Here is a 230,686-nt window from a genome sequence, read left to right as displayed (position 1 = left end):
TCAGCCGCGGTGCTCGTCGGCCGCGGCTTGGATCCGCCCCACGTAGGCCGCCCAGTGCTCCGCGTCGCCGAAGGCGTCGTGGTCGGGCCCGCCCCGCCCGTCGACGCCCTCCCGCAGGACGTCGACGTGCCCCGCGTGCTGCGCGGTCTCCGCGACCACGCGCGCCAGCAGGTGCCCCAAGGTCGTGTCCCGCCGGTGCGGCGGCCACCACGGCACGTGCGCCGGCGCCCCCAGCGGAAGCTCCGCCACCACCCGGTCCGAATGCGCGCAGGCCTCCCGGTAGAGCCCGACGAGGTGGCCGCGGGACTGCTCGGCGGTGGCCCACATGTCCGCGCCGTCCCAGATCGAGCCGTCCTCGACCCACGGCAGCCGCACCGGTGACGGGCGCCCCGCGCAGTCGCCGAGGTAGCCGGATTCGACGCCCGCCAAGTGCTTGATCAGACCGAGGACGTTCGAGCCGCTGGGCGTCAGCGGACGTCGCGCGTCGTACTCCCCCAGCCCGTCCAGTCCCCGCAGCACGGTGTCGCGCGACTGCTGGAGGTAGTGCAACAGATCTTCCGCGATCGTCGTCTCGCCCATGGAGCGCACCGTAGTGCGCCGGTCCGACAACGCGCGGCCTTCGCCCCGGGCCTAGTCCCGATCACGCCCGATTTCAATCGTTACACATCAGCGCGACCAGCGATCCCCCACGCGTCGAGCTCAGCAGCGACCCGACCTCATCGGCATCGGTTCCGGAACTTTCCAGACTCGGTCGCAGCCGGAGCACCTGACGCTAGACCAGCAGGGCCTTGTCCACCGGCGGCGCCACCCCTTATCGTGCGTGTCCATTGATTGAAACGTTTCAATACTCCGTGCGCTCGACGCCGGAGCCTGCGACATCAGAGCCGATGGACAGGAGGACCGATGGGGGTCCGGTTCGGTAGCGAACGCACGACCGGCTGGCGCGCGACGATCGCCGTGGCCATGTCGAACTACATCGAGGCGGGCTCGATCATCGCGATCGCCACCAGCCTCAGCCTCTGGCAGGAGCGCTTCGGGCTGGACGACCTCGCGGTCGGGCTGCTCGCCGCGCTGAGCGCGAACGCGTTCGGCGCCGCCGCGGGCGCGGCCATCGGCGGGCCGCTGTGCGACCGCTACGGCCGGAAGTTCATCTACACCTACGACCTGCTGCTGTACATGCTCGGCGTGCTGCTGGCGGTGTTCGCCACGTCCTTCGGGATGCTGCTGACCGCGTTCGTGCTCACCGGCATCGCCGTCGGCGCCGGCGTCACCGCCTCCTGGACCTACATCGCGGAAGAGGCACCGCACGACAAGCGGGCCGCCCACGTCGGCGCCGCGCAGCTCGCGTGGTCGATCGGGCCGACGCTCGGCTACCTGCTGGCGGTCGTGGCCGCCCCGTTCGGGCTGCTCGGCAGCCGGTTGATCTTCCTGCACCTGTTCGTGGTGGCGGCCGTGACCTGGTGGGTGCGCCGCGGCCTCGCGGAATCGAGGCTGTGGCGCGACCGCAAGGACGATCCGGGGCAGCAGGTCACCTTCCTGAGCAGCGTGCGCGGCCTGTTCAGCAGGAGGACGAACCTGCTCGCGATGCTGTTCCTGTTCGGCGTGTACGCGCTGTGGAACGCGGTCGCCGGTCAGGCCGGGATCTTCCAGCCGCGGGTGTACGACGCGGTCGGCCTCACCTCCGTGACCGAGCAGTACCTGCTGCAGGTCCTGGTGTGGGGCTGCACCAGCGTCGCGACCTACTTCGGGTTCATGCTGCTCGCCGATCGGGTGAGCCGCCGCCTGCTGTACTGCGCGGGCGCCGCGCTGGGCGTGCTGGCCTGGGCGGCGCTGATCTACGCTCCCGCGAACACCGCGACCCTGCTCGTGTTCGCGGTCGGCTGGGGCGTGTCCTCGGGCATCGGCGCGCAGGCGTTCTACGGGCTGTGGGCCAGCGAGCTGTTCGCCACCCGGTACCGGGCCAGCGCGCAGGGCGTGCTGTTCCTGGCCGCGCGGGTGCTGGTGGGCCTGCTCAGCGTCGGATTCCCCGCGCTGCTGACGCAGATCGGGTTGCGCGGGCTCGGCACGCTGATCCTCGGGTTCCTGATCGCCTCGCTGCTCATCGGCACGATCTGGGCGCCCCGCACGCAGGGCAAGAGCCTCCAGCAGATCGAGCGCGAGCGCTACGGCACGACGCCCGAGAGCACCGGCGGCGCGGTGGTGGGCTCGTGACCCGCGTGTGCTTCCAGCTCCAGGTCGACCCCGAACGGCTCGACGAGTACCGGCACCGCCACGCCGCGGTGTGGCCCGAGATGCTGCGCGAGATCGAAGCGTCGGGGCGGCGCAACTACTCGCTGTTCCTGCGCTCGGACGGGCTGCTCATCGGGTACTACGAGACCGATTCCGCCGCCGCCTCCGATGCCCACCTCGCCGCGTCGGCCGTGGCCGCGCGGTGGGAGCGGTGCATGGCGGACCTGTTCGTCGGCGACGGCGGACGCGCCGACCAGGCGGCCACCGCGCTCGACGAGGTCTTCCACTTGGCCGATCAGCTCGCCGACCTACCGGAAACCGATCCGTGCGAAGGAGAACGCGCATGACCCCGCCTCGTTTCGAGGAGATCACCGGCACCCTCGCCCGCCAGGCCATCGAGCTGCCGAGCTGGGCGTTCGGCAACTCGGGAACCCGGTTCAAGGTGTTCGGCACCCCGGGAACGCCGCGCACGCCGCAGGAGAAGATCGCCGATGCCGCCAAGGTGCACGAGCTCACCGGCCTGGCGCCCGCCGTGGCGCTGCACATCCCGTGGGACCAGGTCGACGACTTCACCGCGCTCAAGGCGCACGCCGAGGAGCTCGGAGTTCAGCTGGGCACGATCAACTCGAACACGTTCCAGGACGAGGCCTACAAGTTCGGCAGCCTCACCCACTCCGACGCGGCCGTGCGGCGCAAGGCCGTCGACCACCACTTCCGGTGCATCGAGATCATGCACGCCACCGGGTCCACCGATCTCAAGATCTGGCTCGCCGACGGCACCAACTACCCCGGCCAGGATTCGCTGCGCGCCCGGCAGGACCGGCTGGCCGAGTCGCTGGCCGAGATCTACGAGCGGCTCGGCGAGCACCAGCGGCTCGTGCTGGAGTACAAGTTCTTCGAACCGGCCTTCTACCACACCGACGTGCCCGACTGGGGAACGTCGTTCGTCCAGGTCAGCGCGCTCGGCGACCGCGCGTTCACCTGCCTGGACACCGGGCACCACGCGCCGGGCACCAACATCGAGTTCATCGTGATGCAGTTGCTGCGCCTGGGAAAGCTCGGTTCGTTCGACTTCAACTCGCGCTTCTACGCCGACGACGACCTGATCGTCGGGGCGGCCGACCCGTTCCAGCTCTTCCGGGTGCTGCACGAGGTCGTCGCGGGCGGCGGCCTCGACGAAGGCTCGCCGGTGCGCTTCATGCTCGACCAGTGCCACAACGTGGAGGAGAAGATCCCCGCGCAGATCCGGTCCGTGCTCAACGTGCAGGAGATGACCGCGCGGGCGCTGCTGGTCGACCGCGCGGCGCTCGCGAAGGCGCAGGACTCCCACGACGTGCTGGGCGCCAACGAAGTGCTGATGGACGCCTTCCAGACCGACGTGCGACCGGCGCTGGCGCAGTGGCGCGCGTCCCGCGGGCTGCCCGCGGAACCGATGCGCGCCTACGCCGAATCCGGCCACGCCCGCTACCTCGCCGAGCAGCGCGTCGGCGGCGCGCAGGCCGGGTGGGGAGCCTGATGTCCTACCGAGCAGGAGAGGAGAGCGCTGCCGCCATGGCGAATTCCAGCGCCGTCGAAGGACTGATCGCCCGGAGCAACCGGCTGGGCGCCGACCCGCGCAACACCAACTACGCGGGCGGCAACACCTCCGCCAAGGGCCACGACACCGACCCCGTCACCGGCGAGCCGGTCGAGCTGATGTGGGTGAAGGGCTCCGGTGGTGACCTGGGCACGCTCACCGAGCGCGGGCTGGCCGTGCTCCGCCTCGACCGGTTGCGCGCGCTGTCCGGGGTGTACCCCGGTGTGGACCGCGAGGACGAGATGGTCGCGGCCTTCGACTACGCGCTGCACGGCAAGGGCGGCGCCGCGCCGTCCATCGACACCGCGATGCACGGGCTGGTGGAGGCCGACCACGTCGACCACCTGCATCCCGACAGCGGGATCGCCCTCGCCACCGCCGCCGACGGCCCGGAGTTGACGCGGGAGATCTTCGGCGAGAAGGTCGTGTGGGTGCCGTGGCGGCGACCCGGCTGGCAGCTCGGTCAGGACATCGCCGAGATCAAGCGGGCGCACCCCGAGGCGATCGGCACCGTCCTCGGCGGGCACGGCATCACCGCGTGGGGCGAGAGCAGCGACGACTGCGAGCGCAACTCGCGGTGGATCATCGACACGGCCGCCGAGCACATCGCCGAGCACGGCCGCCCCGATCCGTTCGGCGCGGTCCTCGACGGCTACGCGGCGCTGCCCGAGCCGGAGCGGCGAGCCAAGGCCGCCGCGCTCGCGCCGGTTCTGCGCGGTCTCGCGAGCACCGACAAGCGCCAGGTCGGGCACTTCACCGACGGACCGGAAGTGCTGGACTTCCTGGCGCGCGCGGAACATCCCCGGCTGGCGGAACTCGGTACGAGCTGCCCCGACCACTTCCTGCGCACCAAGGTGAAGCCGCTGGTGCTCGACCTGCCCGCGACCGCCCCGGTCGAAGAATCCGTGCGGCGGCTCGAGGAACTGCACGCGCAGTACCGCGAGGACTACGCGGCCTACTACCGGCGCCACGCCACGCCCGACTCGCCGCCGATGCGCGGCGCGGATCCGGCGATCGTGCTGATCCCCGGCGTCGGCATGTTCAGCTACGGCGGCGACAAGCAGACCGCCCGCGTCGCCGGGGAGTTCTACGTCAACGCGATCAACGTGATGCGCGGCGCGGAGGCGCTGTCCACCTACTCCCCCATCGACGAGCGGGAGAAGTTCCGCATCGAGTACTGGGCGTTGGAAGAGGCGAAGCTGCGGCGCCGCCCGGCCCCCAAGCCGCTGGCGACGAAGGTCGCACTGGTCACCGGGGCCGGCTCCGGCATCGGCAAGGCCACCGCCGCCCGCCTCGCGAGCGACGGGGCCACCGTGGTGCTCGCCGACCTCGACGAGGCCAAAGCCCGGGAAGCCGCCGCCGAGATCGGGTCACCGGACGTCGCGGTGGGCGTGGGCGCGGACGTCACCGATGAGGACGCCGTGGCCGCCGCGGTCGACGCCGCGGTGCTGGCGTTCGGCGGGCTCGACGTGGTGGTCAACAACGCCGGGCTGTCGCTGTCGAAACCGCTGCTGGAGACGACCGCCGCCGACTGGGACCTCCAGCACGACGTGATGGCGAAGGGTTCGTTCCTGGTCAGCAAGGCGGCGGCGAAGGTGCTCATCGAGCAGGGACTCGGCGGCGACATCGTCTACGTCGTGTCGAAGAACGGCGTGTTCGCCGGGCCGAACAACGTCGCCTACTCCGCCACGAAGGCCGATCAGGCGCACCAGGTGCGGCTGCTGGCCGCCGAACTCGGCGGGCACGCGATCCGCGTCAACGGCGTCAACCCGGACGGCGTGGTCCGCGGCAGCGGCATCTTCGCCGGCGGCTGGGGCGCGCAGCGGGCGAAGGTCTACGGGGTCGCGGAGGAGGACCTCGGCGAGTTCTACGCCCAGCGCACCCTGCTCAAGCGGGAGGTGCTGCCGGAGCACGTCGCGAACGCCGTGTTCGCGCTGCTCGGCGGGGACCTGAGCCACACCACGGGCCTGCACGTCCCGGTCGACGCGGGCGTGGCCGCGGCGTTCCTGCGGTGACGCCCGGTCTTGTTGCGGTGCGGGTCGGGTAGCCGAACCTCAGCTGTCCTCTCGCTGCGGGATCACTCTCGCGAGCGGCCCCGCCGCGCACGGAAGTGCCGTCCTCGCGAGAGGACAGCTGAGAACCCGCTGGGTGGCCGGCTTGCTCTGGTGGTCACTGCTCAGCGGCTTCGCCGCCGACAATGCTGGGGCATCCGTTCGTGCAGCTGGGAGTTCGTCGGCGGATTTGAGGAGGGGACATGGGCGAGGCGGTCGCCGCGGTCGACCTGGGCGCCACCAGCGGGCGGGTGATGCTCGGTCACGTCGGGCCGGACGAGCTTCGGATGCGCGCGGTCGCCCGGTTCCCGAACCGGCCCGTGCGCATCCGGGGAGCGTTGCACTGGAACGTGGTGGAGCTGTACCGCGAGGTGTGCGACGGGGTGCGGCAGGCGGCGCGGGAAGCGGATCTCACGAGCGTCGGCATCGATTCGTGGGCGGTGGACTACGCGCTGCTGCGCGGCGGCCGGATGCTCGGGATGCCGCACCACTACCGCGACGACCGCAACGCGGCGGCGGTGCCCACCGTGCACGACATGGTGGGCCCCGCCGAGCTCTACGAGGTGAACGGCTTGCAGCACCTGCCGTTCAACACCACCTTCCAGCTCGCCGCCGAGCGCGAGTCAGGACTGTTGCAACTGGCCGAGCGGATGCTGCTCATCCCGGACCTGCTGGCCTACTGGCTCACCGGCGAGCAGGTGGCGGAACGCACCAACGCCTCCACGACGGGTCTGCTCGACGCGCGGACGTCGAACTGGTCGGAGCCGCTGATGGACCGGCTCGGTATCAGCAGGGACCTGCTGCCACGGCTCGTCTCACCCGGAGAGCGAATCGGCGAGGTCACCCCAGATGTGGCCGACGAGCTGGGCGCGGACCGGTTGGCGGTCACGGCGGTGGGTTCGCACGACACCGCGTCGGCGGTGGTGGCCGTGCCCGCGCGGGACGAGTCGTTCGCCTACATCTCCTGCGGCACCTGGTCGCTGGTCGGCGCGGAGCTGGAGCGGCCGGTGCTCTCCGCGCGGGGCCGGGCGGCGAACTTCACCAACGAGCTCGGCGTCGACGGCAGGATCCGCTACCTGCACAACGTGATGGGCTTGTGGCTGCTCACCGAATCCGTCGAGCGGTGGAGCCGAGACGGCCCGGCGGTCGACCTGGAATCGCTGCTGGCGGAGGCCGCCGCGGTCCCACCCGGCCGGGTCGCCGAGTTCGACCCGAACGACGCCAGGTTCCTCCCGCCCGGCGACATGCCCGCCCGCATCGCGGCCTGGCTGACCGAGCACGACCGGCCGGTTCCGGGGACCCGCGCCGAATTCGTGCGCTGCATCCTGGAAAGCCTCGCCACCGCGTACGCCGAGTCCATCGATCTGCTGGAGCGGCTCACCGGCCGCGCGCTGTCCACCGTGCACGTCGTGGGCGGCGGGGCGCGCAACGAGCTGCTGTGCGAGCTGACCGCCGCACGCACCGGGCGCACGGTGATCGCCGGGCCGGTGGAGGCCACCGCCCTCGGCAACGTGCTCGTGCAGGCCAGAACGGCGGGCATGGTCACCGGCACCCTGGAATCGATGCGGGACCTCGTGCGCCGCACGTGCGAACTGCGCCGGTACCGGCCGTCCCGCTGAACCGGGTCCGCGCGGTGGCGCAGTCCCGGTTCAGCACCGGATCACCGATCGCGGTGCCAGAACAGCGCTTCCGGGGTACCAGCGGTGAGGCCGTCCAGGGTCGGCTGCGCCCGCCCGCGCGGGTGCAGGTCGAGCAACGCCGCCACGTACCGGGCGCCGAACCGCGGTGCTCGCGGGAAACCGTCGACCGCCACCACTCTGGCGCGGCGCCGAGCCGAACATCGGGGAGGTCACCGAGCGCACCACGGCCCGCTGCGCGGCGCGAGCACCCGCGCGTTGCGGTGATCGTGCTGCCCGATGGGCGGAATCCCCTTGTGCCGAACGGGATTCCGCTCCGGCGACCGGGCGACACCGCTGCACGGCCGAGTGATTCCTCCTGACACGGCGCCGATCGGCCCGGAGCATGGCGACTGTGTCCCTCCACCGCGCCGAACGGCCGTCCCCCGACGAACGCGGGAGCAGCACCGCCGCGCTCGTCGAGCACCCCACCACCCGCAGCACCCCGTTCGCCCCGCACGACGGGTTGCGCGACCTGCTCCCGCACCGGCCGCTGACCCGGATGTACCACCCCGGCGACGCGCCGGGATGGCTGGTGACCGGCTACGCCCTGGTCCGCGAAGTGCTCACCGATCAGCGCTTCAGCGCCCGGATCGACCTGCTGCGCGGGCCGGCCGACCAGCAACCCCAGGACGCCACCGCCGCGCCCGGCCTGTTCAGCGTCATGGGCCCGCCGGAACACACCTGGTACCGGCGCAAGCTCGTGTCGGCGTTCACGCTCCGCCGGGTGCGGGAGATGGAGCCGCTGGTGGAACGGGCGGTCACCGAACGGCTCGACGTGATGGAGAGCGCGGGCGGGCCCGTCGACCTCGTCGAGTCCTTCGCCAGCCCCATCGCCTTCCACGTGATCCGCGACCTGCTCGGGATGCCGCTGGAACGGTCGTCGGTGCGGGCGACCACCGAAGCGCTTCTCCGGCTCGACGCCGACCCCGAGGAGGCCGGGCAGGCGTGGGAGCGGCTGCTGGCGGAACTGCGCGAGCACGTGCGCGCGAAGCACACCACCCCCGGCACGGACCTGACGAGCGCGCTGGTGGCCGACGGGGAGCTCTCCGACGAGGAGATCGCGACGATGAGCGCGATGCTGATCACCGGAGGGGACGACACGACGGCCAACATGCTCGCGCTGGGCACCTACGCCCTGCTGGCCCACCCCGCAGAGCTCGCCTGGCTGTGCGAGAACCCGTCGGCCATCGGCACGGCGGTGGAGGAGCTGCTGCGCTACCTGACGATCAACCAGTTCGGCACCACCCGCACGGCGCTGGAGGACGTCGAACTGCACGGCCAGACCATCCGCCGGGGCGAGCTGGTCACGTTGTCGTTGTCCACGGCCAACCGGGACCCCGAGCAGTTCCCGGAACCCGACCGGCTCGACCTCGGCCGATCAGGCGCCGGGCACCTGGCCTTCGGCCACGGCATCCACCACTGCCTGGGCGCGCAGCTCGCCCGAGTGGAGCTGCGGGCGGGATTCTCCGGCCTGCTCGAACGATTTCCCGGACTGCGCCTGGCCGTCGCCCCGGAACGAGTACCGCTGCGCTCCGCAGCCGTCAACTACGGCGTCCACAGCCTCCTCGTCGACTGGTGATCACGCCGTTCTGCCCGCACCTGTCGATCTTGTCAGCGGCGAAGCCGCTGGAAGCCTGTCTTCGAACCGGTCGTTCCAGGGAGCAGCGTTCTTCTCCTGTCAGCGGCGAAGCCGATGAGCAGTGACCAGCTTGAGCGGGCCGACCACCGGCGGGTTCCCAGCGGCTTCCTCACGAGGACGGCTTTTCCCTCGTGGCGGAGCCACTCGGGAAGAAGATCCCGCAGCGAGGAAGCCGCTGAAGTTCCACCGAGCGACCAACAACGCAGACCACGCTCGCAGACACGGGCTCTGCGGTCCGCCACCCGACCCGTCGAGCAGGCCAGCCTCGCGGAACACCGCCTCACAGTTCGACCAGGACCTTGCCCCGGTTGGCGGAGGGGTTCAGGTACAGGCTCCGGTACGCGTCCGGGATGGCGTCGATGCCGTGGTGGACGGTGTGGTCACAGCGGATCTCACCGCGCCGGATCAGGCCGCCGACTTCGTCGTACAGGGCGTTCCAGTTCTGCTCGGTGAACCACTCCAACGCGAAGACGCCGCGGATGGTGGTGCGCGGGTACATGATCAGCGGCAGCAGCCGCGGACCTGATTCCTCCGCGCCGACCTGGTGGGCCCACTGCCAGCACACCGCTACGCGGCTGTCCACGTTGAGCAGGCGGAACGCGGCGTCGGTGATCGCGCCCCCGAGGTTGTCGAAGTACCGGTCGATCCCGTCCGGAGCGGCCTGCCGGAGTGCGCCGCACACGTCGTCCACCGCGTCGCCGTGCCGGTACTCGACCACCGCGTCGAAGCCGAGTTCGCGCAGGTAATCGACCTTGCACGGGGAGCTCGTCGTCCCCACCACGCGGGCCCCGGCGCGTTTGGCCAGCTGCCCCACGACCGACCCGACAGCGCCGGAGGCGGAACTGATCAGCACCGTGTCGCCGGGCCGCACCGCCAAGAACTTCGTCGTGGCGGCCCACGCGGTCATCCCGGACCCGCCCAGGGCACCGAGGGCGGTGTGCACCGGCAGCGCGTCGTCGTGCCGCGCCGGGTCGATCTTGCGGTAATCGGGCACGCTCAGCGGGACCCGCCCGCCGAGCACCGGGCCGCCCTCCCCGGTGCTGACCAGGTGGCTGCGCCAGCCGCCCCAGCCCTGGACGAGGTCCCCGACCTCGAAACGGGCCCGCGGCCCCGCTTCGAGCACTTCCATGACGGAGTCGGCCCCGGCGGGCGTACCGGTCGGCAGCTCCAGGGTGATGCCGTGCAGGTAGGGGTCGAGGGAGACGTACCGGGTCCGCAGCAGCATCTCGTCCGGCGCCAGCCGGATCTCCACGTCCTCGACCACCTTCTCGTAGATCCGTTCCACAGCGGGAACTCCTGCCAGGTGCTCCCGGATGATCCACTTCTCGATCTTCATCAGGCTCCTCGGTTCGAGGCGGGCTCGGCGTCCGCGCGCGGCACCTCCGGGCCGACCGGGATCGTGACGTGGGTCGGTTCCGGGGCGCTGTCGTCGACGTGGGCGGTGAATTCCTTGCCGTCGTCGTTGCAGATGAACTGCATGACCTGGCGCCCCGAGCCCGCCGCCCGGATCAGGCCGCCGGTGGTGGCCCACACGCCGGAGAAGTAGAAGTCGCGCAGACCGGGCAGTCGGGGGCCGTGCTTGTTGATCTCCTCCTCCAGCGTCTCGCCGCCCTCCACGAACGGCTGCCAGCCGAGGACGGTGCCGTCGTAGTTGCCGGTGTAGCGGACCTGCGTCAGCGGGGTGGAGATGTCCCGGGTCACCACGGAGTCGCGGAGGCCGGGGAACCGCTCGTCCAGGAAGTCCACCAGCGCGTCCTTCACCTGCCGCTTCGCGGCGTAGTAGGCGGTGCCGCGGCGGACCGAGAGGGTGTGCTGCTCCACGCCGCCGCGCACTCGCGTCCGCTGCTCCGGGCCGGTGCTGAGCTCGCGCCAGGGCTCGATGTCGCAGAAGTACGTCGCGTAGACGATCGTCTTGCCCGGTGGCGCCAGGTCCGGGTAGTGCGCGGTGCGGAACTGCACGTTGATGCTCGGATGCCGGATCCCGGTCAGCTTCGCGGCCGTGTCCTCGTCGAGCAGGTAGGTCGTGCACGGGTCGGCTTCCGGGAACGATCGGTCCAGCCCCAGGAACAGGATGAAGTAACCGGGGAAGATCTGGCCGGGTTCGTCGATGGTCCGGGTGTAGAGGCGCCGATGGGTCTCGGTGAGGTAGCGCCCGCCGAGCAGCTTCATCGTCGTGGTGTGCCCGTCGCAGGCGGACACGACGACGTCGGCGCGGTGCTCGCTGCCGTCGCTGAGCCGCACGCCCACCGCGCGGTCGTCCTCGATCAGCACCTCCGCCACCTTGGCGTTGTAGGTGATCTCCCCACCGAGGCGGCGGTAGCGCTGCTCGATCGAGTTCGACAACCCCTGCGAGCCGCCCTCCGGCACCCCGGCCGACCGGTTCGCGTGCGAGGCGAGCTGGAAGTAGAACGGCAGCACCGGGAACGCCGGGTGCTTCTCGTAGAGCACGAAGTTAAAGGCCTCGCGCAGCAGCGGATCCCGGAACTTCGCCGAGTAGTCCACCATCAACGTGCTGATCGAGGTCCGGATGACGTTCGCGTAGGGCAGGAACGAGGCCAGCATCCGCAACCGCTCGACGCGGCCCATCAGCCCGACCGGTTTGAGGAACGGGTACACCGTGATCGCCTTGCAGAACTTGCGCAGCCCGTTGCAGAACTTCCGGATCAGCCGGGCGTCCGCCGGTGAGAGCTCGCGCAGGTGCGCTTCGAGCCGATCCGGGTCGGAGTAGAAGTAGACCGCCCGCCCGTCCCTGCCGCGCACGACGTTGAACACGTCGAAGTGCCGCATCTCCTTGCCCTGCAACGCCCCGAGCTCCAGCCAGATCTGGTGCATCTCGTTGCCGGGCCCGTTGCCGAGCAGCCAGCTCACGCAGCAGTCGAAGGTGAAGTCCCCCTTGTCCCACGCCGTGCAGCAGCCACCGGGGATCTCGTGCATCTCGAAGATCCTCGTCCGGTACCCGTTCATCTGCGCGTAGCACCCGGTGGAGAGCCCGCCGAGCCCCCCACCGATGATGATCATCGTTTGCCGCTGGTTCACGTGGTGCGCCTGCCTTCCGTCCGCATCAGGTTCCGATCGAGCAGGGGCAGCTCGCCGAGCATCTCGGGCCGCCAGCGCTGCCGGGCATCGCTCTCCCACGCGCGGAACGGCACGCCGAGCTCCTCGCACAGGAACTGCACGGCGAATCGCCCGGACGCGGCGGCCCGGATCAGCCCGCCACCGCTGATCCACTGCCCCGCCATGGAGAAGCCGCGCAAGCCGGGCAGCCGCATCCGGTCTTCGTCGACGAGCTTCGCGAGCAGGTCGTCGGTCTCGCCGAAGGACTTCCAGGCGAGGATGCTGCCTTCGAAGTTGGCGGTGTAGCGGTTGTTCGTCACCGGGGTGGCCACGTCGACGACCTCGATGCGCGCACCGATTCCCGGGTGGTGGCGTTCGAGGAAGGAGCACACGAACTCGGCGGCCTGGCGCTTGCGAGCCCGGTACTCGCGCCGGTTCGTGACGCGCAGGCTCCTCCAGGAGGCGAAATCGGTGAAGTACGAGCAGTGGAACAACGACTTGCCCGGCGGGGCGCAACCCGACCAGTACTTCGTCCGCAGCTGCACCGCGAGGCTCTGCTGCGACGAGCCCGGCAACCGGGCCGCGTCCTGTTCGGACAGCAAGTAGGTCGCGCTGTGCGGCGCGTCGCCCGGCGGTGCGCCGTCGAAGCCGACGAAGACGGACGCCACGCCCGGATACACCTGGTCAGGATCGGCGAGCAGGTCCTCGTAGAGCCGGTCGACGGTCGGGTTCGTGTACGCGCCGTCGAGCATCCGGTAGAGCGTGGTGGCGCCGTCGCAAGCCGATACGACGTGATCCGCGTAGTGCCGCGTGCCGTTCCTGAGCTGCACCCCGACCGCGCGGCCTCCCTCGACGAGAATCCGCTCGACTCGCGTCCGGTAGCGCATCTCACCGCCGAGCGAGCGGTACCGCTGCTCGATCGAACGCGCCAGCCCCAGCGAACCGCCCTCCGGGAAGCCGGCGTTGCCGAGGTGCGCGTCGGCCATGTTGAGCAGGTACGGCAGCAGCGGGAAGCTTTCGTGGTCCTGGAAGAAGATGTTCGGGAAGGCCCGCCGCAGCAGCGGGTCGCGGAGGCTGTCGGTGAAGTCCTCCAACGAGGTCGTCGCGGTCCGCCGGAACCACCGGGTCGCGGGCAGGCCCTTCACCTCCGCCGCCTCCCGCTCGTGCTCCGGCCGCAGCGCTCGCGGCACCAAGAACGACGAGACGTCGACCTCCATGAACCGGCGCAGGTCGCGGCAGAACCTCCGGATCGGCCGGGAATCGGCGGGCGACACCTCCAGCAGGTGCCGTTGCAGCCGGTCGGGATCGTTGTAGAACGTCACCGAGCGGCCGTCGGGACCGACGATCCGGTTGAACATCTCGAAGTTGGTGATGGTCTTGCCGTCCAGCGCCCCCAGTTCCCGCCACACCTGGTTGGCCTCGTTGCCCTCGGCGGTACCCACCAACCAGGAGATGCAGTAGTCGAAGACGTACCCGTCCCGTCCCCACGCCGTGCAGCAACCGCCCGGCAGCACGTGCTTCTCGAAGACCTGGGTGCGCAGCCCGCTCATCTGCGCGTAGCACCCGGTGGCCATCCCGGCGACGCCGCCGCCGACGATGATGACGCTCGGCGCGTCGCCGGTCCCGTCACGCGACATCATCGGCCGCACCCCCGGCCAGGATCGAACGCACCAGGTCCGCGTTCGCGCCGGCGTGCTCGCCGTCGAGCATGTCGGCGTGCGCCCCGGACCCGCGCAGCACCGCGGTCCCGCCGCGGGAGCGGTCCTGCCAGCTGCCCTCCTCCCCCGCGAGGTGGACGCCGATGTTCGCCGGGTCGCTGAGCACGCTGATCGGCGCGTCCAGCACCGCCCGGTTGGGCGTGCGACCGCAGAACTCCAGGTACTCCCGCGCCTGCTCGCGCGTTTCGGCCGCCACGACCTCGGTTCCGGTGTGCTTGCGCAGGTGTTCGGCGAGCTCCCGCTCGAAGACGTCCAGCCGCTCGGGCCCCACCTCGAACGGCTCGGTGATGCGGTAGGAGTCGACGATGACCACGCGGGACACCGCACGGCCGCGCCGTTCGAGTTCCGCGGCCACCTCGAACGCCAGGTTCCCGCCGAGCGAGTAGCCCAGCAGCGCGCGAGGCCCGTCCGGCCGGACCTGCTCGACCAGGTCCGCGTAGCGCTCGACCTTGTCCGCTCCGCTGAGGTGGTTGAAGCCGAGCAGTTCGTGCTCCGGCAGCCGTCCGGCGAGCTGGCGGTACACCAGCCCGTGGCCACCGACCGGGGGGAAGCAGCACACCGGTTCACCCCGGCCCTCGTTGAACCGCACGTACGGCTGGGATCCGGGCAGCCGGCCGGTGATGACGTGCTCGACGGTCTTGGCCATGCCGCGCAACGTCGTGGTCTTGAACAGCTCGCCCACGGCCACCGTGATGTCGAACTCGCGCTGCACGTGGTGGATCAGCTCGATCAGCTTGATCGAACTCCCGCCGAGTTCGAAGAAGTCGTCCTGCAGGCCGACCTCGTCCAGGTCCAGCAGCGACTTCCAGTGCTCGGCCATCCGCGTCTCGAACAGCGTCACCGTCGGCTCGTGGTCCCGCCGGGAACGCCCGGCCTCGGGCGCGGGCAGCGACTCGACGTCGATCTTGCCGCTCACCGTCAGCGGCAGCGCGGGCAGTTCGACGAAGTGCGCCGGGATCATGAACGTCGGCAGGTGCTCGGCGAGGTGGCCGCGCAACTTCCGCTGGTCCAGCACCGCGCCCGCCGCGGGCACGCAGTAGGCGCACAACGCCGTGTCCCCACCGGAGTCCTCGTGCGCGACGACCACCACCTGCTTGAGCTGCGGCCACCGGGCCAGCTGCGACTCGACCTCGCCGATCTCGATGCGGTGCCCCCGCACCTTCACCTGGGTGTCGGCCCGCCCGAGCAGGTGGACGACGCCCCGGGCGTCCCACTTGGCCAGGTCACCGGTGCGGTAGCAGCGCACCGGCTCGTCGTGCGGGGTGATCGTCCGGAACCGCTGCTCGGTCTGCTCCGGGTCACCGCGGTAGCCGGTCGCCACCCCGTCGCCGCCGATCCACAGCTCACCGACCACGCCCTGCGGCACCGGCCGTCCCCGGTCGTCGAGGATGTAGCACCGGCTGTTGGGCAGCGGCGTGCCGATGGGAACCGAGGCGCTCGGTTCGAGTCCGTCGACGGGACCTTCGAAGCAGCTGCTGTCGATGGTGGCTTCGGTGACGCCGTAGGAGTTGAGCACACGGGTGCGCGGCCCGCACAGCTCCCGCAGCCGCCGGTACTCCTCGACCTTCCACGTGTCGGAGCCGACGACGAGCAGCCGCATGAAGTCCAGCCGCGCGCCGCTGCTCTCGCAGTGCTCCACCAGGCCGCGCACCACCGCCGGGACGAACTCGGCGCAATCCACCTGCTCGGCCAGCATCGTCCGGTGCAGCCGTGCCGTGTTGAACAGCAGCTCGCGGCCGACGAGCACGAGGGTGCCGCCCGAGCACAGCGCGCGCACCAGGTCGCCGGTGAACACGTCGAACGCGAAGTTCGCCAGCTGCAGGTGGACCCGGACGTCGTCGCCCAGGCCGTACTCCCGGTGCCACGCCGCGTACGCGGACGCGAGGTTGCGGTGCGAGACCTGCACCGCCTTGGGACGCCCGGTCGAACCGGAGGTGAAGCAGACGTAGGCCGGGGCCTCCGGTGCCACCGCGACGCGGTCGGCGTCACCGTCCGGCCGCGCGTCGAGCTCCGCGGGAGTCACCACGTGGTCGAGCGCCCCGAGGTGGTCTCGCCCGGCCTCGTCGGCGACCACCAGCGATGCTCCCGCGTGCCGTGCCATGTAGCCGAGCCGTTCCGCCGGCTGCTCCCGGTCCAGCGGGAGGTACGCGCCACCCGCCCGCAGCACCGCCAGCACGGCCGCGATCAGCAGCGGGGACTTGTCCAGGCACAGTGCGACGATCGCGCCGTCGCGGACGCCGCGCGCCCGCAGTCCCCGCGCCAGCCGCCGCGACCACTCGTCGAGTTCGCCGTAGGTGAGCCGCCGCACCGTCCCGTCCTCGGCGGGCGCGGTCACCGCGATCGCGTCGGGGCGGTCGGCGGCGACGGCGGCGATCAGCTCGTGCACCGCGGCGCCGGGGACGGTCTCGTGCCGCGGGCCGCTCCACGAGCCGAGGATCCGGTCGCGCTCGGCCGCCGCCAGCATCGGCAGCTCACCGACCCGCCTGGTGCCCGGCGAGCCGGTCAAGGCGTCGAGCAGGGCGGTGTAGTGTCCGGCGAGCCGCCGCATCGTCTCCGGCAGGAACAGGTCGGTGTTGTACTTGAAGACGCAGTGGAAGCGGTGGTCGGCCTCGTCCTCGTACACCGACAGCGTGATGTCGAACTGCCCCTCCTCCTCCGGCAGCTCCACGTAGTCGAGGTGGTACCCGTACTGCTCGGCCGAGACCTTGTGGTGCAGCAGGATGAACATCACCTGGAACACCGCCGAGCGGCTCGGGTCGTGCTGCAGGCCCAGCTGCTCGACCAGCAGCACGAACGGGTACTCCTGGTTGTCCAGCCCGCCGAGCACCGTCGTGCGGACCTGGTCGAGCAGCTCCGCGACGGACGGGTCGGCGCCGAGGTTCGCGTGCAGCGGCAGCGGGTTGACGAAGTACCCGTACACCCCGGCGAACTCCTGCTCCGTGCGACCGGTGACCGGGCTGCCGACGACGATGTCGTCCTGGCCCGAATACCGGTGCAGCAGCAGGTAGTACGCGCTGAGCAGCACCACGAACGGCGTCACTCCGTGCTCGCGGGCGAGCTCGTGCACGCGGGTGCTGAGCGCGGTGTCGAGGGCGAAGAACTCGGAGGCCCCGTTGTGCGTCTGCACCAGTGGGCGCGGCTTGTCGGTGGGCAGGTTCAGCACCGGCACCTGAGCGGGCAGGTGCGAGCGCCAGTAGTCGAGCATCCGCTGGGCGTCCGGTCCGGCGAGGAAGCGGTTCTGCCGGTTGAGGAAGTCCAGGTAGGTCGCCGGGACCGGCGGCAGCTCCGCGGGCACGCCCCTGCGCAGGCCTTCGTAGCAGGCCAGCAACTCCTCGATGAAGGTGAAGGTGGAGATGGCGTCGGAGATGATGTGGTGCACGGCCTTGACCAGCACCCAGCGGTCCGGTTCCCGCTGGAACAACCGGAACCGGATCAGCGGGTCGCGCTCCAGGTCGTAGGGCTTGCGGTACTCCGCCACGATCCGGCGGTGGATCTCGTCCCAGGGCAGGCCCCGGACGTCGAAGACGGCGAAGTCGGGAGCGGCCTCCGGTGCGATGCGCTGCACGGGTTCACCGCCGTCCAGGACGAAGCTCGCCCGCAGGATCGGGTGCCGGGCCACCAAGGTCGCGAACGCCTCGGACAGCAGCCGCGGGTCCAGCTCGGCGCGCACCTCGACCGCGCCGCCGATGTTGTAGGCGAAGCCGTCGGGGTGGAGTTGTTTGAGGAACCACAACGCCTTCTGGTTCTGCGTGAGCGGATACCGGTGCTCGTCGCGGAACACCTCGACGACGGCGCCGCCTCCGGCGTCGTCCGCGGCGTCCAGCACCTCGTCGTGCACCTGGTCGACGAGCTCGTGCACCGGGGTGTTGCCGAGCAGCGCGACCACGGGCAGCGCGACGCCCAGCTCGGTGTGGATCCGCGCCCGCAGCTCCATGGCGAGCATCGAGTCGAGCCCCAGGGCGCTGAGCCCGTCGTCCTCGGCGATCGACTCCGGCGGCACCCGCAGCACGTTCGCGACGAGCGCGGTGAAGTGCTCGGCCAGCAGGCCCCGGCGCAGCCGCGGGTCGGCCGCGCGGAACGCTTCCAGGAACCCGCCGTCCTCAGCGGGCGGAACCAGGTCCGCGGCGGCGGCGAGGTCGGCGACCAGCGGTGGTGCGACGGGGTACCAGGACAGGAACGTCGGCCAGTCGACGATCGTCGCGACCACCAGCTGGGCGTGGCGCTGACCGATGATCCGCTCCAGCACCGCCATCCCGTTGGCAGGCGCCAGCGAGCTCATTCCGCGGCTGTTGCGGTAGTGCTCGACCAGCCCCTGCTCCTCGATCATGCCCGTCGCCCACGGTCCCCAGTCGATGCTCAGCGCGGGCAGCCCGCGCGCCCGCCGGTGGTGGGCCAGCGCGTCGAGGAAAGCGTTGCCCGCCGCGTAGTTCGCCTGGCCCGCGGTGGTCAGCAGCGAGGCGATCGAGGCGAAGAGCACGAAGTGCTCCACCGGCTCGTCGCTCAGGTGCCGGTGCAGCAGGTGCGCGCCGACGACCTTGGTGTCGTGCACCGCGTCGTAGGCGGCCTTGTCCATGTCGGACACCAGCGTGTCCTGGAGGTGCCCGGCGAGGTGGAACACGCCGCGGATCGGCTGCGGCGCCCCTCGCCGGTGCTCGGCGAGCCAGTCCACCAGCGAGGACTCGTCGGTGATGTCGAGCCGCGCCACGACCGGTTGCGCGCCGAGCGCTTCGAGTTCGCGGACGAACCGGATGTTGCGCCCGGTGGTGCCGTCCGCGCCGGCCTCGCTCCACCCGGCGCGTTCCGGCAGGCCGGACCGGCTGACCAGGATCAGCCGCCGCGCACCGCGCTTGACCAGCGTCCGGCACAGCAACCGGCCCAGCGCGCCGAACGCACCGGTCACCAGGTAGCTGCCGTCGGCGCGCAACCGCAGCGGCAGCGGATCCGACAGCCCCTGCGCCGGGCGCAACCGGGCCGCGCGGAACCCGTCACCGCGCACCGCGATCTCGTCCTCCTCGGGGACGGCGACCGCGCGCAGCACGGCGACCGCGTCCGCCGCGGGATCGGTGCGGCCGGGTTCGAGGTCGATCAGCTTGCCGCGGTTGCGCACCGACTCCTGCTGGCGCAGCACGCGCCCGATCCCCCACGCCGGGGCACCCAGCGGTTCGACCTCGTCCGCGTCCACGACCGCCTGCGCGCCGCGGGTGACCACGTGCAGCTGCGCCTCACCGCGCCGCTCCTGCAGGACGCGGGCGAGCGTGATCAGCGAGAAGCCGCCGAGGTCCTTGTGCGCCTCGAACTCCGCCCGGGGCAACCGGTCGATCGTCGGCGCGTCGAGGTTCCACAGGTGCACGACGTGGTCGAAGGGCGCACCGCCGAGCTCGTCGAGCAGCCGCCGGAGATCCGCGGGATCGCCGGGTACGACCGCCGCGCCGCCGTGCGCCACGCCGGGGAACACCAGGTGGCAGGTACCGCCGTCGGCGGCGATGCGCGCCGCGAGCTCCGCCGCGACCCCGCGCCGGTCGGCGAACACCAGCCAGCGGCCCCGCGCGTCCACCGGTTCGCCGACGGGCAGCGGCGGCCAGGACGGTTCGACCAGCCAGTCGTCGATCGCGCCCCGGCTCAGCGTCGCCGCGGCGCGATCCACGTCGCCCGCCCGGAATCCGCTGATCAACCCGAGGGGTGAGCCGTCCGCCGCGTACACCGCGATGTCGCCGACCAGATCGGCCCCGTCGGTCCCGGTGAGCACCGCGTGCGCCCAGATCGGCTGCGCACCGATCTCGTCGAGCCGGAGTTCCGCGATGGACAGCGGCAGCCGGATGCCGGCGTCCCCGGCATCGCGCAGCACGTCGGGCACCAGCAACGCCTGGAAGCAGGCGTCCAGCAGCACCGGGTGCACGTGGTGCTCGGCGGCGTCGGTGACCTGCTGCGGCGGCCCGATGCGGGCGAGGGCCTCGTGCTCGCCGACCCAGACCTCCTCGATCGCCTGGAACGCCGGGCCGTACTGGTAGCCGCGGGCCTCCAACGCCGCGTAGCACGCGTCCCGGCTCAAGTGGCGCCGCTCCGGGCCGCGCAACGCGTCGAAGTCCGCCGGAGCGAGACCGCGCACGCCCCGGCCGACCGCGGCGGCACCCGCCGCGTGCACCGACCGGCGGTCGTCGCCGGTCATGGTGGCGATCGTGAACGTCGCGTTCTCGGCCGCGAAGGCCAGCTGGACCTTGCCGCCGTCCCCGTCCGCCAGGAACAGCGCCTTGCGCAGCTCCAGGTCCGCCAGCACGACGCTGTTCTCACCGGTCATCGCGCGGACGGCCTGCGCGGCCATCTCGGCGTAGGCCGCGGCGGGGAGCACCACTCCGCCCTGGATGCGGTGATCGGCCAGGTAGGGCAGTCGCTCCACGTCGAGCCGCGCCTCCCACGCCGGTTCGGCGGTGGCCATCCTGCGCCCCAGCAACCGGTGGTCGAGCAGGCCGAGCCGGATCTGCGCGACCGCCTCCGGTTCCGCCCAGTAGCGATCCCGCTTCCAGGGGTACGGCGGCAGCGACACCACCTCCCCCGCCGGGTGCAGCCGGTTCCAGGAGATGTCCGCACCTCGGGCGTGCAACGCCGCCAGCGAGGTCAGGAAGCGCTCCTGCTCGTCCTCCCCGCGCCGGATCGACGGCAGCGTCGTGCCCTCGATCTCCCGCTCCGCCAAGCATTCCCGGATCGAGTGCGCCAGCACCGGGTGCGGCCCGATCTCCAGGAACCCGCGGTACCCGTCGGCGGCCAGGCGGTCGACGGCGGCGCGGAAGCGGACGCTGTCGCGGACGTTGCGCCACCAGTACGCCGCGTCGAGCTCCGAGCCGTGCGCGACCGCTTCCATCCCGGTCAGGTAGAGCGGCAGCGCCGCTTCCCGCGGCCGGATCCCGGACAGCGAGGCCAGCAGCTCGTCCTTGATCAGGTCCATCCGGGCGCTGTGGTACGGGACGCGCACGTCGAGCAGGCGGGCGAAGATCTGCTCCGCCGCCAGCTCGCCGGTCAGCCGCCGCAGCACTTCCTCGTCACCGGCCAGGGTGATCGTCGCCGGACCGTTCACCGCGGCCACCGACACCCGGTCGCCGTGGACGCGGATCCTGCGCAGCGCCTCGTCCTCGCCCAAGCCGACGGCGAGCATGGTGCCGGTGCCGGTGAGCTCGTGCTGCAACCTGCTGCGGTGGATCGCGACCGCCACGGCGTCGCGGAGGCTGTAGACCCCGGCCTCGTGGAAAGCCGCGATCTCCCCCGTGCTGTGCCCGACGACGGCGTCCGGGCGCACTCCGTGGTGGCGCCACAGCGCCGCCAGGCCGACCTGCACGGCGAAGTTGGCGGGCTGCGCCAGCCAGGTCTCGCCCATCCGCGAATCCGGCTCCGCAGCGCGGAGCTCATCGACCAACGACCACCCGGCGAGGGTGCGGATCTCGGCGTCGCACTGCTCGATCGCGTCGCGGTACACCGGTTCGGCGTCGAACAGCTGCCTGCCCATCGCCCACCACTGCGGTCCCATGCCGGTGAACACCCAGGCGAGGCCGCCGGTGTCCCGGCGCTGGTCCACGACCACTCCGGGGCGCGCCTCGCCTCGCAGGTAGGAGTCCAGGCGGTCGCGCAGCTGCGCCGCCGAGGAGTGCACGACGGCCAGCCGCGCCGCCTGGTGCTGGCGGCGGCGCGCGAGGGTGTAGCCGAGGTCGCGCGCGGGAACGCGGTCGAGCTCCGCGCGGATCGCCTCGGCCCGCCGCCGCAGCGACTCCTCGTCGCGGGCGCTGATCGGCAGGATGGTGCGCACCGCGGCGGCGTCCTCGACCACCGCGCGCGGCGGCGCTTCTTCGACGAGCACGTGGGCGTTGGTCCCGCCGAAGCCGAAGGAGTTCACCCCGGCGCGGGCGGGACCGTCGTGCTCGGGCCAGTCGGTCAGTTCCGCCGGAATCCGGTACGGCAACGACGCGAGGTCGATCTCCGGGTGGACCGTGCGCAGGTTGATGTGCGGCGGGATCCGGCGGTGGCGCAGCGAGAGCGCGACCTTGATCAACCCGGTGACCCCGGCGGCGGCCTCGGTGTGGCCGATGTTCGTCTTGACCGAGCCGACGTAGCGCACCGCGCCCGGCCGGTGCCCCACCGACAGGGCCCGGCCCAGCGCGTTCGCCTCGATCGGGTCGCCGACGGCGGTGGAGGTTCCGTGCGCCTCCACGTACTGCAGGTCGCCGGGAACGATGCCCGCCTCGGCGCAGACCCGTTCGATGAGTTCGACCTGCCGGTCCCCGTCCGGCACCGTGATGCCGTTGGTGCGGCCGTCCTGGTTCACGCCGGTCCCGCTGATCAGCGCGTAGATCGGGTCTCCGTCGCGTTCGGCGTCGGCGAGCCGCTTGAGCGCCACCGCGGCAACGCCCTCGGCGCGGACGTAGCCGTTGGCTGCGGCGTCGAAGGTGCGCGACCGCCCGTCCGGCGAGAGGAATCCGCCCTTGCTCTCGCTGATCGTGTACTGCGGGGCCAGCTGCAGCGAGGTGCCGCCGACCAGCGCGAGGCTGCTCTCCCCGCGCAGCAGGCTCTGGCGCGCCAGGTGCACGGCGACCAGCGAGGAGCTGCACGCGGTGTCGATCGAAACGCTCGGGCCGCGGAAGTCGAAGCAGTGCGACAGCCGGTTCGACACCATCGTCATCATCGTGCCGGTCGCGGTGTGCGCGGCCAGCGCGTCGAAGTCGAGGCCGCCGAACTGGAGGATCTTGTAGTCCAGGGTGAACGCGCCGACGAAGACCCCGACGTCCTGCCCGGCCAGATCCGCGGGCCGCTGGCCGCCGTCTTCGAGGGCTTCCCACGTCACTTCCAGCAACTTCCGCTGCTGCGGGTCCATGTGCTCGGCCTCGCGCGGGCTGATGCCGAAGAAGGCGGGGTCGAACTCGTCGACGCCGTCGACGTATCCCCCGTGCCCGCCGACCAGCCGGCCGGCCTTGCCGGGGTTCCGGCTGCTCAACGTGGTGACGTCGTAGCGGTCGCGCGGCGTCGGCGTGATGCAGTCCTTGCCACCCGCCAGGTTCCGCCAGAAGGCGTCGGGGCCGGTGGCCCCGCCGGGTAAGCGGCATCCGATGCCGATGATCGCGATCTTGTCGTCGGGCGTGGGACTACTGGAGGCGGAGAGCATCGAACCTTCTTTTCCTCGCGAAAGCCGACATCAGTTCACGGAAAATGAAATCCACCAGGCAGATCAGCGCCGGGGTTGCCGAATTGAGATTAGAGACGGGAAAAAACCGAGTCCATCTGTTCGGTTGACCACTACCCGTTCGGCGCATCCCGTTAACTCACCCGAGGGTGTCCGATCGAATGATTTCGGCGGCATCCGAGCGATTCCCGACAACCGGGCACAACCGCTGCCCAGCCGCGACAATACAGCCGCGACCCATCGCAAGGGAACTATCGCGCAGGTCACAGCCTCTCCGCGTGATATCACCGCAATGAACTAGCGATCACCCGAATCGAGCAACGCGCATTCTCGACACCCGCCGGAACGAACGCGCCAGACATGAATCCCGACCACGCGTCCTCTCGCGCGAAAATGAATCGGATCCCTGAATCCGAATTGCGAGGACGTCCGCAATCAAGCTTGATTTACCGCAATACAATCACATGGAGCGCAAAATCTCAGGCGTCGAGAAAAAGCAGCGCCGCCGACCGCGATCACAACGACAACCCGCCCTCGGCGTAGTAGCCCTTGATGTGCGCGGTCATCCGCCGCCCCGCCACCTCGCCGTCACCCGCGCGAACCGCCGCGAGCACCTCCCGGTGCTCCCGCCGCAACCGAGCCGACGTGTCCGCCCACGACCGCAGCAGCGGCAGGGTCTCGCGGGTGTAGTTCTCGATGGAGTCGCGCAGACCGGACATCATCGCGGCGATCACCTCGTTGCCCGCGGCCTGGGCGAGGGCCAGGTGGAACTGGGCGTCGAGCGCCAAGAACTCCGCCGCGGCCAGGTCCGGCTCGTCCATCGCGTCGAGCAGTTCCGCCGCCGCCGCGAGGTCGACCGGTTCGGGCGCCCCGGCCAGCTCGGTCACCGACGCGGTCTCCAGCACCAGCCTGGTGCGCACCACGTCGCGCACCTGGAACCCCTGGCCCGCGACCTGCAATCGCAGCAGCGCGCTCATGCCACCGGTCGGCCGCGCCAGGATCACCGCCCCCGCGTCCGGCCCGGAACCGGTCTGCGCGCGCAGCAGCCCCAGCGCTTCCAGCACCCGCATCGCCTCGCGCACCGAGGAACGCCCCACCTGGAGCTCCTCGGCCAGCGCCCGCTCGCCGGGAAGCCGCTGGCCGGGAGCGATCCGTCCGGTGAGCAGGTCGTCCTCGATCTGTGCGAGCACCCGTTCCCACGCCCTCGGCCCAGCATTCGCCACGGCCCGAGCCTATCGGCGCACCGGCGCGTTGCGGGCACCGCGCACCCGCGCAACGCTGACGCGACGGCCACCACTCGTTCCCGGCGCCACCGACCCCGGCTACGGTGTGGTCAGACCACACCTCGGAAAGGGGTTCGACGCATGCGGGTAGCCCTGTTCGCCACCTGCCTCGGGGACACGCTGTTCCCCGACGCGGTCAAGGCCACCGCGCTGCTGCTGAGCAGGCTCGGCCAGGAAGTCGTGTTCCCGCAGGCGCAGACCTGCTGCGGGCAGATGCACGTGAACACCGGCTACCAGCGCGAAGCGCTGCCGCTGGTCGACAACCACGCGGCCTGCTTCGCCGACGAGTCGATCGACGCCGTGATCGTGCCCTCGGGCTCCTGCGCCGGTTCGATCCGCCACCAGCACCAGATCGTCGCCGAGCGCTACGGCACCCCGGCGCTGCGCCAGCAGGTCGAGCGGTCCCGCGCGAAGACCTACGAGCTCGCCGAGTTCCTCGTCGACGTGCTCGGCGTGGTCGACGTGGGCGCGACGTTCCCGCACCGGGTGACCTACCACCCCACCTGCCACTCGCTGCGGATGCTGCGGGTCGGGGACAAACCGCTGCGGCTGCTGCGCGCGGTGCGCGAGATCGACCTGGTGGAACTTCCCGACGCCGACCAGTGCTGCGGCTTCGGCGGGACCTTCGCCCTCAAGAACGCCGACACCTCCACGGCGATGCTCTCGGACAAGCTGCGCAACGTCGCCGCCACCGGAGCCGAGTTCTGCTCCGCCGGGGATTCCTCGTGCCTGATGCACATCGGCGGTGGCCTGTCCCGGATGCAGACCGGCATCGGCACCCTGCACCTCGCCGAGATCCTCGCCTCGACCGAACACGCCATCAGCCCGAAACGGGGAGCACTCGCATGAGCGGCACCTTCCTCGGCATGCCCACCGCTCCCCCGCGCGGAACCGGCAACCTGCGCGGCGAGGAACCGTTCCCGGCCGCGGCTCGCACCGAACTCGGCAACACCCAGATGCGCCGCAACGTCGGCAAGGCCACCCGCACGATCCGGAACAAGCGCCTGCAGGTGACCGGGGAGCTTCCCGACTGGGAACAGCTGCGCTCGGCGGGCGCGGCGGTCAAGCGCGACGTCATGGGCAGGTTGCCGGAACTGCTCGAGCAGTTCGAGCGGGCGGTGACCGAACGCGGCGGGCACGTGCACTGGGCGCGCGACGCCGCCGAGGCCAACGCGATCGTCACCCGCCTGGTCAAGGACACCGGGTCCGACGAGGCGCTCAAGGTCAAGTCCATGGCCACCCAGGAGATCGGGCTCAACGAGCACCTCGCCGACGAGGGCATCACCGCCATCGAGACCGACCTGGCGGAGCTGATCGTGCAGCTCGGCGACGACCGCCCCTCGCACATCCTGGTGCCCGCGATCCACCGCAACCGCTCCGAGATCCGCGAGATCTTCCTGCGCTCCATGCCGGGCGTGGACCCAGGATTGGACGACGATCCGACGCACCTGGCCAACGCGGCGCGGCGGTTCCTGCGCGAGCGGTTCATGCGGGCGCGGGTCGCCATCTCCGGGGCGAACTTCGGCATCGCCGAGACCGGCACGCTGTCGGTGGTGGAGTCCGAGGGCAACGGCCGGATGTGCCTGACCATGCCGCGGACGTTGATCACGGTGATGGGCCTGGAGAAGCTGATCCCCGCCTACGCCGACCTCGAGGTGTTCCTGCAGCTGCTGCCCCGCTCCTCCACCGGTGAGCGGATGAACCCGTACACCTCGATGTGGACCGGCGTCACGCCGGACGACGGGCCGCAGGAGTTCCACCTGGTGCTGCTGGACAACGGCCGCACCGCGACGCTGGCCGACGCGGTGGGGCGCGAGGCGCTGCACTGCATCCGCTGCTCGGCCTGCCTCAACGTGTGCCCCGTTTACGAGCGGACCGGCGGGCACGCCTACGGATCCACCTATCCGGGACCGATCGGCGCGGTGCTGACCCCGCAGCTGGCCGGGATGGACACCGGAGGCGGTGATCCGAACTCGTCCTTGCCGTACGCGTCGAGCCTGTGCGGAGCCTGCTTCGACGCCTGCCCGGTGAAGATCGACATCCCGTCGTTGCTGGTGGAGCTGCGCCACCAGCACGTCGAGGAAGCCCACCTCAGCGCCGAGCAGCTGATGATGAAGGCCGCCTCCACGGCCATGGCCACCTCCGGCCGGTGGACCGCGGCGCAGCGCGCGGCGCAACTGGGCCGGCTGCTCGGGCGCGGTGGGCGGATCCGGACGCTGCCGCCGCCGGGGAGCGCGTGGACGTCGGCACGAGATCTGCCGGTGCCACCGAAGCAGACCTTCCGGCAGTGGTGGGATTCCGCCGAGGGCCGGGCCGCGATCGACGACGCCCATCGTGAAGGAGGCCGGCGGTGAACGCCCGCGACACCGTGCTGGGCCGGGTGCGCGACGCGCTCGCCATCGCCCCGCCCACCGCCGTGCAGGTTCCGCGCGAGTACCGCCGCGACCGCGACCTCCCGGCCGCCGAGAAGCGGGAGTTGCTGGTCGACCGGCTGGAGGACTACCAGGCCACGGTGCACCAGTGCGCCACCGCCGACGTCGCGGCCACCATCGCCGGGGCCCTCGGAGGCTCGGCCCGCGTCGGCATCCCCGCCGGGCTCGACCGGGGGTGGCTCGCGGCGTTCCGCGGCGAGGTCGTGGTCGACTCCGCCGAGGTGCCCCCGGACCGCCTGGACGCGCTGGACGGGGTGGTCACCGGCTCGGCCGTGACCTGCGCCGAGACCGGGACGATCTTCCTCGACGCGTCCGCCGACCAGGGGCGGCGCGCGCTCACCTTGGTCCCGGACCTGCACGTGTGCGTGGTGGCGCTGTCGGCGGTCGTCACGGGCGTCCCCGAGGCGGTGGCCCGGCTCGAACCGGCCCGGCCGACGACCCTGATCAGCGGCCCGTCGGCGACCTCGGACATCGAACTGGACCGGGTCGAAGGCGTGCACGGTCCGCGCACCCTGCACGTGGTCCTGCTGCTGGACGGTTGAGGGGCGCCTGCAGGCGAGCAGCGCAGCGGGCCGGGCGGCGGGAACGCGGCGGCACCGCCGCCGGCAGGACGTCGCGCAGCGGCCACGAACCCCCGAACGTCCACTATGGACATATCTGGCGGCTGGACGCCGATCGATCCGGGACCCGCTCCCCTTCGCGGCGCCCCCGCCGATGGCGCGCTGCCGAACGGCCGTTCCGGCAACGCCCCGGAGTGGTCCGTCCGGCGGCGCGCAACGGTGCAGGTGGCCGCTTTGCGGCGGTTTCGCGCCAGCCCTCGGCGATCACCCTTGCGGGTTCGAGGCGAGCGAACTTACGCTTTTTTGGAAAGCGCTTACCACATTTCCATTCGATGAGCGCGGGACTGCTCCATCCGACCGGGGTGCGACGAGGCACCCTCGACATGATTGGCACCGTCCTCAATGGAATTATTCAAGGTGAACGATCCCCGATCCCGCCGCCGCGCGCTGCTGCCCGTGCTGGCCGCCGCACTGCTCCCGGTCACCTGGCCGCTGCCGCACGCCGTCGCCGCGCCGCCCGCGGCCGAGTCCGGCCGGGCCGCCGTCAGCATCCGGTCCGGTGACGGCAACTTCGTCTCGTGGCGGCTGCTCGGCTCCGACCCGGCGGGCGTGGCGTTCGACGTCTTCCGCGACGGCACCGAACTGACGCCCGCACCGCTGACCGGCTCCACCGGCTTCTTCGACGCGGGCGCACCGGCCGACGCCGACTACACGATCGTCCCGGCGATCCCCGGCGGCGCCACGATGGCCGCGTCGCGAGCCCGCTCGTTCGCCGCCGACCACCTCGACGTCCCGCTGCAGATCCCGGACGGCGGCACCACGCCCGACGGCACGGACTACACCTACAGCGCCAACGACGTCAGCGTCGGCGACCTCGGCGGTGACGGCGAGTACGAGTACGTGGTCAAGTGGGATCCGTCCAACTCCAAGGACAATTCGCAGGGCGGCTACACCGGCAACCAGATCGTCGACGCCTACGAGGCGGACGGCACCCTGCTGTGGCGGATCGACCTCGGGCGCAACATCCGCGCCGGCGCGCACTACACCCAGTTCCAGGTCTACGACTACGACGGGGACGGACGGGCCGAGGTCGCGATGAAGACCGCCGACGGCACCGTCGACGGCGCGGGCACCGCTCTCGGCGATGCCGACGCCGACCACCGCAACGACGGCGGTTACGTGCTGGACGGGCCGGAATTCCTCACCATGTTCGACGGGGAGACCGGTGCGGCCCTGCACACCACCGACTACCTGCCGCAGCGCGGCACGGTGAGCGACTGGGGCGACGACTACGGCAACCGCGTGGACCGCTTCCTCGCCGCCACCGCGCAGATCGGCGACAAGCCCGCGCTGATCGAGGCGCGCGGCTACTACACCCGCACGGTGATCACGGCTTGGCACTTCGACGGCGGCGAACTCGTTCCGCTGTGGACGTTCGACAGCGATGAAGCGGGCGAGCAGTACGCCGGGCAGGGCAACCACAACCTGTCGGTGGCCGACGTGGACGGCGACGGCAACGACGAGATCATCTACGGCTCGCTGGCCCTCGACGACGACGGCACGCCGCTGTGGAACACCGGGTACGGCCACGGCGACGCGCTGCACGTCGGCGCCTTCGCCCCGGGCAACGAGGGCCTGGAGGTGTTCAAGGTCGACGAGAGCTCCGACCAGCCCGGCTCGTGGCTCGCCGACGCCGCCACCGGCGAGATCCTCTGGGAGACCGGCCCCTCGGGCGACAACGGCCGCGGCGTCGCCGGGGACATCTGGGCGGACAATCCCGGTGCCGAGTACTGGTCGGCCGCCGACGACCGGCTGCGCGACTCCGCGGGCGCCGAGATCGGCGCCGCTCCCGGCTCGATGAACTTCCTCGTCTGGTGGGACGGCGACGCGACCCGCGAGCTGCTCGACGACACCCGCATCGACAAGTACACCGGCGACGGCGAGCAACGCCTGGAGGACTTCGACGGAGTCGCCTCGAACAACGGCACCAAGGCCACTCCCGCGTTGTCCGCGGACCTGATGGGCGACTGGCGCGAAGAGGTCGTGTACCGCACCGAGGACAGCAGCGCGCTGCGGATCTTCAGCACTGCGGAGCCGACCGAGCTGAGCTTGCCCAGCCTCATGGAGGACCGGCAGTACCGGCTGGCCGTCGCCTGGCAGAACACCGCCTACAACCAGCCCCCGCACCCGAGCTACGACCTCGGCGCCCCGGACACCGCCACCCGCGGTGACACCGGCCCGCTGCCCTGACCCGGTAGTCCACCTCTCGCGGACCGGAGGGGTGTCCCGCGAGAGCGGGAGTGATCCGACGGGCCGTTCGCCGCGATTCGCAGGCGAACGGCCCGTCCGCCATCAACACCGTTGCCCCGCAACGAGAACCCCGGTCAGCTCCGGCTCGGCAGGGTGTCGGCGAAGGCCGTGAGGACGTCGGCGAGCACCTGCCCGAAGGATGCCTCTCCCCCGCGCTGGGCGAGTTCGGCGAACGCGAGCTGGGTCAACGCGAGCAATGACGTCGCCAGTGCCCGCGCCCGCAGGTCACCGGGCTCCCAGCCTTCGCGGCGGCAGATCATGTCGGTCACGAACTCGACGATCCGCTCGACCCGGCCGAGCACCATGGCGAACACCTTGGAGTCGGCGGCGATCGCCTTCTCGAACAACCGCCGCTCGTCGCTGACGCCAGGCCGCTCGGAGAGCTCGGCCATGGCGGCGCGGACCGTGATCGTCAGGTCCTCGTACAGGTCTCCGGTGGGACCACCGGAGACGAAGACCTCGATCTCCGGCCCGGTGGGGAGCTCGTCGGGCCCGAGCACGGCGGAGGTCTTGTCCGCGAGCAGGTTGAACAAGGTGCGGCGGCTCAGGTCAGCGGCTTCGGCGAGGTCGTCCATCGTGAAGCCGTCGAATCCGCGCGCGATGACGAGCTCGCACGCCTTCCGCTGGATCAGCGCCCGACGCTCCAGCAACTTGCACTCTCTGGACATGGAGTGCATTGTTGCACTGCGGTACCACCCAGTGCAAAACGCAACGCCACGCGCTTTCGCGCTGCACCCACCGGCCGCCACACCGACATCGAGCACGAGAGGCGACGAACGTTGAACGCAGCAACACCGGCCCGGATCGCACCGCTGACCTGGCTCACGGCCGCCACCGCCAAGTTCGTACTCTCCGCCCTGGCCCGGCCGCTCCGGATCACCCTCACCGAGCGGACGATCGGCGAACCCGAGGTCGTCCACGTCCCGACCCGGCACGGGCGAGTCCGGTGCTTCGTGCACCGCCCGCATCCGGACGCACCGCTGGCGAACGGCCGCCCTCCCGTGCACATCAACATCCACGGCGGCGGCTTCGTCATCACCGAGCCGCGCCAGGACGACCACCTCACGACCTACCTCGCGGCCGAAGCCGGCACGGTCGTCGTGAACATCGACTACAGCACCGCCCCGCAAGCCCGATTCCCGGTCGCCGAGGAGCAGTGCTTCGACGTGCTGAGCTGGGTCGCGGGCTCCGGCGACACCATGGGCTGGGACGGCGAGCGGATCAGCCTCGGCGGCGGGAGCGCGGGCGGGAAGCTCGCCCTGTCGACGCTCCAACTGGCGCACCGCGCTGGCGCACCGCCGGTCCGGGCCGCAGCCGTCGTCGTCCCGCTGGTCGACGCCACGATCCCCCCGCAGGACTACACCTCGGTGCTGCCCCGGCCGGAGATCAGCCCGCGCATCGCCCGCCTGGTCCGGGACACCTACTTCGCCGACGCCCAACGCCGCGCCGACCCCCTGGCTTCGCCCCTGCTCGACCCGGACATCGCCGCGGCGCTGCCGCCGCTGCTGGTGATCAGCGCGGAACACGACACGCTCACCCCGCAGATCGAGCGCTTCGTCGAACGCGCCTCGGCGGAAGGCGCGCCGGTCGCGCACCGCTGCTTCGAGGGACGCGACCACGGTTTCGCCGCCCAGCGCGCCACCGGCACCGCGGTGCTGCGCGAGTGCGCCGACCTGATCGCCGACCACCTCCGCACCCACCTCACCCACGCCACCCCGAACCCGGCCTGATCGACGCGCGAACAGGCTCAGAACACCGAACCATCAAGCTTGATCCGCCGATAGGGCAGTGAGGTCAGTGGCCGACGCTCGCCCTCGTCACGAACGGATCGAGTACGACACGCACGTCCAACCCACCTTGACAACCACGCGCTCTTACAGGAGGTCGCGCCTTCAGCAGCATGACCCGAATCGCGGACGTGATCAGCGATTCGGGTCACGTGATCACCACCGCGCGTTAAGATCACACTCGGTCGCCCTCACGATAGAGTGGTCCAGCTGGAGGTTCGCTTGCGGCACGTTCGTGGCAACGCCGCCAACCTGCTCGAAGATGCCGAGCAGGACCGGCTGCTCGCGCGGATCGCTGAAGCCGTCGGCGGCAATTACGACCTCGACTCAGATCACGGCGAAGTCGGCGCTTGGCGAAACAGCTTGCCCATCCTGTTGCGACTCCTGTGCGACGCGGGACTCGGGCATACCGAGCTACTCCTCGAACACTGGCTCCCCTACAGCCCGAAGCGGGTCGACGCCCTGTTGTGCGGAAGACACCCTGGCAGCGGCGAAGCCTCCTACGTTCTGGTCGAGCTAAAGCAGTGGAGAAGCGCGCGAGCAGTGGGCGACGGGTTGGTCAAAGTTCCGGGCCTCGTGAAGCTCCAGCTTCCTCCCTCCGCTCAAGTTCGCCGCTACTGCCAGCAACTGCTCGACTTCACCCCTTCACTGGCAAGACGGGCGGAACCGGCGAAGGCTGTCGCCTACCTCCACAACGCGATCCGCGCAGACATCAAAGACCTGTACAACCACGACCCGCAGGGCTGGGTACGCCTTTACGCAGCAGACCAACGTGAAGACCTGGTCGAGTACCTGAAATCGTTGCTGGACTCGGGGCCAGGCTCGGGCGAGGCAGCACAGCGAGCCACCGATGCTCTGCTCTCCGCGGAGCGAGCACCCACGCGAACTCTGTTGCAAACGTCGGCGGCTTCGTTCGAGCACCGGGACGACTTCGTGCTGCTCGACGAACAACAAGTCGCCTTGAACCTCGTGATGAACGCTGTTGCGTCGGCCGAGCGCGCCGGCTCCCGCTGGTCCCCGGATGGGAAAACCGTGATCATCGTCCGCGGGGGACCCGGCTCAGGAAAGAGCGCACTCGCGACGACCTTGCTCACGCGCCTTGCGCGACACGGCAAACGCGTCCTCCACGCCACCGGCTCCAAGGCGTTCACCGAGACGCTGCAAGACCGAGTCGCCCAAGGTGATGAGCGCATCCGTGAGATGTTCGGCTACTTCAACACCGTCTCAGGCCGCCACGACGAACTGGACGTACTGATCTGCGATGAGGCTCACCGCATCCGTGGCGGCCTCCGCGATGGGCGCATCTTGCCGCAGTACGAAGTTCGGCAGATCAACTCACTGATCGACGCCGCGAAGGTCCCGGTCTTCTTGCTCGACGAGCACCAGGTCGTGCGGCCGAACGAGCGCGGAACACCGGACAATATCAGGAGAGCAGCCGAGCAACGAGGTTACGAGGTTACGAGGTCCACACAATCGACCTCGAAGGCCAGTTCCGATGCGGCGGGTCACCATCGTTCGACGAGTGGGTGCTGCGCCTACTGGGGTTATCCGACGCGCCCCCGATCGGTTGGTCCGATCTGGTGGCGGGCACTCGCGACGAGTACGTCGTGCACGCTGCAACGACCGCACCGTCGTTGGAGGAGTGGTTGCTCGACCGGGCATCCATGTTCGGTGGGTCAGCGAGGATCTCAGCCGGCTTCTGCTGGGATTGGAACCAACCGAAGAAGCTGGACGGGAAAGTCGAACTCGCCACCGACATCAGGATCAATGGATGGCACCGACCCTGGAACACGCCGTCCGGCGCAGAGGCGCCCGACGCGCCACGCACGTCTCTGTGGGCGTCCGACCCGCGGGGCTTCGGCCAGGTCGGCTGCGTCTACACGGCACAGGGGCTTGAGTACGACTGGGGCGGAGTTCTCTTCGGCGAGGACTTCGTGATCCGCGACGGAGTCTGGCGCGCCCAGCAGAGCGCGACGAAGGACCCCTCACTGCGCTCCACCTCTACGCCGTTCTTCGACCGACTGGTCCGCAACACTTACAAGGTGTTGCTGACGAGGGGAATGCACGGGGTCGGGCTGCATTCCGTAGACCACGAAACGAACGAGTTCCTGCGGCGCTTCGCGCGCTAGCGCAGCCGTGCAACGAAGGAAGACACATTGACCAACGTGCTGATACAGCCATGCGCCAATACCGTCGCACGGCGCAACTGGCGCAAGACCATAGATCAGTCGATCCAGTTCAGAGCTCTCCCGTACTCGGAGGCGCTCACCGCGCCGGAGCTCGAGCGGTTGAACGAGATTCACGACCATGGTGCTGCCAAGTTCTGGGGACGGACCGGCTTTCATGACAAGACCATGCCTTCGGTCCGCACCGGAGACGTGGTGCTCTTCACCTGGAAGAATCACATCAGGGCCATCGGGACCGTGGGGACGAGCTTTCGGAACTCCGCCTTCGGCGACATGCTCTGGCACGAGCCCGGTGATACCGAGGTCTTTCCGAACGTCTTCAGTCTGCTCGCCGTGGCCGAGGCCGAACTTCCCTATAGCGTGCTGTGGAGCGTTCCAGGCATCAAGCACGGGGACAACTTCCGCCAGGGGCGCGTGATCACGGATCTCGAGTTGGCCGATGACATCCTCGATTCACTCGGTGTCCAAACCGCCGAGAACGACGAACTCGCGACCAAGATCCAAATCGCAGTCGAGGAAGGGATGAAACGGAACGTAACGCTTCAGCTGGAGCGGTTGCTTAACGAACGGACTCAGTACCAGGCGCCAGCCCGTGCGGTGACGGTCAACCATGTGGAATCCCGCCTCGTGCACGAATACGAAAAGACACGCGACATCAACTTCGTGCGAGTCCGTTCATCAGCGGGTGTCACCGACCTCCAGACCTCCGGTGATGGCGAAGCCGAACTCATCGAGGCCAAGGGAGACCACACCCGCAAGAGGGTTCGCGAGGCGGTCGCCCAACTACTCCACTACGCACCGGAGAACACGTACGAGCTGGACAGGCTAACGGCGCTCTTTCCGGCTCGGCCCGGCGACGATGACATCACGTACCTGCACAGACTGGGAATCGACTGCGTCCATCGAACCGGCCCTGGCTCGTTCAAGCGCGATCCGGCACCGGAAGCCCGCCGCGAGTACATGCGTCCGGTCTGGAACGACAACCTCGAACGGTGAACCATCGACTCGCCGAGAGCGGTACCCGATCAGGCCGGGTTGTCGGGAAAGGCGATGCCGTGCAAGGTTTTCCGGAGTTCGTGCAGGAGTTCCGGTGGCAGGCGGTCGAAGTGGGCCGCTTGCGCTTCGTCGATCCGCCGCCGGGCCTCGTCGCGGAGCCGGTGGCCGCCGCCGGTCGCGGTGATCCGCTTGTTCCGGCGGTCGGCGGGGTCGGGGCGCCGGGTCACGAGGTCGCGGTCCTCCAGGTCGTCGACGAGCGCCACGATCTGGCTCGGGTCCAGGCCGACGAGGGCGGCCAGCCGCCGCTGGGTCACACCCTCGGGCTCCTCGGCGACGAAGGCCAGCACGGAGTACGAGCGCACCCGCAGGCCCAGCGGGGACAGCGCTTCGCTCGCGGACTTCGCGATCACGCCGCTGGCGCGGGACAGCAGGAAGCCCAGGTCTTCGGCGAACGGCCGTTGCTCGCGCATCTCCACATCGAAACGATAGCAGCCTTCAATCGTTGAACTTCTCAATGGTTTGTGGTTGCCTACGGTCCGGATGCGGCGAGTTCCCGAAGGGCGGCGACACGATGAGCAGGTACGAGTACGGCATCGACTTCGACGGGATCACCGCGCTCGACTTCCACGCGCACATCGAGATCGACTCCCACGGGCACCGGTCGCTCGACGACGACCTGATGGCGGCCTCGGAGCAGTACTTCAAATCCGGCGCGGAACGCACACCGTCCTTGGACGCCGTCGCCGAGCACTACCGCGAGCGCGGCATGGCCGCGATCGTGTTCACCGTCGACTGCGCCGCCGCGACCGGACACCCGGCCAATTCGATCGAGGAGATCGCGGAAGGCGCCGCGCGGCACAACGACGTGCTCATCCCGTTCGGTTCCGTCGACCCCTGGCAAGGCCGGGCCGCCGTCGACCGCGCCCGCAGGCTCGTCGACGAGCACGGGGTGAAGGGCTTCAAGTTCCACCCCAGCCTGCAGGCGTTCGCACCGGACGATCCGCGGTTCCACCCGCTGTACGCGGCGATCTCCGAGCTCGGGGTGCCCGCGCTGTTCCACACCGGGCAGACCGGGATCGGTGCCGGGATGCCCGGCGGGCACGGCATCAAGCTGCGCTACTCCGACCCGGTGCTGCTCGACGACGTGGCGGCCGACTTCCCCGAGCTCACCATCGTGCTGGCGCACCCGTCGGTGCCGTGGCAGGACGAGGCGATCTCCATCGCCTCGCACAAGTCCAACGTCTACATCGACCTGTCGGGGTGGTCGCCGAAGTACTTCCCGCCGCAGCTGGTGCGCGCGGCGAATTCGGTGCTGCGGCACAAGGTGCTGTTCGGTTCCGACTTCCCCGTGATCCAGCCCGATCGGTGGCTGCGCGACTTCGACCGGCTGGAGATCAAGGACGAGGTCCGGCCGTTGATCTTCAAGGACAACGCGCTCAAGCTCCTCGGCGTCCGATGACCGGGGACCATCAGGCCCCGACGCGGTCGTCGAACCGGGGCGTGATCGACGACGGCGGCACGAGGCCCCACCGCTCCAGCTCCTCGCGGACCTGCTCGGCGGCGTCGATGTTGAGCGGCCCGGAGGTCCACAGCGCGTAGGGCAGGTTGACGAACCGCTCCTCGGTGATGGCCCGGAGGCGGTTGATGCCCGGACGCGCCTTCAGCATCGCCACCTTCTCCTGGAAGCTCTGCGGCGGGTAGTCCACGAACACGAACGCGTCGGGATCCGAGGCCGCGACCCGTTCCCAGGACACCTTCGTCCAGGTGTCCCGGACGTCGTCGAGCGCGTTGCGCCCGCCCGCGGCGTCGACGATCGCCTGCGGCCCGCCGAGGTTGCCGCTGGAGAACACGGTGTCGCCGGCGCTGTCGAAGACGAAGATCGTCGGCGGTTCCGGTGCCTGCGGGGCGGCCCGCAGCGCGTCGAGCCGGGTCCGCAGGTCGGCGGTGACCTGCTCGGCCTGGGTCGTGTGCCCGGTGATGGTGCCGAGGTTGGTCAGGTCCTCGTGCAGCGCCCGCCACGGCTCGACGATGCCGCGCGCGGAGCCGCCGCCCGGTTGCCGGCAGCTCTCGGTGAGCACGTACGGCGCGATGCCCAGCTTGCGCAGGCCGTCGGGGGTGAGCTGGTTCGCTTCGCTGTAACCGTAGTTCCAGCCCGCCACCACCACATCGGGGCGTTGCGCGAGGACCGTCTCGCGCGAGGGCTTCTCCGGTGCGCCGATCCGCAGTTCGTCCACCACGGGACCGTAGTGGCGGCGCAGCGCGTCGACGTCCTGCTGCATGCTCGACACCGCCGCGATCCGCTGCTCGGCGCCCAGCGCGAGCACCATTGAGATCATGTTGCTGTCGTTGATGAACAGGCGTTGCGCGGGAGCGGGGAACTCCGCGGGCGAGCCGCAGTTGGTGACGGTGACCGAGGCCGTGCCTTGCGACGTTCCTGGCGCGCGGGTACCGCAGGAGGCCAGCAGGGTGACCGCGGTAAGCGAGATCAGTAGCTGGATGCGTCGTCGCACGAGTCGTCCTCGGTAGATGGGTCGTCGATGAGCAGGTGGGTCCTGCCGGTGCGCGGGTGCGCGACGGGCGTCGCTTCGACGCCGAACACGGCGCGCACGACCTCGGGGGTCAGCGCCTCGCCCGGCGCGGTAGCGGGCCGGGCGGTTCCCTCGTGGAGCACCAGGATCCGGTCGCACGCGGCGGCGGCGAGGCTCAGGTCGTGCAGGCTCAGCACGCAGGTCTTGCCGGAGCCGCGGACCAGGCGCAGGAGCTGGAGGCGGTGGTGCACGTCGAGGTGGTTGGTGGGTTCGTCGAGCAGCAGCAGCGGGGTGCGCTGGGCGAATCCGCGGGCCAGCAGCACCCGTCGCCGTTCCCCGCCGGAGAGCCGGTCGACCGGCCGGTCCTCGAAGCCGGACAGGTCCACCGAGCTCAGCGCGTCGGCGACGGCCTCGCGCTCCCCGTCCCCGCCACCGGACCATGGAGCGCGGTAGGGCGTGGTGCCGAGCGCGACGAACTCACCGACCAGGAAATCGGCGGGCAAGTCCTCTTCCTGCGGAACGAGGGCCACCCGCTGAGCGCGCTGCCGCGCCGTCAACCGGTCCAGCCGCACTCCGTCCACCAGCACTTCTCCCCCGGCGAGCCGCAGGATTCCGGCGAGCGCGCGCAGCAGGGTGGATTTGCCCGAGCCGTTCGGGCCGACGACGCCGATGGTCTCGCCGGGCTTCGCGCTCAAGGACACGTCGGTGAGCACGGTGCGGCGGCCGAGCGAGCACCGCAGCCCGTCCGCCCGCAGCGGCGCGCTCACGACGCCCCGCCGTGGGAGTAACGGCGCCGTCCCAGCAGGATCAGGAACACCGGGGCGCCGATCAGGCCGGAGACCACGCTGAGCGGAATCTCCGTGGGGCGCACCAGAACTCGCGTCGCGACGTCCACCCACAGCAGGAACACGGATCCGGCCAAGGCCGCCACCGGCAGCAGAACGCGGTGGCGCGCTCCGACGATCAGCCGCGCCACGTGCGGCACCACGAGACCGACGAATCCGATGCCGCCGGAGACGGCGACCAGCACGCCGACCAGGACGGTGAGCGTGGCGAACAGGGCGATCCGAAGGCCCCGCACCGGCACGCCCAACGCCGCCGCCGTGTCCGGCCCGGTGGCGAGCGCGTCGAGCCAGCCACTACCGGCCACGAGCGCGATCCCGGCCAGCAGCACCACGCTCGCGGGGAGGGCCAGCTGCGCCCACTCCGCCCCGGCGAGGCTTCCCAACAGCCAGAACAGCACGGATTGCGCCGCCGCCGGGTCAGCGCTGCGGAACACCAGGAAACTCGCAATCGACGAGAACGCCGACCCGAGCACCGTGCCGATCAGCACCAGCCGCAGCGGGGTCAGCCCGCCTTGCGCGATGGCGATGGTGAACACCAGCAACGACGAGCACAACGCCCCGGCCAGCGCACCCGCCGACAACGCCCACATCCCGGCCCCGGCGAACAGCCCGGTCGTGATCACGGCGGTGGCCCCCACACCCGCGCCGGAGGACACGCCGAGGAGGTAGGGATCGGCAAGCGGGTTGCGCACCAGCGTCTGCATCGCGGCTCCCGCCAGCGCCAGTCCCGCGCCGACGACGAGCGCGAGCAGTGCTCGCGGCAGTCGCAGGTTCCAGACGATGGTGTCGTGGACGAAATCAGGAGGCGCGGCACCGGTGAGCCTGCTGAGCAGCACGTCGGCCACCTGCACCGGCGGGAGCGATTCGGCGCCGAACGCCGTCGAGAGCCCGATGCTCACCGGCAGCAACGCCACGAACAGGAACGTGATCAGCGGTGTGCGCAGGCGGCGAGGCGCGGGCGCCGCGGCCTTCCCCCGCGCGATCTCCCGCCGAGCGGGAACGAGACGTGGCGGCACTGCGACGACCCTCCTCGGACTGGCGCGGTCCGGGTAGCGGCTGGTGCGACGGGGAGGGGGCTGGCTGCCGGGCACCTGCTCAGGTCCCCGGTCACAGTGGCGCGACCGCTCCGAATTCTCATCGGATTCCCTCATCCGTCACGTGTTCCGGATGATCCTAGACGTGGTTTTCGCCGTTCGGGAAAGAGATCGTTGTTGGCCGGATCACAAGGTCTCCGCCCTCCGGAGAGTGCTCGTGCCGGCGCCCGGCGTCACCGAACGCGCGCCTTTTCCCACCGCTGCGCGAGAAGCCACCGAGGCCGCGACGACCACCAGGTAGTCCGCACCTGATCAGGCTGCCCGTAACACGGGTCGTTGCGCCGAGGGCGCGCAACCGCGGAGACGAGCGATGGCGCGCACTTCACCACGCGAAGATCGGCGGCGATGTCGCTCCCTGCCGAGAACCCGGCTTCGAGAGGGGAAACGCACGTCGCCGTCAAGGGGTTTCGCCGCTTGCACGGATCTTTCACCTACCCGGTGGGTCCTGCGGGTGAATCGATCATCGCGCTCGACAGCCGGGGCCGTTCGCGGTCGAGGTAGTGGGGAGACGTCCTCGATCTAGGAGAACCACGTGCGAAGTGCCGCCGCCCCGGTCTGCGCCCGCGTCGATCGCGCTGAGCGCCGGGACATCCCCGTTGCGATCATCGGGGCCGGCCCCAGCGGGCTGGCCGTCGCCGCCGAACTCGGACGCCGAGGCGTCGCCGCGACCGTCTTCGAGAGCTCCGGGCACGTCGCGGCGAGCTGGCGCGGGTACTACGACCACCTGCGGCTGCACACCGTGCGAGCGCTCTCGGGGATGCCCGGCATGCGGATCTCGCGCGGCTTCGGCCGGTGGGTCGCCCGCGACGACATGGTGCGCTACTTGGAGGACTACGCGCGCCAGCACGACCTCGACGTCCGTCTGAGCACCCCGGTCGACCGGATCCGTCCCGTCGAACGGGGCGGGGTCGTGGACTCGTGGCGACTGTGCACCGGCAGCACCACCGCGACGGCGGGCACCGTGGTGGTGGCGACCGGGCTCAACCGCACCCCGCACCTGCCGGAGTGGCCGGGCCAAGACGCCTTCTCCGGATCCGTGATCCACTCGGCCGACTACCGCACTCCCGAACCGTACGAAGGTCGTTCGGTGCTCGTCGCCGGGGCTGGCAACAGCGGAGCGGAGATCGCGGTCGCGTTGGCCCGCCGCGGAGCCGCCCGCGTCTGGTGGGCGGTGCGCACGCCGCCGAACATCGTGCCCGCCTCCTCGGATCGCCTGCAGCGGCTGGGGATCGCGGCCGGTGCGCTGCCCACCTCGGCGGCCGACCTGCTGACCACGACGTTCGAGCGGATCTTCCTGCCGAACCTGACCGCGCACGGACTGCCGCGCGCCCGCGAAGGCCTCTACACCCGCGCCCGGCGCGACGAGGTCAGCCCGGTGCACGATCGCGGTGTCGTCGATGCGATCCGGCGGGAGCGGGTGCAACCGGTCGCGGCCGTGGCCGGGTTCGATCGCGGCCAGGTGGTGCTGGCCGACGGAACCCGGATCCGTCCCGACGACGTCGTGGCGGCCACCGGATACCGCTGCGGCCTGGAGCGGCTGGTGGGGCCCGACGTGGTGAGCTCGCGCGGAATGCCCCTCGCGCGCGGGCCGCGGACCGCTCCGGAGGCGCCGAACCTGCACTTCGTCGGGTTCACCAACCACCCGAGCGGCCACCTGCGCTACGCCGGGCTGGAGGCGCGGGCCACGGCGAAGGCCATCGGCCGACGGCTCCGCCGATTCGGCGACCGCCCGGTGGAGCACGCACCGGAATGCGCGTGCGCCACCGCTCCCGAGCGGGTCTCCGGCGAGGTCGCGTGACCGGCGATCGCCGATCTTCCCGCGGTGGTAGCGATCCCGGCCGGGTTCACCCGGCGTTCCGCTCCCCGGCGGAGAACCGGAACCGCGCCAGCGTCCGCGGCCCCCACAACACCACGACGATCGCGGAGGTCGGGATGCTCGGCACGTAAGAGGTGCACATGTTCGTCACGGCGTGCACGACGATGATCGCGAACACGCTGCCGCCGGTGTTGGCGAACAGCCACACCCGCAGCACCCGCATCCCGACCGCGCCGAAGAACCCGAGCACGAACAGCGTCGGCCCCTGCCCGCTCTGCAGGATCGACGGGATGTGGAAGGCCCACCAGACGACCCCGAGCACGACGCCGCCGCCCAGCGCGCCCCACCGCTGCTGCAAGGGTTCGATCGCATGACCCGACCACCCGAGTTCCTCACCGGCGGCGGCGAAGAAGAACACCGCGGCGAACAGGAGCGCCGCCGTGAGCGCCAACTCCGGCTGCGGCTGAAACTCCAGTCCTGTTAGGACTGTCAGCGCCCAGGTCAGCACCAGGCACATCACCGGCAGCAGCACCACCGGCAGGTACCAGGCCTTGCCGGTGATCCGGCGGTGGTCGACGACGCGCCGCAGCAGAGCGCGCGCCCCGGCAGCGCCCTCGGCCCGGTAGGTGAGGATCAGCGCCGCCACCGCCGGGAGGAACGCCGCGACGAAGCGTCACCGGGGCGTTCTTCGGCAGCCCGGGCACGTGCACGAAGTGCGCCAGCACCTAGAAGGGCAGGAACAGCACCGCGGCCAGCGCGAAGAACGCCGTCGGCGACCTCGTCGCCACCGGCGGCGTGCGGGTCCGTTCCGTCGTCATGGGCAGGAACCTACTGAGCCCGGCGCGCCCCGGCTCGAACGAATGGGACACCGGCCGCGGCCGACGCGGAACGCCGCAACTGGGTGGGAGTCCACCGGGTCAGCGCGCGGACCTCGCGGCTGAGGTGGGCCTGGTCGGCGTACCCGGCATCGGCCGCCACGCGGGCCAGGCCGCGGGAACCGCGCGCGAGCAGCTCCGCGGCGCGTTCGAAGCGCAGGACGCGCGCGGCGGCTTTGGGCGTGATGCCGAGCTGGTGGTGGAACCGGCGGACGAGAGGGCGCCTGCTCCAGCCGAGCCGCGCGGCCAGCGCCTCGACGCGCACGTCGCCCGCGCACGCGCGCAGCCGGCGCCACGCCCAGGCCACCTCGGGATCGGCGCGCGGCCCCCTGGCCAGCAGTGCGGCGATGGTGTCGGCGAGTACCGCGAACCGCACGTCCCAGTCCGGCGCGTCGGCGAGCCGGACCGCCTCCGCACCGAGGACCGCCGCCAAGCAGGGCGCCGCGCCAGTGAGGAGGTGCAGCGGAACGCCGAGCACCGCGTGGCCCAGCAAGGGATCGCAGCGCAGCACCAGCCCGCGCTGCCTGCCACCGATCGTGAGCTCCTCGGCGCCGTCCCGGAGCCCCAGCACCACCGAGCGGTATTCGTCCGCCGACCCGTCCCTGGTCAGCGTGATCGGATCGCCGAAGCCGAGCGTGAGCGTGACGCGGCTGGACGGGAGCACGCGCAGCGGTACAGGTGCGGGCAGCCGCTCCTCGTAGCCCGCGCAGTCCCAGCCCCGTCTCGCCTGCCCGCCGGGCCGGTGGCGGGCGGACTCCACGCCTGCCGGCACGTGCCCGGCGACGGGCAGGGCGTTGACGAAGTGCACCCCGGCAGTATCCGCGACGCACCGGGGTGGACGTCCCCGATTGCGCTCGTCAGGCGTCGGCGGGGACGAGGCCTTCGGCGACGAGCCCGGCGTGCACGGCTTCGCCGAGGGTCGTCGCCGCGCTCAACGGCCGGACCATGACGGTGAACTCCGAGATCAGGCCGTGCTCGTCGAGCTGGATCAGGTCGATGCCGTGGATCTGCTTGCCGCCGACCGTCGCCCGGAAGATCAGCACGTGCGAGTCGGTGTGCTCGTCGGCGTCGGTCTCCGCTTCGCCGCTGAGGGTGCCGACGTACCGGAAGTCCTCGAACACGCGGCGCAGCAGGACGCCGAACACACCGAGCACCAGGTCGCGGCCCTCGAACGGCCGGAACTTGACGGGGCTGAAGAATCGCGGAGCGGCGGCGAACAGCGGCTCCAGCGCGTCGGCGTCGTGGTGCTCCACTGCGGCGCGGAAGCGCTCGATGGTGTCCACTCGAACTCCTCAGTCAACGATGTGATTAGTCAGAAAATTGACTATAGTGTCGAGCGGGTGTCTTCGGCCAGAGAGGAGTGCGGATGGCTCTGCGACATGCGGTGCTCGCGGCGTTGCTGGACGGCGAGCGCAGCGGTTACCAGCTGGCCAAGGCGTTCGACATGGGCATGGCCAACTTCTGGCACGCGCTGCCCCAGCAGCTCTACGCCGAGCTGGCGAAGCTGGAGCGGGAAGGGCTGGTCGCGGGCCGCGAGGTCGTCCAGGAGGCCCGGCCGAACAAGCGGCTGTTCACCGTCACCGACGCGGGTTCGGCGGAGCTGCAGCGGTTCGCGGCCACCCCGTCGAAGCCGTCGTTCATCCGCGACGACCTCCTGGTCAAGGTCGCCGCCGCCGACTCGGTCGACCCGGCCGAGCTGATCAGCAGGCTAGAAGAACGCGCGGAGGCCTCGCGCGCCAAGCTCGACCTGTTCGACGGACTCCTGGCCACGATGCGCGGCGACCTCGACGAGGACGAGTTCCTGGCTCGCGGCACCGGAATCGGCCCGTACCTGACGTGCCTGCGGGGCCGGGTGTTCGAATCCGAGAACCGCGACTGGTGCGAACGCGCCGCCGCCGTCCTGCGGAGCAGGACGCGCCTCCCGGCGGAGTGATCCACTCGGCCGCGGATCGGCGGCCTCGCGGCTAGGACGTCTTGGTCGCGTAGAAGCGGATCGGCGAGTTCAGCGCGAAGCCGATGCGCGGGTACACCGGCGCGCCCGCGGCGGTGGCGTGCAGCGTCGCGCGGGTGAACCCGGTGGCGAGCGCCCCTTCGTGCAGCGCCTTGCGCGTCACGGCCTCGCCGAAGCCCTGCCGCTCCGATTCGGGCGCGGTGGCCACGAGCACGACGAACAACCGGCCGTCGCACTCCAGCGCAGCTGCCGCGGTCACCGGAACCCCGTGCTGGAGGCCGAGGTAGGCATGGATCCCGGTGCGCCAGAGCTCTGACCCCGCCAGCCCGTCGCGCCCGTCCTCCAGGGCGAAGCCGTAGGCGCGCGAGTTCAAGTCGGCGTAGGCCTCCAGGCGCTCCTCGGTGCTGACCCGCACGAAGGTCAACTCCGGGTGCCTCGGTTCGGGGAGGGGCAAGATGTCGCCCGCCATGCCCGTGCCGGAGAAGGCGAGTTCCAGGCCCGCGCGTCCGGCCGCCGCAGGCAGGGCTTCGCGCGCGTGCGGCGCGAGCAGGTCTTCGAACACCCACAGGAATCCGGGACAGGACTTCTCCCGCATGATCCCGGCGGCCCGGTCGAGGTGTTCGGCGAGCAGGTCCGGCTCGGCCCCGACCTCGGTCAGCGTCAGGCAGTTCCAGAACACGAACCGGGATTCCGCCCAGCGCACCGCCACGCCCGGCAGGTCCCGCACGTCGGCCCGCGGGTCCGAGTCGAGGACCAGGGTGCGCCAGCCGGTGCGGAGCTGGTGCATCGATTCCAGCGCGGCCGAATCGATCGTCGTCACGGCTTTCGACCTCCTGGACGGGCGGCGGATTCGGCGGCCGGGGCGCATCGCGGCTCGGTGAACGCACCCGAGCCACCCAGGACGCGCAGCGGTTCGCCGTAGCATCGCGGACCTCCTGAACCGGCGACGAGCGTATCGGGAGCGGCCCCCGGTCCGGTGCGGCTCGCACCGTCCGTTCCGGTGAAACCGCTCGCTCGCACGGGCCGTGGGAGCTCCGAGGTACGGACGAACGTGCCGTTTCAGCGTGCGGTGGAACGGGAAAGCCGAGCCCAGCAGGGTCGGTCCGATCCGGCGCAGGCGCGGTGCGCGACTCGTCGGGCACCGGGCGAGCAGCGACTCGGGAACGCGGACGGGAGCACCATGGCACATCCGGGCTTCGTGATCATCGGCGCCGGGCTGGCCGGCGCCAAGGCCGCCGAAGCACTGCGCAACGAGGGCTTCGACCGCGAGATCACGCTCATCGGGAACGAATCCGAGCGCCCGTACGAACGCCCGCCGCTGTCCAAGGAATACCTGCAGGGCAAGGCGGACCGAGAAACGATCTTCGTGCACCGCCCGGAGTGGTACTCCGAGCACGGAGTGGACCTGCGCCTGAACCTCGCGGCCACGGGCATCGACCGGGAGCGCCACGAGGTCGTCGTGGAGGGCGGTGAGCGCGTCGGCTACGACAAGCTGCTGCTGGCCACGGGCTCCGCGCCGCGCCGGTTGCCGGTGCCCGGCGCGGACGCCGACAACGTGCTGCACCTGCGACGCGTGCAGGACAGCGACCGCATCCGGGACGCCCTCCGGTCCGCCGAGCAGGTGGTCATCATCGGCGCGGGCTGGATCGGCTTGGAAGTGGCCGCAGCAGCCCGCGCCGCGGACACGGCCGTGACCGTCGTGGAGACCGCCGAGCTGCCGCTGCTGCGGGTGCTCGGCACGCGGATCGCGCCGGTGTTCGCCGAGCTGCACCGCGAACACGAGGTCGACCTGCGCCTGGGCACCGGCGTCGAGACGATCGTCCAGCGGGACGGGCGGGCCACCGAGGTGCTCCTGACCGACGGCGGGCGCATCGGCTGCGACGCCGTGATCGTCGGCGTCGGCGCGACGCCACACACCGAACTTGCCACCGCGGCGGGGATCGAGGTGTCCGACGGCGTCGTCGTCGACTCGGCGCTGCGCAGCTCCGACCCGGACGTGCACGCCGCCGGCGACGTCGCCCGCGCCTTCCACCCGCTGCTGGGCACCCACATCCGCGTCGAGCACTGGGCCAACGCGCTCGACCAGCCCGCCACCGCCGCCCGCGGCATGCTCGGCGATCCGCTCGCCGCCTACGACCGGGTGCCCTACTTCTTCACCGACCAGTACGACCTGGGCATGGAATACGCGGGCCACGTCGAGCCCGACGGTTACGACGATGTCGTCGTCCGCGGCGATCTCGCCGCCCGCGACTTCGTCGCGTTCTGGCTGTCCCAGGGCCGCGTCCTGGCCGGGATGAACGTCAACGTCTGGGACGTCAACGACGCCGTCCAGCGGCTGGTCCGGTCCGGCGACCAGGTCGATCCGGCAGCGCTTGCCGACCCGGCGGTGCCGCTCACCGGTCTCGTCGGCACGTCGTGAACGCGTCCCACGTCCCGCACACGTCGAGGGGAGTCACCATGGCGAACAAGGAGCCGGACGTCAGAGTGCGCCGCGTCTACGACGAACCGGCCGAGCAGGACGGGGAGCGGGTGCTCGTCGACCGGGTGTGGCCGCGCGGCGTGCGCAAGGACGAAGCCCGGCTCAGCGAATGGTGCAAGGACGTGTCGCCGTCACCCGAGCTGCGCAAGTGGTTCGGCCACGACCCGGACAAGTTCGACGAGTTCAGCCGCCGCTACCGCGCGGAACTCGACGAGCCGGAACGGGCCCAAGCGCTCGAACACCTGCGCGCGCTCGCCGAGCACCGGCGCGTCACCTTGCTGACCGGGACCAAGCACCCGGACATCAGCCAGGCCGCCGTGCTCGTCGACGTGCTCAGCGGCTGACCGCGCGAGCTCACCCGATCGCCGCCGGGAAACGCCGCCGACGAAGCCTGCCGCACCGTCGCGGCGACGTACCATCACGCCCGGTAGCAGCGGCGTTCCCGGTGCCGGGCGACGCCGCCGAGCGGAACCTCCGGATCACCGACGCCGCAAGGGAGCCCTGATCACCATGGGAGCCGCGCAGTCCTCGACCGACGAGTTCGTCCGCGAACCGCTCGGCGTGCAGGAACGGATCACCGCCGACGGTTCCTCACCGTGGCCGGTCGAACCGCACCGGTACCGCCTCATCGCCGCGCGGGCGTGCCCGTGGGCGAACCGGACCGTCATCGTCCGGCGCCTGCTCGGCCTGGAGCCGGTCCTCTCGCTGGGGATCGCGGGGCCGCTGCACGACGAGCGCAGCTGGCGCTTCCACAACGACCCGGGCGGCGTCGACCCGGTGCTGGGCATCGAATGGCTGCGCGAGGCCTACGAGAACGCGATCCCCGGCTACGACAAGGGCGTGACGGTGCCCGCGGTCGTCGAGATCTCCAGCGGCAAGGTCGTCACCAACGCCTACCAGGACCTCGAATTCGACTTCGCCACGCAGTGGACGGCCCACCACCGCCCCGGCGCCCCGGACCTGTTCCCCGCCGACCGCCGCGACGAGATCGCCGAGATCTCCGACCAGGTGTTCCACGACGTCAACAACGGCGTCTACAAGTGCGGGTTCGCCAAGGCGCAGTACGCCTACGACGAGGCCTACGACGCCCTGTTCGCGCGCCTGGACGCGCTGTCCGAGCGGCTCGCCGAGCAGCGGTACCTGGTCGGCGACACGATCACCGAGGCCGACGTCCGGCTGTGGGTCACCCTCGCCCGGTTCGACGCGGCCTACCACGGGCACTTCAAGTGCAACCGGTCCACGCTCGCCGCGATGCCCGTGCTCTGGGCCTACGCCCGGGACCTGTTCCAGACGCCCGGTTTCGGCGACACCATCGACTTCGAGCAGATCAAGCAGCACTACTACGGCGTGCACGCGGAGGTCAACCCGACCGGGATCGTGCCGAAGGGACCGGACCTCTCCGGCTGGCTCACCCCGCACGGTCGCGAACGGCTCGGCGGACGTCCCTTCGGCGACGGCACACCGCCAGGACCGCCGCCGGAGCCCGAACGGGTGCCATCGCTCCCGAAGCCCGCGCAATCGGGCTGATTTCCACCGCGGTGCCGGTGACGCGTGCTTCGATCATCCTCGCCCGACGGACAGAGGACGATCACGCGGTACGGCCCGGTAGGTGCGCTCGCGCCGCGGAGCGGACGGCACCACCTCGGCCCCGCCGCTGCACGACGAAGGGATCTCGATGAGCACGACCAGCGACCGGTCGCCCGCCACCGACTCCGACCGGTTGATCCAGCGGCCCCTGCCGCCGGAACTGCTGCTGCGCGGCGACAACCCCTTCTCCCCACCACCAGGACTGGACCGCCTGCACGAACGGGCGGCGGTCTCCCCGGTGGAACTGCTCAACGGGGCGCGCATCTGGATGGTCACCGGCTTCGACGAATCCCGCGCGGTGCTCACCGACGACCGGTTCAGCGCGGACACCCACCGGCATCCCAACGCGATGCAGCTGACGCCGAACCAGGTCGTCCAGCAGCGCGCCACCGCGGCGGCGGGCCGCGGCGGCTGCCCCGTGACCGAGCAGCCGCGCAACGACGGCCTGTTCATCTTCATGGACCCGCCCGAGCAGACCCGGTTGCGCCGCCTGCTGGTCGGGCAGTTCACCGTGCGGCGGATGCGCGCCCTGGAGACCAGGGTCCGGGAGATCACCGTCGAGCACATCGAGGCGATGCGGGCCGCCGGCCCGCGGGCCGACCTGGTGTCCGCGTTCGCGTTGCCGCTGCCGTCGCTGGTGATCTGCGAACTGCTCGGCGTCGCCTACGAGGACCGGGCCGAGTTCCAGGAGCGCTCCGCGGTCGCGGTGAACCTCCACGCGAGCGACGAGGAACGGCTGCACGCGCAGGCAGGGCTCTACGAGTTCATGCGCGGGCTGGTCGCCGACAAGCGCGCGCACCCGGCCGACGACCTGATCTCCGGCCTCGTGCACGGCGACGCCGATCCGCCGCTGACCGACGCGGAACTCGTCGACATCTCCACGATGCTGCTCGGCGCCGGGCACGAGACCACCGCGAACATGCTCGCCCTCGGCACCTACGCGCTGCTCGAACACCCGCGGCAGCTCGACGCGCTGCGCGCGGATCCCGGTCTGATCGACACCGCGGTGGAGGAGCTGCTGCGCTACCTGTCGGTCATCCACACCGGCCCGGTGCGGGTCGCCGTCGAAGACCTCGCCCTCGGCGACGTGACGATCCCGGCCGGGGACACCGTCATGATCTCGGTGCCCGCGGCCAACCGCGATTCCGGCCAGTGGTCCGACCCGGCCGAGCTCGACCTGACCCGGACGCGCAACCACCACTTGGCCTTCGGCCACGGCGTGCACCAGTGCCTCGGACAGCAACTAGCCCGCGTCGAGCTGCGCATCGGCCTGGCCGAACTGCTCGCGCGGTTGCCCGGCCTGCGGCTGGACGCGTCCGCGGACGAGATCGGACTGCGCACAGGAATGATCATCTACGGCGTGCACTCGCTCCCGGTGACCTGGGACTGAGCACCCCGATCCACCGGTTGCGCCGCACGCCCCCAGCGAGTGCGCCGGTCTCCCCGAGAGGACCGGCGACTTCTCGCCAACCGCGCTCGTCCGCACCCGCCCGGCGACACGATAACGATCTTGCCGTGCGCACCGGGCGCACCGGCCCGACACCGAGGTGCCACCGTGCGGAGAAGAACCTTCCTGGCCACGACGCTCACGTCCGCGATCGTCGCTCCGGCGTGGGCCGCAGCCGCGACGAGTTCCGCCGCCCCCGCACCGAGGCTCGACGCGCCGCCGGAGACCTGGAAGGAGCACTGGTTCGAGCACGCCGAGGACCTGCGGCTCGCCGGGCACAACGACACCGTCGCGCTCTACTTCGACCAGGACGTCGACCCGGCCGCGAGCGAATGGCTGCTGCCGTTCATGACCTCGATGTGGCAGTACGCGCAGCGGACCTACGGCAACGACGGCAACGAGATGACCGCCGACCGCCTCTACTCGATCCACCACGAGGGCAAGCACAGCGGCGGCCACCCGTCCACCATCTACGACGAGTCGCACGACTTCCGCAACGTCAGCGACGTCGGCGGCAACGACTGGACCACTCCGCAGTACGAGCTGGTCACGCACGAAACCGGCCACATCGTCGAGCTCATCGCCTCCGGGAAGCACGGCTCCCCCGCGTTCTCCCTCTGGGGCGACAGCAAGTGGATGGAGTTCTACATCTACGACGTCTACAAAGGACTCGGGATGGAGGCCGAGGCCGCGGACTTCCACGACCGGATGATGGCCGACGACCACACCGACGACTTCCCGCGCGAGCAGACGCACTGGTTCCGCGACTGGTTCCACCCGCTGTGGCGCGACCACGGCGGCGCGCAGGTCATGGTGCGCTACTTCGACCTGCTCGGCCGCCACTTCCCCGCCTCCGGCGAGGACTTCGAGCGCGACCTGAACTGGGGCGAGTTCGTGCACTTCATGAGCGGCGCCGCCGGCGAGGACCTCAAGGAGCTCGCCACCCGTGCGTTCGGCTGGCCCGCCGAGCGGGACGAGCAGTTCACCACCGCCAAGAGCGACTTCCCCGACATCACGTACTGAGCGCGGCGCCCCGGCGGTCCCGCGCGTCTCCGGGCGACCGGGATGCGCGGGGCCGCCGATCGGCCGCGCCGAATCCGCTGAACCACAAGGATTCCGCTACCACTTCGCCCGAAAGGGCAGAGTGCCGTGCAGTACTGCGGTATTGATCACTGCGCGGGTCGTGCTCCGCCTACGATCGATCGCACTACGGTGGTTGTCCTCACTGACGTGAAGGGGCACGCATAGTGCGTTACAGCGTTGGTATCGATCTCGGAACCTCGTTCACCTCGGCCGCGATCAGCGGCCCGAACGGCACCCGCATGGTGCAGATGTCGCCCTCGATGACCGTCCCGTCGGTCGCCTACCCCGCCCCGGGCGGCAGCCTGCTGACCGGCGAGAGAGCGCTGCACGCCGTGTCCGACCCGAAGCTGGTCGCGCGCAACTTCAAGCGCCGCCTCGGCGACCCGACCTCGCTGGTGCTCGGCGGGTCCGGCTACTCCCCCGCCGCTCTGATGGCCGCGCAGCTGCGCGACGTGCTCGCCACCGTGAGCACCCTCGTCGGCGGCCGTCCCGAGTCGGTCGTGCTGACCCACCCGGCGATCTGGGGGCCGTACCGGCGCGAGCACTTCACCGAAGTCCCCCGGCTGGCGGTCGTGGACGACTTCAGCCTCATCACCGAGCCGGAGGCAGCGGCCACGCACTACTCCAGCGAACGCAGGCTCGGCGACGGGGAGGTGGTGGCCGTCTACGACCTCGGCGGCGGCACCTTCGACACCACCATCCTGCGGATGCGCGGCGGCCGGATGGAGATCCTCGGTACGCCCGAAGGCATCGAGCACCTCGGCGGCATCGACTTCGACGAGGTGCTCGCGGCCCACATCGATCAGCGGCTCGACGGCGCCGTCAGCGAGCTGGACGCGGCCGACCCGCAGGCCGCGGTCGCGCTCGCGGCGATCCAAGCGATGTGCGTGCGGGCCAAGGAAGACCTCTCCACCGAGCCGGACGTGCGGCTGTCGGTCCCGCTGCCCTCCGGGACGCGCGACGTCACCATCACGCGCCTGGAGTTCAACGAGATGATCAAGCCCTCGGTCCGGTTGACCATCGAGGCGTTGCACCGCACCACGGCCTCCGCCGGGCTGCGCGTCGAAGACCTCTCCGCGGTGCTGCTGGCAGGGGGCTCGTCCCGCGTCCCGCTGGTGGCCCAAACGGTGGCCGCGGAGTTCAACAAACCCGTGCGCGCGACGCTGCACCCGAAGTTCACCGTCGCACTCGGCGCCGCCCTCGTCTCCGCACGGCCCCGGCCCGCGGCCCCACCACCACCGGCCCCAGCACCTGCCCCATCGGAACCGGCCCCGGCGGAGCCGGCATCCGCCGAACCCACGGTCGTGATCGAAGCCCCGGCGCCACCGCCGCGCCGGAAGTGGCTCGTACCGACCATCGGCGCGGCGTCCGTGCTCGTCGTCGGCGCCGCCGTGGCGCTGTTCGCCACCGCCGGTTCCGGCGCGCCGAGCGACCCGCTCCCGATCTACGACGGCGACCCCGTCGCGCCGTTCACCGGATACGTGGGCTCCGACTCCGACGGTTGGAACGGCACCGCCCTCGAACCGGGCGGCACCGAACAGCCGCCGCACATCACGGCCGAGCCCGACCCGAACGCCGCTGGCCTCCGGGTGACCTGGACCGATGAGGAACCGGCGCAGTTCTACCTGCAGACCGCCAACCCCGAAGCCGCCATCGACCTCACGTCCTACGCGGAGCACGGGGGCGCACTCGTCTTCGACGCGGTGCTGCACGGGCCACCGACCGACGGCTACACGAAACTCGCCGTCCACTGCCACTTCCCCTGCGTCGCCGAACTCCCCGCCACCGACTTGTTCGGCGACCTGCCGGTGGGGCAGCCGACGACGATGAAGATCCCGCTGTCCTGCTTCACCTCCGCCGGCCTCGACCCGAAGCAGGTCAACACGCCGTTCCTGGTCTACTCCCAGCGGCGCATGGACATCACCTTCTCCGACATCCGGGTCGAGCCCGGTGCAGCGGAGGCCCCCGACGCCACCCCCTGCACCGAGCTGCGCTGACCCACCGGCCCGTCGGCGGCGTCGTCAGGCGGGCCCGAAGTTCCAGATGGCGCTGTTCCCCCGCGACGTGCTGAGACGCCCGTCCACGTTGATGTCAACCTCGTCCATGTCCGGAAGAGCCGGGTCGGTGAGGACCTCCACGACGTAGGGCTCGCCCCCGTCGACGACCTGAACCGCGTCGGCCAGTGCCCGCTCGAGGTCGCCCGCCGAGTCGATCAGGCATCCGTCGACGCCGAATCCCGCTGCCAGGTCCACGAACGACAGCTGCGGGTTCCCGTCGAGCTCGAGGTACTCGGCCGCACCGCTCGGCTCCCAGTCGTAGGACTTCCGCAGCACGTCCAAGCCGACCCGCAGCGTCTTGTACTGCTTGTTGTTCGTGATCAGGTACAGCACCGGGAGCTGGAACTTGCCCGCCGTCCACCACGTGTTCAGGTAGAACAGCGCCGACCCGTCCCCTACGGCGTTGACCACGAGGGGCCGCTTGCCGTCCGCCGCCGCGCCCGCACCGGACCCGAACACCGCGTCGGCGACACCGAGGCTGGCGGGCATCGAGTACCCCAACGAGCCGCCTTCGGAGGACATGTAGCTGCTCGGGGCGTCGAAGGCCAATCCCTGCTGGAAATCGGCGGTGTCCGAACATGCTTCGTTGATCAGTCGGACCGAGTGGTCGCGCAGAGCCGCGTTGAGCGCGTCCACGAGCATCGCCGGAGCGACGCCCCGCTCCGGGATCTCCTTCGCGCGCTGCTGGAAATCTCCCGCGAGCGCCCGGTCCTCCTGCGCCAACTCCTCGTTCAGGCCGTCCACGTGCGCCTTGTCGTACCGGGGATGGGTCTTGACCGCCGCAGTGATCTTGGGCAGCGCGTCCTTGATGTCGCCCAGGGCCGCCGCCGCCCCGTAGTGGTTCTTGCCGATCTGCCACGGATCGTTGTGCAGGTAGACCTGGGTCAGGTGCCCCGGGATCAAGGGGCCGTCGTCCCAGTTGTAGATCACCAGCTGCGCCTGCGCGTTGAACCCGCACAGGAACGCGGTGTCCCGCACCGCCTCCGAATCCTTGCGCCCCAGAACCTGCCGGACCTGCTGCTGAGCGCTCGGCAGCTCGCCACGAGCATGCGCCAGGTGATGGGGGTAGTTGAGGTAGCTGCTGAGCTGCTCGTTGTACACCGGCGCACCGATGGCCGTCGCCAGGTCCTGCAGCTCGCGCCACGCCCCCGCTTCACCGACGCCGTCCCCGGCGACGATGACCGGATACCGCGACGTGGCCAGCAGGTCGGCGGCCTTGTCCAGCTCGGAAGGCTGCGCGTGGAACTCCCCGGCGATCCGGGTGAAGCGGCCCCGCTGCGGATCGGCCCCCTGCTCCAGCAGGAACTGCCACGGGATCGACAGGAAGACCGGGCCCATCGGTGGTGCGAGCGCGGTCTTCAACGCGCGCTGCATCGCCATGCCGATCTCGTTGGGGCCGCGGACCTCGTAAGCCCACTTGGTGTACTGCCGGGCCACCTGAACCAGGTCGGAGCCCAACAGCGGTTCCTGGATGAGCAGATTGCTGTGCTGCTGCCCGCACAGCACCAGCAGCGGAATGTTCGACCGGAACGCGTTGAAGAGGTTCCCGAGCGCGTGCCCGACCCCCGGCGTGACGTGCAACCCGACCACGCCGGGCACCACTTCGCCGGCATCGGTCCGCCGGTGCCGCGCATAGCCCATCGCCGCACCGAGCGCGATGTTCTCGTGCAGGCAAGGCACGTACTCGACGTGGTTCTCCGGAACGTCGGTACCGTCGATGAGCGGGATCTCGTTGGTCCCCGGCACCCCGTAGAGCCGGTCGACACCGGCGGTCCTGAGATAGTCGAAGATGATGTCCCGGCCCAGCCGGGTGTTGTTCTCCTGGTCGATCGGGAGCCACTGCGCGGACTGTTCGCGACTGACTTCGGTCACCTTGTTCTCCCCCTCGGAATCGAGTCGTGAGCCCCGGTGGTGCTGTGCGGCACTGAAGTGGCAGGTGGGATTTCCGTTGCGGCACCGACGGAACACCGCGCATCGGTGCTGCTTCCCCAGCGGCCCGAACCGTCCGTCAGGGTGTGCTCGGGCGCTGTCGAGATCCGGAAACTCGGCGAGCTGAGCAACGCGCCGCCCCGCCCACGCACGCCGACGATTGATCTGTCAGCGAAGATTCGAAGATAACAGGACGTCTCGAAGGTGTAAGCCGAATCGCGAGAACCGGCGGCCGGTGTCCCCCGCGGGCCACCACCAACGCGACATCGGCTCGGACGGTCGGCGAGCAAGCCCAGCGGGCTCGTCCCGGATCATCGGCGAGGACGCGGTGCCGGCACGTCGCGCGCTGTCGAACCCACCGGCTGACGCTGGCTAGCCTGGCACTGTGAACGAGAGGATCGACGGGCTCTCCCGTCGGCAACAGGAGCTCGTACGAGGGTGGCTGCCCGCCGCGGAGGTCATCGCCGATCACAGCTGGGGGCTGGTCGGCACGACCGTGCTCGAACTCCGACACGACCGGAAGCGCTACATCGTCAAAGCCGGCGACGAGAACGATCACCACATCGCTCGGGAGATTCGGGCTCACCACGAGTGGCTGCGGCCGTGGACCGCGTCCGGCCGGGCGCCGGAGGTCGTCCGGACCGATGGTGCCGCGAAGCTCGTCATGACCAGGTACCTACCCGGACGTCTCGTCGAGGGCACCGACGCCGAGCGCCGGCCGGAGACCTACCGGCAGGCCGGCGAACTGCTCGCCCGCTTGCACGATCAGGAGGGCCACGACGACGCCGAGTTCGAGGCGCGGGCGCAGGAGAAGGCGTTGCGCTGGTTGGACGCGCCCCACCGGATCGCTCCCGGTGTCGCTGCCCGGCTCCGCGCCCTCGTGCGATCGTGGCCGACACCGCCGAGCAGGCTGGTACCGACGCACGGCGACTGGCAGCCCCGCAACTGGCTGATGTGCGGGGGAACCGTGAGTGCGATCGATTTCGGCCGCGCCGACCTGCGTCCGGCGTTCACCGATTGGGCGCGGCTCTCGGCACAGCAGTTCCGCGGTGACGTTGCGCTCGAGGTCGCGTTCCGCGAGGGCTACGGCGGAGATCCACGGGAATCGGCGGCGTGGCGGCGCAACCAGATCCGCGAAGCCATCGCTACCGCGGCCTGGGCCTACCGAGTCGGCGATGAACGATTCGAGCAGCAGGGTCATCAGATGATCACCGAAGCGCTCGCCCATGAGCGCGGGCCTTGACCGCCGCCGCGCGTCGCCGGGGCGTGAACGGGAGTTCACGCCCGCACCATTCCGGGTTCCCCGGGTCCGTCCAGCGACTTCCGCGGTCCTCCGCCGCTCACGGCACCCGTGGCCGGTCACCAGCCACGACGAGCGAGGCCTCGCCCTGAAGCACCGACCTCCCGTCCGGCACCGCACGCCCAGCGCCAGCGTGGCGGCGGCAGTCCCGTTCCCACGTTCGACACCACCGCCACCCGGCGAACCTGCCAAGGAACGTCAACGCATCCCGAACCCGAGCAACGCCGCGGGTGCAGGGCGATTTTTCATCCCCTGCACACCTGCACGCTCCTCGTGCTGCTCACGCCTCGCGCAGGAACCGGTCCAGGACTCGCGTGCCGAACCGCAGCGCGTCCACGGGAACCCGCTCGTCCACCCCGTGGAACAGGGCGCTGAAGTCGAGCTCCGCGGGCAGCCGCAGCGGCGCGAAGCCGTAGCAGTTCATCCCGAGCCTGCTGAACGATTTCGCGTCGGTACCGCCGGACATCATGTACGGCAAGGTCTTCGCCGCGGGGTCCTCCGCGATCAGCGACGCGCTCATCATGTCCACCAGGCGGCCTTCGAACTTCGTCTCGACCGGCGGCAGCCCGACCCATTCCCGTTCGACATCCGGCCCCAGCAGCTCCGCGAGCTCGCGGTCGAACGCCTCCTCGCGCCCCGGCAGGATCCGGCAGTCCACCGCGGCCTCCGCGACCGACGGGATCACGTTGTGCTTGTAGCCGGCGGTGAGCATCGTCGGATTCGCCGTGTCCCGCAGCGTCGCCCCCACGATCCGCGACAGGTTGCCCAGCTTCGCCACGGAACCGTCGAGATCGTCCGCCGGGAAGTCCCACCCGGTCAGCTCCGTGACACCGTCGAGGAACTCCCGCACCGACTCGTTGAGCACCAGCGGGAACCGGTGCCGCCCCAGCTTCGCGACGGCCTCGGCGAGCTGCGTGACCGCGTTGTCGTCGTGCACCATCGACCCGTGCCCCGCGCGCGCCCGCGTGCGCAGCTTCAACCAGCGGATGCCCTTCTCCGCGGTCTGCACCAGGTAGGCCCGCACCCCGTCCTGGAACGTCACCGAATAGCCGCCGACCTCGCTGATCGCCTCGGTGCAGCCCTCGAACAGCTCCGGCCGATGATCCGCCAGCCACTGCGCGCCCTGCAGCCCACCGGCTTCCTCATCCGCGAGGAACGCGAACACGATGTCCCGCTTCGGCGTGATCCCGTCCCGCTTGAACCGCCGCGCCACCGCCAGGCTCATCGCCAACATGTCCTTCATGTCGACGGCGCCACGCCCCCACACGTAACCGTCCTGCACCGCACCCGAGAACGGGTGAACCGACCACTCCGAGGCGTCCGCGGGCACCACGTCGAGATGCCCGTGCACCAGCAGCCCACCCCGGTCCGACCCCGACCCCGGCAACCGCGCGATCACGTTCCCGCGCCCCGGGTGGTCACCGGACTCGACGTAGGTCGTCTCGTACCCGACCTCCGCCAGCTTGTCCGCCACGTACTCGGCGGCCACCCGCTCACCCGCGAGCGTCGCCGGATCACCCGTGTTCGTCGTATCGATCCGAATCAGGTCACTGGCCAGCCCGACGACCTCGTCCTCGGCCACCCGCAACCCGGCCTCAAGATCACCCGCAGCGCTCTCCATGTGCTCACTCACCAGGCCTTTCTATCACTTCAGCCCCATAGTGGGGGGTGGGTCTCAGGCCTCGAAATGGATCAGCTAATCTATGAACACAACACAGCAGAGGCCGCCGGGCAAGACAGGCGGCACTGAGGCGTCCGAGTGGCGGAATGGCAGACGCGCTAGCTTGAGGTGCTAGTGCCCTATTAATGGGCGTGGGGGTTCAAGTCCCCCCTCGGACACGCACACTATTCACCCGGCTTCGTGCCGGGTGAATTTTTATGTCGGCTGCGCGGTCTTCGTGCTGGTAGTGGACGTGCAGGTCAACGGCGGCGTAGAGATCCGCCAGGCGCTCCGGCTTCCCCTGCGAGAGGGCCGCGCCGACATCGCCGAGCGAGTCGATCATTGCGTGGATCTCGGCGTCGGTCAGCGTGCTGGGAGTGGGCGCGTGTTCGAGTTCAGCTCTGAGCGCTGCTCGTTCGTTCTGGGCGGCGTTGATCGCTTCCACCATCGCGGCCGGATCTACTCCCGCTCCGATGGCGGCGTGGAACTTGCTCAGCCTGGCCTCTGCGTCGGCGAGCCTCTGCTTCAACCGGCCCTTCTCGCTCGGGACACCGCCGGAGGCACCCTGTGAGGCAACCAGGGCCGCGACGGTGTCGTTAACGTTGCTCCGGTCGAACAGGCGACCGAGCCAGCCGTTAACCGCGTCGCGGATGAGATCTTCTCGCAGGTAGACCGAAGGCGGGTGTGATTCCAACGCCGGTGAGCCGGGCGCGAGCGTGCGGGCTGGGCACCGGTAGTACATGCCGTGCGCGCGGGGGCTGCCTTCCATCTTGCGTCCGCAGAGCGCGCAGCGGATTCGTCCCCGGAACAGGTAGACGTGCTTGGTGGATCGGCCGCTGCGTTCGGTCTTGCGCGCGGTCTTGAGCCCTCCTGCGGCTTTCGAGCGGCGCAGCAATTGGGCTTGGGTGAAGTCTTCGATCGAGACGATTTCCGGATGTGCCGGTTCTCTCGATCTCACGACGCGGTCGGGGCTCGATCGACGAAACCGGACCGCGCTTCCGGCCGCGACGTCGTCCGGGTCGATCAGCGTCTCCTGCCGAGTCCATCGGCCGAAGAACGCGTAACCGGTGTAGCGCGGGTTCTCCAAGATCGCGCGCACGGTGCTGCCCTGCCATCCGTCGGCGAGCCGGTGTCGGTTCTGGTCCGGTCGCCGCGCTGACGGGCACGGAACGGCATCGCGATTGAGACCGTTCGCAATCGCCCGATCACCCTTACCGCTGATGTACTCCGCGAAGATCCGCCGTACCACCTCGGCCGACGCCTCCTCGACCACGAGCACACGCAGCCGATAGCCCTCAGCAGCCTTGCGCGGGTTCGGGTGCGGACCACCGTCCGCAGTGCAATACCCGAACGGTGCCCGGCCGCCCTGGTGACGTCCCTCGTTGACGACCTGCGCATCCATCGCTGCCCGGACACGGGCCTGCACGTGCTGGCGCTCCGATTCGCTCATGCCGCCGAGCACGCTCATCAACATCTTGTGCGACGGGTTGCGCGCGTCGAACTTGCCGCCCAGCTCCGGCACCCACAGTTCGACTCCGTGCGCGGCGAACTTCGGGGCGATCAACGAGAACTGGTTGCCGAACCAGCACCGCGTTCCTTCGCCGACCACAACGGCGTTCCACCCGCGGTTCGGGTTCTTCAACGCCGCGAGCAGCCGTCCGGCTTCGTCTCGACGCTCCCACGGGACCGAACGGGACTGCCCAATGTCGAAGTACTCGGCGGCCACGGTCGCACCCAGGGGTTCGACGAACTTCCGCGCAGTGTCGAGCTGCCAGCCGTGCGAGGTCTCCGGGTCCTGGTTGTCCTCCGTCGAGCACCGTCCGTAGAAGGCGATCGGACCGATCGCGTGGTCAACGGGCTCGACGACTTCCACACCCATCAGGTCGTCGAGCGTCGCCCACGGATCACTGATTTCAGCAGTCACGTGCACTCCCCTCCCGAGACCACTCCGGGGCCTCGCTCGTAGTGATGTCGACCAGTATGGCAAGTAGAGCGCGGCAGGTCTGCGGGTTGAGCTCCGGAATTTCAGCTGGGACGCGGATGGCGATGGTCTCGTTTCTGTCGTCCGCGCTGCTCACGCCTCGTCGTCCTCCGCTTCCTCCTCGGAGCCGATTTCATCAGCCGCGAAGCGCTGGACAGCTGCGCGTATCTCGGCGGTGAAGTAGCCGCGAACCCGCTTGGTCTCGCCGTCGTCGGCGGGAACCCGGTTGCGAGTGGGTCGGCAGCCGAGGTCGCCCATCTGCTGCGCGAAGATGCCGGGCACCACGCCGAGCGCGGCGGTCAGTTCTCCGGACGGTACGAAGTCCCGCTCGTCGAGTTCCGAACCGAGGTAGTGGCACACGGACCCCAGCGGTTCAGGCAGGTTCTCCGGGATCGGCGTGCGAGCGGTCCCCGCGCCGAGTGCCTTCACCACTGCGGTTTCGTCGATCGCCTTGTGAGCGTCGTCCCCGCTGGCATGGCCGGTGAGCGTTCCGGCCGCTTCACGGAGCGCTCGGCCGCGCTGGCAGATGCTTCGCCACTCGGCGTTGAGCAGGTAGAAGGTCCGGACCGTCAGCGCCAACGTCTCCTCGCCCGCGTCGGTGTCGCCGTCCGGCCGGAGTATGCCCACTCCCTTGTGGTGCGTGAGCAGCGTCGAGGCGTCGAATCCTCGGGTGTTCATCTGCTCGCCGAGCACGATGTTGGAGTCCCGCCAGTCCATCACCCGCAGCGCGAACCGCGATCCGAGCACGGCGCGCAACCGGGACGGGATCGTGTTCGAGTCGGGCCGCTGGGTGGCGAGGACGACCACCACGCCGACCGCCGGCCCCTTGCGGGCGAGGTAGGTCAGCAGGTCCGCGATGTACCCGCCGAGCGTGGTCTTGCGCCCGCCCACGTCCTCACGTTCCGGGTTCTCCAGATACACCTGGACTTCATCGATGATCACAGCCGTGAGTGGCATCCCGAGCATCGGATCCTTCGACATGGCAGGGGTAATCTTCGATTCCGGGCATACTTCGTCGTCCAACTTGGACATTCGGGTGTAACGACCCTGCACTTCGGTGACCAACTCGGCGAGGTAGTCCCGGACGGCGTTGGTGTGCTCGATCTCGTCGCCGCAGACGAAGCGGTGCGCGACCGCTTCGGCGGCCTCCCAATCCTTCCCGCCCTTCCCATCGAAGACGTAGAGCCGGGTGTGCGGGTCGAGAACGAGCCCGGCGGCCGGAACCCGGACCGCCGAGGTCTTGCCCTGGCGCGGGATCGCGCCGACGAGCAGCGAGGTCCACACCAACGGCAGGTCAACTTTCCGGTTCCGGGCGTCCAAACCGAACGGGACGGGTCGCCAGGCGTCCCACCACTCCGCTTCGAGCAACGGGAACCGCACCGGCGGACCGGCGTACGGGTCCTCATCCGCCACCCACAGGAAAACCCGCCCGGCGTGCCCGCCACGACCGCGCACCCGCTCGACGACGAGCTGAACCTCATCGACCGCCAACGCGGAGGCGAGCGCTTCCCGGTTCTTCACCACGTCGGCCGCCTTACGGGTGGCCGGGAGATCCACAGTGATCGCCCAGCCGTCACCGGCACGTGCCGCACGCTCGACCAAGCGCAGCGACTCGTCCTTGCCAACCAGCTTCGCGTCCCGGAAGGCATCGACAAGTACTTGCGGCTCCATCGTCCACGCGAACGAACGCGGACCGGACAGCACGGACTTACGTCCGGGTACGCCTTCCTTCCGGCGACCGGTGACGGCGAGAGCGACCGCGGCAACAGTGCCCGATCCCCACAGCGCCACCGGTCCGAAGCACAGATCCGCGACGAGGAGCGCCGAAACCGTGAACACCGCGACGGCACCCGTGAGCTTCCACCGGAACAAGGTGAGTTCACGGATCTCGATGAACTTGTCCGCCAATTTCTCGGACTGCTCAGCCGCTTCCCGGTAGTCCACGACGCGTACCCACCGGCGCCACGCCCGCACGGCCATCACCAAGCCGCGCCACACCGCGCCGATGAACGACTTCGGCGAGCCGAGCAGGAACAGAGCGGCATTCACCGCGGCGTTCTTCGCGGCTTCCCGTGAACGGAGCCCGGCAGGGACGTGCGTCGAGCTTCGCCACCACCTCGTAAAGCGTCGCCAAGGACTCGGCTTCGACACCGGCGGCACATCATCGACGAGGTCCGCCTCGAACACGTGCCGCTCGACGTGCCCGGACGAGGCGGCGTTCTCTTCCGTGCTCATTCGCGCACCTCCTCCGCGAGCGTCGCGGCGAGCCGGGACGACAGCCCACGCGAGCAACCGGCGACCTCCCGAACCCAAGCGGGTGTGACGGCCGTTCCGGGGGTCCACGCCGACCGGGCGCGTTCCAAGTACTCGTCGAAGCTCACCCGCCGCTTCGGCACGGGGTCCTCGTCCACGACCGGAGCGGGGCGTTCATTGACGTTCACGGCCATACCGCGCGCGGCCTCGCCGAGCTTGTCGCGCAGGTCGGTCACAGCTTCGGCCGCGACGAACACCACCAGCGGCGGCACCGAGTGCAGCACCACCAAGGCCGCCGAGGAGTCCGCGAACGCCTGCCAGGTGTTCATGACGTAGGTGGCCGCGAGCGTGAACCACTTCGCGCCACGAACCCATCCGCCGGTGCGGATGCCGTACCGGGCGGTGACCTGCTCGGCCCGGAGGACCGCGAGCAGCACTAGCGACACCATCGGATCGAGCAGCCACGCGGCCCACCAAGGCAGCGACCACACCGCGGCACCGGCAGCGGCGAAGCTCTGGACGTTGGTCATGGTGAATGCAAGCCCAAGCAGGATTCCGGTCCAGCACAACCGGTCCACCTGCGACCGGGTGCGTTCGATCGTCTCGACTTCGGGTGAGGCGGGCGGCCCGTGCCGCCCGCTCTCGACATCCCGCCGGTTCATCGTCGGCCGCCCTTCCGGCGCGGCGACTCGACGGTGACGGTCAACGCCTTGGTCACGGTGTAGGCGGCGAACAGCGCGGGGACTGCGAGCACCGTCCAGAGCAGCGCGCGGTTCTCGACGTGGCTGATCACGATCCACTGCACACCGACGATCACGGCCGCGCCGAGCAGCACGCGGCTCGCGAGCGACATCAGTCGTGTGCCGACCTGCGCAGCGTCGTGCGCTTTCCGGGCGGCCCGCGCGCTGGCCCGGCGTAGCGCGACCAGGGCGACGAGCACGGCGACACCGATCAGGATCTCTACCGGGGTCAGTTGGGGCATCATGGTCAGTCACCTCCCTCGGCGCGTTCACCGCGCTGGAGCCAATGCATGAGCAGGTCGCGCCGGTCGTCCTCGGGCAGTGCGCCGAAGACGCCGACGGTGTTCTCACCAGCGGTGCGGAGTTCCAGTTCCAGGCACTCGCCCTGAACCGGGCAGCCCTCGCAGAGCCGGGCGGCAAGCTCGCGATCCGAGAGCGACTCTTCGGGTGGCTCGTCGTGCGGGTCGCTGGTCATGCAGCTCCCATCACGGCCGACGATCTCGGCGAGCGAGTCGCTCGGCACCCAGCGCAGCCGGTCCAGCCGCCACGCGATCCCGATCAGCCGGAGGTCGTTGAACGGCGTGCTCATCGGCCACCCCCGAAACGGGTCTCGGTGGGCTCGCCGAGCAGCCGCGTGAGGGCACTGACCGGAACGACGAGCCGACCGCGCCGCAGGACGGCACGAAGGTTCCCGACGCGAACGGCGCGGGAGACGGTCGCCGTCTCGACGCCGAGGATCGAAGCGGTTTGCCGAACCGTGTAGAAGGTCGAACGGTCGGCGGGACGAATAGCAGATCGCATCAAAAATCCCCTTGGATTAATGATTTCATCATTATGTTGATGAAATCAGCGCATGAATGGACGTGTTCGTTCGCCGTGCCGCGAAAAGCGCGGTGTCACGGGTGGAAGGAAGAGCGAGAACGGTTAACCTCGGCGCCGAGGCGGAGCGCGGAGGAATAGGTGTCGGAAGATTGGGCGTCAGTCGCCAAGGCCATAAACGAGCGCGTCAACGCGCTCGGATGGCGCCAACGGGAACTCGCGGACCGATCGCGCGTCTCGCAAGCGATCGTCAGGGAGATCCAGCACCACACGGTGGAGCGCCGGCGGAGCGCGCGAACGCTGGAGTCCCTGTCCACCACCCTCGGGTGGCATCCGCAGCACTTGGACGCCGTGCTGAACGGGCGCACGCCACCTGAGCAGGCCGAAGACACCAGCCGCGGTGACTCGCTGGCGTCCAGGTTGGACGCCGTCGAAGACCGCCTGGCCGAGATCACCGAGCGCCTGGACGACTTGAAGACCGACCTGAGAACGGTGGCCGAGAATGTCCGTCCGAACCGGTAGCGGCGAATTCGTCGCCGTGGTGTTCTCCATGCCATTGATTTCATCTGGAATCACCGCCGCTCCCCATGCGGATTCGACGCACTTCCAGTGCAGGAGCAGTGCGGAACCAGTGCACAACGGCTTTGCGAGGCGCTGAACGATGGACCTGACCAGCGGTTGGACGGGCGAGACGGCGTGCGCATTACAAGCGGCGTTGAGGCTCAGCAATGAAGGATTCGCCGAGCACCTCGGAATCGGTGTGCGGACCGTGGCCGGGTGGCATCAGAAACCGGACCTACGTCCGAAATCCGAGATGCAACAGCTCCTCGACACCGTGTTAGAGCAGGCTTCGGCTCAGGTGAAGGACCGCTTCGCCGCACTGACCGCGAACTCGCCGGATGCGGGCGCGGCCAACAACGATCCGGCGACCACCGACGCCGAGGCCCGGTTGAGCGCCGATCGCAACATCGGTGCGGCGATGGATTGGATCGACGACCGGGCAGACTGGGAACCAGGCACCGCGCGCCGGAAGACCGCAGCGCGGCTGGTCCAGCTCGACGCGCGCTCGCTGGAGGACCGCGGAAAGAAGCGCGGGCGCGTGAATCAGCGCGACATCGCGCACGCACTCGCCGAGTACTACCGGAACCGTCCGGACACCCACGGGCTCTACAGCGCGCGATACGGCGACCACGAGTCGGCGACGAGCATCCTCACCAGCCCGGATTGGCTCGACCTGAACGCGCCCCTCATCGCGTCGCACGACCGGCTTCGCGCCTCGACTGCGGCTGACGCCGAACTGTCATTGGACGAGGAAGCCGCCTCGCGCGCCGTCGACCGGGTGGCGGAGACGCTGACGCTCGGCATCCGCATGGTCGACATGCCGCTGTACCGGCTGCTCGGCGTGGACTTCGGTGGTGGCCGGGTCGGCGGGTCACTCGGGATGACGCGGTTCGTCGAGTACGCGTTGACGATGGACCTGCTCGAAGCCGAACTGGTCGACACGCTCACCTCGGGGCAAGCGCCGGAACCGGGGGCGCTCTCGCTACGGGACCGCCACCTACCCGACGTGGCATCGGTTCTCGACACGTCCGGGCGGCTCTGCTCCGGCGGCACGCTGGCCTTGTGCGCCTTCGCACGCCCGGCGAGCCCACTCCGTGGTGAAGCCGACTACCTGTTGCTCGTCCAGGAGCGTTCGGGCCACGTCGTGAACGCCTCCCGACGCCTGGCCGTCACACCGAAGGGCTTCCATCAGCCGTTGACCGATGTGCGCGCGGACGCGCAGGTCGGCGCGACGCTACGACGGGAGATGGAAGAGGAGCTGTTCGGCCGCGACGAGATCGACAACACCGTGGGCGACCAGCGCAAGGCCGACCCGATGCACCCGAGTCGCCTCTCCGAACCGATGCGCTGGCTGCTCGACGAGCCCGGTCGGTTGCGGACGGAATGCACCGGTTTCGGCCTGAACCTGGTCAGCGGAAACTTCGAGTTCGCCGGGCTGATCGTCGTCGAAGACGAGGAGTTCTGGAACCGCTTCGGCGGGCAGGTCGAAGCCAACTGGGAGACGGCGAACCTACGGCAGTACTCCAGCCTCGACGGCGAAGCGCTGGCCGATCTGGTGCGCGATGTAGCGTGGAGCGACGAAGGATTGTTCGCGCTGCTGCAAGGACTTCGGCGGCTCGCGGACCTCGGCGGCGAGCGAGTGGACCTGCCGGACATCGGATGGGAGCTTCAGTAGTGGGCGACAACTGGTACAGCGGAAACGCCGCCGAAGACGGCAAGGAAACCCGCGGCTGGCTGCTCGGCCACTTCAGGCCCGAAGAGGACGTGCGTCACTCGACTGACGCCGAAGTGAAGTGGGGTATCCACGAGCCCGGCGAGTCGCGTACGGAGTGGGCATCCGACGCCGACCGCACGACGATGCTGCTCCTCGTCCAGGGCCGCTTCCGGCTCGACCTCGCCGACACCAGCATCACGCTTGAGCACCAGGGCGACTACGCGGTTTGGGGTCCGGGACACGAGCACAAGTGGGAAGCGCTGACTGACGCGGTGGTGATCACCGTCCGCTGGCCGACGTCGTGAACTCGGCGTCCACTGTGGGCAAATCGAGGCGCGGATCATCGCTCTCGCCGAGCCTGCGAATTCCCTGAAGCAGCGCGAAAAGACCTTCGTTGCTCCACGCTTCGTCAGCGATCAGTTGGTTCAACAGCTCGCGGTCCAGTGTGGAGTAGAGCCGCAGCCCGGACGCCTCCCAGTTCGCCTCGATGTCGCCTCCGTACCGCTTCCAGAACTCCTCGTCGTCGATGACGGCGAGACTGGCGAACTCATAGTTCCCGCTCACCAAGTTGAACCCGAACCCGGTGCACTCCCTTCGCAGCCGACCGGGCTCGTCGAGCAGCCAGCGCATCGGCTCCGATAGTCGGCTCCGGTGCATCGGAGCGGCCACGCGCGGCTCTCCAGCCGTGCCGTCGACCTCGGCCCGGCCGAACAGCTCCTCTTCGAGCTCTCGAAGTAGCGTCGAACCGATCCGCGCTTCCGCCCGAGCTTCTTTCAACGGCTGGTGGAACCCCTTCGGGATCACGGCAAGCTGTCCGGTCGCGTTGAGCACATTCCCCGAGCGTTCCTGAACGAGAAGCGCGAAGTCCGCTGAACCTCGGTACGGGTCGGCTGGTCGCGCGACCGCGCAGAGGGCCAAGACTCCACCGACGCACTTCCGTGCGGATAGGTCGAGAACACCTGGGAAATCCGGTAGGTATGCGTCCCGGAGCGGTAACTCTCCCGGTCGAATCGATTGCCCCTGGCTGATGGCGTCCAGCAGCTCACCTTCGAGGAGATCCGAGGTGAGCGCGTACTCGACGAAAGGCGCCAGGTTGAGCGAGCCGTTCACCTTGCCCCCGGTGAAGTCGACATCGTGGAGACGGTAGAGCGGCGCGTTGGTCATCCGCACGCCGAGCGCCGTGGCTTCGGCGAGTCGGTGAACAGCTCTCCGGCTGTCGATCGGACTCGTCGCTGGGCTTGAGTGCTGCTCAGTCAGTGCTAGCGCATCACCTTCCGGTGTGAGCGGTGACGCGAGGTCGATCCAGTCCGGTCGCGTGAGAAGGCTGGTTCCGACCTCGCGGTCATCCACTCGGGCGCGGTGGATCGAGTATCCGTTGGCGAGGCTCCGCCCGTAGTACTCGGCAAGAGCTTCGGCGACTGCGTTCCGGCCGATGCGAGACCGCCGGGCGTTCCGGTCGAGTAGGTCACCCGCGCTCAGCCGGGACAGACGGGATCGAACCTTCCGCTTGGCGGCCCCGGTCGCCCACCCAGTGTGCTGATCGAGCCAATCGAAAGCGGAGAGAAGATCACCGGACGCCTCACCTCCGGCCGCAGTCGGCGCCTCGATCCCGGAACCCGCGCTTGGCTCAGCGCTTGTCCGCTGCGGGGTCGATCGGTCGTCGCTGCGGGGCGCCGCTGTAGGGACTCCCGAGGCGACCGAGTGCGTTTCGGGCTCGCCGAGCAGCGTCTCAATGCTGTCGCCGAAGATTCGCTCCAACAGCCTCGCCGTCGCTGGCCGCACCCTCCCCAGCTGCTTCCCATGAGCCCCACGCCCAGCGACGAGCCGTTGCAAGTGCCGCACCCCGAGCGTGCCCACCTCGCCGTTCTCGCGCGCGAACGCCTCCGCGTACTCGGCGAACTCCTCCAACGTCAGTCGCCGCTCACGTATCCGCTGTTCGAGCACCGTCCGGTAGCTCCACACCGTCGATCCCCTCCCCGAAGAGGTCGCCTCGTGTCGTCCGCAAGTCGCCCCGACGTCGTTCCGCCCCGATTTCAGCAGCAACAAGCTGATTTCAGTCTGACACGGACCGAACACCCACGGTCCATTGAGTCGTCCGACGGCGAGCGCTCCGCCTATTTCGCGCCGCCGCCGGACCCACCGCGGGCGGAGCCGGCAAACCCCCGATCCCCGGTTCCGCCCGCGGCCCAACTTCGAGGAGCAGTCGCGTGTCCGAGACGATCCAGTGGTTCCAGTACAAGCCCGGCCTGGTCGGCGAAGCCCAACGAGTCACCCACTGCGCCCGCCACACCATCGGAGACCGAATCCGCTCGTGGTGCCGCCGCGAATTCGACGCCGTCACCGTCGAAGTAGCAGCAGAGCCCGGCGCAACGCCTAGTCCCGGCCAAGTGGCGCCATGCGGACCTTGCGTCCCGTGTCTGCTGCTCGCCACTGCCGCAATCGAGCACTCCGCGGCCCAGCCATCCGCTCGCGTCACGCTGGCCGACGAGCATGCGTGACCGGCCATGCACAGCCGCTATGCCTGGATGATCAGCGTCCGTGAATCGCGCTGGCACCTGGTCGCGATGTCATCCAGCGGCCCGACTCCCGCCGCCGCCTGCGGCCACCGCTTGCACACTCCCGTCCACCGGCGGCTGGTCGGGACGCCACCACTCGGAACTGGACGCCCGAGGCGAACTCTCTGCGATGCCTGTCAGCACGCAGCTAGTTCGACGCCCAGCGCGACCACGCCCGCCTGGCACTCGCGAATTCGCCGGGACGCTGTCCCGTCCCTCCAAGGTTGTCTCTCCGCAAGCCGCTGGAAGCCCCCACGGGACAGCCAGGACGGACGACGCGCGCCGTCCCAAATATCGAAACCGCAGTTCAGGGCCGTACCGAAGCTGTCCCGGGCTGTAGAGCCACAGCCGTTCGCGGGACACCACTGGGACGGACGAAGGACACCCCGCAGGCCGTAGATACCGAGACCGTCGGCTTCCTCAGCAACACACACCGGCGCACGTACCGGCGACGCCACCCACATCCGCCAGGAAGGAACCAGAGCCGTGGACGAGGTCTACGAAGAGAAGCCAGCGATCGTTGGTCCCCCGATCCTTGTCCAGGTCCAGACGGACTCCGTAGCGACCGGTGTCGGCAACGAAACGACCGAGACGCCCAACCGCTCAACGGAGGACTGACTCGAAACGGACGGATCCGAGTGACCGACGTCGCAAATGTGTCCCACACCGCCCAGGTGTGTTTGATCCAATCGGGTTACCTCGCAGGTCCACCACCCACGTTAATGATCTCGTGGGTATGGTCCCGACCTGGATCGACATCTGGAGGGATGCCCGCTTGGTTTATGGGGACCGAGACTTCATGCGAGTGCATGAGGACGCTGCGCCGTCGGTGATCGGAGCCGAAAACATGGCGGCGCTCGATGGTGAAGACGATGTGCCCGAGACGGCCTACGTCCCGTCCGCGCGAGTGACCAAGCGGGACGCTGAGGTGACCTTGGAACTACGGCAGACCGCTTCGGGAGATCGCGCGCTGCTGGCTTTCACGTCTCTCAAAGAGCTGGTCGAAGGCTGCGGTGACGGACAGGCGTGGGTAGCGGTCCGCGGTTGGCAGGTCGAGGGCTTGCGGGAGGAGTCCGGGGCCGATGTGATCCTGTGGGACGCAGCGCTCCCAATTGAGGAGCGCAAGGCCAAGTTCCAGGAGGGCAACCGATGAGCGGCAGCGAAGTCGACCCCGCAGTCCTGGGCGGGCTGGCCAGCAAGCTGCGCAACGCCAGCGCAGATATGGAAGGCGCGGCGACGGCGCCGCCGGAACCTCAGGCTGGCGTGGTCACCGGTGCGATCATGGGCGCACTGGCCCAGCTGACCGAGGCGCTGGGCAATGTCGCGACTGGCGCAGGCGCGACAGGAGACTCCGTCGCAGAGAGCCGCGTCGTGTACGTGGACACCGACTACGAGCAGGCAGCTGCCTTCCACGCGCAGGAGCTCAAGGCCGAGCAGCCGCGCTGAGAATCTTCGAGGGGGAACACCGCAGTGGGGCTGGATACCAAGGTCGAGGGCGACCCTGAAAGCCTGACGGCCACGTGCGACTGGCTGCGTGAGCAAGCCGAGAGAAGTTCCGCGACCGCGGACCAGGTGCACTCGGTTCGCGGTGAGTCGGAAGCCGGGTGGGGCGAGGCCGCCGGTGAAGCGTTCCGCAACCTCATGACCCAGTTCGGGCGCATGACTGACGACGTCACCGGTGCCCTGAACGACACGTGCGGAGCGCTGGAGACGCACAGCGACGACTTACGGACCGTCCGAACCAAGATGCAGCAGGCTCGCGACGTAGCCGCGGCAGGCGGCCTGGAGATCAAGGGCTACGAGATCCAGGAACCGGGTCCTGCTCCTGCGAATCCGACTCCGCTACCGACGGACAAGCCAGCAACCCCGCAGCAGAAGCAGGACCACGGCGCAGCGGTCCAAGCTCAGGGAGCTTTCGAGAAGAAGGCGCAGGCTTACGCTCAGGCTTCACAGATCGTGAAGGATGCCCGCAAGACGGAATCCGACTCCCAGCACTTTCTGATCCGGTTCCTGTCCGGAACTCTGGACCCGGCGAAGCTCTCGCTGACCTTGGCCGACATGTCAACGGGCATGGCTGGCGCGATCGCGGTCCGCACCACCAAGTTCCGCGAGTTCGCCGAATCCGCCATCAGCAAAGCCGAACGAGCCGCCCACCTCACCTCAAGCCAGAACCTCAGCCTGGCCAACCGGACCCAAGCCGCGCGCATCCAGATCACGAACGAACTCGCAGCCAAGGACGCGATGGATAACGCGATGGCATCACGTGCTGCCCGTGTCATTGACCGGTTCCCGCCGAAGATCCAAGCGGGCATCCGCGTTCTGGACAGAAAACTGATACCGAACCCGCCCAAGTCAGGAAGTCCCGTACTCAAGGGCGCAGGTAAGATCGCATCCAAGCTACCGTGGATCGGACTCGGAATCACAGCAGGCGGCGTCGGCTACGACATCGGCCAAGGTAAGGACCCGACACAAGCCGCTGTCAGCGGGGGCTCCTCGTTCGTATCCGGAGCTGTCGTAGGAGCTGCAATCGGCGGACCGGTCGGCGTCGTCGTCGGCGGTGTCGTCGGAATCGGCGTCGGCTTCGTGGTCGACGAGATCTGGCCAGACTGAGAAACCGCCGACGTTTTCCTTGTTGAGAGGCTGAAGTTGCCCGAAATCGCGCCCAAGCCAAACTCCCTCACCGGGAATCCTCGTCCGCCGCGTGCTCCGGTCTCTGCCGATTACAGCGGTGACGTGAAGAATGACCCGGACCGGGCTGACTATCCGGCAGCCCCAGAAGGGCACGGGCCAGTGCTCGAATGGCACCAAGGCCGTGTCTCGACATCAGTATTAGGTGGATTCTTTCTCATGCTGATTCTTCTGGCCTTCATGTGCCTACGGGATTGGGGAATCAGCTGGATGAGCACGTGGTGGCTATGGCTCTTCATCGTCTGGCCTCCATTCGTCTTCTACTTCATCGGTAAAAGCGTCGGCATCTCTGCCGGATCCGACTGGTTCGCGGTCAAGAACGGCTACGTCGAGACCTACGAACTGGCCGAGGTCAAAGTAGTCGGAGCCAGCGGCGGCCTCGCATGGGACCTCGAACTCAAGGACAAGCAGGGACACGAGGTCTCGATCAACCTGCGGGAGATCCAAACCAATCGCGACCTCTGGGACCTCGTTTACAACGGAATCGTCCACTCGGTGCAGCGGGGCAGCGCCAAAACCAACCCGCGCGCCTTAGAAAAACTAAAACTACGGTAGATCTGCCGATCGCTCGCTCTCCACTTACAGTGCCAGCTCACAGGGATACCGGGGACGCCAGTCCCCGTCTTGGTCGACCGAAATCACCGGAAAGGACACACCGTTCAGTCGTCCGTATGGTCGGCCAACTCGAACTCCCTGCCGCTTCCGCTTACGCCCGCATGTGTGGCACTACATAAATCTCAGATTATGCATCAGTATTTCACTCAATCGTAGCTTGAATCAGCGATCATCCAAAGCTATTGAAGTGGAACTCGCTATCATGACGGCCTGAGCTACATGAGATACTAACTTGACATCCTCACGAACTCCGACTGCTTCCGGAGTGCCCGGAGCCAGTAGCACCACTTTACCATCGCGTGCATCACCCTTGGCGTGAACGATTTGACACCGTAGCCGGTAGATGCGTTCGGAGACGCGCTCAACGAGCTGCTCACCAGACAGCTTAGAAGGAACAGTGGGGACCCCTGGAAGTCGGTCCTTATTGCCCAGATGACGCGCAAGGATGGAATCGCACGAAATAAAGCCAGCCAAAAGTTCCGGATCGACGCAGTTTAGCATTGTCGCGGTCAACTTATTCTGCTCACTACTCTTCGCTCGAACCTCATCCTCGAATATCTGAATTAGCCGAGCAATGTTGTCGTCATTTTCGACCATAAACGATGGACTTTTTAGGTTAATTCGAGTGAGCTTGATGGCATCTTCACGCACGTAACGCTGGAAGTAATACTCCAATACTTGGTAGTATGCTAGAAACGCAGCCAAAGGGACGGACTCAGACCTCCTGCCGTGCCAGTAGTACTTCGTGGCCAGTTCATCGTATTTGTTCATGCTCAGATTTAGTGGCTGATCAATTAGGCTGCCAGCTACCCTTGAAGCACTGCCCTCATTTCTGCGATCCCAGAACTTTTCCCAGTCGAATCTTGGCGATATCGAAAAGCCTCCACCGAAGCGGACGTCGAGGTCGATGGAAAATGAATTTCCGATCTCCTCGAGTAGTTTCACGCCATGTGGCAAATCACAAATCTTGACCCCGGAAATCTTTAGGGTTAGGTAATCGTCGTACGCGAAATAGTCCATAGGGGGCGGACAGAGCCTTGACCCGAGCCCATCAAACAGTGCACTTGGTGAGGAAATTTCGACAGTAAGTTGCGACGCTTTCGCCGTCACTCCGCTGCTGGCTCGTTTACGAAGACCCACATCTCCGGAAATCTGCCTCGGCAAGGTATAGGAATACCCATATCTCTGAGACGTGTGCGATGATCCGATGTCTTCAATTATTACCTCAATGTACCCCTTTTTGATTTGAATTAGACCAGCGTATCCCGGAATAAGTGACAGGTCTGCGGATAATTCATCTATGAATTGTGACACGCTACTTGATTTTTCCAGCCTGAGCGGGACTTCGGTTGCACGTGCGCCATCTGAAAGATGCAAAGATAAGCCGTGCCCCGGCAGACCGCGCCCTGGCTGGCTGCGGGCGGAAAGGTTCAATCCGAGGTCGCTAGCTTGCACTTTTAGTATTTCAACCTGTTTTTTAATTTGTTCGTGTTCGTGTTCCAATCGCTCAGTTTCTTCTACTATCGCAGACCTTCGGCGGGGCTTCGGCGTCCGCCCAGACTTCGCTTTCCGCGTCGGCGAAGATTTTTCTCCGTTTGGTTCCGGGAATTTTTCCACAGCCGCGAACCCCTTCTTTGATCAACGGTCGTCCGGACATGCTCCCACAAGAGCAACTGCACTAGGTTCACAAACGTGGCGTTTCGCTGAAAGCGTAACGCCGACCTATGGCCGACAGGAAGGGTCGCGAATGCGTGGTATGCTCATCTCAGATCCAAGGAATATTCAAAGCCGTTGTCAATTCCGGGAAAGATATTCCTGAGTATTGCCGGATGTGCAAATTTACCTGGCTATCAGATCCTTTGAAGCGATCTTAGAGGGGGATTAATTGGGCTCCGGTAGCTCGATCCGTGTAGTTAGCGCGCAAAAACGGACTCGGACACGCAGTCAATCCCTGTTCAATCCTCTGACCAGGTATTTTCCGTGTTGTTAGGTTGCCATGTTCCGGACCCTGCTGGGCGTGACTTGGCGCTTCGGCCGTCGGGGTTCGACTCCCGCTCGGACACGCTTGCTCGCTAGGGGCATGAGGTCCACCGTGGGATCCGCCCTCTGGCGTACGCCGATGCGAGTTCCCGACCCGTAGTCCGGACAACGGGTTGTTGGTCTTTCAGATTCGTGGTCATCGTGGCGGTACCGTCGGCGCTGAGGATGACGGCGGCATACTGATCAGCACACCCAGACTTGCGGCCAGCCTGAGCTTGAATAGATCTCCACCGCGCCCGTCATGGCCATTCGGAGAAGCCATGGCCAGCACGGCACGTCACCTATTCCTGGTCGTGCTGACTCAGCCGGTGGTCTCGTGCGATGCCACAGGCAGTGGCCTGTCCGGCACTGATTCAGAATCGGTGATGTCGATGGCGCGCAAGGCTCCGTGTACCTGACGACGATGCGGTCGGGCACACGGAGCGTCGGATCCGTCAGTCGTCAACCGGGTCGAGCCGAGCGGCCAGATCGTCCCGATGGAGCTCCTGGAAGCAGTTTCGGACGAACTGGATCACGCGATGGCGCACGGCTTCGTCTGCCGGGATCAGGAGCTCATCGACGAGTTTTCCGGGAGTATCTGTTTGTTCGGCGGGCTTCAGAATGTTGCGCAGCTCCTGGAAATTCTGCGCGATGGTCACCGCTTCCTCAGGCTTGTCCTGGTTGTCGAGCAACCACCACGCGGTTGCCCGCAGTGGGTCGAGGATCAGTGAGCACATCTGGTTTTGCTGCTGCTTGCGTCGTTCTTCATACCAGGACTGGACGACGTGACGCCGGATAGCTTGCTCATGCTCATCCACGGCTGCGATGAGATCCGGGTCTGCATCGACCGACGTACAGTGGCCACGCACGTGCACCTGCGTCTCGGCGACCGCCTCCCAGTTCATAAGCTCGGTGTTCAACTCCGTTCGTAGTCGATCACAGTCCGTGATACTGCGCCGGACGCTGACCTTTTCGGCACGACGAATGATGCCAGCCTTGGCGATGTCCAGTAATGCCGGAGGGGATGGCTCGGTGCCGTCCCACCATGTCCAGAACGAGATCTTCGCATGGAAGTGCATGTGGCCGTCCGCGCTGGGCAGCGCCTGAGACGTATCAGAGCGACTGTCGTGCGGCCATCCGGTCAAATCGCCCCTGCCCGCCATCTGCTCACGGATTCCTCGTGCGTACTGGCGGTGCCACAGTTGACGCCGCCCGAATTCTGACAACGCTTTCACTCCCGCGCCCAAATGGGGTCGACTTCGTCAAGCCGTGTCCAAAGCTGATGTATCACCTCGGTGACCGGATCGTTCTCGTACGAACTCGGATCAAGAGACGTGGGGCCAAGTCTGCTGGCATACCAAATTTGTGCGATCCGTGCAGAATTGTGATCGGTGGCCTGCACGAGCGGTTCCACCATGCCAGCACGTTGGTCGGAGTCAAGTTCGGCCGCAGTGCTCACCCAGCTTTTAACGAGCGGGCGCAGATCGTCCGGTGGCATGGCGTCCAGTGCGCGGCGCCAAAACGACTCGGCCGAACCAGCCTCGACGTCGTCGGACCGCGCCCCTAGCACGTTCCTGACGCTCTCCGAGAGCACACTCAATCGAGCTGCCGAGGCGCGATCGAACCACTCCGCCAAGTACCGGAGGAGCCTAGACGTGCCGAGGTCGATACCGATCTGCTGGACGGCGTTCACCACTGAGTTTCGCACGTCCGTGTTTCCAGAGTTCGCCAGGTGCTTGAGCCGGGTGAGCGCATTCCGAGGGAAGGACGTCCCGAATCCAGCACAGACCTCCGCAGTCAGCAGTTGCAAATCGGCGTCGCTGCCTCGTGACCACTCCCAGAGCTGGTGACGCACGTGTCTGCCAATCGTCGCGTCAGTCGCGGTCGTTGTCAGAAGGCGCACAGCGACGGACCGCCGGTATCGGGCACTTGGGCTGGTCGAGGTCCGGAGTCCACCGGAATCGTCGCCCACCTTGGTCTTAGCCCAGTGAGCCGCCAGCTTGATAGCGATCTTGGCGTTGCTTTCCGAGGCAAGATCGGCAACCCGGTCAGCGATTTGCTCCAGGTTCTGGCGTTCGAGTCCAGCCATGACTCTGGGAATTTCGCCCAGCCACTCAACCAAGGGTTCACGAACATCGGGGTGTTCCAGCCAAAAGTGTCGCAACACATGCTTGGCGAATCCGTGCGGCTGAAGTTCTCGCGTGTCGATGTCGAAACGTTTCTGCGGCTCCTCCGCGAGGCGAAGTAGTCGAGTGTAAGGGCTTGGACGTAGCAGTGGTGCTAGATCTTCCGACGGCCGAACTTCACTGTATGACAGGAACTCGTCCGACGCATCGACGATATGCATGAGTGGAGCGCCTTCGAGCAGAGCGGCAGCGATCAGCAATGCGAGCCATTCGGTGTCGCCTGCCAGCTGCTTTTCCCTGATATCGATTCGGAGCTGCGAAGGTTGGCTGGCGCATTCCCGTTGCAGTGCCTCCTGGAACGCCTGTCGCGGCGCCTCGCCCTGGTCAATACTTTCCCGTACGATTTCTGCGATGAATTTGACCTTTGGCGGCCACATGCTTTCGAGCTGGCGAGCTGTTTCCGTGTCTTCGATAATCACAGAAGAATCATTTCGACCAACCTGACATGCGAAGACATCTATGGACGAAGGCTTCTCCAACAAGTGCATCCTGTTTGGATAGCGATCATCGAAATCCCGCTCTTGCCCAGGAGGAAGGATCAGTATCAGATAGCTCTCATAGCGCGCTAGCTGCGCACTGAAACCGACCAGGGTGCGATGGACGACTTGCAGATCTTGCTCGCCGAATCCACGGAGGTCGATTATGAGCGTTGCGGGTTCATTCTCGACCAAGAACCCCTCCGGGACCAACCCAAGGTCCGGGTCCATAAGCTCTTCACAGACGCTGAGTTCAGGGTTCTCCGTCCGCAACTCTTGACCAAGTCGGAGACTCGCGGAAAATTGACCACAGTTGTCGCCAGGTGCAGTGAGCAAAAGAACTCTGCGCTCGCTTAGGATCTGGTACGCCGTGTCGGGCTTGCCTTCCGGCGTTCGCCCGAGCAAGCCTGCTGGCGCTACGTACATGCTTGCCAGGCGTTGCAGCGCCTCTGTGTCTTGAATACCGCGGCCACTTCGCTTCTCTATACCCGATCGCGCCAGGCGCTCCACGATGTCCGGTGTAGTCGCGATGACGGCGCCGCGCAGATCGGCATCCTTGAACCAGGATCCGTCGATGTCTCGTCCTGCTGTCTCATTGTGGCGCCCGGCCACCGCGACTACAGCACGCTGTGCTGGTACCTCTTTTTCGGGCGACGGGTTCTCCTCTGGTAGATCGGCGACCGAATCATTCTGCGGCGTTTCTCGGTCCGCTGGGGGCACTGGAACGATCGGTGGATCCGGCGTGTGCGGAGGTTCGGGCAAATCGGAGCCATCGATATCGTAAGGGTTCATGGTACCTCAGAGTTCCGCCTGGTCGTGGTTCGATCGGATGCGGCGACCGCTGGATGGGCCGAAGTTGGAATCCCCCTGAGTGTTGAATTGACCGGAGAACTCTTGCTTGTTGTCCGACTTGTCGATGTCGCCTCCGGCGGTCACGTTTCCGTTGCCGTGCACAGCGATACCGCCGTCGGCGTACGCGGAATGATCGTGGATTCCGCCGCCTACATCACGGGCCTGAATGACCTTGTCGGCGTACCCGGTGAACGAGTTGGATGCCGGACCACTGGATGCTACCGACTGGTCAGCAGCCTCGATGGACGGTTCGGGCTGTCCGTGCAACAAGCCGGACGTGAGCAAGTCTCCGGAGGGTACGGGAACTCTCAAGTACCCCTTCCCTGCGTAGTCCTTCGCTTCAACGCGCAGGGGCGCCGGCACGAATTCGCTGGGCTGCCGTGCGGTCCGACCTGATTCGACGACCTGCTTCATGACCTCTTCGGACAGCACCGCAGCGACCAGCGTGACCTTCGGGTCCGAGTTATCGAGCAACGCTCGCACCGGCTCCGCGTCAACCATCCGTCCGGTCTCCACCATGACGGTGCCGGATGGCGAATCGGACACGAGAATGTTGAACGACTGGACCGGGCCGAGGTGCAGGCTAGCTCGGATGCGGAGCTCGATTGCAGCTGATCGGAGTTCTGCGGAGCGGCGGCGGAGCTCAGCCTGCAAAGAGTCAAAAAACTTGTCCACCACGGCAACCATTAGATCCGGGTTGAACCCGATGAGGTAGCCATCTCCACGGAACGCGCGGAAGACGTTGTCCCGCATCAATCCTGCGATCCCTGCTCGTTCGGACGATTCACTAAGGACCGTGGGCAGCAGATCCACGATCTTCCGCTGTTTGACGTCGTTGTGACTGCTAAAACGGCGTACGTCGATCGCGAGAATCCCCGTGTAGTGACCGAGTCTGTGTGTGTCTTTTTGATCCACCAGTGGCCTTTCTGGCTCAGATGCTTGGCGGAACAAAGAATCCCCGAAGTTTATTGCTGGTTCTGTCCAGTACTGGACAGAACCTGCATTTTGATGGCGGCGAAGTCGAGCACCTGCAACTTGCCCCGCGCTGTGCGGATAAGTCCTGCGGACTTCCACGTGGCGAGGACCGGGGTGATCGCCGAACGAGCCAACCCCAACGCTGATGCCAGCTCTTCCTGGGACATCGCAATGATGTTCGGGTGGGGATGGTCAGGACCCGCGACGTTGAGGAGCGTCTCGATGAGTTCTACAAGCCGTGCCGCAGCGCTGTGATGCGCTAGTCGCCAGGCGTGCGACGCGCTTTCCCGCATCTTGCCCATGATGTAGGCGGTGAGCTGTTCGGTCACGCTGAAGCGCTGGACGAGCTCGCTGAAGCGATGATCGGCCAGCTTTGACGTAATCCCAGGTTCGATGGCCTGCACCGTCGCCGAACGCGACTGTCCATCTCTTCCGGAAAATTCACCCACCAGATCGCCGGGGCCTCGGACGGCTAGTAGCACTTCGCGACCGTCGGGTTCGGTGTAGACAACTTTCAGCCGACCGGACAGGCACACCAGTAGCCACCCCCCAGGCTCGCCCTGGCCCAGTAACCGCTCACCGGTGTGGTGGTGTTTGCGGACACCGTGCTGGACGAGGGCGGCCCAGACCGGCTCAGGGGTGAGTGCGCGGAAACCGCGTAGCCGCCGAGATTGCTTACCGTCGCTCACAAGCCCGTTGTAGCTGTTGATCGAAGCCCGGTGGGCCAGAACAGATAAGACCACTCGAAGAGCCCTCCGAGCGACGACGCTCGGTGAACTTCGTTGCGTGGCCCGACCCGAATCGTGCAGTCCTCGCGATCCCGGCACAGGACACCGCTCTACGCGGTCACATGTCCAACCGGATCCGTGTGGTTAGTGCGCAACTCGCCCCTCGGACACCAGTGGGTGGGATCCCTCCCACTCGAACAGAAGCAAGTTATCAGCCGACAGGGCGATGTGACGCAGTGCGTCCGTCGCCCTATCGTGCTGTCTGGACCCCGCTGCATGGACCGGGGTGATGGCCGTGGCTGAGACGTTCATTCCCGCAGTGATCCCTCGGCCCTCGTCCGATGGCGCTGTGTCCGGGACCAAGCCTGCTCGCAGCTTGCCGGTGCCGGACCTGACTGAACGACCTGGCGAGACGCGCACCCTGTATCGGATCGCTTCTCTCGACCAGCGAGGCCGGATCGCCGAGCGATCGGTGATCGATGCGTTGGGCTGGGTCGCGGGGCAGCGGCTGCAGTTCGGCCTGATCTCGGAGTCCGCGATCGCGGTGCTCCCCGACCCGGCCGGGATGTTCAGCCTCGCCCGCCGACACCACATCCCGCTGCCGGTCACCGCACGCCGGTGGTGCCACCTGCAGACAGCCGACCGAGTCCTGCTGGCAGCGGCACCACAGCACGGCATGCTCGTGATCTACACCATGAGCGCCCTCGATTCCATGGTCACCGCCTTCCACTCTTCCGCGCCCGGGGGTGAGTTGTCATGACCACCGGTTCGGAACAACGCCCGGGTGCCGCGGAACTCGAAGCCGCGCGTCTTGTGCTGGAAAGAATGGGCGTTGCACCCGCGGACCTGCTCAGCACCGGCCAGCAGAACCGTTCGGTGGCGCCGACCTTCGCCGACTACATCCCGCAGGTCTCAGCCGCGGTATCTCACGGCACCCGCCGGGTGTATTCGTCGTATTGGAAGCGCATCGCACAGCAGTGGGGCGATCGGCGGCTTGACGAACCCACGCCATTGGAGATCAAGCAGCTCGCCGAGCACATCCGGGAACACGTGGTCGCTCGCCGCAACGCCCGAGGAGGCCGCAGCGCGGCCGAACACCTCATCGCCGCGATGCGCTGCCTCTACAACCACGCCGTCGCCGACGATCTGATCGCCGAATCAGACAACCCGGCCCGCCGAGTCCCGAAACCGCGCCGGCTGCCCAGCACCCGCCGCGGCCTGCCCGACACCGGCCTGGAAGAGATCAACCAGGTGGCCGCCACCACCGGAAACGATCCCGCACTGGACACACTGCTGCTGCGACTGCACACCGAAACCGCCTGCCGCCGCGGCGGCGTCCTCGCGCTACGCCCGCAAGATCTCGACACGCAACAGTGCTTGATCGCGCTGCACGAAAAGGGCGACACGGTCCGCTGGCAGCCCGTCTCGCCCACATTGATGCGCCACCTGCAAGCACACGCCGAGCAACGAGGTGCCGCACTCGAAGGCGGACGGTTGCTGCGCTACCGCTCCGGCAAACCGATCACATCCCGACGCTACGACCACCTCTGGAAAAGGATCGGAACCCACCTGCCATGGGTCGCCACCCAGCAGATCAGCACCCACTGGCTGCGCCACACCACCCTGACCTGGGTCGAACGCCACTTCGGCTACGCCGTCGCACGAGCCTACGCAGGCCACGCCGACAGCGGCGGGGATACCGGCACGACCACGACCTACGTCCGAGCCAACCTCGATGAAGTCGCCGCCGCCCTCGCGGCACTCACCGGCGAACCCCACCCCCTCGCCCGCAGTCCACGGCACGGAGGTGCACGATGACGGATCCCTTCCGCCCAGCAGCACCAAAGTTGTCCCGAGGACAGATCGCGGCATGCGGGGGCTCCCTGGTCGCCGGGGTGGCACTGGCCGCCTACGGGGCAGCAGGCTCGTATCGGACGCTCGCTGCGGTCGCGGCTGACAGACACCTTCCCTTGCCGGAGCTCGTTCCACTCGGACTCGACGGAGGCCTGCTCGGCGTCGTTCTCGTCGATCTCGTGCTGACCTGGATCACCTGCCCTATCGGATGGCTGCGCCAACTCGTCCGGCTACTGAGCCTCGGGACCGTCGCCGCCAACGCAACCGCAGGATGGCCGGATCCCGTCGCCGTCGGCCTGCACACGGCGGCACCGCTGATGCTGTTGGCCATGATCGAAGCCGCACGCACCGTGCTGCTGCGCCGCATCGGCGCCCGCACCGGCACCCTGCGCGACCGCATCCCGCTCGCGCGCTGGTTCCTCGAACCCTGGCGAACCTTCTGGCTGTGGCGACGCATGGTGCTCTGGCACATCACCAACTACCACGACGCACTCAACGACGAAATCCGCATCCGGCATGCCAGAACGATTCTACGATCTCACCACGGACCACAGTGGAGAAAGAAAGTCCCCGCAGAATGGGCATGGCTGCTCGACACCGGCATGAACCGGCAAGAGATCACCACGCTCATGCACAAACTGGTGAGCCACACCGAACACAAGCCGCCCAGAGACGACAGCACAAGGCCATTGCAGGAGGACGTCAGCTCACTGGCCGCAACAGACCGATCTCCTTTCACGGACCTGGCCGATGCGGAGTCCGCTGCCATCACCAATGAACAGAGCACCGAGCCCGGACAAGACCGGCCGGTAGATACTCGCGTGGTGGATCCGTTGCTACAGCGAGCTTTCGCAGTCAACCGGCAACACTGGCATAGACACGGGCGGACCGCGTCCGCCGACACCTTGCGCCGCCACCTGAAGATAGGCTCCGACCGCGCCCGCACACTGGCCCGCGTCCTCAAAGACCACGACCGCGCTACGGTCTGCGACACCACCGACCCGGAAAGAGCGGTCGGCTAACACCAGCGCACAGAGTGACGGCGTACCGCTATGTCTGCCGCGACTAGGCATGCAACGCCGAACGTAGGTCCGGCGTCACTGGTCAGTGGAAGCCTCTTGGCCACGATCAACGTGACACTTTCACTTTCTGTGACGCAGGGGTGACACAATATGACACGTGTACGACTTGATGCGGGTACGTCTGCGGTCAGTTGGGCCTGTCGAGGCTCGTTTTGACGATGTAATTGTCGATCTCCGGGAAACGTGGTCCGAGACGCGCGTCCCTGGTCATGCGGCGAGTAGCGATCAGGAGGCGAGGCCAGCCCTTTCAACGGTGATCGCCGGCGAGAACGGTGCGGGAAAATCGACGCTGCTGTGGCTCATTCTGACGGTTCTCGGGCAGTCACAGCAGCCGGCCGCTCGTGTCGCGCGAGCTGGCGCTGAGCAGGGCACGGGTCACATCGTACTGGAATGGCGGCACCCACAGACCGGTGCACGACTGATCACTGGATGGATCGTGTGTGCTCAGGTGGACTCGTCAGGCACTGAGGGCCTAATGGAGGCATGGTACTCGTTTCAGCCACGTCGGGCGCTTGGCCTTGAATCTATGCCGTTCGACCATGGCGAGCCGTCTGAAGACGTCTCGTCGTTGCGTGCACGGCTAGGCGCAACGCTTCAGTCTCTCGACGACGCAGACCTGACCTGGGTACGTTCACGCAAGGACTGGCGGGAGCATCTACACAGTCACGGGTTCAACGCGCGTTGGTTCCAATGGATGGGTGATCACGCCCTTGGCAACCGAAAGCTGCCCTATTTGACCGAAAAAGAGTTCATTGGTTTCGTGCTTCACGAAACCATCCCCGATGAGCGCTTAACGCATCTAGCCGACACCCTGGACCGCTACGCGAAGTTGCAGTACACACTTCTTGAGCCCGAGGCCACGAACGGCGTCCCACTCACCACGAAGCAATCGGTGGTCAACCTCCTCGGCTACATGATTGAAGGTATACTGGCCTCCTTAAAGGAGGCTCAGCGGCTCTCTCGCCTGCCTGACGGTCTTCCTTATGGACTCGGAGGCAAGGAGCTCTTTCAGATTTCCTGCGAATACCACAACGAGGACCAACGCACCGAACGACTAGCTGCTCTACTCGATAGAGCGACAGACATCCACACCACGCACGGCGCCTCCCAGCTGTTACTCCAGGGAGTATTCGAGGCTGCAGACATCGCAATCGACGTCTGCGCCCCCAACCGATCCCCTTCCGCATCCGCTTCGGCTCGCCATCTCCCGCTGTCACGGCGAAGCGGGCTCTCCCCTGGTGATGATGACCTGACTCAGTTGCTCTCATACGTCGTCACCGGATTTCTCGCAGCGAATCTAGCACAAGCGAAAGATGAAAAAACCGGGCAGCGGCGTGGCATCATCATCGTCGATGGGCAACTCGCACAGTTCACCCCGTCCACCTGGCACGTTCTTAGCAAGGTAGTGTCAGCGCTAGACCTGCAGCTCATAGCCACTACTGCACAGTTCATGTCTGATCTTTTCCCGCAATTTTCACCAATCCTGCTTGTTCGCTCCGACAGAGATCCACTGTCAACCGAGCGGCGAGTACATGCCAGGACACCGGTCAGCCTGGCCCCTGCTTCGGATGACGGCCCACAGGACGCGAATATGACCGGCGCGATGGACGGTATCCCGTTCGAGGAAGTATTCAGCGTCCACGAGCGCACTCGGCAAACCCTGCCCATCGGAAGCGACAGCCAGGATGAGTGCACGGCGTATGCGCTGACGGCGTACGACCTCCACATCCAAGCGTCCAACACTTACGCCTTCCCTCGCACCTCCGCACCGGAGCGCGTTCGCAAGCAAGATTTGCTGCAGCCCGGCGACTTCGTAATCGCTCGAATTTGGTCAGGCGACCGGGTGCCTATCATCATCATTTCATCGGAAGAACAACAAAGAACACCGTCAGATTCCTTACTTGTTCTTCGCCCCCTCAAGCCGTTGTCCCCAAGCGAAGAATTCTTCTATCTGCGGTATATCTGCAGCAATTACCTGCTCGGCGGGATCACCTGCAGAGACAACCTCGCAATTATCCCCCCAGAAATCCTGAAACGCCAGCGCATCCCAAAGCCAGATAGTGCGACACTCAACGCCATTACCGAACTGACCAGCGCAGCCGAAAGTTTCGGAACCTGGAAACGCGACGCCGACGACGCTGTCCACAGCTTCTTCCAGTGGCCCGACCCCACAACTGCACGCGCCCATATGATCGAGTCGGGCCGACTCACCCGGCAGCGACGCGAAGCAGCTAGTGCAGTCAACGAGGTCGGTTCGCGGCTACGGGCCACACTGCCGTACCCGATCGCACGACGCTGGCGCGAGGTACAGGCCGCACGCCCCGATGAGGCTGGTTACAAACTGGTTCTGGAGTGCGCCGAGGCCGCTATCGCGTACTGCGCGGTCCTCGGCCTTGTCTTTGCCCGCGAAGCGCAAATTTCCCTCCACCGCGTCCATGCCCTACGTCGCCGTGTCCGCCAGGGGAACATGGCCCAGATGACCTTCGGAATCTGGCTAAACATCCTCCGCGAGGTCGCCACAGCTGCCACTGAGCAGGACATTCCCAGTGACTCGCCACTGACGCGGTTCCGCTGCTTTACCGACGCCGACATGGCGAGCGCGGTCCGCGAATTGTACGAACGACGCAACTATAAATCCCACGGCCGAGGACCAGCAGCCCACGAAATCAACGACGCCGTTCGAAATTCCCGAAGGCACCTGAAAACCATTCTCAGCGGCGTCGAATGGCTCGTCGACTACCCTCTCCGCCATATCGACGCCTGCCACTGGGACAGCTTCATCAACACCTCGCAAATCACCTACCGCGAACTCATGGGCGACCACAACATCGTCTCCCCCACTGACGAGCACACAACACAGATTCTGGAAACCGGTAGCCCTTACATCGCCGACTCCTACGGACGCTACCGACTCCTGCGCCCATTCCTACTTACCCAGCACTGCCCAACCTGCGGTCAACTGGCCCTCTTCATCCTCGATCAATGGAACGCGAACACACAGGAAATCGAATATCTCGCCCTCGATCACCCAGACACGATCACAGTCACCGACATGCGAGCACCCCTGCAACATGTCGGTTTTCTTTAACCGTCAACACGGACAGATACGCGTCACCATAGTAGCCAGAACTGCCACCAACGCCGTCGCCGAGGCCGGGGCCGGGGCCTAGAAGCAGATGAATACACAGGAACGGCGGCCCGCGGCAAGTTACCAATCTTGTTGATTGGGCCTGTGTCCGCTTCGAGCTCGGCTATCTCCCGTGTCGTCTCATGGCGCTGGATGGCAGACACTGGCATGTGCGGCGTCGGCTCGGCTGGCTCGGTCTGCGGTTCCCCGGATAGCTGAGGGCCGCCAGCCTCTTCGGCCTTTCGGGCTAGTTGTTCGCGGTGTTGCTGTTGCCGCTTGCGGAACTCGTTGTAGGCAGCGACGTCGGTGTCCAGCACCCACAGGCCGGTCTTGTTACCGATGCGCCCGGCCGGGTGCCAGCGGCGTTGGCCGGACAGCACCTCTGTGAGGAACTGATAGCCGCTCAATGTGCCCGTGGTGAACCAGGAGACACCTGGTCCGGTCGCCGTGGGATCAGGTTCCCGCCCACGGCGCGGCAGGCGAGCGACCGTGCCCCACACCTCGATGACGGCGCGGCGGTCAAGATCGTAATTTCCGGGTTCGTTCCAGGGTTCAATCGGTCGATGCGTCTCGCGATCGACAACTCGGAATCGCACGCCTCTTCCGTGAAACAGCGCTTGGCGGCTCTTCTTGGAGTCCAAGCCGTCACGGATGAACCAGCACACTTCGGTCCCCTTGTGATGGCGGCTGGCTGTGCGGTCGGCGAACTGGGTCGGGCGCAGTTGTACTTCCAGGCAGAAAGCTGGCTCATGGACGTACACGTCGGCGCGGGTGTGCCAGTGCTCAGCGGTGGCTTGGTAACCCTGGTGTCGAGCGATGCGGGCAAGGCGCGCTTTCACCCAGTCGTGCTGCGGGGTTTCCGGGCCGCCGCGGTTGCCGGCAGGCCAGTGGCCGCAGATGCGCGAAGCCGACTTGAACCGGAAGAACCGAGGGTTATAGCGGTTGCTGGGGGCATGGACGGCGGCCAGCTCGATGTCGCATGCAGTCTCCGGGCACACCAGTACTTGGTCTTTCTGACGTGCGGTCTCCCAGTCCTCGTCGTCACCTACCCACAGCAACGGTCCGCGCGGGTTGTGTCGCAGGCGTGCATGCCGCTTCGTGCCGCGGTGGGCTGGCCGATCTTCCACGCTTCGGTTATCTCACAGTCCCCCGACAAACCGGTGCTCTACGAGCAGCGTTGTGCCGCGGAGTTACAGCCGGGGGAGTGGGCGCCTTCGGCGGTGAGCTCCCGAGGGGTGAAACTCGGGGCGCGTTGCGCCGGACCGTGCAGCCGCTGACTGTCGGGGCACAAGTGTCATGGGGCCGCGTCTCGACGTTGACCCGGGCGTTGTGCCCTCGTGGGTGACAGACGGTTGGTTCAGTCGATGTCGTGCGCCTGGAACGGAGATGCCGGATGGATGAGGTGTGCTCGGAGGCGCTGATCTGGGCACGGAGTCGTGCGCGCGGACTGGAACGCATAGATACCGGGCGACGCGCTCCGGTCGGGATGTCACGCTTGATCGAGCCGGGCAGTGACCAGGTGTGGTGGGTTCCTGGCACTCCCGATGACGTGACCCCGGCCGTGCTTCATGATTTGGGCATGAGCCCGCCCACGGTTGAGCGTTCAGCGTTGACCTGCGAGGTTCTTGCTTGCTGCCTTCGGTTGTACTGGATCGACTTCAGCTCGCCTCCATGGCCAGGAATCCCGACTTCGGTGCGCGCGGTAACCGATGTGCGAGCAGCGCTTCGGCCGACCCAGTCATGGGACAAGCTGCGTGACGGGGTCACGGAAGTAGCTCGACGGCGTCAAGATGGTTGCTCTGAGCAGAGGAAACCGGCGTCATCCGTCTTGAGCCTCGGGTCGTCACCTGGCCACGGACCGATCTTGATCTGCGATGAACATGTTCTGGAGCTCCGGCGGCAAGCTGCCCAGAGCTCACCTGCAAGCGTCCTTTACTGTCATGGCCGCGTGGTAGAAAGCCACTTGGTCGCTGACGAAATTCCTCGACCACGTTGATTCATTCCTTATCGACATCCGCCGTCGTGAAGATGAAGCCAAGAAGGGACTGTCTAGTGGGTGTTATCGGAGGGGGTAGCGCAAACGCACGAGGACTGCGGTACCAGAACCTGTGCGCGCTCGACTACGCATTGCAGGCCATTGAGTCCGGGCAGGAGCATGTCACCGCGGTCGCAGTGGAGAGCCGATGTGACGAGGCAACAGGAAAGGTACTCAACGAACTGGATTTCTCGTTGCTCTCCCATGGACGGCCAGAGCTTGACGTCCAGGTCAAGAGCGGTGCCCCTTCGTCGACATACTCGTTCGCCATGGTGTGGCGGGAACTCTGGAACGCCACCAAGCAGGCAGCGGCTCCTGACTACCACTTCGTGACTAACCGGCGCCCCGGACGCTTGGTCCGTGAGCTCGCGAGCACCTTGGAACAAGATCATCGCGACGCTGAAGACCTTCGCGCCTCACTCATCGACTTGCACGCTAGTGATTCGGACATGCGATCTCAGCTCGAGATGGCTGATGCTACGCATCTATCCGTGCTGACGCGGGCTCGAATCGTGATCTCTACGGAAACCATCGACTCGTATCAGGAAAAGTTGCGACTCCGCGTCCGCTCGCTACGAACGCAATACCGCGCAGGGGCGGGGGCACGGTCTACCGGCCTGGTGTTTCGAAACCTGCTGGACCTCCTGGCTGATCGAGCCGCCCATCCTGAGAACGTAGTGCTATCGCTGGACGAACTTCGTGAGGTGTTGGGCGCAGATGAACGCGTGGTCACTGAGGCAGTCGGCGAGCGCGATTGGGATGTCCACGCCGGCCTTGCTCCGGTCGTGCCTGATGTAGACCGTGCAGATCTCCTCGGAATAATCAGCCGTTCTCTCGCGACGACCGGAAACGACAGCGGAGTGCCCTGTTGCGTGCTGCATGGCTTGTCCGGGGTCGGCAAGACATCACTTGCTGCGGCCTGGGCCGCTGATCGCGCCTACGAGTTTGATCGCGTGTTCTGGGTATCGGCCAGCGACACCACCAGTCTGCATCGCTCCTTTGCGCTAGTCGAAGACGAGATTCGCAGATGGTTGGGTACGTGCCGACAGCAACCGCCGGCCCTCGCTGACCAAGGTGACGTGCGTGAGCGCGTACACAGCTTGCTCAGCACGTGCCCTGGGCCGTGGCTGCTTGTGCTCGATAATGCGGTAAGCACTGAGCTCGTCCAGTCCTGGGTTCCGCGGCGCGGCTGGGGTCGCGTTCTCGTCACGACCACGGAGCGAGGCTGCTGGCACGGCCCCGCGACCAGCGACGTGGAAGTGCCTTCGATGGATCGTGCGCAGTCGATCGAGCTGCTTCGCCGACGTCTCCTATCGGACTCCGATCACAGCAGCACCGAATCTAGCCTTGCTGATCTCGCGGCATTCATGCAGGACTGGCCGCTCGCACTCGAGCTCGCTGCCGCGTATCTCAACAGCACGGGCCTTGGGATCAGCGGTATTGATCGCTACACCACCGAGGTTCAACAGCGTTCCCTGGCCGACTCTGCACGGAGCCCACACGGCTACAACGGAAACCTCGTTGGTGCGATCAATATCGCACTCGACCGCATGTCGAAATATTGCGAGCAAGATCCCGCCGACGTCTCAGCCGCGTTTGGGGAGCGAATACTGCAGAGCGCGGCGTATCTCTCCCCTCACCAAATGCCATTGCAGCTCTTGATCGGCGTGGCCTACGTCCACTCCACCGATTTGGACAACCTCGGGGCACCTGGACCTCGCCGGTGGAAGGTCGAGCCTCACACCACACCCGAGGAGGTCCTACGGGCGTTAACCCGTCAATCCCTTGCTCGGCGCGACAAAGACCTCGGGTGGTTCAACGCCGAGCAGTTTCCCGGCGGAGATCTCACGGTGCACATGAACGAGATCGTGCAGCACGTCCTACGCGACCGGTTCCGCTATCAAAGCCCCGATCAAGACGAAGCCATGTTCGCCGGTATTGCCCACCACCTACAGAACTGGGTTCAAGGGGCGGTCGACGCGGGCAAGACCATGCATGCAGGAGTACTGATCGACCACGCCCGAACTACCGCTGACCATGCGCTGGAACGCAACGACCACGACAAGCACATGATCTTGCTCTGGGAGGCCACCGCCCACGCCCTGGTCGAGCTTGGCGACTACGAGACCGCCGTAGAGTATCTACGGACGGCACTCTCCGCGCTCAACGAGTGGCCGCTTCACCAAGTTGCGATACGTCGCGTGTACGTGCGGTGTGAACTCGCCCAGGCCCTCCTCCTGGGCACGCCACACGAGACCAAACCCCAATCACGAATGGTCGTCGACCACCTCGCGGTCGCGGCTGCTGAGATACCCGCCGCTGCCGACCAAAAACCTGACCTCGCTGCTCAGTACGCACAGCAAGCAGTCAGCATTCTCCGTCAACTGGCCATAGACGATGTCCTCGACGGGCGGACCAGCGAGCTGATCGGGGAGTTCACCGAACTACTCCGGCATCTCCCGGAGTCGGGAGTCGGTCGCACAGCGAGGCTCCTACAGCAAGCACACGCCAACTTCCACTCAGACAACGACTTGCGCATCACGGTCCAGCTATGCATCGAGGCACTCAGTGAGCCGCAAGAACCTCTCCACGCACAGCAGTTTTTCGTGCTGCTATCGGCGTCGTACATGTTCCTCGGCGAGTGGGAGATGGCCTTTCGCGCGGCTACGGAGCTGCTTGATGAACATGCGAGCCAGGGACCCTTGTACCCAGTCACGGCTGTCGAATTCCTCCACCTGACGGGCCCTTACTGCGCTGCTGCTTCGACCCTCATCCCCGAACCTGTTCCTTTCGCTACTGCCCTGCTACCAAGGCTCACCAATCTGGCTCGAACACTGCGGGAACAACACCCCGCAACGTACTCAATCGACCTTCAGGCCTTCCACGTACTTGACGCCGCGGAAGCGCTGCTCCGCGGTGATCACACCAACGCACGGCGACTCCTCCACGAGAGCACAACCGAGCTGCAGATCCACGACGACCAACGCCTACGGATGTGGCACAGCCTGCGAGGCGAGCTAGAAAGTGCAGTCCAACAAGCAAAGTAAGCGAGTCGCCGTTTCAGCAAGCACTGACGCAACTACGGAGAAACGTCCTTGCGTGCTGCTTCCCTAACCAGGGCATTCTGTGGCCAGCACCGTGTGTACACCGACGGTTAATCGTCGATAGGCCAGTGGAGCAGGAACTTCCCCAGCGCGTCGTCGATGAGGCGTCCGCGCTCGGTCGGTTCGCCGTCGTCATCGATGTGCTCGCTGAAGGCGTCGGAGAGAATGTCTTCCACGGCCTCGCGTTCGTCCTGGCTGGGCTCGCTGCTGGCCCGTAGGGAGTTCAGCAGGTCGCTGTCGTGCTCGTCGAGGACTGCGGTGAACACGTCCTGGAGCTCGGGCGGCAAGCTGTCGATGACGTTGCTCATGGATGCCTCCATCCGTTCGAGTTGCGCGCCCACGTCGTGATCACCTGGCCATCGGAGCCGAGGATCACGGTGGCGTCCTCACCGGTGTACTTGTACTTCCCACCGGCTTGTTCCTTCACCGACTTCACCGGATTCTCCACCGCGTCCTTCATGGCCTGATCCGAGACCCCGTGACCGTCACGCCCCATCGCCCGCTCTTCACCGTGCTTGGTCATCCCGGTGATCTCTTCCGGGGGTTTGGCCGGCGCCTCTTCCGCGGGTGCAGCCTCGGCGCCATCGGTGTCCACGGGTTGGACTTCGTCGTCGCCAGCGGCTTCCGAAGCGAGCCCGGCCATGGCCACGCCCATCATACCGACGCCGGTAGCGATCCCTGCCGTAGAGACCGCGTTGAGTGGAACCCCGGCGACCGCGCCCGCACCGGTCGCATCCAGCACAACGCCTGCGGTTTCGCCTGCTGCGCTGACCGCGGTCAGCGCAGCACCGCCGGCCAATCCCAGGACCATTTCAGGATGGTGGATCGCGGCGTTGCCCAGTGAGGCCAGGCCATTGACGACCGTGCCGGCCGCGTCGCCGCTCGCGGCTCCCGCTTGTTCCACGAAGTTCGGCTGTTCAGGAGCCTGGTCCCGTGCCCGGCCAACCGCGTCGGCAGCAACGTCACCCGCATTCCTGAGCTCAGTGCGCGCGTGCTGCAGCAACGCCGTGGCCGCGCGGCGCTTCTCTTCACCCGGATCGTGGAACGGCTGCGGCGGGGTGTCGTCCGGGGCTTGTTCGTGCTCGGCCTTCGCGCTCTTGGTGGCAGCCTCGCCCTCGTCCCACAGTCGGATCGCCTCAGCCGCTTGGCCCTGTGACCAGGTGAGGGCTTCTGCGTAGCGCTCCAGTGCTGTGGCCGCGTCGTGGAAGCAATCGCCGGCTTCTAACCACCTGCCGGGTTCACCGTCGAAGGCCGAACGGAACTGCTCGGCCGCCTCGCCCCTCCACCCTTCAGTGGTGTCGATGCGCTTGAGACCTTCTCCCGCCTCATGCAGGACCTCAATGTAGGAGGCCATCGACGATGCTGTGCCGAGGATTCCATCAAGATCGCCGGGGATCAGCATTTTCGGATCACGGGTGCGGCCGAGTTCAGCCGCCATCAGTCAGCCGCCGGGTCATCGCCAGAGGAGCGCTCGATCAGCCCTTCCAACTGCGCTCGGGCTGCTTCGTCGGTCTCCCGATACACCTGCACGCAGTGCGCCAGTTGACCCGCGACTTCGCTGCCGTCGGTCACGAGGTGAGCCACACCCAGGTCCCAACGATCACAAAAGTCGGTCACCGTCCCGGCAAGGCGGTCGTGGCCGAACTCCACACCCGTGTCCAGGTCGGCGACTCTGTCCTTCCGCGCAGCCTGAACAGTGTCGCTGACCCCCTTGGACGCTTCCTCCAAGGCATGCAGATCGACACGAAACCCCTCCGACACACGGCCCCCTCACCCCTCTACGTCCGACGCAAGCGCGACCTTAAACGAGTCAGCAGACGTCCTGTTCTCGACAAACTAAGTTCGCTCATTTGTCGGAGTCAGCAGCTCAACCAGCGTCTAATCCTTCAGCTGCAGTTCGTAGACAGCCCGGTGCTTGCCTGGACCCTTGTAATCGGAGATGACCTCAACACCGTTCACGATGCGATCGCCCGGGACGTTAACGTACCCAGACGTGTCCACGTGCGGTGTGCTGCGATGTTCTCGGGCTCCGACGTCAGGTAGAGGCGCCGACACCCGAACTCGCTACTAGCCTCCTGCACCGCCCGCAGCAGGGCTGCGGAAACGCCCCGCCGACGGAGATCCGGGTCGGTGGTCACGTCTGGGAGGTACAGGCCTCCCGGACGGTCCTGGCTACGGAACGCGATCACCGCTCCAACAATCCAGACCTGCCTGCGAGCGGTGCGGCCAGCGATCTGAGCTCCAGTGTCGGTGGGGCGCGCTACGGTCACGCGCCGTGATCGGATCGATCTGGGATGAGGGTGGGTGGCCCTGTTATGCGTGAGCGGCGTCCGAATGCTGCTGCCGAGGCGTTTTTGTTTGCTGTGTCCACGCGGTGTGCGTTCCCGGAATGTCGGATTCCGACGGTCAAGCTCTCTGTAGACAAGAGGGCAGGGAAGAACGTGCAGGCCGCGCACATCGTGCCGATTTCTCCGTCGATGCCGCGGTGGCGTCCGATGGACGCGGCGGTCCGGGACAACTACTTGAACCTCGTGTTGCTGTGCGACACGCATCATCACCTCGTGGACAAGAGCCCAGTCGCCCGCAAGTACACCGAAGAGATGCTACTGGAGTGGAAAGAAGAGGCTGAGCACGAGCTGCGGGAGAAGTTCAACGGGATCGACCGCTACAGCTACACCGACATCCAGGACATGATCAAGCTGGCCACGTCGCAGGGCACTGAGGTGATCATGTCGGGGATTGATGAGCTTGGCACGAAGGTCGATTCGGCCACTGCCAAGGTCCTCACGGTGCTCTATGAGCAGTTCACCGACAAGCGCCGCGATTACGAAGTCGCGGCGATGCTCAACACTGCCTCTGAGCGGCTGGCCTCGGGAAACTTCGCCGAGACGGTTCACACTCTCAACGGAGCTGTGGGCCGACTCGGCACCTTCAGCGATGACGCGGGCCAGTTCAATGCGGGTGCTTCAATGCTGCAGGATTTCGATCTGCGAGCGTTCATCATCGCCGCGGGCGAGGCCAGCGGTGCTGCTGAGACGATCGACAAAGCCCAGTTCGACACGGGCCCCGACACGCGCGAGCTCTCGCACGCTGTGGCTCGCCAGGTCACGGCCACCCTGGAGCAGAGCGGCGCCCACCAGCAGAACCGTGAGCCGCAACGGCCAGCACCAGCACCCGTGGAATCGAGCTTCGACACCAAGCACGTCTTCCTCACCGGCCTCGGACTCGGCGTCGTCCTGTGCGTGCTACTCGTCTGGGCTACCGTCTGGCTCACCCAGGGGCCATGAGGATGTTTGCGGGACCCCGGCATCGCTTCTGCCCCAGATCTTGCGGGTACGTCACACGGACGGCTTCTCGGCAGCGGGCCGAGCCTAACCACGGGCTTCGCCCTTGTCGATGAGTCGTTGCCCGGCTTCCCAGAGTTGAGTTGACGCTTCACCGATCACGGCTTTGCGGTGGCGTACATCGTCGGCAGTGACGCCTGGTGAGTGCCATGTGCCGCCTCGGGCCAATGAGCAACATCGCCGCTGCGTAGGCCCTGAACCCGGGGCCGGTCCCGTGTCGAGGCGCTCGTGATCATGGGTGGCGGGCAGGCCGGCGGGAAGGTTACGGCTTCGGCGGAGTTCAACGTTTGGGCTGTTCCGAAAGCCGCTGCGATGGTCTTCGCCGCCGGATTGGGTGCGGCGGCTGAAGGGAACTTGATGACAATGCTGCCGTTGGAGCGGCGTACGGCGCTGGTTTCGGGGGCGAGTCGGGTTCCTGGTATCGGGGCGGCGGTGGTCCGGCGGCTGGCTTCGATGGGCGCCAGCGTGGTGGTGCACCATCACCGGGCCCATGACACGACTCAGCCGTGGGGTCCCGATGATCTCGATCAGGTTCTGGAATCGATCCGTCCGCACCTACGTGAGGGGGCGGGCTTGGTTGATGTCCCGGGTGACCTGACGGAGCCCGGCGCGCCGGAGAACCTGGTGCAGCAGGCGGTGGCCGCTGCTGGGCCGCTGGACATTCTGGTGTGTAACCACGCACGTTCCGGCGGAGATGACACTCTGGCCAACATCACCCTGGAACAGTTGGATGAGCATTGGGCCACTGACGCGCGTTCGGTGCTGCTGCTAACCAAGGCCTTCGCCGCGCAACACGATCCGGCTCGTCCTGGTGGGCGGGTGGTGTGGATGACCTCGGGGCAACAGGACGCACCCATGGCTGGTGAAGTGGCTTACGGCGCGGCTAAGGCCGCCTTGGCAGGCATGACGTTGACCGTTGCCGATGAGCTCGCTGATCAAGGCATCATTCTCAACACCGTGAACCCAGGGCCGGTGAACACGGGGTTCCTTGATCCCGGCATGGGCATCGATGAGGACACGTTGGAATCGCTGCGCCAGCGGTTTCCCCGCGGGCGCTTCGGCACGCCGGATGATCCAGCTCGTCTAATCGCCTGGCTTGCCTCCGACGACGGGGAATGGGTTGTGGGCCAAGTCCTCAACAGCGAGGGCGGCTTCCGCCGTTGGTAGTCGCATGCTCAGCGCTTGGGGGAACTATGCGCACGATCATGGTCTGCGGGTGCGGGGGCAGCGGGAAATCCGAGGTGGCCAGCCAGCTCGGGCAACGGCTTGGCCTGCCCATCGTCCTCCTGGACATGGAGTACTGGGATGAGCACTGGAATGCTCTCGCCCCTGAGTCGTTCGCCCAGCGGCAGCGCGAGCTCGTCGCCGACGACGAGTGGATCATCGATGGCAACTACGCTTCGACGATGCCGATCCGGCTCGGCAAAGCTGAGGCAGTGATCTTCCTCGATATTCACCCGCTGGTCTGCCTGTGGGGGATCATGCAACGCCGGTACCAGCACCGCGGTGACGACGTGCATTCCCGTCACCGGCGCGGCCGCATCACCTTGGGTTTCGTCAGGTACATCCTTCGCTACCGGCGCACGATGCGCCCCCGGGTCGAGCGCTTGATCGCCGAACACGCCGTGGGCGAACTGATCCGGTTGCGCACCCGCCGTGAGGTCCGCCGCTTCCTCGCGGCGATACCCAGCGGTTCGGAATCCTCCTGACCAGGGCATCTGCCCACAGCTCGCTGCCGCACCGCTAGACACGGAAGCGCCCTGGTCATTGTCGGCTTGGCGCGGTGCGGCATGTGCGGCAACCGGGTTCGATTGCGTAGGCGCGGGCCTGGATGGTGAACAGTTCTCGGTACAGGCCGTTGGCTTCCATCAGTTCCTCGTGGGTGCCGGTCTCGGCGACGCGGCCTGCATCCATGACGACGATGCGGTGGGCGTGGCGGATGTTGGCCAGTCTGTGCGTGACGAGGACCGTGGTGCGATGGGCGTCGTCACGGGATCCCTGGGTCGCGCGTTGCAGGCCGGCGAAAACGCGGGCTTCGGCCTTGGCGTCGAGCGCGGCGGTGGGTTCGTCGGCGATCAGCACCGCGGCGTGATCGCGGAAGATCCCGCGGCCCACGCTGAGCCGTTGCCACGAGCCGCCGGAGAGCTCATGGCCTCCCCGGAACTGCCGTGACAGGACCGTGCCGGGCCCTTTCGGGAGCTTGGCGAGGACTTCATCGGCGCCCGACTCGCGCAACGCGGTCTCCCAGGTGCCGCCGTAGGGCTGCGGGGCCGCGAGGTTTCCGATGCGGATATTGGTGTCGGCGGTCATGGGCCACCGCGCGGGATCCTGGTCGATCAGAGCGACCTGCTCGTACACGCCGTGGAGATCCGCGGTGGCCAGATCGACCTCGTTCCACAGCACTCGTCCCTGGGTCGGTGGATACAGGCCCGTGATGAGTTTTCCGAGCGTGGTCTTGCCGGATCCGTTCTCCCCGACCAGCGCCACGACCTCGCCACGGTGGAAGGTCAGGTCGATCTCGACCAGCGCCGGTTCGTCGGCGTCGGGATAGGTGAACGACACGTTCTCCAGCCGAATGGTCTCCGGGTTGCAAGGAGCGGCCACACCACTCGCGGGCCTTCGGCGTCGCCGTGACTCGGCGAGCAGCTGGGTGTAGAACCGCAGGTAGAACGAGTGCTCGTAGAGGCGGTTGACCGACACCATCGTGGTCGACAGCGAACTCGCCGCAGCCCGCATCGCGATGACCGCGGCTCCGGCGATGGCCAGCGGCATCGCACCGGTGAAGAGAAGGACGCCGAGCACGCCGTAGGCCAGACCGGTGCCAGTGCCGGCCAGAGTGCGTCCGATCAACCGCGTCCAGGTCTGCCGGTGTTCGGCGCGGATCGCCTCTTCAGTCACCTGATCAGCGATACGGCGGTGTTCGGTCAGCAGCGGTTCCTGCAGGTTCAACGCGGTGCGTTCCGTGCCCACATCGCGCGCGACGAGCAGGTTCTCCACGACGTGCAGCCGTAACCGGCGGGTCACCAGGCTCAGGAAGTTCACATATCCCTGCTTTGCCGCGCGCATCGACGCCCACGCCTCGGCTGCCGTGGGCACTAGAAGCGCCGGTAGCAACCAGGGATTGAGCAGTGCGGCCGTGATCATCGCCGCAGCCAGCGACACCAGTGCCGAGGAGATCGAGGCGATGCTGCGCACGCTCGACTCCACGGCCTGAACACCTTGATAGCCGCCTTGCCGGGCCAGTTCCTGGAAGTCGGAATCCTCCCACGCCAACAACTCCACCTCAGCGACCGCCGAGTTGAGCCGATCCTGGGCCGCGCGGCGCACCAAAGGCATCAACACCCCTTGCACCGCCGACACCGCGCTGTCCAGCAAACCGCGTAAGGCGAAAGCGCCCACGACAGCGGCGATCGCGGGCAGCGACGCCACCACCCGCTCCGGCGTAGGCCCCGCAGTCAACAGCTGCGTCAATACCCCGGCCGTGGCGAACAGTCCGAGCGCCGATGCACAGCCCGAAGCCAACTGGACCACACCCGCCAGCACGGTCCTGCCGGGCGACGCCCGAAACGACAGCCCCACCACCAGTCTGGCCGCCATCGGCAGCTCGCGGACCGTCTCCCACAAACCCGCGCCCGCGACCTTCTGATCCACATCCGCCCACCGAGGCGGTTCCAAGTCCTCAACGCCGATCAGCGCGCCCTCCGGCGACCCAGATGCGCGTCGATGTCCGTTCCTGCTCCCCAGCATGTAACACCTTCTCCGGACAGTTCTCGGCAACGGAACTCGAAGGAATGTCAGTCAGGCACATCCGATCGCCCCAACAACCCGCATCGCTCCACCTCCAAGCGGCCGAACGTCCCCCACGGCTGTCTTGACGGAAGCGCGGCGATCAACGCGCGATTTCTCGTGCACCCGCGCGTCGTGATCGACGCCTGCGTTCAACAGTGCCGGACGACACCGACAATCGACGTGCTGTCGCATACCGAACAACCGCGTCTGAGACATCACTGCGTGAGCAGCGTCCGCAAATGCTCTTCCGCACGATGGACCGCGGCGGTCAAGTCGTGGGCTTGATCTCCGGTCAGGGCTCGTCGGCCGAGCCCTGAGCTGGCGAGCACGGCGGTGAGTTCGTGTTCCTGGTCTGTGGTGAGGTGGGCGCACAATGCCTGGTTCCGTAGCACATCGCGTGCGGCGTAGGCGTCAGTGAGCGCAGCGGCGACGACCGCCCCTCGCAACTGCGTGATTGTCACGGTGGAGCGGTCACCGGTCAGGCCCAGCGCGGTCAGACCCAGGCGGACTCGGAACGCTGCGGTGCTGGGCTCTCTGTCGTTCATCAGTGCAAGTGTCGTGTCCACTGCGGATTCGAGTTCGCCGTGAGGGACTGATGGCCTGGCCTGTGTGCAGGACAGTCGCAGGAGGTTTCCGACTGCTGTTTCCCAGGTTTCGGTGGGCACGGTGGAGTCGATCAGGGCTCTCGCCTGCGGGTGGAGGTCTTGTTCCAGCAGCGACATGATCTTGATTTGGCGGCCGTCGAGTAGCCGGGTTCCGATGCCACGATGGGCGGCGATCGTCTCAGCAGCGCGAGTCCAGCAGCCGGCGCGCGTCAGGGCGCGGGCGCCATCGATCAGCAGCGTGCGCCACAGATCCACACAAACCCGGCGGTGGTGCTCAACGGTGCAGGTCCAGGTCGGGAGGTCGACGTTCCGGCCGCGGATCGTGGCCATCTCGCGTTGTCGGGCTGCACAATAGAGACGTTGGAGCAGTTCGTAGGCCTCGGTGGGCTGGCCTTCGCGGATGAGCAGGCGTGCGATGTTGGTCAGTGGCATCAGCGCCATCACCGCAGCATCGGGGGTGAGGTCCGGCGGCTCGGTGAAGATCGTGTGCAGACGCCAGCAGAGGTCTTCAGCGAGGTCGGCAAGCCCGATGTCGGAGGCGATGAGGGCGGCGACGTTGATGACGCCGCTGGCGCGGGCCACCTGCTGGTGGTGGTCCGCGCCTGCGGGCCAGTCGGTCAGCGCGGTGAGCTCCGCGATCCGCGTTTCCAGGGGTAGCCCGAGTGGTTTGAGGCGGCGCACCAGGGGGATCTGTTCGGCGAGTGCGGGGTTCACGGCTGGGGCCACGGTCATCGCCAGTCGACGACCAGTCGGCTGTGGGGTTTGTCGATGACGAACCGGGGATCCGTGGCCTCGAGGAGGTCGCGGTGGTCGGCTGTGGTCATCCGGAAACCGGGTTCGGGGGCGTCGTTGCCTCGTTCGCGTGCCCAGGTGGCGAATTCGGTGGCGACCTGGTCGGCGAGCTCGTTGGCGCGGGGTCCGTGGCCGATGACGCCGGGCTCCCAATAACGGCCATCCTCGTCATCGCCTTCGCGGATGGTGAGGTAGGCGAGGCTGTCGCCCTCGAGCGCGGCCATGGAGCCCCATGCGAAATGCGGTGTGAAGCCTGGGCGCTGTCCGGGCATGCGGGACAAGCCGTTGGTCAGCGTGCAGGCAAGGTGCAGGTAGACCCATTCCCAGGAGAAGCCCTGGCGGAGCCTCATGTCGGTGTAGATCTTGTGCGAGGGTTGATCGAGGATGCCGCGCATCGCTTCCCGATCAACTTCCTGCTCGGTGTAGGTCTCCAAGAAAACGTCGCCGGGCCCGTCGTGGTGGACGATGGTGCGGACGTCGTCGGCGACGCCTTTGCGTAGCGGAATGAACGTGGCCATCTCGCAGGAGACCGTCTTCCACGTCAGGCCGTTGGCCTCGCGTTCGAAAGCGAACGACCGCGAGATCGATCCACGGATGCGCATGGGAATCACCAGCCGGCCACCAGGGGCAAGCTGATCCAGGACCTGGGTGGGGATGTCGCCTGCACCGACGGTGAACTGAAGCCGGTCAAACGGCGCCTGCTCAGGCAATCCCGCTGCGCCATCGCCCAGCAAGGCCGTCACGTTCTCAATACCGGCGGACGCCAGGTTGGCGGCCGCACCAGAGACCAGGTCTTCGTCGACGTCCACGGTCCACACATGCCCGCTGGGTCCGACGAGTCGGCCCAGCAGCGCGGCGTTGTAGCCGGTCGCAGCCCCCGCCTCCAGGACGCGGTGGCCAGGCTGTGGGGCGAGCTGTTCGAGTTGCGTCGCCACGATCGACGGGGCGGAGATGCAGGAGAGCGTTTCGCCATCGTCCGGGGCGCCTTTGATGGCGACGGTGCCCTCCCCATAGGCGGAGGCCAGGTCGGCATCGGGCACGAACGTGTGGCGTTCGACGGTGCGGAACGCGTCGATGATCTCCTGGGTCGTCAGGTGTCCGGATGCGGTCAGGCGGGAAACGAACTCCTCGCGGAGTTCGGCGGGGTCAGTGGTGATCATGTTGTTCATCCGCGGAAGGTTAGGGGCCGGCGAGCCCGTGTCCGAGGGCGACACGGTGGTCGAGACATCGCTGTCGAAGGTGGTGTGCTGGGCCAGCCACGCGACGGCGGCCTGCTCGGCAGGTGGGGTTCCCGCGCGGTTGAACGCGAAGATCGCGTGGTGAGCCAGCGCGGCGCGCAGGCCCCTGGTCAATCGCCCGGTAGAGGCGAGCTCGGCGAGCGCGCTCCCGGCAGCGGTGAAGGCGGTAACGCGCTCGGACCAGTGGTTTTCGGTGGTCTCGCGTTGAGCGGCATCGGCGTGCATCAGGCGCCGCATCGCAGCGAGTTGCGGGGCCCGTGCCTGCTCATCGGGTGGAGTGATCGACGGTCGAAGCGCGGCGAGGCGGGACCAGACATCACCGATCTCGAAGGGATCCAGTCTTGCGGCTCGGTGGAGCGTGGACAGCAGCAGGATGCAGCGTTCGCGGTTGCGCGAATCGCCGGTGGCAGCCAGCGCTGCCGGGCTGTCGGCGCAGAACAGCTCGTGGGCGATCGCCATGCCTTCCGCGCCACCGAAAGCCTCGACCTCCGGCTCATAGATTCCGGGCGCCCAGCCGGTCGCGTGCTGGTCGGCGACAAGCCGGTCGAGAACATCGGCGGTGGGCTTTTCGACGCGGAGCCGGAGCTTGCCTTCCTTGCGCAGGAAGTGGAACCGCTGCCCTTCCAACCCGGCGGCCAGGGCAGTTGCGGCCTCAGGGCTGATCCCGCTGGGGTCGGGGAAAGCGATGATCGCTTGCCACCACGACTCCTGATCGTTCGTCGTCGGCAGGTCCTCGTCATTCCAGGTCATCGGCGTTTCCTCGCTCCTGTTCAGCTCATGTGGGTTCGGTGGGTTAGGTGATCAGCAGTGCTCGGGTCCAGCCGGTCCGGTCCGTGCCGTCGACCGCGAGGAGCGCGCCGGTGCGGCCTTCGAGGAAGCCGGGCTTGTCGACGGTGTTCAGCTCATCTGCCAGCCGGTCCTCGAGGTACTCGAGGTGGACGGCGAAGCGCGCCGGGTGGGTGGCGTCGGCGGCGAGCGCGCGGGTGACCGTCAGCAGCCCAGCCCATCCGTGACACAGGGATGCGTCGGTCACCAGGCTGGTGCTTGCGGAGTCGGCGAGGGCAGCCACGGCGATCTCCTCCGCGGCATGGCATGCCGCCTCGTCTCCGGTGGCGAGTGCGGCCAGCTGCAGGCTGCGGGCGATCCCGAGCGCCCCGTAGCACCAGGATGGCCGCGCCGGTACCGAGCCGGGTGCGCATTTCGGCTCGGCGAGCTGGTCACGGGTCATCCAGTAGTAACCGCTGAAACGGCGCAACCAGTCAGCGAACACCTTGATCGCCTCATCACCGCCGGGAGGAGCGACTCCGTGCCGGACGGCGAGGGCCAGCAGCGCCAGCGGCCCGGCGATGCCGTGTGCAACGCCGTGGTTGCTGTGGCCACCGGGCACGGCGGCATCGTGTCCGAGCGTCTCGAGCGACCACCACCCAGGTAGCTCGGCGCCGTCGGCGAACTCGCCCGGGGGGACCGGGTGGGCCAGAGACACCAGATACGCCAATACCTCGGTCAGAGGTGGCGAGGGCTGTGGGCGAGCGAGGAGCAGTGCGCCGAGTCCGGTGAGGCCTCGGATGAGGTCGAATTCCGCCAAACTCGGTTGACGTCGGCTTCCTCGCCGTCGGACGGCGGAGGCCAGGCGGCTGGCCACGAGTCGATCGACCGCCTCATGAACCCCTGGCTCGGTCCGGCCGGCGCGGCCGAGCACGAATTCCAGGGCGGGGGCGCCGTGGAACAGGGACGCATTCGCACCGACGCTAACCCCGCCGTCGATCGCCTGCCGGAGCAATCGACGCGCGTGCTTGAGGTCGCCACGCTCGATCGGCAGCAGGGCCATTCCTAGGGCGTCTTCGGACAACGCCTGAGTCCGGGGTGAGGTCATCGGTTCGACCTCACTGGCACGACGATGCTGTGTGCGCGGCCATCGATCCAGCCATCGGCGTCCTCGGGCGGAGCGTCGTGCAGGACAGCCACCGGCGAAGTCCGTAGATGGGTACGCAACAGGTCCCGATCCATGTCTCGGCTGAGATCGAGCGGGAGGTGCTGATCGTCAGCGGCCAGCAGCACTCGCTCGCCTACCCCGGCTCGCTTCCGCCAGGCGTGCAGCGCATCCGTCCACTGAGCGGTCGATGCTTTCGATTCGGGTAGCGCGCTGGGGCGCAGCAGCCACCGGGCAGGGGTGAGGATGCTGCGTCGGTACCGCAAGGCCGGGGTGAACGGCAGTGTGAACGCCGCTCCCCAGTCGAACCACGTCACCTGTGGCGTGGCGGCTCGGCTGAGCTCGGCGAGGAACCGGGCGATCGGTGGGGTGTAGTTGTTCCACACGAAGTTGATCGCCGTCGGTGCCACGGGATCGATGCGCTGTCCGGTTGCAGCGACCGCGAGATACAGGTGCCCGTCGGAAAGGCCGACGACAAGATCGGCCGGGCGCAGAACCGTCTCGCCGCCGCCGCGGAATTCGCCGACGCTGAGGACGTCGGGCAGGACCTGGGGCGCACGGGTGAGCAAATCGGCATCGCTTCGGCACGAGTGAAACGACAACTGCGCGACCTTGGCTCCAGCTGTGACAGTCGGGAGATCGGCGGGGTATCCAGCCGCCTCCGGCAGGAGGTGCCAGAATCGGCCGGTCATCGACCCAGCCGCTCGCGACACCGTCTGCACGCGCAGCCGGAAACCGCCTCGCTGCAACGCGTCCCGAGAGCGCGACTGCACCTGTGCGCACACTTCGAAATGCGGTGCCGAGGTGGTCGGCGGCGGTCCTGCGGAGGCTTCGAGTTCCTCGAGCATCGCGCCGGTGACCTGCACCTCCCGGCGACCTTCGAGCGACGCGGATCCAGCAAGTTCCAGTAGCAGTCGGTCGCGTCGCGTCATCGTCCTCGGAGGCTCAGCGACTGATCCGAAACCCGCAGGAAGCCCCAGCCCGCGGTCAGGGTCGATGACGTGCTCCAGGCTGATCTCGACGCCCTCGCCCCACCGGTCGGCGAAGCGCTCAATGTAGTCACACCAAGCCGGTGTCCCCTGCGGATGCCGGGCAAGGCGCGCCAGCACAGTCGCCGCGGTCTCCACCTCAACCCCCACCGCCTCTGGCAGACGCACATCCGCGTCCAGCCGAACATCGCACGCATCCTTCCCAGCAGGCTCACTCCCGAGCGAGATCTCGTCGGCGGGCAGAACGCTGGCGGGGTCAACGACGGTGGCCGGAGCCCGTAGTGCCGAGCGCAGTAGCCCCACCCGCAGCAATTCGGCTACCAGCGAGGACCGCCGTTCAGGCGCGGTGTCTGGGAATTCGGCGGCGAGCTTGCCCAGCAACACCTCATGGCTGATCGGAGCTTGAGCTACATCCAGTACCACCGCCACAGCGGGAGTCACCGCCAGCGAGAACTCCGAGGCACCTTCGGCGGGAACGTAGACACGGTCGGCTCGCACCTGCGCAAACGGGTTGACCCGCACCTCGACTGTAGCCATCAGCGCAGCGTCGGATTCACACGAAGCGATGCGAGCAGCCACCGCGTGCGGCGCGGATCGAGCGACGATCTCGTGGGCGTCGCCGATCTGCACCTGCGCGGACTCACCGAACTCAAAGCGCGCAACCCCTGCGAACAGGCCGAACGGTGTGGCCCGATGTCCATACCGGATGGCGAAGCGGGCGAGTGCAAGAGCGGCCCGCCGAGCCCGTCGCACGTCCGGCGACTGGCCTGCCAACACCGCCTCCACTCGATGCGCCAAATCCGGGCTCGTGCTGCTCACCGCATGCTGGAATTCCTCGTCGGCCCACACCGGCGCCATCCAGGCCTGCCACTGCGCGACCGTGCCGCCCGGTCCCGGCCACTCAGGCAACGGTGGCGCTTTGACGTGGGTTGCGGCACGTAGCAGCGCAGCGCCCGCACGCCGATACGACCGCGCTCGCGACCGCGTCATCACTCACCAACTCCTTGATGCCAGACCAACCAGAACCGGACAGCGCTACTGCGGCAGGGCTACGAGGTCGTGCACGCACTCGGGCAGGAGGAACCACACCCGTCCCCCGTGCTGCACATCAACACCGTCTCGGCTGCAGGCGTCCCCTCAATGAGAGTGATGTCGAGGTCAAAGGGGTCGCCTCCAGCCTCAAGATCGTTCGTGTCGATGCTGCTGAGGTGGTCAATCGCCGGAGATCTCATCACTTTCCTTTCGCTGGTGTGGGTGAACTGGACCGTCGACGAGGACTACGTGAAGCCCTCCGCCGACGTAGGAGCGGTCATCACGTGAGGCGGACCTCAGTGCCGGACGGTGCGGACGAGGAGCTCGTCTCGGTGGAGATGACCAGCGGTGGCCGGAGCACGTCAGCGAGCTTGACCAACACATCCGCCAGAAGCGCACGACGCTCTGGAGTGCCACGACCAGCCGGCAGATCGAATGCCATCGAGTCGATCTCCCACTGCACCTCCCGCAGCAACACGGCGAGCTGAGCGTCATCGACATGCCCTTGCTGCGATACAAGGCGACGGAGCAAACTCGGCTCAGCCGACGTTCGTTCAGCTCTTGTCAGCTGTGACATAGGCACATCCCCCGGTAGACGAGCATCGCCGTCTCGTGACGATCACGTCCTCACCGTGCCCGTCACGCAGGACGGACTGGAAGACCGCGACGCACCGGAAGTGATCGGTTCTGATCAGTCACCCCGGGCCCGATACTCTGATCACAGCAACGCCGTGCTGGGAGGAATCTGCGTGACCCGCGATCTGACGTGGAGCCCGCACGAAGTCAAGGTGCTGCGGGAGGTCCAGCACCTCAGTCAACGTTCCTTCGCCGAGCACCTCGGGTTCGCCCAGAGCACCGTCGCGAACTGGGAGAAAGCCACCCGTAACGGCAGCCTGCATCACGAGACACAAGAAGTTCTCAATCGTGCGCTCGACAACCTTTCCGCCGAGCATCGGGAGCGGTTCGACCGCCAATGCTCCAACTCCCCACGCAAGCTGGGCGTGGGATCGGCAACACGCACCCGTCACGTCATCGACTCGCTCAGCGATGTCGCATCCCCGTTGCCGTACTACGCGCCGGCGAGCACAGTCGAAGCGTTCCGTTCGTTCCTGTCCTCGGCCACACGGGTCTTCCTTCTCGCCGGGCCCGCTGGAACAGGGAAAACACAGCTGACACACCATCTCGCCGACCAGCTTGCAAACGACGCGGACCTCCAGCTATTCGCGGTGACTGAGTGGACCGACGAGCATGTCGACCTGGCTAGCGAGGTTCTTCGTTATGCATCGATCCCTCCTGGCCAGGATGCTCTCCTCACCCTCGAAAAGCATTGCGCTGGGCTTTCACGGCCCTGTGTCGTGATCATCGATGGCGTAGCCAACGACCACGATGTCGCGTTCATCGGTCGCCAAGTCGAAGCTATCCTCCGCCAAGTCACGACCTCGCATCTGCGGTTCCTGATTGCAATACGGACCCCGCTGGCCGTTGAAACCACGGCGTACCCGTTGGTGCACGCCAATATCTACACTCCAACGAAAAGCCCGTCGGCTCGATACAGCGTTGAACTTGCCCGGTGGACCCCGGCGGAAGCGCGCTCGCTCTGGGACCAGGCTCGAACAGAACAGACGACGCCGTACGACCAGCTTCCCCGCGGCATTCAGAATCTTGTCCTGACACCGGTCTACCTGCGGCTCGCCTTGACTGCCTCGCTGCAGACACCGAAGGGCGACCTCAACCTGTACGCGCTTCTTGATCAGTGCGTTCGCACGATCATCGGAAACAGTGACGCTGTCGCCGTCATGTCGCTGCTGACTGACCACGCCTACCTTCAGTACCGCGAGGAGCTTCCAGCCACGATGCCCGAGGCCACACCCGGGCTCACGCACGTGAACGCGACTCGGCACGCGGTTCTGCTGGCGGATGTCACGAGGAACATCGCTTGCGAGTGCAACGGCCGGTTCGAGTTCACCCACGACATACTTCGCGAGTTTTTCGTCAGCACAGCCATTTCCGACTACCTTCACGCTCAAGGCCGGTGCCTCGCCAGCGTTAGAACGCTCAACGACCTGGCGAAGCGCGCGGTCACCTCAGGTATCGCCCGGAACATCATCGAGCTGGTGTTCCAACGGCTCGACAACATCGCTCCCGATTTGCTCGGGTACGTAGCCACAGCACCGGCCACCGCGGTGGAAACGACGTTGCCACTGTTGATGGCCGCGGCCGACGGCAGCAGGTTTGCAGCCCCGGAATTGCTGCGTCAAGTCGTGCTTCGGGCTGAGCGTGAATCGTCGCTGGACTTGTGCCGGTCCCTACTTCACGTCCGATCCGTTGCCACGGCGCTCGGGTCCGAGCTTGCTGCCTGGCTTGTTGCTCTCCTACGCCACTTCGAAACTTCCTTGTGGCCCGACATCACCAGGTTCGTCGAGCACACCTTCGGTATCGCTGAATCCCGCGACTTGGTCGACGCCACAGACCTGACGGTCGGTGACGAGGCGATCTTCATCGCACGGCACTTCTACCTCTTCGCAATCGCCACGGACATCCTGCAGCTAGACGCGTTTCTCGGTCATTCGAACTGGCGGGTCCGTGCCGCGCTCGCGGAGGGAATCAGTGACGACCGTGCCCCGCTCGATGTCTCGACACACAACGTTCTCGAACAGCTCGCCCACGACCCCGACTACAAAGTCCGCTCCGCCGCGGCGCGCGCTGCTACCCGCTTGACTGGAACCACAGCACAACGCCACGTCGCCACCCTCCTACACGACGACAATTGGCACGTCCGCGAGCTCGTACTCCGCAGTCTGGATCACCGCGCTGCTCATTGCCCAGATGACGCACTCGTCCACACCGCCGTCGCCGCCGCTGATCCCAGCTGGCAACACTGCCCTCAACATGTGCGGCCAAGCTGGCACAGGCTTCACATCCTGCTCGGCACCGGCACCGGACCCGGACGAAATGATGACCCCCGTGCACTTCTGACCATCCTCAGAGAAATCCGCACCGGCTATCTAGAGCTCTCGACGACACGCGTCCGCGACATCGCGCACAGGGCGCAACGCAGCGATCACTGGCTCGTTCGTCAAGAAGCAGACCACCTGATCACGGAGATCCACCAACAGCGCACCAGCGAGAACTCCTTGCGGAATCACGAGCGATTCCGTAGGACACGCGACACCCGCGCAGTCCAGATCGCCCTCGACGTCCACGACGTCGATCAGGCCATTGGAATCGCACAGGCTGCAGTCAAGGCCGGGGCGGACTTCGTCGAGATCGGCGATCCCCTGATCAAGGAAGCCGGCGTCAGCGCAATCGAACAGGTCAAAACCGCGGTCCCTGACGCAACGATCGTCGCCGAGATGATGTCCGCAGACTGGGGACGCGACCAGGTGCTGCTTGCTGCAGAGGCAGGCGCAGACATCGTCCTACTCATCGGCCCGGCCACCAAAGCCAGCGTGAGCGCAGCAGTAGACGCTGGCCAGCGTCTCGGTATCCCGATCCTGCTCGACGCCCCCACCAACACGACCAGACAATGGGTCACCGACATGGAACGCGCCGGAGTCGACGGATTCGCCATCACCACCAACATCGACGTCGGCATAGGCAGCGCCACCGCTTTCGAAACAGCTCAAACACTGCGCTCCTGGACACGATTGCCCGTCGCCGTCAGCGGCGGATTCAGCGTCGCCGACCACACCCAACTCGCCACCGCGGACTGGGACATCCTGATCGTGGGCCGCAGCGTGACCGATGCCGTCGACCCCACCACGGCCGCAGCCCACATCGTCGAACTCGCCCATCAGACCGGAAGGCACGCATGAAAACCCGGCCCCTCAGCCAGAACGACATCCCCGCCATCATCGATCTGATGGAACTCGGTACGCCCTTCGTCCGCCCCCGCACGGAATCCGACTATTGGCTCTACGCCAACCTGTTCTCCAGCACCTGCCCAGTCGCCGTCGACGGTGACGAACTCGTGGGAGCGATCATCGCCTTCCGCAGCCAAGACCACCCCGACGACATCTACATCCAAGACGTCGTCGCGCACCCCGAACACCGCCGCCGCGGCGTCACTACCGCACTGCTCAACAGCGTCCGAGACGCAGCCGTCAGTTTCACCTGCTCGCGACTGTATCTGACTTCCGAACCCGAGAACGCACCCGCCCACCACACGTGGACGCGGCGCGGATTCACCAACGTCGCCGGCGACCGCACCCTGAACGGCATCTCGGTGATCTCCGACTACAAGGGAGCCGGCAAGCACCGAGCCGTCTACGAGCTTCAGCTCGCGTAGAGCACACCGACGGAACTCCACGCAACGCTCGAAAAGAACGAGCAGGTCACACGACTACAACTTCCGTCGGCACGGTGTCCTGGTCGAGTTCACCCCGGACGACGCCATGGATGAAGGCGGCTACCTTCACGTCGGTGAAAGTCAGTTCGATCAGCGCACCGTTACGACGGAAGGTGTAGTCCTCGCGACCTTTCACGATCTCTAAGCACATGTCGCCGGACTCGCCTTCCCGAACAGCGCCGAAGTAGCCCGCTTCCCCGGTGACCCTCACAACATCCAGGAAGGCGTCGCAACGCCAAAGTCCTGCGCACCTGCCGCAAGTACCTCCACCACATACAGAACAGCCGTCTTCGAGGGCGAGGGCGAACTCAGCCAAGCCCAACTCATCCGCCTCCAAGAGATCGCGGCGCATTTCGCCGACATCTACGGCGCCTCGGTGTCGAAAGACACGATCTCGACCATCACCGACAAAGTCGTCGCCGAAATGGACGCATGGTCCGACCGGCCGTTGGATGCCGTGTACGCGGCGGTGTTCATCGACACGATCCATGTGAAGGTCCGTGACGACCATGTCGCCAACCGGCCCGTCTACGCCGCGATCGGCGTGACCCTGGACAGCCGCAAGGACGTCCTGGCCCTGTCCATGGGCACCGGCGGCGGTGAGGGCGCAAAGTTCTGGCCGAGCGTCCTCATCGGCCTGAAAAACCGTGGCATCAAGGATGCCTTCTTCCTCGTTTGTGACGGACTGAGAGGATTCCCCGAGGTGGTCGCGAACGTGTGGCCGCAGACCATCGTGCAAACCTGCATCATTCACCTGATCCGCAACTCGTTCCGCCTCGTGTCACGAAAACACTGGGATGAGCTCAAACGCGACCTCGCGCCGATTTACACCGCCTCCTCGCCAGAGGTCGCGGAAGCAGCATTGGACGAACTCGACGACAAATGGGGAACACGCCATGCGTCGGTGATCCGCCTGTGGCGTAGCGCGTGGCAGAAATTCATCCCGTTACTCGACTATGACATCGATATCCGGAGGAGGATCTGTTCCATGAACGCGATCGAATCGCTCAACGCCCGGTACCGGCGGGCCGTGCGGGCACGAGGACATTTCCCCACCGAACAGGCCACCATGAAGTTCCTCTACCTCGTCACACGTATCCTGGACCCGACCGGTACCGGACGGGCACGTTGGACCCAACGCTGGAAACCCGTGATCAACGCTTTCCGATCATATTCAGCGACCGCTGGCCAGCCGCGGAAACCTACTAACCCCACCGCCGAAAACACCGCTCAAGCGATAGACCCCCAACGCAGCCTGGATGTCGTGTTCGGCTTGGGTGTGCTCGTCGTCGGTGTAGGGGTGTCGGACCGTGCGTTTGGTGGGCCGGTAGTGCACGATCGCGCCTTGCACGTCGACCCGGAGCCGGAGCCCTGAACGTGAGCCGAACGCCGGTTGAAGATTCGTCGTACCGCGTCTCCATCGACAAGACTATCGGCGTGCCTGCCGACAGCCTGAAGACGAATTACACCGAAAGATGATCTCCGAGTGAACTACCGGCCGCCCGCGTGGGCAAGCCGCACACCATTCCCGTGATCAGCGATATGACCGTTGCCCTGGGACTGAGCCGACACGAGCGCGGGCCTGCCAAGCCTCACGGCGAACAGGCCCGCGCGGCACCTGGTGGTCCTCAGTCAGCCCTCGTAGCGCCCCGCCTTGAGCGCGCTGAGGAACGCGGCCCACTGTGAGCCGGTCGTGACGAGGTATCCGCCGGCGCGGTTCTTCGTGTCCCGCACGGCACGGCTGTTGTCTGCGGCGAAACCAACTTCGACGCATGCGCCGTTATTACCGCCGCTGCGGCTGCTCTTGCGCCAAGAGACGCCGGGAAGTTCCGGGGTGGTCATGCCGTACCCCTCTCGTTTCTTTGTCACAGCGCCTTGCTCACCTGCTTGATGAGCTCGCGCGTCTCGTCCTCGGACAGCGCCAACTCGTCGAGCTGTCGCACCATCAGGGTATAGCGCTCGATGTCGCCGGGGTCCTCCTGGTATACGCCGCCGCGGTCGTTCTCTACGTATGAAAACGCAGGTCGAGGCTCTTCCGGGAACTGCATCATGATGAACGGGCCAGCCATCGCCGCGTAAGCACCCGCGCCGAACGGTACGACGCGAAGCGTGACGTAATCGAGCTTCGACGAGTCGACCAGGTGCTCCAACTGCTCGCGCATCGCGTCGGCGGAGCCGACAACGTGCCTGACCACAGCTTCACTGATGTAGAGGTGCAGGTGCGGCGGTGACACAGCACCGAGCCGCGTTTGCCGTTCTTGCCGAAGCTCGACGGAGCGAGCCACCTCGCTGTCGTCGGCGTGCGGACGGACGGCACGAGAGATCGCCGCGATGTAAGCAGCGGTTTGAAGCTGTCCAGGAACGAACTCGTTCTCGTACTCCCAGATGTCGACGGCATCGGCTTCGAGGCTGACGAACTGCTTGAACCAGTCGGGAACCGTGTCGCGGTAGGCCGCCCACCAGCCGCGTTGCTCCGACTCACGAGCGAGCCGAAGCAAGTTGTCGAGTGTCCCAGCGTCGAGGTCGTAGAGCTGACACAACAACCGGACATGCGGTTGCTTGATCGCCTGCCGACCGAGCTCGATCTTGCTCAGCGTGGGCTCAGCTACTCCGATCCACTCGGCAGCGTCCTTCCGGCTTTTACCTGCGTCAACTCGAAGTTGGCGAAGCATCGCTCCGAGCTGACGCCGCCGCACGCTCGGTCCGGTCGGTTTCGTCATGTTCCGCAGTCTGCCACGGCCACAACGCGGCACTACCGCCCCCGCGACCACATCTACAAGACCTCAATTACAGGAACACGCCTCAGGACCGTTGCTGAAGGAACGTTCCTATGGCATCGTTCCTCGACAATGGAGGTGGCGATGCATCCGAGATCAAGTTCCGGAGGTCTGGGACCGGCTGTCTTCTGGGTGGTCCCTCGGCGTGAGTGGGTGAGGCACGCAATCACGGTGGCGCCGTCCGAGTGCGCGGTGAACAGCTCGACGCGGGCGATGTGCGGCGCGGTGGTGACGCTGCGGCTGCCGACTCCGAACGAGCGGCTACCGAAGACGAGATCGGTCACACGGCGGTGCTCAGCCTGCGCCGCATCGACAACGGAAACGCGCGACGTCGTCTGGGACTCCTGAACTGCACATCGCCGAGGCGAGACCTCGACTCAGCGATCAGTCCAAACCTACGAAGGAATTGTCGACAGGAAGGGAGCAGCCGATGCCACGAACAAGTGCCTGGTGGCGGCGCTGGTGGAGATCAGCCGCTAGCGCGTGTACGCGTGCAGCAGCTAGTGGAGGTGGATGTCGCGGTGTCGACCGTTGTGCTCGTGGTGGTGCTGGCCGTGATCGCGCTGGCGGTAACCGCATTGACGATGTTCGCGTAGCTCCGATCCTCGGGCTGGAGTGGGTACGGCTGTGCAAGGGGTCGCAGTGGCACCGAGCGGGGGCGACCTGCGCTCCGCGCTCGGATGCGGTGACGAGGTTTGAAGGCGGCGCCCCGCCGCGTGCGGGTGGGTACGTGATCTGCCTGGAGTGCGCGTTCGACTCAGGAATCGGCGAGCTCGCGGCCAGTTATGTGCCTGCACCCAGCGGCGAGATCACTCGCGAGTTGCCAGTAGTGGCAGCCGCCGGTGTTGGCGTCGTGGAATCCGCTTCGGCTCCGGGACGACACAGCGTGGACGCGCCAACTGGTCCGATTCCACGGCTGCGTGTGGTCCCCGGTTCGCCGAGGCATCGGTTGAAGCAGGACGCGGAGGGCCCCGGCAGCGCCTATCTGCCGGGCACCTCCGCGTCCAGCGCCGAGGGTATCGCTTCGGCTGCCTGATGTGGATCAGTTCAGAAGTTTCGCGCGAATCGAGGTCATTGATGTTGCTAGCAGCACATGTTCCGGTCCGGTCGGCGCAGCCCAGCGCGGGCGAGGTCGTCGAGCACGCACGGCGAGTACAGGAGCGGCTCAACGCAGCTGTCGAGTGCTTGCTGCTACCGAAGGCGGTGACGGACGAGGAGTGCACCAAGTTGGCGGCGGCACTGCGGGGGTTGGCGAAGACGCTCGACCGGCACGCCGTCTACGCCCGTCCCGCCCCGGTTCCGTCGTCGCATTCGGGAATGCGGGTTTACCCAGGCCAGCAGCGGTGATCGAGGCATTCGCCGTGCTCGCACCGGTGACCATCACTGGCGTGGGAAATCCCGCTGGTCCGTGATCCGCGGAAACGACGAACCACTTCCGGCTCCCCGGTCACGGCCCAGGCGTGGAAGAGCTGACCGGGGTGTACCGGCACCCGATTTCGCTGCATAGCGCAGCGGCCCCTCGACGGGTGCCGGCCGCAGGCCGGGTGGCGTGCTCCCCCGAGCGCCATCCGGTCCGGCCCGGCCGCACGGTCCCCCGACGTTGTTTCGGTCGTGCGGCCGGGTCACCACTCCCATGCATTTCAGGCGCAGCCGCGGCTTTCCTCTCGTCCAACGTTTTCGAGAGTGCGTTGCTGAACAGCGCACGCAGGTAAGGGCTGCTCCTACCCACCCCGAATACACAATGGCGGTTCCCCATGCCCGAACGAACCTATGGGCTGCCCTGCGCGTGGCACTACGTGCGGCAGCAGGACATCACCATCCGCTGGGGCCGACCCGACGGAGTCTTCAGCGTGCACCGCGGAGACCAACGTGGCGGGCGCGACAACCACACCCTCCTCACCACCGTCCCGGTCTCGCAGGCGTGGCTCGACGCCAACGAAGTCGCCCGCAAAGCCAGCGCATGGGCGAAGGCCAATCCTGAACCTCTTCGGGGAGAACGCCGATGAATGCTCACAACCGGCTCGCTGGGCTGAACCTCGACGCCAAGCTCAGTTCGATCGAGCTGCTCGTGGCGCGGCTCGTGGCCTGCGGGCTTACTGATCACGCCATCGCGCGCAGCATCTACCGCAGCGAAAACACCATCAAATGCCACGTCCGGAGGCTGCTGCGCAAGACCGGTACTGCCAGCCGATACGAGCTCGTGGCCTGGCTGTACGAAGCGGGGCACTTGCAGCCCGGCGCGCGCACCTTCGTCGAGCCAGCACGACGGCCGGTGACACCGCAGCTCTCAGCCGAGCACCTCTCGGAGCGTATACGCACGCTGCGCGTGATCAACGCGGTGCACACCCAACTGAATTCCGCGCTGCCCCATCTCGGATCCCTCTGACAACCGCTGGGAGGACATCGTGCCCCATGCCCGTATCGTTGCTTCGATTTCCGCAAACGTCCCGGAACGCTGGCGGGGACTCAACTTCGATGCCGTTCTAACGAACCTCGATCTCGAACTGGCCCAACTGCTGGTCCACGGTCGGACCAACAGCGCCATCGCAACGGCGATGAACATCAGTGGCGACAAAGTCAAAGAACGCATTCGCCACTTGTTCCACAAGACCGGCGCCGAGCGCCGCACCCACATCGTCGTGTGGATGTACGAGACCGGCCGGATGGTTCCCGGCCTGCCGTACCTGCACGCAGCCCACGCAATCACCCGGCCACCGACTGCCGAACAAGCCGCGCGGCAGCAGTTGGCCACGGTGCGAAAACACCTCACCACCACTCGCAGCGAACTCGACTTCATCGCCCACGCACTCGACCCAGGCCATCACAACCGCACGGATCGGCTCGCTCAACAGCCACCAGCACGTTCCCACAGCTCGCATTCTCGGCACGGTGGCTCATGAACGACGGGATCCGATTGGTCGTGCTGGACGGCGAGCTTCTCGGCACCGTCGCGGGCCAACAACTGGGTGCCGCGTTGACGGCAGCCTCGCCGCTCGCTGCTGCCACGGTCGCCGATGTTCTACGTCGCACGCTGCTTCCGCGTGCCCAGACCACCCCAGACCTCATTCAGCAACTGGCCACCGAACTAGCACTGCCGCCAAAGAAAGTTCGGACTCTGTTGCACGCTCCCCGGCCATTGCTGCTCGTACCCACCGCGCGAGCGCTGCTTACCGGGCTCCGGGACGCCTGCCCGAACACGCTGATCGTGGTCTGCGCCAACCTCGCCGCAGCCGACACCGGCCACGGCGACCTCATCCGCGCCGAGCTCGGTCCACTGCTCGATGCGACCCATTTCTCCTTCCGCACCGGACACACCACTGGTTCGGGCCCGGACCTCTACGAGTTCCTCTCCGACTGCCACCAAGTCGCGGTGGCCGAGATGATCCACGTCAGTCATCACCTCCACGACCTGCACATCGCTCTGCTCGCTGGTTGCCGTGCCCTACACATCAGCTCTGGCCCCGACCAGCCTCCGGGCCCAGCCGGACTCGACCGCTACCGGGCCACCGCGGATCTCCTTACCGCGATCACCGAATTACAGCGGTGGATCCCCGCCAGCCAACCTCGCCCCACACTGCCGGTGCGCGCCGCCGCCCTCGTCCGCAACACCGCCGGCGAACTCCTCATCGTCCGCGGGCCCGATGACGAGAAGTTCTGCTTCCCTGGCGGACGCTGCAAATCCCTCGGCCCAGACGCACCTCCACAAGCAATGGTTCGCGAACTCCACGAGCAGCTTCGGCTCAGCGTGACCCCTGGGCGGCTTCTTTGGGCAGGGTCTTCGGAATCCGAAACCTCCACCGGCGAGAGCAAGATTCACTTCTTGTTCGAGGCCCACCTCCGCGGCACCACCGTGCCCGACCCCGATCCCACCGAGATCGCTGACTACTGCTGGGCCACCAACAACGACGCCTTGCATCTGCTGCACGCATCCGAAGCAGACCGGCTCGTCCGCATCACCCGCGGACAACACCACGGCTGGCAACGCCGCCGTCCACCCGCCCACCTGACTGACACCGGTTTTCGCTGCTAGAGAGGATCATTTCGGGCCGCTCTCCTACGGTGTCGAGTTCGTCCCCGACCGCAGACCGGCAAGATGAGAGCCCTACCAGGAGTCGATGCCTGCTCGAAGAACTCTCCGCAGGTGCCGTAAACACCCAACGCCGCGCGTGGGATCCCCATTCGCTACGACGACGTCCGCATCGAGGCCAGGGCGGATTTCGCCGGTAACGTCGCCCAGCCCTATGTGGCGAGCGCTGGTGGTGGTGGCAAGTTCGATGATGTCGGCCTGGGGAAAGCCGATGTGCTCGTAGAGTTCGAGTGTGCTGACGGGGTCACCGTGCTGGGAGATGGGGACTCCGGCGTCGCTTCCGAAGATCAGAGGAACGTCATGGCGCCGAAGCCACCGCAGCCGGTCGGCGATGGCCTCGGCGCGTTGCGGGCCGAGCATGTCCCACATGCGTCGCCATCCGCTCGGTAGCGCGGGCGAAGCGGCGACACCGTCCAGGGCCATGCGGTCGGCTAGGTCATCGTCGAGGGCGGCGGCTCCGTCGTTGCCGTGAAAGGTGCAGTGTTCGACGGTGGCGACTCCTGCTTCGACTGCCGCGGCGATGGCGTCGGTGGTGTAGGCGTGGACCGCGGCCGGGAGACCGGCTGCGCGAGCTTCGCTGGTGATCAAGCGGAGTTGCTCGGAGGTGAACTGGGCGTCGGTCATACCGGGGCCGCCAGGAGTCATCTGCCCGCCGTTGCCCATGATTTTGATCAGGTCGGTGCCGATTCGAGCGTTGTGCCGGACGTTCGCGCGGATCGACTCGGCGGAGTCGACTTCACCGCCGAGGAACCAGCAATGTCCGCCCTTCGGCGTCACCGGCGCCCCTGCGGCCAGGATGCGCGGGCCGGTGGACTCACCGCGCTTGATCGCGTCGCGGAGACTCGTGATCAGGCCTCGCCTATCACCCAGGTCTCGGACCGTGGTCACGCCCGCAAACAGATGCTCATGCGCCCGCTGCTGCATGGCGGCAAGCAACTCGTCGTCGGACGACGACTGAAGTGCGCTAACAGGGTCGGGGCTGGCGTCGAATGCCAGGTGCACGTGGCAGTTGATCAGTCCAGGAAGGATGGTCGCGTCGGGGTAGTCGTATCGGTCAGCGGTCGGTGAAGCGTGGCGTTCGACCTCCGACGGCGTTCCCACGGCGGCGATTTTTCCGCCGTCGATCAGCAGCGCACCTGGGGCGAATTGTCGATCAGTAGGCCCGGTCAACAGCTGGGAGGCGGTGAGGATCTGCTGCACGGGTGAAACCGTACCGGCCGTGTTCGCGACGTTCTTGCGGTTTGCCTTGGTACTTCTACACTGCCGAGAGGAGGACCCATGGTTACCCCTTTTGGAGTAGTCCGAGAATGGCAGCTTCGGTGGCAGTGCCGCCGCCTCTTGCGCGAGCTCGACGTGTCGGCGCCCTTGGATGTTCGAGACCTATGCCAGCGCATCGGTGAGGCGCGGGCGCGCCCTATCGAGCTTTACGCCTACCCGATCGAGGTGCCTGGCCCCTTCGGGTTGTGGTTTCACATGCGGGATCGGGATGCGATCTTCTTCCAACGGGAAGACGTGCGCTGGCATCAAGATCACATCATCCTGCACGAGCTCGGACACATACTCGGCAATCATCCCAGTGATGCCGAGGTGTTCGATCCGGTGACTGCGGCGATTCGCGAGAATCCGCCTGCGGGGCTCGACTGGGGTGATGACGAGAAGGGCGAACATCGACGGCGACGTTCCTGCTACGACGTCCGCTACGAACGCGAAGCGGAACTGCACGCCACGATCATCCAGGAGTGGGGCTCCGTTCTCACCACTACGCCGCCAGTGACCGAGGAGCCGGCCGTTCAGCGGATCAGCGCGACCTTGTCGCATCACCAGGGCTGGCGCTGATGCTCGTCTTCACGGTGCTGCTATGGGCGGCCACGGCAGTGAAAGTGTTCCAGCTGCTCAGGGCACCTGATGATCCTATGCTGCGCACCGTGGCCGGTGGACTCGCCGCAGCAGCGCTGGCTTTCACGGCCGGGCGTGCGCCGGTCGAAGCCGGACTCAACAGGATCACGCTCGGGCTGCCTAGCTTGCTGCAGAACATCGGGATGAACCTGGCGTTCCTCACGCTCCTGGCGTTCTTCGTGTACAGCAGTCACGGCCGCGACAGCGCCGCTCGGGAGATGCGCTGGCACCGCGCCGTCGTTCTCGTAGTGCTGGTGCTGCTGTGCCTGGTCTGGATGACCGCGCCCGCAGCCGTTCGAGCCGCTCCGCGGGACGCAGCAGGAGACGGTGTCGTACACGGCGCGCTCTTCCAGCTCTGCTCGGTCGCCGCGCTGCTGTACTCCTTGATCGCCGCGGTTCCCCACGCGGCTCGCCGTGCTCGCCGGGTCCAGCAGCGGCACCTGCGGATCGGGCTACGCATCGTCGCGGTCGGCCTGGGCGCAGCGGTAGTCGCCAACCTCCTTTCAGCCAGCTCCACAGTGAGCGGCCTCCTCCTCGGAGCCGGTAACGAGGTCGTGCCGTGGCTTCGCCTGGTCTATCTCGGGGCCATCGTCGTCGCCATTCCTGGCTTGGCGATCGGGCTCTCCCTGCCGATCCTGGTGAGCATGACGGCGGCGGTCCCGTTGTGGCGGCGGCACTGGCAGGAGTACCGCGCGCTCCGCCCGTTGTGGAAACGGGTGCACCGGGCTTTCCCCAAGGTGGCCTTGCGCCGTCCGATCGGCGCAGTGCGGCCGTGGAGCATCCATGCGCGCCGCTACCGCCGCGCCTGCGAGATTCGAGACGGGTTGCTCATGCTGGCCCCGTACTACCCCGTTCACTCCGGCGCGGCGTCATCGACGATAGACACTCACGCTGCCATTGTTGAGGAAGCCCTGCGAGCCAGAGCGGAGGCTCTCGAAGACGGCAGCGAGGCGATCGGCGGACCGATCACAACTCCGATCCCCCAAGGTGAGAACACCAAGACCCTGGATGACGACATCCGCTGGCTAGTAGAGCTCTCGCAGGCCATCTACCGACCAGGCGCGACGCCAGCGGTTCAATCCTGAGCCGAGTCGACACTCTTCAACGCGTCCAGCATTGCCAGGATCTGTTGCCGCTGACGCGGACTAGCTTCCCCCGCCCGCATGGCGATCGCGCGGACATCCCGGTCGGCGAGCTGCTCGGCCAACGACACGTCCTCATTCGATGACGCCGCATCATCGCCGGCCAGGAAGCTCACCGTGACCGACGGCGCGTCCGGACCGCGGTGTTCGTTGAAAAACCCGGTCAACGCGGTGAGCACGTTCAGACCCGGATTGGTGTTGCGACCGTTGCGCAACCCGTCGATGTAGCTCTTGGACAGCCCCGTGCGCTCGGCGACGTACTGGTTGGAGAACCGGCGTCGCCGGCCTGCCTCATCAACATAAGTGCTCTCGTCGAACAGGCCGCGCAACCGCGCCACGAACACGGGCTGCCCGTGCTCTGTCGCATTCACCCTGCGCATCTGCCCTCCTCCGTAGCGCGACGCCCCCAGCGCCCCGCGCTTCATGATCTCAGTATAGAGGGTCAGATTCTCACGACAACACCGCACACCGGGTTGATGACTCGACATAGTGGGTTTACTCTGGCCATCAGCTCAACATAGTGAGCTAAATGAAGGATCTGGCCGGTCGGCCTGCACACGCTCCCCTGCACGGAGCGCTGCTCACACAGGTTGCCAAGCCCCGGCCAAGACCGCCAACCACTCCACATCTGTCGAGATCGCAAAGGACACCGCTATGTCACGGAAGATCGCGAAGTTGCTCACCACCGCTCTGGCGCTGGATTGGTCCGTTGCCAGACTGCCCGTCCACGGACGTTTCTCAACCAGGGCTTCTGAAGATCTCGGCTCCCTGCGCACGTACGTTTCCGAACTACAGCAGCGGACCGAGTTCTGGCGCCACTACGCCGAAGTCCTCGAAGCTGAGCTTGCGGCGGCGAGTGCGCGAGCTTGGGACGTAGTGGCCGAAGTCCCGCTGCGCTCGACGTGGGAGTCCCTGGTGGAGGCTCGCCTTCGTGGGGAGCCCGAACGCACGGCGGTGGTGTGGGCCGACCTCGACCGTTTCAAGGAGGTCAACGACTCCCACGGGCACCTTGCCGGGGACGCGGTACTGCGGGAGGTCGCACGTCGGCTGGAGGCGGTGTTCATGGCACGAGCGCCCGTGGTCACCCGCCTTGGAGGCGATGAGTTCGGGGTCGTCGTCCGCGACTTCGTGGCCTCCGACCTAGCAAGGTTCGGCAAGAAGATGTCGGAGCCGATCGATTTGCCGCATGGCAGAAAGATTCAGGTAAGCGCGTCGGTCGGAGTCGCCATAGCTACCGATGTCCATGACGGTGGCGAGTTGGAAGACCTGCTGCGAGTCGCGGAAACCGCCGCCTACGCAGAGAAGCATGCCGCCCCGAGGCAGGAGAGCTCGCGGGCGGACCGGCAGAGCGCGGTGCTGGGAGGTGTGCGGTGATAGCGCGGGCGGACTACGGGAGCACTCATGATCACGATGCTCTGGGGCTTGACGGCAACTGCGCTCGTGGCGGTGAACGTGATGTCCTGGTTGCCACGGTGGTGGATTCCGGCGGCGGCAGGGGCAGTGCTGGCGTTGCTGTCGGTACTGGTGCAGGTGCGGTTCGGCGCGGACCCGGCACTTGCGGCGTGGTGGTGGCTGGCGGTGACCGGCGTGGTGCTGGCGCTGATCGACTCGCTGCACCATCGACTGCCACATCCATGGACGGCGAGCTTGCTGATCGGCGGATTGGTGATCTTCGGCAGCGTCCGACCGGACGCACTTCCCCGGTTGGTGGCCGCGAGTGCGGTGATACTGCTGGTGGGTGTGCTCGTGCAGTGCGTATTGCCTGGACAGGTTGGTTTCGGGGACACGCTGTTGCTGGTGGCGTTGGCTCCGTACTGGGCATGGTCGGGCTGGCACACCGTCTTGGCTGGGGTCATCACGGCACATCTCGTGCTCGGGGCCTGCGCCGCGACGGCGTGGTTGGCCGGAGTTCGAGGGCCGAGTGCACGGGTCGCGGCCGGGCCCGGATTATTGCTGGGCGCGTGGCTTCCGCTGCTGGCGTGAAGTTCGGTATCGGCGCAGCCTTGCTAGCGGTAGCGGTCGCGACGAGTTGCGCTCAAGCACCGCCACCGGTGCCGTCGGAGCAACCGATCGCTCCGCCCCCGCAAGCCAGCGCCCAATTCGGCGGCGGGCAGCGCGAGGTCATAGAGGATTACACGGCTTTTTGGAAGGTGACGCGGCGGCTTCCCCAGCGTCCGCCTGAGCGGTGGCGCCCAGAGCTGGAGCAGGTCGCGGCCGGAACGATGGCCGAGACCATCCTGGACAACCTCGCACTCCAACGTGATCGGGGCATCACCCTCTACGGCGAGGTTCACCAGCGAATCACTGACGTCCGTCTCACCGGGGACAGCGCGGTCGTGACCGATTGCCAGGACTCCAGCGGATCCGGCCAGGCAGATGCCGTTTCCGGGGAGCCGAAGACGGCCGGGGTGGCCCGTAATGCCGTGTCCGGCACGGTCGAACGCGGCCCAGACGGCACGTGGCGCGTCACGCGGATCGACTACCCGCAAGGAGGCTGCTGATGCCGCACACGCGTTTCGTCTTCACGGCGCTCGCCGCCCTCCACAGCACGATTCTGCTCGCGCCTCCGGTCTTCGCTGACGGCGTCGTGGTCAGCCTGGGCGACGCCGACGGGCTCTACGGTTCCCCATCGATCGACCTCGGCGCCTTCACCGGCGGCACGGCCCCGAACTCGGGCCACCATGATTCGACACAGCCAGGCAACACTGAGATCGGTGTGCCTGAGCCACCGCCGGGATTGAGCTGGTCAGCAGGAAGCGGGGTGGAATTTGGCGCCCGAAAAACTAACGTCCGAGGAAAATGTACAAGACTCGAAGCTTGCGCTCTCATAGAAGTTAGCGCCGGTGAAGTCCGCTTTCTTTACCGAGCAGGAGCTCGCGTGGAAACTCACCAGAGTTGCCTGACTCAGATCGATGTCAATGTCAGGCCAGAAAGTGGACTCAGGATCCCCGCTCCTCGGAGATCTGAGGTGGTCGGCAAGAATCCTCTGAACTGTAAGCCTAACCTGAAGCTCTTCTTGCGCACTCGAAGGTTCGGGGTCAGAATTTTTCACGTCAAGTCGATTTGTCGATTCTTTGTTTTGTCTTTAAGCGACGCTCGACGCGGCGGAACAAATGGCATCCGCAGGTAGGCGCATAGCAAGTTCACGATAGCTTGGCGATGCTCCGCATAGTTCTGCGGTAGTCTTTCCAACGCATAAAGACCGTTCAAGCGTGCAGGAGTATTCGAACTGCCAAGCTACTCTCCTGCTTTTGCCTGGAGTTCGGTAATTCTTCTTTCGAGGGCATCATGCCTGTTGTCGATTGCCATTATTTCGGCTGTGCGCTGCCGCCTCGCGGTCAATAGGAGAGCCGCGGCGCCGCCGGTGCCAAGGGCAATACTTGCAGCCGTTCGGATTGCATCAAGTTTAGCTCGGTCGCTAGCGCTCCCACTGCCAAAAAACCACAGAAGGGCGCTAACGGCCATAATCGATACGATCACGAGGCAGAATCCCGACCAGGCAATCGCTTTACGGGTCAGAGGTTCGCGCTCGTCCGTTGGAGTCCCCACGCGTAACATTGTGCACCATCCGACGCGGTTCGTGTGCTGTACTCGCACTGTTCAGGATGGTCGAATGCCAACACGTCACTTTAGCAGGGCTAGCGTCGTACGCTCTCCAGTGGCGCACTGAACACCTCGCGTTCAAAATCCCTGTACGGCCGAGCGCTAGAAGGATTTCCCACTTGTGCCCCTGCCCCGCGCTGCGTAGTTCTAGGACGACCGAGGTTTTGGGGCTGTCTGGTACAGCGGCGGAGATGTTCATTTGCTCATCGACCCCGCCATGCGCGTAAGCAAACCAGCGTTCTCGGCAGTCCTCTCGGTTGCCCCACCTTCCCTCCACGGGCACCGCTATGACGGCTTTCAGATTCGATAGTCCCAGTGCAGCTCATACGGCTGGCAGCTCGAACCGTGTAGTTAGCGTGCAAGAACGGCCTCGGACACGTGGGGGTTCAAGTCCCTAGGGACTTGAACCTTTCTACTCGGCTGACCTTGTAGTGGACAGATTGTGCGAGGGCAGGGCAGCCAAGAACTCGGAGACGATCACCGGCACGTCCGCGATTCGTCGCTCGACATAGCCGTGCACCCGCTTCGTCTCCACAGCGCACCCTGGCCAGGCCACCGGCCCCGGCAGAGTCGACGCGCGGACCACGATCACCCCTGCATTCTCCTCAACCCCCTGGATGACCAGGAAAGACAATCCCGAGAACACCAACGCCAGAAATTGATCAACATCGCACCAGTGTCACCCTGGCACAACGCTCTGTGGTCAACCGGCCGACCCCGCGTCACCACCGAAAAAGAGCCAGAGCCGAAAAAGAGCCAGAGCCGCAGAAAACTTACAGTCCCTACGTCACCTACCGCTAGGCGTTAGAAGTCCTGAGTTAATCGACGCTTTTGAGCAGGCTGCGAAGCGTCTCTTCGAGAGGCGGCTCGGCGACGTGAACAGGCGACTGGTGCGTCAGCGGCAGTGCTCTGGTTTTCGACGGTGTCTGAGCCGCAATGCCTTCTTCGGCTGCGGTCATTGCTACGACGTACGGTGGGCGTAGCTCTTCCGGCAGATCGTCGGGCTCGATGAACGACAGGACGTCCGCCAGATCCCACCAGTTGCCGTAACGGGCTGTGTGTGCCCGCTGCGCCGGCTCGTCGGTCAGCCACACGCGGAGTTCGTCATACACCACGTCGGTCATGTCCTCGTGGATCGTCCGCAGGCGCTCGGGCGCTCCCGGTACCTTCAGGTCGGTCAGCAACTCCGCCAGATCAGTGAGGTCAGACCACAGGGGTCCGAGCTGGCCTTCCGCGCGCCACCGGTCGGCGATGGCCTCGTCGAGCAGCTTGTGTCCAAGCCGAAGACGCTGCTCCGCCGGGACCAGCTCGGTCGCCGCGAGATGGGCGGCGAGCGTGACGAGATGACTCGGTTCGCAGTCGCCGATCCGGGTGGAATCTGCGTTCTCGATCTTGTCCGCGACAAACCCGGCCAGGACGTGCGAGTCGATAACGATCGCAACCTTCAGGTAGTAGTCCAAGTCACTCGTCCAGCTGCTGTCCTCATCTTCATCGACCGAGTCTTCGCCTCCCCCTGCCTCCTCGAAGGACCGTCTTCCAGTTACTTCGTATTCACGGAGGAACAAATCCGTCAGGTCGGCGGTGCGGGTGCGCAACGCGTCCCGCAGGACGCCTTGGAAACGCAGGGAAGCCAGTGAGACCAGGTGGTGAAGACGTGAAGCTTCGGTGATCGTGCCAAGCAGCTCGTCGAGGGAGACCAGCTTCGATTCGACACGGCTCAGCATATAGTCACGAACCGACGGGTTGTGGAAAGTCGCGATGACGGGAGCGGCATCGGACTCGAACCCAGTCAAGTCGAGCCAGCGCGAGGTTTCGATCACCGAGCCGTCGAGCACTTTCACCGCGTCGTGGAACTGCCGCCGGTCGTCCGGCTGATTGAGGGCGACTCGATAGCGCCGCCAGGCGTCGTGGAGAGCGTCAAGCTCTGTGGCCGCGCCGAAGGTAAACAGCACCTCGAGCAGGTGGACGGCGGAAGCGTCGAGCTGTTGTTCGATTACTCGCGCCCAGATCCGCTCGGGGTTTTCGAAGTTGAGCAGGACAGCTTCGGCGACTTCCTCGGTGCCGTCACGGCCGGCGAAGCGCAGGGTGTTCTCCACGAGCCGGGGACTGAAGTTGCGGTGCCAGAGGAGCTCGTGCCACAGCGACGAGACGGCGAATTTCCGCTTCTCAGTGGCCGAGATCTCGGAGTAGTAGACATGGTTGTACAGGATGTTGGCCCGGATCCCCACGCTGTAAGCGTCTGCCTCAACATCGCACGTCAGCGGTTCGAGGTCGCCGTCGTCCAGGGTCTCGTGGCGGTGCTTGGCCTCCCGAAGAATATACTCACGCGTGGTGAGGACCAGCAGCTTCCCCGGCGTCTTCCGGATCCGGCGCAGGACCCTGAGTAGACGGCGGTCCTCGTTCTTCCCGAGGTGGTGGTTGAGGGCGATTTCGCCCAGGAAGTCGTCGTAGAAGAACAGCTGCGGGGTTTCCGGGAGCCACAGTTTGTCGATTTCGCCGATTTCCCGCGTCACGTCCACTACCTGGTAACCCTTTTCCAGCTGGAGGCGGGCGAGCATCTTCGCGATCGTCGACTTGCCGATCCCTGGGATGCCCGCCAGCAGGCAGACCGACTCCCTCTCGAGAAGCTCCCGGGCCACGTCGAAGGTGGGGGTCGGGACAAACGTCTTCGCGGCATCGTCGAGCTCACTGAGCAGGTCTTCCGAACGGATCAGCGCGTCCTGGTTCAGCACCGCCTGAAGGACTGCGGTACTGCTCAGCCACAGCCGAAGATGACGCTGCACAAGTGCCGGGCGCTTGCGCAGCTCCTCAGTGAGCTGTTCCGCGCCATACAGATCGCCCGTGTTGTGGACGTACGGTGCAAGATCTTGGAGGAGGGTGTCCTTCGCGTCCGCAGTCAGCTCGACGCTCGTGGCGAGGATGTACCGGGCTGGCCGCAACTCCATTATTTTCGCCCGTTCCTTATCGCGCATATGGGCGAGCAGCCTGGCCCGGCCGCTGCGGGTCCAGTGCTTGCACTGGATAACCACGGAACCCCCATCGCCGGCCATGTGCCGGAGGTCGATCCCGCCGTCCGCGCCGCGGGCCAGGATCTCGATCTTCAGGCCCAGGGCTTCCTCGAACAGGTCCCGGCAGACCACCTCGAAGTCGTAGTCACTCAGCCGGCCCAGGTCGAACGAATCCATCAGCCCATTCTGCCCGACGGTCAGCCAGCGTCGCGGCGGGCGCTGTTGAGCGCAATGCCGCTCGGCGGCGAGTTGACGTGATCAACGTCGCCATCGAAGCCCGACGTCACCACCTTGCCGACGCCAGGGGTGGTGTTCCAGTCCGCGCGGCCGTCACGATGATCCAGTCGCGTGCCGGGAGCAGTCGCCGTTCCAGCCGTGGGGGACCCGCTGGCCAACGGAGAACGTCCAGATCAGCGTCTGTGGCGCAGTGGTGGTGCATGACCATTTGGTCGGACCGTGGCCGTCTCGACCGTTGAGGTCTGTGTCCGGCACTTTCGGCGCAGGTCGCCTCGAGTCCGATCAACTTGTTGTGTCAGTTCCCTCATCTCCGGCGGGAGGCAACGAGATCTGGATCGAGTGCTCCTCAAGGCTGCGCAATATCACGCCATCTCCGTCCACTTCGTTTATCAGGAATAGTTCACGTGTATTGCACATCGGGCACAGCCTCACTGCGGCAAGAGGCCACAGATCCACGGGCCCCCCGGAAAGCATGTCACACAGCACGGATTCGACCGCCACGACTACCGCTTCAACGCGTTCTCCTCAGTCCACATCACCCAGACCGACAACCTCAAGACCACCCTGGCACTGACCCTGACCAACGGGCCCAGCCGAGAAATCCACATCAACGCGGAAGAAACAGACCTGCACCAGCAGGCAACCGCTGAAGACCACGACCTCGCCCGGATGAACCTGAACACCTCCGGATTCCCCCACACCCTGCACATCCTCGAAGGCATCGCTTCAGAGGGCCGAGAGTGGATCAACCGCGGCCTCGACAGCCCACCCGAGTAAGAGACGTCGCTCCGCACCGCATCGCCCCATCAAGGCATCGCCGACACCCGCCCACTATGCCCGCTCCCCTAACCAACCACCGACCCGGATAAATGCCCCTCATACGAACGCGCGATCACCACAGCTGCACCCAACACGAATACCCGGAACGCCGGATAGGCAGGCGAATCCAGTTTCGTCAATTGCTGGGACACACCGACACATCCCAGCAACTGACGCCCAATGGATACGCCGCAGGCAGGTTCAGTGACACGCCAGGACCCTCACGGCACGTTTCCCCACGCGCAACCAACCAACGCTTCCGCACCTCACGCGGTAACCCCGCGTGTCCAACCCGGTCCCAAGTGGACTCACGACGGGCCAGCCGGAACAGCGAACAGCCTGCCGACTCAGCCACTTTCGGGAAGCTCAGGCCGCGTGATTTCTGCGCAACACCCCTCGGACACGTAGGGATTCAAGTCCCTTGGAACTTGAACCTTTCTACTCACCTGACCTCGTCGTGGCCAGAGCGTACGAGGGCAGGCCGGCCAGGAACCCGCTTTCCCGATGAGCTCGCACGCCGGGGTGTGTCGCCAGTCCCTGGCTGTAGCACGAATCGAACCTGATGGCGAGTATGATCGCTGGAGAACGCACGGACGTGGAGGATCACCGACAGCTCTGCGGCCCGGTGGGCCTGGGCAGCGCGATGCTCCGCAGGATCGGCCTGTTGACCGCGACGAAAGCCCTGGACGTGTGGCCGAGTCGAGGAGCCCAAATCTACGTGGAAATGAATGACGGGCGGCCGATCAGCGGACTCGTCGAAGCGCTCCGCCATCCGGTCGCCGGCGTGACCGCACATGCGGAGGTCCTGGACGTGACAGAGGATCGACACGCTCAGATGCGTGACCTCCAGGTGGCTGCGGATCGCTTCGTAGGAAGTATCCGGAACGCAAGTCCCGCCCCCGCGCTGATTCTCCGAGCTCTGTCTTCTGGGAACGAAGCACGCCAGCCAAGGAAAAAGATCACCACAGCGCGTGACGGCGGTGATCTACGGTGAGGGCATCTCGGTCGCAGGTGACGACGATCGCCGGATCCGTTGCTGCGGTGCTGAGCACGGCGGGAGCATCGTTGCCGCCAGCCGTTCTGGCAGTTCTCATCGGTCGAACGTTGGCCGTCGCCGCACTGTGGGCAGTCTTCCCGCAGAACTCGCGCGACCGCCTCGCATGGTGGTCCGATCGTCGTCGTCACCGCGAGAAGTGTGCTCTGCGGTACGTCGACAGTGCACGTCTTAGCTCAGGGCTGGGCGACCGACGTTGTGCTCCTCGACCGTAAGACGACACGGGCTGCGGCGACCGGCAAGCCTCGATGCCGCTGACCACGATGCACTCCCGAGGCGAGGGCCTCGGTCAAACCGGATTTTGTGATAATGACCCTCTCTAACACCACCGCGAACGGTTCCGGGCAGATCCGCCTCACCAAGGTTCGGCCGAGCTGCCATCGGCCTCAAGTCCCCAGTCCAGCAAACTTTCATCTCCACGTGCCTCAGCCAACAGCCTCAACGGGCTTCGCTCCGGGAAGGTCCACGACAGCAACTCGTCCATGTTAACCACGCACAGCAGCAGCCGCTCGGCGTTCGCGTGATCGCCCCGCTGCAGGAGCTCCCAGCTGAGAGCCACCAGCCCGTCCCGGTTTCCCAGGGTTGAAGCCACCATTCCCATTGATTCCGCCTGCTCCAACTCACCACGCCGCGCGTGGAATTCGGCGAGAGTGGCGTAAGCATCAGCAACCTCGCCGTCCGCCTTACTGAGATCCAGTGGCAGGTCATCGTCACCGTCGCTCGGAACGGACCTGGGTGGCCCCGCAAAAGACGGGCCATCCCGTAGACGACAAGCCGCATGATGCTCTTGCAGTGCCACCAGAACGTCGACCAAGGCGGCGGCGAGGTGAGGCCACGTCTTGATGATTGCTTCTACCTGGTCGTCCAAATCGTGACGACCGGAGAGATCGACCAGCAGTTCTCGGGCCTCGTCTTGGGCGCCAGTACGAGCATGAATCACTGCCATGCGCAGCTTTTCCTCGGGCAGGTCAGGCCGCGGAGCGCTTTCGATCAATCGACGAGCAGATCCCTTCTTACCTATTTCGCAACGTCCTTCAGCGATCATCAGGATTGCCTCGAAGCGCCCGTTCACTGCAGCTGTCACCGCGAAGCGTTCCGCGCCGTCAAAATCGTGAACGCCCTCCAGATCGCACGCAAACTGCGCCAACGCTGCCCACCTCATTTCCTCCGGCAGGCCGTAGATCAACCTCCTCCCCTCGTCGGGAAAATCGATCTCGCGCCAGCCCGCGACGGAGACCGTGGCTTCCCAGGAACCAAGTTCGAGGGCACGCCGCGCGGCCGCCTCCGCAGCTTCCTTGTCCCCCGACTTCTCCAACTGGAACGCCAATGAATTGAATGCTTCTACATCCCCCAAGTCCGCAGCCCGACGCAGCAACTCCAGATCGCCGGAGCTACCACCGGCGTGGGGGTCGCGACTCCACCGATATTTTGCCAAGGAGGTCAGTGCCTCCGGCGCACCCGCATCGGCAGCTCGGTGCGCCAGGCGTTCGGAGGCGTGCCAGGCACCCCGGAACGCACAAGCTTTGGCTAGTTCACAAAGACGCTCGCCCGCAACGCCAGTCTCCTCAGCTGCGTAGACGGACGCTGCGATCCGCAGCCGCATTCGTGCGGCTGCGGCATCGGCCATCCGGATCCGGTTGCTCGACGACAGTTCGCTTCGAGAAACGGCTGCCCAAAACTCCTCAGACGGGAACTCGAACCGGCGACGCTCCCGCCCCTCCTGCTCCAGGAAGTCGTCGAGCCGATAGCCGAGGAGAGCCCTGTGCAGCACCGGTCCGCTGACGTTGCCCGGCACCACGAGGTCCGCGATAGCTGCTTCGAACCAGGATGGGTCCTCGTCAACTCTACGACGATCGTCTCCGCTCAGGTAACTACGTGCTGCCGCAGGCAGGAACGACGTTGAAAACCACTCGCCATGCCCGAACCTGCGAGCATCCACAACTGCGTGGATCACTGCCTGCGATGCCGTACCCGCCGTTTCGTATCGCTGCAGGAGGTCCGGCGCCCCAGCCAATTGCTGGGTTACTGCACTGTCCGTCACCCTGTTCGCGGCGATCGCGAGCAATCGGTCGCCCGACTGCCGTGCCCTGGTCACTTCTGCGTTCGTGAAGGTATCTGGTACTCGCAGGTACCTCCCGCTGAGCAACCTCCGCGCCGGGCCGAACTGATCGACCTCGTCCTTGTTCGGCGTACGGGTGAGCTCCTGCCAGTGCTCGGGCCACAATGTTCCCAGCACCAGCACCGGCTTGCGAGAAACGTCCCCGACGAGTTCGAGCAGCGCAGTCGCGATTTCAGCACGGACGTCAGCCGAAGGGTCTCGCAAATATCGCTGGGCCTCGTTGAGCCACACGATCGTCCGCGGGCCGACCCTCCCCAATTGCTCCAGAAACTGCTTGGGCGGCAACGGATTCACCTCGGGCCAGACCCGCCAACCAGCCTCAGCCAGACTCGTCCTAGCTGCGTCCGGTCCACGCCAGTGCAATGCCTCGTACAGCGCCCTGGTTTTGCCCGTGCCGGAGCCTCCGAGGAGAACCGCACATCCCGACCGCGCTCTCGATCCGACCGCGTCCGCCACCAGCTCACCGAGGGCGAAGTCGTGAGCTCGGATGACGTACTCAGGTAGCGCGTCACCTTCTTGCGACGCACTGTGCACCTCCAAGTCCGCCGCGGAGAAGTTCGATACCGCTGAGCCCAGCGGCTGGCGAGCCAGGCGGACACCTCTCTCCGCAGCCTCGTCAGTGGCGTCGTGCAACGGCCGCACCGCGGATCTGCCGAGGATCTGGGCCTTCGGCACTCGCAACTTCCACCGACGTCCACTTGACCGCTCAACCGTCGATTCCGTCACCAGCTGCCAGTAACAGAGCCCGCTATCCAGGTCGACCAGAACAACGACCACGGGGATCGAGAAATCCAGCCAATACAGGAAGTGCGCTGCCTTTTCGCTGAACCACCAGCCATCCTCGGCGGGTGAACTGAAATAGCTCCGACCGGTCTTGATCTGCAGCGCAACCAGTCTACCGAGCACCTCTTCGCCATCGACGACCTCGATTTGCGCGTCGATCCCGTAGTCTTCCTTGGGCTGTTCCCGAAACACCCAGCGCATGCCGGTCTCGACCGCGTGCTTGGTCTGAGTCACCCCGGCACTTGCTGTCCAGGCGGAGGCAGGACGACGCACCATCCGGACATCTTCTCGCACGATCCGACCGGCCGGTCACGCACCCAACTCCACGTCCCACACCAACCATCAGCCGGGTACCACGCGGACCTGAATCGCCTCCTGCCCGGGCTGATCATCTCTCAGCACTTGCCGCATCCTGATCGGTGACTCCGCCGGTGAGGTCACGCGACGCGAGCCCTCGTGGGCAGCCAAGAGTGGGCACGGAACGGGTATTTGATGCGCGAGCCCGTTCCTCCCGAGGCGCAGGAGAAGAAGCCGAAGATCAGCCGGCTCATCCGCGTCGGGCGACCACAGCTGTGCGCGTAACGAACGTGCGATCGCTCGCCTAGCATCATTTTCCCGGTTTCATCAGTTCACGACACTTGCAAACGAGCGTCTGTTCGCCTCTGAGTGATGTTTCATCGCATCATCAGACCCCAGTGAACAGCCTTTGGCACGGTCGCCGGAACCGGAGCGCAGCGAGCGGACCGCGACACGCCACGACGACCCGGACCAGCGCGCCGACGCGCCGTTGGGGACTCCACGCGGTGGCCGCGATGCCCAGCGACCAGCACAGAGCGTCGGCACCAAGGTCAGCCACGCGTTGGCCGTTTCATTGGACGCTGAACTGACCACCCGGACCGGAATGTCGAGAGAACCAATACCTGGCAAGCTGAACTCACCAGGCACACCCGGGACACGCCCGACCGACTTCTCGAAGCCGCCGAACACCCACCCGAGACAACCCAGGGACATCGGGGGACACCCCGTGATGCCCGTCCTTGGCGGCGCCAACTACGCGTCCACGCAGCTCAAAATGCATCCGCGCATGTCCCACAACGCCGTCCCAGGCAGCCTCACCCCAGGACACCCGGGACAGCAAACCCCTTCCGCCTCAACCGGCGCCAGGCAGCAGAATCCGTGTGGCTAGTGCTCGGACACATTGTTACCCCATGAGGGGCGACGCTAACGTTGCAGGTCAGGTTCGGTCGGTTGTTACGACCGGGCCTGACCTGCTGTAGTTGATGATCAGGTTGTGGGCGCGGAGGAACCGGGCAAGTTCGCTGGCCCCGGTGTCGGGTCGTGGTGTCTTGCCATCCTGAAGCTGGTCGACGATGCGAGTTCTCACCTCGGCCTGTAGATCGTCTTCGCGGACGTAAAGGTTCCTTGGCCGATCCGGGCTTCGGTGCCGGGTGCTGGTGTGCCCGTGTCGGCACCGGTAACCGGGGCGGTCATTCGCCCAGTGCGAGTCCATCCGCCGCTCACACAGCCCACAGCGAACCAGACCCGCAAGCAGATACGTGCGAGTTTCACCGGAACTGGTGCCGCGGGCTGCTCGGATGTGCTGTACCGCTACGAAGTCGGCCTCACTGACCAACGGCTCATGTGTCTCCCGCTTCGAAATCACCCACTGCTGCGGCAGATTCCACAGCTGCAGCGGCGACTCGTCCTCGATGCCCCCGCCGCGGCAGGTGTGCTGCCGGTTCCAGACCTGACGACCGGTGTACCGCGGGTTGCTCAAGATCGAGGTCACCGTCGGAACCCGCCATGCCTGAGCACCGCGGTGCGCATGACGCTTGGTTTCCAGTTCCGACGGACACGGCACCTGCTGATCATTGAGAGCTCGAGCGATCCCAGCGATGCTCACGCCACTCAAGCGCCGGGCGAACATCCAGTGCACGTGTCCTGCTGTGGCGGGGTCCGGTTCGAGCCGACGCATACGCCGGCCCCACCGAGCATGCGCCTGATTCGGGTGCGGACCCGCATCACCGAGCCGATACCCATACGGCGGACGGCCCCCGAGATACCGACCCTGGTCCCGAGTCTGAGCCCTCATCGCGGCCAACACCCGCTGCCGTGACCGAAGGACCTCTCGCTGAGCCTGCGCGCCAAGCATCGTCATCAACGCCTGATGACGCGGATCGCCCGCATCGAACCGACCGCCCGCCTCCGGCAACCAGACCTCGACACCACGACCTTCGAACACCGGAAGCAACCGAGCGAACTGATCATCAGTGAACGCCCGTTCATACTCACCGATCACGACCGCATCGAAACCTCGACCGGCATCGTCCAGAGCGGCCAGCAACGCAGCGGCCCTCGGACGCCGCCGCCACGGCAACCGCCGCGAACACCCCACATCGAAATACTCCGCCACAATGCGACCTTGACCAGCAATCGCGCACACCGCAGCATCACGCTGCCACGCAGCAGAAGTCACACCATGCTGATGACGACGCGTCGAAGTACGACCATAGAAAGCGAACCGCAAGCCCTCGCTAACACGGCCCGCCGTCGGCCGTGCGTTGCGGCCGTGGACGTGCTCGGCCCAACCGACCAGCACGTCCCGAGCACCCTGATGACCGTTCACGACCATGTCGCCACCTCCCAAGCAAATCCGGTGACGGCGGGACGAGCAGACTAGGTGCCTGTGACGCCGACCTGAGTCGGCCACTCGTTCAGCCGAGCGACGGATACTACTCAAAGGCTCACTGCCGAACTCCCAGCAGTCTCGCGCTCTGGCTATGCGGTCTCGGGCCCGAGGAAGGTCGGGCCGGGTTTGGTGGTGCGGTGGATCCAGGCTTTGCCTTCGGCGGCGATGCCTTCCAGCACGTGCAACGCGTGGGCGAAGCCGGTCGAGTCGAGACTGATCCGCGAGAGGTCGTCTTCGTGGGTGGTGGGCTGCTCGAGTTCCCTCGGGGGCTCGGTGACGTCGATCGTCCGGGCGGGCCCGTTGGTGAGGGTCAACTCGAGCGTGTAGTCGTCTTTCCCGGACTCGACCACTTGCAGGGAGGACACGGCGTCGAATCGGAAGTGGCCACGCTCCCGGCCATGGAAGGACGCGTCTGCGTACACGAGTTGCCTCGTGAGTTCACGGACGCCGTCCGGGGTGATCAAGAAGAGGCGGAGCTCGTATCTCGGGTACCGCCAGGGCCCGCCCTTGACGCGTGCTCGTTTGCGGACATTTGCTGGGGTTTGCACGATGGTGTGGGCGATGATGTCCCGCCAACCGAGGTGGTAGTGCCGGAGCGCTTCGTCGATGAGTTTGACTCGATCGCATTCGAGCCATGCCGCCATCTCGCTCTCGCTGGGGCAAGTGGCTTGCAGCTTGCTCGTCCACCTTTGGTACTCGGCTTCGCGGGCCTCCTTCTCACGTGAGCATTCTTGGGTCTCTTCGGCGAACCGCCGACGTTCACTGAGGATCCGCCACCACCGGAGAACGGCGACACGTCCACCCATCACTGCGACGAGAACGCCACCAAAGCCCGGTAACGGGTCCAGCCGAACGGCGGCGTAAGCGACAGTGGCGCATGCCAGGGCCGCAGCAACGAGGGAAATCAGGCACCAGGCCTTGGTGGACGCGGACGTTCGATAGTGCTCGCGGTAGGAGAACAGGGCTTCAGCACGCCACTGTCGTCTGATGTCACGGATCATGAATCGGATGAGCCAGGTAACTCGGTCGATGGAGATCCTGCTTTCGCTGTAGAGCTCGACGACCTCGTCGCGGCGGGTCGCGCGGATACCCCTGGTCTGGGCTAACCAGACCGAGCGGTCCACACCGTCTGGTGCGTACTTGTGGGCGTAGTGCTGGAATGCGTGGTCGACGCGTTTCGCGAATCCGGGCACTGGGTCCTCCCGGCTGTCGAACAGAGCAGCGCGCTCGCGCTCCTTCATCTCAAGGCGTTGTGCCCGGTATCGCCATTCGAACCCCGATTTCGCCCCGAGCACCCCACCGACCAGCGCCATCAAGTAAGCGATTACCAGCACTAACGTAAGGTGCTGCAGGAGAATCCAGCCAAGCATCCCGAGGGCAATACCAAGAAGCCCGCTCCCGACGACGGCGTGTAGCCGGTCGGCGGTTCTGGCGGCGTTCGGTGCTGGTTGTCGGATGCGAGCGTCAATCGGCTTAGGCTCGAAGTAGGCCCACACGCGGGCTTCGCGGCCTCCGGTGCGCTGTCCTCGTTCGGCGGTGCGGAGAATCTCCACCCAGAATGCATCTTTCGTGCTCCCGGTCAGCACGAGGTCGCAGTGGCGCACGACCTTCTCGCGCTGTGGAACGGACAGCGCTTGGAGCTTCTTCAACGTCAGTGCGGGATCGTGATCGGGGTTGTCGAGGTGTTCCAAGAATTCGCACAGGACCTCTAACGCACGTTCCCAAGCATCGTTCGCGGAAGTGCCTCGCTGGGCGCGAAGCTGTTCGAGCTGGATTCGATCCTCAGCCGTCAGCTCGCGGTAGGAGCGCTTGCTGAGCATGGCCAACCCCCAGTGGAACCGCACTTCGGCGCGGTCGTAGCCGTGGGCCATGGCGTCAGCGATCAGTTCACGGGCCCGCAGCGGCACTCCGTTGTTCAGGTAGCGCACGCCGACTTCGTACTTCCGTTCGGGCGGGTCGTCTGGCGACACCACGTAGACGGTGGAGTTGTGCACCTGCTCGGCTTGGATGCCGACGGTGGAGCCGGATTCGGCAGTGTTTGTCGTGGCCGTGTCCTGGTCGGTCATGAGAGGCCGCTCACCGCCGTGATCAACGCTGCGACTTTCGTGGCAACGTCTGCGGCTTCGTCGATCAGTCCTCGCAGCCGCTTGAGCGCGAGGACGAACTTGCTCTTGCCCTCGGGGGTGTTCTCCTCCAACGCCTTCCCCGCCAGGTCGAGCTCGTCCTGCGCCGCTTCATAGGTGAGATCGTCGACCGCACCGTGCCCACGTGCACGGGCAAGCTCTTCCCTTACCGCGGCGAGCTGGGACTCGAGATCGACGCTTGTAGACGCGGGTGGCGCCGCACCGATCGTGACGACGCTATTGCTGACGTCCCTGCCTTGGATGCCGACAGTGCTTCCATGTGCGATGTTGGTGACCTCACCGCTGCTGGGCCTACTCGAACGTTGCATCGAGTTGTTCTCCTGTTCAGTGATGAGCTCTTCGGCAAGACGAACGGCGAATGCCGCTGCGTTGTCAGCGGCCCGCGGCTGCCAGGCGCCGTCGTCGTCGGTGTTCTTGGTCCCGTCGGCCTTGTCACTGATACCGCGCACGATCGCCACCGGCGCCCCGCTGAGATGCCCTGCCTGAGCCACGCCAGCCGATTCCATCTCGATCGCCAGCGCATCGTTGCAATGGTGGCGGATCCAGTTGGCCTCGTACGAGATTCGCGAGTTCTGCACCACTTCACCGGCTGCGATCGCACCGAACCGAACCGAGGGTCTCGTCGCGTTCGCCGGGGTGTTGCCGAACCAGTCATCCAAGCGCGCAAGGTGGGAGGCGAGTTGGCTGATCCCGTGCTCGGTCTCCCACACGCGGGGCCGAGCCTTGAGCCCGTCGTCCTCACTCGTGCCGCCCTGGTAGGCGTAGACGTGGGTGGCGACCACGACATCACCGAGCGGGGTGGCATCCCACAACGCCCCGGCCACGCCGACGAACAACACCGCCAGCGGCTCGAATTCGGCGATCGCCCGTTCTGACAGTACGGCCGACGACTGATTTCCCTTACCTGTCAACGCAAGTGCCACTCGGCAGCGCGTGCCAATCAGCGTGCCGACCTCGAATCGCGTGCCGCGCTCGTGCACGTGCACCTGCGGATCGGCCAATCTGCGGCGCACCGCCTCGTATTCCAGATTCAGGGCGGTGAGCACCACCACCACGTTCTCCACCATCATTGCCCTTCCGTCGTCGTGTCGGGCCGCACCAGCGGCGGATGCAGCACCGCTGTCGGCCCGGCCTTGAACAACCGCGCAGGACGCCCATTCGTCGCCTTGCGCTCTCCCCCCGCTGATTCGATGAACCCAGGAACTTTCTGCACCTTCCGGTAGAAGTTCCGCGGATCCAGCTCCACGCCCCACACCGCTTCGTAGACGTGCTGCAGCTCCGCGATACTGAACGTCGCGTCGCAAAACGCCGTCGCCAGCGCCGAATGCTCCAACTTGCCGCGCGCCCGCTCGACCCCGTCGGTCACGATCTGCAAATGATCGAAAGCGAGATTCAACCGCCCGGACAAGATTTCCTCAATCGGTTCCCAGCCAGCTCCGGCGGCGTCTGTGCCTGCCACCGGTTCCGGAAGTTCAGGCGCGATCGCCAGGTATGCCACCGAGATCACACGCCCACGCGGATCACGACCAGGATCCCCGTACGTGCCCAGCTGCTCCAGGTGCAACTGGGCACCGTCCAGGTCCGCCTCCTCCCGTAGCTCGCGCACCGCAGCCTCTGCGATGCCCTCGCCCGCGTTGTTCAAGAACCCACCTGGCAACGCCCGCGCGCCTCGGTACGGCTCGACGCCACGCTCCACCAACAGCACCTGAAGATCCGTCTTTCGCAACGTCAGGATCACCAGATCCACGGTCACCAGCACTTCCGGGGGCACCCACAACTCATCGCTCACGTCGCCAGGCTAGCTTACTGTCACTTGGACAGAAACAGGTGCGCCAGAGTTCCCAATACTTCCCTCGGGTGGAGCAGCGCAGCTGCCCTCCAGAACCACAGGCCCTCTCTCACCGAGTTGAAGGGCCCACATCCGCGGCATATTCGCGGTTAGACACCGCCGTTACGCGCTCGTGCTGGTCGAGCGGTAGCAGGACCGTACGCGGGACTCGGCGACCATCGCCGGTTCAAGACCGCGGTGGACCTCGTCGGCCCGTCGCCAAAGGGCCGCAGCTTCCAAATCGCGTCCACCGCTCGCGGCCACGTTCCCCAGACCGGTGTAGGCACGCGCTTGCTCGTAGTAGATCGTCTCCGGGCCGGCCCGATCAGCGGCGCGCTGGTACGCGGCAACAGCCCGCTGGTGATCGCCGGATTCGAAGTGAATCCAGCCAAGGCAGTTCAGCGCGCGTACCGCATCCGCTTCGAGGGCGAGTTCCTCCGCCTCCGCCAAGGCCCGCTCAGCGCCCTCGGTCGCTGCCGAGAACTGCCGCAGCGCAGTGCGCGCCAAGGCGATGCCCCGCCTCGTGATCGCGACGTTGCGCACGTTGCCGTCACGTTCGTAGTGTTCGAGCGCGAAGCTCAAGTCCGCCACCGCCGAATCGTGATCACCGCGGTAGTGCTCGACCCAGCCGCGGTTGGCCCGCACCGTGACCTCGCCGTGCGGGTCACCGATCTCCCGGTACAGATCGAGCGCTTCCCGATAACACTCCTCGGCACCCGCGAGGTCTCCGCGATCGGCCAACGCCACTCCGAGGTGCGAGTTGGTTCCGGCCAACGCCCACCAATCTTCCAGATTCGCGGCGGAATCCCGCGCCCAGCGGTGCACGGCGATCCACGGATCCCACAACTTCGCCTCGAAGAAGAACCCGCGCAACACGAATGCCAGTTGCCAGCAATGTTCGTGTTCGCCGGCCTGGCGCGCGGCTCGACTCAGCTCCACCAGGTTCGGCCACTCCAGGCGCAACCAGGCGATGGCCTGCCTGCGTTCGACGAACCGCAACTGCTCGGGCGGTTCCAGGTGGCGCGCCCATTCCGGCTGGTACCGGCCGGGGATTAGCAACCGGTCGGCCAGGGCCGCGGTCGCCAACATCGCGTCCAGTAACCGCCGAAGGCCCGCGACTTTCTCCTGCTCGGAAAGCTCGGCCAGCACCGAATCCCGGGCGAACGCTCGTACGAGGTCGTGCAACGCGAACCTGCCCCTCGCCGGTTGGTTCAGCAGGAACGCTCCGTGCAGGCGATCGACGAGCCGGTCCGCCGAGCGCACCGGCACCCCCGCGAGAGCCGCGGCGGCGCACAGGTCGAAATCCGCGCCTGGGTGCGAGGAGAGCAAACCCAACATCCGGGACTCCGAAGCCCCCAGGTCGCGCACCGACAGCTCCAAAGCCGCGGTGAGACTGCGTTCACCGTCGTCGAGTTCGGTCAGCCAACCCGCTTCCCTCGCTAACCGCTCGCGCAGTTCTGCCAGATCCCACTCGGGGTGAGCGCGCAGCCGGGCCGCCGCGATCCGCAGCGCGAGCGGCAGATGTCCGCAGCGCTCCGCGATAGCCCGCACCATCGCGTCCTCCTCATCGACGTCCGCCACCGCGGCGAACAACCGGGTCGCCTCCCCATCGGCGAGCAGGTCGAGTGAGACGTGTGTGGCGGCGTCCAGCGAAGACAGCCGGTTCCGGCTGGTCACCAGCACCCGGCACTTCGATTCGGCAGGTAGCAGCCTGCGGACCTGCCCAGCACTAGCCGCGTTATCGAACACCAGGAGCATGCTCCGCCCCCGCAACCGCGACCGGTACATGGCGGCGCGGTCGTCGATGTCCGCCGGAATCCCCTCAGGCGCCACGTCGAGCATCCGCAGGAGCCGGTCCAGCACTTCCGCAACATCGGCCGGTTGCCGCCCGGGAGTGTGCCCGCGCAAGTCGACGAACAAGCACCCGTCGGCGAAGCCGGACTCGAGCCGGTGCGCGCACCGCAAAGCGAGTTCGGTCTTGCCGACTCCGCCCATCCCCGAGATGACGCACACTCCCCCATCAGCTTCCAGCGCTGTCCGCACCGACCGCTGCCCGGCAAGCCGACCGACGAACGGTGCGGACAGAGCGGGCAGAGCGGACGGGCGGACATCGGGGCGATTCCGGCGCCGCGCGGGTTCGCCGGGGAGCAGTTCGTGCAGCAGGCCGGTGGCGTCCAGCTCCGCTTCACACAATGCGGCCAGCGCCTGGCTCGGCTGTGCCCCGCCCGTTTCGACCTTGCTCAGGAACCCCTTGCTGTAGTGCGTGCGCCCGGCGAGCTCGGACAGCGACAGGCCTGCCTGCTTGCGCAGCCGCCGGAGCTCGGCCCCGAAGTTCGCGCTCTCGTCCATGGTATTCCTCCTCAGTATTCGCGAAGTCTTCCAGATCTGGAATTCGATCCGGTATCTTTCCCAACGGCGGCCGGTCTGAATTCCGGCCGCCGCGCAGGGTCGCAGAAGAATGTCAGCCGAACATGAAGAACAGGATCGGCGGGGCCTGCGAGATCAAGTGGATCTGCATCGTCAGCACACCCCCTCTCCGATGGAGACGCCCAGTTCGTACGCGACAACCGGACGCATCGACCGGGGCTGTGCGAGGCGCCCTTCCGCTACGGCCCCCAAGAAGAGGGCGAGCACGAAAATCCAGAGCACCAATCGGGCGAGCAATGAGAACGAGCACAACACCTGCATTCCAGCTCCTCCGGTAACACTCGATTCGGAAGCACGGGATGGATCAGTGGATTCCCATTTCGACTACGCCCGGCCCCGACTTGATCCATCCTGGAATCGAGCGGATGCCACCGACAAGGCGTTTCCCGTTTCGAGCTCAGGAGGAAACGATGTGACGCCGAAGCACCCGGAAGGCGCTGGACAACCGAATCCTCGTTGGTCAACACTGACTGCGTTCCGTGATCAAGAGGAGGGGCAATGGGCGGCGCCGAGAGCTACCTGGACGAGTTGAAGCAGCTCTGTAAAAACAGGGGACTGTGCGTGGCACGGGCCGGCGAGATCGGTGCCGCACTGCGCGCGGCCTGCGGCGTCAATCCCGGAACTTTGTCCGCCGATGTGGTCCGCGAGGTCGGCGAGGTGCTCCGCCGCCAAACCCAGGAGCTGGGGTGGGAACAACGGGTGGCGGCGCTCGGCGCGCTAGGCCTCGACGGACCGCAGACGCAGTTTCTCAAGGACCGAGAGGACTGGGTGGCGGCTCGGCTGGAGCGGAACGTTCGCACCGCACGGCGACGCGTCCGCGAGGGTCTCGCCGAACTGGCGTCGCTGCTGGACTCCGACCGCCCGAGCGCACCGGATTCAAGCGTGGCGTGGCGCACCGAGCGGTTGCGGGTGCTGCTCGCGCTCGACCAACCGCAGGCCGAGATGTTCGTGTTCCGGCACGTGATTGCGGAGGCGGAACTCCTCGAGGAACTGGAACTGCCGATCACGCTTACTGCCGAAAGCTTCTCCGGCTCAAGGGATAACGACATGTCAGTGGATGTGTTCTCCGGCGGCACCTTGGTGCGCCGTACGCAGGAGACAAGCGAACGGGTCAGCCTCGCGCTGCGGCCCCCGAAAACCCTGTACCGCGGCGATTTGCACGAGATCGCGTTGCGGCTGCGGGTGTCGCGGATGGCTCCGTTCTACGTCTGCGTGCCGAAGGGTCCGTGCGCGGAGTTCGACCTCACCATCCGGTTCGGCGAGCGGTCGCCGGCCGCGGTCGGCCTGCTGCGCAAGGTGTTCCAGGACGACCTGCGGGATGCGACGGTGACCGGTGAGCCGCTGCGACCGGACGCGGCGGGCGAGGTGCGGGCAAACTTCCGCGGGCTGGAACCGGGGTTCGCCTACGGGATCCGATGGCCGGCCGCGTCCTCGGGGCAGGTCGGCTAGGGGCGCAGGCGAGACTCCCACCCGGGGGAACCAGGACCGGACTTCGGAGGGAGGATCAGGGGACGCCCCATTGGCGGGCGAACGTGCTCAGGTTGGCGGGTCAGGCCTCGGTAGAGGTTTACGATTCCGTGCTCGTCCAACGTGGGGACCTGGTAGCGCGTGCAACTGTACGGTTGCAAGAAGATCGGAATGTCCGTGATGAAATGGCCCGGCAGCACGACTGGCAGGATGCGTTCGGTCCACACGCTCCGCGCCTGCTGCAACCGTTCGCGGAGGTGGGCGATCTCCCAGGCACCTCCCCGGTTCTGGTCGTCCGTCACCTTCCCTTCACCCACTCGCCGGTACCCCTCCGAAGCGATCAACAGGGTGTAGTCGGTCTCGTCGATGTACTTCTCGGCCCAGACACCCCAATTCTGACGGTCGGTGCCAACCCAGAAGTCGTTCTCCGAGTAGATGTGCTTGTCCGAAAGGAGGGTGGCGAACTGCTGAACCGCCGCGCAGTGTTCGTGGCTGTCGTGGGTGTAGGTGATGAAAACGGTGGGGAGATGCACGGCGTCCTCTTCGTCCGGTGCCGGGTCGCGTCACGTCCATGACAGCACGCCCCGGTGGACACTCCGACCGCGCCCATTGGACAAAAACTGGACAACTCCCGACCCGAACGACTCCATACGCGCCCGATGTGGCACTTTCTCGCTGGTACCGATCAAGAACCTAAGGACGGTTGCTGGTGCTTCCCCCGGACCGAACGGGCCGATCTCCGCGCGTCTACATCTTCAGCGCACAACACCCGGAGGAACATTCCGCACTAGTGCGGGATTTCGCCACGACCCTCCTAACGGACGCGGGAGTCAATGCGGACATCGCGGATTGGCGTTCCCCGCGCCGCAGCGATCTGGTCGTGAACGCGATCGACAACTTCGAGGCCGCAGACTTCCACCTGGTGATCGCGTCACCGGAGATGAAGCGGCTGATGGACAGCACCGAGCAGGGCCCACCCGGCGACCTCGGGCACATCACAGCCGCGATGCTGCGTGACGGCTTCGCGGGCGACTTCCGGGGAGGCCTCGCCCGCACGCTCCCCGTCATCCTCCCGGACGCGACCGGAGCGGACCTGCCTCGGATCATGCTCCGGCATTCCGCGCCTCCCCACTCCATTCGGGACGTCGAGGACGTAGACGACGAGGAGTTCCAGCAGCTGCTGCGCACGTTGCTCGGTAGTACGACGCACGCCAAACCTCGACGGGCACCACGGTGGCCCGCAGCCGACACCGGCTCGTGGGAACCTCCCAACGCCGAGCGGGCAGAAACCGGGGCGACAGTGCTCGGGACCGCGCCGGTGCTCAGCATCGGCGAGCACGCCTATCTGGTGCACGGTGATGTCGAGGAGCCCTCCACCGGGTGCACCACGGCCGTACTCCGGCAGGCGCGTGCCCTACGACTCGACGAGCAACGCGAACCGGTCTGGTTGCGCCAGGTCGAGCGGAGGCACGACGGACCGGACACCCAGGAGTCCTTCGCCGCGCTCGCGACCGAGCACGAACTGCTCGGTGCGCTGGAGCGCAACCACGACCGAATCCCCGCTGCATCCGACCTGGTCGACGAAGGTCGGACGCGAACCCTCGTGCTGAACCGGGCACGGCCGAGCCCGCTGCCCGGGGGCTGCACGCAGGCGGCCGACTTCGCGACGCTCGCCGAGCACATACCCCACCCGGACGAACTCGACTCCATCGCGGTGCAGCGGACCGTGCAGGCGCTAGCCAGGTTGTGCGAACCGCTGGCGGCGCTGCACCTTCACGGTTTCGCCCACCGCGAATTGGCTCCGAACACAATCATCCGGATAGACGACGAGCACCTAGCGCTCCGCGATCTCGGCGCGGCAGGGCGACGAGCGCGTCCCGGAGAAGCCGCCGACGAATACCAGGCGCCGGAGCAAACCCGTCGACGTGGCGGGCGCCTCGGCCCGTGGACCGATGTGTTCCGGCTGGCCGCAACCGCTTACCACCTGATCAGCGGATTGTCTCCTACCACCGCGATACCGCTTCCGGTACGGCGCATCTGCCGGCACGCGCCGGAGCGGGCGGCCACCGCGATCGACGCCGCTCTGCACGCCGATCCGCAGAACCGCCCCGAACTCGCCGAGCTGGCGACAGCTTTCCGGATGTGAGGCGCATGCTCAGAGACGTCCAGCTGACCAAGCCGATCCACCTCGTGCCCGGCAGATCGTTCCAAGGGAGCCTGCACGAGGTGCGCGGCACGACAACCACCATGCCGACGGGACTCGACCAGATAATCCATGATCTAAAGGTCCGTCCGGACGGCGCACCGGCGGTCATCTCCGGATCACGGGAAAAGCCCGTGCTCCAGCTGCACACCTACAACTACGTCGTCCACCTCACCGTCAGCGACCAGCAAGACTTCTACTGGGTCAACCGTGTCAAGCCGCTGGGGTTGCGCGCGCACGCGGCACTCGTCGAAGGCTGCCTGCTGGTGCGCTGCGGCTGGCGTATTGCGGCGCGTCCCCGGGACATACCGCAGGACTCCTCGACGAGCTGGGAAAAGCTGCGCAAGGAGTGGCTCCGGCTCCAGCAGGAACTCGCGGAGCAGAACTCGGTCCCGCGCCTTAGCACCGGGCAGGTGCGCTTCCTGGACCGGCTCACCGAGTTCAACGACATCGCGCGCGAGAGCGCGGGCGAAACTCTCTCGCACCAAGGGGGATTCGCCTACCAGGAGGTAACAGCGGTCGGCGATCATGGTTACGCCGGAACGAGCACCTACTCGTTCCGCATCGTCGGCCGCGCCCCGAAAGCACGCGACGAAGTGTTGCTCGACGGTCACGGCGATCGCAGGGGGACGGTGCTGCGAGTAACAGGTCGTGCTGCGACGGTGCGGTTCGACGCACCGCTGGACCACGCGCGACTACCGCAGCGCGGCCAGCTATCACCGGCCCGCTTCAACACGATCCACACCCAACGACGTCATGCCGCCGAAATGCTCCGGTCCCGGCAGTCTCGCCACCGGTCGCTGATGGAGGTGCTGGTTGACCACCAAGTAGCGCCGGTGACCGGGCGTCCCGAGACCCCTGCTCAACGACTCGATCCGGAGCAGCTGACGGCTTTTCGCAGGGCGCTGTCGGTTCGCGATCTGCTGGTGGTGCTCGGGCCGCCGGGAACCGGCAAGACTCGGGTGATCACCGAGATCGCCGCGGCCGCGGCGGACGGCGGGCAGGGGAAGACCCTGGTCTCCTCGTACTCCAACAAAGCGGTGGACAACGTGCTGGCCCGGTTGCCCCAGGATCGAATGGTGATTATCCGTATCGGACGGGAGCACCAGATCGACCCCGAGGTTCGGCCGTTCCTGCTGGAGGTCTACGCCGAGGAGCTCAGGGAGGAGCTGGCCGTCGGTGCCGGTCGCAGGGCTGGGCTCTACTCGATGCTGCCGCAAGCGGTGCAGTGGCACGCCGAACTCGGTACCCGGCTGAATTCGTGGGTGTCGTCCCGCAGCGAGCAGCATGCTTGTGCAGCGGAACTCGAGAGGTGCCGCCGCGCCGTCGGCGGCCCGGTCTACGAGCGGGTGCGCAAGCAGGACAAGCGAATCGGCCGGGCCCGCAAGCGCGTCCACCGCTCGCAACGGCTGGTGGACCGGCTCAGCCAGAAAGCATCCTCCCCCGCCGTCGACGGTGAGCGTCGGGGCGTGCTCGCGTGGTGGCGCGATCGCCGGCTCGCGCGCGGCAAAGCCACCCTGGCCGTCCGATCGTACGCGTTCGACGAGACCCGACGCGCCCACTCGGAGGCGACCGCCGAGCTGGAAACCGTGGTCGGCAACGCCCCGGAAGTGCAGGCGGCGCAACGGAAGTTCGACGCGGCCGATTCCGAGGCCGATCGGCACCGGGACTACGCGCGGGCCGCTGCGGCGGCGCTCCGCACCACCCTGCTGGCGGTGGAACCGCTGCCGGAGATCGGCGACCCCGGCTGCGACGAGGGCCTGTTGAAGTCGCTCACCGACCTGCACCACGCACTGCGGTCTCGCCTGAACCTGCTGCACGCTCGAGCGGGGCTGTTGGCGGACTGGCACACCGAGGTCGAATCCTGCCGCACCGGGCAGCTGCACCCGGAGCTGCTGCGCTACGCCGACGTGATCGGCTCGACCTGCATTTCGGCCGGGTCGCGGGAGGAGATCGCCGCGGAGGAGTTCGACCTGGTCGTCCTCGACGAGGCCGGGCAGATCCGGACCTCCGACGCGCTGATCCCATTGGTCCGGGGACGACGCGCCGTACTCGTCGGTGACGACAAGCAGCTGCCACCGGTTCCCGAGCCCGCGGTGGACGCGGCAATCGAGCGGCGGGGCGGGGCGGAGCACTTGGTAGAACTGGCCGGCACGAGCCTGCTCGAATCTCTGGTCGGCATCCTGCCCACCGCAAACGTGGTCCAGCTACGTACCCAACGCCGGATGCCCGCCGTGATCGCGCGGTTCATCTCGGACCACTTCTATCAGGGCATGTTGCGGTCGGAAGTGCCGCCACCGCAGCGGGATCAACTGTTCGGCAGCCCGCTGTCCTTCGTGGACACGTCGAGCCTCTCCGAACGAGACCGGCACGAGACCGGGGCTCGCGGCGAAGAGCGCGGATTCCGCAACAAGGCCGAAGCTCGGCTGCTCGATCGGCTCGCCGAGCACTACCACAAGGACGGCGCCGACTGGGCGGTGATCGTTCCGTACCGCGCGCAGTTGGACGACCTCAAGCAGCTGGCGCGGGAGTGGGCGGATCCGCAGACACTGGACGCCAACATCGGCACCGTGGACGCGTTCCAAGGTGGTGAGCGGGAGGTGCTGCTCTACGGCTTCACCCGCAGCAATCGCCACGGCGACGTCGGGTTCCTCACCGAACTGCGACGGCTGAACGTCGCGCTCACCCGCGCCAAGCGCCTGCTCGTGCTCGTCGGCGATCTGACGACCCTGCACAGCGCGAAGGACCCGGGCGTTCGGGAACTGATCCACGCCCTGAGCGACATCGTGCGGGACGCCGGAGACCTGCGTACCTACCACGACGTCACAGCCCGGCTCAACGAAAACGGAGCATGATGCCTCCCGAACGATCGCCCCGGAACGGCGACGCCACGCTCAAGGTCTTGGAGGACGCCGCGTTCCGCCAGGGCCTGCACCCCGTCCGGCTGCGCACCGTGCTCCTCCCGGTGCACGAGGTGGAGGTGCGGGCCACCACCACGACGGACCGGCCCTACGGCCTCATCGACAAGTTCATCGAACGGGCCATCGCCGAGACGGGCGCCGCCTCGGTCGACGGGATCGCCGAACTGCTGGGGTTGCAACCGGTTCTGGTGGACCGGGCGGTCCGCGTGCTGCGCGGCATCGGTCATCTTCCCCCTCATCGGGACGCACTCGAACTCACCGACCTCGCGCGCGCCTCGCTGCGTGACGGCACCTGCTACGAGGTCCGGCGCGAAGACCGGCGAAAGATCTACTTCGACGGTTACCGCTGCGAGCCGCTGCACCGGCGGCACTACTCGCCGCCGACGGCGCTGCTCAACCGCGCCGAGGCCATGGCACTGGCCGAACGGGACCGCTGGTTGCAGTTCCTGCCCACGGCGCACCAGTTCCACCGGGACGCGTTGGTGAACCTGGCTCACCGCACCGACCGCACCGAGTTCAACCTCCCGACCACCGTCGAGAATCCGCTGGACGTCCGCCCGCAGTACGTGTTCCTCCGCCTCCACGTGGTGCACGCGGTGGCGAGCGGTGGACAGGTCTCCCGGCTCGCCTACGGCGCGGACACGGGTGGGGAGTTCGACGAGGATCTCAGCGAGCTGTGCACCACCGATCCGGACATCACCAGTGCGCTCCGGGTGTCGCCCCCGTCGGTCGAGGATCAGCGGCACACCATCACGGGGTGGTTGCGCAAGCGGAACCTCTCCGACGTCCAACCGATGCAGGATCCGGACGGATCGTGGCAGGTCGATCTCCCTGCCGACGCGTTCGCCCCGACCGGGCCGCGCAAGGAGTCCTTTGTCGGTTCGTACCTGAGCCTGGGGAACGTGGCGGTGCGGGTCTGGTGCCGCGACGCCGATGTCCGGCGCCGCGCCCTGGTGGCGCGGACGCACCAGTTGCTTCGGCGCGCCCACCACCGCCCCGAGGAGCTGGCGGGCCTGATCGCGATCCTCGGCGCCCAACTCGAGTTCCCCGATCTGGACGTACACCGGCTCCGCGCCCTCGTCCTGGAAGCTGGTGAGCAGGACCTCGCCGAGCAGCTCGACCAGCACCGCGACCGGACACCGGACACACCCTGACGTCCAGTGGACAACATCAGGACAGAACGTTCCGCAAGCCGCTTTTCGGTGGATTCCGGCTTCGCAGCGCGACTAATCTCCGGCGGCCATGAACCCGAAAACGGACACTCCAGCGGACTTTCCGCGACTCTCCCCGGCGCAGCTGAACCCGTACCTGTCGATGACCGTGCTGGAGTGCACGGAGTCGACTCCGGCCGCAGCCTTCCGGGAACTGACCCGATTCCTGGGCGAGGCTGCGCAGCAGCGCGGTCAAGCGGTCTCCTGCCAGCCGCTCACCGCGGAGACGTTCGACGTGCGCGCGACGATCCCGGACGTGGGCACGCTGGAGGGCTTCGGCATCAACGAGCTCCACGTCGGCACACGGCAGCTGGTCCGACGGCCCAGCTGGGCGGGCAAGCAGGCCGACCTTCTCGACGTCGTGCACGAACTCACGCTGGCCGTGCGATGGCAGCACCTCGTCGCGGTCGCCGGTGACTCGCCGAGCGGGACGAAGCTGCTCCGATGGGTCGATGCACATCCCGCGCTGTTCCGGCCGGTCCCCTACACCGCGCTGGCGGCTTCCTTCACCGGCAACCACCTCGGTCTGTGGACCCGGGGCATCCACCAACGGCGGACCACGAAGCAGGACAGCAAGGCCATGACGGGGCTGCGGTTGCAGGACGCCCTGAGCCCGCGGGAGGACGGCGACTTCTCGGTCAGCGCCGCGGTCGTGGACCACGAACCGGCGGATGACAAGGCGCTCATCAGGAACCGGGTCACCCTGTCCCCGCAACGGTCCCGCATCTCCTGGCGGGCGACCGCGGATTTCGGCACCTTCCTCACCGGTGTGCGGGAAGTCCTGGAGGCAGTGGCCAAGGTGCTCGCGACCGGTCATCCCGAGTGGCAGTTCGGCCCGCTGCCGGAACCAGAGGAAGACGTGAAGAAGGTACGCTTGGCGGTCGACGTGAGCCTCGAAGCCGAGGAGACTGCCGACGATTCCGCCGACGAGGAGGTCTTGCGGTGCGCCGAATTCCTGCGTTCCGCAGAACTGGCGGTGGACGGCCACGAGGACACGGCTACCGCGACGCTGCGTGTGACAGCCGATGGCAGCACCACTGAGCTCGAACTCGACCCGGTGGCGGTCCGCGACGGCTTCCGGTTCGAGGTGCGCCACGTCAGAGGAACACCGCACCCCGGACTGCGCGAGGTGGCGGAGCACCTGAACAGCGGAAGCCTGCTGCGCGTGCTGTACGGGTCGGGACATGCGTGCAATGGGCGGACGTTGTTCCGCCGCAACATCGGCACAGCGCCGTTCACGAACATCAAGTACCTCGACTTCCGCGGATTCTCGATCGGCAAGGAGAAACCCGCCGGAAATAACGACCAGCAAATCCACCAGAACATCGCGAACCGCGGTGACACCTCGCTGTTCGCCTGGGTCGTCAACCAGCGCCAAAACGGCTGGCTACTGTGCGACGACGGCGCTGGAGAGGTCGCCGACTTCCTTCACCTGTCTGGCGACGGGGAGCTCACCGCGATCCACGTGAAAGCATCGGGTTCCACGAGCGCGGGTCGTGAGATCTCGCTAGTTCCATTCGAGCAGCTCGTCAGCCAGGCGACGAAGAACATCGGACTGATGGAGCGGGAGCCGCTGACCGAACGGCTGCGTGAGCGGTTGGCCGACCGAGACAGGCATTGGTCGGCGACATGGCACAACGGTGTGCGGTCGACGGCGGCAGGATTCCTGGACGCACTCGATCGGCATCGGTTCGACACGCGAACTCACGTCGTGCTCGTCCAACCCCACCTCTCCGCGACCGCCCGCACGCGAGCAGCAGCGCACATCGCCGCGGGCAGGCGAACCAGGAACGCATATCAGCTACGTCTGCTCGACGATCTCCTTAATGAAACCCGGCAATCGATCACCGGCAATTGCCATGACCTGACTGTCATCGGCTGCAGCTGCCCCCGGAAGCAGGCGTGAACGCCGCATCCGCGGCACCGACTCCGGACGATGGGACGTTGCCTGATGTTCCCCCTCACGCAGAGACTGTTATTAAATCAAACTTCCAAGCACACCCTGTACCGCCTGATCGGCGTGGTCACGACTCACTTCGCCAATGAAGTAAGCCCGTACGAAGAACTTCAGACAGTTCGAGCGGGCCCCGCATTACATGCGTGCCACCTTCAGATCACCCGCGAGCACAACCGGCTGGGGCTTTGGTTCGCCTTCGGACACATTGTTACCCCATGAGGGGCGACGCTAACGTTTCAGGTCAGGCCCGGTCGGTTGTCCCGACCGGGCCTGACGTAGCTGATGATTAGACTGTGGGCGCGGAGGAACCGGGCCAGTTCCTCCGCGTCGGTGTCGGACGGTCGTGGCTGAACGGCATGGCCCCGATCACTGACGTGGGTTCTGACCTCGGCAAGGAGATTGTCTTCACGGACGTAGAGGTTCTTGGGCCGATCCGGGCTTTGATGCCGGGTGCTGGTGTGCCCGTGTCGGCACCGGTAACCGGGACGGCCATTCGCCCAGTGCGAGTCCATCCGTCGTCGGCACACCCCGCACCGCACCAAGCCGGCCAGCAGGTAAGTGCGGGTATCGCCAGAACCGGTGGCATGGGCGGCCCGGATGTGCTGCACAGCAACGAAATCGACCTCACTGACCAACGGCTCGTATGTCTCCCGCTTCGAGATCACCCACTGCTGCGGCAGATTCCACAGCTGCAGCGGTGAGGGAAATGTGGTCGGCCCACGCCTGCGCGCGGCCCGTGCGGTCAATGCGCGGCACGCCGAGCACGCTCATTACCTGGTACTGGGCTCGGCTAACGTCGTCCGGACGGACGGTGGCGGTCACCCGCATCACCTCGTCGAGGATCGCGTCGGCCGCAGACGCACCCGGTTTTGCGTGCGGAAGCCCGGGCCCGTTGCCACACGACAACCAGAACACGGTGCACGAGAACAAGAACTGGTAGTCCTCGCGCACGCTGCCCAACAGCACATCGTTCACCGGGAACGACTGCGGACGCGGTGGTTCGGGCTGCGGCGGTGACGACGGTGCGGCAGTCGTTCGTCAGATTGACTCGTCGAGACGCAGGCGTGGTACCAGCAGGAGGAGAGCCGTTCACGGATCACTGTGCTTTGCAGCAGAGTCCGAGTTCCGGGACCACGCCCGATCAAACGTTCCGAACGTGCCATCTCGGGGTACAGGCCGGCGTCGGAACGCCGTGGGTGCTCGACCCAGGTCACCATGCGCCACCACAGCAGCATCATCGCGGCGCTTTGCCGACCGCTGCCTTCCGGACCGCTGATGAAGACTGTGCCAGAACGTTCGAGTTCGCTCTGGGCCCGCAGGAAGCCGGAGGGACGACGAACCGATCGTTTAGGTACTTGCCCGCCGACCTTCGAGTGACCTTGCGGCTGTGCGCGGTACCGGTGTTTCCCGGCCTGCGAACTCCGACAGGATGACGCCACCGACATCACCGAACTGGGCACCGGGTCCGGTGTTCACCCGCGGATTCGAACCCGCGACGACGGCGCCAGCATCCCGTCCAGGTGGTCGACTCCGACGAAATCGGGATCTCCAGGTTCACCGTCGAGGCTCAACGGTCGTCGTCCTGGTCCACCCGGTGCCGCCCCCCTCCGTGGTTGGTGCCGAAGGCAGCAACCACGTCACCGTCGTTGCGAGCGTCGTTGATCTGAGGCCCCGAACCGGTGCTAACGCGCGAGCAGGGAAGAACGCTCACGCTGCATGGTTGAACCTCCGCAGGACGACGTTGGCTTCTGAGGCGATCGGCGGCGGTCGCACCGCCTCGGTGGGGAGTGCCGGATCAGGCGGCGGCGCGTTCCCCGGAGCGGCTGCGGGAGGTGGACCGGAGCAGCGCGCACGCACCGAGCGCCACGACGCACGTCACGGCCACGACATACAGCCCGCCGGAAACGCTGCCGGTGCGCTCCTGGACCTGGCCCATCAGCGTCGGCGCCACGAAGCCACCGAGGTTGCCGATCGAGTTGATCAGCGCGAGCCCCGGAGCGGCGAGCGCCCCGGTCAGGTACTGCTGCGGGATGACGAAGAACGAGGACGCCGCCACCTTGAACCCGACGGTGGCCACGATCAGCATCACCACGGCGAGCACGGGGTCGGCGAACCCGGCGATGGCCAGCCCGACGGCGGCGAGCACGAACCCGGAGCCGAGCACGGACCGCCGCGCTCCGGTGCGGTCGGAGATCCGGCCCGCCACGAGGATGGCGACGAACGCCGCCGCGAACGGCAGCACCGCGACGAGGCCGATCGCGACCTCGCCGAGCCCGCCGATCCGGCGCACGAAGCTCGGCAGCCAGAAGGTGACCGAGTACTGCGCGAGCTGGGCGGCGAAGTAGACGAGGCAGAACAGCAGCATCCGCGGGTCGCGCAGCATGGACCACCGCGAGGGCTCCGGTGCGTCCCCGGTCTTGTCGCGTTCCTCCTCGGCGAGCCGTTCGATCAGCGCGGCCTTCTCCTCCTCGCTGAGCCACGCCGCGTCGGCGGGCCGCGCGTCCAGGAAGCGCCAGGCCACGAGTCCGATGAGGACGGCGGCGAGGCCTTCGATCAGGAACAGCCACTGCCAGCCGTGCAGTCCGCCGACGTCGTCCATGCTCAACAGCGCGCCGGACAGCGGTCCCGCGATCACGGCGGCGATCGTGGAGGCCGAGTAGAGCGCCGCGTTGGCGCGACCGCGCATGGCGTTGGGGAACCACTGGGTGAAGTAGAAGAGGATCCCGGCGAAGAAGCCCGCCTCGGCGGCACCCAGCAGCAGCCGCAGCGTGTAGAAGATCCATTCGTTGTGCGCGAACATCATCGCGGCCGAGACCAGGCCCCAGCTGACCATGATGCGGGTCAGCCAGAGCTTGGCCCCGAACCGTTCGAGCAGGATGTTGCTGGGAACCTCGAAGATCGCGTAGGTGATGAAGAACAGCCCGGCGCCGAGGCCGAACGCCGCCGCGCCGATCCCCGAATCCGCTTCGAGCGCGTCCTTCGCGAATCCGATGTTGACCCGGTCGATGTAGTTCGCGACGAACATGATCATCACGAGTGGCACGAGCCTGCGGAACGCTTTGCGCAGAGCACCGGAGAGGACCGGGGAATCCGGTTCGAGGACGTGCTGAGGGGAGTGCATCGTTGCACCTGCCTTCGTGCGGAAACGGGAAATGGGCGCGGTGGTGGCTCAGTCGGCCGCGGTGACGGTGACGGCGGCGGTGGTCCGCTTCGCGATCAGCTCCTCGTCGTAGCTGACGCCGATGCCGGGGCCGGTGGGGACGGGCAACGTGCCGTCCGCTCCGATCGAGGAATAGGCGTCGCTGTAGTCACAGGTGTAGATCTTCGGCGAGGGGTCGTCCAGCAGCGGTGAGACGTTGGCGACCTCGTACATCGAGGTGGCCTGCATCGAAGCGACCAGGTGGCGGTGGATGGGGCTCGGACCGTGCACTTCCACGTTGACGCCGAGGGATTCGGCGAACTTGATGGTCTTCACGCAGCCGGTGATGCCGAGGTCGAAGTGCGCGTCGACGCGGAGCAGGTCGGTGCCGCCCGCGAGCAGGAAGTCGGCCTTCGCCTCGGGGCCGGCGACGTGCTCGGTCTGCAGGATCGGGATGTCGAGTGCTTCACGGAGCTGGCGGTGCGCGTACGCGCTGACGCCCAGCGGTCGCAGCGGGTCCTCGTACCAGCGGAATCCGGCTTCCTGGCAGGCTTTTCCGACGAAGACGGCATCGGACAGGGAGTCGAAGACGCACGCCGGGTCGAGCATCAGCTCGGTCCGCTCGCCGAGGTGCTCGCGCATGTGCGCGACGTTCTCGGCCTCCTCCCACTTGTCGCCCTCGTGCCAGCTGTGCATTTTGAACCCGGTCCAGCCGAGCTCTCGCAGTTCGGCGAAGAAGGCGACCACCGACTCCTTGTCGCTGAGACTGCCCGCGCGGTCGCCGTTGACGCTGGAGGCGTAGGCCCGGACTCGCTCCCGGCCGCCGCCGAGCAGTTCGGTCAGCGAGGCGCCGTAGACCTTGCCCGCCAAGTCCCACAGCGCGTTGTCCAGGAAGCAGAACCCGTACGAGTGCGCGGGACGGGAGAGCCTGCGGCCCGCCCGCAGGATCCGCTCGCGGGCGTGCCAGGGACGGCCGATCGCGGCGCGGGCGACGTCGGCGGCCTGCTGGGCGGCCCCGGTCACGGCGTGGTTCGCGTACTCGCCGACGTGTCCGTCGGTGGTGTGCACCCGGACCAGCAGGACGCCGCGTTTCCCGGTCACGCCGGCCTGGTGGTACCAGGAACCGGCGCGGGCGTCGACGTCGAAAGTGCGGACGTACTCGGGGGAATCGACGTCGAACTGGACGACCTCGACCTTGTCGATCAGCGTGCTCATGGTGGTTCTCCTCTTCAGGCTGTGGCCCGGGCGGGCGGGACCGCGGTCCCGTCGACCCGGCGGGGAACGGGCGAAGGCCCGTCGCGCAGTTCGGGTGGCAGCGATGCCTGCGGGGCGTTCTGCCAGGCGACCGGCCGCAGGAACCGGCGGATCGCGGTGGCGCCCACGGAGGTGTGCTGGGTGTCGGTCGCGGGCCACGGCCCGCCGTGGTGCTGGGCCCACGAGACGGCGACGCCGGTCGGGTAGCCGTTGAAGAGCAGGCGTCCTGCCCTGCCCCGCAGCACTTCGACCGCGCGGTCGCGTTCCGGATCGGCTCCGGCACCGCCGTGCACGGTCGCGACCAGCGATCCGGGAAGCCGGTCGAGCACGCCCGCCAGCTGCTCCGGCGCGTAGCGCACGAGGACCGCGACCGGGCCGAACAGTTCCTCCAGCAGCGCCGCGTCGAGCTCGTCGGCGTCCACCAGCACCGCAGTCGGCCGGACCTCGAAACCTCGGGCGGGCTCGGCACCCGAAGTGATCAACCGGCGTCCTTCGAGCGCTTTGACTCCCGAGGCGAAGGATTCGGCGATGCCCGCGTTGAGCAGCGCCGGGGCCGGAACCGCCGCAAGAGCTTCTCCAGCGGCGTCGACGAGCCGGTCTCCGTCCGGCCCGGCCGGGACCAGGACGAGCCCCGGCTTGGTGCAGAACTGCCCGCCGCCCAAGGTGAACGAACCGACCAGGTCGCGACCGATTTCGGCGGCCCGCTCGGCCGCACCGGCCGCGGTCACCACCAAAGGGTTCACGCTGCCCAGCTCGCCGTAGAACGGGATCGGATCCGGCCGCCGCGCGATCAAGGCGCGCAGCGCCGAGGCCCCGGAGTGCCCGCCGGTGAACGACACCGCGGTGATCGCGGGGTCGGACACCAGCGCCGTCCCGGCCTCCCGGCCGAACACCACGGAGATCGTCCCCTCCGGAGCGCCCGCACGAGTCGCGGCATCGGCGAGAATCCTCCCGCACAGCGCCGAAGTCAGCGGGTGGCTTCCGTGCGCCTTGACGACGACGGCGCACCCCGCCGCCAGCGCTGCGGCAGTGGCCCCGCCGGGCACGGAGAACGCGAGGGGGAAGTTGCTCGCGCCGAACACCGCCACCGGGCCTGTCGGCACCAGCATCCGGCGCAGGTCCGGTCGCGGCCCCATCGGCGTGTCACCGGGGTGATCGATGGCCGCTTCCAGGTAAGCGCCGTCCTCGACGACCTCGGCGAAAAACCGCAGCTGGTAGGCGGTCCGGATCAGCTCGCCGTCCAGCCTCGCCCGGCCGAGCGCGGTCTCCCGGTCGGCGGTGGTGACGACCTCGTCCCGCGCGAGCTCCAGCCCGTCCGCCATCGCGCGCAGCAGTGCGGCGCGCCCGGCGGGGCCGATCCGCTCCAGCTCGGCGCTCGCCGCACCGGCGCGGGCGCAGCGCTCGGCGACCTCCGCCGCGCCGGTCGGGAGCAGGTCAGTGGCGTTGGAGTCCCCGGTGCGCGGGTCGACGCTGCGGACCGGCCGCGCCCCGGCCGTCACCGGACACCCCAGGTGGCGAGGATCTTCGAAACCCGTCCCCGCGTCGCGGAATCGAGCAGCGAGGCAGGTGGTCGCACATCGGGTCGGCCGAAGCCGATCTGGTGCAGCGCCTCCTTGATCACGCTCACGTTCTCGGCGCTGGAGTCGGCGAGGCGCAGCTCCTCGAACTCGCGGACCAGGTCCCACACCCGCATCGCGGCGGGGAAATCTCCGGCGGAGAGCGCGTCGTACATCCTCAACGACAGCTCCGGTGCGACGCTCGCCAGCCCGGAGGTGAAGCCGGTCGCGCCCACCGCCGCGTAGCCGGGAGCGGACAGCTCGGCGAGACCGGCGATCCAGGTGAACCGGTCCGTACCGGCCACGCGCGCCACCGAGGCGAACCGGGCCGGGTCGGGCACGGCGTACTTGACGGCGAGCACGTTCGGGCAGGCGTCGGCCAACGCCATGAAGTCCGCCGCCTCAATTCGCGGCGTGCGCACGTACGGCAGCACCGCGAGGTCGGGCACCGCCGAGGCGATCGTGCGGTGGTAGTCAACCCAGCCCTGCCGGGAGACGTACGGGTGCACGGGCTGGTGCACCATCACGCCGGCGGCGCCGCGATCCTGGGCGTAACGGGCGGATTCGATCGCGGTGGCCGCGTCGAACCCGACCCCGACGATCAGCAACGTCTCCGGGCCGGCCGCCGCGGCGGTGAGGTCGACCAGGCCACGCGCCTCGGCAGCGGAGAGCGTGTAGAACTCGCCGGTGTTGCCGTTGACGGTGAGCACGCGCACGCCGCCGTCGAGCAATCTCGCCACCACGCGTTCGGTGGTGGGCACGTCGACGGTGTCGTCCGCGGTGAACGGTGTCGGGGTGATCGCGATGACGTCGGCGAGTCTGCGCCAAACCTCGTCGAATTTCATTCTTCTCCTCAATCGAGTCGGAAAAGGGCAGCGTTGATCGCCCGCGCGCCGATTCCGGAGCGCGGTGGGATCGAGGTACGGGATGGGCCGTCAGCCGGTGGCGGTGTCGCCTTCCTCCGCGGCATCGGTGCCGTTGGCCAGGTGCGGCATGACGCGCTCGACGAAACCGGCGATGTGGGCGTGCGTGGCGGCGGCGACCGCGTCGGCGTCGCCGCGTTCCGCCGCGTCGAGGATGCCGCGGTGCTCGTCGGCCTCCGCCCGCCAGCCGCCCGCGGAGCGCCAGCCCGCGACGCTGATGAGCGCGGTCTGGTCCTTGAGCCCGTCGAGCGTGTCCACCAGCAGCGGGTTTCCGCAGCCGAGGTAGAGGCCGCGGTGGAACTCCCGGTTCGCCAGGCTCATGCCTGCGGTGTCACCGGATTCGCCCGCCGCCGCGGCGCGCTCCAGCGCCGCGGCGGCCGGGGCCGTGTCGAACCCGATCGCCACGGCACGCCGCGCGGCTTCCGGCTCGAGCAGCAGCCGCAGGTCGTAGATGGCCGAGGCCTCGTCCGCGTCGAGCTCGCGGACGATCGCTCCCTTGAAGCGACTGAACGTGACCAGGCCGGAGCCCACGAGCGTCTTCAACGCCTCGCGCACCGGGGTCTTCGACATGCCGAGCACTTCGGCGATGTCGGATTCCACCAGCTGCTGTCCTGGCCGCAGCCGATCGGTGAGAATGCCCCGCTTGATGGTCGACAGTGCCCGATCGGTCCGGTTCGCCAATGGGTCCACCTCCGCATCGGCGAGCGACAGCCGGAAGGCCTCCATCGCGTCCGGTGAGCTCTCGGCCATCGATCCCACTCCCTCGTGCTTCATATATGAGATATGAGGACTGTAGGTTGGTGACATGGCGAGGTCAAGCAGCGAGCACGCCGAACTCCCACCGCGAACGGTGACGACAAGCGAGGTCACCGACCTCTGGCAGACCGTGACACGCTCCGGCGGAGCCGTGGGTTTCCCCGTGGACACGCCCGCGGAACTCATCGCGGAAGCGGCGGCACACGCGCTCCACGAGGTCGAATCGGGTCACGAACACCTGCTCACCGAACGCGAAGGCAACGCGCTGCTGGGAATGGTCCTGCTGCGCCGGCAGAAAGGACCCGTCCACCGGCACCGGGCCGAAGTGCGGAAGCTGATGGTGCGCCCCGAACGGCAGCGAACCGGAACGGGCGGCCGCTTGCTCGCTCGTGCGGTCGAACACGCCCGGCAGCTCGGCCTCCGCCAACTCCTGCTCGCCACCCGCGGCGGAACCCACCTCCCGGACTGCTACCGGAGGCAAGGCTGGACCGAGGTCGGACGCTTCCCGGCGGCCCTGCACGTCGCCCCGGGCGACTTCCGCGACGAGCACTGGTTCCAGTACGACCTGGTCACCCGGTGACGAGTTTCGTCAGCACGTCGTCGCCGCGCGAACGAGCCTTGGGCGCCGCGCCCACCCGGAACTCGCTCGACCACCCACCACAAAAGCCGCCGCAACGACGGCGGGGCCCCAGAAGCCCGATCACCGCGCCTGAAACGAACCCCCGCCCCGCAGCCGGCCTCATACGACTCTGGCACTGCTGCTGTCAGTCGAACTGCTCAACCAGGCCCTCAAGCGCCACCACGCACCCCAGGACCGCCACGGCCGTAGAGCCCGGCTCCGAGGAAGCCGGGCAAGCAGACACCGAACAGGCTCAGGTCGAACCGGCAACAGCCACCTGCGAGGTGCCAGCACCGAGCACGAATACGAACAAACATGCCTGTTCAATACGCCAGCAGCACGCCCACGGCCCGGCAGTGCCCCGCTCAGGACGACCCGCTGCGTGAGGCTTACCGACTCGATGCTCAACACCGGAGTCTGCACCAGCGGGCGATCTCTGCCGATAACTCGGCATCGGCTCACGCACTCGCCCACCACGTCCGCCAACACCACCAACCAAGTGTTCAGCCGACCGCCGCCCAGTGGTCCGGAGTGGAACTTGGCCCTGTGCAGCAAGCGCGACGGTGACAAGTACGGCCGGCTGAGCGCGATCGCGCCCACCGCCTCCGAGGTCGTTTCCAAGCCTTGGAAGGAGAACTGCCTGCTCGACGCCGATGCGCTGGGGCGACGAGCCGCATCCCCGACGAGCACCAGCGGCGCGCGGCCGGCATCGGAGACCTGGGGACACCCCGGCGACGTCCGGCTCTGCGCCAAGGGATCATTCGTCGGCAGCATCCTCGCCAGCCCAAGGCTCAACAGGCGTCGACATCCTCGACCTGTCCCCACCGGGCGACCGTGCACTGTCGGCTGGGGCAGAATGTGCGCGTGCAGAACCAGACCGGCGTTGGTGTGCTCGATCGCGTTGTCGCCATTCTCGACGCCGTCGAGCGGCGGCCGATGGGGTCGAGCGAGCTCGCGCGCCACCTGGGCCTGTCGGCGCCCACGGCGCAGCGCCTCGCCGCCGGCATGGTCGCCCACAATCTGCTGCGGCGTGACGCAGAGGGCCGTCATCACCTCGGACAGCGGTTCGCCTCCTCGCAACTCGCCGACGCCGCCACCCCGGTGCTGGAGTGGCTGGTCCAGGAGACGGGGGAATCGGCGCAGCTGTGGGTCCGGCGCGGGGATCAACGCCTGTGCCTGGTCGGCGCCGAATCCGAGTCCGAACTCCGGGTCTTCTTGCCCGCCGGCTCGGCATTGCCGCAGTCCGAGGGAGGTTCTGCCGCGGCCGCTCTCTCGGCGGACGATTCGTCCGAGTCGAACCGCCGGTGGTTCGAAAGTGTCTCGCAACGGACACCTGGACTGGGGTCTGTGAGCGCGCCGGTGCGCGCTCACGGCGAGATCGTCGCCGCCGTCTGCGTCGCCGCGCCGCTCCCCCGAGTCCCCTCTCCAGGCGAGGCGTTCGGCCACCTCGTGGCCCAAGCCGCGGAGCCGGTCGCGGGCAAGCTGGTCACACCGAGACCGTCGACCACGACGGTGGACGGCGGGTCAGAGTCGAGCATCCGGAGGCCGCCGACGTACCGCCGACAATGATCTTCGGCGCCTACTGAACGGACGGCAAGGACGAGATGGCGCTCATCCAGGAGTCCTCGTCCTCGTTCAATCATGACTGGTTCGCCGAACATGAGCGCTTCTTCGTCGAGAACGTCCGCCGATGGGTACGGTCGCGCTTCGACGTGGCGCCGACCGCCAACCGCACCGCGGTGTGCTGGGTGTCTTCAGAGCCGAGATCTGGCCGCTAGCGCTGCCGACCGGTCGTTCCCCCCTGCGAGCTGCCCGGACAATGCTGCCGGAGGGGACATTCGGCGCACTTCGCCGTGAGCGTGCTGCAAACCGTGCTGCCGAGCAACCTGAGCGCCGCCGCTCGAAGGGGTGCCTCCGGGCCCGCCCCCACCAGCCGCGCCAGATCAACCCGGCCGTTGCTCAGCCGGTTTGTCCGGTCCGAGTCCGTGCCTGCCACCCGGGCCGCAACCCGCAACGTGGACTGGGTTGCCAACAGCACGTCGTCGTTGCACAACAGGCGAAAAATCCGTTCCTCAGCCGGTTTCATCGCGAGGCCGTCCACCATCAGCTCCGGGTCGTGCCAGAGGTTCCGTTTCGGGAGCAACGGTCTGAAACGCTGCACTGCGGCTTTCCCGGGCTTGGTTCGCAGTTCCTGCTGAACCTGATCCAGCTCGGCCTTGTTCACACGTGCGCAGCCGCGAATCACGGCTAGGGCTTTGTCAATGCCCTTCGGGGCAGTGGCTCGGGTGAGCAGCACCGCGGCAACCGCGGCGACGGCCACGGTGACCCTGGGCCCGGGCAGGGCGTACCAGTGCTGACCGCTTCGCTGTTGCCTGGCCCAGGAGGTCAGTGCCTTTCGCGCGCTCATCCATCGCGATTGCTCCCCGCTGTCATGCTCCTTCCATTTGGACACCGGCAGGAGTGCAGCCGCCGCTGCTCGTCCGAGCAACGGGGGAACTGCGTTGCCGATCTGGCGAAAGGCGTCGCTGCGGGTTCCGGCGAACCGGAACCAGTCCGGGAAGGTCTGGATGCGTGCGGCCTCGCGAACGGTCAGGGTGCGGTGTTCTTCCGGGTGGATGTACCAGTAGCCGTCCTTCGCGATGTGCGCGGTGATCGATCGACTTACGGAGTTCCAGTCGAGCTTCTTGTACTTGTCGTCGAACGTGTCGGCCTTATAGCGGCGCATCTTTTCGGGCAGGTCGCTGTACAACGTGGTGGAATCCATCAGTGCGAAGATCTCGCGGTCGTCGTCGCGCACCGGCCTCGTCATGTGGTCCCATACCACCCCGGATGGCGCGTCGGCCCGCATGAGTTCGCCGAAACCGGGAAGATTCCGGGGTTTCCGGTACCGAAGCTGCCTGCCACCCGTCGTTCCGCCGAGAGCTGGCAGGTCCCCGATCGCGTCGTGGAGGGTCGTCTGCTCGTCTTTGCTTTTCTCGGTAAGCCACGAAAAGTGGTCGCAATCCCGACGTGCGAGGAGCAGCAGCCGTTTGCGGTGTTGCGGCACGCCGTACCGCCAAGCATCGGCAAGCTTGAGTTGCGTGTGGTATCCACCGCACTCAAGGGCATCGACCATGGTTCGCACCACGGAGAAGTCATCGCCGAGCGCCATGTCCGGAACATTCTCCATCAGAACGGCTCGGGGCCGCAAAGCCAGGGCGACATCGAGAAAAGCCTGCCACAACTCTCTTCGGTGATCGTGCGCCTCCCGGTGCCCTGCGAGCACGAGGCTGCGGATCTTGCTGCGGCCCGCCCGGCTGAAGGGCTGGCAGGGAGGTCCGCCGGCGAGGAGGTCGATCCTGGTTCGTCGGAGCAGGTTCACCAGACTGCGGCGTTGGGCGGGATCGGCGAGGTCGAGATCCAGTGCCAGGCCTGCAAAGTTGTGCCGGTGGGTCTGCAATGCCTTCTCGTTGTTGTCCACCGAGGCGGCGACGGTCCACCCGGCGTCCTGCAGCCCGAGGCTCAGCCCACCTGCTCCGGAGAACAGGTCCACGGCGAGCGGGGAACCTTGGGCGGTTCTTTCCGAGCACCACTGCTCGAAGGTCTCCTCGATGCAGCCGCCGGGATGGCTGTCGAGTCGTAAATCGTTGCTGCGTTGCAGCTTAACCCCGTAGGTGGCCAACGGCCTTACCTTCCAACTCCGTTGTTAATGAACGCCAGGACAGTTGATGAAGTCCTGGACGAACAGTTCCAGTGATCTGCTGTGGTGTTGCCGCCGCGCATCTTCGCGTCCGGCCCTCGATGCGTCGTCGCACCGGCCTGCGCGCTCGGCTCAGAAGAGCAGCCCCGTCGGCCTCTCCTTCCGCGCGTACACGCAGTTGCGAGAAAGCGGGCATTGCCCGCACATCGGGTTCAGCCTCGTGCAGTAGAGCTGACCGACCAGCCGCACCGCCGCCATTCGCAGCGGCGCACGCTCTCCGCCACCGACGAGCCTCGCCAGGTCGACCCTGCCGTCGGTCAGGGTGTTGGCTTGATCCGACCGGGTGCCCAACACACGGGCGGACACCCGGAGCACCGGGTTGGTGGTCAACAGGACGTCCTCGCCGACAAGCAGCCGGAGGAGCGCCGTCTGGCCCGGCCTGAGCCCCAGCACATCGGGCAGGTCATCCGGCTTCGCCGGGTCTTCCTGATCGTCCTGGGCAGCTCGCAGCCTCCCAATTGCGGAGACTTCGGACCGCGTCGTGAGGATTCCGGTGAGCATGGCCATGGCATGCTCGGTGATCCGACCGTTGTTCGCTACTTCGGCGAGCGGCCGGTTCAGCAACCGCAGCTCCGGTGGCCCCGGTTCGAGAAGCGTAACGACGGCGGCGGTGACCGGCGCCAGCTGAGGTCCGGGGAGAAGGCACCAGTAACGGCTCTGGCGGTTCTTCTCGGCCCATCTGGTCAGTCGATTGCGCAGGAGGCGCCATTGGTTGATCCGCTGTTTTGGTCGGTCTGGCTGGAGATGCAGGGCGCTTGCCGCTGCCTGTCCGAGAAGCGGTGGTACCGCGTTCCCGATCTGCTGGAACGCGTGGCTTCGATTTCCGACGAATCGGAACCAGTCCGGGAAGGTCTGGATGCGTGCGGCCTCGCGAACGGTCAGGGTGCGGTGTTCTTCCGGGTGGATGTACCAGTACCCGTCCTTCGCGATGTGCGCAGTGATCGATCGGCTCCGGGCGTTCCAGTCCAGCCGTTTGTACTTGTCGTCGAACGTGTCGGCCTTGTAGCGGCGCAGGTCAGGCTTGATCTCGGAGTACAGCGTCTGGGAGGTCATGTGCTCGAAGATCTTGCGGTCGTCGTCGCGGACCGGCCGGGTCATGTGGTCCCACACGAAGTTCTCCGGGCAGTCCTTGCGCATCAGGGCCGCGAATGCGGAAAGCTTCGGCGGTGCCTCGTACTCAAGCTCCCGGGCACCCGTCGTTTCCCCCAGCTCCGGCAGGTCGTCGATCGCCTCGCGCAGCGTCACGGCCGCGCTGGACTCCGGCCAGTTAAACTCATCGCTGTCCCTGCGAGCGAGCAGGATCAGCCGCTTCCGGTGCTGGGGAACGCCGTACCTCCATGCGTCCACCAGGCCAAGATCAGTTCGGTAGCCCGCTTCTTCCAGTTCATCGATGATGGTGCGCACGACGTGGAAGTCGTCGCCGAGAGCCATCTCCGGGACGTTCTCCATCAACGCGGCTCGCGGGCGGACCCGCAGGACGACGTCCAGGTACGCGCGCCACAGTTCCCGTCGTTCGTCATGCTCGGTACGAAGTCCGGCGTCGACGAGGCTGCGGATCTTGCTGCGCCCTGCGCGACTGAACGGCTGGCAAGGCGGTCCGCCGGCGACCAGATCAATGTCGACACACCGGAGTAAGCCGACCAGTTTTCGGCGTTCGGTCGGATCGCCGAGATCCGTGTCCAAGGCGAGTCCCGGAAAGTTGGCGCGATGGGTCCGCAGCGCGAACCGGCTGTTGTCCACGGACGCCGCGACCGTCCAACCGGCCTGGGTGATGCCCAGGCTGAGACCACCGGCGCCCGAGAACAGGTCGATCGCCAGGCGGGCTCCTCCCTCGACCCGTTCGGTGCACCACGCCCGGAAATTCTCCACAGTGCACGACTCCGGATGGTCATCCAGTTCGAGCCGCTCACTGCGATGCAGTTTCACCCGGTACGTTCCCACCGGAACACCTCTTTACCTGAAGCTGGCCAGCCCGGCGCGTGATCAGGGTTCTTCTGGTCGGTGCGGGGATCGTGGCGCAGTTCCGGATTCGGGAGTCGGTTCACCGCGCGCCCACCGCCTGTTGAACCGCTGCCGACGGTTCCCAGCGCACCGCGCGCACTGCCTCCCAGCAGTCCGGCTTCTTGCACCACTCGGTGACGTTTCCCGAACCGGGTGGGTTGATCAGCACTTGGCGCACCGCTCGAGCCGAAACCAGGACGATCTCCGCGAGCTCGTCGGGTAGCCGCTGCATGTGCCAGATCAGGTTCAGGTCGAGCCCGCCGAGCCGTTCGTTGATCAGCGACACCGTGTACGCCGTCGTCTGCCCGAGGTAACCGCCGAACCCCTCCCGTCTGATCAGGCGCCGCATCTCGGCGAAGACGATCGCCTTGGCGACGAGGTGGCGGAAGTAATCTGGTGCAGGAGCCTCGCGCTTGTCGAGCTGCTCCTCCTCCGTCCACCGCAGGAAGCACTTCTGGCCGCCGAGGCAGACCACGTCCGGTCGGCGTTCACTGGCGTACTCGTACTTCGCGGCGTCCGTCTTGCCGAAGCGCTGGGTCCGCGGGTTGTCCAGATCGAACTGCCGCCTCCGGGCGGGTGTGGTGTTGCGCCCCCGGTCCACGTCGTACTGGCCGCGAACCCGCTCGTAGTACCAACGCCGTTGTTTGCCCTCGGAATCCGCAGGAGTCCAGAGCGACCGGGAGAGCCGCTCCAGGCCGACGTGGAAGGGACTGTTGCCCTCGAAGTCGGCCGACGTCACCGCGTTCTGGGAGTTGGCGTACCTGGAGATGTCCGGGATCATCGGGTCGAGCCGTTCGTCGCTGATCAGCGTGATCTTGGCCGGGACGTGCACCTCGGAGAGGTCGAGCCCCCGCCGCGCTGCGTGGTGCAGGGAAGCGGTCGTCTGGCCACCGTTCACGATCTGCAACTCGGTGAGTTCGCGAAGAATCGGACCAGTCGGCCCGGGATCCACCCTCGCAGCCTTCGCCGTCGCCGACACACCGTTGTTGTAGGCCAGGAAGCGGCCGGGCTCCTTCTGGATGGTCTCCGCGATCCCCTTGTTGACCTTGCCGCGAGCCTGGAGGAACGCTCGCACGTTGCGCTGCAGGATCCGGCTGTGGTGCTCGTGGTACAGGTCGGCGAGCAGTCTGCCCGGCAGGACCGTCAGGAGGCACCGGTATCCGTCTGCCTGCTGCGGTGACTCGAGGCACTGCACCGCGTACCCGAGTTCGGACAGGTTGATCAGGATCTCCTCCTGCTCGCCGCCATTGCTGGTGAGGCGTTGGATCCTCGTCAGGTCCCAGATCTGCACTGCGGTGGGTAGTCCGGCGACGGTGACCTCGGGCATCTTCCGGATGGAGGCAGTTCCGTCGGTCAGCACGAAGATCCTGATCATCTGGAACTCCGGCCAGCCCTCGTGGATGCGCTGCGCCATGTCGTAGGCGGGACTGGACCGTTCGAGCAGCTCGTGGTTGCCGCCCCGGCAGAAGTCGGCGAACGCGCCAGCTCGCCTGATCATCTGATCGATCCGGTCCCGCTTCACCGGAGCTCCGAACAGCCCGTGCTCGGCGACGACGAGGTGCAGGATCGTCCCGGCACTGGTGATGTCGTAACCCGCCACCTCGACGCGGCGGTTCTGCCACGGCATGTGCAGATAGCAGGTCTCAAGGTCGTCCAGCGTCCCGTCGTCGATCAGATGCTCTCCAACGTGGCTCACGAAGGCGTCGCGCATCATCAGCTCGGGTTCGGCCTCGATGCGGTCCTGCAATCGCTGGTTGAGTTCGTGCACGAAGCCGACCTGTGCCTGATCGGTCACCTGGGCTCCTCCTGACGGCGGGCGAGAACAAGGGCTGATCGACGCCGGGTCAGCATTGCGAGCGCGGTCAGCCGGGGACGCAGCGGTGCGGGCGGCGTGATCGGTCGTCCGGAGTCCAGCCGCCAGCCGGCGGCCTCTGCGGAGGTGATGTCGACGACGATGCGGGCGAGCGACGTGTCCGCATCGGAAGCCAGACCGTCGAGGCCGAGCCAGCCCGAACATGACACGTACCGACCTTCGCAACGGACGTAGAAGCCCTGCATTTCCTGCCACGTATGCGGAGGGCCTACAGCAGCCTCGTCACCGTCGCGAAGTACGTCCGGATGCGGGAGCACGCGCGGATTGACCAGTACCGAGTGACCTCCCGCTGTCACCGGTTCGGTTCCCAGGTCTTGGGCGGCAGGGTTGTTCCAGAGGAAAGGGTGCCGGTGCACGACTTCGTGCCCATCGACCGATGCGACGAGCCTCCGCTCCCTGAGTAGATCGCCGAGGACCAGGCCGAGCTGGTATTCGAATGCTGCTGCGAGGCTGGTCGCTCCGGCGCGGCTCGCCCCGCGCCTCGGGGCCTGGAAGGAGACCACGTGGCATTCCCCGGTTGTTCTTCCCGGAATCGGCAGGACTGCGGGAGGTCTGCCGGTGCCAGATCGAAGCCACCAGGTCCCGGTCCGCGGGGCATGGGTGAGCAGCAGGCAGTAGGGGTTGCTGCGCCGCCCGTGGTCCCACACCTGCACCTCGTCGAAGAGGGTGATGGCGGCGCCGAGCGTTTTGGCTTCGGGAGAGCGGTTGACCTTCCCCGCGGTCCTCCTGGTCAGCGCAGTGCGAAGTGCGTCGCCCGCGAACGGGGGTCCGTCGTGGGCGAAGACCAACCGGGGACCGGCGCGCCCAACACCGGTTCGAATCGATATCGCGCTGGCGCCCGCGGCGATAGCTCTTTCCGCCAACTCGCGTACGAGTGCTACCGAATCACTGCAGTTGTAGCTAGTTCCCAACCGGGCGATCAGGTCGGTCCCGCAGGCTAGCTCGTGGAAGGTTCCGACTCCGGGCTGCGGCTGGACCGGCGGAGTGGCGTGGAGGGAGGTGACGGACTTCGCACCCGGGTACAGTTCCGTTCCCTCGACCGCTGAGCCGGCGGCGACCCCGACATCGGCTAGGTGTCTGGCCAGCTTTCGCTGGGCCTTCGTCTCGATCTGCCTGATCCGCTCGCGAGTGAGCGAGAAGCGGTCGCCGATCCGGTCCAGGGTCAGTCCTTCGTCGCCGTCGAAGCCGAAGCGGAGTCGAAGCACCTCGGCCTCGCGGTCGGTGAGCCGTGCCATTGCGGACCGGACCAGCGATGCCGCCTCGTGGCGGTCGAACACCGCGTCGGGGCTCTGCTCCTCGTCTCCCTTCGGGCGCGACAGGTCGCCGAGGGTCGTGCCGTCCTCGTCGCCGACCGGTACGTCGAGGCTGTGCACCCCGGCCGCCAAGCGGAGGCATTCGACCACCTTCGAGACGGGCAGCTCGGTCCGGTCAGCGATCTCCCGGGGCGATGCCGCGAGCCCGGCCCGGACGAGGCTGTTTCTCACGGCCTCGACTCGTCGCACCAGGTCCCACATGTGGACGGGCACCCGAATCATGAGGCCTTCGTCCGGGATGGCCCGCTGCACGCTCTGGTTGATCCACTGGGTGGCGTAGGTGGAGAACTTCGTACCCATCGAGGCGTTGAACTTCTCGATCGCCCGGAACAGGCCCAGAACACCGTACTGGTACAGGTCGTCCTCATCGAAGGAGCGCACCGACCACTTCCGGGTCGTGGTCCGCAGGAGTCCGTCGTTGTGCGTCAGCATGGCGTCGAAGGCTGCCGCTCGTTCGTCCTCGTCCCGGAGCCCCGCTCTGAAACGCTGCGGGAGTTCCCGCGACAGTTCCAGCTCCTCTCCGCGCATGAGCTGCGCGAACCCGACTTCTTCCTCTGCGGTCAGCACCCGCCTTCGGTGCTGTTTGCTCCGCCGATCGGCCAAGAGCACCGCGCGGGCGGCATCAGCCGCGGATCTGGGACGCGGACTCCGCTCCGGAACTTGCTGTTGATGCTCGGGAACGGCCGAGGAGTCCCCCAGAGCGTCGCCCGAGGTGCGCTCGTCCAACAGGTGCTGGGGAAGGCTTTTCAACGCCGTGGGCTCTCCAGGACCGGAGTACGACAGCACGAGCTCGTCGGAGGCGGTAGCGCCGAGTACGTTCAAAGCGCGCTCTAGCTGGGCCTCTGGTGCGAAGTGCAGGCTTGGGAGGATCACCCTGTCGAACCGCATACCGGCTGCGCTCGACCAGGTGAGGATCTTCACCCCGGGGGCTCTGAGGGAAACCTGCTTGTCGGGGGTGCTCCGATTGGACAGGTACCACTGGAGTCGGTTCCCCAAGTACGGACGCAAATCTGTTCTGAATCTGATCATCTGGTCCGAATCCGGCAGCAGGAGTCCGATCGTCGATCCACTGTGCACTTTGGCGTAGTCCACGACGAATCCGACCTCGGCCTCGTGATCCTCGTGCCGGAGGAGGACGGGCCGGTTACCGGTTCTGTCCGGTGTTTTTCCCCTCGACTCGGCGGAACCGGTGTGGAAGTGCGCGGTGAAGGCGTGTGTTGCGGCGTTGGGGATGTCGACATCGACCATCACCGACGGATTTGAAACGCCCAGTGCCTGACCGATCTCGGTGATCGTCGACTCCTGATCCGAGACTACCGCAGCGGGGTCTACGAACACCGTCGCGCGGATTCCCAACATTCGCAGCAGGTCGTAGAAGTCCCCTGGCAGCTGTTGGCCCTGGATGATCAGGAGTTGCTCGTGCGGCGCCGGCTTCGAGGACCGGTGTCCGAGTTGCGCCTGGAACTCGTGCAGTTCGAGGTCGTAGTGGCTGAACCCGTCCGGTTGTGAACCCAGAACCGTCTTCCAGAGGTCCCGTACGTACGGAAAGTAGCCGACAACGCCGCGCCTCTTCAGATCTAACGGAAGCAAGTCCTGGACACGCACGCGAAGCACACGTCCCTTGCCGACGATGCGCGCCCTTGCGCCACGTTGCCGGAGCCTCACCAGGCACTTGACCGCTGCACGGGTCTGGTCCACTCCGGCGGCAGTGGCAACGACCGCGTATCTGCCGCCGTCCGGGCACGGACTCGTTGTTTCCCCACTCACCAGGTTCCTCCACCGGGAACCTGGTCCAGCGCCGTGGCGAGGGAGGTGAAGAAACCGTACTCCTCGTCGATGAGCAGCTTCCGGTCGAGCAGCCGGTTCGCCGCTACGCAGCTCGTCTCCGGGACGAGTGAGCACGCGTGGCAAGCCGCCAGCGACAGGCCGCCCGGTCCCTGGCCCGGGGATTCGCCGCACACGGGGTCGAAGGAACACCACTGCGCCGATGCCACCGAGGTGTAGAACAGCCTGGAGAGCCGCTCGTACTCGCCCATCCGGACGAGTCCGCCCAGTGTTCCCTCGGTGTCACCGGCAGCCGTGTACACGAGGATTCCCGCCATGGCGGGCTGGTTCGACTCAGGGGTCACGTAAAGGCGTTCGCGGAGCGAAGAAGTCGAGTAGCCAGCCTCGAACGCGGTGTTGCGCAGGAGCAGGTGGGCGAACGTGTGGAGGAGCACAAGCCGTGGAGTGGGTGTCGTTAGCCAGGATGCGTGGGCCTGCTGCCTGGCGCTGAGCTTGCCGAAGCGTTCGCGCACTTTCGGCTGCGCTTCCCAGGAGGTGAGCGCACTTTCGTTGAAACGCAGGAAGTAGCCCTCCCCGAAGACCTCCACGGCCGGGAGGAAGTCACCAGGGCTAGAGAGGTTGGCGGGAACCGACTCCCGCATGGTGTACCGCTTGAAGTCCGTCAGTACGCGTACTTCGCGTAATCGATCCACCAGGATGACGTCGTCCAAGATGGCCGCGAGTTCGGCGGCAGACGATCCGCCGGATACCCGGGAATCCGGCCGTTGCGCTCGCCGGGTGATGAAGTTGTCCCTCGGGTCGGGCCGATCCTGAGGTGTGCACAGTGCCTTCCACTCGTTCGGGTGGATATCGTCAGGCGATCCCTGTTCGGTGCCGGGCTCTTCCCTGAGCTGACTCGCCAGTTCGGCCTCGACCTCAGCGGGGGTGATCTGCATTTCCTGCGCGATGTGGGCGACAATCCCATCGCGCAGGCTGTACTGGGGATCGGAGATGAGGAGCTTGAAGTCCTTCCGTTGCGACAGCGCGGAGGAGACGGAACTCGTCTCGGAGTAGTCGGACTCCGGTGGAATGTCGATGGCGCTGACCACGGTGGGGAAGTAGACGCTGGACGCCCCGCGTTGCATTGCGATGAGCGGTTCGCTGCACGGTTGCTGATCCGCCTGGCTCTGCCAGGGTTGAGTACCGGGGCACTTCATTCCGATCTGCGTGAGCGCCCCCTTCATGGTCAGGTTCTCCAGAGACCGGTGGGCGCGGCATCGGCGGCACACCACTTCGAGCGACCGCAGACCACCGCCGACGTCGGACCTGTTCTCGAAGCGCAGGTCGGTCGTCGCGCACTGCGCCTGGTTGCGGTCACGACGCGGGTCCGAATGCGCCCACCGGAACCAGTTCACGTCGGTCAGGTGTCCGTTCCCGCAGACGGCCACGAACCGCATCGGAACCAGTTGCCGGCGCCCGCCGCATGTCTCGCACATGGGCGCCTCATTCGCCTTCTCGCACTTGTAGCTCCAGCGCGCCATGCCTCGGCAGTGGAAGCAGAACAGCCACTGCGGGAAGCGGAAGTACGGCAGTTTTCCGCCAGGTCTCGGAGTTCTAAGCTCGTCCACCCGCAGGTACGCGGCCAACCTCGGGAAGGACACGTACTCAGGCTTGCCGCGCCAGTTTCCGGCGTCCTCGGCAACGAACGACTCACCGACCAGGTCGATGATCGCCCCAGGGCCGAACGGGCTGACGATCTGCGATCGGCGGATCCTGCGCATGGTCATGTTCCCGACCCCCGAACCCAGACCTCGGTGTCCACGTCGACGCTCCGCATGGAGTCGAGCGTCGGCCAGCCGACCCCACGCTCGGTGAACCGCCGTAGGAGCTTCAGTCGCCCCTTGCCGGTGCTCTGGTAGACGAGACCACCATCCGGCTCGGCCTCGACCACCAGGCGACTCCAGTGCTCGACCAGTTGGTCCAGATGTTCGGTCACCCGCCGCTTCTCGGTTGGATCGGCTTTTCCCGCTCGTTCCAGGAACGTCGCCACGAGGTCACGGAAGTCGGTGCGTTCGGCGTCGAAGCGGTCCGCATCCGCGTCACGACTCAGCCCGAGGGCGTGTCTTACGAGCAGCACGAGGTCGGCGTGCAGAGCGCGGGCCCGGGCGGCGACGGAGAAGGGGGTGACCGAGCTCGGCTCGACCGAGGCGTAGAGGGTCGAGTGGTACGGCACAAACGACTCGTAGTGCGAGCGGTCGCGGGGTTTCGACGGGGAGTACAAGGTGAGCACCAGCCCCGGTCGGTTGGCCTTGCGGCCGACCCGACTGGTCGCCTGGATGTACTCGGCCGTGGTCTTCGGCTGGCCGACTACCGTCATCATGCCCAGCCGGGTGATGTCCACACCCACCGAGATCATGTTCGTGCTGGCCAGCAGGGTGACGCTGTCCTGTTCGCGGTGTTCGCGAGCCAGCCGCTGCAGGATGTTCGGGATGCGGAACGAAGGCACGTTGCTGGTGAGCTCAACGATGTTGTCGTCGTTCAACTTCCGGTACGCGTCCTCAGCCGCGGCGATGACCTTCACGCGGGACGGGATGTCGTCCAACGCGAGAGTCATGGTCTTGCCCAGTTCTCGGAGGCTGTTGTGGTATGCGATCAGTGTCGAGTAGCAGTCCTCGGCGGGCGGGGACAGCTCGAGTTCGACGTGGGCCTGAAGTTGTGCCGCCGCGACGTGGACGAGTCCGGTGAGCGGAGTGTGTCCCTGGGGCATCACGCCGACATAGGCCCGGCCTGGACTGTCCTCCGCCAGTCGCACGAAGTACGAGTTGGCGGCGTCAACGCCAGCAGGGGGGAACAGGGACACTTTGCGGCCGAACACCCCTCGGGTCTGGTCGCCCGCGTTTCGGATGGTCGCGGTCGCGGCGACGATCTTCGGCCGGACCCCGCTGCGTGCCATCAACACGTCGAACGCCGCCTCGTAGAGACCGACGATGGTGCCCAGCGGTCCCGAGATGAGGTGGAACTCGTCCTGGATGATCAGGGACGGACCAGGGTCCTTCCCGGCGCCGAAGAAAACGCCGGTGCTGTCCTTCCACACCGCCCTGGCGAACTTGTCCACCGTGCCGACGAGCATCGTGGGTGGGTTGGCGTAGAGGTCCTCGTCGACCGACGATATCGGCAGTCCGGTGGTGAACGGGCAGGAGGTGTTGAGGCATCGGATCCGGAAGGCGTTGTTGGTGGCCGTGATGCCCCAGGTCTGCTCGTCCTCGGGCGTGCCAGGCACGATCCGGGTTCCGCACCAGGGACAGGTCTCCACCTGGAAGCCCTGGCCTGAAGAAATGCCACCGCTCTCAAGTGTTTCCAGCAGTTTTCGTGCTTCCGAGAAGGTGTTCGGGGTGTTCGAACCACCAACCCAGATCCCGATGGAGATCGGTGTGCTCCCCAGTTCGTCGGGCTGATCGAGGCGGAGCTTCTCACACGCGATCACCATCGTGGCGGCGCGCTGGAACTGTTGGGTGGTGAGCAACCGCAGAGTGTACCTGGTGATCACGGTCGTGCCAGCTCCCCGGTCGCCCAAGATGATCCGCCGGTACATGATCGTGAACGCGGCGAGCGCGAGGTACGCCTCGGTCTTACCACCGCCAGTGGGGAACCAGATCAGGTCGACGAGATCGCGGTCGTCTCCGTCCGTCACCACCCCCTCGATCGTCAGGAGCAGGAATCCCAACTGGAACGGGCGCCAGGTGTGCTCGGCATTGGCGTAATCAGGCTCAACGTCGTCGGGTGCGGCAGACGGAGCGTGCGGGGTTCCGGCGAGGTCGGGTGCGCTGTGCAGCATCTGCATGAGCATGGCCCTGTTCGCCAGGGCGAAGGCTCGGCGAACCCGCGGCTCGGTCAGGAGATCGATACCCCTCCGCATTCGTCCGCTGGCGATATCCGCCCGCTCGAGCAGCCTGTCGGCAGCCTTCGCCAAGTGCTCGGGCATGTCCCGCGCAAGCGATGTGCGGGTGTCCCTGATCCACTCCTCGTAGGCGGTCACGAAGGCGGTCAGTTCGGACGTGATCCGCTCGGGAGCAGCCTCGATGCCGGCTAGGCGGCTGAGCCGGAACACCGCCTGCGATCCGGGGACGTCGAAGGCGACATCGGGTACGACGTGGACGGGTAGGAAGGTCGTGCAGACGGCTCTGGTGGGACCGCCACCGCGGTCCCACGTGGCGGCGCTTCCGTGGCCGATCGCGTAAACGGGCACGTTGCGGTACTGCAGCCCCAGTTCGGCTTCCTCGTCCGAGTCGTCGAGGTGACGCCTACCCGGATACCGAGCGATCTCGCCCGAGGTCGGCCGACAGTGCAGCTCGACCTGGAACAAGCAGTCGGAACTGTCGACCCTGCGGTTCTCGCGCTGCGGCCGGTTGTTGATCAGCACGACCGTCACGACAGCTCCGCTGGCATTCGGGCGCCAACGCACTTGTATCGACGCTCTTCCATCGAGCAGCGACAGGCTCCGTGCGCAAACGACTCCTGATCTGCCCGGAGCGAGCCGAACCGCGTGCTCCCCGGTGAGGTCAACGGCTTCGCGCCGCCACTCGTCAGGCTCCTGCCAGGTGTAGAGACCGGCCCGGACGCCGACCTCGACAGGTGTCCAAGCCGTTGCGACGAAGCTGATGCCCACCGAACTCGGCCGTGTCTGGCCGGACAACGTGATCGGGTCATCCTCGTTGTCGTCGCCAAGCTGACCAGCGCCCTCATCGACGAGCTCTTCTTCGTAGCCGGCCAGTTCCTGCTCGTTGCCGGTCGTTGGAGCCTGCGGGTAGAGGATGCCCGTCAGGTAGCGTTCATGGGGCTTCTCCTCGAGCAACTCGTCGGAGCCGTCGATCGGCCCGATCAGTTGGTCGTGCAGGTAGTTCAGCACGGCGTCCCGGTCGGGGAATCCGGTTTCCACGGGCATCAGGCCTGGCCCTGCCGTGCCGGTGAGATCGGGCTGACCACCCAGAGAGCCGCTCGCGCTCTCGTCATCCCGACGTACAGCTCCGTGCGCGCGGCATTGGTGTCGACCGGGGGCGGGGATTCCAGCAGCACGAACGGACTCTCCAGGCCCTTGAACCGAGCGATGTCGGCGAATCCGATGCGCCCAGGCGTCGGGCTGCGCAGTCGGATGAGATCGAGGAGATCAACGCGCTGCCGCCATACCGGGGGAAGCGAGCCGAACACGGACTCAGCGAAGTCGCGTGCTGAAAGCAGGACGACGTGCTCAAGCGGGACCTGATCGTCGACCAACTGGTCGAGTACCTCCCCGATGGCCCGTCCGGCTTCGTTGACGGGTGGCTCAAGTACGCTCACCTCAAGGCCGTGACCCGCGGTGGTCACGCCCAAGTCGGCACCAGTGCGCTGCTGCGTCGCCGTTACGATCTCGCTCGTGTTGCGGCAGTTGTCGACCAACACTAACTTCGCCGGGCGCTGCCTGTTCAGGCTCGCCATCGCCTCCGCCTCGTAGTGCCCGACCAGGCCGCGTTGGTTGTTCGAGTCGAGCAGGAAGATCCATCGGCCGTCTGCGAGTCCGCCCGCGAGCACGCGGTCGATCGCCTCTAAGTCGGCCGTGTTGATCAGGTCCTGCGCCTCGTCGACGACGACGAGGTCGAAGCTCGCGGCGTCGAACTCGGCCACGCGGTGGAACGGAACCACAGTCGCTTTCTCGAGGCCGGGCTGATCACCGACGAACGTTGCTAGGACACCACTCCGGCAGGTCATCAGGACCCGCACACCCGAATCTGCGGACCGGCGGCAGATCTCCGCCGCGAGCATGGTCTTTCCCGTCCCCGCACCGCCTTCGAAGATAATCCGGTCGTTGCTGCGACCGAGATCGAGTGCGCGGTACTGCTGCTGCGTGAGCGCCGTCAGGTCGGCCTCCACCTGCTGGCTCAACTGCCGCAGCGTCGGGATCTGGTCGAAGTCCGGACGCAGGAATTCCAGATAGCGCTTCACATCGGCGGCTGACAGGCGGGCACGGCTGCCGGGCTTCTCCTCCCAGAACGTGCCGAGCGCGTCCAGCCACGCCTTCCAGCCGGTCGTGGCGATCTGGTGTGCGTCCATCACCATCGCGGGATCCCACTCAGCGCTGGCGACGTCGAAGTCGCAGTCGGGCAGGACCACCCCGTGGGCGAAGACGGTGCGTCCGGGCAGCTCCGCGCCGAAGTGGTTGCGCAGGCGATTTTCGAGGGAGAACATCGCCGTGCTGGCCTGCTCAAGCGGGCTTTCCTTGAGCCGGTGGCGTCTACCGCGCAGATCCCGGCTGTGCCAGATGCCTTTTCGACAGGACACGACGCCGCCCTTGACCTCCAAGGCAAGCAGGCCGCGTTCCCCCACCAGCAGAAAGTCGATCTCGCACACCCGTTTTCGCACGTGTTCGGGAAGATTGAGGCTGTGCAGCGCCACGGTCCACTCAGGGACCTCTAATTCGCGCAGTTCCTGGAAAATTCGGCGTTCGGCCTGACTGGATCCGCTCGGCACGCGGTCCGGAATCATTCGCATCTGTGGGCACGTCCGGTTCGGGCTACGGTCGATGACGGAGCGATCGGTCAGTTGGTTCGGCGGTGAGCGTTCACCGCGTGCAGGCTCACTGGAGGCGGGCAGCGCACATTTTGGTCCCCCCAAAGGAAAGCAACTGTCGGGCTACGTGGCTGTGTCGTCAAAGCCGCGACACAAGTTACAACGCCTCGGTGGGACTTGGCTCGAGATTTGTGAAATCCGCTCCCAGTTAACCCGAACAGCCCAGTCTTCGAGCAGGTTCGGTATATGCCAATTGGAAAAATGACAGACCAGCGAAGGCAGGTTGTACACGATGTCGCCGAAACCTCGCGGTGGTCTGATTACCGTTGCAGCAGGTGACGACAGCTACGCTGCCCGTTGTGGGATGGGTGCGGTTGAGGCATTTCGTGTGGTCGGTCGCCGGTGATCCTGACGCGACGCTGGACAGCGTCGAAATGCGACATCCACCCAGCCGACTGCCCGTGGCGTTGGCCGACGTGATCAGTGCGAACGCGCTGGCGGTGCAGAACTTCGATCACAAGCTGCGCTACCAGACGTGGCTGAACGAGCTTCGGCTGCTGACCTCCTACCTCGTCGATTCTTCCAGCAATATCCGGTTGCGTCGGCCGGAGTTGAGTTCCAGCGCGCTGCACGTCCGCCGGTTCGTCAGCGAGTCCGCCCGGCTGGGCATGCTCACCGGAGTGGTCCAGGCCTGCCTGAACTGGCAGGCGGGCCCGGCAGGGTTCACCACGCTGTAGCGCGGCACGTAATCGTGTCCCGAAACCGAGCGCCCGCTACATGTACCACGGGGCTTTTCGGGCACACGCCAGGACATCCGACAGCACCTGTCTCGACCGCGCATCAGCGGACATTCTCGCTGGTCACAAAGCAAACCCGTCCGTCCCGCCAAGCCGTCCCAGGTAGGACAAGCGGAACAGCAAAAACCCCCTGCCTCAATCCTTTTCGGGAAGCAGAAGGCGTGTAGTTAGCGTGCAAGTCCCCCCTCGGACACGCATGCGTAGCCGATTCGCTACAAGAATATGGATCATACGGTGTTGTCGGCAAGGCGGTGAGCGCTTCGGGCGCTGCCGCCTTGTTCTGCTGTTCGGCCCCCTGCGGGGGTGGTCGTCGTGAGTGAGCGGACTGTCCCTGGCGTGGTTCCGCCGCGGCGCTCGGAGTCCGAGTCGGCTCCTGTGAGCGGGCGAGTTCGCCGGGAGCTCCCGCTGCCCGAACTCGCGGAAGCGCCCGAGGCGACCTCCCGGGTGTGCGCGGTCGCTTCGGTGGATTCCCGTGGACGAGTGTCGGACCGGTCGGTGGTCCGCTCCCTGGGCTGGATCGCCGGTCAACGCCTCGACCTCCGTGCGGTGGCGGGCTCGGTGCTGGTCGCCTGCCGCGAGGACGGGGTGTTCTCGCTGACCTCACAAGGACATCTGCGGTTGCCCGCCGCCGTGCGTCATTGGTGTGCACTCCAGCCAGGCCAACGGGTGCTGCTCGCCGCCGAGCCCGCCCACGACGCACTCGCGGTGCACACCATGCCGGTGCTCGACTCACTCCTCGCCGAACCCCACGCCCGGATGTTCGGGGGTGAGCACGCATGAACGAGAAGCACTCCGCTTCAGGTGCCGAGCTCGATGCGGCGCGCTTGGTGCTCGCGCGCATGGGCCTGTCCCCAGAGGACCTGGTCGCCCACCCACAGCCCAAGCAGGTCGCGCCGACCTTCGCCGACTACATCCCGAAGGTCGCCCAAGCCGTCTCGGCAGGAACGAAGCGGGTCTACGGCTCGTACTGGAACCGGATCATCGAGCACTGGGGACGACGCCGACTCGACGAACCCACCGCGCTGGAAATCAAACAACTGGCCGAGCACGTCAAGACCCACGTCGTGGCCCGACGCAACGCCCGTGGTGGCCGGGGTGCGGCCGAACACCTCATCGCCGCACTGCGGTGCGTGTACAACCACGCCGTCGCCGACGGCTGGATCACCGACGGCGACAACCCCGCAAAACGAGTACCGAAACCACGCAGACTCCCCACCACACGACGCGGCCTACCCGACTCCGGACTCACCGAAATCAACCACGTCGCGGCGACCACGGGAAACGATCCGACACTCGACGCGCTCCTGATCCGGCTGCACACCGAGACCGCCTGCCGCCGCGGCGGAGCACTCGCCCTCACCGCACGAGATCTGGATCCGCAGCAATGCCTGGTGCTGCTTCACGAGAAAGGAGGAACAGCACGCTGGCAACCGGTCTCACCGACCTTGATGCGCGGACTCCAGGAACACGCCGAACACCGCGGCGCCGCCGAATCCGGCGGGCAACTCCTGCGCTACCGCCACGGCGAACCCATCACCACCCGCCGCTACGACCACCTGTGGCTTCGCATCGGACGCCACCTGCCGTGGGTCGCCACCCAACAGATCAGCACCCACTGGCTCAGGCACACCACCCTCACCTGGGTCGAACGCCACTTCGGCTACGCCGTCGCCCGCGCCTACGCCGGACACACCGACACCGCCGGAGGAGACGGCACCACCACGACCTACATCCGAGCCGGCATCGACGAAACCGCCGCCGCACTCGCGGCACTCACCGGCGAACCCCATCCATTGGCGCGCCCCACTGGACGGGAACAGTGACCGGCATTCCTCAACGGAGGGTCCGGCTTCCAGAAATAGCGTGGAGCGCCACCGTCCGGGCCACGCCCTAGCAGGCGGTTCCGGCATCCGAGCGACAATAAGACGTAACCAACCCGGCCGTGAGCAAGCGTATCTGTCTGCTCACGGCTCCGGGGAAGTTCATCGACGAGTCCGCTCACCACCGGCCAACGGATGGGGCTCCCCCGTCAACGCCGCCAACGCCGCAGCGACCTCGCCAAGATCCGCACGCACGTAGGTCGCGGTAGCACCGCCGTCGCCACTGCCGACCGCGTGACCCGCGAACTCGCGCGCGACCGCATAACCGAAGTGCCGCTCCACCCAGGTCAACGTGGTGTGCCGCAACCAATGCGTCGTGATCTGCTGCGCAGCCACCCACGGCAAGTGCCGACCGAGCCGATGCCACAGGTGGTCGTACCGTCGCCGCGAAATCGGAGCACCATCGACATACCGCAACAGCTGCCCGTCGCGATCATCGTCGCCCCGCGCCTGGGCATGCTCTCGCAGTGCTCGCATCAACGTGGGCGACACCGGCTGCCAACGCACGGTCTCCCTCTTCTCCCGCAGCAAGACCAAGCACTGATCCACATCCAGATCACGCGGGCGAACCGCCAACGCTCCCCCACGACGACACGCCGTCTCCATGTGCAGCCGAAGCAGGAGCGCGTCCAAGTCCGGATCGTTGCCCGTGCACGAGGCGACCTTGTTCAGCTCCGCGATCCTGCTGGCCGGCAAGGCGCGACGAGTGCTCGGCAGACGACGAGGCTTGGCAACCCGGCGGGCGGGGTTCTTCACCTCGTCGATCAACCCGTCGGACTCCGCATGACTGTAAATGCAGCGCACAGCGCCAACGAGATGCTCCGCGGCGCTACGCCCACCGCGGGTGTTCCTACGAGTGACGGCCTCGTCCTTCATCCGCCACGCGAGCTGTTTGATCTCGGAAGCGCTGGGTTCATCCAACCGCGCTCACCCCACACCTGGACCAACCTGCGCCAGTACGGCGCGTACACACGAGCACTGGACTCCGATACCGCCCTCTCGACCTCCGGAAGATACTCCGCAAACGTCGGACTTTTCTTGTGGCCGCCAGCTTCGCTCGCCAAGCCTGACGGGTCTATATCCATGGCAGCGAGAAGTGTGCGAATCGCACTGATCTCAGCTTCCCCCGAAATCGAGTAACCCACAACCACACCCCTCACTCCAGAATCACTAGGTTTGATCTAATTCGTAGTATCCAGTCACCATCTCGTCGAGAACGGAGACATGGTGAACAAGCACCGCATCAAGGTGCGGCACAGCGACCATGAAGACCCGACCACCACCACGCAACCCCAGCGCAGCCCGTACCGACACCGGCAGTCGCAGGTACCGATCCTCACCCAAGACGACGGGAGAACGGTCACACCGACGCGCCGTCGCGACCAAGCTCCGCGCCAGCTCAATCGATACGCGGTCACCAGGCTGCCAGCCGAGGACGCTGATCAGCAGCTTGTCAGACACCCTGCCGCGACCATCGACCGCTGCAACCTGATGACACAACGTAGAACCATGTGCCTCGTTTCTCAACGCGGCCATAGGAAGCGGCTTCGGATCTTCCTCTGCTACTCCGGTGCCACGAAACAAGAAAGATTCCGCGAAAACTCTCGTCAAACCCGCCGGGTTTCCACTAATCGAACTAGCAGGGTTCGCAACCACCACACCCCAATCCAGGCTGGGCAAGTTTCCTCCAGCCCTAGCAAGTCAGGGTTCACCAATTTGGCGATATCGGACCAGTCAGACCGAGGTCCCGTCGTTTACCGAGGCTCCGTCGACCCATCATCCTGTTTCCACTATAGCGGAAACACTAAGAGTGCAGGTCAGAACTGTCAACTGAGGTCCACAGTTCGATCTCGGCCAGTCGCCGACGGAGTACCCGCAACAGCCCCGGTACGACGTTCGCCCCTGTACCGATCAGATCGAGTAACCCTTGAGAACCTCGGGCTCCCGATAGGACTCGGGCCAGAGCAGGAGCTCGTAGTGGTCGTCACCGTCAAGGGCGTCGTCGGAGATCGTGTCCAGACCCGCCATGTGGTGGCGAACTCGGTAAACCCCGGGAGCTACGTGGATCTCGACGGCCTTGTGCTTCGCCGCAGTGGGTCCGCTCAGGACGAGCACTTCGCTGGGGGCGTTGATGCTCGCCTCCACGACGTGGTCCCATCCCGGCTGCACCTGCTGATCCGGCGCCTGGGTGAGCAGCTCCAATGCGAAAGACACCTTCGCGTTGCGCGCGACGCCCAAGCCGATCAGCGTCGGCCCCTCGGGATCCGAGCCGATGCGCAGATCCAGCAGCTGATCGGTCCACTCCTCGGACACGTCGACCGTCGCGTCGGCCTGGTCGAACAGGTGGATCTGCCCGTAGTCGGCAACGAGCTGGAGATCCGCGCGAGTCGGCTTCTGCTCTCCGCCTAGCTGCACGTTCGCTCCTTTGGGCAGGTTGTGGAGGTGTCGCGCGAGTGGTCCGCGGATCCGCATGGCCTCCACGGCGTCCATGCTGGTGACGTTGCTGCGATCGTACGTTCCGCCGAGCACGAAGAACCGGCGAGGGATGAGCCGCTGCTCCACCGTCAATGCTCCGTGCTCGTCCTGCCACGAGGTTGCGAAGCCGTGCGCGCCGCGGACATTGGGGTCGGCCAGCAGCCACTCCGCCCAATCTTGCAGAGACGAACCGATGCTGGCGCGGTGCCCGTTCTCTGGGTCGAACGTGACCACGGTCCGGTTGTCACTGATCGCGAACTGGACGCCGAAGAGGTCTTGGCCGAAGCAGAAGAGATCATCGGCGAGAGCCCCGTACGAGTCCTTCCACACGTGCGGGGAGTTCCATTGCGCCAGCTCGGGCCCGATGCCGCCAGGGTCACCGCGGAAGACCTGAACGCCCGCGTTGAACAGCGCGAAACCGTTGCGCTGCAACAGCATCGCGCTCAATTCACCCAACGGTCCCGAAATGGTTCCGAAGTCGACCGCGCGGCTGGGTCCGAACGGCCCCTTGGACATCAGGATCAAGTTCAGCAACGGGTCACCCATCGCGATCACCCGACCACGATGCGGACGGCGTCACCATCGTCCAGGCTGCGCATCTGCCGCCCCATCGAGGCGCCGGCCGCCTGGTTGTCGCGTGAGGGAAGGTACTTGACGCTGGACTGGTCGCCTCCTTCGCTGAACACCGCCGGCGGATACTCGTCGCGGTCCAAACCTTCCCTGCCACGCGCGGGAATTCCCCGCAACGCGTCGCCCCGACGCTCGTTGTTCTCGTTGCCCGGCGGGTCGTAGGTCAGGACCGATGGCTGTTGCTTCGGGTACGCGGTCGATTCGTCACCGCGGAACGAGATTCCCTCTTGCGCCTGCAGGATGTGCAGCGAAGTTTTCGGGTAGCGCTCCGGATCGATGATCACGTAGTGCGGCTCAGGGTCAGCTCCTTCACCAGTGGGGTCTTCGGCCCCGAGGGTTTCCGCCGCTTCGTCGGCGCGTTGCCGTACGAAATCAGCCTCACCGTCAGCCCACTTGATCACGGCTTCCCCGGCCGAACGCATACCCGTTCGCGCTGCATCGGCCTGCCGGTCACCCAATACCTCGGCGGTCTTCCCCGCGTCTTCCAGGGTTTCGCTTCCGAGCGCACGCCCAGCGCTGCTCAACATCGTGCTGGCGGCTTCACCACCGAGTTCGTGAAGTTCACCGCCGAGAAGACCGACCCCTTGGATGCCCGCCCCGACGGCCGTTCCGACGGCATCTCCGACATCGGCGACCGAGTCCAAGCTGTTGTGCAGGAGGTTGCCGGGGATGTCGGCGATGGCCCCACCGACTGCGCCGAGAGCGTCCCCGATCGCGTCGAGTGCATCTCCGATACCGTCGAGAAGCCCACGTTCTTGCGGCGCTGCGGCCTGGGCTTCCACGACGATCTTCGCGCTCTGCTGCCCAGCCTTGTCGAGCTGTTCCCGCGCCCGCTGCAACGCTTCCTGTGCTCGTCGTAACGGCTCCCCTGGATCAACCGCTTCCGGCGTGGGCATTGCCGATGCGCGACGGTCAGCGAGCGCACGTTCCGTGGCGGCCTGCCCTTCGCCCCATAAGCGGAGAGCTTCGCGCGCCTGTTCCTGAGCCCACCTCAAGGTGTGGACGAAAGAGTCCAAGGACGTACTCGCCGACCCGAACGATTCGCCAGCGAGGACCCACCGCTGGGGTTCGCCATCGAAGTACGCCCGGAACGAGTCACCCGCCTTGCCTTCCCACCCGCTCGAACCCAACGTCCGCAGGCTCTCACCGGTCTCCGACAGCAACTGCCCGTACCGTGACAACGAAGAGGCCGTCGTTGTCACTGCCACAGGATCGCCAGGGACGAGGGCCAGCGGGTCAGCGGTTTCGCCCAACTCCGCGCGCGCCGGTGAGGCCATTCCTGGCCGCACTCGCGGCGGCTTCACCGTCGCCGGATCCGGCGGGCGTGCACCGCCTTCCGCATCAACCAGGTCCTCAGCACTACCGCCGAGGGCGAACACCAGATCCTGCTCGATCGCGAGGTACGTCCCCGCGCAATCGATGAGGTTCCTGGACAGCTGCTCGCCGTCCTTCGTCAAGTTCTCGGCCCCGACCTGCCACCTGTCGCAAAAGCCGGCCACACCCGATGCCAAGCCGGGATGCCCCACGGCCCCGGGAGTGGCATCCACGTCGTCGACCTGTGTCGCGGTGAGAGACGCCATCAACTCCGCGATGCCGAGCCCGGCGGTCTTGATCGCCTCGACATCAACGCGGAACCCGTCACCCATACTCCCCAACCACTCGTCTAGGCCACCGTGAGCGTAGCTCGGAGATCATCCATTCGTCGCAGGAAACGTACCCATCACTGGAACGGCGCAGCACCTTTGGAGTCTGGCGCAGGATCAGCGAACTGTTGTGTGCTAGCCCGAACGACGAAATCCCGTTATTCGCCAGGGAAAGTAGTCACCGAACCAGGTCGGGTGGGAATCTTCATGGAAGGTCAGGGCGGCAAATGACGGATTCACACCCGACCAGTGCTGCGCTGATCGGGGTCGACCAGCTCAAGCCGCCCTCATGGGCGGAGGTCGATCAGCAAGTGGCCGCGTCCGGGACGTGGCAGATGGTGCGTGCTCTTCCTGCCGCGATCGCCTTGGTGTTGCGGTTGGCGTGGTCGACCTCGCCGCTGCGGACGTGTCTGGTGGCGGCAGCTCAGCTGGCTTCGGGCTGCAGCACCGCGTTCGGGTTGTTCGCCACGGCCCAGGTTCTGTCTTCGCTGCTGGCCGAGGGGCCAACGCCCGAGCGGGTACTGAACTCGCTGCCCGCGATAGCCGCCGTTTCAGCCCTGTTCCTGGCGAGCACCGCCCTCGATCACGCGGTGCAAGCGACCCAATCGGCACTTGTGCCGCTGGTGCGGGCCGTTGCGCAGGATGAACTCAACGTCGCCGTGTCCGCCGTACCGTTGCTGGCGTGGGACGACGCGGCTTTCCAAGAACTGGCGCGTCAGGGAGGTGCCCGCGGGATCACCTCGCTGGAGGTCAGCGTCCGCCTGGTCGGCGCGGTCACTGCTTCGCTGGTCCGCCTGATCGCAGCGGTCGTCACGACGAGCCTGTTCAGCATCTGGTTGCTTCCCGCCCTGCTCATCTCGGCAGCCGCCGACGCGGGGGCCGCGATGCGAGCGGCGAAGATCGGATACAGCTCGTTCTTGAACATGGTCCAGCGACGACTCCAGTTGCACGTCGCCGAGAACCTCGTGGTGGCGCGCGATGTCTCCACCGAGCGGCACGCGCTCGGGCTGCAAGAGCCGCTGCTGAGCGAACATCGCCGGATCACCGCGGACGTCACGGCTCAGGCGATCCGCGCCGAGCACCGCAAGAGCGCGGTGCAGCTGCTCGGCGATCTCCTCAGCGGCGCCGGATTAGGACTTGCCTTCGTGATCCTGGGGCTGCTGCTGTACGCCGGGCTGATGCCGTTGGCGTTGGCCGGCACCGCCGTCGTGGCGCTGCGCACCGCATCCTCAGCCTTGTCGACCACGATGGTCTCGATCAACCAGCTGTACGAGCATTCGTTCTACCTGCGCTTCTACCAGCAGTTCCTCCGCGAAGCCCGGACGCGACGCGGCAATCCAGGCACCATCGACGCACCGCCCGATCCGGCAACGATCCGCTTCGAAGGCGTTTCGTTCGCCTACCCCGGTGCGGAAACCCCCGCACTTCGCGACATCGACCTCACCATTCAACGCGGAGAGGTCATCGCGCTGGTCGGCCGCAACGGCTCCGGCAAGACCACACTCGGCAAACTCCTCACCGGCCTCTACCCACCCACGACCGGCACCGTGACCTGGGACGAAGTCGACCTGGCAACAGCGCGACCGCACACCATCCACAACCGCATCGCCCTGATCGCACAAGACCCCGCGCAATGGCCCATGACCGCCGAGAACAACATCCGAATCGGCCGACTCGACCACCATAGCGACTCGCATCAGAGCTGGACCACGGCCCTGCGCGAATCAGGCGCCGACGACGTGATCAACACCCTCCCCCGCGGCGCGGACACGATGCTGTCACGCCAATTCCAAGACGGCGTCGACCTCTCCGGCGGCCAGTGGCAACGCCTCAGCATCGCCCGCGGCATCTACCGGCACGACGCCTCCGTGCTCATCGCGGACGAACCCACCGCGGCCCTCGACGCCGAAGCCGAAGCCCGCGTCTTCGCCGGCCTGCAACACGCCACCCGCTCCGCGAACAACGGCCGCAACCGCACCACGATCATCGTCACCCACCGGCTCGCCAACATTTGCCACGCCGACCGCATCGTCGTACTCGACCACGGCCGCATCGCCGAATGCGGAACCCACGAACAACTCCTCGCGAAACGCGGCCTGTACTACGAGCTGTACACCCTCCAAGCCAGCGCCTACGAGCAACTGGCGAACCCGTCGGCACAGGTCGACAGATCCCGAACGCCACCGTGTTCCGCCTCGTGACCGACATTCTCATGCCCTGCTATCCGGCCGAGTTCCCGAGCGTTAGGGAACGTCTGCCGCTTGTGCCGGGACGATGCCACCCAGCCAGGAACTCCACCCCGTCGTTGCCGGGGATGCCGTTGTCGCTTCCGGTTGAAGACTGACCCTCTGGTTCCCGGCGGATTCAAGTAGTCGTCGCAACACACCTGATCATGAAGGGCGTTTCAATGACGAGGCGTGGGCGCAAGCTCCGGTTGGATCTGGAGTCGGAGTACTGGTTGTTGCTGGCGGCCGGTGTGGGAACGGTGGAGGCGTGCCGGATCGTCGGTGTCGGCCGAAAGACCGGCTATCGGTGGCGGGCGGAGCACGGTGGCGTGCCGCCGGCCAAGGTGGCCGAAGACGCACGTTCGAACCGGTACCTGTCGTTGTTGGAACGGCAGCGCATCGCCACCCTGCATGAGCGTGGGCTCAGCATCCGCACGATCGCGGACCGGCTGGGACGTGCCGCCTCCACGATCAGTCGGGAGTTACGCCGGAACGTGCGTCCGCATGATCGTGGCTGCTACGACGCGGATCTGGCACACGCGCGGGCTCGGCAGCGGGCCCGCCGCCTGCGCCGGGCTCGGCTGATCCTCGATTCCGAGCTGCGCGCGATGGTCCAGGCGAAACTGGAGCTGGACTGGAGTCCGGTGCAGATCGCCGTGTGGCTGCGCAGCACGTTTCCGCATCGTCGAGGCTGGCATGTCTCGCACGAGACGATCTACCAGGCGTTGTACCACGCTGGTAAAGGCGGGCTGAGCAGGGAACTCACCAGGCGTCTGCGAACCGGGCGTCCGCTGCGCACACGGCGTCGTCGCCCGGACCAGCGTCGCTGCCGGTTCGTCGCGCCGGCGACGTTGATCGAGCACCGCCCCTCTGCGGCCCACGAGCGCAAGCGCGTCGGAGACTGGGAAGGCGACTTGATTGTGGGCCGCGGTGGGCGTTCGGCGATCGCCACCCTCGTCGATCGACGAAGCCGCTACGTGCGCCTGGTCCACCTGCCCGGCAACCGCACCGCCGACACCGTCCGGGACGCGCTTATCGACACCTTCAGCAGCATCCCCGAAACCGTGCGGTGGACGCTGACATGGGATCAAGGCGCGGAAATGGCTCACCATGAACAGATCGCGACCTTGCTGCGGCAGGGCGTGTTCTTCGCCCATCCGGGCTGTCCGTGCCAGCGCGGCACGAACGAGAACACGAATGGCCTGGCACGGCAGTACTTCCCGAAGAACACCGACCTCGCCGCCCATACACCCCACGATCTGCGCGTCGTCGAAGAACGACTCAACACACGACCACGCCAGACACTGGGATGGCACACACCCGCCGAAGTATTCACCGCCGCCCTGGCACCATGATCACCACCACCGTTGCGACGATCACCTGAATCCACCCGGAACCAGAGGGTCAGTCTTCAACCGGAAGCGACACACCCACACATCCGCCTACGCCTTGTCCCAAGACCAGGGCGTAGGCGGTCCTCGCCACGCGGGATTCGATTCCCCTGCGAAAGCAGGGGAATCGAGCACACCATCGGCGCACGGCTCGCCATCGACACGGTCGAGGTAGTCAGCTGAGCCCGTGTCGGTCAGCACGCCGCCGAGGTCGAAGAGGACAGCACCGTGCCGTTGTGGCCTGACGACGACGGTCATCGATCCGCTCGACGTGGGTCCATCGACTCTGGCAAGGCGCAGCGTTTCACCTGAGCTTCGAATTGCCTGCACCCGCATATCCGAACCGTTCCGTCACTCACGCATGCGGACGGCTGAACCAACGGGGGGACTCATGACCACAGGTCGTCCGGAGGCGTCGATGCCCGGCGCCCTGGAGCTCGCGACCAGTCGCGTCATCTCGGTACGAGGCGGGATCGGCACCATGGATGCTCTTCGGGAGATGCACGGCCACGGGGTTCACCACCTGGCGGTGCTGCCGGAGACGACGCCCGGTCTCGTCACGACCGCGGACCTGCTATTCGGCATCGCCGCGCGGAGACCTGGCGAACAGGTGCCGGTCGAAGCGCTGTGCCAAAGGCCGGCGCCCAGCGTGGCGGTCGGTGACAGTGGTGCCGTCGCCGCCGAGCACGTGATCGAGGCGGGCAGCGATGCGGTGCTGGTCCTTGAAGGTGCACGCGTGCGGGGCGTACTCACCGCGGTGGACCTCGTCCGTGCAATAGCCGCCGGACAGCATCCCGCCATGAACACCGCCGCTGCCTTTCGGCGACGGGGAAATCGCCATCGTTCACCGCCCTGGAAGAGTTCTCGTGCAGCTTCGCTGCCGCAAGGCCGTCCGAACGTCTCAACGTGTCGTATCCAGTCCACCGGCGGCCCATGAGGTGGCCTTGTCCAAGTCCTGGTGGTCGAAGCTGGTGACCTCCGCATGAACGAAGTGCTTGGCGATGTGCGGGAGGATGTCGCCGAGCACGCTGTCGGCCGCCAGCGCCACGCGTTCGATCTTGCGGTGGTGGTCGCGGACGAACCGAACGTGGCGAATCAGGCTCGGGAGGTTCTGCCAGCCGGGAAACGCTCGAGCGTGCACCACGAGACCACGCAGGTCGTTGTGCTGTTCGATCCAGGCGTCCACGGTGACGGCCAGTGCGTCGAAATCCTGCACTCGCAACGGTTGCTGCACCTCGATGACGAGGACGCCGGAGTCGGCGTCGAGACGGTGCGTGACGCCAGGGCCTTCAGGTAGTCCGTTCAACCACGCGCCCGCCTTCTCCCACTCATGGCCGTTGAAGACGCGCACCGGGCAGGGCACCAGGAAAGCACCGAGCCTGCTCAGATCGCGGATCCAGCCGATGTCGGTGACGACGGCGCAGCCTTCGAACAACCGCAGCGACGCCAGTCCGACCTTGGTGTCCTCCCACACCGCGGCAGGCGAGAAACCGTGCAGATCCGGACCGGCCTGGTACAGCAAGCGAATGCGCCGGTTCTCCCGCCTCGCAGCGTCCAGCAACGGTTCGACCACGCTCTGGTAATCCTCCTTCGTGACCGTTCCGCTGGCGCGGATCGCGTCGACCCCCTGCGGCACTTCTGGAACCGTTTCCAACATCTCGTCCACCTCCGGACGTGCTGCAACACCCTCGCTGGGACCGGGAGGCCCTCGTAGTCGTGGGCAGTGACGTCCTCGCTCGCACTGCGCAGCCGCATCCCGACGGGGCGCCGACGGTCGAGTGTCGCCACAGTCAGGGGGCGCAATCCAGGGCTCAGAGTCCCGAACCGCCGATGGTGCTGACCGATCTCGTCTCGGGCCTCCGCGCGTCGCCGATGCCACTGCCGCGCGGGAACCGGTTTGTCACCGGGGCTCGGCGGAGAGGTCGATGTGCCCTGGCATCACGAACCGCTCTTTCGGATGGTGGGACGCGCAACGGTGCCGAGCGGCCGGTGCGGGACGTCGCAGGAGATGGGAATGGCTTTCATCGGCGAGACCATGAACGCGTGGGTGGTGGACGAACCGCGGCCGCTCACCCACTCCCCGTTGCGCTGGGGCCTGCGTCCCGTTCCGAAGCCGGACGCAGGGGAACTACTGGTGCGGGTCCTGGTGTGCGGGGTGTGCCGCACCGACCTGCACGTGGTCGAAGGCGAGCTGCCGGTCCACACCCGTGGCGTGGTGCCCGGCCACGAGGTCGTCGGCGAGGTCGTCGCCTGCGACCCGGCCGGTACCGGATTCGATGTGGGAGAGCGGGTCGGGGTTCCCTGGTTGCGCGAAACGTGCGGGCATTGCGGGTTCTGCGTGCACGGGGCGGAGAACCTGTGCCCGAGGTCGCGGTACACGGGTTGGGACGCCGACGGCGGCTACGCCGAGTTCCTCACCGTGCCCGCCGCCTACGCCTACCGGTTGCCAGGTGGGTACTCGGATGCGGAGCTGGCTCCGCTGCTGTGCGCGGGGTTGATCGGCTACCGGGCGTGGAAGCGCGCCGAGGTCCCGATCGGTGGGGTGCTCGGGCTGTACGGGTTCGGGGCGAGCGCGCACCTGACCGCGCAGGTCGCCATCGCGAGCGGTGCCCGCGTGCACGTGCTCACCAGGGCAGCGCGAGCACGCGAGCTGGCGCTGGATCTAGGCGCCACCTCGGCTCGCGCAGCGGCCGACGAACCTCCTGAGCCGCTGGACTCGGCGGTGCTGTTCGCACCGGTCGGTGAACTTGTGCCGGTGGCGCTGGCGGCCCTCCGGCGCGGTGGCACGGTGGTCGTCGCCGGGATACACCTCTCCGACATTCCCGCCCTGGACTACCACCGCCATCTGTTCTACGAACGCGACCTGCGCAGCGTCACGGCCAACACCAGGGCCGACGGGCTGGACTTCCTGCGCTTCGCCGATCGTCACCACCTGCGGGTGACCACCACGCCGTACCGGTTCGACCGGGCCGACGCGGCGTTGCGGGACTTGGCGGCGGACCGGGTGGACGGCGCCGCGGTGCTGCTGCCCGGCGGATGATCGACGTGTCGGACGAACCGCGCCTGGCCGCGCCGACCTATCGCGCGGAGCTGCTGCGGTTGCAAACGGAACTGGCCAAGCTCCAGGAGTGGGTGCGCCGCGAGCGGCAGCGGGTCGTCGTGGTGTTCGAAGGCAGGGACGCGGCGGGCAAGGGTGGCGCGATCAAGCGGGTCATCGAGCACCTCAACCCACGCGGCGCGCGGATCGAGGCGCTGTCCGTCCCCGACGAGCGCGAACGCACCCAGTGGTACTTCCAGCGTTACGTCGAACGACTACCCGCGGCCGGCGAGATCGTGCTGTTCGACCGGAGTTGGTACAACCGCGCGGGCGTCGAACGAGTCCTCGGGTTCTGCAACGAACAGGAGTACCGGCGGTTCCTGTGGCAGTGCCCCGTGTTCGAACGGTTGCTCGTCGACGACGGCGTGCTGCTGCGCAAGTACTGGTTCTCCGTGAGCCGCGCCGAACAGCTCCGGCGACTGCACCGCCGGGCGCAAGACCCGCTGCGCAGGTGGAAGCTGTCCCAGGTCGACGTCGAATCGGCGCTGCGCTGGGACGACTACTCGGTCGCCCGCGACGAGATGCTCGCGGCCACCGATACCGACGAGGCGCCCTGGTTCCTGGTCGACAGCGAGGACAAGCGCAGCGCCAGGATCAACATGATCGCGCATCTGCTGTCCGCACTCCCCTACTCCGATCTCGACGTCCCCAGGATCGCGCTGCCGCGGCAGGTCGCCGCGAGCCGACAGCACCGGCCGCCGCGGGAGCGATTCCAGTACGTGCCGGACCACGCGGCCACGTTGTGAACGACCGCTCTCCCCCACCTGGCGGCCTCCGGCGAACACGACCGCTGCTGATCAGTGCACGACCGCGACCGGGCACGGCGCGTAGTGCGCGATCGCGTGGCTGGTGGAACCCAACACCGTGGCACGCACCAAGGACCGCCCGTGCCGACCGACGACGACGAGGTCCGCGCCGACCGCGTGGCGCAACAGGATCTCCGTCGGCAACTCCGTCGTGGTGACCTCCGGATGCACGTCGACGTCCGGGTACCGCTCGCGCCAACCCGCCAGCGACTCGGACATCACGCGCTCGCACGAGCGCGTGATGTCCGTCCAGTCCAGCTTCCAGTCCCCTGCGGGCGGAATCGCATCACGGGGGAGCTCGTCCCACGCGAGCACGGCGACGACGTCCGCCCCGTGCCGCGCGGCGTGGTCGAAGGCGAATCCCACCGCACCTGCACTCGCCCGCGAGCCGTCGACCCCGACCACGACCTTCCCGCGCGGCCCGTCGCCCTCTCCTCGGACGACGACCACCGGCGGCACGGGTGATTTCCGCATCAGCTCATTAGCGGTAGAACCCAGCAGGACTTGGTGCAAACGACCGTGCTCCGAAGAACCGAGCACCAGCATCTCGCCGCGTTCGGCGGCGTCGTGCAGCACGGTCGCGGGGTGCCCGAGCCGGACATCGGTCGTGATCTCCAGCTCCGGCCGTTCGCGGACGCACTCCTGGACGACGTCGTCCGATTCTCGTTCCGCGCTGGCGCGCAGCGGACCGAGGTCGACGGATTCGGCCGGCAGGTGGATCCTTGTGAGTTCTTCCAACGGTGCCGAGAAGGCACGCACGAGTTGCACCCGCCGGCCGCGGAGTTCCGCTTCACGGCACGCCCACGTCACCGCCCGCCGCGATCCCGACGTCCCGTCGAAACCCACGACGACGGAACCGAACTGCCCACTGACCATGAAGCCTCCTCTGAGAGGAACTCCCGTGAGCATCGCACCGGGGAACGTTGAACTGGAACGGACTTTGGCCCGTGTGCACAGAGCGATAGTGGCAAGAAGGGGACCGGCCGGTCGGAGCGACCCGATTCCACTTCCTCGACGGCGCGGTCACTCGGTCTTGCTGACCCCGTACCAAATGCGATGCAGGACCCGTGCCACCGCGGTGGTGGCGTGCTCGGCCCGCCGGTACAGCTCGCGACGCCGAATCTCGGTTCTCAGGTCGACTTCATCGTTCAGCTCGGTGATCGCACCACGGTAGGCGTGCTCGGCCGGCTCCAGCAGCCGAGCTGCTTCATCGGCCACGTCCCCGGCATCGGCGTGCGGCAACCTGGCCACCGCGTGGCGGCACATCCGATTCGCATCGGCGATTCCCTCGACGATCTCGGTGATGTTCGGATCAGGTGTCACAGCGGTGAGCTCAGCCTCCTGCACCAAGCGGTGGACATCCTCGACCAGTTCAGCGAGGCGTTGGGCCAGTTCCAGGATGTCCTCACCTTGAAGTGGAGTGCTGAACCGTTCTCGTACCGCGACATGCAGCTCTCGCCGCTGCCGTTCGACCTCGCCAACCAGCGAACGGATTCGACCGGCGGCCTCCACCGCGGTTATGAGTCCGTGAACCCACTGGACGAGCAGCTCCACCGCGGCGCACGACGTGTCGGCCTCAGCGCACAACATCGCCAGCACATCGTGTTCGGGCGGGAGGAACCACGCTCTGGGGAGCTTCATGCCAACAACCCCCACACTGGTGTCAGACCAGCGGCGACCACAGCGGTCACCGGCATGGTCACCAGCCATGCCGACGCCATCTCCTGCACGACGGCCCACCGCACACGATGACGCCGATGTTCCGCCCCGACGCCGACCACGCTCGCCGTGACCAGGTGCGTCGTGCTCACCGGCGCCCCCACGGAAGCCGCCGCCAGGATCACCCCCGCGGAGCCGCCCTGGCTGACCAGGCCGTCCAACGGCCGCATCCGGTAAATCCCACGGCCAAGGGTGCGCACGATGCGCCCGCCACCGACAGCCGTCCCCAGGACCAATGACAGCGCGGCGGCGAACTTCACCCACACCGGCACCCGGAACTCCGCCAAGTGCCCTTCCGCGACGAGGAGCAAGGTCACCACTCCCATCGTCTTCTGCGCGTCATTGGTGCCATGCGCGAAACCCAACGCCGCCGCGGTACCCCACTCACCTACCCGCAACGCTCCTTCGACACGACGCCGCGCTCTGCGCAGACCGGTCCTGGCCAGCCGACCGAACACACCACCGGCCAGAACGCCGGCCACCGGGGAAATCGCGAGTCCCAGGAGCACGCCGAAGACGCCCGACACGCGGCCATCGTGCCAACCGCCCCAATGCACGGCGGCAACTCCCGAGGTCATCGCGCAGGCACCCACCAGCCCACCCACCAGCGCGTGCGAGGAACTGGACGGCAACGCCCACCACCACGTCACCAGGTTCCACAAGATCGCCGAGGTGAGCGCGGCCCCCACCGACGCCACCACCAAGTGGCGCGGCAACGCGACCACGCCCCCAACCGTGTCCGCCACGGCGGTGCCCACCAGCAGCGCTCCGGCGATCTGAGCGCATCCGACCACGAGCACCGCGGGTCCAGGACGCATCGCCCTAGTCGCCACCGGCGCGGCGACCGCGTTCGCCGCGTCGTGGAAACCGTTGGTCAGGTCGAACACCAAAGCCAGCGCGATGACCACGACCAGGAACAACACCAGTTCAGTGTGGGCGACGGCGCCCCATCCCATTCGCCGCGGAACGCCCCTCCTCCGGCTCTCCGCACCAGGCCCGTTCAGACCGAGGTGGTGCGTTCGACGATCGGCGTTCGCGTGATCGGACGCAACTCGTCATCCCGCGTCGTCCCCGCCGCCCCCGGTACTTCGACATGCCGTGGCACGGCTGCTTTGCCAGCCTGGCAGGGACGTACGGAGGTGGCTGATGGCGGTCGGTGGGCGACAGTGCGCGGTAGGGGTGGACAACGCGGCCCCCTCGGAACGCGCCGTTGAGTGGGTGTGCGCGAACGCCCTCCGCGATGGAGATGATCTGCTGTTGGTCGCGGTGGAGGCCGAAGCGCACCCGGACGAGGCCGTCCCGGAATGGCTTGGGGACCTCGCCTCCCGGTGCCGGCGCCATCGTCCCGGCCTTCGAGTTACCACACGGACGGCGACAGGTCACCCGGTGCCGCGCCTGGTGGAGATCTCGCGACGCTCAACGCTGCTCGCGGTCGGATCACGTGGACACGGAGCTTTCCACGACGCTCTGCTCGGCTCGGTGGCACTCGGAGTGGCGATGCGGTCAGCCTGCCCGACGATTGTCGTTCGCGACGAGGGCGAACGCGTGACGCACGAGACCGTCGTGGTCGGAATCGATGGGTCGGCTGCCGCACGGCGGGCGCTGGAGTTCGCCTGCCGCACCGCCGAGGCACTGCGCTGCGGCGTGATGGCGGTGCAGGCATCGCCGGACGCCTACTTCATCCCCGGTCCCTACGAGCACCCGGACCGCGAGGAACTGCTCGGACGCGCGGGGCGGCTGCTCGCTGAGGAACTGGCGGGCACCGGACCGGAGCACCCGGACCTCGTCTTGCGAGGGGTCACCAGTTCCATGAACCCGATCGACGCGCTCGCGGAGGCCGCCAGCGGCGCACGCCTGCTGGTGGTGGGTCACCGCGGTGCGGGCGGTTTCTCCGAGATGCTGCTGGGGTCGGTGTCCCGCGGAGTTCTGCACCGGTCCCCCTGCCCGGTCGCCGTGGTGCCCGGCACTTCGGACTCCCGGTGATGGCGGATGACCGGTGAGCACCTGTGGCGGTTCAGCGGCCTTGACCTCGATGACGAGGGACGGCGCGAAGCGTTGTGCACGCTCGGGAACGGGTACTTCGCCACGCGCGGAGCCGCGCCGGAAGCGGTGCGCGACGACGTGCACTACCCCGGCACGTACGTGGCGGGCTGCTACGACCGCCGAACAGCCGAGGTCGCCGGGCAGGAAGTCACGAACGAATCGATGGTGAACCTGCCGAACTGGTTGCCGCTGACCTTTCGCTTCGACGACGGCGCCTGGTTCGACCTTCGCCGATTCTCGCTCGTGGAACACGAGGTCGAGCTGGACCTCGAACACGCGCTGCTCCGGCGGCGCTGCCGGTTCCGCGACGACGACGGCAGGACCACCACCCTGCTCCAGCGCCGCATCGTCCACATGGGACTGCCACATCTCGCCGCGCTGGAGACGACGCTGATCCCCGAAGATCACGCCAGCACCATCACCTTCCGCAGCGGGCTGGACGGCCGCGTGCGCAACTCGGGTGTCGCGCGCTACGAAGAAGTGGAACGTCCGCACCTGACCGACTTCGGCACGCGCGAGCTCTCACCCGAAACCGTGCTCTTGAGCGCCCGCACCGCCCAGTCCCGCATCTCGGTCGCCGAAGCAGCGCGCGCACGGGTCCGGCTCGACGGCCATGAACTGTCGCCGCTGCGAACCGTCATCGCCGAAGAGGACCTGATCGCCCATGAGTTCGCCGTGGCCGCGGGACCGGGCCAACACGTCCAAGTGGAGAAAGTGGTCGCGCTGCACACCTCCCGCGACACCGCGATCTCCGAACCGGCCGCCGAGTCCGCAGAGCTGTGCGCCGAAGCGGCCGACTTCGACGCGCTGCTGCGCTCGCACCAAGCGGCCTGGGCACGCTCGTGGCGAACCTTCCACTTCGACGTTCGGGGCTCGGCGGAGATCCGGCGCAAGGTGCGACTGCACGTGCTCCACCTGATACAGACGATCTCGCCGAACACCGCGGACCTCGACGTCGGGGTTCCCGCACGAGGACTGCACGGAGAAGCCTACCGCGGGCACGTCTTCTGGGACGAGCTGTTCGTGCTGCCCGTGCTCACGTTGCGCGCCCCCGACGAATCCCGCGCGCTGCTGATGTACCGCTATCGCCGGCTCCCCCAGGCCCGCCGAGCCGCGCGCCTCGCGGGAAGCACCGGCGCGATGTTCCCCTGGCAGAGCGGCAGCAACGGCAGGGAGGAAAGCCAAGCGCTGCACCTCAACCCGCGCTCCCGGCACTGGTCGCCCGACCACACCCGCCTCCAACGACACCTCGGCATCGCGATCGCGCACAACACCTGGCGCTACTACCAATCGACCGCGGACGAGGCGTTCCTCAACGACTTCGGCGCGGAACTGATCTTGGACACCACCCGGTTCCTCGCCAGGCTCGCCCGCTACGACCCGGCACGGGGCCGGTACGTCGTCGAAGGCGTCGTCGGCCCCGACGAGTACCACACCGCCTACCCCGGTGCCGCGGCACCGGGAATCAACAACAACGCCTACACCAACGTCATGCTGGCCTGGCTGTGCCGGACGGCGTCGACCGTGCTCGACATGCTCTCGGCGCACCGGCGCCGCGAACTGGCCACCGAACTCGGCCTGCACAGCACCGACATCGACCACTGGGACCGGCTGTCCCGCAAGCTGTTCGTGCCCTTCCACATCGGCATCCCCGACCAGTTCGAGGGCTACTCCGAACTGGCCGAACTCGACTGGCGCGCCTACCACGACCGCTACGGCGACATCCGCCGGCTGGACCGCATCCTGGAAGCCGAAGGCGACGACCCCAACCGGTACCAAGCCTCCAAACAAGCCGACGTGCTCATGCTGTTCTACCTGTTGTCGGCCGAAGAGCTGCGCGACGTGCTCGACCGCCTCGGCTACCCGTTCCCGCCGCACCGCATCCCCGAAACGATCGAGCACTACCTGCGACGCACCAGCCACGGATCCACCCTCAGCGCGGTGGTGCACGCGTGGGTTCTGGCCAGGGCCAACCGCCACCAAGCTTGGGAGCACTTCCACCGCGCCCTGGACTCCGACGTCCACGGCACCCGAGGCGGCAGCACCAGCGAAGGCATCCACCTCGCCGCTATGACCGGCACCATCGATCTGCTCCAACGCTGCTTCGCCGGAATCGATGCCCGCGACGGCGCGCTGCACCTCAACCCGTGCTGGCCTCAGGAGCTCGGCGAGCTGAAGCTCGAACTCCTCTACCGGGGCCACCCCCTTTCCATCACGATCACCGGTCGCACGGCCGTGGTGCGCGTCGGGCTCAGCTCAGTCCGCACCGCGTTCAGCTGCGCTTGTGGCGGACGGGAGGCGCTGCTGCGGGGCGGTTCGGCCGTGCGGTTCTCCTTGGAGCACGGCGTCCCCGCCCGCGCCGACGTCAGCCACACGCCGTAGCCGTCTCCACGACGAGAGCCTGACGAGGCCGCACTGCGGCGATCTCCTTCAGGTCCACGCCTCGACAGCGAGGAGATCGCGCATGGACACGACCCCTACGACGGTGCTTCCCGTGACCACCGGCATGTGCCGGACGCCGGTATCGAGCATCCGCCGGGTGATGTCGACCGTGTCGTCGTCCAGCTTGGCGGAGGTGACGTGTCGTGATGCGAAGGCTGCGGCCGTCGCGTGTTGCGGAGATACCTGCTGCGCGACGGCTCGTGTGATGTCGCGTTCTGAAACGATGCCGAAGATGATGTTGCCATCGACCACCGCAAGCGAACCCACGTGGTGGTCGGTCATCGTTGTGGCCACCTCGGCCAGCGAGTCCGTGCTTGTCAGGCATCAGCGGCCCAGCGGTGTGCGTGACCAGGGACTTCCAGGTCAGCGGTGAGTGTGAGGGCCACAGTTAAGGGCTCACAGAAAGAACTTGTTCAACGCACGGGAAACGTCACCCGGATAGACCAGCCGATGCGCGGCACCAACGCAGCATCGCACAACAACGAGCACCAAGAGCAGGACACGAACCCCGCCCATGCGGGGACCCTCCAGACAGCGTCCGACTGCCTTCCACGGAGCGCTGTGCTCACCTCCGTTTTCCCTGGCCGCCGACGAGCGCTGCAGCCAAGGTCAGGGCAAGTGTCGCTTCCGGCTGAAGACCCGCCCTCTGGTTCCGGAGGGATTTCAACCCACCCATGAATAATCGTGAGGTATGGAACTGCACGAACGGCAGTTCACGGCGTTGTTCTGCGTCGTGCTCCTCGATGAGCGCATACCGGTGCTGGCGGCTGGGGGAGGGGTCGGAGTACCGGACTTGACGGGTGGCGGTCTCGCTGTGTCCTTTTCGGTGCCACCGGGGACAACCTCATGGCCCGCGTCACCCTCGTCGTGGCCCAGCACCTGGCCCTGTTCCAAGTCGAGGTCGTCGGCCTTGAGACCGGCGACCTCCGACAGGCGCCCGCAGGTATCGATGAGCAGCCGGATGATCCCGGCGTCGCGGCGACTGATCAGATCCTTGCCCTCACACTGCTTGAGCAGCGCCTTGACGGTGGCCAACGGAACGACCGGCACCAGGACCTCGGGGATCTGCGGAGGCTTCATCCGCTGCATCGGCGATTCAGTGATCTCGTCCTCGTCGACCAGGAAGTGGAACCACTGCTGTAGCGCCCGGAATCGGCCGTTGGCGGTCGCGGGTTTGCGGGTCTCCAGCAGTTCCGTGATCCAGTCACCGATGTCGGCCCGGGTGACGTCAGCGATGTCGCCAAGGCGGTCTTGCTTTGCGAGCCAGTCTGCGAACCAAGTCGCCGTCGATACGTAGAGCTCGATGGTCTTGGGGGACTTGTTCTCGCGCTTCAGCGCCTTGCCGTAGTCCCTGATCAGGCCGTCCCACTGCTCCCGCATGGGGCAAAATTAAGGGCTCGCTGTGGCCCTGCGCAGAGCGGAGCACCCCTCGACGGAAACCCCGTTTTCACTGGTCAGGCAACCAAAGTGGGCGCAACTGGGTTCGAACCAGCGACCCCTTGCTTGAACAGGTGAGCGCTCCGGGATGGTAGGCCTCCGAGACGAGCATGAATCCTCCCCATCTTGTCGCCGTGACCACCGCCCAGGCGGAGTGGGCGAACGGCGACCGATCAGACCTCGGCGACGACGCGGCTACTGGCCGCCCTTCTGCACGTAGGAACGCACGAATTCTTCGGCTTCCTCGTCGAGGAGTGCATCGATGTCGTCGAGCACGGACTCGGTGGCATCGTCGAGCCCCTCCCGCCGCTCAGGCCCCGATGCGCCGACATCGGGAACTCCTGTCTCGACATCTCGATCGTCATGCCGGTGCTTGCGTTCGCCTCGACGCATCACGCACTCCGTCCGCCGCTTCGCGGTCCGATTCCGAAGTCGAGAGTGCCGCCGCCCGACTGCTGGCGTGCAGGGCCTATCGGCCCCCGTGGGCGCACGGACGCGTCCAGCGCGTTACCTCACGTGACTCCGGGGAGGCTCACTCCGGATTACGGGCGGCGGAAAGTCGGGCTCCCCGTCCCGAGCAGCGCAGGGCCTCACGGGGGAGTGTTCTGAGCAGCGTCGATGCGGGCGGTGACCCTATGCTCCAGGTGTGCAGGGGGCTGCGACGTGGTTGAAGCGGTTGGTCGTGGGGCGGCCGGTGCGCAGCGACCAGCTCGCCGAGACGTTGTTGCCGAAGCGGCTGGCGCTTCCCCTGTTCGCCAGCGATCCATTCTCCTCCGTCGCCTATGCGAGCCAGGAGATTCTCCTGGTACTCGCTTTGGGCGGGGTGGCAGTGCTGCACCTGGCTTGGTGGGCGGGCGCGGCGGTAATGCTTCTCCTGGCTGTCGTGACGATCTCCTACCGGCAGGTCGTGCGTGCTTATCCGTCCGGAGGCGGTTCCTACGCTGTGGCCTCGGAAAACCTCGGCCCCTCAGCCGGGCTGGTCGTGGCCGGTGCGCTGATGGTCGACTACGTGCTCACCGTGTCGGTGTCAGTGTCGGCGGGAGTGGACAACATCATCTCCGCGTTCACCGAGCTGAACCCGTACCGGGTGGAACTCGGCATCGGGTTCGTCATCGTGCTCACGGCGTTGAACTTGCGCGGGATGCGCGAGTCGGGCCGCATCTTCGCTTTGCCGAGCTACCTGTTCATCGCCGGTGTACTGGTCATGATCGCTACCGGGTTGGTAGAGACGTTGGTCGGGGCCGCCCCGGTAGCCCAGAGTGCTGCGTACGATGTTCGGCCGGAGCATTCTTCGTGGAGCACCTTCGCGCTGCTGTTCCTGTTGCTGCGGACGTTCGCCTCGGGTTGCACTGCCCTGACCGGTATGGAAGCGATCTCCAACGGCGTCCCGGCCTTTCGCCGGCCCAAAGCCGAGAACGCGGCGGCCACGATGGCCGCGACCGGATTGATCGCGATCACGATGTTCGCAGGGGTCACCGCGTTGGCGTTGATCAGCGGAGTGCACTACGCGGAGAACCCCTGCGACCTGATCGGTCTACCTGGCGACTGCGCGAACGAACCGCAGCGCACCGTGATCGCCCAGATCGCGGCGGCGGTGTTCGGCGGGACGGCCAGTCCGGGCTTCTACTACGTGCAGGCCACGGCAACGCTGATCCTGGTCCTGGCCGCGAACACCGCATACAGCGGGTTTCCGTTGCTGACCTCGCTGCTGGCACGGCACCGCTACATGCCGCGACAGCTGCACACTCGCGGAGATCGACTGGCCTTCTCGAACGGGATCGTCCTGCTTGCGTCCGCCGCAGGAGCCTTGATCTGGTTGTTCGAGGGATCGACCACCCGCCTCATCCAGCTCTACATCCTCGGCGTGTTCACGTCGTTCACCCTCGCCCAGGCGGGCATGGTGCGGCATTGGAACCGCGAACTGGCCTCGACCACCGACAATGCGAAACGCCGACGCCAGTACCGCGCGAGGCTGATCAACACGGCAGGGGCGGCGATGACCGGTCTGGTGTTGGCGATCGTGCTGGTCACGAAGTTCTCCCACGGTGCTTACCTGGTCGTGATAGTCGTACCGGTGTTGTTCGTGCTGATGCGCGGCATCCGCCGCCACTACGACCTGGTGCAGCAGGAACTCGAGCCGGAGGACGAGGACACCATGTTCCCAGCCCGCGTGCACGCGGTGGTACTGGTCTCCAACGTCCACAAGCCGGTCCTGCGCGCCCTGGCCTACGCGCGGGCGACCCGCCCGGACGATCTCACCGCGATCACCGTGAACGTCGAGGACGCCGATACCCAACTCCTCGAGCAGACGTGGCAGCGCAACGAGATACCCGTCCCGCTCAAGGTGCTCGAATCGCCTTACCGGGAGATCACTCGGCCCGTCGTGCAGTACGTCCGCGACCTTCGGAGAACAAGCCCGCGTGACGTGGTCATCGTCTACATCCCGGAGTACGTCTTCGGCCGCTGGTGGGACAACGCGCTGCACAACCAGAGCGCGCTGCGACTGAAGACCCGGCTGCGGTTCGAACCAGGGGTCATGATCACCAGCGTGCCCTGGCAGCTGCCGTCCTCCCACGACCGCTACCACGAACCAGAACGCCACCGGCCCGGCGAACTGCGACGCGGCATCACAGGCCCGAACCCAGGGTCTCCGCATCGGTAGCATCCACAACCGGCAACGGCGTTCGGCGTCGAACGCCTCCGGGCGCCCTCCAATCCTTCGCAAGGATCGCACCGCCGGTGGGCCCGAAACGGGCTTTCGCCTGTTCCCAGCGGCACCGCCCGGGGAGTGGCACGACCGGGACCATCGGCAATGTTCGACGGTCTCTCCCGCCCCCATCATGGGTGAGCGCGGATGTTCCGACGCGGAAGCCGTCGGCACCGCAGGAGCGGAACGGCGGAACGCATTGAGCACCTGCGCCGAACAGGCTTCCGATCCGCACAGCACAGGAACGGAGGGCCCATGCGCGCCACCAGCTACACCGCCGCCGCCGCTTCCACGCTCCTCGCGGTGATCCATCTCGTCCTCGCACCGGACAGCTTCGAGGACGCCACCTATCTGGGCGTTCTATTCGTCGTGGGTGCCGTTCTGCTGCTGGGCGTCGCGTACACCGTACTGCGTCGACCGTCGACCTGGGCGTGGTTGCTCGGCAGCGCAGTGAGCGCGGGCATGTTCCTCGGATTCGTGCTGAGCCGCACCACGGGTCTGCCCGGCTTCCGCGAGGAGTCCTGGGAACCAGCGGGCTGGGCGAGCCTGGTGCTGGAGCTCGTGTTCCTCGCCGCGGCAGCCCGCGCGCTCGGTTCTTCCGCTACTTCCCGCCCCGGAGGGGGAAGAAAGCGACAGCCCCCCACGCCCCGCAGGCAATGACGCCCGTCCCGTCCCCGGGTGACAGGCGCAGCACCCCTCCACGGCCAGATCCGGCGACCGAGGGCTTTGGCCCCTGTGAACTCGCCCGAAGACCACCACACCCTGGCCTCGTTGACGAGAAAGGAAGGGGCCCACGCGCACGGAACGATGGACAGTGCTGGTGAACATCTCCGAGCACAGCGACCACACCTAAGCGGACGCCCGCCTGCACACCCGCGACGACATCGCGGGCAGAGGACTGGCCAGACGAAATCCCGGCGATACGAATATCCCTGCGATCGGCGCGGAGTTGGCGACGGCCCGGGCACTGTCCGACCTCGCCCACCAACTGCTCGACGCGTCCATCGCGGACGTTGAACAAGCGACCGGTCACCCGGCGACGTTCCGGAACTAAGGCTGCGACGCGGGCATCGACCGAGTGCGAATCCGCTCGCCGCGTCTCCTCGTCCCACGTGACGGCGATCGGGACTCTCGGCACTTCTCGTCACCGGTTTCCGCGCGACCTTGGGTCAGGAAGGGAAAAGTCGGCCGCGAGGTCGCGCGAGGTGACACGACATGATGGTTCAGGTCGGTGACTGCTGGTCGTCGAAGGTGTTTATTCGGACGACCGCAAGGGCAGATCGTCGAAGTGCGCGGGCCACGCGGAGACCCTCCCTAACGTGGTGCGCTGCTGGCGAGCGGTATCCGGACGTCGTTGTGGACCGCTTCGTCGAACGCGGTTCGACTGCGGCCGACCTGCTCGCCCACGCCGCGAGAGCCCGCCTCCTTGTGGTGGGCGCCCGCATGGCTTCAGCAAGTTGCTGCCCAGTTCCACCAGCCAAGCGACGATCCACCACGCACCGTGCCCGGTCCTGGTGGTGCGCGGAGAAGCGAGGCCGCCGCCGCTCGCGCCACGACGTCCTGTGCGCGAACTTCCTGCGCGATCTCGCCGTCTCTTCTCCGATCGAGCACCCGCGGCGAAGGATCACACGGCGAGCCGCCGCAGGAGGAGATCCGTCGCGACAGCGCCACCTATGCGCATCCGGGCCTCCGGGCCTCCGGGCCCCATGCTGAACAACTCGACGGCGTGCCGCGTCCACGTCTGCGCCCACGGGCACCTCGGCGGGTCTCGCCGAACGCTCCCACTGGGCTCGGCGGATCGCGTGCAACGCCACGCCGCCGAGCACGGACCCGCCGGCGTCGCCGTGCCGTGGTCGCCGAGCATCGGCAACTCAGCACCCCAGGGGCGCTCGTGCAAGGACCGCACCACGACCACGCGGAGCGGACTCCCCCGCCGACGTGCTTCGCGCACGACCCGTCGCGACGCGGTTTCGCCCTCGACTCACACCACGGTCTCCGCTCGCATCGATCTCCCCTTCCGGCTTCGGCCTCCGCGGACCCAGCGCTCATCCCGGCTCGGTGAAGGCTCTCCGCGCCGCGGCGATCGCCTCCTGCGGCGAGCCAGAGGTGTCGACGTTCTGGGCCTCGGGCCACTCCGCGAAATCGGCGGCCATCCGCGCGGCGATGTCCGGGGTCGCGTCCGAGAGGTCGCCCGTCCGGTCCGCGATCCGCCCGGCGGTCACGTATCCGGCGGCCGTGCAGCGCAGTTCGACCGATGCGCAGCGGGCCAGCTGGGCGAGGTGCCGGGCCCGAGCCCGTTCGTCCGCCTTGCTCCAGCTGGCGTCGAGCACGACGCTCTCGCCGTGCTCCAGCAGCGTCCGCGCCCTCGCGAGCAGCTCTGAGTAGGTCCCGTGCACGTGCTCCGCCGCGTACAGCCCGCGCCCGTACCCGGCGTGCGCGGGCTCGTCCCGACCGGCCGCGAGTTCGCGGCGCACCCGGTCGGTGCTGAGCAGCACCGCCCCCAGCCGGTCCGCGAGCGAACCCGACACCGTCGACTTGCCGGTTCCCGGCAAGCCTCCCACCAGCACCAGGCGCACTTGCCCGGCCCGCAGGTGCGCGCGGGTCATGTCCGCCAGCAGGCGGGCCTCATCAGCCGCTCCCGCCGCCCCCTGGGCGTGCCGCAGGCAGGCGACCTTCGCACGGACGAAAGCCCGGTACGCGAGGTAGTGATGGGCCAGCGAGTCCGCGGCCTCCGCTCCGGAGAACTCGCGGTACCAGCGCAGAAACCGCCTCCCGAGATCCACCGCTCCGAGGCGTTCGAGATCCATCGCCAGGAACGCCGCGTCGTCGAGTCCGTCGACGTGCCGCAGCTCGTCGTCGAACTCCAGGCAGTCGAGCAGCCGCGGCCCGTCATCCAAGCAGAAGATGTCGTCAGCGACCAGATCGCCGTGCCCGTCCACCACGCATCCACGGCGGGCGCGCTCATCCAGCAGCGGGGCCCGGCCGTCGACGTACTCCAGCGCCAACCGGGTGATCTCCTCGAATTCCTCGGAGTCCAGGACATCGCCGACGAACGGTTCCACCCCCGCGACGTTGTCGCTCCACCGCCCGCGCAGCGCAGGCGCCCTTCCCGCTGCCGCGACGTCCGCCCCCGTCCGCGCGGTGCTGTGGAACGACGCCAGCACCCGGGCGATCCGTTCGAGCTCCGCGAGCGGAGCTCCACGCTGCCGGACCACCGTGGACAACCTGCGTTCGGCGGGAATCCGCCGCATCACCACGATCCAGTCGCAGGTGCGGCCGTGCCCGTCCAGGGCCTGCGCCACGTCGAGGTAGACGTCCGGCGCCAGCCTGCGGTTCAAGTCGACCTCACGACGGCAGGCCCGTTCCCTGGCCCCGGTCGTGCTGAAGTCCAGGAAACCGAAGTCGACCGGCTTCTTGACCTTGTACGCGCGGTCCCCGGTGAACAGCAGCACAGCGGTGTGGCTCTCGGCGACCGCCGCGGGCAGGCGTTCTCCGACCGAATTTTCGTCCGCCTCCTCCACCACTCCCCCTCGCATCTCCCGACCACCCGATCGCGGACGCGCCTGGCACGCCCGTCCACCGTGCAGGCTCCCGGTTCGCTTCGGGGACGCGGCAGGGCCAGAGGGCCTTACGCGCTCAGCGCGTCGCGACGACCGGGCACGGGAACGTGGCAAAAGCGTTGCTGCTCAACGGAACCCGCGGCGCACTCAGGAATTCTCAGGACTGCGGCCACATACCGGGGAGGGCGGCATCTTTCGCCTCGGCGGGCAAGGCGCGGGCGCCGTGGACCGCGAACACCGTGGAACGGCACGGCACGCACCTCACCGCGCGATCACCACCGGGCACGGTGAGTGCTGCACCAGTTGTTGGCTCGTGGACCCCAGCACCAGCCCGGTGAAACCTCCCCGCCCCCGGGCTCCGACCACGACGAGCTGTGCCTGCTCCGCATGCGTGAGCAAGGCCCGCGCGGGTTTGTTCAGCGGTGCGAAGCGCTGCACCACGACGTCGGGGTGTTCGTCCGACCAGCCCGCCAGCACCTCCGTCAGGAGGCGTTCCTCATCGGACTGGACCACGGCCCACCCCTCGTCGATCCGGTTCCGCAAGCGCGCCTCATCCCACGCCAGGGAGTGCCAGGCGTGGACCGCGCGCAGGGGCACCTCCCGTGCGGCGGCGAGCTCGAAGGCGTAGCCCAGCGCGGCGGCATCGTGTCCGGAACCGCTGACGCCGACGACGACCGGATCGGTCTGGTCCGGATCGTGCTCTCCGCGGACCACCGCGACCGGGCTGCGGGCGTGTGCGGCCACGGCGATCGCCACCGAACCGATCAGCAGCCCGGTGAACCCTCCGAGACCACGGCTGCCCAGCACCACCAGATCCGCTCGCCGGGACTGCTCGACGAGCCCGCTCGCCGGAGCCTCCATGCGGAACTCGGTCTCCACGACTACGTCCGGTGCGACTTCGCCCACCTGCTCCTTCGCCAGCCGCAGGGATTCCTCGGCTTCCTCACGGACGCTCTCCAAAAACGTCTGCCGCGGTGGCACGACCGGCATGTCCGGCACGACGACGAGCGACTTGACGTCGCAGTGCAGCAGGTGCAGCTGTGCCGACCGCCGCCGTGCCTCCCGAACCGCCCAGCGAGCGGCGCGGATAGCCGACGGCGAACCATCGATCCCGACAACCACCGTCCGCGCCATCGCGCTGCACCTCCGCCACATCGTTCGCCGGTCCCGGCGTCGCCTTGCACGGCACCCGATTACACGCACTGCGTCACACGGACCGACAGGGCCGAGAGTCCCCGGGGAGGTGTTCGGGCACCGCGTGCCGGGCCGAGTCGCTCAGGTCCGTGCGCGCACCACCATCACCGGGCAGGCGGCGTGGTGCAGCAAGGCCTGGCTGGTCGAACCGAGCAGGAGGCCGCGGAAGCCGCCGCGACCTCGACTGCCCACCACGACCACGCTGGCCCGCCGCGCCTGCGCCAGCAGCACTTCCCTCGGATCACCGCGCTCCTCGACCCAGTGGAGGTCCACCTCGGGGTGGCGCCGCCGCCATTCAGCGACGTGCTCGCCCGCACCACCGGCGCCGCCGGACGCCCGGTGGCGTTCCTCCACAGCATGTGCCGCCACCAGCGGAAGCCCCGTGCGGGAGGCGCGCTCGAAGGCCGCCGCGAGCGCCACGTCCGCAGCCGCGCCGCCGTCGACGCCCACCACCACCGGACCGGTCGCATCCGGATCACCGCGCACGACCACGACCGGACTGCGGGCGCGAGTCGACACGCTCGTGGCCACGGAGCCCAGGAGCAGCTCGGGAAAACCCCTGAAGTCCCCCTGCCCCAACACGACCTCGTCCGCCTGCTCCGAGAGGTCTACCAGGGCCAGCACCGGTGGCTGGTTGGTGACCGCCGTCGTGATCGGGATGTCCGGAGCCGCCGCCCGCACCACGTCGGCAGCCACGTCGAGGCGCTCGCGGGCGTTGCTGTCGATCCCTTCGTAGTAGCACTGCATCGGATACGCACCGGGCAGCACCGGGGTGACGCCTCCCAGCGAGAAAACCAGGTGCACCGGCAGGTTCCGCCCGCGCCCGTCGACCGCCGCCCACCCCGCGGCGAGCTCGGCGGACCGGGAGCCGTCGATCCCGACCACCACCGACCCTCTGATGTCGTTCATGCTCTCTCCCCCCAACTGGAACGCCGACCGCGATGACCGGCAAAGGGTCCGGTACTCGAGCGTGGCCGGGGAACTCGGGACCTGCCAGGAGGCCCAACGACCCTGCCGTATTCGCGAGTGCCGGTACATCCCGGGCCCGGCGTTGGAAGGACAAACCTCAGGTGGTGCGACATGGAGGGACGCGAGCACGATGTCCGCGAGGGCGAGACGACGCGGTGGGCGATGGCGGCATCGGGCCACCCGCAGGAAGAGCCGCCCGGCATCGACGACTTCATGGAGAGCCCTGATTTCGCGATGACGGAGCACCTTCCGGTGCGCTGCCCGCCTCGTGCCTCCTACGCGGCGCTGCGCCACTTGGACCTGCTCACGGTGCGGTCCCCGGTGATCGACGCGGCGATGCTCGTGCGGGGCTGGCCGGCCTGGTTGCGCCGACACGTGCCGGCTCGAACCCGAACCCGACGACCTCGTGGCCGAGGGGAACTGGCTCCGGCTCTCCGAAAAACCGGATCACGAGCTCGTCCTGGGCGCCGCGGGCAGGTTCTGGACGCCGGTCCCCAGCCTCGAATCGCTCGGGCCTGCGGTCGCGGCAGCCTGCTCAGCTACGACGTGCGCGTCTCCCTCGACGACGCGCTCTCGCTGCGGACCTTCGGCTGGTACTGGTGGACCGTCGGTCCCTTCATTCGCCTGATCATGCGCGCCACGCTGCGTCGAGCCGCGTCGGACGCGCTCACCGGAGAGGACGAGTCCTAGCGCGGATGCCCGGCCGAGCACGCTCGTCGCGCGAGCACCGGAGACGAGGAGCTGTCCGGGTGATGGAGGAGTCTCGCCCGCACGTGCGGAGCGCGAGACGCTGACCACCGCTGTCGCGGCGGCTCCGTCGGTGCGCAACGCACGGCCTTGAACGTTTCGGGGTGCGAGCACTTGATTCCACCAAGAACCGAGTGGTCTAGGCAGCACATGGCTTGGCCGCACGGTTTGTGCGGCCAAGGTCCCTGGCCAGGTCGCTTCGCGCGTCGGGACGATGGAACGGCAAGCGTCCGGTTAAGGAGCTGTCGGCGATGATGTACGGCTATGGACCTGGTCTCTGTTGGATGTTCGTGATGCCCATCATCTGGATCGCGTTCCTCGCGTTCCTCGCGCTGATCGTCTGGACCGTAATTCGCCTGACCCGTGAGCATCCTCGGCACGACAACGGCGCCGCGCACCAGGAAACCGCCGACGAGATCCTCGATCGCAGGTATGCCCGCGGGGAAATCGATGCGGACGAGTACCGGCAAGCACGGGCGAACCTGACCGAGCACCGGAGAAAAGAATGATCAGACCACGCGGCCGTCGGCCGCCACCCTGCCGACGGCCCGTGCTGGCCGCGCCGGGGCCTCGGCGGTCCGCCGCTCGTTCCACGCTCTGGGCATCATGATCTGCCACGTCGAGGGGAGAGAACCATGGCACAACCCGAGCACGCGGTCGTGGCCGGAGTCGACGGTTCCGGCCATTCCGCCGAAGCCGCGGCCTGGGCGACACGGGAAGCCCGGCGTCGTGGCGCCCGCCTGCACCTGGTGCTGGTCAACGACGACCCGAATCGCTCGGCTTTCGCGGGAAAGAGCGTGCACGCGGTCGCCGAGCAGTGCCGCGCCCAAGCGCCCGAAGTCGAGGTGCGCGAGGAGATCCTCACCGGGCATCCGATCGAACAGCTGCTTCGCTGCGAGGAGACCGCCCAGTTGATGGTGCTGGGATCGCGCGGGCTCGGTGGATTCGCCGACGCGCTGCTGGGCTCGGTCAGTTCGGAGGTCGCCACCCACGCGGTGGGGCCGGTCGTGGTCGTGCGCGCGGGCGGAGTCGATCTCGGGGGTCCGGTCGTCGTCGGGGTGGACGACGCGGCCAATGCTCACGCGGTGCTGCGTTTCGCGTTCGACGCCGCAGCCTCCCGCGGAGTCGAAGTGCTCGCCGTGCAGGCTTGGCACGAGCAGGGGCTGCTCGCGCCGCCCCTGCCGCCACCCGATCAGGACGAAGTGCAGACTCGCATCGAGAACTCCCTCAACGCCCAGCTCACGGAATGGCGCGACCGGTACTCGGGACTCCACACGCGCACCCGCGCCGTGCGCGGGCACCCGGTCCCCGCCCTCGTCGACGCGGCCGGTGAGTCTCCGCTGCTGGTGGTGGGCCACCGCGGCACCGGTGGGTTCAACGGGCTGTTCCTCGGCTCGGTCGCCGTCGGAGTGCTGCACCACGCGAGATGCCCGGTCGCCGTGGTGCGCTGAGTTGCGAAGCACGCATCGCTCATCCATCGCGCCAGGGGCGACCTGATGTCGTCACCGAGATCTCGCACAGCGAACGGGCCACGACATCCGCGCCCACGTCCCGCAGGTCGTGGGGTGCGGCGACGCGGGCCACCCCGATCACGAGGCCGAAGCCGCCCGCTCGGGCAGCCCGGACACCGGCCGAGGAGTCCTCGACCACCGCCGAGCGCGACGGGCGGCAGCCGCACCTGCGGGCGGCCTCGAGGAACGTCGCCGGATCCGGTTTTCCCGGCAGACCGAGTTCGTCGGCCACCACCCCGTCGACCACGACGTCGACCAGCCCGGTGAGCCCGGCGCTCTCGAGCACGAGCGCGCAGTTGCGGCTGGCCGAAACGACGGCGATGCGCAGGTGCGCCTCCCACAGGGAGACGAGCAGGCCGATCGCGCCGTCGAACACCCGCGCCCCGCCGGTAGCGAGAGCGTCGCGGAAATAGCGGTCTTTGCGCTTTCCCAACCCCACCGCCGTTTCCGCGTCCGAACGGTCCGACGGAGCCCCCCTCGGGAGTTCAATTCTTCGTGAACGCAGGAAGTCGAGCACCCCGTCGGCGCGCGGTTTGCCGTCGACGTGGTCCAGGTAGTCCGCCGTCGTGAACGGCTCGTGGTGGCCAGCCCTCGCCGCCAGGTAGTGGTCGAACAGCCGCTTCCAGGCCGCGCAGTGCACTGAAGCCGTGTCCGTCAGCACGCCGTCGAGGTCGAAGAGGACAGCGTCGTGCCGTTGCGGACGGACGGTGATCGCGGTCATCGATCCTCCCGAGACGGGCCCATCGCGACTGGCGGACGATTCGCGCCCAGCCTTGGATCTGCTCAGCACCGAGGCTCCACGTGCCGCGCCCAAAACGCCCGGCGGCCCACGAGACCGCTTCGTTCCGTCCGCTGGTGGTCGAAGCCGGTCACCTCCGCGCGCACGAAATCTCGACGATGTCGCCAAGCACGCTGTCGGCCACCTCCCGAGTACCCGGAACACGGTGCAGCGACGCCGCGGTGCGACGACCTCCGCCGATGCCTTCCGGCCGTTGAAGCGGACCGCCGAAGACGAAATGCTCTGGTGGCCGACCGCCTGGTCCAGGCACACTTCGTCGTTGCCGGACACCGAGGCGTTCGCGTCCGAGGAGGTCGATCATGTGCGCCGAGAAGCCGCTCGTCGTCGGCGTCCACGGGTCCGAGAGCAGCGCACGTGCCCTTCGCTGGGCCGTGCGCGAGGCACGGCAACGCCACCGAGAAGTGCGCGCTGTCATGGTGTGGTCGCGGCACGCCGTCCTCTCCGGACCGGGCCCTCTGCTGATGAACCCCGAACTGGCCCCGCACCACATGCACGAGCAGTACCGGCGGGAGCTCTCGAAAGCGGTCCACGCGTGCGTGGGTGAACAGCTGCCCCCGGGACTGCGCACGGAGCTCCTCGAAGGACAGACCGTCGAGGTCCTCTCGGAACTCTCGGCCGAGGCAGCCATGCTCGTCCTCGGCGATGGTCGCCATCACCGCGGCATCAATCCCACGATGGGCCACATCGCGGGAGGGTGCCTTCGCCGTGCCCGCTGCCCGGTAGTGATCGTTCCGCACGACGTGGAGCTCGCCCCGGACGAACAAGACCGGGCGTGGGGACCAGCGCCGGATCACGACTCCGTGCTCGGCTGAACGCCGTGCAGGGCAACACGAACAGGCCCGCAGTCACGTCGCGCCCAGACCGGATCAGCCTTATCTTCGCCGCAAGCTCCAGGACTCAGGGAGGCGACCGCGCGTGGACGTTCAGCGGAACCCGGTCATCGTTGCGGGCGTGGACGGATCCAGCTCGGCTTTGCGCGCGGCGGAGTGGGGCGCGCGCGAGGCCGCTCTACGGCAATGGCCGATACTCCTGCTCACGGTGCTGCCCGGGGACCTCCCTCCCGACAGCGAGGCAGCGGTGCGACGTCGCGGCGAGGAGGTGCTGCACGCCGCCGAGCAAGCCGTCAACCGGCACGGCCCCATCCCACTCGTCCGCTGCGAGCTCAGGCGCGGAACCGCAGCCCGACAGTTGGTCGCCGAGTCCGCTGCCGCTGGCATGATCGTCGTCGGCAGCCGCGGGCTCGGCGAGTCCGGGACCGAGCTCGACTTCGGCTCGACAGCCGAAGCCGCCATCGCGCTCGCGGCCTGCCCGGTGGCCGTCGTGCGGGAGCCGCCCGGCAACCCTCCGTCCGGAGGTGTCGTCGTCGGTCTCGACTCGGCCGGAGTAGCCGACTCGGCGCTCCGCTGGGCGTTGCACGAGGCCGATCTGCGCGGCACAACGCTGCTGGCGGTGCACACCTGGCGCGAGGTCGCGGCGGAGGACTGGACCGAACTGACACCGACGATGCCACCCGGGGAGCGGGAATCGATCGCCCACCGCCTGCTCGCCGAACGCCTCGCGGGAAGCGACGAGCGCTTCCCTGACGTCGAGATCCGCCGCTCGGTCGAACACGACCGCCCGGTCCGAGCGCTTCTCGCGCACGCCGCACACGCGGAGTTGCTCGTGATCGGGAGTCGCGGCCACAGCGGTCTCACCGGGATGCTGCTCGGGTCGACCAGTCGCGCGCTCGCCCATTGCTCACCGTGTCCTCTGCTGGTCGTCAGGTCGACCTAAAGACACCGCCACCCCTTACCGCCACGAATACGCCATCCCCTGGAGCTTTCCGATCACACCCGGTGTTTCCGACGCACACCGTTGAGATGCGTGCCGGGCCGGGAGGGCGCAATGTCGAGCAGAGCGCGCAGAACCCCGTGCCGCCGTGCACGCAACGAAACCGGTCTCCACACCGTCGGCGGCACGCCCAGCACCTCATGGAGCGAGGAGTGGCCTTGGTGATGGCCGATCGGGATGGTCAAGGCGATGCCGCGTCCCCTTGGACGGAACAGGAACGACACGTGCTGTCCGAGGCAGTGGCGGCGGCGCCCTCGGTGCACAACGCCCAGCCCTGGACGTTGGTGGTGCGCGGCCACGTCGCCGAGTTGCACCCCCGTCAGGTCGACCTGCTCGACGAACACGACCCGCAGGGCCGCGATCGGGCGATCTCCTTCGGCGCCGCGTTGACCAATCTCCTGGTGGCGGTCCGCCACCTGGGGCGGCTACCTCACGTGGACCGCGCGGCGGCCCCGGAGAGCGAACCAGCGACCGCGAAGATCACCGCGACCCGGGAGGCCACGCCATCGGGGGTGGACGAGCGTCGCTTCGCCGCCATCGAACGCCGCCGCAGCTACCGAGGCGCGTTCGCCGAACAACCGGTGACAGACGCCGAACGGGACACGTTGCGGGTGGCCGCCGGGCTCGGCCCGGACGAAATGCACTGGATCACCGGTTCCACCGAAGCGTCGGAGGTGGCTCGCTCGTTGGCGTACGCGGCCCGCGTGCTGCACGCGGACGCCGAATATCAGCGGGAGCTCACCCACTGGATCGTGCAGCAGGATGCGACAGGAGACCCCACACCGGGAGCGGGCATTCCGGAGAAGGCCCTGGGACGGCAAGGACTCCCCGCGGTGGGGTTGGTGACCGGTCAGACCAAGCTGCCGGACGAGTCCCTGCTGGCGTCGCGCATCGAACACGACTCGGTGCTGGTCCTGTGCAGCGCAACCGATTCCACCATCGACCACGTGCGCATCGGAGAGGCGCTTCAGTCGGCATGGCTGGAAGCGACTGCGGGAGGGCTCGCCGTGTCGGTGATGACGCAACCGCTGCGGCTGGAAGAAATGCGCAAGGCAGTGACCGAGCAGCTGGGGCTGGCGGGAGTCCCACACGCCTTCCTGCGCTTCGGCCGCACTGCCTGAAACACGGACCGCGCTGGAGGGGCGTCATGACGAACCGTGCTCTCATCGTCGGAATCGACGGATCGAACTCGGCCCTGCGCGCCGCCCGGTGGGCGGCGGCGGAGGCGCTCGCTCGGCCCGGATCCGGTTGATCTGCTGCGACACGCAATCAGCTCTCGTGGTGCCGGAAATACCCGGTGTCGTGCTGCCGCAATCGTTCTTCGACGCTGTTCGAGAACAGGGGGAGGGCTGGTTGTGCCAAGCACGCGACACGGCGGCGGCCGAAGCGCCGAGTGTGCCGATCGAGACCGAATTCGTGCCGCGATCCGCACCGACCGCCGTCCTCGTCGCCGAATCGCGCACCGCCTCGCTGATCGCGGTGGGCAGCCGCGGGCTCGGCGGCTTCACCAGGTTGCTCGTGGGCTCCGTCGCCGTATCCGTCTCCGCGCACGCTTCGCCTGGCGAAACTCATCCGCGGACATTGGGGCATAGAGGGACGGCTCCACCCGGTGCGCGACGTCGCCTTCAACGAAGACCGCCACCGCGCCCGCACCGGCAACGCACCCCAGAACCTCGCCGACCGCCGCAACGCCGCCACCACCCTGCACCGCCAAAACGGAGCTACCCGCATCCAACCCGCACTCCGCGCCGCCAACCGCAGGCCCGAACGACTCCTGCACCTACTCCCCGAAACCACCTACACCGGGACAGGTCAACTTTGCACGCGCCCTGGGGTGAACACCGAGCCGCCACCAGCCAGACCGGCTTCCACCACCAGCCGAGTCGCCGAATAGATGGTCTCCCTATCACTCACCACCAAGACCCAACCACCCCGAACACTCCCCGCATAACGAGCACCCGAGAGTCTCGCGTATCCAACACGACGAAACTCCAGCCGCCGTTCAGGTCGGTCCGCGGCCGGTGCGGGTCCCCTTTCACAGGTCGAAGTTCTGGTCGATGAGGCGGAAGATCTCGTCGTCGGAGACGGACTCGATGGCGTCCTCTTCGAGCACGGAGTCGGAGGAAGTGTCCCTTTCCCGCCATCGCGCGAGGAGCGCCTCCAGACGACCGGACACCTCTCGCAGCACGGCCCCGTCCACGGCGTGCGCCAGTGCCGAGTCGAGTCGGTCGAGGATGCCGAGCACCCCGTCGTGGTCCGCGCCGGTCTCGGGTACCAGTCGGGAGAGCAGGTGCTCGGCCAGCGCGCTGGTGTTCGGGTAGTTGAAGACCAGCGCGGACGGCAAGTCCAGGCCGGTGACGGCGACCAGCCGGTTGCGGAGCTGCATGGCGGTGAGCGAGTCGAACCCGAGTTCCCGGAACGCCCGGCCGGACTCGATCAGTTCCGCGTCGGCGTGCCCCAGCGCCACCGCGGCTTCCCGGCGCACGAGGGTGATGACCTCGCGGTCGCGTTCGGCGGGCGACAGGAGGGCGAGCCGGTCGGCCAGCGACGTGGCCTCGACCTCCGGGGTAGCGGGCTCGTCCGCCTGCCGTCGTGTGTCCACGAGGTCGTCGTACAGGCGGGTGGCCGCAGAGAGCAGGGTGAAGCGCGGCCAGTCGATCCGGGCGACCGTCGTCGAGGCCTCGTCGTTTCCGACGGCCCAGCCGAGCGAGTCGAGCATACGAGCCGGTTCCATCGGCACGATCCCCCGTGCCCCGAGGTGCCGTCCGCTGGTGCCGCCGTCGGCGCCGCTGCCCGCCCAGAGCCCCCAGGCGATCGAGGTCGCGGGGAAGCCCTGAACCCGGTACGTCTCGATCAGGGCATCCACTGCGGCGTTGGCCGCGGCGTAGTTGCCCTGGCCGGGCGAACCGACCACCCCGGCGAGCGAGGTGAACGCCACGAACGCGTCGAGGCCGGTATCACGGGTCAGCTCGTGCAGGTTCTTGACCGCGTCGACCTTCGAGGCGGCGACGGCGGCGAACCGGGCCGCAGTGAGACTGCCGACCAGACCGTCGTCCAGCGCCCCTGCGGCGTGGATGATGGCGTTGGGCGTGTGCCGTTCCAGGAGCACGGCCAGTGCCTGCCGGTCCGCCACGTCGCAGGCTTCCACCGCGACGCTCACGCCCACGGCGGCCAGTTCGGCTGCCAGCGGTCCAGCGTCCGGCGCGTTTCCGCCGCTGCGGCTGGTGAGGACCAAGCGCTCGACCCCTTGTGTCGCAAGCCATCGGGCCACTTCCCGACCGACCGCGCCGGTGCCGCCGGTGACGAGGACGGTTCCACGCGGCTGCCAGCCCTTGCTGGGCCCTGTCGACCGGACCAGTCGCCGGGCGAAAACCCCGGACGCCCGAACGGCCACCTGGTCCTCGTCGCCGCCGAGCGCCCCGGCGAAGTGCCGCCAGGTCTCGGGTGTGGGCTCGGCCGGAATATCGATCAAACCGCCCCACCGGTCCGGGATCTCCACGGCGGCGGAACGACCCAGGCCCCAGAGCATCGCCTGCTCGGGGGCGTGCGGGACGCCGGGCCCGGTCGCGCCGCTCGTGGCGACCCATAGCGGGGCTCCGACACCCGCCTCGCCCAACTCCCGTGTCACGCGAGCGAGGTCCGCGGCGTTCTCCAGGGCGGTCTTACCGCCGAGTGCCAGCAACGAGAGCACGCCCCGCGGTTCGGGCCCTGGCAGGTCACCGAGGCCCGAACCCAGGTCGATCGGCATGAACTTCGACCCGAGGGCGGTCAGGGCGTCGAGGCACCCCGCCACGTGTTCCGTGGGCTCCTCCGGGACCAGGACCAGCCACGGACCGGGTTCGACCGGACTCTCGGGGACGGGCACCCACGTCACCCGGTAGCGGAAGGTCTCCTCCTGCTGACGACGGCGCCAGGTGGCGAGCACGGGCAGCACGGTCGTCAGCGCGGACCTCTCCTGCTCGGCCTCGGGGCCCACGCCGGAGACCATGGCGTCCACCTCGCCTTGGTCGACGAGGTCCCAGAAGAGGGCGTCTACGGGAGCGGTGGCGGGACGGTTCTCCAGCCAGAACCTCACCCGCTGGAACGCGTACGTCGGCAGTTCGACCCGACGGCCGCCTGCAAGCGCCGCCGACCAGTCAGGTGTGGCTCCCCTGGTCCACGCCTCGCCCAGCGAGGCCAGGAACCGATCGAGGCCGCCGTCGTCGCGGCGCAGAGAACCGAGCGCCGCGACAGTGGTCCCGGCCGCCTCGGCGGTCTCCTCGATGCCCACGGCAAGCACCGGATGCGGACTGCACTCGATCAACACATCGTGACCATGGTCGAGCAACTCCCTGGTCGCCTGCTCGAACAACACCGGCTGACGCAAACTCTCGTACCAATACCCCGCATCCAACCCCGACGTGTCGAACACCCCACCGGTCAATGTCGAGTAGAACGGCAACTCCACCGACCGCGGCGAGACCGGAGCCAACACCTCCAGAATCTCCTCACGCAACCGCTCCACATCAGCGGAGTGAGAGGCATAATCCACCGGCACCCGACGGACCCGAACCCCAGCAGCCTCCACTTCTGCCTGCCACCGATCCAATACCCCCGCCGCACCCGACACCACCACCGAGCACGGACCATTGACCGCAGCGATCCCGATCCCATCCACCAACCGGGCACGCACCTCGTCCACCGACAACGCGACAGACACCATGCCACCGCCACCAGCGATCCCCAACAACACCTTGCTACGCAACGCCACCACCCGCGCGCCATCCCGCAACGACAACGCACCACAAACCACCGCAGCAGCAATCTCACCCTGCGAATGACCCACAACAGCACCAGGCACAACACCATAGGAACGCCACAAAGCAGCCAGCGACACCATCACCGCCCACAACACCGGCTGCACCACATCAACACGCTCAAACCCCTCACCAGCACGTAGAACATCGACCAACGACCAATCCACAAACTCCGACAACACCCCCGCACACTCATCAATCGACGCCGCGAACACCGGCGAAGACCCCAACAACTCCACCGCCATACCCACCCACTGCGAACCCTGACCCGGAAAAACCAACACCGCCTTACCCACAGCGGCCCGAACAACAGAACCACCAGACGCCAACACCCCCAGACCATCAAGCAAAACACCCCGATCACTCCCCACCACAACCGCACGCCGATCAAACACCGACCGCGTCGTCGCCAACGACCAACCCACATCCACCGGATCAAGATCGGGATGGGCCTGCACGAACGCGCGCAGCCGGGCGGCCTGGGCCCGTACCGCCGCATCGGTCTTTGCCGACAACGTCCACGGGACCACGCCGGAGGGCCGGTTACCCACCGGGACGTCAACGGTCGGGGCCTGCTCCAGCACCACATGGGCGTTGGTGCCGCTCACTCCGAACGAGGAGACCGCCGCGCGGCGAGCCCGATCCACGGTCGGCCAGGGCACCTGCGATGTCGCCAGTTCGACGGCGCCCGCGCTCCAGTCGACCTCCGGGGTCGGCTCGTCGACGTGCAGCGTGCGCGGGACCACGCCGTGCCGCAGGGCGAGAACCATCTTGATCACACCGGCGACCCCGGCCGCGGCCTGGGTGTGACCGATGTTCGACTTGACCGACCCCAGCAGCAGCGGCTGGGTGCGGTCCTGGCCGTAGGTCGCCAGCAGCGCCTGTGCCTCGATCGGGTCGCCCAGCCGGGTGCCCGTGCCGTGCGCCTCGACGACATCGACGTCCGCGGCGGTGAGCCGGGCGCTGGCCAGGGCTTGGCGGATCACCCGCTGCTGGGCGGGGCCGTTCGGCGCGGTCAGCCCGTTGGAGGCGCCGTCCTGGTTGACGGCGGCCCCACGGACCACGGCCAGCACCTCGTGCCCGAGTCGTCGCGCGTCGGACAACCGCTCCAACAGCAGCCAGCCCGCGCCCTCGCCCCAGCCGGTGCCGTCCGCCGCGCCCGCGAAGGACTTACATCGGCCGTCGGCCGAGAGACCGCGTTGACGGCTGAACTCGACGAACAGCTCTGGGGTGGCCATCACCGTGGCACCGCCGGCGAGCGCAAGCGAGCACTCCCCCTGCCGCAGGGATTGCGCTGCCAGGTGCAGCGAGACCAGCGACGACGAGCACGCCGTGTCCACCGTGATCGCCGGGCCCTGCAGGCCGAAGGTGTACGAGACGCGGCCTGAGGCGACGCTCGGCGCGTTCGCCACCGCGAGCTGGCCCTCCAGGTTCGCCGGGCCTCCCGCGGAAGGCGCGTAGTCGTGCAGCATGATCCCGGCGAAGACGCCGGTGTCGCTGCCGCGCAACGAGTCCGGGTCGATGCCCGCGCGTTCGAAGGCCTCCCACGCGGTTTCCAGGAGCAGCCGTTGCTGGGGGTCAACGGCGAGCGCCTCGTTGGGGCTGATGCCGAAGAAGTCGGCGTCGAAGTCGCCCGCGTCGTGCAGGAAGCTACCGGCCCGCGCGTACGTCCGGCCCGTGCTGTCCGGGTCGGGGTCGTACAGGTCGGCGGTGTTCCAGCCCCGGTTGCCGGGGAACTCCGAGGTGGTGTCGACGCCGTCGGCCACCAACTGCCACAGGTCCTGCGGTGTGCTCACCCCGCCGGGGAACCGGCAGGCCATGGCCACGATGGCGATCGGCTCGTCGGTGCCCGCCCGTGCGGAAGCGTCTCCGGTCTCCGCCGCAGTCCCACCGTCGAGCTGCGCGTCGAGGTGAGCGGCGAGGGCTTGGACGGTCGGGTGGTCGAACACGATGGTCGCAGACAGGCCGAGCCCGGTGGCCGCCTTGAGCCGGTTGCGCAGTTGCACCGCGAGCAGCGAGTCGAAGCCCAGCTCGGTGAAGGGCCGCCGGATGTCGATCGTCTCCGGTGAGGCGTGGCCGAGGACGGCGGCGACCAAGCCGGTCGTCAGGTCGAGCAGTCGGCTCCTCCGCTCCTCCGGGGTTTCCCCGGTCCGGACGATCGCGGTGGCCCGGCGGCGCACGCCGCGGACCAGGCTCCGGAAGATCGGCGGCAACGTGCCCTCGGTCGCCTGGGCACGCAGGGCGGACAGGTCGAGCAGGGCGGGAACGGTGACCGCGAGGCCGCCCGCGACGGCCGTGTCGAACATCGCGAGGCCCTGATCGGTGTCGATGGCCGCGATGCCGGACCCGGTGAGCCCGGCCAGCGCGGCCGTGCCGAGGTGACCAGTCATGCCGGTGCCCTCCGCCCACAACCCCCAGGCCAGCGAGGTCGCCGGCAGTCCGGCGGTCGTGCGGTGCTGGGCGAGCGCGTCGACGAAGGCGTTGGCGGCCGCGTAGTTCGCCTGGCCCGCCGTGCCGAGCGTGCCCGCGAACGAGGAGAACACGACGAAGCTGGCCAGCCGCGGCGCGAGATCGCGGGTGAGCTCGTGCAGGTGCCAGGCGCCGTCCACCTTCGGCCGCAGCACGGCGGCGAGCCGATCCGGGTCGAGGTTCTCCACGGTGTGGTCGGCGAGGACCCCGGCTGTGTGCACCACGGCGGTGAGCGGGTGCTCGGCGGGCACGGCGGCGAGCAGCGCGGCCAGCGCGGTGCGGTCCGCGGCGTCGCAGGCGGCCAGGGTGACACGGGCACCCGCGGCGGTCAGCTCGGCGGCGAGCGCTTCCGCGCCCTCCGCGCCCGGGCCCCTGCGGCTCGCCAGGAGCAGGTTCCGGACGCCGTGCCGGCTGACCAGGTGGCGGGCCAGGGCGGCGCCGAGGACGCCGGTGCCGCCGGTGATGAGCACGGTCCCGTCCGGTTCCCAGTCCGTGGTCCCGGAGCCGTTCGGGAGCGCGGCGAGCCTTGGGGCGTACAGCTGTCCTCCGCGGGCGGCCAGCTGGGGTTCGCCGCTGACTCGCGCGGCGGCGAGCAGTTCGGCGGTGGGTTCTTCACCGGCGGGCAGGTCGAGCAACAGGAAGCTGTCCGGGTGCTCGGTCTGGGCGGTGCGGATTAGGCCCAGCGCGGCGGCGGCTGCCGGGTCGGGTGTCTCGTCGGGGCTCACCGCGACAGCCGCGCTCGTGACGACCAGCAGACCGCTCTCGTTCGTGGCGAGCCGTGCCTGAACGAGGTTGAGGGCCGCTTGCGTGGCCCGGTAAGTGCGGGCGACGACATCGCCGTCCGCCTCGACGCCGAGGACGGCGACCTCTCCTTCCCCGCCGTCCGTGCCGGGCTGGTCCGCTGGGGGGACCGGGACCCAGTCGAGGCGGTAGAGCGGGGCACCGCCGACGCCGTCGAGCCGGGCCGAGCGCAGGACGAGCGACTCGGCCTGGAGCACCGGTGCGCCCGCGGCGTCGTGGGCGACGATGGCGGTGCCGGTGTCGTCGGAGGTCAACCGAACCCGCAGGACAGTCGCGCCGGTCCGGCACAGGCTCACCCCGCGCCAGGTGAACGGCAGCGGCACGGTCCCGTGCCCGCCGTCGTGGTCGAGGACGAGCGGGTGCAGGGCCGCGTCGAACAGCGCCGGGTGAAGACCGAAGCCGCCTGCGGCAACGGACTCGGGCAGGCGGATCTCCGCGTACGTGTGCTCCCCGTCGCGCCACGCGGCGTGCAGGCCCTGGAACGCGGGTCCGTAGTGGAGCCCGCGGTCGGCGAGCCGGGCGTAGGCGTCGTCGAGGTCGATCGCGGTGGCGTCGCGGGGTGGCCAGGCCTCCCCGGCGGGCGGCGCCTGCGACGTGGCCGGGGCCAGGGTCCCGGTGGCGTGACGCTGCCAGTGCGGCTCGACCCCGGAACGGGAGTGCAAGGACACGGCGCGGCGGCCCGTCGAGTCGGCGGCGCCGACGAGGAGCTGCAGGCGCACGGTGCCGGTGCTCGGGACCAGCATCGGCGTTTCCAGGGTGAGGTCCTCTACGACGTCGCAGTCCGCATGGGCCGCCGCTGTCGCCACCAGGTCGAGGAAGGCCGTACCCGGCACCAGGGTCTTCTCGCCGACCCGGTGGTCCGCCAGCCACGGCTGGGTGGCCAGGCCCAGCTCACCGGTGAACAGCTCGGTCTCACCGTCCGCGACGACGACCGCGCTCGCCAGCACCGGGTGGTCGAGGACGGTCAGGCCGGTTCCGGCGCCGGAGCGTGTGAGCGGGGCGTCCAACCAGTACCGGCTCCGCTGGAACGGGTACGTCGGGAGTTCCACGTGCGGTGCGCCGACGACGCCGGACAGCCGCCGCCAGTCGATCAGGAGCCCGCCCACGTACGCCTCGGCCGCCGACGCCAGGAACCGCCGGAGCAAGCCTTGGTCGCGCCGGAGCGTCCCGATGACCACGGTCTCGTCCTGCAGCCCGGTGTCCTCGACCGTCTCGGCCACACCGGTGGTCAGCACCGGGTGCGGGCTGACCTCGACGAACATTCGGTGGCCCCTGTCCAGCAGGAGTCGCACGGTCTCGTCGAGTCGGACGGTCTGCCGCAGGTTCCGGTACCAGTAGCCGCCGTCGAGCACGCTCGTGTCCAGTTCCCCGGCGGTCACCGTGGAGTAGAACGGCACTGCGGCCGGGCGCGGGGACAGCCCGGCGAGGTCGGTGGCCAGTCGTGCCTCGATCGCCTCCACGTGCGCGGAGTGCGAGGCGTAGTCGACGGGGATGCGGCGAGCCCGCACCCCGTCGGCGTCACAGGCGCTCATGAGGGCGTCCAGCGCGGCCGCGTCGCCGGAGACGACGACCGACCGGGGCCCGTTGACCGCCGCGATCGACAGTTGCCCGGCCCACTCGGCGATGCGGACTCCGGCCTGCTCCACGCTCAGCGGGAGGGACACCATGCCGCCACCACCGGCGAGCGCGACCAGCGCGCGGCTGCGCAGCGCCACGACCCGTGCCGCGTCGTCGAGCGACAACGCGCCCGCCACGCACGCTGCGGCGATCTCGCCCTGCGAGTGGCCCACCACCGCGGCGGGCTCCGCTCCGGACGACCGCCACATTTCGGCCAGCGACACCATCACCGCGAACAGCAGCGGCTGGATCACGTCGACCCGTTCGATGTCGGCGCTGCCGGGTTCGCCGCGCAGCACGCCGAGAACGGACCAGTCGACGTGGCGTTCCAGCGCGGCGGCGCACTCGGTCAGGCGCTCGGCGAACACGGGCGAACTCCCGAGCAGGTCGAGGGCCATCCCCTGCCACTGGCTGCCCTGGCCGGGGAAAACGAACACCGTCGCACCGCGCGCGACGGCGACGCCGCGCACCACCTGCAGGTCTGTGGCGGTCTGGTCGTCCCGTGCGACCGCGTTCAGCCCGGCCCGCAGTTCGTCGCGGTCGGTGCCGAGGACCACCGCCCGGTGGTCCATGACCGAGCGCCCGGCCATCGTGGCGGCGAGACCGGCGAGCGGGAGTTCCGTCACGAACGGGCTCAGCCGCCCGGCCTGCGCGCGCAGGGCGGCGTCCGTGCGAGCGGAAAGCGGCAGCGGTACGACGGGCGGCACGGGCGGGACCGGTTCGTCCGCAGGCACTTCGTGGGCTTCGAGCACCACGTGGGCGTTGGTCCCGCTGATGCCGAACGAGGAGACGGCGGCCCGGCGCGGGCGGCCGGACTCGGGCCACGGCACGGCGTCGGCGAGCAGCGACACCGCGCCCGCCGACCAGTCGATCCGGGTCGACGGGGTGTCGGCGTGCAACGTGCGGGGCAGCACGCCGTGCCGCATCGCCATGATCATCTTGATCACGCCGCCGACCCCGGCCGCGGCCTGGCTGTGCCCGATGTTCGACTTCAGCGACCCCAGCCACAGTGGCCGGTCCTCCGGCCGGTCCTGCCCGTAGGTCGCCATCAGCGCCCGCACCTCGATCGGGTCACCGAGGCGGGTGCCGGTGCCGTGCCCCTCGACGGCGTCCACGTCCGCCGTCGTCAGCCCGGCGTCGGCGAGTGCCTGCCGGATCACCCTCTCCTGCGCGGGCCCGTTCGGCGCGGTGAGCCCGTTGCTCGCACCGTCCTGGTTGGTCGCGGTGCCGCGCACCACGGCCAGGATGGGGTGCCCGTTGCGCCGGGCGTCGGACAGCCGTTCCAGCAGCAGCACGCCCACGCCCTCGGCCCAGCCGGTGCCTGCGGCGTCCTCGGCGTACGCGCGGCACCGGCCGTCCGGTGCCAGTCCACGCTGGCGACTGAACTCCACGAAGGTGTTCGGGGTGGACATCACCGTCACCCCGCCTGCCAGCGCGAGCGAGCACTCGCCGCTCCGTAGCGCCTGGGCGGCCAGGTGCATGGCCACCAGCGACGACGAGCAGGCGGTGTCCACGGTGACCGCCGGGCCTTCGAGACCGAAGGTGTACGAGACCCGCCCGGACGCCACGCTGCCGGTGTTCCCGGTCAGCAGTCGCCCCTCGAACCCGTCCGGTGCGACCGGCAGCCGGGAGGCGTAGTCGTGGTACATCATCCCGGCGTACACGCCGGTGCGGCTGCCGCGCAGACTGACCGGGTCGATCCCGGCCCGCTCCACGGCCTCCCAGGACGCCTCCAGCAGCAGCCGCTGCTGCGGGTCGACGGCCAGCGCCTCACGCGGGCTGATCCCGAAGAACTCCGGGTCGAAGTCGGCCGCCGAGTGCAGGAAGCCGCCCTCGCGGGTGATCGACGTGCCGATCCGGTCGGGGTCGGGATCGTAGAGGCCGTCGACGTCCCACCCGCGGTCGCCGGGGAAGTCGCCGATCGCGTCGACGCCCTCCGACACCAACCGCCAGAGGTCCTCCGGCCCGCGTACCCCGCCCGGGTACCCGCAGGCCATGCCGATGACCGCGATCGGGTCGTCGGAGTCCGCCGCCCGCACGACGGACGGCTCGGCGGAACGGGCGCCGGTCAACTGCTCGACCAGGTGGTCCGCGAGCCGGGCGGGGGTCGGGTGGTCGAAGGTCGCCGTCGTCGAGATCCGGATCCCGGTGGCGGCGTGGAGGTGGTTGCGCAGTTCGATGCCGGTCAGGGAGTCGAATCCGATTTCCCGGAACGTGCGGTCGGGGTCGGCCGGTGTGCTGCCGTCGTGCCCCAGCACGTCGGCGACGGCGGACCGGACCAGGGCGCGGATCTCGCGTTCACGTTCCAGCGCGGGGAGCGCGGCCGTGCGCGCGGCCCAGGAGGAGCCCCCCGCAGCCGGTGCCGTCGCACGGTGCAGCGGAGCCCGAACAAGGTCGCGGAACTCGTCCGGCAGCGCGGTCACCCCCGCCAGGGCGAGCGTCGCGGGCACCAGGATGGCGTCGGCGCCACCCCCGAGTGCCAGGTCGAACAGCTCCAGCCCCGACCGGACTGGCAGCGGGGTGACCCCGCCCCGTGCCCACCTGGCCCGCTCGGCGGTGCCGAGACCGCCCGCCATGCCGGTGTCCAGGTCCCACAGACCCCAGGCCAGCGAGACCGCGGGCAGCCCGGCGGCCCGGCGCTGCTCGGCGAGCGCGTCGAGGTAGCGGTTGGCGGCGGCGTAGGCGCCCTGCCCCGCGCTGCCGATGTGGCCGGCGATCGAGGAGAACATCACGAAGGCCGCGAGGTCGGTCCCGGCGGTCGCCCGGTGCAGGTTCCACGCCGCGTCTGCCTTCGCCCGCAGCACCACGGCCAGCCGTTCCGGATCAAGGGTCTCGATCGGCGCGTCATCCAGCACACCGGCCGCGTGGACCACGCCGGTGAGGGGGTGGCTGGCGGGAACGGTGGCCAGCAGTTCGTCCACGGCCTTGGCGTCGGCGGCGTCGCAGGCCTCGATCCGCACCTCGGCGCCGAGGGACTCCAGCGAGGCCGCCAAGTCGGCGGCTCCCGGCGCGGCGGGCCCGCTGCGGCTGACCAGCAGCAGGTGGCGCACGCCGTGCGCGGTCACCAGGTGTCGGGCGAAGATGCCGCCGAGCACGCCGGTGCCACCGGTGATCAGCACCGTGCCGTCCAGATCGAGAACGGTCGGTACGTCCTCCGGGTCCGGCCGGGCGCGGTGGAGCCGTGGCGCGTAGGCCTGCCCGTCGCGCAGCACGAGCCGGTCCTCGCCCGCAGACAGGGCGGAGGCGAGCAGGTGCTCGGACGAGTCGTCCAGGTCGACGAGCGCGAAGCGGCCGGGGTTCTCCGTTTGCGCGCTGCGGACCAGGCCCCACAGGGCGGCACCCGCCAGGTCCGGGCCTGCCGGGGCGTGCACCGCAGCCCTGGTGACGAAGGCGAGACGGCCTGCGGTTCCCGGCTGTGCCAGCCATTCCCGTGCGCTGCGCAGCGCACGGGCGGTCACCTCGGCCGGTGTGCCCGGTTCCACCCGCACGACGGTGTCGATCACGTCCGCTGCCTGGACAGCGAGCGGGATCGGGACGAGGGTTGGTCGGTAAAGGTTCCCGTTGCCCGTCGCGGCGGCCTGGGCGATCCGCTCCACCGGAACAGAACGCAGCACGAGCGACTCCACGCCGACGACCGGCCGGTCGGCGGTGTCCGTGGCGAGCAGCGAGTACGTCTCCAGGCCGGTGCGGGTCGCGCGGACCCGCAGCCAGGTGGCACCGGTGGCGTACAGGCGCACTCCGGACCACGCGAACGGGAGGCGGAGTTCGCCGTCCTCCTCGGCGGCGGCCAGCACGAGCGGGTGCAGCACGGCGTCGAACAACGCGGGGTGGATGCCGAAGCCCCGCACGTCGTCCGCACGTGTGCCACTCGGCAGACTGACCTCGGCGAACAGGTCGGCGCCCGAAGCACCTACCCGTTGCAGGGCCTGGAACACGGGCCCGTACCGGTAGCCGAGGGCGTCCAGTCGCGTGTAGGCGTCGTCGGGTTCGGCCAGCACGTCCGCAGGCCGGGGCGCCGGGGCGCCGACCGGGCCACGGGCGGGGGTCAGCAGGCCGGTCGCGTGCCGGGTCCAGCCGTCGTCCCGCTCGTCGCCCGCGTACACGGTCAGCCTGCGGTGGCCGGAGGCGTCCGGGGCGTCGATCGCGACCTGGAGCCGCACCCCGTCCTCGGCGGACAGGACCAGCGGTGCCTCCAGAGTCAGCTCGGCCACCTCGTCGCAGCCCGCCTCTTGCCCGGCCCGCAACGCCAACTCGACGAAGGCCGACGCGGGGAGCAGGACCTGGCCCGCGATCACGTGGTCACCCAGCCACGGGTGGGTGCGCAGCGACAGGCGCCCGGTGAACACGGTGCCGTTGCCGTCGGCCAGGCTCACCGTCGCGCCCAGCATCGGGTGGCCGGTCATACCCTGCCCCAACCCGCGGGCATCTCCGGTCGACGTGGGCTGGTCGAGCCAGAACCGCCCGCGTTCGAAGGCGTACGTGGGCAGCCGGACAGGACGGGCCGCCGGAAAGACCGCACGCCAGTCGACGACGACCCCGTGGCCGTGCGCGGCGGCCAGTGCGGTCAACGCAGTGGCACTCTCGGGTCGGTCCTTGCGCATCATCGGCAGCACCGCCACGCCGACGGCCTCGTCCCCGAGGCAGTCGCGGACCATGCCGGACAGGGTCGCGTCCGGGCCCAGTTCCAGGTATGTCGTGGTGCCGGACGCCACCAGGTGTCGGACGCCGTCGAGGAACCGGACCGGTTCGCGCACCTGCCGCACCCAGTACTCCGGCGACGTCAGCTCCCCCGCCTCGGCGACCCGGCCGGTCCGGTTGGAGACGATCGGGATACGCGGCTCGGCGAGCGGGAGCGCGCCGACGACCTCCGCGAACCCGGCCAGCACCGAATCCATGTGCGGCGAGTGGAAGGCATGGCTCACCGGCAACCGCGAGGTCTTGCGCCCCTGGTCCCGCCACCGCGCGACGATCGCCTCGACGGCCTCGGAGTCACCGGAGACCACCACCGAGTTCGGGCCGTTGACGGCGGCCAGCGCGACCAACCCCGCGGACGCGTCCAGGTCCTCTGCCAGTTCCCGCTCGGTGGCCTGCACGGCGGCCATGGCCCCGCCCGTGGTGGCGGCCTGCATGAAGCGGCCGCGTGCGGCGACCAGCGTGCAGGCGTCCGGTAGCGACAGCACCCCGGCGACGTGCGCGGCGGCGACCTCGCCGATCGAGTGGCCGAGCAGTAGGTCCGGCACCACCCCCCACGATTCGAGCAGGCGGAACAGCGCGACCTCGATCGCGAACAGCGCGGGCTGGGCGTGCACGGTCCGTTCGAGCAGGCCGTCGCCGTCGGCGCTGAACACGAGTTCCCGCAGGCCCGGCTCCAGCTCGGCGCACACGGCGTCGAACGCGGCGGCGAAGATCGGGAAGCGCTCGTACAGCTCCCGACCCATGCCTGCTCGTTGGCTGCCCTGGCCGGTGAACAGGAACGCCACCCCGCCGTCGGACGCGGTCCCCCGGCCCGTGTTCTCGCCCGCGGCCAGTCGTTCCAAGCCACGCAGCAGGTCGTCGCCCGCCGCTACCACGGCGGCCCGGTGCAGGAACGCCGTCCTGGTGGTCGCCAGGGACAGCGCGACGTCGGCGGGATCGAGGTCGGGGTGAGCCTCCAGGTGGTCGCGGAGCCGCGCGGCCTGACGGGTGACCCCCTGCGGCGTGGGGGCCGACAGCAGCCACGGCACCGGGCCGTCGGCTGGCTCGCTGCCGGGTGCGGTGGAGGTCGGGGCGTGCTCCAGCACCGCGTGGGCGTTGGTGCCGCTGATGCCGAACGACGAGACGGCCGCCCGGCGCGGGCCCGCGCCCGGCCACGGGGTTTCCTCGGTGAGCAGCGAGATCGCGCCGGAGGACAACTCCACTTCAGGCGTGGGAACCTCGGCGTGCAGGGTGCGCGGCAGCACACCGTGGCGCATCGCGAGGACCATCTTGATCACCCCGGCGACGCCTGCGGCGGCCTGGGTGTGCCCGATGTTGGACTTGACCGACCCCAGCAACAGCGGTCGATCCGCGTCGCGGTCGCTGCCGTACGTGGCCTGCAACGCGCCCGCCTCGATCGGGTCGCCGAGGCGGGTGCCCGTGCCGTGCGCCTCGACCGCGTCCACCTCGCCGCCGGTCAGCCCGGCATCGGCCAGCGCCAGCCGGATGACGCGTTGCTGCGCCAGCCCGTTCGGGGCGGTGAGGCCGTTGCTGGCGCCGTCGGAGTTGACGGCCGTGCCGCGGACGACCGCGAGCACCTCGTGGCCGCGCGCCCGTGCGTCGGACAGCCGTTCCAGCGCGAGCATCCCGACGCCCTCGGCCCAGCCCGTTCCGTCCGCGTCGGCGCCGAACGACCGGCACCGGCCGTCCGGCGACAGCCCGCGCTGCTGCGCGAACTCCACGAACATCCCAGGACCCGGCATGATCGCCGCACCGCCCGCGAGCGCCAGCGAACTCTCGCCCTGCCGCAGCGACTGGACCGCCAGGTGCAGCGCGACCAGCGACGACGAGCACGCGGTGTCCACGGTGACGGCCGGGCCCTGGGACCCGAGCACGTAGGCGATCCGGCCGGAAGCCAGGCTGACCGAGGTGCCGGTCAGCGCGTAGCCCTCGTGTCCGCCGGACGCGTCGGCGAGCCGGGGGCCGTACTCCTGAGCTGTGACGCCCACGAAAACGCCCGCCCGGCTGCCGCGCAGCGTGGCCGGGTCGACGGCACCGTCCTCCAGCGCCTCCCAGGCCGTCTCCAGCAGCAAACGCTGCTGCGGGTCCATCGCGGTCGCCTCGCGCGGGGAGATGCCGAAGAACTCGGGGTCGAAGTCCGCCGCGTCGATGAACCCCCCCGCGTTGGTGTACGCCTTCCCCGTCGTCCCCGGTTCGGGGTCGTAAAGCCCGTCGAGGTCCCAGCCGCGGTCGTCGGGGAAGCCGCTGATCGCGTCCGTTCCGGCCGAGAGCAGCTCCCACAGGGCCTCGGGTGTCCGCACGCCGCCGGGCAGCCGGCAGCCCATCCCGACGATCGCGATGGGCTCACCGGGATGCACCTCGTCGCTCCCCTCGTCCACCGGACGGGGTGTCCCTGCCAGCGCTTCACGGAGGTGATCGGCCACCGCACGGGGCGAGGTGTGGTCGAACAACACGGTCCGGGGCAGTGCGACCCCGGTCACCGTGGCCAGTTCGTCGCGCAGCTCGACGGTCATCAGCGAGCTGAAGCCGAGGTCGCGAAAACTGCGGTCGGCGTCGATCCCGGTGGTCCCGACCGCGTCCATCACCAGAGCCGTGCAGGCCAGAACCGTGCCGAGCACGTCCTCCTGGCCGGCGTCCGGCTGGACGGCGGTCGCGTGCGGTGCCAAGGCGGCGTCCGACTGGACCGCAGCCGCGTGAGGTGCCGAGGCGGGCTGGCCGGTGAGCCAGTGGCGCGCGCGCTGGAACGGGTATCCGGGCAGGGTGATCCGGTGTCCGCCGTGCCCGGTGAACGCGGGCCAGTCCACGGTGACGCCGCGGACGTGCAACCCGGCCAGCGCCGCGGTCAGGGAGCGCATCTCGGGCCGGTCGGGCCGCAACACGGGGGTGCGGAAGGCCCCGGATGCCGGGCCGTCGGCCGCCGTGGTGCTCAGCGTCCCGTCCGGACCGAGTTCCAGGAACCTTGTGACGCCGAGTCCCGCGAGTTCGCTCACGACGTCCAGGAATCGCACCGGTTCCCGCACGTGCCGCACCCAGTAGTCAGCGGTGCGTAACTCCTCAGCGGTGGCGAGCGCGCCGGTCAGGTCCGAGACCAGCGGGATACCCGGTTCCCTCAGATCGAGCCCGGCCAGGACCTCCCGGAACTCGGCCAGCATCGGCTCCATCCGCGGCGAGTGGAAGGCATGGCTCACCCGCAACCGCCGCGTCTTGTGGCCGCGCCGGGCCAGCTCGGCGGCGACGTCCAGGACTGCCTGCTCATCGCCCGAGAGCACGGTGGCGGCCGGTCCGTTCACGGCGGCCACGGACACCTCGCCGTCCCGGCCGGTCAGCAGCGGCAGCACGTCCGCCTCAGCCGCCTGGACGGCGACCATCGCCCCGCCCTCCGGCAGCGCCTGCATCAACCGGCCGCGCGCGGCGACGAGAACACAGGCGTCGGGTAACGACAGCACACCGGACAGATGGGCGGCGGTGATGCCGCCGATCGAATGCCCGGCCAGCAGGTCCGGTCGCACCCCCACCCGTTCGGTCACCCGGTACAGGGCGACCTGGAGGGCGAAAAGGGCTGGCTGCGTGTACTCGGTGCGGTTCAGCAGGTCTGCGGCGGACGTTCCCGCGACAGCGAACATGATGGGGCGCAACGGCTGTTCGAGCAGGCGGTCGAACTCCGCGCACACGGCGTCGAGTGCCTCGGCGAACACGGGGGACGCGGCGTACAGCTCGCTGCCAGTCCCCGGACGCTGGCTGCCCTGACCGGAGAAGAGGAACGCCACCTTGCCACCGGCACCGACGGACCCCTCGACGACTCCGGGGACACGACGGCACGCCGCCAGCGCGTCGAGCCCTTCCCGCAGCGCGTCCCGGTCATCGGCGGACACCACTGCGCGGTGTTCGAACGCCGTACGGGTCGCCGCGAGTGAGAACTCCAGGTCGACCAGGTTCGCTCCGGCGTCGACGACGTCCCGCAGCCGCCCGGCCTGCGCCCGCAGAGCCTCGGCCGTACGCCCCGACACCACGTGGTGCGTGGTCCCACCGGACGTACCCGGCTGAGCCGCCAGCACGGAACCCGACGGCCCGAGGAGCACGACGTGGCAGTTCGTGCCGCCCATGCCGAAAGCGCTGACCCCGGCGACCGGCGGCCGGTCGGCGGGCAGCCACGGGCTCACCTCGGTGTTGACCCGCAAACCCAGCTCTCCCAGAGGGATTCGCGGGTTCGGGGCATCGAAGCCGAGGCTTTGGGGCAGTTGCCCGTGCTCGATCGCCAGCACCGTCTTCAGCACGCCGACGATCCCGGCCGCGGCTTCCAGGTGTCCCACGTTGGTCTTGACCGAGCCGACGGGCAGCGGCGTCCCGGTCCGCGCCGCACCCAGCACCGCACCCAGGGCCGCCGCCTCGACAACGTCACCGACCGGGGTCCCGGTGCCGTGCAGTTCGACGTAGCCGACCTCGTCGAGGGAGACACCGGAGCGCTCGTAAGCGAGCCGCAGCACCTCACGCTGTGCGAGTTCGTTGGGCGCGGTCAGCCCGTCGCCGCCGCCGTCGTTGTTGACCGCGGTCCCATCGACCAGCGCGTACACGTGGTCGCCGTCGGCGATCGCGTCGGCGAGCCGCTTCAGGACGATGGCGCCGCCGCCCTCACCGCGGACGAAGCCGTTGGCCGCGGCGTCGAAGGTCCGGCAGCGCCCGTCCGGGGAGAGCGCACCGAACCGGGCCGCCACGAGCGAGCTCTCTGCCGCCAGGATCAGGTTGACCCCACCCGCGACCGCGAGGTCGGACTCCCCGGACCGCAGGCTCTCGGCGGCAAGGTGCACGGCCACAAGCGACGACGACTGCCCGGTGTCGACGGTCAGGCTCGGGCCACGCGCGCCGAAGAAGTACGACACCCGGTTGGCCAGCATGCTGCGCTGCAACCCGGTGAAGGTGTGCTGGCCGGTCACCCCGTCACCCTGGCGTCGGGCGAGTACGGCGTAGTCGTCGTGCATGGCGGCGAAGAACACGCCGGTGCGCGAGCCCTCCAGCGCGGCCAGGACGATTCCCGCGTGCTCGACGGCCTCCCAGCCCAGTTCCAGGGCCAGGCGTTGCTGCGGGTCCATCGCGGCGGCCTCACGCGGCGAAATGCCGAAGAAGGCCGGATCGAACCCTTCGACGTCGTCCAGGAAAGAGCCCCAGCGTGACCCGGCGACCTCCGGTCCGGCTTCGCCGGTCCAGCGCGACGCCGGTACTTCCGAAATCGTGCAACGGCCCTCGGTGAGCAGCTCCCACAGGGCGTCCGGGGAATCCGCACCCGGCAGCCGGCAGGACAGTCCGACGATCGCGAGCCTGCGATCGGTGTCGTTCTGGGACATCGGACGGCTCCTCATAGTTCTTCTAACCATTCGTGGATCGCTTGTGCGGTCGTCCGCGCGTGCGCCGAGACCACCGTGAAGTGGTTCCCCGGAACCCGGACGACCCGGTCCCAGACCTTCTCCGCGTCGGTGTGGGAGTAGTCCGGCCGAGGTGCCTCCGACATCGACTCGGATGCGCTGACCAGCAGCGTCGGCACGGACAACGGCGTCGGCCGCCAAGCCACGACGAAGCCCGAGTAGGCGCCCTGCGCGACGAGCTGGTGCCCCAGGGACACCGCCTCGCGCCCGGAGGCCAGTGCGTGCCGCCCCATCTGGGACCGCATGAACTCGCCGTACTCCGCGTCGTCGAACACGTCCAGGGGGTAGGTGTCGACGAGGACGATCCCGGCCGGTGGCCTGCCGATGCCCGCCAGGTAGGCGGCCGTCGCGTGGGCGAGGTAGCCCCCCGATGAATGCCCCATGAGCACGACCGGATCGACTCCCGCCGCGGCCAGGACGGCGTCACCGCATACCCGCGCCAACGCTTCGAGGTCGGCCGGAACCGGTTCGCCCGCAACGAATCCGGGTGGGACGAGCGCCGACATCCGCCGCGGTTCCGGGAAGTTATTCGCGAGGATCGCGTAGGCATCCCAGATCACCGGTGCGATCGGGGCGCTCAGGCAGATCACCGCGGGCCGGGCGTCGCCGTCAGCCAGCCGTCGCGTCGTGGTCCGCGATTCGCCACCGACGAAGGTCGGCAGCAGACGGCCGAGCATGGCGAGCACGTCCGTCGCCTCGGACACGCGTCCGTCGCCGATGGCGCGCTGGTACAGCGACACGACCGTGTCCCCGCCGCCGTCGTCCACGTTCTCAGGTGGCGAGGCGGCCGGCGCACCGGCGCGGAGCTTCAGCTTCGGCAGCAGGTGTCCAGCCAGCTCTTCCGCGGTGGGGTGGTCGAAGACGACGGTCGGCGCGAGCCGGACGCCGGTGGTCGTGGCGAGGCGGTTGCGCAGTTCGAGTGCCGTCAGGGAGTCGAACCCGAGGTCCCGGAACGTCGTGTCGTCAGCGGCGGCGTCCTCATGTACGCGCCCGAGCACGAGCACGGCTTCGGCCCGGATCGCGTCGGCGAGCGCGGGCCCGCGCTCGTTCTCGGACAGCTGAGCCAGGTGGTCCAGGAGCCTCGGCCCCGTCTGCGGACCCGCCTCGGCAGCGGCGGCGTGCCGCACCGACCCGGAGCGGGGCACCAGCCTGCTCAACAGCGGCGGTATCTCCGGTGCGTGCCGCAGCGCGGCGAGGTCCAGCCGCAGGGCTAGGGCGTGCGCCGGTTCGGCGAGCCGGACGAGGTCGAATAGGCCTAGGCCTTCCTCGGTGGTCAGTGGCACGATCCCGGTGGCGGTGATCCGGTGGACGTCGGTGGTGTCCAGATGCCCGGTCATGCCGCTGCGCTGTTCCCAGAAGCCCCAGGCCACGGCGGTGGCGGGCAGGCCGTGTGTTTTC

At 67.6% G+C, this 230,686-nt stretch carries 167 protein-coding genes, 1 tRNA gene, 4 pseudogenes and 1 riboswitch; of the genes and pseudogenes, 86 read left to right on the top strand and 86 right to left on the bottom strand.

Annotation, left to right across the window (positions count from 1 at the left end; translation table 11 throughout):
• Window positions 1-579 carry a DinB family protein gene (locus tag OOZ19_RS04780; RefSeq protein ID WP_266088654.1) on the bottom strand — a complete coding sequence of 193 codons (579 nt, stop codon included), beginning with the start codon at window positions 577-579 and terminating at the stop codon, window positions 1-3.
• Window positions 580-903: 324 nt separating this feature from the next.
• On the opposite strand from OOZ19_RS04780, the gene OOZ19_RS04775 reads away from it, so the two are divergent.
• The 5 genes from OOZ19_RS04775 to OOZ19_RS04755 all read left to right on the top strand — a co-directional run bounded on the left by OOZ19_RS04775 (window position 904) and on the right by OOZ19_RS04755 (window position 7,475).
• A complete protein-coding gene (locus OOZ19_RS04775; protein WP_266088652.1) occupies window positions 904-2,211 on the top strand; it encodes an MFS transporter in 1,308 nt (435 codons plus the stop codon).
• Entirely contained in the window at window positions 2,208-2,576 is a 369-nt protein-coding gene (locus OOZ19_RS04770) for an L-rhamnose mutarotase (protein WP_266088650.1), read from the top strand. Before OOZ19_RS04775 ends, OOZ19_RS04770 begins: the two co-directional genes overlap by 4 nt.
• Window positions 2,573-3,745, top strand: coding sequence for an L-rhamnose isomerase (rhaI, locus tag OOZ19_RS04765; RefSeq protein WP_266088648.1), 1,173 nt, complete (start codon window positions 2,573-2,575; stop codon window positions 3,743-3,745). The genes OOZ19_RS04770 and rhaI overlap by 4 nt, the downstream gene beginning before the upstream one ends.
• 35 nt (window positions 3,746-3,780) lie before the next feature.
• The gene (locus tag OOZ19_RS04760) at window positions 3,781-5,820 is read left to right on the top strand and encodes a bifunctional aldolase/short-chain dehydrogenase (protein ID WP_266088646.1); all 2,040 of its coding nucleotides are present in this window, start codon (window positions 3,781-3,783) and stop codon (window positions 5,818-5,820) included.
• A gap of 239 nt (window positions 5,821-6,059) precedes the next feature.
• Window positions 6,060-7,475: a rhamnulokinase gene (locus OOZ19_RS04755; RefSeq protein ID WP_266088644.1), complete on the top strand. Its 1,416-nt coding sequence runs from the start codon at window positions 6,060-6,062 to the stop codon at window positions 7,473-7,475.
• Window positions 7,476-7,516: 41 nt separating this feature from the next.
• On the opposite strand, the gene OOZ19_RS04750 is transcribed toward OOZ19_RS04755, so the two are convergent.
• Complete coding sequence (locus OOZ19_RS04750) at window positions 7,517-7,672, bottom strand: hypothetical protein (protein ID WP_266088642.1); 156 nt, start codon at window positions 7,670-7,672, stop codon at window positions 7,517-7,519.
• A 206-nt stretch (window positions 7,673-7,878) separates the two neighbouring features.
• Between OOZ19_RS04750 and OOZ19_RS04745 the strand changes: the two genes are divergently transcribed.
• Window positions 7,879-9,114: a cytochrome P450 gene (locus OOZ19_RS04745; protein ID WP_266088640.1), complete on the top strand. Its 1,236-nt coding sequence runs from the start codon at window positions 7,879-7,881 to the stop codon at window positions 9,112-9,114.
• 340 nt (window positions 9,115-9,454) lie between these two features.
• On the opposite strand, the gene OOZ19_RS04740 is transcribed toward OOZ19_RS04745, so the two are convergent.
• From OOZ19_RS04740 to OOZ19_RS04720, 5 genes are all read right to left on the bottom strand, one after another.
• Window positions 9,455-10,510 (bottom strand): MDR family NADP-dependent oxidoreductase, encoded by a 1,056-nt coding sequence (locus tag OOZ19_RS04740; protein ID WP_266088637.1) that lies wholly within the window; start codon window positions 10,508-10,510, stop codon window positions 9,455-9,457.
• Complete coding sequence (locus tag OOZ19_RS04735; RefSeq protein ID WP_266088635.1) at window positions 10,510-12,210, bottom strand: phytoene desaturase family protein; 1,701 nt, start codon at window positions 12,208-12,210, stop codon at window positions 10,510-10,512. The genes OOZ19_RS04740 and OOZ19_RS04735 overlap by 1 nt, the downstream gene beginning before the upstream one ends.
• Window positions 12,207-13,868, bottom strand: a complete 1,662-nt coding sequence (locus OOZ19_RS04730) for a phytoene desaturase family protein (RefSeq protein ID WP_266088633.1) — start codon at window positions 13,866-13,868, stop codon at window positions 12,207-12,209. The genes OOZ19_RS04735 and OOZ19_RS04730 overlap by 4 nt, the downstream gene beginning before the upstream one ends.
• A complete protein-coding gene (locus OOZ19_RS04725; RefSeq protein WP_266088631.1) occupies window positions 13,855-23,088 on the bottom strand; it encodes a non-ribosomal peptide synthetase/type I polyketide synthase in 9,234 nt (3,077 codons plus the stop codon). The genes OOZ19_RS04730 and OOZ19_RS04725 overlap by 14 nt, the downstream gene beginning before the upstream one ends.
• Window positions 23,089-23,621: 533 nt before the next feature.
• Window positions 23,622-24,329 (bottom strand): FadR/GntR family transcriptional regulator, encoded by a 708-nt coding sequence (locus OOZ19_RS04720; RefSeq protein WP_266088629.1) that lies wholly within the window; start codon window positions 24,327-24,329, stop codon window positions 23,622-23,624.
• Between the two features lie 141 nt (window positions 24,330-24,470).
• On the opposite strand from OOZ19_RS04720, the gene OOZ19_RS04715 reads away from it, so the two are divergent.
• From OOZ19_RS04715 to OOZ19_RS04700, 4 genes are all read left to right on the top strand, one after another.
• Window positions 24,471-25,238, top strand: coding sequence for a (Fe-S)-binding protein (locus OOZ19_RS04715; protein WP_266088627.1), 768 nt, complete (start codon window positions 24,471-24,473; stop codon window positions 25,236-25,238).
• Window positions 25,235-26,743: a LutB/LldF family L-lactate oxidation iron-sulfur protein gene (locus tag OOZ19_RS04710; protein WP_416309393.1), complete on the top strand. Its 1,509-nt coding sequence runs from the start codon at window positions 25,235-25,237 to the stop codon at window positions 26,741-26,743. The genes OOZ19_RS04715 and OOZ19_RS04710 overlap by 4 nt, the downstream gene beginning before the upstream one ends.
• Window positions 26,740-27,363 carry a LutC/YkgG family protein gene (locus OOZ19_RS04705; protein WP_266088625.1) on the top strand — a complete coding sequence of 208 codons (624 nt, stop codon included), beginning with the start codon at window positions 26,740-26,742 and terminating at the stop codon, window positions 27,361-27,363. Before OOZ19_RS04710 ends, OOZ19_RS04705 begins: the two co-directional genes overlap by 4 nt.
• 435 nt (window positions 27,364-27,798) lie before the next feature.
• Complete coding sequence (locus tag OOZ19_RS04700) at window positions 27,799-29,631, top strand: rhamnogalacturonan lyase (protein ID WP_266088623.1); 1,833 nt, start codon at window positions 27,799-27,801, stop codon at window positions 29,629-29,631.
• Window positions 29,632-29,765: 134 nt separating this feature from the next.
• Here OOZ19_RS04700 and OOZ19_RS04695 read toward each other — a convergent pair whose 3' ends face one another.
• Window positions 29,766-30,359, bottom strand: a complete 594-nt coding sequence (locus OOZ19_RS04695) for a TetR family transcriptional regulator (RefSeq protein ID WP_266088621.1) — start codon at window positions 30,357-30,359, stop codon at window positions 29,766-29,768.
• A 111-nt stretch (window positions 30,360-30,470) separates the two neighbouring features.
• Here OOZ19_RS04695 and OOZ19_RS04690 point away from each other — a divergent pair, with 111 nt between their 5' ends.
• From OOZ19_RS04690 to OOZ19_RS04675, 4 genes and pseudogenes are all read left to right on the top strand, one after another.
• A complete protein-coding gene (locus OOZ19_RS04690) occupies window positions 30,471-31,421 on the top strand; it encodes an alpha/beta hydrolase (RefSeq protein ID WP_266088619.1) in 951 nt (316 codons plus the stop codon).
• A gap of 1,029 nt (window positions 31,422-32,450) precedes the next feature.
• Window positions 32,451-32,885, top strand: a pseudogene (locus tag OOZ19_RS04685) (DNA/RNA helicase domain-containing protein); the annotation flags it as partial.
• A 119-nt stretch (window positions 32,886-33,004) separates the two neighbouring features.
• Window positions 33,005-33,607, top strand: a complete 603-nt coding sequence (locus tag OOZ19_RS04680) for a DNA/RNA helicase domain-containing protein (protein WP_416309398.1) — start codon at window positions 33,005-33,007, stop codon at window positions 33,605-33,607.
• Between the two features lie 27 nt (window positions 33,608-33,634).
• A complete protein-coding gene (locus OOZ19_RS04675; RefSeq protein ID WP_266088617.1) occupies window positions 33,635-34,660 on the top strand; it encodes a hypothetical protein in 1,026 nt (341 codons plus the stop codon).
• 29 nt (window positions 34,661-34,689) lie between these two features.
• Here OOZ19_RS04675 and OOZ19_RS04670 read toward each other — a convergent pair whose 3' ends face one another.
• On the bottom strand, window positions 34,690-35,130 hold the full coding sequence (locus OOZ19_RS04670) for a MarR family winged helix-turn-helix transcriptional regulator (RefSeq protein ID WP_266088615.1): 441 nt from the start codon (window positions 35,128-35,130) through the stop codon (window positions 34,690-34,692).
• A gap of 101 nt (window positions 35,131-35,231) precedes the next feature.
• Here OOZ19_RS04670 and OOZ19_RS04665 point away from each other — a divergent pair, with 101 nt between their 5' ends.
• On the top strand, window positions 35,232-36,119 hold the full coding sequence (locus OOZ19_RS04665) for an amidohydrolase family protein (RefSeq protein WP_266088613.1): 888 nt from the start codon (window positions 35,232-35,234) through the stop codon (window positions 36,117-36,119).
• A 10-nt stretch (window positions 36,120-36,129) separates the two neighbouring features.
• On the opposite strand, the gene OOZ19_RS04660 is transcribed toward OOZ19_RS04665, so the two are convergent.
• The 3 genes from OOZ19_RS04660 to OOZ19_RS04650 are packed head-to-tail and all read right to left on the bottom strand — an operon-like array spanning window position 36,130 to window position 39,049.
• Window positions 36,130-37,170: an ABC transporter substrate-binding protein gene (locus OOZ19_RS04660; protein WP_266088611.1), complete on the bottom strand. Its 1,041-nt coding sequence runs from the start codon at window positions 37,168-37,170 to the stop codon at window positions 36,130-36,132.
• Window positions 37,146-37,955: an ABC transporter ATP-binding protein gene (locus OOZ19_RS04655; RefSeq protein ID WP_266088609.1), complete on the bottom strand. Its 810-nt coding sequence runs from the start codon at window positions 37,953-37,955 to the stop codon at window positions 37,146-37,148. Before OOZ19_RS04655 ends, OOZ19_RS04660 begins: the two co-directional genes overlap by 25 nt.
• Entirely contained in the window at window positions 37,952-39,049 is a 1,098-nt protein-coding gene (locus OOZ19_RS04650) for a FecCD family ABC transporter permease (RefSeq protein WP_266088607.1), read from the bottom strand. The genes OOZ19_RS04655 and OOZ19_RS04650 overlap by 4 nt, the downstream gene beginning before the upstream one ends.
• A 39-nt stretch (window positions 39,050-39,088) precedes the next feature.
• Window positions 39,089-39,221: riboswitch (cobalamin riboswitch) on the bottom strand.
• Window positions 39,222-39,659: 438 nt separating this feature from the next.
• Between OOZ19_RS04650 and OOZ19_RS04645 the strand changes: the two genes are divergently transcribed.
• Window positions 39,660-40,925: a flavin-containing monooxygenase gene (locus OOZ19_RS04645; RefSeq protein WP_266088605.1), complete on the top strand. Its 1,266-nt coding sequence runs from the start codon at window positions 39,660-39,662 to the stop codon at window positions 40,923-40,925.
• A gap of 46 nt (window positions 40,926-40,971) precedes the next feature.
• Here the strand turns inward: OOZ19_RS04645 and OOZ19_RS04640 are convergent, their stop codons facing one another.
• The 3 genes from OOZ19_RS04640 to OOZ19_RS04630 form a co-directional block, all read right to left on the bottom strand.
• A complete protein-coding gene (locus OOZ19_RS04640) occupies window positions 40,972-41,589 on the bottom strand; it encodes a CPBP family glutamic-type intramembrane protease (protein ID WP_266088603.1) in 618 nt (205 codons plus the stop codon).
• 182 nt (window positions 41,590-41,771) lie between these two features.
• On the bottom strand, window positions 41,772-42,626 hold the full coding sequence (locus OOZ19_RS04635; RefSeq protein ID WP_266088601.1) for a helix-turn-helix domain-containing protein: 855 nt from the start codon (window positions 42,624-42,626) through the stop codon (window positions 41,772-41,774).
• Window positions 42,627-42,675: 49 nt separating this feature from the next.
• Complete coding sequence (locus OOZ19_RS04630; protein ID WP_266088599.1) at window positions 42,676-43,101, bottom strand: nuclear transport factor 2-like protein; 426 nt, start codon at window positions 43,099-43,101, stop codon at window positions 42,676-42,678.
• 83 nt (window positions 43,102-43,184) lie between these two features.
• Here OOZ19_RS04630 and OOZ19_RS04625 point away from each other — a divergent pair, with 83 nt between their 5' ends.
• The gene (locus OOZ19_RS04625) at window positions 43,185-43,751 is read left to right on the top strand and encodes a PadR family transcriptional regulator (RefSeq protein ID WP_266088597.1); all 567 of its coding nucleotides are present in this window, start codon (window positions 43,185-43,187) and stop codon (window positions 43,749-43,751) included.
• A 31-nt stretch (window positions 43,752-43,782) separates the two neighbouring features.
• Here OOZ19_RS04625 and OOZ19_RS04620 read toward each other — a convergent pair whose 3' ends face one another.
• Window positions 43,783-44,589 carry a GNAT family N-acetyltransferase gene (locus OOZ19_RS04620; RefSeq protein WP_266088595.1) on the bottom strand — a complete coding sequence of 269 codons (807 nt, stop codon included), beginning with the start codon at window positions 44,587-44,589 and terminating at the stop codon, window positions 43,783-43,785.
• Window positions 44,590-44,949: 360 nt separating this feature from the next.
• On the opposite strand from OOZ19_RS04620, the gene OOZ19_RS04615 reads away from it, so the two are divergent.
• The 6 genes from OOZ19_RS04615 (at window position 44,950) to OOZ19_RS04590 (ending at window position 52,362) form a co-directional block, all read left to right on the top strand.
• Window positions 44,950-46,188 (top strand): NAD(P)/FAD-dependent oxidoreductase, encoded by a 1,239-nt coding sequence (locus tag OOZ19_RS04615; RefSeq protein WP_266088593.1) that lies wholly within the window; start codon window positions 44,950-44,952, stop codon window positions 46,186-46,188.
• 38 nt (window positions 46,189-46,226) lie between these two features.
• A complete protein-coding gene (locus OOZ19_RS04610; RefSeq protein ID WP_266088591.1) occupies window positions 46,227-46,592 on the top strand; it encodes a DUF488 domain-containing protein in 366 nt (121 codons plus the stop codon).
• 166 nt (window positions 46,593-46,758) lie between these two features.
• On the top strand, window positions 46,759-47,775 hold the full coding sequence (locus OOZ19_RS04605; RefSeq protein WP_266088589.1) for a glutathione S-transferase family protein: 1,017 nt from the start codon (window positions 46,759-46,761) through the stop codon (window positions 47,773-47,775).
• Between the two features lie 148 nt (window positions 47,776-47,923).
• Window positions 47,924-49,225 (top strand): cytochrome P450, encoded by a 1,302-nt coding sequence (locus OOZ19_RS04600; protein WP_266088587.1) that lies wholly within the window; start codon window positions 47,924-47,926, stop codon window positions 49,223-49,225.
• Window positions 49,226-49,390: 165 nt separating this feature from the next.
• Window positions 49,391-50,305 (top strand): hypothetical protein, encoded by a 915-nt coding sequence (locus OOZ19_RS04595; RefSeq protein ID WP_266088585.1) that lies wholly within the window; start codon window positions 49,391-49,393, stop codon window positions 50,303-50,305.
• 224 nt (window positions 50,306-50,529) lie between these two features.
• On the top strand, window positions 50,530-52,362 hold the full coding sequence (locus OOZ19_RS04590; RefSeq protein WP_266088583.1) for an Hsp70 family protein: 1,833 nt from the start codon (window positions 50,530-50,532) through the stop codon (window positions 52,360-52,362).
• A 24-nt stretch (window positions 52,363-52,386) separates the two neighbouring features.
• Here OOZ19_RS04590 and OOZ19_RS04585 read toward each other — a convergent pair whose 3' ends face one another.
• The gene (locus tag OOZ19_RS04585) at window positions 52,387-54,294 is read right to left on the bottom strand and encodes a thiamine pyrophosphate-binding protein (protein ID WP_266088581.1); all 1,908 of its coding nucleotides are present in this window, start codon (window positions 54,292-54,294) and stop codon (window positions 52,387-52,389) included.
• 442 nt (window positions 54,295-54,736) lie between these two features.
• Here OOZ19_RS04585 and OOZ19_RS04580 point away from each other — a divergent pair, with 442 nt between their 5' ends.
• Complete coding sequence (locus OOZ19_RS04580; RefSeq protein ID WP_266088579.1) at window positions 54,737-55,594, top strand: aminoglycoside phosphotransferase family protein; 858 nt, start codon at window positions 54,737-54,739, stop codon at window positions 55,592-55,594.
• Window positions 55,595-55,931: 337 nt separating this feature from the next.
• Here the strand turns inward: OOZ19_RS04580 and OOZ19_RS04575 are convergent, their stop codons facing one another.
• Window positions 55,932-57,272 (bottom strand): M20/M25/M40 family metallo-hydrolase, encoded by a 1,341-nt coding sequence (locus OOZ19_RS04575; protein ID WP_266088862.1) that lies wholly within the window; start codon window positions 57,270-57,272, stop codon window positions 55,932-55,934.
• 132 nt (window positions 57,273-57,404) lie between these two features.
• Between OOZ19_RS04575 and OOZ19_RS04570 the strand changes: the two genes are divergently transcribed.
• Window positions 57,405-57,490, top strand: a tRNA-Leu gene (locus OOZ19_RS04570).
• Here the strand turns inward: OOZ19_RS04570 and OOZ19_RS04565 are convergent.
• The 6 genes from OOZ19_RS04565 to OOZ19_RS30115 form a co-directional block, all read right to left on the bottom strand.
• Window positions 57,472-59,235: a recombinase family protein gene (locus OOZ19_RS04565; protein WP_266088577.1), complete on the bottom strand. Its 1,764-nt coding sequence runs from the start codon at window positions 59,233-59,235 to the stop codon at window positions 57,472-57,474. The two genes, OOZ19_RS04570 and OOZ19_RS04565, sit on opposite strands and share 19 nt — an antisense overlap.
• 150 nt (window positions 59,236-59,385) lie before the next feature.
• Complete coding sequence (locus OOZ19_RS04560) at window positions 59,386-61,527, bottom strand: FtsK/SpoIIIE domain-containing protein (protein WP_266088575.1); 2,142 nt, start codon at window positions 61,525-61,527, stop codon at window positions 59,386-59,388.
• Window positions 61,524-62,207, bottom strand: a complete 684-nt coding sequence (locus tag OOZ19_RS04555; protein WP_266088573.1) for a hypothetical protein — start codon at window positions 62,205-62,207, stop codon at window positions 61,524-61,526. The genes OOZ19_RS04560 and OOZ19_RS04555 overlap by 4 nt, the downstream gene beginning before the upstream one ends.
• Window positions 62,204-62,530 (bottom strand): hypothetical protein, encoded by a 327-nt coding sequence (locus tag OOZ19_RS04550; protein ID WP_323055099.1) that lies wholly within the window; start codon window positions 62,528-62,530, stop codon window positions 62,204-62,206. Before OOZ19_RS04550 ends, OOZ19_RS04555 begins: the two co-directional genes overlap by 4 nt.
• A 2-nt stretch (window positions 62,531-62,532) precedes the next feature.
• Complete coding sequence (locus tag OOZ19_RS04545; protein ID WP_266088571.1) at window positions 62,533-62,874, bottom strand: WhiB family transcriptional regulator; 342 nt, start codon at window positions 62,872-62,874, stop codon at window positions 62,533-62,535.
• Between the two features lie 389 nt (window positions 62,875-63,263).
• Window positions 63,264-63,680 (bottom strand): hypothetical protein, encoded by a 417-nt coding sequence (locus OOZ19_RS30115; RefSeq protein ID WP_416309392.1) that lies wholly within the window; start codon window positions 63,678-63,680, stop codon window positions 63,264-63,266.
• An 85-nt stretch (window positions 63,681-63,765) separates the two neighbouring features.
• Between OOZ19_RS30115 and OOZ19_RS04530 the strand changes: the two genes are divergently transcribed.
• Both OOZ19_RS04530 and OOZ19_RS04525 read left to right on the top strand, forming a co-directional pair.
• Window positions 63,766-65,340, top strand: a complete 1,575-nt coding sequence (locus tag OOZ19_RS04530; RefSeq protein ID WP_266088565.1) for a transcriptional regulator — start codon at window positions 63,766-63,768, stop codon at window positions 65,338-65,340.
• Complete coding sequence (locus OOZ19_RS04525) at window positions 65,340-65,684, top strand: signal peptidase I (RefSeq protein WP_266088563.1); 345 nt, start codon at window positions 65,340-65,342, stop codon at window positions 65,682-65,684. The genes OOZ19_RS04530 and OOZ19_RS04525 overlap by 1 nt, the downstream gene beginning before the upstream one ends.
• Here the strand turns inward: OOZ19_RS04525 and OOZ19_RS04520 are convergent.
• Window positions 65,659-67,422 (bottom strand): transcriptional regulator, encoded by a 1,764-nt coding sequence (locus OOZ19_RS04520; protein WP_266088561.1) that lies wholly within the window; start codon window positions 67,420-67,422, stop codon window positions 65,659-65,661. The two genes, OOZ19_RS04525 and OOZ19_RS04520, sit on opposite strands and share 26 nt — an antisense overlap.
• A gap of 164 nt (window positions 67,423-67,586) precedes the next feature.
• Here OOZ19_RS04520 and OOZ19_RS04515 point away from each other — a divergent pair, with 164 nt between their 5' ends.
• From OOZ19_RS04515 to OOZ19_RS04490, 6 genes are all read left to right on the top strand, one after another.
• Complete coding sequence (locus OOZ19_RS04515) at window positions 67,587-67,877, top strand: hypothetical protein (protein ID WP_266088559.1); 291 nt, start codon at window positions 67,587-67,589, stop codon at window positions 67,875-67,877.
• Between the two features lie 543 nt (window positions 67,878-68,420).
• Complete coding sequence (locus OOZ19_RS04510; protein WP_266088557.1) at window positions 68,421-68,552, top strand: hypothetical protein; 132 nt, start codon at window positions 68,421-68,423, stop codon at window positions 68,550-68,552.
• A 181-nt stretch (window positions 68,553-68,733) separates the two neighbouring features.
• On the top strand, window positions 68,734-69,087 hold the full coding sequence (locus OOZ19_RS04505) for an SAV_915 family protein (RefSeq protein WP_266088860.1): 354 nt from the start codon (window positions 68,734-68,736) through the stop codon (window positions 69,085-69,087).
• Window positions 69,084-69,380 carry a hypothetical protein gene (locus tag OOZ19_RS04500; protein ID WP_266088555.1) on the top strand — a complete coding sequence of 99 codons (297 nt, stop codon included), beginning with the start codon at window positions 69,084-69,086 and terminating at the stop codon, window positions 69,378-69,380. The genes OOZ19_RS04505 and OOZ19_RS04500 overlap by 4 nt, the downstream gene beginning before the upstream one ends.
• A gap of 24 nt (window positions 69,381-69,404) precedes the next feature.
• Window positions 69,405-70,544 carry a WXG100 family type VII secretion target gene (locus OOZ19_RS04495; protein ID WP_266088553.1) on the top strand — a complete coding sequence of 380 codons (1,140 nt, stop codon included), beginning with the start codon at window positions 69,405-69,407 and terminating at the stop codon, window positions 70,542-70,544.
• A gap of 123 nt (window positions 70,545-70,667) precedes the next feature.
• Entirely contained in the window at window positions 70,668-71,177 is a 510-nt protein-coding gene (locus tag OOZ19_RS04490; protein WP_266088551.1) for a hypothetical protein, read from the top strand.
• Between the two features lie 222 nt (window positions 71,178-71,399).
• On the opposite strand, the gene OOZ19_RS04485 is transcribed toward OOZ19_RS04490, so the two are convergent.
• The 5 genes from OOZ19_RS04485 to OOZ19_RS04465 form a co-directional block, all read right to left on the bottom strand.
• Window positions 71,400-72,740 carry a hypothetical protein gene (locus OOZ19_RS04485; RefSeq protein WP_266088549.1) on the bottom strand — a complete coding sequence of 447 codons (1,341 nt, stop codon included), beginning with the start codon at window positions 72,738-72,740 and terminating at the stop codon, window positions 71,400-71,402.
• A gap of 971 nt (window positions 72,741-73,711) precedes the next feature.
• On the bottom strand, window positions 73,712-74,419 hold the full coding sequence (locus OOZ19_RS04480; protein WP_266088547.1) for a hypothetical protein: 708 nt from the start codon (window positions 74,417-74,419) through the stop codon (window positions 73,712-73,714).
• A gap of 68 nt (window positions 74,420-74,487) precedes the next feature.
• Window positions 74,488-76,710 (bottom strand): hypothetical protein, encoded by a 2,223-nt coding sequence (locus OOZ19_RS04475; RefSeq protein ID WP_266088545.1) that lies wholly within the window; start codon window positions 76,708-76,710, stop codon window positions 74,488-74,490.
• A 6-nt stretch (window positions 76,711-76,716) separates the two neighbouring features.
• A complete protein-coding gene (locus OOZ19_RS04470) occupies window positions 76,717-77,685 on the bottom strand; it encodes a hypothetical protein (protein WP_266088543.1) in 969 nt (322 codons plus the stop codon).
• A gap of 50 nt (window positions 77,686-77,735) precedes the next feature.
• Entirely contained in the window at window positions 77,736-78,488 is a 753-nt protein-coding gene (locus OOZ19_RS04465; protein ID WP_266088541.1) for a Crp/Fnr family transcriptional regulator, read from the bottom strand.
• A 280-nt stretch (window positions 78,489-78,768) separates the two neighbouring features.
• On the opposite strand from OOZ19_RS04465, the gene OOZ19_RS04460 reads away from it, so the two are divergent.
• The 4 genes from OOZ19_RS04460 (at window position 78,769) to OOZ19_RS04445 (ending at window position 84,497) form a co-directional block, all read left to right on the top strand.
• Window positions 78,769-79,233 carry a hypothetical protein gene (locus OOZ19_RS04460; RefSeq protein ID WP_266088539.1) on the top strand — a complete coding sequence of 155 codons (465 nt, stop codon included), beginning with the start codon at window positions 78,769-78,771 and terminating at the stop codon, window positions 79,231-79,233.
• Window positions 79,230-80,291 carry a tyrosine-type recombinase/integrase gene (locus tag OOZ19_RS04455; protein WP_266088537.1) on the top strand — a complete coding sequence of 354 codons (1,062 nt, stop codon included), beginning with the start codon at window positions 79,230-79,232 and terminating at the stop codon, window positions 80,289-80,291. Before OOZ19_RS04460 ends, OOZ19_RS04455 begins: the two co-directional genes overlap by 4 nt.
• Window positions 80,288-81,349 (top strand): DUF2637 domain-containing protein, encoded by a 1,062-nt coding sequence (locus tag OOZ19_RS04450; RefSeq protein WP_266088535.1) that lies wholly within the window; start codon window positions 80,288-80,290, stop codon window positions 81,347-81,349. Before OOZ19_RS04455 ends, OOZ19_RS04450 begins: the two co-directional genes overlap by 4 nt.
• A 157-nt stretch (window positions 81,350-81,506) precedes the next feature.
• On the top strand, window positions 81,507-84,497 hold the full coding sequence (locus tag OOZ19_RS04445; RefSeq protein ID WP_266088533.1) for an ATP-binding protein: 2,991 nt from the start codon (window positions 81,507-81,509) through the stop codon (window positions 84,495-84,497).
• A 23-nt stretch (window positions 84,498-84,520) separates the two neighbouring features.
• On the opposite strand, the gene OOZ19_RS04440 is transcribed toward OOZ19_RS04445, so the two are convergent.
• A complete protein-coding gene (locus OOZ19_RS04440) occupies window positions 84,521-85,594 on the bottom strand; it encodes a hypothetical protein (RefSeq protein WP_266088531.1) in 1,074 nt (357 codons plus the stop codon).
• A gap of 994 nt (window positions 85,595-86,588) precedes the next feature.
• On the opposite strand from OOZ19_RS04440, the gene OOZ19_RS04435 reads away from it, so the two are divergent.
• Complete coding sequence (locus OOZ19_RS04435; RefSeq protein ID WP_266088529.1) at window positions 86,589-89,618, top strand: NB-ARC domain-containing protein; 3,030 nt, start codon at window positions 86,589-86,591, stop codon at window positions 89,616-89,618.
• Window positions 89,619-89,725: 107 nt separating this feature from the next.
• Here OOZ19_RS04435 and OOZ19_RS04430 read toward each other — a convergent pair whose 3' ends face one another.
• The 4 genes from OOZ19_RS04430 to OOZ19_RS30110 all read right to left on the bottom strand — a co-directional run bounded on the left by OOZ19_RS04430 (window position 89,726) and on the right by OOZ19_RS30110 (window position 91,864).
• Complete coding sequence (locus OOZ19_RS04430; protein WP_266088527.1) at window positions 89,726-89,983, bottom strand: hypothetical protein; 258 nt, start codon at window positions 89,981-89,983, stop codon at window positions 89,726-89,728.
• Complete coding sequence (locus OOZ19_RS04425) at window positions 89,980-91,113, bottom strand: putative T7SS-secreted protein (protein WP_266088525.1); 1,134 nt, start codon at window positions 91,111-91,113, stop codon at window positions 89,980-89,982. The genes OOZ19_RS04430 and OOZ19_RS04425 overlap by 4 nt, the downstream gene beginning before the upstream one ends.
• Window positions 91,113-91,436: a hypothetical protein gene (locus OOZ19_RS04420; RefSeq protein WP_266088501.1), complete on the bottom strand. Its 324-nt coding sequence runs from the start codon at window positions 91,434-91,436 to the stop codon at window positions 91,113-91,115. Before OOZ19_RS04420 ends, OOZ19_RS04425 begins: the two co-directional genes overlap by 1 nt.
• Before the next feature lie 194 nt (window positions 91,437-91,630).
• Entirely contained in the window at window positions 91,631-91,864 is a 234-nt protein-coding gene (locus OOZ19_RS30110) for a GNAT family N-acetyltransferase (RefSeq protein WP_416309397.1), read from the bottom strand.
• A gap of 126 nt (window positions 91,865-91,990) precedes the next feature.
• Here OOZ19_RS30110 and OOZ19_RS04415 point away from each other — a divergent pair, with 126 nt between their 5' ends.
• The 4 genes and pseudogenes from OOZ19_RS04415 (at window position 91,991) to OOZ19_RS04405 (ending at window position 94,728) form a co-directional block, all read left to right on the top strand.
• Window positions 91,991-92,962: an HNH endonuclease signature motif containing protein gene (locus OOZ19_RS04415; protein ID WP_266088499.1), complete on the top strand. Its 972-nt coding sequence runs from the start codon at window positions 91,991-91,993 to the stop codon at window positions 92,960-92,962.
• 279 nt (window positions 92,963-93,241) lie between these two features.
• Window positions 93,242-93,394, top strand: a pseudogene (locus OOZ19_RS29995) (nucleoside hydrolase); the annotation flags it as partial.
• Window positions 93,377-94,186, top strand: coding sequence for an SDR family oxidoreductase (locus OOZ19_RS04410; protein ID WP_323055102.1), 810 nt, complete (start codon window positions 93,377-93,379; stop codon window positions 94,184-94,186). The pseudogene OOZ19_RS29995 and the gene OOZ19_RS04410, both read left to right, overlap by 18 nt.
• A 26-nt stretch (window positions 94,187-94,212) precedes the next feature.
• Window positions 94,213-94,728 carry a P-loop NTPase family protein gene (locus OOZ19_RS04405; RefSeq protein WP_266088497.1) on the top strand — a complete coding sequence of 172 codons (516 nt, stop codon included), beginning with the start codon at window positions 94,213-94,215 and terminating at the stop codon, window positions 94,726-94,728.
• Between the two features lie 55 nt (window positions 94,729-94,783).
• Here the strand turns inward: OOZ19_RS04405 and OOZ19_RS04400 are convergent, their stop codons facing one another.
• From OOZ19_RS04400 to fxlA, 6 genes are all read right to left on the bottom strand, one after another.
• Window positions 94,784-96,670 carry an ABC transporter ATP-binding protein gene (locus OOZ19_RS04400; protein WP_266088495.1) on the bottom strand — a complete coding sequence of 629 codons (1,887 nt, stop codon included), beginning with the start codon at window positions 96,668-96,670 and terminating at the stop codon, window positions 94,784-94,786.
• 353 nt (window positions 96,671-97,023) lie between these two features.
• Entirely contained in the window at window positions 97,024-98,127 is a 1,104-nt protein-coding gene (locus OOZ19_RS04395) for a hypothetical protein (protein WP_266088492.1), read from the bottom strand.
• 14 nt (window positions 98,128-98,141) lie between these two features.
• Window positions 98,142-100,193, bottom strand: a complete 2,052-nt coding sequence (gene fxlM, locus OOZ19_RS04390; protein ID WP_266088490.1) for a methyltransferase, FxLD system — start codon at window positions 100,191-100,193, stop codon at window positions 98,142-98,144.
• Window positions 100,194-100,236: 43 nt separating this feature from the next.
• Window positions 100,237-101,316, bottom strand: a complete 1,080-nt coding sequence (locus OOZ19_RS04385; protein WP_266088488.1) for a lanthionine synthetase C family protein — start codon at window positions 101,314-101,316, stop codon at window positions 100,237-100,239.
• The gene (locus OOZ19_RS04380) at window positions 101,313-103,352 is read right to left on the bottom strand and encodes a lantibiotic dehydratase family protein (protein WP_266088859.1); all 2,040 of its coding nucleotides are present in this window, start codon (window positions 103,350-103,352) and stop codon (window positions 101,313-101,315) included. The genes OOZ19_RS04385 and OOZ19_RS04380 overlap by 4 nt, the downstream gene beginning before the upstream one ends.
• A 59-nt stretch (window positions 103,353-103,411) precedes the next feature.
• Window positions 103,412-103,504 carry an FxLD family lanthipeptide gene (gene fxlA / locus OOZ19_RS30105; RefSeq protein ID WP_416309396.1) on the bottom strand — a complete coding sequence of 31 codons (93 nt, stop codon included), beginning with the start codon at window positions 103,502-103,504 and terminating at the stop codon, window positions 103,412-103,414.
• Between fxlA and OOZ19_RS04375 the strand changes: the two genes are divergently transcribed.
• Window positions 103,461-103,682 (top strand): hypothetical protein, encoded by a 222-nt coding sequence (locus OOZ19_RS04375; protein ID WP_266088486.1) that lies wholly within the window; start codon window positions 103,461-103,463, stop codon window positions 103,680-103,682. The two genes, fxlA and OOZ19_RS04375, sit on opposite strands and share 44 nt — an antisense overlap.
• Here the strand turns inward: OOZ19_RS04375 and OOZ19_RS04370 are convergent.
• On the bottom strand, window positions 103,675-103,872 hold the full coding sequence (locus tag OOZ19_RS04370; protein ID WP_266088484.1) for a hypothetical protein: 198 nt from the start codon (window positions 103,870-103,872) through the stop codon (window positions 103,675-103,677). The two genes, OOZ19_RS04375 and OOZ19_RS04370, sit on opposite strands and share 8 nt — an antisense overlap.
• A 154-nt stretch (window positions 103,873-104,026) precedes the next feature.
• On the opposite strand from OOZ19_RS04370, the gene OOZ19_RS04365 reads away from it, so the two are divergent.
• Window positions 104,027-107,209, top strand: coding sequence for an orotidine 5'-phosphate decarboxylase / HUMPS family protein (locus tag OOZ19_RS04365; RefSeq protein WP_266088482.1), 3,183 nt, complete (start codon window positions 104,027-104,029; stop codon window positions 107,207-107,209).
• A complete protein-coding gene (locus OOZ19_RS04360; protein ID WP_266088480.1) occupies window positions 107,206-107,682 on the top strand; it encodes a GNAT family N-acetyltransferase in 477 nt (158 codons plus the stop codon). Before OOZ19_RS04365 ends, OOZ19_RS04360 begins: the two co-directional genes overlap by 4 nt.
• Window positions 107,683-107,728: 46 nt before the next feature.
• On the opposite strand, the gene OOZ19_RS04355 is transcribed toward OOZ19_RS04360, so the two are convergent.
• A complete protein-coding gene (locus OOZ19_RS04355) occupies window positions 107,729-108,058 on the bottom strand; it encodes a hypothetical protein (RefSeq protein ID WP_266088479.1) in 330 nt (109 codons plus the stop codon).
• A gap of 21 nt (window positions 108,059-108,079) precedes the next feature.
• Between OOZ19_RS04355 and OOZ19_RS04350 the strand changes: the two are divergent.
• Window positions 108,080-108,951 (top strand): annotated as a pseudogene (locus OOZ19_RS04350) (IS256 family transposase); the annotation flags it as partial.
• A 423-nt stretch (window positions 108,952-109,374) separates the two neighbouring features.
• Here the strand turns inward: OOZ19_RS04350 and OOZ19_RS04345 are convergent.
• Together OOZ19_RS04345 and OOZ19_RS04340 are read right to left on the bottom strand one after the other, a co-directional pair.
• The gene (locus OOZ19_RS04345; protein WP_266088477.1) at window positions 109,375-109,584 is read right to left on the bottom strand and encodes a DUF397 domain-containing protein; all 210 of its coding nucleotides are present in this window, start codon (window positions 109,582-109,584) and stop codon (window positions 109,375-109,377) included.
• 23 nt (window positions 109,585-109,607) lie between these two features.
• Window positions 109,608-110,462: a helix-turn-helix domain-containing protein gene (locus OOZ19_RS04340; protein ID WP_266088475.1), complete on the bottom strand. Its 855-nt coding sequence runs from the start codon at window positions 110,460-110,462 to the stop codon at window positions 109,608-109,610.
• Between the two features lie 1,134 nt (window positions 110,463-111,596).
• Between OOZ19_RS04340 and OOZ19_RS04335 the strand changes: the two genes are divergently transcribed.
• The 5 genes from OOZ19_RS04335 to OOZ19_RS04315 all read left to right on the top strand — a co-directional run bounded on the left by OOZ19_RS04335 (window position 111,597) and on the right by OOZ19_RS04315 (window position 114,549).
• Window positions 111,597-111,866 carry a hypothetical protein gene (locus OOZ19_RS04335; protein ID WP_266088473.1) on the top strand — a complete coding sequence of 90 codons (270 nt, stop codon included), beginning with the start codon at window positions 111,597-111,599 and terminating at the stop codon, window positions 111,864-111,866.
• A gap of 407 nt (window positions 111,867-112,273) precedes the next feature.
• Complete coding sequence (locus tag OOZ19_RS04330) at window positions 112,274-112,525, top strand: hypothetical protein (protein ID WP_266088471.1); 252 nt, start codon at window positions 112,274-112,276, stop codon at window positions 112,523-112,525.
• The gene (locus OOZ19_RS04325; protein ID WP_266088469.1) at window positions 112,522-112,905 is read left to right on the top strand and encodes a helix-turn-helix domain-containing protein; all 384 of its coding nucleotides are present in this window, start codon (window positions 112,522-112,524) and stop codon (window positions 112,903-112,905) included. The genes OOZ19_RS04330 and OOZ19_RS04325 overlap by 4 nt, the downstream gene beginning before the upstream one ends.
• A gap of 19 nt (window positions 112,906-112,924) precedes the next feature.
• Window positions 112,925-113,419: a response regulator transcription factor gene (locus OOZ19_RS04320; protein WP_266088467.1), complete on the top strand. Its 495-nt coding sequence runs from the start codon at window positions 112,925-112,927 to the stop codon at window positions 113,417-113,419.
• Window positions 113,416-114,549 carry an NUDIX hydrolase gene (locus OOZ19_RS04315; RefSeq protein WP_266088465.1) on the top strand — a complete coding sequence of 378 codons (1,134 nt, stop codon included), beginning with the start codon at window positions 113,416-113,418 and terminating at the stop codon, window positions 114,547-114,549. The genes OOZ19_RS04320 and OOZ19_RS04315 overlap by 4 nt, the downstream gene beginning before the upstream one ends.
• A 72-nt stretch (window positions 114,550-114,621) precedes the next feature.
• On the opposite strand, the gene OOZ19_RS04310 is transcribed toward OOZ19_RS04315, so the two are convergent.
• Window positions 114,622-115,806 carry an amidohydrolase family protein gene (locus OOZ19_RS04310; RefSeq protein ID WP_266088463.1) on the bottom strand — a complete coding sequence of 395 codons (1,185 nt, stop codon included), beginning with the start codon at window positions 115,804-115,806 and terminating at the stop codon, window positions 114,622-114,624.
• Window positions 115,807-115,944: 138 nt separating this feature from the next.
• Between OOZ19_RS04310 and OOZ19_RS04305 the strand changes: the two genes are divergently transcribed.
• Window positions 115,945-116,442 carry a hypothetical protein gene (locus tag OOZ19_RS04305; RefSeq protein ID WP_266088461.1) on the top strand — a complete coding sequence of 166 codons (498 nt, stop codon included), beginning with the start codon at window positions 115,945-115,947 and terminating at the stop codon, window positions 116,440-116,442.
• Window positions 116,442-117,587 carry an MAB_1171c family putative transporter gene (locus OOZ19_RS04300; RefSeq protein ID WP_266088459.1) on the top strand — a complete coding sequence of 382 codons (1,146 nt, stop codon included), beginning with the start codon at window positions 116,442-116,444 and terminating at the stop codon, window positions 117,585-117,587. Before OOZ19_RS04305 ends, OOZ19_RS04300 begins: the two co-directional genes overlap by 1 nt.
• Here the strand turns inward: OOZ19_RS04300 and OOZ19_RS04295 are convergent.
• Complete coding sequence (locus OOZ19_RS04295) at window positions 117,578-118,069, bottom strand: helix-turn-helix domain-containing protein (RefSeq protein WP_266088457.1); 492 nt, start codon at window positions 118,067-118,069, stop codon at window positions 117,578-117,580. The two genes, OOZ19_RS04300 and OOZ19_RS04295, sit on opposite strands and share 10 nt — an antisense overlap.
• A gap of 229 nt (window positions 118,070-118,298) precedes the next feature.
• Here OOZ19_RS04295 and OOZ19_RS04290 point away from each other — a divergent pair, with 229 nt between their 5' ends.
• The 4 genes from OOZ19_RS04290 to OOZ19_RS30240 are packed head-to-tail and all read left to right on the top strand — an operon-like array spanning window position 118,299 to window position 120,774.
• The gene (locus tag OOZ19_RS04290; RefSeq protein ID WP_266088455.1) at window positions 118,299-119,018 is read left to right on the top strand and encodes a GGDEF domain-containing protein; all 720 of its coding nucleotides are present in this window, start codon (window positions 118,299-118,301) and stop codon (window positions 119,016-119,018) included.
• 27 nt (window positions 119,019-119,045) lie between these two features.
• Window positions 119,046-119,627 carry a prepilin peptidase gene (locus OOZ19_RS04285; RefSeq protein WP_266088453.1) on the top strand — a complete coding sequence of 194 codons (582 nt, stop codon included), beginning with the start codon at window positions 119,046-119,048 and terminating at the stop codon, window positions 119,625-119,627.
• Complete coding sequence (locus OOZ19_RS04280; RefSeq protein WP_266088451.1) at window positions 119,624-120,145, top strand: hypothetical protein; 522 nt, start codon at window positions 119,624-119,626, stop codon at window positions 120,143-120,145. The genes OOZ19_RS04285 and OOZ19_RS04280 overlap by 4 nt, the downstream gene beginning before the upstream one ends.
• Window positions 120,145-120,774: a hypothetical protein gene (locus OOZ19_RS30240; RefSeq protein WP_266088449.1), complete on the top strand. Its 630-nt coding sequence runs from the start codon at window positions 120,145-120,147 to the stop codon at window positions 120,772-120,774. Before OOZ19_RS04280 ends, OOZ19_RS30240 begins: the two co-directional genes overlap by 1 nt.
• A 1,291-nt stretch (window positions 120,775-122,065) precedes the next feature.
• Here the strand turns inward: OOZ19_RS30240 and OOZ19_RS04270 are convergent.
• From OOZ19_RS04270 to OOZ19_RS04240, 7 genes are all read right to left on the bottom strand, one after another.
• Window positions 122,066-124,432 carry an nSTAND3 domain-containing NTPase gene (locus OOZ19_RS04270; protein WP_266088447.1) on the bottom strand — a complete coding sequence of 789 codons (2,367 nt, stop codon included), beginning with the start codon at window positions 124,430-124,432 and terminating at the stop codon, window positions 122,066-122,068.
• A gap of 2,288 nt (window positions 124,433-126,720) precedes the next feature.
• Window positions 126,721-129,501, bottom strand: a complete 2,781-nt coding sequence (locus OOZ19_RS04265) for a DUF4365 domain-containing protein (protein WP_266088445.1) — start codon at window positions 129,499-129,501, stop codon at window positions 126,721-126,723.
• 1,000 nt (window positions 129,502-130,501) lie between these two features.
• A complete protein-coding gene (locus OOZ19_RS04260) occupies window positions 130,502-131,899 on the bottom strand; it encodes a recombinase family protein (RefSeq protein ID WP_266088443.1) in 1,398 nt (465 codons plus the stop codon).
• A gap of 146 nt (window positions 131,900-132,045) precedes the next feature.
• Window positions 132,046-134,022 (bottom strand): hypothetical protein, encoded by a 1,977-nt coding sequence (locus tag OOZ19_RS04255; protein WP_266088441.1) that lies wholly within the window; start codon window positions 134,020-134,022, stop codon window positions 132,046-132,048.
• On the bottom strand, window positions 134,019-135,170 hold the full coding sequence (locus OOZ19_RS04250) for a 5'-methylthioadenosine/S-adenosylhomocysteine nucleosidase family protein (RefSeq protein ID WP_323055098.1): 1,152 nt from the start codon (window positions 135,168-135,170) through the stop codon (window positions 134,019-134,021). Before OOZ19_RS04250 ends, OOZ19_RS04255 begins: the two co-directional genes overlap by 4 nt.
• Window positions 135,167-135,889 carry an NUDIX hydrolase gene (locus OOZ19_RS04245; RefSeq protein WP_266088439.1) on the bottom strand — a complete coding sequence of 241 codons (723 nt, stop codon included), beginning with the start codon at window positions 135,887-135,889 and terminating at the stop codon, window positions 135,167-135,169. The genes OOZ19_RS04250 and OOZ19_RS04245 overlap by 4 nt, the downstream gene beginning before the upstream one ends.
• Window positions 135,890-136,051: 162 nt before the next feature.
• Window positions 136,052-138,277: a helix-turn-helix domain-containing protein gene (locus OOZ19_RS04240; protein ID WP_266088437.1), complete on the bottom strand. Its 2,226-nt coding sequence runs from the start codon at window positions 138,275-138,277 to the stop codon at window positions 136,052-136,054.
• Window positions 138,278-138,853: 576 nt separating this feature from the next.
• On the opposite strand from OOZ19_RS04240, the gene OOZ19_RS04235 reads away from it, so the two are divergent.
• On the top strand, window positions 138,854-139,804 hold the full coding sequence (locus OOZ19_RS04235; RefSeq protein WP_266088435.1) for a hypothetical protein: 951 nt from the start codon (window positions 138,854-138,856) through the stop codon (window positions 139,802-139,804).
• Here the strand turns inward: OOZ19_RS04235 and OOZ19_RS04230 are convergent.
• The gene (locus OOZ19_RS04230) at window positions 139,801-140,355 is read right to left on the bottom strand and encodes an SEFIR domain-containing protein (RefSeq protein ID WP_266088433.1); all 555 of its coding nucleotides are present in this window, start codon (window positions 140,353-140,355) and stop codon (window positions 139,801-139,803) included. The two genes, OOZ19_RS04235 and OOZ19_RS04230, sit on opposite strands and share 4 nt — an antisense overlap.
• Before the next feature lie 347 nt (window positions 140,356-140,702).
• On the opposite strand from OOZ19_RS04230, the gene OOZ19_RS04225 reads away from it, so the two are divergent.
• The 4 genes from OOZ19_RS04225 (at window position 140,703) to OOZ19_RS04210 (ending at window position 148,063) form a co-directional block, all read left to right on the top strand.
• The gene (locus OOZ19_RS04225; protein ID WP_266088431.1) at window positions 140,703-141,968 is read left to right on the top strand and encodes a protein kinase family protein; all 1,266 of its coding nucleotides are present in this window, start codon (window positions 140,703-140,705) and stop codon (window positions 141,966-141,968) included.
• A gap of 5 nt (window positions 141,969-141,973) precedes the next feature.
• Window positions 141,974-144,880, top strand: coding sequence for a DEAD/DEAH box helicase (locus tag OOZ19_RS04220; protein ID WP_266088430.1), 2,907 nt, complete (start codon window positions 141,974-141,976; stop codon window positions 144,878-144,880).
• On the top strand, window positions 144,877-146,100 hold the full coding sequence (locus OOZ19_RS04215) for a hypothetical protein (protein ID WP_266088429.1): 1,224 nt from the start codon (window positions 144,877-144,879) through the stop codon (window positions 146,098-146,100). The genes OOZ19_RS04220 and OOZ19_RS04215 overlap by 4 nt, the downstream gene beginning before the upstream one ends.
• Window positions 146,101-146,737: 637 nt before the next feature.
• Window positions 146,738-148,063, top strand: coding sequence for a hypothetical protein (locus OOZ19_RS04210; RefSeq protein WP_266088428.1), 1,326 nt, complete (start codon window positions 146,738-146,740; stop codon window positions 148,061-148,063).
• A 287-nt stretch (window positions 148,064-148,350) separates the two neighbouring features.
• On the opposite strand, the gene OOZ19_RS04205 is transcribed toward OOZ19_RS04210, so the two are convergent.
• The 7 genes from OOZ19_RS04205 to OOZ19_RS04175 all read right to left on the bottom strand — a co-directional run bounded on the left by OOZ19_RS04205 (window position 148,351) and on the right by OOZ19_RS04175 (window position 155,712).
• Entirely contained in the window at window positions 148,351-148,722 is a 372-nt protein-coding gene (locus OOZ19_RS04205; protein ID WP_266088857.1) for a recombinase zinc ribbon domain-containing protein, read from the bottom strand.
• Between the two features lie 16 nt (window positions 148,723-148,738).
• On the bottom strand, window positions 148,739-149,089 hold the full coding sequence (locus tag OOZ19_RS04200) for a hypothetical protein (protein ID WP_266088427.1): 351 nt from the start codon (window positions 149,087-149,089) through the stop codon (window positions 148,739-148,741).
• An 820-nt stretch (window positions 149,090-149,909) separates the two neighbouring features.
• Window positions 149,910-151,235 (bottom strand): MFS transporter, encoded by a 1,326-nt coding sequence (locus tag OOZ19_RS04195; protein ID WP_266088426.1) that lies wholly within the window; start codon window positions 151,233-151,235, stop codon window positions 149,910-149,912.
• 48 nt (window positions 151,236-151,283) lie between these two features.
• Window positions 151,284-152,468: an enolase C-terminal domain-like protein gene (locus OOZ19_RS04190; protein WP_266088425.1), complete on the bottom strand. Its 1,185-nt coding sequence runs from the start codon at window positions 152,466-152,468 to the stop codon at window positions 151,284-151,286.
• A 14-nt stretch (window positions 152,469-152,482) separates the two neighbouring features.
• Entirely contained in the window at window positions 152,483-154,006 is a 1,524-nt protein-coding gene (locus OOZ19_RS04185) for an aldehyde dehydrogenase family protein (protein WP_266088422.1), read from the bottom strand.
• Window positions 154,003-154,908, bottom strand: coding sequence for a dihydrodipicolinate synthase family protein (locus OOZ19_RS04180; RefSeq protein WP_266088420.1), 906 nt, complete (start codon window positions 154,906-154,908; stop codon window positions 154,003-154,005). Before OOZ19_RS04180 ends, OOZ19_RS04185 begins: the two co-directional genes overlap by 4 nt.
• A gap of 90 nt (window positions 154,909-154,998) precedes the next feature.
• Window positions 154,999-155,712, bottom strand: a complete 714-nt coding sequence (locus tag OOZ19_RS04175; protein WP_266088855.1) for a GntR family transcriptional regulator — start codon at window positions 155,710-155,712, stop codon at window positions 154,999-155,001.
• A 79-nt stretch (window positions 155,713-155,791) separates the two neighbouring features.
• Between OOZ19_RS04175 and OOZ19_RS04170 the strand changes: the two genes are divergently transcribed.
• From OOZ19_RS04170 to OOZ19_RS04160, 3 genes are all read left to right on the top strand, one after another.
• Window positions 155,792-156,322, top strand: a complete 531-nt coding sequence (locus OOZ19_RS04170; RefSeq protein ID WP_266088419.1) for a GNAT family N-acetyltransferase — start codon at window positions 155,792-155,794, stop codon at window positions 156,320-156,322.
• Window positions 156,323-157,219: 897 nt separating this feature from the next.
• Window positions 157,220-157,930, top strand: a complete 711-nt coding sequence (locus OOZ19_RS04165; RefSeq protein ID WP_266088418.1) for an IclR family transcriptional regulator — start codon at window positions 157,220-157,222, stop codon at window positions 157,928-157,930.
• 35 nt (window positions 157,931-157,965) lie between these two features.
• Window positions 157,966-158,139, top strand: coding sequence for a hypothetical protein (locus OOZ19_RS04160; RefSeq protein WP_266088417.1), 174 nt, complete (start codon window positions 157,966-157,968; stop codon window positions 158,137-158,139).
• On the opposite strand, the gene OOZ19_RS04155 is transcribed toward OOZ19_RS04160, so the two are convergent.
• The 7 genes from OOZ19_RS04155 to OOZ19_RS04125 form a co-directional block, all read right to left on the bottom strand.
• Entirely contained in the window at window positions 158,136-160,022 is a 1,887-nt protein-coding gene (locus OOZ19_RS04155; RefSeq protein ID WP_266088416.1) for a DNA cytosine methyltransferase, read from the bottom strand. The two genes, OOZ19_RS04160 and OOZ19_RS04155, sit on opposite strands and share 4 nt — an antisense overlap.
• 150 nt (window positions 160,023-160,172) lie before the next feature.
• Window positions 160,173-162,041 (bottom strand): DNA cytosine methyltransferase, encoded by a 1,869-nt coding sequence (locus tag OOZ19_RS04150; protein ID WP_266088415.1) that lies wholly within the window; start codon window positions 162,039-162,041, stop codon window positions 160,173-160,175.
• Between the two features lie 100 nt (window positions 162,042-162,141).
• Window positions 162,142-163,896, bottom strand: a complete 1,755-nt coding sequence (locus tag OOZ19_RS04145) for an AIPR family protein (protein ID WP_266088414.1) — start codon at window positions 163,894-163,896, stop codon at window positions 162,142-162,144.
• Window positions 163,893-166,892: a sigma-70 family RNA polymerase sigma factor gene (locus OOZ19_RS04140; protein ID WP_266088413.1), complete on the bottom strand. Its 3,000-nt coding sequence runs from the start codon at window positions 166,890-166,892 to the stop codon at window positions 163,893-163,895. The genes OOZ19_RS04145 and OOZ19_RS04140 overlap by 4 nt, the downstream gene beginning before the upstream one ends.
• A 158-nt stretch (window positions 166,893-167,050) precedes the next feature.
• Window positions 167,051-168,838: a DrmB family protein gene (gene drmB / locus OOZ19_RS04135; RefSeq protein ID WP_266088411.1), complete on the bottom strand. Its 1,788-nt coding sequence runs from the start codon at window positions 168,836-168,838 to the stop codon at window positions 167,051-167,053.
• Window positions 168,835-171,993, bottom strand: a complete 3,159-nt coding sequence (locus tag OOZ19_RS04130; RefSeq protein WP_266088410.1) for a helicase-related protein — start codon at window positions 171,991-171,993, stop codon at window positions 168,835-168,837. Before OOZ19_RS04130 ends, drmB begins: the two co-directional genes overlap by 4 nt.
• Window positions 171,993-173,573, bottom strand: coding sequence for a nuclease-related domain-containing DEAD/DEAH box helicase (locus OOZ19_RS04125; protein WP_266088409.1), 1,581 nt, complete (start codon window positions 173,571-173,573; stop codon window positions 171,993-171,995). Before OOZ19_RS04125 ends, OOZ19_RS04130 begins: the two co-directional genes overlap by 1 nt.
• A gap of 353 nt (window positions 173,574-173,926) precedes the next feature.
• Here OOZ19_RS04125 and OOZ19_RS04120 point away from each other — a divergent pair, with 353 nt between their 5' ends.
• From OOZ19_RS04120 to OOZ19_RS04110, 3 genes are all read left to right on the top strand, one after another.
• Window positions 173,927-174,328: a hypothetical protein gene (locus OOZ19_RS04120; protein WP_266088407.1), complete on the top strand. Its 402-nt coding sequence runs from the start codon at window positions 173,927-173,929 to the stop codon at window positions 174,326-174,328.
• 435 nt (window positions 174,329-174,763) lie between these two features.
• Window positions 174,764-175,168 carry an AbrB/MazE/SpoVT family DNA-binding domain-containing protein gene (locus tag OOZ19_RS04115; protein ID WP_266088405.1) on the top strand — a complete coding sequence of 135 codons (405 nt, stop codon included), beginning with the start codon at window positions 174,764-174,766 and terminating at the stop codon, window positions 175,166-175,168.
• On the top strand, window positions 175,165-176,211 hold the full coding sequence (locus tag OOZ19_RS04110) for a tyrosine-type recombinase/integrase (RefSeq protein WP_266088403.1): 1,047 nt from the start codon (window positions 175,165-175,167) through the stop codon (window positions 176,209-176,211). Before OOZ19_RS04115 ends, OOZ19_RS04110 begins: the two co-directional genes overlap by 4 nt.
• Window positions 176,212-176,370: 159 nt before the next feature.
• Here the strand turns inward: OOZ19_RS04110 and OOZ19_RS04105 are convergent, their stop codons facing one another.
• The 4 genes from OOZ19_RS04105 to OOZ19_RS04090 all read right to left on the bottom strand — a co-directional run bounded on the left by OOZ19_RS04105 (window position 176,371) and on the right by OOZ19_RS04090 (window position 181,019).
• Window positions 176,371-177,189 carry a site-specific integrase gene (locus tag OOZ19_RS04105; RefSeq protein ID WP_323055097.1) on the bottom strand — a complete coding sequence of 273 codons (819 nt, stop codon included), beginning with the start codon at window positions 177,187-177,189 and terminating at the stop codon, window positions 176,371-176,373.
• Window positions 177,190-177,438: 249 nt separating this feature from the next.
• A complete protein-coding gene (locus OOZ19_RS04100; RefSeq protein WP_266088401.1) occupies window positions 177,439-177,729 on the bottom strand; it encodes a hypothetical protein in 291 nt (96 codons plus the stop codon).
• A gap of 450 nt (window positions 177,730-178,179) precedes the next feature.
• A complete protein-coding gene (locus tag OOZ19_RS04095) occupies window positions 178,180-179,298 on the bottom strand; it encodes a hypothetical protein (protein WP_266088399.1) in 1,119 nt (372 codons plus the stop codon).
• Window positions 179,295-181,019: a putative T7SS-secreted protein gene (locus OOZ19_RS04090; protein WP_266088397.1), complete on the bottom strand. Its 1,725-nt coding sequence runs from the start codon at window positions 181,017-181,019 to the stop codon at window positions 179,295-179,297. Before OOZ19_RS04090 ends, OOZ19_RS04095 begins: the two co-directional genes overlap by 4 nt.
• 224 nt (window positions 181,020-181,243) lie before the next feature.
• Here OOZ19_RS04090 and OOZ19_RS04085 point away from each other — a divergent pair, with 224 nt between their 5' ends.
• The 3 genes from OOZ19_RS04085 (at window position 181,244) to OOZ19_RS04075 (ending at window position 185,569) form a co-directional block, all read left to right on the top strand.
• The gene (locus tag OOZ19_RS04085) at window positions 181,244-183,217 is read left to right on the top strand and encodes an ABC transporter ATP-binding protein (protein WP_266088395.1); all 1,974 of its coding nucleotides are present in this window, start codon (window positions 181,244-181,246) and stop codon (window positions 183,215-183,217) included.
• A gap of 206 nt (window positions 183,218-183,423) precedes the next feature.
• Window positions 183,424-184,596 (top strand): IS30 family transposase, encoded by a 1,173-nt coding sequence (locus OOZ19_RS04080; RefSeq protein ID WP_507028802.1) that lies wholly within the window; start codon window positions 183,424-183,426, stop codon window positions 184,594-184,596.
• A 427-nt stretch (window positions 184,597-185,023) separates the two neighbouring features.
• On the top strand, window positions 185,024-185,569 hold the full coding sequence (locus OOZ19_RS04075) for a CBS domain-containing protein (RefSeq protein WP_266088391.1): 546 nt from the start codon (window positions 185,024-185,026) through the stop codon (window positions 185,567-185,569).
• Here the strand turns inward: OOZ19_RS04075 and OOZ19_RS04070 are convergent.
• Window positions 185,534-186,289, bottom strand: coding sequence for a SpoIIAA family protein (locus OOZ19_RS04070; protein ID WP_266088389.1), 756 nt, complete (start codon window positions 186,287-186,289; stop codon window positions 185,534-185,536). The two genes, OOZ19_RS04075 and OOZ19_RS04070, sit on opposite strands and share 36 nt — an antisense overlap.
• Before the next feature lie 378 nt (window positions 186,290-186,667).
• On the opposite strand from OOZ19_RS04070, the gene OOZ19_RS04065 reads away from it, so the two are divergent.
• Window positions 186,668-187,672 carry a zinc-binding alcohol dehydrogenase family protein gene (locus OOZ19_RS04065; protein ID WP_266088853.1) on the top strand — a complete coding sequence of 335 codons (1,005 nt, stop codon included), beginning with the start codon at window positions 186,668-186,670 and terminating at the stop codon, window positions 187,670-187,672.
• The gene (gene ppk2 / locus OOZ19_RS04060; RefSeq protein ID WP_416309391.1) at window positions 187,669-188,475 is read left to right on the top strand and encodes a polyphosphate kinase 2; all 807 of its coding nucleotides are present in this window, start codon (window positions 187,669-187,671) and stop codon (window positions 188,473-188,475) included. The genes OOZ19_RS04065 and ppk2 overlap by 4 nt, the downstream gene beginning before the upstream one ends.
• A 51-nt stretch (window positions 188,476-188,526) precedes the next feature.
• Here ppk2 and OOZ19_RS04055 read toward each other — a convergent pair whose 3' ends face one another.
• The 3 genes from OOZ19_RS04055 to OOZ19_RS04045 all read right to left on the bottom strand — a co-directional run bounded on the left by OOZ19_RS04055 (window position 188,527) and on the right by OOZ19_RS04045 (window position 191,177).
• Window positions 188,527-189,411, bottom strand: a complete 885-nt coding sequence (locus OOZ19_RS04055) for a universal stress protein (RefSeq protein ID WP_266088384.1) — start codon at window positions 189,409-189,411, stop codon at window positions 188,527-188,529.
• A 147-nt stretch (window positions 189,412-189,558) separates the two neighbouring features.
• Complete coding sequence (locus OOZ19_RS04050; RefSeq protein WP_266088382.1) at window positions 189,559-190,176, bottom strand: DUF47 domain-containing protein; 618 nt, start codon at window positions 190,174-190,176, stop codon at window positions 189,559-189,561.
• Window positions 190,173-191,177, bottom strand: a complete 1,005-nt coding sequence (locus tag OOZ19_RS04045) for an inorganic phosphate transporter (RefSeq protein WP_266088380.1) — start codon at window positions 191,175-191,177, stop codon at window positions 190,173-190,175. Before OOZ19_RS04045 ends, OOZ19_RS04050 begins: the two co-directional genes overlap by 4 nt.
• Before the next feature lie 223 nt (window positions 191,178-191,400).
• Between OOZ19_RS04045 and OOZ19_RS30095 the strand changes: the two are divergent.
• From OOZ19_RS30095 to OOZ19_RS04035, 3 genes and pseudogenes are all read left to right on the top strand, one after another.
• Window positions 191,401-191,772: pseudogene (locus OOZ19_RS30095) on the top strand (universal stress protein); the annotation flags it as partial.
• A gap of 27 nt (window positions 191,773-191,799) precedes the next feature.
• Window positions 191,800-192,237: a universal stress protein gene (locus tag OOZ19_RS04040; RefSeq protein WP_266088378.1), complete on the top strand. Its 438-nt coding sequence runs from the start codon at window positions 191,800-191,802 to the stop codon at window positions 192,235-192,237.
• 6 nt (window positions 192,238-192,243) lie between these two features.
• Window positions 192,244-194,679, top strand: a complete 2,436-nt coding sequence (locus OOZ19_RS04035; protein ID WP_266088376.1) for a glycoside hydrolase family 65 protein — start codon at window positions 192,244-192,246, stop codon at window positions 194,677-194,679.
• A 48-nt stretch (window positions 194,680-194,727) separates the two neighbouring features.
• On the opposite strand, the gene OOZ19_RS04030 is transcribed toward OOZ19_RS04035, so the two are convergent.
• The 3 genes from OOZ19_RS04030 to OOZ19_RS04020 all read right to left on the bottom strand — a co-directional run bounded on the left by OOZ19_RS04030 (window position 194,728) and on the right by OOZ19_RS04020 (window position 196,569).
• Window positions 194,728-195,060, bottom strand: coding sequence for a CBS domain-containing protein (locus OOZ19_RS04030; protein WP_266088851.1), 333 nt, complete (start codon window positions 195,058-195,060; stop codon window positions 194,728-194,730).
• 342 nt (window positions 195,061-195,402) lie between these two features.
• The gene (locus OOZ19_RS04025) at window positions 195,403-196,119 is read right to left on the bottom strand and encodes a tyrosine-type recombinase/integrase (RefSeq protein WP_266088374.1); all 717 of its coding nucleotides are present in this window, start codon (window positions 196,117-196,119) and stop codon (window positions 195,403-195,405) included.
• Window positions 196,120-196,371: 252 nt separating this feature from the next.
• The gene (locus tag OOZ19_RS04020; protein WP_266088372.1) at window positions 196,372-196,569 is read right to left on the bottom strand and encodes a ubiquitin-like protein Pup; all 198 of its coding nucleotides are present in this window, start codon (window positions 196,567-196,569) and stop codon (window positions 196,372-196,374) included.
• Window positions 196,570-196,822: 253 nt separating this feature from the next.
• On the opposite strand from OOZ19_RS04020, the gene OOZ19_RS04015 reads away from it, so the two are divergent.
• The 3 genes from OOZ19_RS04015 to OOZ19_RS04005 all read left to right on the top strand — a co-directional run bounded on the left by OOZ19_RS04015 (window position 196,823) and on the right by OOZ19_RS04005 (window position 199,937).
• Complete coding sequence (locus tag OOZ19_RS04015) at window positions 196,823-198,838, top strand: APC family permease (protein ID WP_266088370.1); 2,016 nt, start codon at window positions 196,823-196,825, stop codon at window positions 198,836-198,838.
• 300 nt (window positions 198,839-199,138) lie between these two features.
• On the top strand, window positions 199,139-199,543 hold the full coding sequence (locus OOZ19_RS04010; RefSeq protein WP_266088368.1) for a hypothetical protein: 405 nt from the start codon (window positions 199,139-199,141) through the stop codon (window positions 199,541-199,543).
• A gap of 205 nt (window positions 199,544-199,748) precedes the next feature.
• Window positions 199,749-199,937 (top strand): dsRBD fold-containing protein, encoded by a 189-nt coding sequence (locus OOZ19_RS04005; RefSeq protein WP_266088849.1) that lies wholly within the window; start codon window positions 199,749-199,751, stop codon window positions 199,935-199,937.
• 991 nt (window positions 199,938-200,928) lie between these two features.
• Here OOZ19_RS04005 and OOZ19_RS04000 read toward each other — a convergent pair.
• The 3 genes from OOZ19_RS04000 to OOZ19_RS03990 all read right to left on the bottom strand — a co-directional run bounded on the left by OOZ19_RS04000 (window position 200,929) and on the right by OOZ19_RS03990 (window position 204,546).
• Window positions 200,929-202,419 (bottom strand): bifunctional aminoglycoside phosphotransferase/ATP-binding protein, encoded by a 1,491-nt coding sequence (locus OOZ19_RS04000; RefSeq protein WP_266088366.1) that lies wholly within the window; start codon window positions 202,417-202,419, stop codon window positions 200,929-200,931.
• Window positions 202,420-202,704: 285 nt separating this feature from the next.
• Window positions 202,705-203,577, bottom strand: coding sequence for a universal stress protein (locus OOZ19_RS03995; RefSeq protein WP_266088364.1), 873 nt, complete (start codon window positions 203,575-203,577; stop codon window positions 202,705-202,707).
• A 141-nt stretch (window positions 203,578-203,718) separates the two neighbouring features.
• Window positions 203,719-204,546, bottom strand: coding sequence for a universal stress protein (locus OOZ19_RS03990; RefSeq protein WP_266088362.1), 828 nt, complete (start codon window positions 204,544-204,546; stop codon window positions 203,719-203,721).
• A gap of 171 nt (window positions 204,547-204,717) precedes the next feature.
• Between OOZ19_RS03990 and OOZ19_RS03985 the strand changes: the two genes are divergently transcribed.
• The 3 genes from OOZ19_RS03985 to OOZ19_RS03975 all read left to right on the top strand — a co-directional run bounded on the left by OOZ19_RS03985 (window position 204,718) and on the right by OOZ19_RS03975 (window position 206,804).
• Window positions 204,718-205,296: a hypothetical protein gene (locus OOZ19_RS03985; protein ID WP_266088360.1), complete on the top strand. Its 579-nt coding sequence runs from the start codon at window positions 204,718-204,720 to the stop codon at window positions 205,294-205,296.
• Window positions 205,297-205,646: 350 nt separating this feature from the next.
• Window positions 205,647-205,862 carry an SHOCT domain-containing protein gene (locus OOZ19_RS03980; protein WP_266088358.1) on the top strand — a complete coding sequence of 72 codons (216 nt, stop codon included), beginning with the start codon at window positions 205,647-205,649 and terminating at the stop codon, window positions 205,860-205,862.
• A gap of 126 nt (window positions 205,863-205,988) precedes the next feature.
• A complete protein-coding gene (locus OOZ19_RS03975) occupies window positions 205,989-206,804 on the top strand; it encodes a universal stress protein (RefSeq protein WP_266088356.1) in 816 nt (271 codons plus the stop codon).
• Window positions 206,805-206,823: 19 nt separating this feature from the next.
• Here the strand turns inward: OOZ19_RS03975 and OOZ19_RS03970 are convergent, their stop codons facing one another.
• Window positions 206,824-207,585, bottom strand: coding sequence for an HAD family hydrolase (locus tag OOZ19_RS03970; protein WP_266088355.1), 762 nt, complete (start codon window positions 207,583-207,585; stop codon window positions 206,824-206,826).
• A gap of 377 nt (window positions 207,586-207,962) precedes the next feature.
• Between OOZ19_RS03970 and OOZ19_RS03965 the strand changes: the two genes are divergently transcribed.
• The 4 genes from OOZ19_RS03965 (at window position 207,963) to OOZ19_RS30090 (ending at window position 211,554) form a co-directional block, all read left to right on the top strand.
• Window positions 207,963-208,475 carry a universal stress protein gene (locus tag OOZ19_RS03965; protein ID WP_266088354.1) on the top strand — a complete coding sequence of 171 codons (513 nt, stop codon included), beginning with the start codon at window positions 207,963-207,965 and terminating at the stop codon, window positions 208,473-208,475.
• Between the two features lie 103 nt (window positions 208,476-208,578).
• The gene (locus OOZ19_RS03960) at window positions 208,579-209,436 is read left to right on the top strand and encodes a universal stress protein (protein WP_266088351.1); all 858 of its coding nucleotides are present in this window, start codon (window positions 208,579-208,581) and stop codon (window positions 209,434-209,436) included.
• Between the two features lie 281 nt (window positions 209,437-209,717).
• The gene (locus OOZ19_RS03955; RefSeq protein WP_266088349.1) at window positions 209,718-210,614 is read left to right on the top strand and encodes an Acg family FMN-binding oxidoreductase; all 897 of its coding nucleotides are present in this window, start codon (window positions 209,718-209,720) and stop codon (window positions 210,612-210,614) included.
• 88 nt (window positions 210,615-210,702) lie between these two features.
• On the top strand, window positions 210,703-211,554 hold the full coding sequence (locus OOZ19_RS30090) for a universal stress protein (RefSeq protein WP_416309390.1): 852 nt from the start codon (window positions 210,703-210,705) through the stop codon (window positions 211,552-211,554).
• Here OOZ19_RS30090 and OOZ19_RS03940 read toward each other — a convergent pair.
• The gene (locus OOZ19_RS03940) at window positions 211,529-229,210 is read right to left on the bottom strand and encodes a type I polyketide synthase (protein ID WP_266088347.1); all 17,682 of its coding nucleotides are present in this window, start codon (window positions 229,208-229,210) and stop codon (window positions 211,529-211,531) included. The genes OOZ19_RS30090 and OOZ19_RS03940 overlap by 26 nt on opposite strands.
• Window positions 229,211-229,221: 11 nt before the next feature.
• The coding region (locus OOZ19_RS03935) for a phosphopantetheine-binding protein (protein WP_266088344.1) at window positions 229,222-230,686 on the bottom strand (1,465 nt) is incomplete at its 5' end.

Origin of the sequence: Saccharopolyspora sp. NFXS83, assembly GCF_026241095.1 — a bacterium.
Classification (GTDB): Bacteria; Actinomycetota; Actinomycetes; order Mycobacteriales; family Pseudonocardiaceae; genus Saccharopolyspora_C.
Note: the sequence above shows the minus strand (reverse complement) of the source record. Positions and strands in the feature narration are given on the sequence as shown.

Excerpts from the sequence above, each read along its gene's own strand:
- OOZ19_RS04780 (WP_266088654.1), bottom strand. The coding sequence starts at position 579 with ATGGGCGAGACGACGATCGCGGAAGATCTGTTGCACTACCTCCAGCAG.
- OOZ19_RS04775 (WP_266088652.1), top strand. The coding sequence starts at position 904 with ATGGGGGTCCGGTTCGGTAGCGAACGCACGACCGGCTGGCGCGCGACG.
- rhaI (WP_266088648.1), top strand. The coding sequence starts at position 2,573 with ATGACCCCGCCTCGTTTCGAGGAGATCACCGGCACCCTCGCCCGCCAG.
- OOZ19_RS04760 (WP_266088646.1), top strand. The coding sequence starts at position 3,781 with ATGGCGAATTCCAGCGCCGTCGAAGGACTGATCGCCCGGAGCAACCGG.
- OOZ19_RS04755 (WP_266088644.1), top strand. The coding sequence starts at position 6,060 with ATGGGCGAGGCGGTCGCCGCGGTCGACCTGGGCGCCACCAGCGGGCGG.
- OOZ19_RS04745 (WP_266088640.1), top strand. The coding sequence starts at position 7,879 with ATGGCGACTGTGTCCCTCCACCGCGCCGAACGGCCGTCCCCCGACGAA.
- OOZ19_RS04740 (WP_266088637.1), bottom strand. The coding sequence starts at position 10,510 with ATGAAGATCGAGAAGTGGATCATCCGGGAGCACCTGGCAGGAGTTCCC.
- OOZ19_RS04730 (WP_266088633.1), bottom strand. The coding sequence starts at position 13,868 with ATGATGTCGCGTGACGGGACCGGCGACGCGCCGAGCGTCATCATCGTC.
- OOZ19_RS04725 (WP_266088631.1), bottom strand. The coding sequence starts at position 23,088 with ATGCTCTCCGCCTCCAGTAGTCCCACGCCCGACGACAAGATCGCGATC.
- OOZ19_RS04715 (WP_266088627.1), top strand. The coding sequence starts at position 24,471 with ATGCGGGTAGCCCTGTTCGCCACCTGCCTCGGGGACACGCTGTTCCCC.
- OOZ19_RS04710 (WP_416309393.1), top strand. The coding sequence starts at position 25,235 with ATGAGCGGCACCTTCCTCGGCATGCCCACCGCTCCCCCGCGCGGAACC.
- OOZ19_RS04695 (WP_266088621.1), bottom strand. The coding sequence starts at position 30,359 with ATGTCCAGAGAGTGCAAGTTGCTGGAGCGTCGGGCGCTGATCCAGCGG.
- OOZ19_RS04670 (WP_266088615.1), bottom strand. The coding sequence starts at position 35,130 with ATGCGCGAGCAACGGCCGTTCGCCGAAGACCTGGGCTTCCTGCTGTCC.
- OOZ19_RS04665 (WP_266088613.1), top strand. The coding sequence starts at position 35,232 with ATGAGCAGGTACGAGTACGGCATCGACTTCGACGGGATCACCGCGCTC.
- OOZ19_RS04625 (WP_266088597.1), top strand. The coding sequence starts at position 43,185 with ATGGCTCTGCGACATGCGGTGCTCGCGGCGTTGCTGGACGGCGAGCGC.
- OOZ19_RS04615 (WP_266088593.1), top strand. The coding sequence starts at position 44,950 with ATGGCACATCCGGGCTTCGTGATCATCGGCGCCGGGCTGGCCGGCGCC.
- OOZ19_RS04610 (WP_266088591.1), top strand. The coding sequence starts at position 46,227 with ATGGCGAACAAGGAGCCGGACGTCAGAGTGCGCCGCGTCTACGACGAA.
- OOZ19_RS04605 (WP_266088589.1), top strand. The coding sequence starts at position 46,759 with ATGGGAGCCGCGCAGTCCTCGACCGACGAGTTCGTCCGCGAACCGCTC.
- OOZ19_RS04600 (WP_266088587.1), top strand. The coding sequence starts at position 47,924 with ATGAGCACGACCAGCGACCGGTCGCCCGCCACCGACTCCGACCGGTTG.
- OOZ19_RS04575 (WP_266088862.1), bottom strand. The coding sequence starts at position 57,272 with ATGGAGAGCGCTGCGGGTGATCTTGAGGCCGGGTTGCGGGTGGCCGAG.
- OOZ19_RS04560 (WP_266088575.1), bottom strand. The coding sequence starts at position 61,527 with ATGAGCACGGAAGAGAACGCCGCCTCGTCCGGGCACGTCGAGCGGCAC.
- OOZ19_RS04555 (WP_266088573.1), bottom strand. The coding sequence starts at position 62,207 with ATGAACCGGCGGGATGTCGAGAGCGGGCGGCACGGGCCGCCCGCCTCA.
- OOZ19_RS04550 (WP_323055099.1), bottom strand. The coding sequence starts at position 62,530 with ATGATGCCCCAACTGACCCCGGTAGAGATCCTGATCGGTGTCGCCGTG.
- OOZ19_RS04545 (WP_266088571.1), bottom strand. The coding sequence starts at position 62,874 with ATGAGCACGCCGTTCAACGACCTCCGGCTGATCGGGATCGCGTGGCGG.
- OOZ19_RS04530 (WP_266088565.1), top strand. The coding sequence starts at position 63,766 with ATGGACCTGACCAGCGGTTGGACGGGCGAGACGGCGTGCGCATTACAA.
- OOZ19_RS04505 (WP_266088860.1), top strand. The coding sequence starts at position 68,734 with ATGCGAGTGCATGAGGACGCTGCGCCGTCGGTGATCGGAGCCGAAAAC.
- OOZ19_RS04500 (WP_266088555.1), top strand. The coding sequence starts at position 69,084 with ATGAGCGGCAGCGAAGTCGACCCCGCAGTCCTGGGCGGGCTGGCCAGC.
- OOZ19_RS04480 (WP_266088547.1), bottom strand. The coding sequence starts at position 74,419 with ATGGCGGGCAGGGGCGATTTGACCGGATGGCCGCACGACAGTCGCTCT.
- OOZ19_RS04475 (WP_266088545.1), bottom strand. The coding sequence starts at position 76,710 with ATGAACCCTTACGATATCGATGGCTCCGATTTGCCCGAACCTCCGCAC.
- OOZ19_RS04455 (WP_266088537.1), top strand. The coding sequence starts at position 79,230 with ATGACCACCGGTTCGGAACAACGCCCGGGTGCCGCGGAACTCGAAGCC.
- OOZ19_RS04450 (WP_266088535.1), top strand. The coding sequence starts at position 80,288 with ATGACGGATCCCTTCCGCCCAGCAGCACCAAAGTTGTCCCGAGGACAG.
- OOZ19_RS04430 (WP_266088527.1), bottom strand. The coding sequence starts at position 89,983 with ATGAGCAACGTCATCGACAGCTTGCCGCCCGAGCTCCAGGACGTGTTC.
- OOZ19_RS04425 (WP_266088525.1), bottom strand. The coding sequence starts at position 91,113 with ATGGCGGCTGAACTCGGCCGCACCCGTGATCCGAAAATGCTGATCCCC.
- OOZ19_RS04415 (WP_266088499.1), top strand. The coding sequence starts at position 91,991 with ATGCGTGAGCGGCGTCCGAATGCTGCTGCCGAGGCGTTTTTGTTTGCT.
- OOZ19_RS04410 (WP_323055102.1), top strand. The coding sequence starts at position 93,377 with ATGACAATGCTGCCGTTGGAGCGGCGTACGGCGCTGGTTTCGGGGGCG.
- OOZ19_RS04405 (WP_266088497.1), top strand. The coding sequence starts at position 94,213 with ATGCGCACGATCATGGTCTGCGGGTGCGGGGGCAGCGGGAAATCCGAG.
- fxlM (WP_266088490.1), bottom strand. The coding sequence starts at position 100,193 with ATGACCTGGAATGACGAGGACCTGCCGACGACGAACGATCAGGAGTCG.
- OOZ19_RS04385 (WP_266088488.1), bottom strand. The coding sequence starts at position 101,316 with ATGACCTCACCCCGGACTCAGGCGTTGTCCGAAGACGCCCTAGGAATG.
- OOZ19_RS04380 (WP_266088859.1), bottom strand. The coding sequence starts at position 103,352 with ATGACGCGGTCGCGAGCGCGGTCGTATCGGCGTGCGGGCGCTGCGCTG.
- OOZ19_RS04360 (WP_266088480.1), top strand. The coding sequence starts at position 107,206 with ATGAAAACCCGGCCCCTCAGCCAGAACGACATCCCCGCCATCATCGAT.
- OOZ19_RS04345 (WP_266088477.1), bottom strand. The coding sequence starts at position 109,584 with ATGACCACCCCGGAACTTCCCGGCGTCTCTTGGCGCAAGAGCAGCCGC.
- OOZ19_RS04340 (WP_266088475.1), bottom strand. The coding sequence starts at position 110,462 with ATGACGAAACCGACCGGACCGAGCGTGCGGCGGCGTCAGCTCGGAGCG.
- OOZ19_RS04335 (WP_266088473.1), top strand. The coding sequence starts at position 111,597 with ATGTTGCTAGCAGCACATGTTCCGGTCCGGTCGGCGCAGCCCAGCGCG.
- OOZ19_RS04330 (WP_266088471.1), top strand. The coding sequence starts at position 112,274 with ATGCCCGAACGAACCTATGGGCTGCCCTGCGCGTGGCACTACGTGCGG.
- OOZ19_RS04325 (WP_266088469.1), top strand. The coding sequence starts at position 112,522 with ATGAATGCTCACAACCGGCTCGCTGGGCTGAACCTCGACGCCAAGCTC.
- OOZ19_RS04315 (WP_266088465.1), top strand. The coding sequence starts at position 113,416 with ATGAACGACGGGATCCGATTGGTCGTGCTGGACGGCGAGCTTCTCGGC.
- OOZ19_RS04300 (WP_266088459.1), top strand. The coding sequence starts at position 116,442 with ATGCTCGTCTTCACGGTGCTGCTATGGGCGGCCACGGCAGTGAAAGTG.
- OOZ19_RS04295 (WP_266088457.1), bottom strand. The coding sequence starts at position 118,069 with ATGAAGCGCGGGGCGCTGGGGGCGTCGCGCTACGGAGGAGGGCAGATG.
- OOZ19_RS04290 (WP_266088455.1), top strand. The coding sequence starts at position 118,299 with ATGTCACGGAAGATCGCGAAGTTGCTCACCACCGCTCTGGCGCTGGAT.
- OOZ19_RS04285 (WP_266088453.1), top strand. The coding sequence starts at position 119,046 with ATGATCACGATGCTCTGGGGCTTGACGGCAACTGCGCTCGTGGCGGTG.
- OOZ19_RS30240 (WP_266088449.1), top strand. The coding sequence starts at position 120,145 with ATGCCGCACACGCGTTTCGTCTTCACGGCGCTCGCCGCCCTCCACAGC.
- OOZ19_RS04270 (WP_266088447.1), bottom strand. The coding sequence starts at position 124,432 with ATGGATTCGTTCGACCTGGGCCGGCTGAGTGACTACGACTTCGAGGTG.
- OOZ19_RS04260 (WP_266088443.1), bottom strand. The coding sequence starts at position 131,899 with ATGGTCGTGAACGGTCATCAGGGTGCTCGGGACGTGCTGGTCGGTTGG.
- OOZ19_RS04255 (WP_266088441.1), bottom strand. The coding sequence starts at position 134,022 with ATGACCGACCAGGACACGGCCACGACAAACACTGCCGAATCCGGCTCC.
- OOZ19_RS04250 (WP_323055098.1), bottom strand. The coding sequence starts at position 135,170 with ATGATGGTGGAGAACGTGGTGGTGGTGCTCACCGCCCTGAATCTGGAA.
- OOZ19_RS04240 (WP_266088437.1), bottom strand. The coding sequence starts at position 138,277 with ATGGACGAGAGCGCGAACTTCGGGGCCGAGCTCCGGCGGCTGCGCAAG.
- OOZ19_RS04235 (WP_266088435.1), top strand. The coding sequence starts at position 138,854 with ATGGGCGGCGCCGAGAGCTACCTGGACGAGTTGAAGCAGCTCTGTAAA.
- OOZ19_RS04220 (WP_266088430.1), top strand. The coding sequence starts at position 141,974 with ATGCTCAGAGACGTCCAGCTGACCAAGCCGATCCACCTCGTGCCCGGC.
- OOZ19_RS04215 (WP_266088429.1), top strand. The coding sequence starts at position 144,877 with ATGATGCCTCCCGAACGATCGCCCCGGAACGGCGACGCCACGCTCAAG.
- OOZ19_RS04210 (WP_266088428.1), top strand. The coding sequence starts at position 146,738 with ATGACGGGGCTGCGGTTGCAGGACGCCCTGAGCCCGCGGGAGGACGGC.
- OOZ19_RS04195 (WP_266088426.1), bottom strand. The coding sequence starts at position 151,235 with ATGCACTCCCCTCAGCACGTCCTCGAACCGGATTCCCCGGTCCTCTCC.
- OOZ19_RS04190 (WP_266088425.1), bottom strand. The coding sequence starts at position 152,468 with ATGAGCACGCTGATCGACAAGGTCGAGGTCGTCCAGTTCGACGTCGAT.
- OOZ19_RS04180 (WP_266088420.1), bottom strand. The coding sequence starts at position 154,908 with ATGAAATTCGACGAGGTTTGGCGCAGACTCGCCGACGTCATCGCGATC.
- OOZ19_RS04175 (WP_266088855.1), bottom strand. The coding sequence starts at position 155,712 with ATGGAGGCCTTCCGGCTGTCGCTCGCCGATGCGGAGGTGGACCCATTG.
- OOZ19_RS04170 (WP_266088419.1), top strand. The coding sequence starts at position 155,792 with ATGGCGAGGTCAAGCAGCGAGCACGCCGAACTCCCACCGCGAACGGTG.
- OOZ19_RS04160 (WP_266088417.1), top strand. The coding sequence starts at position 157,966 with ATGGCGCTCATCCAGGAGTCCTCGTCCTCGTTCAATCATGACTGGTTC.
- drmB (WP_266088411.1), bottom strand. The coding sequence starts at position 168,838 with ATGACCATGCGCAGGATCCGCCGATCGCAGATCGTCAGCCCGTTCGGC.
- OOZ19_RS04130 (WP_266088410.1), bottom strand. The coding sequence starts at position 171,993 with ATGCCCGTGGAAACCGGATTCCCCGACCGGGACGCCGTGCTGAACTAC.
- OOZ19_RS04125 (WP_266088409.1), bottom strand. The coding sequence starts at position 173,573 with ATGCGAATGATTCCGGACCGCGTGCCGAGCGGATCCAGTCAGGCCGAA.
- OOZ19_RS04110 (WP_266088403.1), top strand. The coding sequence starts at position 175,165 with ATGAACGAGAAGCACTCCGCTTCAGGTGCCGAGCTCGATGCGGCGCGC.
- OOZ19_RS04090 (WP_266088397.1), bottom strand. The coding sequence starts at position 181,019 with ATGGGTGACGGGTTCCGCGTTGATGTCGAGGCGATCAAGACCGCCGGG.
- OOZ19_RS04085 (WP_266088395.1), top strand. The coding sequence starts at position 181,244 with ATGACGGATTCACACCCGACCAGTGCTGCGCTGATCGGGGTCGACCAG.
- OOZ19_RS04080 (WP_507028802.1), top strand. The coding sequence starts at position 183,424 with ATGACGAGGCGTGGGCGCAAGCTCCGGTTGGATCTGGAGTCGGAGTAC.
- OOZ19_RS04075 (WP_266088391.1), top strand. The coding sequence starts at position 185,024 with ATGACCACAGGTCGTCCGGAGGCGTCGATGCCCGGCGCCCTGGAGCTC.
- OOZ19_RS04070 (WP_266088389.1), bottom strand. The coding sequence starts at position 186,289 with ATGTTGGAAACGGTTCCAGAAGTGCCGCAGGGGGTCGACGCGATCCGC.
- OOZ19_RS04065 (WP_266088853.1), top strand. The coding sequence starts at position 186,668 with ATGAACGCGTGGGTGGTGGACGAACCGCGGCCGCTCACCCACTCCCCG.
- ppk2 (WP_416309391.1), top strand. The coding sequence starts at position 187,669 with ATGATCGACGTGTCGGACGAACCGCGCCTGGCCGCGCCGACCTATCGC.
- OOZ19_RS04055 (WP_266088384.1), bottom strand. The coding sequence starts at position 189,411 with ATGGTCAGTGGGCAGTTCGGTTCCGTCGTCGTGGGTTTCGACGGGACG.
- OOZ19_RS04050 (WP_266088382.1), bottom strand. The coding sequence starts at position 190,176 with ATGAAGCTCCCCAGAGCGTGGTTCCTCCCGCCCGAACACGATGTGCTG.
- OOZ19_RS04035 (WP_266088376.1), top strand. The coding sequence starts at position 192,244 with ATGACCGGTGAGCACCTGTGGCGGTTCAGCGGCCTTGACCTCGATGAC.
- OOZ19_RS04025 (WP_266088374.1), bottom strand. The coding sequence starts at position 196,119 with ATGCGGGAGCAGTGGGACGGCCTGATCAGGGACTACGGCAAGGCGCTG.
- OOZ19_RS04020 (WP_266088372.1), bottom strand. The coding sequence starts at position 196,569 with ATGCGTCGAGGCGAACGCAAGCACCGGCATGACGATCGAGATGTCGAG.
- OOZ19_RS04010 (WP_266088368.1), top strand. The coding sequence starts at position 199,139 with ATGCGCGCCACCAGCTACACCGCCGCCGCCGCTTCCACGCTCCTCGCG.
- OOZ19_RS04000 (WP_266088366.1), bottom strand. The coding sequence starts at position 202,419 with ATGCGAGGGGGAGTGGTGGAGGAGGCGGACGAAAATTCGGTCGGAGAA.
- OOZ19_RS03995 (WP_266088364.1), bottom strand. The coding sequence starts at position 203,577 with ATGGCGCGGACGGTGGTTGTCGGGATCGATGGTTCGCCGTCGGCTATC.
- OOZ19_RS03990 (WP_266088362.1), bottom strand. The coding sequence starts at position 204,546 with ATGAACGACATCAGAGGGTCGGTGGTGGTCGGGATCGACGGCTCCCGG.
- OOZ19_RS03985 (WP_266088360.1), top strand. The coding sequence starts at position 204,718 with ATGGAGGGACGCGAGCACGATGTCCGCGAGGGCGAGACGACGCGGTGG.
- OOZ19_RS03980 (WP_266088358.1), top strand. The coding sequence starts at position 205,647 with ATGCCCATCATCTGGATCGCGTTCCTCGCGTTCCTCGCGCTGATCGTC.
- OOZ19_RS03975 (WP_266088356.1), top strand. The coding sequence starts at position 205,989 with ATGGCACAACCCGAGCACGCGGTCGTGGCCGGAGTCGACGGTTCCGGC.
- OOZ19_RS03970 (WP_266088355.1), bottom strand. The coding sequence starts at position 207,585 with ATGACCGCGATCACCGTCCGTCCGCAACGGCACGACGCTGTCCTCTTC.
- OOZ19_RS03965 (WP_266088354.1), top strand. The coding sequence starts at position 207,963 with ATGTGCGCCGAGAAGCCGCTCGTCGTCGGCGTCCACGGGTCCGAGAGC.
- OOZ19_RS03940 (WP_266088347.1), bottom strand. The coding sequence starts at position 229,210 with ATGTCCCAGAACGACACCGATCGCAGGCTCGCGATCGTCGGACTGTCC.